Raw genomic sequence first — 230,686 nt, forward strand, 5'->3', positions numbered from 1 at the left:
TGGCAAACACCCCCGCAGACGCCATCGTGATCGCCCCCAGAATGACAAAGGCATGGTGGACGCTGCCCAGCATTTCGCGGCCCTCGGTCACGCGCGACGTGACGAATCCCGCGGTCACCAGCCCGGCGGTGGCCACGCCAAAGCTGGTCGCCAATTGCTGGAACGTGCTGGCAAACGGGCTCGCCCGGCTGGTGCGCCCCTCGGGCACGTCTGCGTAGGCGAGCGTGTTGATCGCGGTGAACTGCGCCGAGGTCAGAATTCCGTAGATCAGCGCCTGCGCCAGGATCAGCCACAGCGGCGTGCCCGGGCCGATCCGCGCAAACGCCATCAGCATCCCGCCCATCGCGATCGTGTTGCCGATCAGCATCGAGCGATAGCCCAGCAGTCGCAACTGGTACCGCACGAAAATCTTGCTGGACATCGCGCCCGCCGCCTGCGGCACGAACAGCAGCCCGGAATGCAGCGGCGAATAGCCAAGCCCGGTCTGGTACAGCAGCGGCAGCAGGAACGGCGCCCCACCCGCCCCCAGCCGCGTCACGAAACCGCCTGCCACCGATGACCGGAATGTGCGAATGCCCAGCAGGCCCATGTCGAGCAACGGATGATCGACATGGCGCGAATGATGCCAGTACAGCGCGAGCAGCCCCAGCGCGATCGACCCGGCAATCACCACTTCGCGCGCGCCTGCATGGTGTTCGCCAAACACTTCGAGCGTCCAGGACAGCAGCGCGATCCCGCCGCCGAACCACACCAGCCCCAGCCAGTCGAGCCGCGGCACATTGGTCCCGCGATAATCGGGCAGCCGCGTGCCGACCAGCGCCAGGCCCAGCAGCCCGATCGGGATATTGAGGAAGAAGATATCCTCCCATCGCGCCACACCGATGATGAACCCGCCCAGCGCCGGGCCTACGAGGGGCCCGATCAGCATCGGAATCGCGACAAAGCTCATCGCCTGGACCAGTTCGGCCTTGGGAAACGTGCGCACCAGCACCAGCCGCCCGACCGGCACCATCATCGCCCCGCCCATACCCTGGATGATCCGGCACAGCACCAGCATCGGCACCGAATGGCACAGCCCGCACAACGCCGACCCCACCGTAAACAGCACGATCGCCGCGCTGAACACGCGCCTCGTGCCGAACCGGTCGGCCACCCACCCGCTGGCCGGAATGAACACCGCCAGGCTGAGCGCATAGCTCGCCAGCACGGCCTTCATGTTCAATTCGGGCTCGCCCAGCGCGCGCGCCATCGTCGGCACGGCCGTGTTGAGCACGGTGGTATCGAGCGATTCCATCAGAAACGCGATCGCGACCAGCCACGGCAACAGCCGCTTCGAGATTGCCGCCGTCGGCACCATCGGTTCGGCAGTAACGAATTCGGGCAACAGATCCGGCCTTGTTCTACTCTTTCCCCCACCCCTGAAGACCCCCTGAAGGGAAGGGGCTAAAAGGTCAATCGATCAGCTTTTCCTGCAGGTACGTCATCGTCAGCGCGGTCGTATGCGCCGCCTGTTTCAGATCGGCGCCCGCGCCGTGCCCGCCTTCGGTGTTTTCATAATACAGCACATGATCGCCAAACTCTTCCAGCCGCGCGGCAAATTTGCGCGCATGCTGCGGCCCGACCCGATCATCCTTGGTCGTGGTAAAGATAAACGGCACCGGATAGGCCACCCCGGGCTTCAATTGCGCATAAGGCGAGGTTTTCTGCCAGAATGCCATCGCCGCAGGGTCCGCATTCACATCGCCGTATTCGCCCGCCCACGACGCGCCCGCCGCGATCTTGCCGATGCGGATCATGTCGAGCAGCGGCACCTGGATCACCACCGCGTTCCACAATTCGGGGTGCTGGGTAAATTGCACGCCCATCAGCAGCCCGCCGTTCGATCCGCCCTCGATGCCCAGCCGGCGCGGCGAAGTCACCTTGCGCGCGATCAGGTCGCGCGCGACGCTGGCGAAATCGTCATAGACGATCTGGCGTTTGACCCCGAGACCCGCCTCGTGCCACGCCGGGCCGAATTCGCCGCCGCCACGGATATTGGCCAGCACATAGGCGCCGCCATGTTCCAGCCACAGCTTGCCGAGCGACCCGCTGTAATTGGGCGTCAGGCTGATCTGGAACCCGCCATAGGCATACAACAGCGTCGGGGTCGCACCGTCATAGGCGATGTCCTTGCGATGGACGATGAAATACGGAATTTTGGTGCCGTCGGTCGATGTCGCCTCACGCTGTTCGACCACATCGCGCGATGCATCGAACTTGGGCGGCAGCGTCTTGACCGTGTCCAGGGCCCCGGTCGTCGTATCGGTCAGCGCCAGCGTGGTCGGGGTCAGGAACCCGCTCATCTGGATGAATGCGCGGTTCGATACCAGATCGGTCGCGCCCAGGTTGACCGCCAGGTTGTCGGGCACCGCGATCGATTTTGTCGTCCAGCCGCCGCGCCCTGCAGGCGTCAGCACCGACACCCGGCCGCGCACATTGTCGAGCGTCGACAGCAGCAGCGTGTCGCGCGTGGCGCTGACCTGTTCGAGCGATTCGCGCGGGCCGGGCGCCCACACCAGCACGGGCTTCAGGTTGGCCGGATCCGCCTTGACCGCGCCGATATCCAGCGCCGCCAGTGCGCCTGCCGGAAATGTCCTGCCGCCGGCGGTCCACGCTTCGTCCAGCTTCACGATCACCCGGCCGGCGACGAGCTCTGCAACCCCCGACTTGGCCGGGATCGCCAGGCGCTTGGCCCCCTGCGGCGTGACGACCACCGTTTCGAAGTGAAAGAAATCGATCCCGCGCTGGATCGTCGCGAGCGTATGCCCTTGCGCATCGCGCTGCACCGTCGGCACGATCTCGGTATCGGTTTTCAGACCGCGATAGACCTCGACCGCGGATTCGAGCGGCTGGCCCCGCGTGACCCGCTTGACGATGTACGGATACCCCGAAGCGGTCAGGTCGCCCGGCGTCCATTCGCGCGCGACCAGCAGATGATCGGCGTCTTCCCATGCGACGTTCTGCTTGCCGTGGGGCAGTGAAAATCCGCCAGCAACAAATGCGCCCGTATCCAGGTCGAACTCGCGCACCGTCGTCGCGTCCTCGCCGCCATCGGACAGCGCTACCAGACAGCGGCGCTCGTCAGGCTGCAGACAGTTTGCGCCGTGCCACACCCAGCTCTTGCCATCGGTCTTGCCCAGCGCATCGATATCGAGCACCGTTTTCCATTCGGGCGTGGCGGTGCGATAGCTTGCCAGCGTCGTCTTGCGCCAGATCCCGCGCAAATGCTCCGGATCCTGCCAGAAGTTGTAGACTGCCCCATGGACAAAGTCGGGCATCGGGATGCGGTCCTTGTCGCCGGCGATGGCAAGCGCATCCTGATAGTTCTGCGCATAGCGCTTGTCCGCCTCCAGCACGCCGGTCGAATAGGCGTTGCGCGCGTTGACCCACGCCATCGCGCGCGGCGAATCGACGCTTTCGAGCCACAGGTACGGGTCCGGCGCAGGATCGGCAGCGCGCGCAGCAGTCATTCCAAATCCCCAGAATACGGTAGCAGCAAGTAGGATACGAAAGGGCAGCATGCGCATCGGGCCAGTCCTGTCATTGGTAATCACGGCTCTGCTTAAAGCGTCCTGCGACAGGCGCAAGGAGGCCGGGGTGCGAAGTTCGCCAGCAGCACGACAAGCCCCGCCCCGGCGCGGCCGGCAAACCCGTTCAGCCCGCGCGGTGGCCCAAAGTCCACACATACGCCGCCACCGCATGTACATCGCCAGCATCCAGCTGCGCCCCGCCCAGCGCAGGCATCCCGCCACTGCTCTTTTTCGGTTTCGCCACCCCGGCGGTAATCGTCCTGGCCAGACCCGCGACCGAACCATCGCTCCACAAATACGCCGGCCCGACCAGCGATGCACCCGCCGAACTGCCCCGGCCGTCCGATCCGTGGCACCCGGCGCATGTCCCGCCCTTGGCTTCGCCGAAATAGATCCGCTGCCCCAGGGCCACTTCGTCGCGCGACGATCCGGGCGGAATGGTCGGTTCACCCCCGCCATCGCCGTTGCCCGGCGACAGCGCGCTTGTCACCACCGCACGCGGCGCCTCGGTCAGCGGCGCATCGCCCTGGCCATGATACGTCACGCGCCAGATCGTCCCGCGCACGTCATCGGCGATATACAGCGCGCCATCGGGCCCGACGGCCAGGCCGGCAGGGCGATGCGTCGCCCGGCCCGGCTCGCGATACTGCCCGGCAAAACCGTCGGCAAAGCGGATCCATTTGCCCGACGGCTTGCCATCGCGCAGCGGCTGGAACGCCACCAGATACCCGTCCTGCGGCGCGGGCGCGCGGTTCCATGACCCATGAAACGCTATGAACGCGCCTTGCCCATAGGCGGCGGGAAACCTGGCACCGGTATAAATCGCCACATCGTTGGGCGCCCAATGCGCTGGGTATGCCGCCACCGGCATGGTCTTGCCTGCGCAAATTCCCTGTATATGCCCGCCATCGCCACCATATTCGGGCGCCAGCACATGGCGGTTCTGACCCGCATCGAAATAGCAATGCGGCCAGCCGAAATCCGCGCCTTTGAAAGGCGAAAACAGGATCTCGTTGGGCAATTCCGCGCCCTGTTCGCCGGTATACAGCGCGGGCCAGTTCTGCGACAGCTGATCACGGCCATGCTGCGTTGCAAACAACCGCCCAGCCGCATCGAACGCCATCCCGCCGGTGTTGCGGATGCCCGTGGCCCAGCGATCGGCAGGCGAAAACACCTGGCCCAGCTTGTCCGCGCGATAGGCCCAGATCCCGCCGCGCGTCTGCTGCTCGATGCACGGTTCGGCGCCCTTTGCGCCCGGCTGGCGATTGGGATGTTCGCACGTGTTCGTCGCGCTGCCCGAATTGACCAGCATCTGCCCGGCGGCATCGATCACGAACGGATGCATCGGATGATCCCCGCCCATTACCAGCCCCGACAGCACCAGCTCGCCAGCCGCTGTCGGAGACATCCGCCCCGGCGCCAACGGATAGCGCACAATCGTCGCGCCGTCCTCGGCATAGACTGCACCGTGCCACAGCGCGATCCCGGTCCCGCCCTGGCCGCCGGCGCGCGCGGTCGATCCGAACCGTTCGATCACATCGGCCACGCCGTCCCCATCGCGGTCTTTCAACGCCAGCACGAAGCCGCCCGCCGGCGCCGGCGCATGCGGGAAATACTCTTCCGAATCCCAGGTGTTGGCATAAACCGTGCCGTCCTGCGCAACCGTCAGATGCCGCGTATGCCCCAGATGGTCGGCATAAACCGACGCGCAGAACCCTGGCGGCAGCGAGAGCCCGCCATTGTCCGGCGCGCAATCCGCCGCAACCGCCAGCGGCGCCGCGCCGACACGGGCATGCCCCGCCAGCAGCGCGAGCCCGAGCGCAAGCGAGGATACGGCTGCGGCGGAAAGGCGGACATAAGGCAGGCGCATCGGATCACTCCACGATCTTGGACTTGTTCGGCACGACGATCCGTCATCATTCGCGCGACCATATCGCCCGCGACCGACTACCGCAAATCACGCCCCGGTATTTCGCAAGAATTCAGGTCGAGCATTTCCGGACACCGGTCAAGTGCGGGTTCCCGCGCTGCCAAAACGGCAACAGTTGCGCTTGCTCCCGATTGCTGCGGAACGAATTTGCCCGCGGATCGTTTGGCATACGACCCAACAGGAGAACGGGCATGCGTAAACTGAGGATGATGCTGGCGCCAATGTCGCTTGCTCTGCTGATCACCGGCTGTAACCAGAAAACGTCGGATACCGCGGATTCGGTCAAAAGCGAAACGACCGACCTGGCGTCCGATGCCTCCGTGGGCGTTTCGGAAGCCGCCGCCGACGTCAAGGAAGCGCTGACGCCAACCCCGACCGGCGCGGAATTCGCCAACAAGGCCGCGAAAAGCGACGCCTTCGAAATCGCCGCCGCCAAGCTGGCGGAAGACAAGGCCGCCCTGCCGGCGATCAAGAAATTTGCCGCGATGATGATCACCGACCACACGGGGTCGACGGCCAAGATCAAGAAGGCCGCCGCGGCCGCCGAACCGGCCATCACGCCCGATCCGACGCTGACCGATGACCAGAACAGCAAACTCGCCGATCTGGGCAAAATGTCCGGCGCCGATTTCGACAAGGCATACGTCGATGGCCAAATCGATGCGCACAAGGACGCGCTCAACCTGATGACGGTCTATGCCGACCACGGCGACGTCCCCGGGCTCAAGACGGCGGCAGCCGAAATCAAGCCAAAGGTGCAGATGCATCTCGACGCGATCAAGGCGATCAAGGCCAAACTGCCCTGATCGAAGCGGACAGGGGTCGCCAGGACGTATATCCTTTTTGGCGACCCCTTCCTGTGTCTCGTGCCTTGATGCGAATGCCTCGAAAGCTCTAGGCCCTCACCAGCCCCGACATCGGGCGATCGGCCGTAGCATGGGCAAACAGTCCGCGGCCCACCCGCGCCGGTTCGAGCGCGAAGCTTTCAGCGACTGTGCCCGCAATCAGCGAATCCAGCGCAGTGGTCGGGCGCAAGTCGCGCGCCTGGTAAAGGTTGCCACTCGCAAGACCCGGCCAATCCGAAATAACCCGGCCGCCCTTGACCGCGCCGCCGATCAGCATGGCGACCGACCCCGTGCCATGGTCGGTTCCTCCGGTACCGTTGACGGCTGCCGTGCGCCCGAATTCGGTTGCCACCAGAACTGTCGTATTGGCCCAGACGGGGCCAAGGCCATCGCGCAAGGCGGCAAGCATCGCATCGAGGTTCTTCAGCTGGTTCGCCAGCCGACCTTTCTGCGCATTGTGCGTATCCCACCCGAGTGTTTCGAGCATCGCGATCCTGGGACCATTCGGCTTGGTGAGAAATCCCGCAGTCAGTCGCCCGAGGCTCGCCGGATCTTGCCCGGCACTTGCCTCGGCTGCGAGGCCGCGCGTTTCAAGCGCAGCGGCCCAGACCGGATGCAGCTGGGGATCGGCCCCGTACAGCGCGGTGACACGGCTCATCAGGTCGTCGGTGGCATGCGGCAGCGCCGATGGCGCGAAAGAGGCGACTTGCACGGGCCCGCGCAACGCCGTCGGCACCGTCGCTGCAATCGCGATCGCTTCATCGCTTGCGCGCGGCAGCATGCCAACCAGCCGATTGAGCCAACCGTCCCGCACTTCGTAAGGCTGGACGCCGCCGGTCTCGAGCACGTTCTGCCCATCGAAATGCGACCGGTCGCGGTAAGGTGACGCAACCGCATGGACAAACAGCGCCTGACCCTGGCCATACATCCTGGCCACTTCGGATAGCGCGGGATGCAGCGTAAACATCGGATCGAGCCTGGCGCCCGCAGTTTCTCCGATCAAGGCGGCGCGCAGGCCTGCAAACGCCGGGTCGCCGGTCGGCCGCAGGATATCGAGCCCGTCGGCGGCGCCGCGCTGAATAATGAATACAAAGCGCCGATCCGTCGCCGCAGTGGCCAGGGCAATCCCGGGTGCGACGAAAAAAGCGCCCGCGCCAAGCGCGGCTGTGGACAGGAACTGTCGACGAGCGATCATGGATCATCTCCTCAGGAAATCGGGAGAGACCAGCATCAGCGCCAGCGCGCTGGTGTGGCTTTCGGAATGCGCGATCTGGTCGGCGGTGGCCATGCTCAATGATGCCGGCATAAGCTTTGGCGCGAGCAGGCGCGCATCGACGACAGCGCCGAACGGGGCGGCCAGTCGCTGGGCGATCTCCACCCGTCGCAGCAGCGCATCCGGACCCGCCCAGCTTGCCGCAACATCGTCCCACCCTGCCGGCGAGCCCGGCTTCCACACCCGCTGGCCCAATTGGGTCTGCAAGCCGGCGATCGGCAGGTCGCCGGCGTCGGTACGGCCAAGCCCGCGCAGCGCGGAAATCGTCCATTCCCACGGCGTCTTGAATTTGGCCGGCACCGCTACCCAGGCTTCGGGCGATGCGATGATCGCGCGATAAACCGTCGGCAGGTCGCCGTTGCTGGCGATGAAGCTGTCCGCCAGCCGCGCGACCATCGCCGGCGGCGGGTCGTCGCCGGCAAAGTGACGCGCCAGCTTGGTGGCGACATGATGCGCGGTTGCCGGCGAAGCGGCGAAATCCAGCAGCACCGCACGCGCCTGTGCCTCGCCGTCCTGCGCATAATGCTTGCCCAGGATCGTCCGCGTGCCGGGTTCGTGCCGCGCTGGCCGGAACGCGAATTGATCCGCGCTGGCCATGCCGGCGCCGCGCGGACCGAGCCCGTCAACCGTCCAGCCAGTCAAGGCGCGCGCAAATTCGGTGACATCGGCCTGGGTATAGCCCGATCGCACCCCCAGCGTGTGCAACTCCATGATTTCACGCGCCAGATTTTCATTCAGGCCGCGGCGCCGCTCGGCATTGCGTGCCGCAGCCGCGCTGTCCGGGCCGATCGACTGCGCCTGGTTGAGGTAGACCAGCATCGCAGGATGCTGTTCGGCAGCCAGCAGCAGGTCTGAAAACCGGCCGAGCACATGCGGCCGGATTGCATCGCGTTCGAACGCGCCGGCAAACGCCGTGACCGGCGCGTTGTCGGTCGAAACGCAAAAATGGTTCGACCAGAAATGGACCATGCGTTCCACAAACGGGGCCTGGGTCGCAAGGGCACTATCGGTACGCGCCTGAACCGCTGCGCGGTAGAGCGCCTGGACGTCCTGCCGCATGCCCTTGAACGCCTCCTTGGCGCCGGTTGCCGCATCCGCCTTGGCCAATTGCCGCTTCGCCTGTCGCTCTTCACGATAGCGCCTGACAACTTCGCCTGCGTCATCGAGCGACGCGAACCCTGCTGGTCGCACGTCGAACCGCGCGAACTGGTCGAGCAGCCAGCGCCGGGGATCGGACGGAATGGCATCACCCGGTCGGGCGCCAAGACCGAACCGGTTCAACGCAATCGCGGCGGGCGACAGGGGCTGGATAGCCAAGGATCATACCTTTGATGAGATGTGTATCCGTTCAACGCGGGCCCGGTGTCTTTCCGTCGCGCGCTTTCTGCAAATCGGGACCTTGCCCGGCGCGCTTGTCGATCGCATTGGCAAGTTTCGCGCGATCGGGGCCCGGCAGCGTCGCGGCAAAGGCAACGGCGCGGCGTTCCACCGCAGCGCGGACCGCCATATCGTCAGCGCGTGCCTGGTCGAGCGCCACCATGACCGCGCCCTGGTCGACATTGGGTTGACGCAGCAAAAGCGCCGCCTGCTGTTTTGCCCTGTGCGATTCAGCGATCGATGGCCCCATCGCATTGCGCGCTTCACGCAAGGCATGGCGAAACGGGCGGCGTTCGGCCGCGGGCAATTCGGATCCGGCTATGCGCAGGGCGCCGGCGTTGATCATCCGGCCCCCGTTGCGCACCGCGAAAAACCCGGCGATCAACGCGCCGGCAAGGAACACGTTCAGCACGACCGAAACACATACTGCGATACGAAGTCTGTTCATCGCTCAACTGTCCTGCGTATCGACGACGCCGAACGGCGTGCCGGTGTCTGGTGCCCTGTCGACCGGTGGGGTCATCGCCACCACGGCAGCGCCCGCCAAAGCGCCCGCAAGTGCAGCACCCACGCCGATACCCGACCACCACAACCGGGCGCGCCAGACAAGGCTGCGGGTCCTGTCCGGCGCGCCATGGGCGACAGCCCGGCGCAAGGCCGCCGAAGGCGCTGGCACAGTCCAGGTATCGAGCAGCGTATCCAGCGTGGAGGCCCGGGCCAGCATGGCGATCGCTTCGGGCTGCGCGGCAAGGCGCAGCGCCGCAGCGCGGTCCGGTTCGGGCCAACGCGCGATGACACCGCCATAGGCATCGGCCAGTTCGCGGAAACGATCCAGAGTCATGGGATCATTCATACGTCAGTTTCCTGCATTTGCGCCAGTTTCGCCCGAAGCGCGCGTCGCCCCCGGGCCAGCAACGATTCCAGCGCTTCGACACTGATATCCAGGGCCGAAGCGGCATCCTGGCCCGACAGGTCCTGGTAATGGACCAGCAGGATCGCTTCGCGCTGCCGCTCGGGCAAGGCGGCGATCGCATCGGCCACCGCGCGCCCGCGCTCGGTTTCAATCAGGACAGCTTCCGCGTCCGCTGCCTGGTCGGCGACATCGGGCACAGCATCGCCGGTCATCTCTCTTCGCCGCCGCAGCCGGTCCCGACACAGATTGAGCACGACCGTGTGCAGCCAGGTGTCGAACCGGGCGCGTCCCGGTTGCCATGCCCCGGCATGACGCCAGATGCGGATGAACGCTTCCTGCGCGACCTCTTCTGCGTCTGCGGTATTTTGCAACACCCGCGTGGCCAGACCGAGCATACGCGGCAACTTGGCCGCAACGAGCAGTCTCGCCGCAGCCGGCTCGCCCCGGCCGACACGCCCGATCAACTGCACATCTGGATCAGGCTCGTTCAATCGTGTCGCACCTTACGCCCTATCCGGCAGGTCCTGCATCAATCCGGCTTGTCGCCATCCGCCTTGTTGTCCCGGCCGTGCGCCGCGGCGCGTTCATCGGCACTCAACATACCATCGCCGTTCGTGTCGAGGCGCCGGAACCTGCGGGTCAGCATGGCATCGATTTCGGATTTGTCGATCCTGCCGTCGCCGTTCATATCCAGCCTGGCAAACCGCCGCGACGGATCGCCCTTGTGGCCCTGGCTGCCGGCCATGAACTCGCTCCGGCTGATCGTGCCATCGTGGTCTGTGTCATAGGCCAGCAGCCGCTTTTCGTGGCGCTGCACAAACAGCGCAAGGGTCACGGCGGCGGGCTGCCTTGCGGAAGGATCCGCGCTGCCCTGATGGGCCGGTTGGCCGCATGCCGCGACGGGGGCCAGCGCCAGGACGCACGCAGCACGGCGCGCCCATAATTGTGTCAGTTCGGTCATCACAATACCTGTCCGGGTGAAAGATCGGCAAAGTGGGGCGCCAGCCACTCAAAGGACAGGCACGGCGCCCCGCTCGCATCAGCGGCGATAACGCCAGCCATGATGCCACCAGGTCCGGTGGGCCCAATAGCGGTTACCGTCCCAATAGCCATGGCCGGGATAAAATACCCCGACCCGCACGGCCGGACCGACGACGACAGGACCCGGACCGACGATGACGGGCCCCGGACCGTTGGGGCGGCAAAAGCCCGCCGGTCCGCGATGGGCGCCGGGGCCGCACCCGTCCCGGGCCTCGGCCGGTGCATTCACCATCAAGATCGCTCCGACTGCGATCGCGGCAAACAATGATTTTTTCATCGATGTTCTCCTGACATTTTCGGCAACAGGATGCTGTTTGCAACCTGCACCTGTCCCTTGAACGCAGGCACGCGGCATTTCCGTCGCCGCAATTCCATCTCGTATTGAATTGCGGGTATCAGCGCCACGTGTTCTGGCGGCGTTCCCGCACAAGCGGCAGCGCTTGGGCCGTCAGCGCGTGCGGCAGAAACGAATGCCGTTCGCTGGCGCTCTCGCGCCAGCGAACGGCAATTCGGCTTCAAAAAAAATCAGGCTTGGCTGGCGGCGGCCGCCGACGACTGCGCACCCGCAAATACCTCGACCAGTTTGGCGCAGAATTCGGGCAGGTCTTTCGGCGTGCGGCTGGTGATCAGCCCCCGGTCGACCACCACGGTCTCATCGACCCAGTGCCCACCGGCGTTTTCGATATCGGTCCGGATCGACTTGAACGAGGTCAGCTTGCGGCTGTTGACCGCGCCTGCTTCGATCAGGGTCCACGGCGCGTGGCAGATCGCCGCGACCGGTTTTTGCTGGGCGAAAAAGTCGCGGACGAAGGCGACGATGTCCTTGCTCGCGCGCAACTTGTCGGCGCCGACGCAGCCGCCCGGGATGATCAGCGCATCGAACTGCTCTGCCGCCACGTCGCCGATCGCCTTGTCGATCGTGTACGTCTCGCCGGGCTCCAGATCGTTGTTGTTCGTCTTGGCCTCGCCCGTTTCCAGGCTGATGACGGTCAGGCTGCCGCCCGCGTCGAGGACCGCCTGGCGCGGTTTGGCGAATTCGGGGTCTTCGGTTCCCTGAGGGGCAATGAGGATGGCAATGTTGCGGCCGGCAAGTGTCATGACATGTCCTTTTTATCTGATAATCAACAGGAATGCGCAAGGCCGGGGTTGGTTTCGAACGCGACCAATATAGTCACCGCCCCCCGCCGCATATCGGAGACTGACAATGGCCGACCGTATTCTGGTGCTCTACGGCTCCTATCGCAGCGATCGGCAGGGCATCCGCCTCGCGCATTATCTGGTCCGCGCGCTGCAGCAGCGCGGCGCCGCCGCCGAGCTGATCGATGCGCAGGCAGTGGGCCTGCCGATGCTCGATCGCATGTACAAGGAATATCCCGAAGGCGAGGCACCCGCCAATCTCGAGCAGCTCGCCGCGAAGATCCGCGCAGCGGACGGGTTCGTGTTCGTCACCGGCGAATACAATTGGGGCATGCAGCCGGGCCTCAAGAACCTGACCGATCATTTCCTCGAGGAATGGTACTGGCGGCCGGCGGCGATCGCCAGCTATTCGGCAGGGCGTTTGGCCGGCGCGCGCGCGGCGACCGCGTGGCACGGCACGCTGTCGGAAATGGGCATGGTGGTGATCTCGAGCGCGCTGGCGGTCGGCGGGATCGGCCATGCGCTCGATGCCGACGCCCATCCGACAGGAGACGGCGGCGCAGCGCTCGACCACGCCTTCCCTCGCTTCGCCGCCGATCTCGCCTGGTGGGTCGAAGCCGCGCGCAACCAGCGCACGAAGGCGCCCCCACCCTACTGAAAGTTGCGCTCGGCGCCCCGGGCTCAAGACGGCGGCAGCCGACATCAAGCCCAAGGTCCAGATGCACCTCGGCGCCATCAAGGCGATCAAGGCCAAACTGCCCTGACCTGGCGCGGCAGAAGTCGCCAGGAAGATTGATCTTCCCGGCGACCGTGCGGCTATTTCGAGCAAGCCCCCCGCGACGGATCGGTAATCACGATCGTCTCGCTTCGGGCGTGTGGCGGTGGTGACGCACAGCCCGCATCCAGATACGCCGGATCACCCCACAGCCACGCCGCCGGCGAATGGCTGTTGATAAACGCGTTCAGGGCCTGCAACGGCGGCAGGTCGACCTTCAGCACGCCGGCGATATAGGCGATGCGATAATTGCTCGTCGCCGCCAGCGTCCCTTGCGTGATCGCATAATTTCCCGATGGCGATTGCTGGTTGGCCGTCGTGGCGAGCGCACCCGACAACGTGGCGCCATCGATCAGCCCCGATGTCGCATCGCCCGGCGCGATGACATACGTCAGCTGCGGGTTGGGCGCGCCGAACGGCCGATCCAGGGAATTCGCCGTGACCGTCACACTGCGCGGATCGATCGTGAACGCGCTGGCGTTGCCCATGGCCTGCTGAAAGGTCACGGTATAATTTGCGCTGCTGCCCGACAGCCCGCTACCGACCACGCCATAGCTGCCGACGTTGGACGCTGGCGTTGCGCTGGTGGCAAAGCTGGCAGTACCGCTGATAACCGACGCGACGGTATCCCCATTGACCAGGCCCGCCCAGGTTTCGGTTCCCGAGAGCGCCGGGATCGCCGCGCCATAGGTGCCCGTCGCTGCATTCGCGGTGTACGTCACAATCAACGCCGCCGGATTGATCGTCAGTGCCGTGGCATTGCCGGCCGCCTGCTGGGCCGTGACGGTGTAGTTGCCATTCCCTGACAATCCGCTGCCGGTCACGCCATAGCTGCCCGCATTCGAGGCGCTCGTTGCGCTCGTGCCAAAACTGGCCGTGCCCAGGGTGGCCGAAGCCAGCGTATCGTTGTTAACCAGGCCCGCCGCACTTTCGGTGCCCGACAGCGCCGGGATCGCCGAGCCGTAAGTCCCGGTGGCGGTGTTGGCAGTGTAGGTCACGTTCAGCGGTGCGGGATTGATCGTCAGCGCCATGGCATTGCCGGCCGCCTGCTGGGCCGTGACGGTGTAGTTGCCATTCCCGGACAAACCGTTGCCGGTGACGCCATAGCTGCCGGCATTCGACGCGCTTGTCGCGCTCGTGGCAAAACTGGCCGTGCCCAGGGTGGCCGACGCCAGCGTGTCGTTGTTGACCAGGCCCACTGCGCTCTCGGTGCCCGACAGCGCCGGGATTGCCGAGCCATAGGTACCGGTCGCCGCGTTGGCGGTGTAGGTCACGGTCAGTGGTGCCGGATTGATCGTCAGCGCCGCGGCATTGCCTGCCGCCTGGACCGATGACAGCGTGTAGTTGCCACTAGCGGTCAGGCCCGACCCGGTGATAGCATAGCTGCCGACGCTCGTCAGGTTCGATGCCGTGGTGGCGAACCCGGCGCTGCCGTCCAGCGTATCACCATTGACCAGGCCCGTTTCGCTATATTTCCCGGACAAACCGGAGGGCGTCGTGCCATAAGTGCTCTGCGCCGGGTTGGCCGTATATGTGACTGTCAGCGCCGCCGGCGTGATCGTCAGCGTGCCGCTTCCCACCGTGATGACGCGGATCGTTTCTCCGCCATAGCCAACTACCGTCCCGCCGGTTGGCGTGATGGCGTAGCCATCGGCAGTGACGGGCGACGTGGCGGTTGCGGTCGTGCTGCCAAAGCTGATCGTCCCTACATCGCGCGTTCCTGCGGTCTGCGAGCCGAACACAGCTGGCGGCGTGGTGCCATATGTGCTCGATATATTGCCGATCGTGCCCACCGCGATCGGCGTCAGCGCGTAAAGCTGCGGATAGTACCCCACCGTCTGGCCGCCCTGGCCCGCCTGCGTCGGCGGCGACCACGTGCCGGCGAAATCCCAGCCGATGTAAGTTGTGGTACCGGCGCTGCCAAGATCCTGCATTTTTGCGGTGGTCAGGCCGGCAACCGTGTTCATACCGTACGAAGCGTTGACGCCGAATGCCGTAAGTGTCCCACTGACAGTGGTGTCCCAATATGAATTCTTGAAAGAGCCGATGTTGATGGCGAGGTAACCGGCCAGTCCGCCCACCAGAGTACTGCCCGATGCATGGATCGCGCCCGCGTAATAAGCGTTTATGACAGCAACGTCTGACTCAAATCCTGCTATTCCGCCGACTTGAGTCGAATTAGGTGCGTTTATCGTCGATGTGCTGTATATATTTTGATATATATAAGAATTCGCATCGCCGACCAGTCCGCCAATAGAACTTCCGGCAGCGCCGTTCGTGACGTTGACCGCTCCTGATGAATACGCATTTGTTAGCGATCCATATTCGTCACCGAGCAGGCCACCAACCGCTTGCGTGCCAGTGACACTTCCTGTCGCAAAAACATTCTTCAGTGCATTGTCTTCGGAAAAACCGATCAAACCGCCAACCAGATCGACTCCAACAACCGTTGATGACGAGGAACTGTTATATACATAGGATTGGGCTAATCCGATCAGGCCGCCGACGAAGTTTCCTCCGGTTACCGAACCGCTTGAATTCAACAGCATCAGCGGACTGTTAGGATTGCTCTGATAACTGGATCCGATAATTCCGCCTACATATTGTCCGGAACCCGACCCCGTCACATTTCCTGAAAAATCAATGTTGTAAATGGTTTCATTGGTGCCAGCAATATTTCCGACCACACCACCGACATACGATTGGCCCGTGACGTTGGCGGATGAAAGAATGATATTCTGCAAAGCTGCCGCGTCGTTTACCTGCCCGAACAGACCAACGTAATTGCTCGTCGGCAGATTGATGGACAAGCCGCTGATTGTATAACCGGCTCCATTGAAGGTCCCGACAAATCCGCTCCCGAGCACATTGCCCACCCCGTCCGTTCCGATCGGAACGAAACCCGCGTTACTCCACATCCCCGCATAGCTCGCCGGCGTTCCCGCTGTGACGGCGCCGGTCTCTGTCAAATCGATATCGGCACCTAGAACGTAGCTTTCGCCGAGCCCGGAATTGATCAGCTGCAGCTGGTGGCTATTGGTGATCGTCACCACGCCATTGACCGCCGCTGGCAGTTCCCAGGCGCCGAACGGGCGGGTCTGCCCATTGAAAAACACCCAGTTGGCCGACCCGAATGTTGCATAGGCGCTGGTGTTGTAGGCATAGTTGAGGGTGCCGAACTGTGCCGGGTCCGACGATATGGTCGTGACTAAAAACGTGCCTGTGCCGAACAATCCGGCCCCAAGGTTCCGGCCGCTCGAATACATGTCCCAGTACGAGGCCGTGACCGTCGAATTCAACAGGTTGCCGACAAGGCCGCCGGCCGCATTTTCCGTCCCCTGGGTACCGGAGTTGACAGCGCCCGTCGCATACGTCTCGGCAATGGTCGAGCCCTGCGTGGTGCCGACCAGGCCGCCAGCATCGATGTTGCTTCCCGCTGCCACCGAACCGGTGACGCTGCCCGTGGCATAGGCCTGTTCGATCGTGGCCGAAGTCGCTGCGCCGACAAGTCCGCCCAGCTTTTCGAAGCCAGTACCGCCCGGCGTTCCGGTAACCGAGCCGCTTGCATAAGCCTGCGTGACGTTGCTGCCGCTATCCAGCGACCCGACCAGGCCACCACCGGTGTACACTGCGGAAACCGCCCCGGTCGCATAGGATTGACCGATCCGCGTGGCCGATGTCGTGGTGCCGACCAGGCCGCCTGCAGTTTGGGCACTGACCGAAGCGGATGACGATGTGTTGCTGAGCACGGAACCGCCAACGCTGCCGATCAGGCCGCCGGCACTTACAACGCCGATGGCCGAACCGCTCGTATGGACATTCGTGATCGTTGCATCGACGACCGCGCCCGCCAGCACGCCGACCGACTGGGAGTTGTTCGACTGATCGGTTACCGAAGCACCGGATAGTGTCAGATTGGCGACAGCAGCAGTTTGAGCCGTCTGGCCCATCTGGCCGATCTGGCCGAAAAGACCGGCATCACGATACCCGGTCGAATTTTCCAGAGTAATTCCAGTGAAATTGTTGACCACGAGCCCGCTGATGGTGTGGCCTTGTCCGTCAAGGGTCCCGGTAAACGGAGAGGAGAAAATAGTGAAGCCGACTTGGATCGTCCCGATCGGCACAAAACCGATGCCGCCGTTCCATGTCGCGGTAACGCTCGCGTCGATGTCGTTGGTAAGGACATAAGATGCCGTCAGCAGGACCGGACCCACAATGCCCAAAGACCCTCGCGAACCGTCTTGTCCCGTTATGCCCTGCAGGCCGTAGACGTCGGCAACCTGGTACGGATTGCTCGTCGTGCCGCTACCGCCACTGACCCGCAGGAATGTTACCGGATAATACGGACTGGGCGCAATCTGAAAATCGCGTGCGTAAAATGCCGGAAGAACCGGCGTGTTCTGCACCCAGTTACCTGCCCGGAGCTGGAACAGACCGACATTCACTGCGGCCGTGTCCGATATCGTCCGGTACGTCGAGGATCCGGCGGCCGGATTGCCCTCATCCGTATTCAGCACCAGACGACCGTTCGGCCCATTGATAGCCGCAGTGATGATGATGTCGGAGCCCGATCCCAGGTAAAGCTCGTGTTGGCTGGACCAACTGATCGGCGCATTGATATATATCGCGTTGATATCGACCACAGACGCACCGGCGTAAGGATCGGTGATCGGGATGCCGGGGCCCGTCGCGTTGCCGCCAGTGGTCGTCAGCGCGACATCGGTGGTAGCCAGGTTGGCGCTGATCGTGTTGGCGGACGCGGTGTCGACGATCAGGCCATAGGGATCGACCAGCCAGGTTCCCGTTTTGCCGCCGATCGACGACGTGTTCACCTTGAGCCCGGTGAAATCGACCGCAGCCCCCGACGTTTCCACCAGCCCGCCATCACCCGCTGCGCCTGTCGCGCGCGCAGTCAGCGTGCCGGTAGCCGCCACCGTGCCGCCATCGCCGCCCCACAGCTGGATATGCCCGGCAGACCCCGTCGCCGAATCGGCATTGATCACGCCCGACATGTTGATCACATTGCGCACGGCGTTCTTTACCGTGGCCGCCGAAAGCTGCGCGAAGCCGCCGTTGACGGTGATCGTGCCGCTGTTGTCGATCAGCGCCGAGGTGCCGGTCAGCGTATTGGTCGGCAGTGCGACCTGCATGAACCCGTTGCCGTTGAGATCGAGCGTGACCTGTTCGCCCGACGCCAGCCCAACTTTGCCCAGCGGCACGGTGATCGTGCCGGCATTGGCGACGCTGCCGCCCAACAGCGCGACATAGGCGCCCTGCCCGGCGACGATCCGGCCCGCGTTGCTGACGCTGGCCGACGCGCCCTTGCCCGCAAAATTGGCGCGGCCCGCCATAAAATCGCTGTCGGCGATGTCCAGCGTCGAGGCGATGAATCCGCCGGCGGTATCAACCGAGCCGGTCGCGGTGATCGCAATGCCGTTGGGGTTGATCAGGTAGACCGCGCCGTTCGACACGATCTGCCCGGCGATCGTCGATGTCGTCGCGCCGGTCACCCGGTTCAAGGTGGCCGAGGTCGCGCCGGGCTGGTTGAACGTGATCGTGTTGCCCTGACCGACCGAGAAACCGGTCCAGTTGATGATCGCGCGATCGCTCGCCTGCGTCACCACGACGCTGGCCGGGCTGGTCGCGATCGTGGCGCTGCCGGCGGCGACGGTGCCACCGGTGGGCAAAGTTCCGGCATGCGCCACCGAGGCGAACGTGGACAGCGCGAGTATCAGGCCGCGCGCCAGCATTGATGATGCGAACAGCTGCCCGCGGGGCGCCGTGCCGATCTGATTCCTGTTCATATCCGTGCCCCGCTCAGAATCGCAAACTTGTCGAGAAATTTACCCGGTCGGCTTTGGCGATCGGCCTGAAATCGCTGATGCCATGGGCATATTCCACAGCGAACGTCAGCCCCGGCCGGAACAGGCTGGTGCGTGCACCTGCCCCGAAGGCTGCCGCGCGGATGGTGCCCGGCTCGAGCGCGGTCGGCCGCTCGATCGCGCCAACACCGCCCGCCGCAAAGACATAAGGCGCAAGGACAAAGGGATCTTTGCCGCCGGCCAGCGCAATCCGGCCGCCAAGTTCGGCCCTTGCCGTCACGCTTTCGTCGACCGCCGTCATGCCGCCGACGTAAGCGGATACAGCCGTCGCGCCTTCGAGCGTAGACTGTTCGGCGCGGAACACCGCCTTGCCAAAGGTGGATTGACCGGCAGCATAGATGCGCAAGTCGATCGCCTGTACCGGCGACATCACGCCGCTCATCTGCACGTTCAGTTTGGTAAAGCCGTCGCTGGCGCCCTGCCGCGAAAACGGCGTGCCGCTGCGTGCCGCATCGGCCAGCGTCAGCGCGCCGAGGCCGCCAAGCCCCTGGCTGACTGTCCCGCCGGCCGACCACGAGCCGAACGGACCGCCGGTGTGCGAATAATTCAGCCCCACCCGCGCCGCCATGTACCGGTCATGGCTGATCGAGACATCGAAACTCGGCACATTGTTGGTCTCGTCGATCTGCTCGACCGATGCGGTCAGGCCGAATGTCTCCTGCCGCGTCCGCACCAGCGTATAGCCCAGCCGCAGCGACAGCCGGCGCAGATCGCCCGTCGTCAGCGGCGCGGAGACATCGGGCGCGGGCCGCGTGCGCGAAAACGTCGCTTCCGGATTGATCGTCAGGCGCCCGTCACCAAGGCCGAACACCGCGCCCCCGCCCAGCACGCGCTCGCGCACGTCGCTGGCGAAAATTCGGTCGATCTGGTACCCCGACGATACGAAGCCGTATATCTGCTCGCCCAGGCCCAGCAGCGAATTGAACGACAACTGCGCATTGACGCTGTACGTCCCCAGCGAAGGATGCAGCTGGTTGTCGCCGCCCACGCTGCCCGACACCAGCTGGCTGGTCCCCTCCAGCACGATCCTCGTCGCCCCGGGCTGACCGCCCCGCACCAGCGTCGATTTGAGCGACAGCCCCGGCACGTCTGCGGCAATCAGCAGCGGCTGCTCGATCTGCCCGAGCTTCAGGTGCCGCCGCCCCTTCAGAAACGCGGTGCGCGCCAGCACGACCTTGCGCACCCTGGGCGACACGCCGGACACATCGATATCCTCGATAAACCCGTCGACCACCACGATGCGCAGATCACCGCCGTCGTGCAGATCCTGCGCCGGCACCGCCACGCGCGCCAGCACATAGCCGGCACGCGCATGGATCGCCTCGATTTCGGACGCGGCGGCATAGATCTGCGCCAGCGTAACCCGGCGCCCGCGCAACCCGGCCAGTACCGCCTCGGTCTGCGGCGCCACTTCGGCAAACCCGCCTTCGATCGTGGCGCCCGACAGCGTGACACTGAGCGTCTCTGCACCCGCGGGCGGCGTCAGCGCCCCCGCCTCGGGAATTTCGACCTGCATATGGCCGCCAGTGTCCGCCGGGCGCAACGTCGGCGGCGTCACTGTAACGGGCGCGGCAGCCTGGCCAAAAGCAGATGCGGCAGATGCGCACGACAAAAAAACCATTCCGCTCGCAAAAGCGAATCTCGCCCGCATCAACACCACCCCCGTGAAATCGCTTGATTAATCAAATTTCATCTGCGCGATGTCAAGGCGGGTCCGGCAATCATAACATTACCGTTATGTAATGCCGGGAGAGCGAGCAAAGTATTTTAGAAATATCGAATATAGCTCGCAACGTCCCGAAAACCCCACCCGCTACGCAATACTTGCCTACTTGTCGCCAGATATTCGCGGCTCAGGTGTGTTCGCGGTATAAAATGATACCAATTTGAAAACAAAAATCCCTGGAGGCCCGACCCGGAATCGAACCGGGGTAAACGGATTTGCAATCCGGTGCGTGGCCACTCCGCCATCGGGCCCCTTGGCAGCGACCCTGCGGTGCGCAAGGGGTGCAAGAGAGCAGCGCGGTTAGCCGACGCCGGGGCGCAGGGCAATCTGATTCTTGCAGGGTGTCGATCACGGATCGATGAATTGCGCCTCGCGCTTTTCCATCCCCGCGCGGATCGCCTCGATCTGGCCCGGCGAATACATCAGCGGGATCTGCGCCAGGCTTTCGGCCATCAGGACGTCGGCGTCGCTCATCATCCGCGTGCGGTTGTACAGGTCCTTGGCAGTGCGCACGGCATGGGGGCTCTTGCCTGCGATCTCGTGCGCCAGCGCCAGCGCGCGCAGCAACGGATCGGCATCGAGATGCGTGACGAAGCCCATTGCGGATGCCTGCTCGCCGGTAAATTCGCGGTGGGTATACGTCAGTTCGCGCAGGACATCGTCGCGGACATTGCCGCGCCACAGCAGGTATCCGCCCATATCGGGCACGATGCCCCATTTGACTTCCATCACCGCCAGCCGCGTGCCGGGATGCGCGATACGGATGTCGGCGCCGCTCGCAATCTGCAGGCCGCCGCCAAAGCACACGCCGTGTACCGCCGCGATCACCGGCATCGGCAGGTCGCGCCACAGCGTCGCCACATATTGCACGCGGTTGGCGATGCCATGCGTGCGGTCGGCCAGCGCACCGCCTTTCCACCTGTCGGCATTCGCCAGCGCCGACAGGTCGATCCCGGCACAAAACGCGCGCCCCGCGCCCGACACCACGACGGCGCGCACGCCGGCCGCGTTGCGCAGATGCTCGCCCGCTGCGATGATCGCGCCGAACATCGCATCATCCAGCGCGTTCATCTTGTCCGGCCGATCGAGCAGCACGTGCGCTACGTGATCCTCGACCGTGACAGATACACGATCAGCAAAATTTGGCATGGCCACGGTCCCGAACAATTCAGCGATCGATTAAATGCCCGGGATCGTAACCTGAATCAAGCCGCCGTCGCGTTCACGCCCATGCTTTGCAGATAGCGGCGGATATTGCGCGCCGCCTGGCGCAGGCGCTGTTCGTTTTCGACCATCGCGATGCGCACATAGCCCTCGCCGTCCTCGCCATAGCCGACCCCTGGCGCCACCGCGACTTCGGCCTGGGTCAGCAATTGCTTCGAAAATTCCAGGCTGCCCAGATGGCGCAGCGCCGGTGGCAGCGGGGCCCAGGCGAACATCGACGCGGGCGGGCTGGGAATATCCCATCCTGCGCGGCCAAAGCTTTCGACCAGCACATCGCGGCGCTTCTGATAAAGCTCGCGGTTTTTGGCGACGATATCCTGCGGGCCGTTCAGCGCCGCACACGTCGCCGCCTGGATCGGGGTGAACGCGCCGTAATCAAGGTACGATTTCACCCGCGTCAGCGCCGCGATCAGCTTCGTATTGCCGACCGCAAACCCGACGCGCCAGCCGGCCATCGAAAACGTCTTGCTCATGCTGGTGAATTCCACCGCGACATCCCGGGCGCCAGGCACTTCCAGGATCGATCGTGTGGGATTGCCATCGAAATACAGCTCGGAATAGGCCAGGTCCGACAGCACCCACACCTTGTTTTCGCGCGCCCATGCGACCAGCCGCTCGTAGAATGCCAGGTCGACCGTTTCCGCCGTGGGGTTCGACGGGTAATTGACGATCAGCACCGACGGGCGCGGCACCGAATAGCGCATCGCACGATCGAGCGATTCCCAATAGCGGTCATCGGGCGTGGTCGGCACCGAGCGGATCGTGGCGCCGGCGATGATGAACCCGAAAGTGTGAATGGGGTAGCTCGGGTTGGGCGCGAGCACGACATCGCCCGGCGCGGTGATGGCGGTGGCCAGGCTCGCCAGACCTTCCTTCGACCCCAGCGTCATCACGACCTCGGTCTCGGGATCGAGTTCGACGCCGAACCGCCGCGCGTAATATTTGGCCTGCGCCTTGCGCACGCCGGGAATGCCGCGCGAAGCGGAATAGCCGTGCGCGGTCGGCTTCATCGCCACTTCGCACAATTTGTCGATGACGTGCTGCGGGGGCGGCAGATCGGGATTGCCCATGCCCAGGTCGATGATGTCCCGCCCGCCGGCACGCGCGGCGGCCCGCATCGCGTTGACTTCGGCGATGACATAGGGCGGCAGGCGCTTCATGCGGTAGAATTCTTCGTCCACGGATCCTGGGTCTTTCTGCGGCCTGGGCGGAATTGCGAGGGCCACGTGCCCTTACGCCAAACCGGCAGTCATGAAAACCTGTCGCAGGACTTGCAGTGGTCACGCATCCGCGACACGTATAGAAGCGGCCGTAACGAAAAAGAGGATTCCATGGGCACCAGGGCAAAGGCGGCCGGCGACGGCGACGCAGGCGCGGCGGCGATCAACGACACTGTCGTGATCGAGGATCTGATGCGCCAGCAGGGTGCCGCGTTGCAGGCGCTGTTTGCCCCGCTGATGACGGGCGCCATGGCCGGCAACCAGGTCGCTCCGCCCGAACCGGGCGATCTGCAGCATTGGGCGATGTCGGCGGCCAAGTTGCAGAAGATGTGGCTGGATTTCGGCGCCGAGCAGGCCGGGCGGATCGAGCCGCTGATGGCGCGTTTTGCAGATCCGGAAAGCTGGCCGAGAAACTGGAACGCATGGGGCGAGATGTGGACGAGTGCGCTGGGGGGTGCGGGTGCCAATCCCGCCGCCGGCATCGAGCCCGCCGCCTGGCTGGCGCAAATGCCGATGGTGGTACCGGCACAGAAACAGATGTGGGACGATGGTCTGGCGCTGTGGACGACGATCCTGGGCCGTATGGGCAGCGCGAACGCGCCCGCCGCACCCCTGCCGCGCAAGGATCGCCGCTTTGCCGATCCGCAATGGTCGGATCAGCCGGTATTTGCGCTGATCCACCAGACGTATCTGCTGCTGGCCGAACGGCTGGGCGCGATGGCCGATGATGTCGCCGGCGTTCCGCCCGAACGCCGCGAACAGATGCGGTTCATGCTCAAAGTGCTAACCGAAGCGATGAGCCCTGCCAATTTCCCGCTGACCAATCCGCTGGTGATCCAGCGCACGATGGAAACCAAAGGCGAAAATCTGGTGCGCGGGGTCGAGCATCTGCTGTCCGATCTGCGCAAGGGGCAGCTGACGCACACACGGCTCGATGCCTTCGAACTGGGCACCAACATCGCCGCGACGCCGGGCAAAGTGGTGCACGAAACACCGTTGTTCCAATTGCTGCAATTCAGCCCCGTTACCGACACGGTGAACGCGGTGCCGCTGGTGATCTTTCCGCCGTGGATCAACCGCTATTACATTCTCGATCTCAACCCGGCGAACAGCTTTATCCGCTGGGCGGTGGCGCAAGGACTGACGGTGTTTGTCGTGTCGTGGAAATCGGCCGATGCGACGATGGCCGATCTGTCGTGGGACGATTACGTCCTGGCCCAGATCGCGGCGATCGACCTGGTGCGTGCGCGGCTGAAAGTGCCCGCGGTGCACACGATCGGCTATTGCGTGGCAGGTACGACCCTTGCGGCCACGCTGGCGGTGCTGGCGCGGCGCAACCAGGCGGACAAGGTTGCCTCGGCCACGTTCTTCACCGCGCAAGTCGATTTCGAACACGCCGGCGATCTCAAGAATTTCATCGACGACGGCCAGTTGCAGATGATCGAAAAGCTTGCGACCGACGGCTATCTCGACGGGCGCTATCTGGCGATGGCGTTCAACATGCTGCGGTCATCGGATCTGGTGTGGAACTACGTCGTCAACAATTACCTGATGGGCGAGGACTATCCCGAATTCGACCTGCTGTACTGGAACGGCGATACGACCAACCTGCCGTTCAAATGGCTGCGTGCCTATCTGATCGAACTCTATCGCGACAACCGCCTGATCGAACCCGATTCGCTGAGCGTCGACGGCACGCCGATCGACCTCACGCGGATTGCCACGCCGTGCTATATCCAGGCCGGGCGGCTCGATCATATCGCGCCGGCGCAAAGCGTCTGGAAACTGACGCAGCATCTGGCGGGACCCTACAGGTTCGTGCTGGCCGGGTCGGGGCATATTGCCGGCGTGGTCAATCCGCCGGCTTCAGGCAAATACCAGTACTGGCTCAATCCCGGCGCTGTGCAGACACTCGACGAATTCATCGCCGGCGCTGCAGAAACCAAAGGCAGCTGGTGGCCCGACTGGATCGAATGGATCCGCGCATTCGGCACAGACCAAGTGCCGGCCAAAGGCAAGCGCGCGCCCGGCGGCCGGGGCGACCAGGCGATTGCCGATGCACCGGGAAGCTACGTCCGCACGCGCTGAAACGTGCGGCGTAATGCCGCCAGAATGGTTATGGTGCAGCGCACAATAATCCTTGACTTGGTCTTTGTGCCGAGGCTAATGCTGCACTGCAGCAAAGGCCGCGTCCACCGGAGTCGTCTCCGGTGCATATCGCGATACCGCCGCTGAGGAGCATTGTCCCATGGTCGATCCTGTCGAACCGATTGCAGAAAAAACCGCTGACGCAGTTGAAGCCGCAGCAAAAACCACCGCTACGGAGGCAAAAGCCGCCGAACCAGCCGCTGCCCGCGCGGCAGCGACGGTGACGCCAGCCGCCCCGGCAAACCCAGCCGCCGCCCCGGCAAACAAAGCGCCGGGCCGCAAGATTGCCAAACCGGTCGCAGCCAGGACGCCGGCTCCGGTGGCGAAAGCCGCTGCAACCCCCGCCAAGCCGGCACCCAAGGCCACGTCACCCAAAATCAAGCCGGCACCAGCCAGATTACCCATCAAAACGCCCGCCAAAACTATCCCCGCACCCCTTGCGCGGACTGCGGCGGTTATCAAGAAGGCACCCAAAATGACCACGACCACCACCACCGAATACACCGAGAAGTTCCAGACCGCGCTCAAGGATGCCTCGGCCAAAGCCAAGGCCGCGTTCGAAAAGAGCCAGGCAAACCTGGGCGAAGTCGGCGCTTTCACCAAGGGCAACGTCGAAGCTCTGGTCGAATCGACCAAGATCCTCGCCAGCGGCCTGCAGGCGATGACCAAGGGCTATGCGACCGAAAGCAAGACTGCGTTCGAAACCCTGAGCGCCGAAATGAAGAGCTACGCCGCGGTGAAGAGCCCCAGCGAACTGCTCGAAAAGCATTCGTCGCTGATGCGCGCGCATTTCGATGCCGCCGTCGCTGCCAGCTCGAAGAACAGCGAAGCCATGCTCAAGCTGGCCAACGAAGTGTTCCAGCCGATCTCGAACCGCGTCAGCCTCGCGGTCGAAAAGATCCACAAAGCCGCCTGATCGCCTTCACGCGGATCAAGCCTTGCAGCGGGCCGGACGGGATAACCCCGCCCGGCCCGTTTTGCGTCATGGATCGCCATGGCGCGGCCATGCCCCCATTGCCGCGTCGGCTATGGCGATCAGCGCTGCGCGCTGCGCCCCGTCACGTGCAAGAACCGACATCCCCTGCACCACCGCCAGGACGAGTCCCGCCAGCGCCGCAGGGTTGGTGCTGAACGGCATTGTTCCAGCATCGATATCACGCCTGATCCGTGCCTCAAGGGTGGTCCGGATCCTGCCGCGGATATCGGCGATGGCAGCCTGGACATCGCGCGACGCGGCCGAACCGCTGGCGGTCGCGCTGGCGAGCAGACACCCCGGGGGAGTGGCATCACCGGTATAGGCAATCGCGGCGCCGGCCAGCATCGCGCGCGCTGCGTCATACGCGCTCGGCGCATCATCGATCGCCCGCGCCCGTTCTTCGGGATCACCAGCGTACAGCGCCGCCGCCTCCAGAAACAGCCGCCGCTTGTCGCCGAACGTGGCATAGAGGCTCGGCGCGGTCACCCCCATCGCCTGGGTCAGATCGACGATCGATGTCGTCTCGTAACCATGCCGCCAGAATGTCAGCATCGCCTGTTCCAGCGCGGCATCGCGGTTGAACGACAGCGGCCTGCCGGTCTTGCGGCGGAGAGATGGAGGCTGGTCGGATAATTCCATAGTGATCGCTCTGAAACTGGTTGACGTGACGTGCTTCTCGTCTAGCATGCGTTTCGTATCGAACGCTAGGAAACTCATCGCATGGCGCTTACCGATTTTCGCACACTCGGCCGTTCGGGTCTTGTCGTCAGCCCGCTCGCGCTCGGCACGATGACCTTCGGCCCCGGTGCATGGGGCGCCGATGAGGCCACGTCGCGCGCGATCTTCGACGCCTATCGCGCAGCGGGCGGAAATTTCATCGACACCGCCGATGTCTATGCTGGCGGCGAAAGCGAAAAGCTGGTCGGGCGCTTCATGGCCGACAGCGTCGCGCGCGACGATATCGTGCTCGCCACCAAATTCGCGTTCAACGGTTCAGCCAGCCCACGCGTCGCCGGGCAAACCGGACGCGGCAATCCCAATGCCGGGGGCGCTGGCGCAAAGAACATTCACCGCGCACTCGATGCCTCGCTCAGGCGCCTGGGCACCGACTATATCGATCTGTACTGGATGCACATCTGGGACGGCGTCACCCCGGTCGAGGAAATCGTCCAGACGCTCGGCGACCTCGTCCGCGCGGGCAAGATCCGGTATTACGGGTTTTCGGACATGCCCGCGTGGCTGGCCATGAAGGCCGCGACCATCGCCAATGAGCGCCGCGTGCCCGGCCCGATCGCGATGCAGCTCGAATATTCGCTGGTCGCGCGCGATGTCGAGGGCGAACATTTTCCTGCGGCGCGTGAGGGCGGCATGGGCGTGATGCCGTGGAGCCCGCTGGCCGGCGGTTTTCTCAGCGGTAAATACAAGCGTGAAAACACCGCCGATATCGGCCGGCTGAGCGGGGCCAACCCGTTCGGCAACAGCAAGTTCGTCGATCGCAACTGGGATATCCTGGCCGCGCTCACCGCGGTCGCGGCCGAACTCGATCGGCCGGTGGCGCAAGTGGCGCTGGCCTGGACGCTGGCCCGCCCCGGTGTCGCCTCCACCCTGATCGGCGCCAGCAAAGTGTCGCAGCTCGAAACCAATATCGCCGCGACCGATATCTGTTTGCCGGCAGAGGCCATGCAGCGGCTCGACACGGCCAGCGCGCCGGTGCCCGGGTTCAGCGCATCGCTGACGATGCCGGCCATCCGCAAGATGGTCTTTGGCGGACATCGGGTCACCGGCTGGGGCGAATGATGATGAACAAAGGCCGGAAGATGGCCCATCGTGATGCCTGATCGTGTTCGCGCCTCTTGAATGGATCGCGGTGCGATGCGATATTGCGACGACCATGCTGCGTGATTCCGAAATCCAGCCACCCGTAACCGGGGCGATGCCTGTCTTTAACGTGCGTTCGCCCGCGACCCCGCCCGTCCGCAGCGCCGGCGCGGACGAAGATGGCGCAGGCGGCGGCAACGGCGGCGATGGCCAGATCGGCATCGCGACAAAGACGCGCACGCGGCCCAAAAAGCCCAGCATGTTCAAGGTGCTGATGCTGAACGACGACTACACCCCGATGGAATTCGTGGTCCTGGTGCTGAAACGCTATTTCCATATGGATATCGATCAGGCGACCCAGGTCATGCTCCATGTCCACCAGCGCGGCGTCGGGGTCTGCGGCATTTTCGCGTACGAAATCGCCGAAACCAAAGTGAACCAGGTGATGGATTTCGCTGATCAGAATCAGCACCCGCTGCGCTGCACGCTCGAAAAGGCCTGATCGCGCGTCCAAAACCGCGACATCACGATGCCTTTTACCTTTCTTAAGACCATCAACCCGGCTAGGCATTCGGGCATGCAGGATCAGCGCTTTCGGATGGCCAATATCGCACAGCGCCGGCCAAACCCGTGACATTCATCACCGCCACCGACAAATATATCGCCCGGCTGATCATCGTTCCGATGCTGGCGGTGTTTTTCATCGCAGCCTCGTTGTTGATCCTCGACAAGATGCTGACGCTGTTCGATTTCGTCGCCATGGAGGGCGGCCCGGTCGCCGTCGTCTTCAAGATGCTGGCGAACATGATGCCGGAATATGCCAGCCTGGCGATACCGCTCGGCCTGATGCTCGGCATCCTGTTTGCTTTCCGCAAGCTGGCGACCAGTTCCGAACTCGACGTGATGCGCGCGGTGGGCCTCAGCTATACCCGCCTGCTGCGCGTGCCGTTCCTGTTCGCGATCGTGCTCGCGGTGTTCAACCTGCTGATCGTCAGCTATGTTCAGCCGCTGTCGCGCTATTATTACGAGGAACTGCAGTTCGAATTGCGTTCCGGCGCGCTTGGTGCCTCGATCAAGGTCGGCGAATTCAACACTTTGCAGAACCGCACCGCGCTGCGTGTCGAATCGAGCCGCGACGATGGCCGCCAGTTGCAGGGCATTTTCTCGCGCATCCAGACCACCACCGGCGAAACCCTGACGATTTCGGCGCGCGAAGGCCAGTTTTTCGCCAACAAGGACAATCCCGATACGGTAATCCTGCGCCTGACCGATGGCCAGATCGTGCAGCAGGCGCCCAATATCCGGTCCCCTCGCGTACTGACCTTTGCCAGCCACGATCTGCCGATCGACCTGCCGCGCATCGAACAGTTTCGCCGCCGGGGTGACAAGGATCGCGAATACTTCCTGCCCGAATTGCTGCGCATCGGCTGGAGCCATGCCTCGACCAAAGAAATGCGCTACCAGAGCATTGCCAATCTCAATTACCGCCTGGTCGAAGTGGCGATGATGTTCCTGCTGCCGATGCTCGCGGTCGCACTCGCGGTGCCGCCCAAGCGATCCTCGTCCGCGCTCGGCGTGTTCCTGTCGATCGTGATGGTCGTCGCCTATCACAAGGTCAACGAGTACGGGCAGGATATCGCCAGCCTGGGCCGCGCCGATCCCGTGCTGGCGCTGTGGGGGCCGTTCACGCTGTTCGGTGCCCTGATCGTCTGGCTGTACTGGACATTGGCCTATGTCCCCGGCGGGCAACCGATCGGCGGGCTGGAAACAATGTTCAGTCGCCTTGCCCGCACAGTCGTGCGCCTGTTCGTGAAAGAACCGGCGCGCGTCGTGGCAGACGCCCCAGCGCCGGACGAAGGCACACCCCATGCTGCTTGATTTCTTTCCGTCACGCACGGTCACGATGTACATGGCGCGCATGTTCGCGGTGCGGATCATCGCGGTGCTGTTCATGCTCGTGCTCGTGCTGCAAATGCTCAACCTGTTGAGCGAAAGCGGGCATATCATGGCGGTCAAGGGCAATGGCCAGATGGAGCTGCTGCGCTTCGTCAGCCTGCGCGCGCCCCAATTGATCAGCCGCTTCCTGCCCTATTCCGTGCTGCTCGCCACGATCATCACGCTCGTCACGCTGAACCAGAACAGCGAAGTCATTTCCATGAAAGCCGCCGGGCTGTCCGCGCACCAGATCCTGGCGCCGCTGTTCCTGGTCGCCGGCGTCACCAGCGTGCTGACCTTCGCATTCAACGAACGCGTGACTGTGCGCGCAACTTCCGCGCTCAAAGCCTGGCAGGATGTCGAATACGGCAAAGTGCCGCCCGACACCGACATAAAAACCAACGTGTGGATGCAGGACGGGCCCAACATCCTGTACGCGCGCACCGTGACCGGGCGCGGCGCCGCCACGCAGATGGGCGATGTCAGCTGGTATCGCCGCAACGCCAACGGCATTGTCACCGAAATCGTCCAGACACCGCGCGCCGTTTACGCCCATCCCGGCTGGCGCTTCGACACCGGGACCGTGTTCGATGTGCAAACCACGCAGCAGACCCGGCTAGGCCCCCACGCGATCTACGCCACCGGCGTCGACCCCGCACAAGTGATCGTCCGCCGCACCGACGCCGACGGCGAATCGCTGCCGCAGCTGTCCTCCTCGATCGCCGCAATCCAGGCCGCCGGCTACCGCACGAGCGAGCTCGACGCCAAATGGTGGCACAAGATCTCGGGCCCGCTCTCTGCGCTGCTGATGCCGCTGCTCGGCGCCGTCGCCGCCTTCGGCCTTGCGCGATCGGGCAAGCTGTTCGTGCGCGCGGTGATCGGCATGGCCTTGGGCTTTGCCTACTTCGTCATCGACAATGCCGCGCTGGCAATGGGCAATTTCGGCGGATACACGCCATTGCTCGCCGCCTGGTCGCCGTTCCTGCTGTTCCTGCTGATCGGTGAAACCGTCCTGATCCGCACCGAGGAATAATCCTGAAAAATCCTCCCCGGAACGGGGAGGGGGACCACGCGAAGCAGTGGTGGTGGGGCGGCGCCGCCGGACGCCACCTCTCGGCCTTGCACTGCTACGCCAGGGGGATTGGCGCATCATACCACGCGATGCACGATGAGGCGCTGCCCCTCCACCACCCCGCGGGCGGTCCCCCTCCCCGTTCCGGGGAGGATATGAGTGTTCAGGGCTTCGGGGCCTTGTCGTCCTTTTTGGGCACGTTGAATGTCCCGCTGACTCGCCCGCCGGTGCTGCTTTGGCCGATACCGGCCGTTCCCGGGCCCGACGACGCGCTGTGGCCATCAATATTCGAAATGCCGGTGTTCAGATCGGTGACCAGGCGCCCACCGTTCAGATTGTCGCCATTGGCGCGGTGCAGCGTCACATGCCCGACCATCGTGATCAGCTTGCGGTTGAGATCATAGACCGCGACATCGCCGGTCGCGCGTTCCGATGTGCGCGTCACCACGACATGGCCGGTGGCATCGACGCGTTGCAGCGTCACTTTGCTGACATCGGTATAGGCCATCAGCGTGCGATCGGACGTCATTTTCAGATCGGCCTGGACGATGTCGACATTGCCGGTCAGCAGCACGCGCTTCTGCTTGTCCTGCAATTCGATGTGATCGGCCGAAAAATCGACCGGCGCATCGCTGTTGTGCGAAATCGCTGCTGCCAGTGCAAACGGGCCCGCGCCGGCGACAGCCGCCAGCAGCACGATGCCGCCGATCAGCGGCCGGAGGGCGAAATCGGGGCGCATGCGAAAAGCTGGGGTCACGGCTGGGTCACCTGCATCGAAGATAGGGGAACGGCGGGCGATTTCCTGCCCGGCAGAGTGGTCTGGCCCGGCACCATCCGGAATTTGGCGTGGCCATCGAGTTTGATGTCGCGCGTATCGAGATTGGCGACGATGCGGTCCGCGCTGAACGTGCCACTGGGGATCCGGCCTTCGACCGCACCATGGCTGACCATCTGACGATCATTGAGATCGATGTCGGCACCCTGGGTGACCATGCGATAGCCATCCGCGCTCTGGATATTCACCGGCCCCGGTACGGTAATTTTCTGGTGCCCGAAATCGTACGTGCCGGTTTCGGCGACAATTACCGCCGGGCCGTCGTCGAGCAGCATCCGCGCGGTCACGTCCTTCATTTCGACGAGTTGCTGGCGCGCGGTGTGCTGCACCGCGCTGCCGGCGGTGACCGAAAAGGCGCGGCCCTTGTCATCCTGGCCGCGATACATCGCGCCCAGCGCGCGCAGCCGGTCGTTGACCATGGCCACTTTGGTGCGATCGAGCAGGAAGCTGATTTCGCCGCGCGGGGTCAGCGGCGCGGTGATCATGATGGCCACGAGCACGCCGATCATGCCGGGCAAGACCACCGACAGGATGCGCACGATACGATCGTGCGATCCACCAGGCGCAGCAAACAGCTGGCGCCGGTTGCGCTGCTGGTCCGCGCGCAGGGTCATGCGTAAAGCCTGCGCATGGTCTTATTCGTGACTGAAGATATCGGCATCGGGCCACCCGGCCAGATCGAGCGCTGCGCGCGTCGGCAGGAATTCGAAACAGGCCTGCGCCATGGCGGTGCGCCCTTCGCGTTCCAGCCGCTCGGCCAGCACCGCATGGCACACATGCAGATAGCGCACATCGGACGCGGCGTAGTCCTGCTGCGCGTCGGACAGGACAGGGCCGCCCCAGTCGCTCGACTGCTGCTGCTTCGACATGTCCTTGCCCGCCAGTTCGCGCACCAGGTCTTTCAGCCCGTGACGATCGGTATACGTGCGCACCAGTTTCGACCCGATCTTGGTGCAGAACACCGGGGTCGCGCTGACGCCGAGGTAATGCTGGATCGCGGCCAGGTCGAACCGCGCGTAATGGAACAGTTTCAGCCGCGCAGGATCGGCCAGCACCGCTTTCAGATTGGGCGCATCATACGTGCTGTTCTTGCCGAAGCGCACGAGGTGCTCATCGCCCTGCCCATCGGAAATCTGCACCACGCACAGACGGTCGCGGTGGGTGATCAAACCCATGGTTTCGGTATCGACGGCAACAATGCCGGGCGCCAGCACATCGGCGGGCAGATCTTCTTCGTGGAAATATACGGCCATGGGTTTGGCTTAGAGCATTGTGCAAAAAAGGGGAACGCGGTTTTTTGGGCGCGTTGGCAATTGTCGCAGGCGATGGCATTAAAGTGGCGATGACTGAAATCCCTGAAAGCTGGCGCTCCGCGCTTGAGCCTGGCCTTGCCACCCCGCCGATGCGGGCGCTGGGCACCTGGCTGCGCGGCGAGGAGGCAGCGGGCAAAGTGATCTATCCGCCGCGAGGGCTTCGTCTGGCTGCGCTCGAGCTTACTCCGCTCGACCAGGTGCGCGTCGTGATCCTGGGGCAGGATCCGTATCATGGCGCGGGTCAGGCGCATGGGCTTGCATTTTCGGTCCAGCGCGGGGTGCGTGTGCCACCCAGCCTGGTGAACATCTACAAGGAATTGCACAGCGATCTGGGGATCGCGCCGGCGAGCCACGGTAATCTGGAAAGCTGGGCACGGCAGGGCGTACTATTGCTGAACAATGCGCTGACTGTGGAGCAGGCGCTGCCCGGATCGCACCAGAAGCGGGGGTGGGACGCATTTACCGATGCGGCAGTCGCAGCGGTTGCGGCGCGCAGCGAACCAAGCGTATTCATCCTGTGGGGCAGCCACGCGCAGAAAAAGGCGGCGCGCATTCCCGGATTAATGGACGGGCGCCACCTGGTGCTGTCCGCGCCGCATCCCAGCCCGCTATCGGCTCATACCGGCTTTTTCGGCAGCCGCCCGTTCAGCCAGGCCAACGCCTTCCTCGCCGCGCACGGCCGCGGCGAGATCGATTGGCGGGTGGCCTGACCCAATTTACCTCGTCGGCACTTAGCTCCAGCCGATCACACCCTTGATTTCCAGGAAGTCGTGGATGCCGTAATCCGCGTATTCGCGGCCGTTGCCCGATTGCTTGTACCCGCCGAATGGCGCGTGGACGTCCCATTCGGGGTAATTGACCTGCACCGTACCGCTGCGCAACCGCCGCGCGATGGCGTGGATCTGGTCCATGTCGGTGCCCGCGATATAGCTGGCCAGGCCGTAGACGGTGTCGTTGGCGATCGCGATCGCCTGGTCGATCGTGTCATACGGCATGATTGCCAGCACCATGCCGAACACTTCCTCGCGCGCGATTGTCATGTCGTTGGTCACGCCGCCAAACACGGTCGGCCGCACGTAATAGCCCTTGTCGAGACCCTCCGGCCGGCCCGCGCCGCCGGTGACGAGATCGGTGCCTTCGTCGATCGCTTTCTGGATCAGGCCCTGGATCTTGCCCCACTGCACATCGCTGACCACTGGGCCATGCGTCGTTTCCGGATCATGCGGATCGCCCACGACCATCGTCGCGGCCGTGTCGCGCGCCACTTTCAGCGCTTCGGCATGGCGGTCTGCGGGCACCAGCATGCGGGTGGGCGCGTCGCACGACTGGCCCGAATTGCTGAAGCAGCCGCGGACGCCGGCCTCGACCGCGGCGGCAAAATCGGCATCGGGCAGGATGATATTGGCCGATTTTCCGCCCAGTTCCTGCGCCACGCGCTTGACCGTGTCGGCAGCCGCCTTGGCCACCAGGATGCCCGCCCGGGTCGATCCGGTAAACGAGACCATGTCGACATCGGCATGTTCGGCCAGCACCTGGCCGACGTCGGGGCCATTGCCGTTGACCATGTTGAACACACCCGCCGGCGTGCCCGCGGCATGCATGATTTCGGCAAAAATGAGTCCGCTGGCCGGCGCGATTTCCGACGGCTTCAGCACCACGGTGCACCCGGCGGCAAGCGCGGGCGCCACTTTGCACACGATCTGGTTCAGCGGCCAGTTCCACGGCGTGATCAGCGCGGCGACGCCGATCGGCTCGAGAATTACTTGGCTGGTGCCGCGCGTTTCCTCGAACTGGATGTCTTCCAGCGCCTTGATCGCGGCTTCCATATGCGCGCGCCCGGCCCAGGCCTGCGCCTCGCGCGCGAATTCGATCGGCGCGCCCATTTCGGCCGTAACCGCCTGCGCGATATCCTCGAACCGCTTGTTGTATTCGTCGAGCACTCGGTTCAGCAGCGCAAGGCGGTCTTCGCGCGTGGAAAACTGCCAGGTTTCAAACGCTTTTTTCGCCGCGGCGACAGCATGATCGACATCGGCCTTGCCGCCCATCGCGATCGTCATGAACGGTGCTTCGGTCGCAGGGTTGATCACATCGAGCGTCGTCGTGCTGACCGGTGCGACCCATTGGCCATCGATATAGAACTTTTGCGAATTGGCAGAAAACGACATGGGATCGGTCCTCGCGGCGGGGAGATAATGCTGAACCGGGATCGCACTTTTGCGCCAGACCGGCAAGAACCAAGCCGCCACGCGCAGAAAGGATAAGCAAATCTTGCCGGTTTGATTTACGGCAGGGCGCATGACGACAGCACACCCCAAAGAGGCCACCGGCGAAGCATTCTCGCTCGATGCCATGCGCGTGGCGCAAAGCGAATCCTGGCGCGCGCTGCGCGCCATGGTCGCACAGATCCACCCCGGCATGCGCGAAAGCGAAGCGCTGGCGATGGGGCACCAGGTGCTCGCCGACATGGGCATGGACTGCGAATGGCATCCGCTGATGATGCGGTTCGGCGAGAACACGTTGAAAGTGTTCAGCAGCAAGAACGACGACGATCACGTGCTGGGCGAAGACGACATCTATTTCATCGACATGGGCCCGGTGTTCCAGGGCCACGAGGGCGATGTCGGGGAAACCTTCGTCACCGGTACCGACCCCGAAATGGCCCGCTGTGCGGCGGATTCAAAGGCGCTGTTCGATCGCGTGGCCGCGATCTGGCGGGACGAGAAACTGGGTGGCATCGCGTTGTACGATGCCGCCGCGCGCGAAGCGGAACGCCTGGGCTGGGTGCTCAACCTCGACGTCAAAGGCCACCGTGTCAGCGACTATCCGCATCGCGCGCTGCCGCCGGGCGGGCAGCTCGGGTCGCTCGATCATGTGCCGACGACCGGGCTATGGGTGCTGGAGATCCAGATCCGCCATCCGACTAGGCCGTTCGGCGCGTTCTATGAAGACCTGCTCGATCTGGGCGCGTGAATGGTCAGCACAGGCGGGCGCACGTCCGGCGCACGAAAGCTGCGGATCAACGCGCCAAGATCGGCCTCGTCAACTGCGGCCGCCGCTTCCGCCAGCGAAAACCAGCGACGGGTGCGCTGATCGGCCTCGGGCCAATCGGCAAGCTCGTCGGTCACTGCCATAGGAAACAGCCGCACTTCGGCGCGGATCACCGCGCCGGATGCCAGCTCCTTGTCATAGAAATAAATTCCCAATGCGGTCGGACTGACCGCGCCGATCACGCCCGCTTCTTCCAGCGCCTCGCGCGCGGCGGCCATATGCGGCGCCTCGTGCTTGTTCACATTGCCCTTGGGAACCACCCAGCGGCCGGTTCCGCGCGACGTGACCAACAGCACCGCAGTCAGGGCCGACAGCCCCTCGCCTGCGGTGCGATACGGTAATGCAGCAATCTGGCGGACGGCGATGGCTCCTGGTGGAATTTATGCAAGGCGGTAGATGACTTGGTTGTGGCGCGTCAAGGATACGGCAGTGTGTATATTAACAACGCCTTGTCAGCTTCGCCAGCCTTCGGCCAACAGGCTCAGGATAAGCGGTCTCGGGAGGTTGTCGTTTTTAGCGCGGAACCTTGCGCGCACTCAGCGTGGCAGTTCGCTCACCCCCATCAGCGCCTCGTCGACCGCGCGGGCGCATTGGCGGCCTTCGCGGATGGCCCAGACGACCAGGCTCTGCCCACGTCGCATGTCGCCGCAGGAAAACACGCCGTCGGCGCTCGTGCGGTAGTCCTGAACGTTCGCCAAGACATTGCCGCGCGGGTCGAGTTCGACACCCGCCTGTTCGATCAGGCCCTGTTTGCGCGGGCCGACAAAGCCCATGGCGAGCAGGATCAGCTCGGCAGGAATCGTGAATTCGCTGTCCGGCACTTCCTGCATCTTGCCGTCCACCCATTCGACGCGCACGCATTCCAGGCCCGACACGTCGTTGGTGCCCGCCACGCGCTTGGTCAGCACGGCGAATTCGCGCGCAACGCCTTCTTCGTGGCTGCTCGATGTGCGCAGTTTCATCGGCCAGTTGGGCCAGGTCAGCGCCTTGTCTTCCTTTTCGGGCGGACGCGACATGATTTCGAGCTGGGTGACAGACGCCGCGCCCTGGCGGTTCGAGGTGCCGACGCAGTCCGACCCGGTGTCGCCGCCGCCGATCACCACGACATGCTTGCCCGTCGCGGTCAGCGATCCGCGCGGCGCGGCGCGGATTTCGTCGTCGCCGGCGTTGCGCTTGTTCTGCTGGGTCAGGAATTCCATCGCATAGCGCACGCCCGGCAATTCGAAGCCGGGAATCTGCAAGGGACGCGGATCTTCCGCCCCGCCCGCAAGCACGACCACATCGAAATTTTCGCGCAAGCTGGCCATCGACACCGTCACGCCGACTTCGACCGAGGTGCGGAATTCCACGCCTTCGCCCATCATCTGCACGAGGCGCCGGTTGATCAGGTGCTTTTCCATCTTGAAGTCGGGAATGCCGTACCGCAGCAATCCGCCCACCCTGTCGGATTTTTCAAACACCGTGACCGAATGCCCGACGCGCGCCAGTTGCTGTGCGCAGGCCATCCCCGCCGGGCCCGAGCCGACGACCGCGACCGAATGGCCGGTCTTCCTGGCGGGCACTTGCGGCGTGATCCAGCCTTCGCCCCAGGCCTTGTCGACGATCGCGCATTCGATCGATTTGATCGTGACCGGCTGGTCGACGATGTTCAGCGTGCACGCCGCCTCGCACGGGGCGGGGCAGATGCGGCCGGTGAATTCGGGGAAGTTGTTGGTCGAATGCAGATTGTCCGACGCGTCGCGCCAATCCGCATCATAGACCAGGTGATTCCAGTCGGGGATCTGGTTGTTTACCGGGCAGCCGTTGTGGCAAAACGGAATCCCGCAATTCATGCACCGCGCGGCCTGCCCACGCAGTGTCGCATCGTCGTGCGGAACGATGAATTCGCGGTAGTGCTTCAGACGCTCGGCCGGCGCAACATAGCTGCGATCCTGGCGATCGGTTTCGAGAAAACCGGTGGGCTTGCCCATTGTATCAGTCCTTATTCAGCGGCGTCGAGCGCGGCTGTGGCACGTTCGGCCTCCAGCATGCGCAGGGCGCGGGCGTAATCACGCGGCATCACTTTGACAAAGCGCGGCAGTTCTTCCGCCCAATTGTCGAGGATTGCGCGCGCCCGCGCGCTGCCGGTGTGCAACAGGTGGCGTTCGATCAGAATGCGCAGGCGATCGGCATCATGGCGCAGCATGTCGCCCATCCCGAAGTCATGGATATCGACCGCGCGCTGTTGCGGGCGGCCAATGCCATCCTCTTCATCGCGCACCGGCGATATCGGCAGCAGGTCGACCATCGCGCCATTGACCAGCCGCGCGAACATTCCGCTCACGTCATAGATATAGGCGACACCACCCGACATGCCGGCGGCAAAGTTGCGCCCGGTCTGCCCCAAGACGACGACGACGCCGCCGGTCATGTATTCGCAGCCATGATCGCCGGTGCCTTCGACCACCGCGATCGCGCCCGAATTGCGCACGGCAAAGCGTTCGCCGGCAACGCCGTTGAAATAGGCCTCGCCCGCGATCGCGCCATACAGCACGGTGTTGCCGACAATGATGTTTTCGGTCGCATCGCGTTCGACATACGCCGGGGGGCGCACGATCACGCGGCCGCCCGACAGGCCCTTGCCGACATAGTCGTTGGCATCCCCGGTGAGGTCGAGCGTGATGCCATGCGCCAGGAACGCACCGAACGACTGCCCGGCCACGCCCTTGAGTGCGATGTGGATCGTGTTGTCGGGCAGGCCGGCATGGCCATACTTGCGCGCAACGTCGCCCGACAGCATCGCGCCGACCGTGCGATTGACATTGATGACATTGCGTTCGATCCGCACCGCGCTGCCATGATCGAGCGCCGGGCGTGCCGCCGCGATCAGATCATTGTCGAGCGCCGCGCCGAGGCCGTGGTCCTGCGTCTGGCTATGCCCCAGCGTGGTGCCCGCCACCGGTTCGACCCGGTGCAGCAGCCGCGCCAGGTCGATGCCTTGGGCTTTCCAGTGGTGGATCGCCGCCTTGGTGTCGAGCCGATCGACCCGGCCGACCATGTCGGATACCGTGCGAAAGCCCATGATGGCCATGATTTCGCGCAGTTCCTCGGCGACGAAGAACATGTAGTTGATCACGTGTTCGGGCTTGCCGGTAAAGCGCGCACGCAGCACCGGGTCCTGTGTCGCGACGCCAACCGGGCATGTGTTGAGATGGCATTTGCGCATCATGATGCAACCGGCCGCAATCAATGGCGCGGTGGCAAAGCCGAATTCGTCGGCGCCGAGCAGCGCGGCGATCGCCACGTCACGCCCGGTGCGCAAGCCGCCATCGGCCTGCACCGCGATGCGGCTGCGCAGATTGTTGAGCAGCAGCGTCTGCTGCGTTTCGGCCAGGCCGATTTCCCAAGGGCTGCCGGCATGCGTCAGGCTGGTCAGCGGCGATGCGCCGGTGCCGCCTTCATAGCCCGAGATCGTGACATGGTCGGCGCGTGCTTTCGATACGCCCGCCGCGACCGTGCCCACGCCGACTTCGGACACCAGCTTGACCGAAATCCGCGCGTTGCCGTTCACGTTCTTCAGATCGTGGATCAGCTGCGCGATGTCTTCGATCGAATAGATGTCGTGGTGCGGCGGCGGGCTGATCAGGCCCACGCCCGGGGTCGAATGGCGGGTCTTGCCGATTACCTTGTCGACCTTGTCGCCGGGCAGTTGCCCGCCTTCGCCCGGCTTTGCGCCCTGCGCCATCTTGATCTGGATGTCGTCGGCATTGACCAGGTATTCGGTGGTCACGCCAAAGCGCCCGCTGGCGACCTGCTTGATCGCCGAGCGCATCGAATCGCCATTGGCCAGGGGCACGAACCGGTCGGGCTCTTCGCCACCTTCACCGGTGTTCGATTTGCCGCCGATGCGGTTCATCGCGATTGCCAGCGTGGTGTGCGCCTCACGGCTGATCGAGCCATAGCTCATCGCGCCGGTGGTGAAGCGCTTGACGATGTCCGCTGCGGTTTCGATCTCTTCGAGCGGCAGCGGGGTTTCGGCGGGCTTCAATTCCATCAGCCCGCGGATCGTCAGCATCCGTTCGGCCTGGTCGTTGATCGTTTGTGCGAATTCGCGGTATTTGTCGGGCAGATTGCCGCGCACCGCGTGTTGCAGGCTGGCGATATTGCCCGCAGTCCATGCGTGGTCCTCGCCGCGCAGGCGCAACTGGTACATCCCGCCGACATCGAGCATCGTGCGATAGATCGGGTTGTCGCCATAGGCTTGGCGGTGCCGGCTGACGGTTTCCTCGGCAATTTCGCGCAGGCCCACGCCTTCGATCGTCGTCGCGGTGCCGGTGAAATATTTTTCGACAAAGGCGCTCGACAGTCCGACTGCGTCGAAGATCTGCGCACCGCAATACGACTGGTAGGTCGAGATGCCCATCTTGGACATGACCTTCAAAATGCCTTTTCCGATCGCCTTGATGTAGTTCTTCTTCACCTCGAGCCGGGTCAGCGGCAGATTGCGCTCGGTGCGCATCGCCTCCAGCGTCTCGAACGCCAGGTACGGGTTGATCGCCTCGGCGCCATAGCCTGCCAGCATGCAGAAATGGTGCACTTCGCGCGCTTCGCCGGTTTCGACGACCAGCCCGGTCTGCATGCGCAATCCCTGGCGCACCAGATGATGATGCACCGCTGCCGTTGCCAGCAAGGCGGGCATCGGCACGCGCGCTTCGTTTTGTGCGCGGTCCGACAGGATCAGGATGTTCTGGTCGGCCAGCACCGCTTCGGTCGCGGCCCAGCACATTTCCTTGATCGCCTGCTCCAGCCCGCCAGCGCCGGCACTCGCGTCCCAGGTCATGTCGATCGTCGCGGTGCGGAACGCGCCGTCGAGCGTCGCCTCGATCGCGCGGATCTTGACGATCTCGTCGTTGGTCAGGATCGGCTGGTCGACCTCGAGCCGCTTGTGCGTGCCGGCGACGCGGCCCAGCAGATTGGGGCGCGGGCCGATCATCGACACCAGGCTCATCACCAGCTCCTCACGGATCGGGTCGATCGGCGGGTTGGTCACTTGCGCAAAGTTCTGCTTGAAATAGTCGTAGAGCAGCCGCGACTTGCTCGACAGCACCGCGATCGGCGTGTCGGTGCCCATCGAGCCCAGCGGATCCTCGCCCAGCACGCCCATCGGTTCCAGGAACCGCGTCAGGTCTTCCTGGGTATAGCCGAACGCCTGCTGCCGATCGAGCAGCGCGGGCGTTCCGGCATCGAGCGTTTCGGTCGTCGCATCGGGCAGATTGTCGAGCTCGGGCATTTCAAGCGCCTTGAGCTTGTACTGCGCCGCTTCGAGCCAGGCCTCGTAGGGCTCGGCGCCGGCGAGTTCGGCCTTGATTTCCTCGTCCTCGATGATGCGGCCTTTTTCGAGGTCGACCAGCAGCATGCGCCCCGGCTGCAACCGCCATTTGCGCACGATATCCTCTTCACGAAACGGCAGCACGCCCGATTCCGACGCCATGCAGATCAGGCCGTCGCGCGTGATCGAAAACCGCGCCGGGCGCAGGCCATTGCGATCGAGCGTCCCGCCGATCTGGCGGCCGTCGGTGAACGCCACTGCGGCCGGGCCGTCCCATGGCTCCATCAGCGCGGCGTGGTATTCGTAGAATGCGCGGCGCTTGGCATCCATCAGCGGATTGCCCGACCACGCCTCGGGGATCAGCATCATCACCGCATGCGCCAGGCTGTACCCGCCCGCGATCAACAGTTCGAGCGCGTTGTCGAGGCTCGCGGTATCCGACTGGCCATGCGGAATGATCGGCCACATCTTGTCGAGATCGGGGCCGAGCAGTTCGGATTCCATCGTGCGCCGGCGCGCGTTCATCCAGTTGACGTTGCCGCGCACCGTGTTGATCTCGCCATTGTGCGCGACGAACCGATAGGGATGCGCCAGTTTCCAGCTGGGAAAGGTGTTGGTCGAAAACCGCTGATGCACCAGGCCCAGCGCCGAAACGCACAGCGGATCGCGCAGATCGTCATAGAAACTGCCGACTTGCGTCGCCAGCAGCAACCCCTTGTAGACAATCGTGCGCGACGAAAAGCTGGGCATGTACAGTTCGCTGATGCCAGGCAACCCGTGCTTTTCGGCAAGCAGCGCAAGCGGGTTCTGCGTCTGCTTGCGGATCGCCAGCAGCTTGCGCTCGAACGCGTCCTGATCAGCGGTCGCAGCCCCGCGACCGACGATGCATTGGCGGATCACCGGCATTTCGGCGATCACAGCTGCGCCCAGCCCATCGATCGTGGTCGGCACATCGCGCCACCCGATCAGGTGCTGGCCTTCCTTGGCGATGAATTTCTCGAAGAATTCGGTGATGAAGGCGCGGCTCGGCTCGTCCTGCGGCATGAAGCACATTGCCACGCCGTAATCGCCCGGCGGCGGCAGCACCTTGCCCTCGCCGTCCGCCCAGGCGCGCAACAACGCATCGGGCAGCTGAATCAGGATTCCCGCGCCATCGCCCAGCAATGGGTCGGCCCCCACCGCCCCGCGGTGATCGAGATTATGCAGGATTTCAAGCGCCTGTTTGATAATCGCGTGGCTTTTTTCGCCCGAAATCTGGGCAATGAAGCCCACACCACAGGCATCGTGCTCGTTACGCGGATCATAAAGGCCTTGAACCGGGGGAAAACCCATCTTTCCTGTATTCCTGCAACCAGAGTTGGCGTTTCAAGCGCGTGAAGACGGATCGGGGAAACGCCATCACGCTCGAGTAATTTTTGCCGGCGCCCGGGATCAACACGAAACCGTGTTTTACCACAAAATCCGGCGCTCGCACGCTTTGTATCAACGCCGCGCGCACGAATCACGTCGCCCGCGAAACAACAAAAGTTGCGCGAAAACCCCCATGACCGCATGAATGTTATTTTGCAACCGGGACGATGTACCTTTGCGGTGCGGTTTGCACCAGTCTGGCTTGTCGGGGTGCTACGCAATGGGGACGCCCGATAAAGGGCCTCCGGCGGCCAAGGGCCGGGGGCCCTTGGGTCCCGTTAATGTCTTGAATTGTGTGTTATTTTGGCGTTGTGTTCCGCGCACCAAAATATCGGGTTCCAAGAGCATGGCCCATAGCCGCAAGCTTTGGTTGTTCTCGTCTTCCCGGCTTGACCCGGGATCCCGCTTTTCTTTCGCGGTATCTTCAAATTCGGACGTTTCCGCGCCGAAGAAGCGGGACCCCGGGTCAAGCCCGGGGCGACGGTATTGTTATGTTAGCGCCTATGGGCGTTGGCCCTTGGCCGCCGGAGGCCCCCCCGGCTACCTCAACGTTGTGCGCTCATCCGGCGTAACGTGGCCAGCGCATCGCGCAATGCGCGGTCGGCGTCGTTGGTTTGGCCGCGTGCGGGCGCGGCATTGTCGCTGGCGTGAAGCGGGAACTGCACAACCGGGTCGCTGGCGCCATCGGCCGGACGCGTTGGCAGATCGGGGCGCACGAGGGTCATGTTGGCCAGCGAGGAATACTGAGGCCCTGCAACCGCATCGGTCCTGAGCGCACCGAAAATGCTGTGCGGCGCCACGAATGTATCTTCCGCGGCATCCGAAGCCGGTTCGGTCGGCTGGGGCTCCGGGGTATTGCGCAGGAAACGCGGGGGCAGGTCGTCGGTGGCTTCGCCAGCAACCGGCGCTTCGTCCACGCGGCCCAGCCGCGACGGCTTGGCGCGGAGCAAGGGTTCTTCGTCGGGCGCCGGAGCGACAGGATTGCTGCGCAACGCCTGGCGCACCGTGATCGCCAGCGCGAGGCGTTCGATCAGTTGCACCAGGCCCAGAGTGGCAACGGGCGCTTCGACGATCGGATCCTGCGGCGCGGCTGTGGCCTGGCTGGCCAGCGGCGCGGATTTGGGCAAGGACGCGGCATCGAACACCGGCTCGGCATCCTGCGGCAAAAGCGGCAGCGCATGGGCCAGATCGGCTGGTTCGCCGGTTTCGGGGGGAAGCACCACCGCTTCACCCGGTGCATAGATGCCCGACTGCGCCAATGGAGGCGTCTCGCCGAAATGGCCTGCGAAAAACGGCGGCACCTCGGCCGGCTGTGCTTCGATCTGCGCACCTGGGTGCCCGGTCATGAACGCGCCCAGCGGCGTTTCTTCGGGAACGGGCGCGATGTCGGCGTCCATGGTCTGTGCGGTCCACGCCGGCGGCACGGTCTTGAGGTCTGCGGGCGCCACCGGGGCGAATACCGGATCTTGCGCATGATAGGGCAGCACGTCTTCGGTCACCACCAGCGGCCGGCGCGGCGGGGCATCGGGGTGCGCATCGCGGTTGCGGATGCGCGGTGCAGGTTCGGCCGTCGCTTCGCGCGGCGCGGCTGCCGGTTTGGCGGTGCGCACGCGGGCAAGACCCGCCCTGATCCGCAATATCGGCGACACGCCGGCGGCCCGTGCATGGAGCGCAAGGCCCAGCGCGATGCCGAACGCAGCGCCCAGCAGCGTGAGGCCCGCGGCAATCAGGATATGCGCGGTCGTACCCAGCGGCGGCGCGGCCGATGGCACGATCGCTGTCAGATGCAGATGGCCGGCCAGTGCAGCCAGCGCTTCGCCGCCGGCCGCCACGGCGCCCAGGCCGAACAGCGCGGCAAACCACACGCCGGTGATCACCGGAAACGCCGGGTGCGCCATCGCATGCTGCGCGCTTTGCCCCAGAGTCGGTTTGCGGGCGGCGGTCCTGGTCGGGCGGGCTGGTGTGGTCACGATGGCAATCTCAATCCCTGCTGGTTCTGCGCCGACTTGCGGCCTGGCTGCCTCAATATCAGGCGAATCAGGCGGCAATCCGGGCGGAATCACCCTTGGTATAACGGTTTCTGGCTATCACCGCTTGGTAAACAGGAAGATAACGCTGCGCGTTGCGACCCCAGTCATGCGCGCGCTCGACAAACGCGCGGGCGATGTCGCGCCGCTCGTCCCAGCCGCTGCGATCGGTCAGCAACTGGTTCATCGCCGCAGCCAGCGCCGCCGGATCGTCGGGCGCAAACAGCGTGCCGGTGACGGTGTGCTCGATCAGTTCGCGGTGCCCGCCGACGCTGCTCGCGGCGACCAGCTTGCCTTGCGCCATCGCCTCCAGCGGCTTGAGCGGGGTCACCAGATCGGTCAGGCGCATGCCTTTGCGCGGGTAACACACGACATCGACCAGCGCGTAATAGCGATCGACCTCGTGATGCGGCACGCGCCCGACAAAGCAGATCGCGCCCGCCGCCGATGAAGCGGCGGCCTGCGCCCGCAGCGTCGCCTCGGCCGGTCCGCCGCCGACCAGCAGCAGCCGCGCACCGGGATGCACCGCCACGATGGCCGGCATCGCCGCGATCAGATCGTCCAAACCTTCATAAGGATAGAAACTGCCCAGGAACCCGATCACCGGGCCAGAACCCAGCCCCAGGGTTTCGGCCAGTGCCGGATCGCGCGCGAGCGGGCTGCCGAACAGCGCCAGGTCGACGCCGTTGGGCATCACGGTGATCCGGTCGCGTGCTACGCCGCGCGCGGCCAGGTCATCCTTCAGCCCGGTGCAGATCGTCACCACCGCATCGGCGCCCGCGACCACGCGGTTTTCCAGCTGGCGCGTCAGCCAATAGCGCCACGAGCGGTCGGTGCCGGTGCCGTTGCCGACCGCCGCATCCTCCCAGAACGCGCGAATCTCGTAAACCAGCGGCACGCCCAGCCGCCGCGCCGCGCGCAACGCCGCCATGCCGCACAGCGCCGGGCTGTGCGCGTGAAGCACGTCGGGTCGCCACACTTGGGCGATTTCGACAATGCGATCGGTCAGCGCGCAGACTTCGCGCCATTCGCGCACGCCTGGCGCGCCGGCCGGCGTGCCCGGGGTACGCCAGAACTGCAGGCCATCGATGTCCTCGGGCTCGGCCTCGCCGGTGGGCGCGGTATGGCGCAAGCCGGTGACGGCGCGCACATCAAGCCCGAACGCCTGCTGCGCCTTGAGAATGGCGCGCGTGCGAAAGGTATAACCGCTCTGCAGCGGCAACGAATGGTCTAGAACGTGGAGAATCCGTGGCATGGAAACGTCATGACACAGCAAGCCTTAACGGGCTATCAACCGGATATGGTGCAGTGTTTGTTTGCAGAGCCACCCACCGCCCCGCACCCCCGGATGCCGTAACACCCGCCCATGATCGACATGCTCGCCCTGTTCATCCCGCACTTCGTGCTGGCGCTCGCCGTGTGGCGGCTGGTGTCGCGTGCCGATCTGGATGATGACCCTGCCCTCCCGCGCAAGCCTGCGCGGTATGACACGCACGACAAGCCGTGACCAATCTCGCGCTGACCGCGTTCGTCATGGCGTTTTTCGTCGCGGGCTTCATGCGGCCGTTCCTGTTCGTGCTGGCGTACGCCTATATCGATATCGTCGCGCCGCAGAAAATCGGCTGGGGCCCGCTCGGTTCGCTGTCGATCTCGCTTGTCGCGTTCGTGCTGTGCGTCATCATGTGGGCCGCGCGCGAAGACAAATCGGGCATCCGCCTGACGTCGCGCCAGGGGCTGATGCTGCTGCTGCTGGCGTATTGCGGCGTGACCACGATCACCGCCGATTTCCCGGTAGAGGCCGCGGCCAAATGGGACTGGGTGTGGAAGGCGCTGATCTTTGCGTCGTTTTTACCGTTCACCCTGCGCACGCGCCTGCGGATCGAGGCGCTGGTGCTGATCATGGTGGTGGGCGTGGCCGCGATCACCATCGACGGCGCGTTCAAGACGCTGATGGGGGGCGGTGGCTATGGCGAATTGAAGCTGCTCGTCAACGACAACACCGGGCTTTACGAAGGGTCGATCATCTCGACCGTGGCGGTGTGCACGATCCCGCTGGCCTTCTGGCTGGCAAGTTATGGCACGGTGTTCAAACCCGGCTGGATGGTGCGGCTGTTTGCGTTGGGCGTGGTGTTTTCGGCGATCCTGATGCCGGTCGGCACGCAGGCGCGCACTGGGCTGATCTGCGTTGCCGTGCTCGGCCTGTTGAAACTGCGCAGCACCAAGCGGCGGTTGCTGTACCTGATGCTGATCGGCGCGGGCAGCATGATCGCGCTGCCGCTGCTGCCCGCCAGCTTTACCGAGCGGATGGGCACGATCAGCAACCACCAGGCCGACCAGTCGGCCAGCACCCGCGTCGCGGTGTGGACCTGGACGATGGAATTTGCCAAGACGCACCCGTTCGGCGGCGGGTTCGACGCGTTTTTGCAGGACACGATCAGCTATGACAAACCGATCCTGTCGACCGACGGGCAGAACCGGGTCATCGGCACCGATCATGTGCTCGAACATGGCCGCGCCTACCATTCCAGCTATTTCGAGATGCTGGGCGAACAGGGCTATCCCGGGATCGGCTTATGGCTGCTGCTGCATATCCTGGGCGTGATCCAGATGGAGCGTATCCGCCGGCGATACCGGAAGGACCCGCCCGAAAACCTGGCGTGGATCAGCCCGCTGGCCGATGCATTGCAGCAGGCGCAGATCGTCTATCTGTTCGGCGGGGCGTTTGTCGGAATCGCGTTTCAGCCGTTCTGCTACATGCTGGTCGGGCTGCAATGCGGGCTGGCGGCCTATGTCGGGCGGCTGGACGAGGCCGCTGCCGAGCAACGCCGGATCGAGCGGTTGATCCGGCGGCCGGGACCCGCCCCGATTGTGCCCGAGCCGCTGATTCCCGTGCGCCATGCTCATGCTGCCGGGCCGTTGCTTGGCGATGACAGCGCTGCGGTGCCACCGGTGCCGACACGCTTAATCGGCTGATTAAATTTGCCGTTGCGCGGCGGTGCGCAAGGCGCCATGATGCCAGCCAAAGCACAGCAAGAGGGATGAGCATGCCCACTACCGTAGAACCTGGCGCCATGAAGGACCGGATCGGCCAGGTTGTCGGCACGTCCGCCTGGATCGAAGTGTCGCAACAGCGGATCAACGAATTTGCGCAGGCGACCGGCGATTTTCAGTTCATCCATCTCGACCCGGTGTCGGCGGCCAAGACGCCGTTCGGCGGCACGATCGCGCACGGGTTCCTGACGCTGTCGCTGATCCCGCTGATGACGCAGGAAAGCGATATCCCGCGCGCCGCCGGCATCAGGATGGGGGTGAATTACGGCGGCAACAAGACGCGGTTCCTGTCCCCGGTACGATCGGGCAAGCGCATTCGCGGCCATTTCAAACTGCTGGAAATCGAGGAGAAACGCCCCGGGCAGTGGCAGCAGACGATGGAAATCACCGTCGAGATCGAAGACGAGGCCAAGCCCGCACTGATCTGCGAATGGATCACCCAGTTTTTCGTTTAGTCGCACCATAAAGCCCCTCCCCTTCAGGGGAGGGGTTGGGGTGGGGCCTCACCCCACTCGCCGACGCTCATGCAAATGTGGGTTGTAGCCGAGAGCCCCCACCTCCGGCCCCTCCCCTGAAGGGGAGGGGTGCAGGCTTCAGGCTACCGCCGACAGCTGCCGGGATTGTGGCTGGCAATCCAGTCATCCACCAGCGGCGCGATCGCATTGCGCCAGCGGCTGCCGTTGAAGATGCCGTAGTGCCCGACGTCGGCGGCCAGGTGGTATTTCTTCATCGCCTCGGGCAGGTTCGGCGTTATGGTCAGCGCGGCGCGGGTCTGGCCGATGCCGGAAATATCGTCGCGTTCGCCTTCTATGCACAGGATCGCGGTGTCGGTGATCGCGCCCGGGTCCACGACATGGCCGCGATGGACCATTTCGCCTTTGGGCAGCGCGTGCTTCTGGAACACCAGGTCGACCGTCTGCAGGTAGAATTCGGCCGTCATGTCGCAGACCGAGCGGTATTCCTTGTAGAAGGCCATCGTGGCATCGGCGCTTTCGCCATCGCCCTGGACCAGGTGCTTGAACAGGCCGTAATGGCTCATCATGTGGCTGCCCAGGTTCATCGACATGAACGAGGCGAGCTGGACGAAGCCGGGATAGACCTTGCGCCCGGCGCCCGCATAGGGCGCGGGCACTTGCGCGATGACATTGTGCTTGAACCACGCGTAAGGCTTGTTGGACGCGTGGGTGTTGACCGCGGTCGGGCTTTCGCGCGTGTCGATCGGGCCACCCATCATGGTCAGCGACGCCGGGCGGCACGGGTGGCCGGCCTTGGCCATGACCGCCGTCGCGGCAAGCGCGGGCACCGATGGCTGGCACACGGCCATCACATGCGCGGCCGGCCCGATATATTCGAGGAATGCGATCAGGTAATCGATGAAATCATCGAGATCGAACCGCCCCTCCTCGACGGAGACCAGCTTTGCATCGGCCCAGTCAGTGACATAGACGACATTGTGTTCCAGCATGCGCTCGACCGTGCCGCGCAACAACGTGGCATAGTGGCCGCTCATCGGCGCCACGATCATCAGGCGCGGCGCATCGGCGGGCAGGCCCTTGCGCGCCAGGCGCTTCAGATCGCCGAACGGACGGTGCATGGCCGTCGTTTCGGTCACGGCGTGGCTCTTGCCGCCGACCGTGACCGAGGCGAGCCCGAACACCGGCTTGCCGCGCGGCGCGGCGGCATGCGCAAACACATCGAGCGCAGAGGCCATCGCCTGCGTGCCTGCGAACGGATAGGGCTGGCTGTGCAGCATGTCGGCGGCCATCCCGGCCATGGCGCTGCCCGCGTTGAGCAGCGAGCGCTGAAATTCGTAAGCCTTGTACATCATGGGCACAGCCATCCCCGGTTCTGGTCGTGGGCGACGCCGCGAAATGCGGGCGAGAACCGCTTATATGGGCCTGCACAGTCGATTGTGCAATGCAGCATGCCTGTACACACCATTGCATCGCGGTACACGTCAATTTGGCCCATACCGTTGCCCGAAAAAATCGGCTAGGCGATGCGCCATGGACGCCCAGACCGCACACCCCGCCGCCATCCCCCCCGCCATTCCCGCCGCCATCTCAGGTGCCGAACTCACCCCGGCAGAGCCTGCAAAGACCCGCTCGCTCGGGCCGCTGCGCATGGTCCTGAATCAGGCGGTCACGTATCCGGGCCAGGTCGCTGCCGCCGTTGCGGCGTTGCTGATCACCTCGACCGCGACGCTGGCGGTGCCGTTCGGGTTTCGCATGGTCATCGACAAGGGCTTTGCCCGCGGCGCGGATGTCCATGCCCTCGGCGAATGGTTCGCGATGCTGCTGGCGATCGTCGTGGTGCTGGGCATCGGCACCGCAATGCGCTTTTATTGCGTGTCGTGGCTGGGCGAGCGCGTGGTCGCCGATATCCGCATCAAGGTGCAGGCCAACCTGTTGCGCATGCCGCCCAGCTATTTCGAGGACAACAGCCCCAGGGAAATCTCGTCGCGCCTGACATCGGACACTGCGATCATCGAACAGGTCGTCGGCACCACGGTTTCGATCGCGCTGCGCAATCTGATCATGGTGGTGGGCGGCATCGTCTACCTGTTTGCCATGGCCCCGGCGCTGACCGCCGAATTGCTGGTCGGCATCCCGGTGGTGATCATTCCGATCACGGTGTTCGGCAGCCGGCTGCGCAAGGCGTCGCGCACCAGCCAGGACCGGGTCGCAATGGTAGGCGTGCGCGCCGCCGAAGTGCTGGGCGCGATGAAAGTGGTCCAGGCGTTCGGCCAGGAGCCGCGCGAACTGGCACGGTTTGGCGATGCGGTCGAGCGGACGTTCGAAACGGCGCGCCGCCGCATCATGCTCCGCTCGGCGATGACCGCAATCATCATCGTGCTGGTCCTGGGCGGGCTGACCGCGCTGATGTGGCAGGGCGCGCTGGGCGTGGCGGCCGGCCGGATCAGCGGCGGGACGATCGCCGCGTTCGTGCTGACCGGCGCGCTGGTCGCGGGATCGTTCCAGGCGCTGACCGAAGTCTATGGCGACCTGGTGCGCGGCGCGGGCGCGGCCGAACGCCTGAGCGAACTGTTGCGTGTGACCCCCGAAATCGCGGCGCCGGCGCGCCCGATCGCGATGCCCAGCCCGCCGCGCGGGCAGATCGCGTTCCAGAATGTCTCGTTCCGCTATCCCACCCGACCCGATGCGCCCGCGCTCAGCGATTTTTCGCTGGCGGTCGAGCCTGGCGAAACCGTTGCCATCGTCGGCCCGTCGGGTGCGGGCAAATCCACGCTGTTCCTGCTGGCAGAGCGATTCTACGACCCGCAGGCCGGCACCGTGCGGATCGATGGCGTGCCGTTGCGAGAGGCAGACCCCGCGCAAGTGCGGGCGCGGATGGCGCTCGTGCCGCAGGAAGGCGTGCTGTTTGCCGCCAGCGCGCGCGACAACTTGCGCTATGGCCGGCCGGAGGCCAGCGATGCCGAGATCTGGGAAGCGGCGCGCGCTGCGCATGCCGATATCTTTCTTAAAGAGCTGCCCGACGGGCTCGACACGTTTCTGGGTGAAGACGGCACGCGGCTGTCGGGCGGGCAGCGCCAGCGGATCGCGATCGCGCGCGCGCTGTTGCGCGATGCGCCGATCCTGCTGCTCGATGAAGCGACCAGCGCGCTCGATGCCGAAAGCGAACGCCTGGTGCAGGACGCGCTCGACACACTGATGCAATCGCGCACCACGCTGGTCATCGCGCACCGGCTGGCCACCGTGCGCCAGGCCGACCGGATCATCGTGATGGAACAGGGCCGGATCGTCGAACAGGGCACGCATACCGCACTGACCGCGCAGGGCGGACTGTATGCGCGGCTGGCACGGTTGCAGTTCGATGGTGCGGCGACGCTGTTCGACTGACGGTCTTTTGCAGGCGCACGCGCGCGGCATTTGCGGATCTGGCGTACAGTTGATAACAGGTGAAACCTGTTAACCCTGTCTTGATGGATCACCCCCACGGGATGCGCACATTTTCGACCCGTCCGCTGGCCACACTGCTGGCGTGCCTTTGCCTCACCCACGCGATGCCCGTGCTGGCCGATGCGGCCCAGGGCGCATCGGCCGACTATCCGACGCCGACCTTTGGCGGCTGGGGGGTCAATCCGGCCGATATCGACCACGCGGTACGCCCGGGCGACAATTTCTTCGACTATGTCAACGGCAAGTGGCTGCGCGCCGAAGTCATTCCGGGCCAGTATACGTATAGTGGCAATGTGCTGGCGTTGCGGCTCGGGTCGGCACGCGCAGTGCGCGCGATCCTTGCCGACCTGGCCGCATCGCCGCACCCGGCAGGCACGACCGAACAGCGCCTGGCCGACAGCTACCACGCCTTCATGGACGACGCGGCGATCAATGCCGCGGGTCTGGCGCCCGCGCAGCCGTTCATCGACCGCATTCGCGCCAGCCAGACGCGCGCGCAACTGTCCGCGCTGATGGGCGAGCCCGGCATGCCCTCGCCGATCGCGCTCTACGTCAATATCGATCCCACCCGTCCCAAGGCCAATGCGGTATTTGCCGCGATCACCGGGCTCGGCCTGCCCGATCGCGACTATTACCTCAGCGATACCGTGCGCAATGTCGATCTGCGCGCCAAATACCAAACGCTGCTGACGCTGCTGCTGGCCAGGGCGGGCTATGCCGATGCGGCCGCCGTTGCGACGCGCGTCTATGAATTCGAGCACCAGATCGCGATCGTATCGTGGGATCGTGCGCTGGCGCGCAATCCGCTGCTGACGAACACGGTCGTGCCGCTGGCCACGGTCGAAAGCTGGGGCAGCGCATTTCCCATCAAGCCGCTGATCGACGCCAGCAGCCTGGGCCAGGTGCCATCGCTGATCGTGCGCGAAGTTCCGCCGACTGCCGAGACGGCGGTGACCGCGGGGATTGCGCCGGCGGACCAGGCAAAGCTGGGCGGCGGGATGCCCGCGCTCGCGCAGGTGCTGGGCACTACCGATGTTGCCACGATCCAGGCGTGGATGATCGCGACATTCTTGCGCACGCATGCCTCGGTGCTGCCGGCCGATATCGACGATGCCAATTTCGCGTTCTACGGCAAAGTGCTGAGCGGGCAGGAAAGCCAGCGTCCACGCTGGCAGCGCGGTGTCGACGCGGTCGAGGGCCAGATGGGCGAAGCGGTCGGCAAGATCTATGTCGCGCAGTATTTCCCGCCCGCCAGCAAGATCGCGATGGAAAAGCTCGTCGCAAACTTGCGCGCGGCGCTGGCGGTCAATCTGCAGGACCTGGCCTGGATGACCCCTGCCACCCGTACGGCGGCGCGGGCGAAGCTTGACCAGTTCGGCGTGAAAGTCGGCTATCCCGATACGTTCAGGACGTACGACGGCATGATCATCCGCCCCGATGCGCCACTCGCCAATGCCGTCGCATCGGACCAATGGCATTGGCAAGACCAGTTGCGCGACCTGGCCAACGGCGTCGACAAGACACGCTGGCGGATGACACCGCAGACGGTGAACGCCTATTATCAGCCCACCGCCAACGAGATCGTGTTTCCTGCCGCCTATCTGCAACCGCCCTATTTCAATCCCCGGGCCGACGACGCGGTCAATTATGGCGCGGTCGGCGCGACGATCGGCCACGAGATCGGCCATGGCTTCGACGATCAGGGATCGCACTATGACGGCACCGGGCAATTGCGCAACTGGTGGACGGCGCAGGACCGCAAGACGTTCGAGGCGCTGACCGCGCGGCTGATCGCGCAATACGATCGGCAATGCCCGTATGACGAGGGCAAGACCTGCCACAACGGCCGGCTGACACTGGGCGAAAACATCGGCGATCTGGGCGGGCTGTCGATGGCGTACGAGGCGTATCATCTGTCGCTGCACGGCAAACCCGCCAAAGTGATCGACGGGCTGAGCGGCGACCAGCGGTTTTTCCTGTCATACGCGCAGAGCGAACGGTGGAAGCTGCGCGAGGCGTTCGGGCGGCAACTGCTGAAAAGCGATCCGCATTCGCTGGCGGAAACGCGCGTCAACGCCGTGCTCCCCAATTTCGACCCGTGGTACAAGGCGTTCGATATCAAGCCGGGTGACAAGCTGTACCTGCCGCCGGCGGAGCGTGTGCATATCTGGTAATGATCGTCGGCGCTCCGCTCTTGACACTGCGGGGCACTGCGGCAATTCCCTGCGCCCATGGATCTGAATCTTACCGCCGTCGTGCTCGGCATCGTCGAGGGACTGACCGAGTTCCTGCCTGTTTCCTCGACCGGCCATCTGGTGCTGGCGACCCGGCTGTTCGGGTATGATCTCAAAGACTGGGAGGTGTTCAACATCGTCATCCAGCTGCCCGCGATCATGGCGGTGGTGGTGGTGTTCTGGCCGACATTTGCCGATGTCGCGCGCGGCGCGCTGCGGCGTGAGACGCAATCGCTGCATTTTATCCGCAATGTGCTGATCGCCTTCATCCCCGCTGCTGTGCTGGGTGTGCTGCTCAAGAAAAAGATCGATTTCCTGCTCGAATCGCCGATCGTCGTCGCAATCGCGCTGATCGTGGGCGGGATCGCGATCATCGTGATCGAACGGATTGCACGCCAGCGCGCCTATGAGCCGGTCAGCGCGTTGCCGGCCGGGCGCTCGTTTGCGATCGGCATCGTACAGTGCATCGCGATGATCCCGGGCGTTTCGCGCTCGGGCGCGACGATCATGGGCGCGCTCGCGATGGGCGAAAACCGCAGGACTGCGGCGGAATTCAGCTTCTTCCTTGCGGTTCCGACAATGTTCGGCGCGACCGTGAAACAGCTGTTCGACAACCGCCACGCACTCGCCGCGCATTCAGGGTCGGTCGGCCTGACCCAGATCGCGATCGGATCGGTCGTGTCGTTCGTCGTGTCGCTGGTCGTGATCCGGTTGTTCATCGGCTATATCAGCCGCCACGGCTTCGTACCCTTTGCGATCTATCGCATCGTCATCGGCAGTCTCGCGCTGATCCTGCTGCTCAAAGCCTGATGTCGCACCTGCACCACAAAGCGTACGATACGCTGATCGAACCGTTGCAGGAACAGCTGACCGGTGCGGCGCGCTGGGCGGCAAAGACCGGGGCGCGCGTGGTGGTGCTGTTCGAAGGGCGCGATACCGCAGGCAAATCGGGCGCGATCCACGCGATTTCCGAAAAGCTCGACACGCATCAGGTGCGCACCGTCGCGCTGGGCAAGCCGACATCGCGCGAAGAGAGCCAGTGGTATTTCCAGCGCTATATCGCGCACCTGCCGGCGGCGGGCGAAATCGCGCTGTTCGATCGCAGCTGGTACAACCGTGCCGGCGTCGAGGCGGTGATGGGCTTTGCGACGAAGGACCAGGTCCACCGGTTCCTGGAACAGGCCCCGGTGTTCGAGCGCATGCTGATCGACGAGGGTATCCTATTGTTCAAATACTGGTTGTGCTGCGACCAGGAGGAGCAGGAAAAACGTTTTGCCGAACGCGCCGAAAATCCGTTCAAGCGGTGGAAGCTGTCGCCGGTCGATCTGGCCTCTCGCGACAAGTACGACGATTACACCAAGGCGCGCGAGACGATGCTGACGGCCACGCATACCCCCCAGGCACCGTGGACGCTGGTCGATTTCAACGACCAGAGGCGTGGCCGGCTGACGCTGATCCGCGATTTTCTGGACCGTCTGCCCGATACCGACGTCAAGGTGCCCGAGCTCAAGCTGCCGAAATTGCACCATCATGCGGACAAGGAGCGGTACGGCGTTCTGTCGCCGATCCCGCCGTTTGCGGATGACGACTAGACTGCTTGCTTGACATCATACCGATTCTGTCTCATCGGGCAGCCCCTGTAGAGCCCTGGGTGACCAACCCGCCGGGCCCACCAAACCGAAGTTTTCAGGAATAACGTCATGGCCAAGACCTCCACCGTCAAGATCCGCCTGGTCTCGACCGCCAACACCGGTTTCTTTTACGTCACCAAGAAGAACCCGCGCAATTCGACCGAGAAGTTCACCTTCCGCAAGTACGACCCGGTCGTGCGCCAGCATGTCGAATTCAAGGAAGCCAAGATCAAGTAAGTTCACACAGGGTTCAATGACCGGACGCTAACGCTGTGGTGATGACCCGATTTGCGAACTTTCTGACCGCCACCGCGCTATCCCTCGTCGCCATCGCGACGGGGGTTTTGTCGTTGGTGCCGGTTGCGGCGCATGCCGATCCGGCGGCCGACATCAACCAGGCCGTGGCGGCGCTGCGCGCGATCGATTCGCTGCGCGCCGATTTCATCCAGACCGACGCCAATGGCGGCCGCGTGACCGGCGTCCTGACGATGAAGCGCCCGGGCAAGATCCGCTTTCAGTACCAGGCTGGCGTGCCGTTGCTGATCGTGTCGGATGGCGCGTCGCTGACGATGATCGATTACGAGGTGCGCCAGGTGCAACGGTGGCCGATCAAGAACAGCCCGCTGGGCGCACTGCTCAATCCCGACAAGGATGTCGCGCGCTTTGCGCGGCTTAACCAGACCGGACGGCCGGACCTGATCAGCATGGCGGTACGCGATCCCGGCCATCCCGAATACGGCACCCTGACACTGCTGATGCTGCGCAAACCCTCTGCGCCCGGCGGGCTGGAACTCGATTCGTGGATCGCCACCGACGCGCAGTCGCGCCGGACGCTGGTCCGCCTGACCAATCCGCAATATGGCGTTGCCGTGCCCGAGACGATGTTCCGCTGGACCGATCCGCGCCCGCAAAAGCACAAGGCCGGGTAACATACCGCTGTGATGACACGGTTTATGACAGGTCCGTTCATCTCCGTGAAAGCCGGGCACCGCTAAACCCGGTTCAGCAGGATGGTTCATAGCGGGTCCCCCCCCTGTTGCCCGCTAATCGCCCCCCGAGCCATCTTGTCACAGCGTGACGAACGCAGCTGGAACCCTCGCCCCACATCCCCCCCGGGGCGGGGGTTTTCAGATTTTCCATTCGAAAAATATCGTTTGGCAATCGGGCACGAGGTGCCTTTGCTGGTCGCATTGCTTTAGGAAAAAACCGGTTCCCACTTTTTTCTGCGATGTGCCTTTGTTGCCGCATCGCCTCTCGAAAAAACCGGTTCCCACTTTTTTCTGCGATGTGCCTTTGTTGCCGCATCGCCTCTCGAAAAAACCGGTTCCCACTTTTTTCTGCGATGCTAGAGCCAGGCGATGATCTCTATCGCCACCTGGAACATCAATTCGGTCCGCCTGCGCATCAACCAGGTCGAGCGATTCCTGGCACAGGAAGCACCCGATGTGTTGTGCCTTCAGGAAATCAAATGCACCGCGGACCTGTTCCCGCGCGAAGTGTTCGAGCGGCTTGGCTATGGCCACATCGCCGTCCATGGCCAGAAAGGCTATCACGGCGTCGCCACGGTCAGCCGCCTGCCGCTAAGCGAAACCGCGCGCCACGACTGGCAGGACAACGGCGATGGCCGGCATATCGGTGTCGATATCCCCAGCGCAGGGATTTTCCTCGAAAACGTGTACATTCCCGCTGGCGGCGATATCGCCGATCGCACGGTCAATCCGAAATTCGGGCAGAAGCTCGATTTCCTCGAGCGCATGACCGTCTGGTCGAAAGGGCTCGCCAGAACCCCCAATCGCCACACGCTGCTGGTCGGCGATTTCAATGTCGCGCCGCTCGAAGCGGATGTCTACAACCACAAGGCCCTGCTCAAGGTCGTGTCGCATACGCCGATCGAGGTTGAAACGCTGGCCCGGCTGGCGGCCGCGCACGACTGGGTGGATCTTGGCCGCAAGCACATCCCCGCGCCCGGGCGCAACTATTCCTGGTGGTCGTATCGCTCGTACTGGCGCGACAAGGACCAGGGGCGCCGGCTCGATCATATGTGGGCGTCGCCCGCGCTTGCCGCGCGCTCGACCGACCACAAGCTGGTCGAGGAAACACGCAAGTGGGACCAGCCGTCGGATCACATTCCGCTGATCACGCGGTTTGACGCATGAACGACAGCTATCCGGGCAGCAGCCGCCGCGTCGCGCGCGCGATCGACGCGTTGCGCCATGGCTGGGCGATCAGGATCACGTCCGACGCCACCGGCGAAGCCCCGCTCGACCTGCTGCCGGCCGAAACCGGCTATGCCCAGCCCGGGCTCTACGCCCCGCGCATGCTGATCTCCGCCGCACGCGCCGCCACGCTCAAGCTTGGCAACAGCCTCGCCTACGACCCCGCCGCGCCGGTGATGATCCGCGCCAGCACTCCGTTCAATCTGGCCACCGCACGCGATCTGGCCGACCCGGCACGCGATCTCGATCGCCCGTTGCGCGGGCCGTTCCATGCCGACCCGCTGCCCGACGCCGCCTCGGCGCGCACCGCGATGGAACTGGCGCGCCTGGCCGGCATCCTGCCCGCGTTCCTGATCGCCAGCGGCAGCGATGTCGCGGTCAGCGTCACCCCGGACGATCTTGCCGCGTTCAAGGATCCGGCCTCGCTGTCGATCCAGGCCCGCGCCAGACTGCCCGTGGCGGCGACCGAAGATTGCGAAATCATCGCGTTTCGCGCGCGCGACGACTTGCGCGAACACGTCGCACTGGTGATCGGCACGCAGGACCACGACCGTGTGCCGCTCGTTCGCCTGCACAGCGAATGCCTGACCGGCGATATCCTCGGCAGCCTGAAATGCGATTGCGGCCCGCAACTCGATGCCGCGCTGCACGCGATGGCGCAAGAGGCCGCACAGGGCGGCTGGGGCGTGCTGCTTTACCTGCGCCAGGAAGGGCGCGGCATCGGCCTGATCAACAAGCTGCGCGCGTACCAGCTGCAGGATCAGGGCTTCGACACGGTCGATGCCAACGAACGCCTCGGCCTGCCCAGCGAAGCGCGCGATTTTCCGGTAGCGGCACGGATGCTCGATTTGCTGGGGGTGCCGGCGATCCGGTTGATGACCAACAATCCGGCGAAAGTCGATGCGTTGCGCGGCGTGGGTGTCGAGGTCATCGAACGCGTGCCGCATGCGCTGCCGTCGAACCCGCACAACCATCGGTACCTCGCGACGAAGCGCGATCGGTCGGGGCATTTGCTGGGCTGACGCCCGCCAGCGGCCATCGCCCGTACGCCCTACCCCACAACTATCGTCGCCCCGGGCTTGACCCGGGGTCCCGCTGCCCCTTGCGACGCCCCGCCTGGATTTGCCGTCAGCATAAAAGCATAGCTGGATCCCGGTTCAAGCCCGGGATGACGAGAGGGTGGCGCGTCAAGGCGGGGGGGTGAAGGTTTCAGCGCTTCTCGAACCGCCGGATCCCCGTCCCGATCGTGTTCGCGCCCAACCGGATCGCGTCGCCCGACCAGTCGACCAGGAACGCGGTGTCGTATTTCGCGCCCGGCGCCAGGCGTGCGACATTGCCGTCGATGGTCAGGCCGGCGGCGCTGTGAGCGTGGCCTTCGGGCGCGTTGGAGATCATCGTCGTGCGGTTTTCCTTGTCGGGGCCATCGACGAACCAGTTGCCACGGATCAGACCGGTCGATCCGGTGGACAGGTCGATCATGTAGTTGGTCGCGTGGCCGGCCGAATCGTCGAAGCTGCTGTCGGTGACTTCGATGCGTGCGGCGCGGCTTTTGACATAGTGCCCGCCGGTGCCGGCTTCGAAGCGGCTATTGCGCACGACGACTTCGGCATAGTTGCCGAAATAGACCGAGTGGGCGCAGGACAAGTCGCGGTCGCAGCGGCCGAGGCGCGAGAACGTCGAGCGTTCGATCAGCACGCTGCCGGCGGGATCGTCGGCAGACAGGATGCCTTCCTCGCTGTCGCGGAACCAGGCCTGGCGCACGACGAGGTTGCCGTGTTCGAGGCGGATGCCCGCGCCGTTGCCGTCGGACACGCGCTGGTTCTGAAAGATGATGCCTTCGACGCGGGCGGCGCGGCCGCGCACGACGAGCGCCGCCTTGCCCTCGCAGATCGCGTTGTCGAACGTCACCTGGCCCGGGACGGTCGCCAGGAATGCGACATCGCCTTTGGTCTGCGTGGCGCAATCACGATAGAGGCCGGGCGCGATCATGATCGTGCCGCTGCGATCGCCGATCGCGTCCACGGCGGCTTGCAGTGCGGCGAAACGCTGGCCGGTTTCGGCGATCATGTAGGGCGTGCGCTGGGCCTGCGCCCAAGCGGCGCTGCCGAGCATGGGAGCGCCAAGGGCAAGAACAAACTGCATTAAACGCTTCATCGACCGGACTTTCGCTGATCCACCCGTCCGGCCATGAACCCGTTGCGGGCCGCTGTCGATGCCGCGCGTCAGGCCTGTATCATTCCCGGCCACTGTGCCGAAACTCTGTTACGCAAAGTCCCGGATCGCCGCGATGAACCGGTCGCCATAGGCATCGCGCTTGCGCGCACCGACACCGCTGATTTCGGCAAGCGCAGACAGCGTTGCAGGCCGTGCCTGCGCCATTTCGCGCAAGGTCGAATCATGGAATACCACATAGGGCGGCACGCCGGCTTCCTTGGCGATGTCGCGGCGCAGCGCGCGCAGGGCATCGAACAGCGGATCGCTGGCGGGATCGGCGACCGGAGACGCCCCTTTGCGCCGCCGCGCGCTGCGGTCGGGCCGTTCGGCTTTGGCGTGGACGATCATGTCGACCTGCGCCTCGCCTTTCAGGATCGCGCGCGCGTCGCCGGCCAGCATCAGCCCGCCGTGTTCGGTCTGGATCAGCGCGCCGCGCGCCTGCAACGCGCGGCTGACCGGGCGGATCAGCAGTGCCTCGTCGGCATTGACGATGCCGAATACGGTCAGCTGGTCGTGGCCGCGCTGCATCACGCGCTCGTCGCTGGCGCCGGTCAGCACTTTTTCGACATGGCCAAGCCCGAACGCCTGGCCGGTGCGATAGACTGCCGACAGCACTTTGCGCGCCAGTTCGGTGACATTGGTGACTTCGGGGCGATCAAGGCAATTGTCGCAGTTGCCGCAAGCCTCGGGCGGGGATTCACCGAAATGGCTGAGCAGGATCGCGCGGCGGCACTGCGCGGTTTCGACCAGCCGGGCCAGCGTATCGAGCCGCACGCGCTCGCCCGCCTGACGCGATTCGTCCAGTTCGCTCACGCGCGATCGCGCGCGGGCAAAATCTTCCGCCCCCCACAGCATCAGCGCGACCGCGGGATCACCATCGCGGCCGGCGCGGCCGGTTTCCTGGTAATAGCTTTCGACCGATTTGGGCAGGCCGGCATGCGCGACAAAGCGCACGTCGGGTTTGTCGATGCCCATGCCGAATGCGACGGTGGCGACCATCACCATGTCTTCGGATGCGACGAACGCGGCCTGGTTCGCCTGCCGCACTTCGGGCGCCAGGCCGGCGTGATAGGGCAGTACGCGGCGACCGGTTTCGCCCAGTTGCGCGCTGAGTTTTTCCACGCCGGCGCGCGTCGGGGCATAGACGATGCCGGGGCCGGGATGTTCGGACAGCAGCCGGGTCAACTGCCGCAGCGGGGTGTCGCGCGGGGTGATGCCATAGCGGATATTGGGCCGATCGAACCCGGCGATGACCAGGCCATCATCGGGAATGCCGAGCTGGTCCATGATATCGGCGCGGGTGTGCGCATCGGCGGTCGCAGTAAGCGCTAGGCGGGGCACATCGCCAAAGCGGTCGAGCAAGGGGCGCAGCAGGCGGTAATCGGGGCGGAAATCGTGGCCCCATTCGGAGACGCAATGCGCCTCGTCGATGGCGAACAGCGCGATAGGCGCGCATTCGAGCATTTCGCGAAAGTGCGGCTGGCTGGCGCGTTCGGGCGCGATGTACAGCAGGTCGAGCTCGCCATTGCGGAAGCGTTCGATCGTCTGGCCGCGATCCATGTCGGCGCTGGTCAACGTCGCGGCGCGGATGCCGTTGGCGGTGGCGGCGCGCAACTGGTCGTGCATCAGCGCGATCAGCGGCGACACGACGACGCACGTGCCGGGCAGCATGACCGAGGGCAATTGATAGGTCAGCGATTTGCCAGCGCCCGTGGGCATGACCGCCAGCGTCGATTGGCCGGCGAGAACACGCGTCAGCACGTTTTCCTGCACGCCGCGAAAGGCGGGAAAGCCGAAGACCCGCGCCAGTTCGGCGCGCGCCTGTGCCAGGTCTGGTCGTACGACATCTTCGATCACGCGCATGGCTATGCCACAGCGCGGGGCTGCTCTCAAAAGGTTAATACTGCGAAAGTTGCGCGAGATGACGGCGGGTCATCGGCACCGTCAGCGTGGTGCTGGCGACCGCCATCAGCAGCAGCGCGGTAAAGGTTTCGGCCGTGATGATCTGCCGGTCGAGCAACACATTGACGAAAATGATCATGATCAGCGCCTTGGTCTGCAGCATCCAGCCGATCACCGCCGCTTCGCCCGGCGCCCAGCCGAGCAGGCGCCCGGCCAGCCGCACACCGAGCAGCTTGCCCGCGACCGAGGCGGCGAGGAAGAGCAATGCCGCGCCCAAGACGGCAAAAACAGCATTCCCGCCAAAACCCCATTGCGTGCGCAGCCCGGTCGAGAGGAAAAACACGGGCATCAGCGCGAGCAGCAGGACCTGGCGCATGGCATCGCGGCGTTCGATCGCAAACACCCGGCCATCGAGCACCGCGCCGGCCAGGAATGCGCCGACCATGAAATGCAGTCCGGCCCAATCGGCGGCAAAGCCCGTCGCTGCCAACCAGATGACTGCGATCGCCCAGCGGTCGTTTTCCGCCAGCCGCACCATCGCGCGGCGCATGCCCCAGGCCAGAAGCGCAAATCCCGCCAGAAACAGCGCCTGACGCCCCACGCGGTGCCAGTCGACCAGGATGAGCGCAAGCACGCCCCAGATCGCGACATCGTCGAAGCTGGCATAGCGCAGCATCCGGTCGCCCAGCGGGCGGCGGAACAGGCCCAGCTGTTCCATCAGCAGCACCAAGATCGGCAGTGCCGTGACGGCGCACGCCATGCCGATGCCGGCCATGACCTGCACCGGGCTGCCACTCGGCCCGACCCAGCCGGGCCAGCGCAGAACGAAGGCCGCTGCGGCCGCGCCAAACACCAGCGGCACCAGCAGCGCGGCCGTAGCGGTGATCACCGTTTCGCCGCGATTGGCCCAGACCTGCCCCAGATCGAGCTCCAGCCCGGCGGCGAACACGAACAGCATGACCGACCACCACGCGATGCCGTTTAGCGCGGCCATCACCTGCGGGTTGAACACGGCGCCATAGGCGTCGGGAAACACCGCCCCGAGCAAGCCGGGGCCCAGCAGGATCCCGCCGATGATCTGCACCACCACCAGCGGCGCGAACCGGTCGGTGCGCGCAAGACGCCACACCGCGTATGGCACCGCCATGATGACCGTCACCGCGATCAGAAAAAGTTCGCTGGTCCCCACACCTGTGCCCCGTTGTGCATCGATATTAGCGCAAACCATTGCGGCAAGGCAAATCGGTTCGCAAAGCCTCCCCGTTCCGCGGAGGGGAACCACCCGAAGCTGTGGCGGAGGGGCGGTGCCTCGTGGCGCGACCGGTGAGGGGTCGCGTCGTCGCCGCTGGCGCGGTTGCGCGCTTCCGAGAGGCGGCGTCCGGCCGCGCCGCCCCTCCACCACCCTGCGGGCGGTCCCCCTCCCCGTTCCGGGGAGGATTTTTTACGGCTGGTTGGCGCGCGCCTTGGCCGCCGCTTCATTCAGCTGCATCAGCGTCGCGTCGAAGGTTCCTTGCGCCTCGGCATACCGCAGCGGCTTCACCCGCTCGACAAGGATTTCGGTTGGAGTCGGCTGGGTCTGCAACAGCGCGGTGATTTCGTCGATGAAGTCCGCAAGCGGCAGATAACCCGGGCGGTTTTCCTGCCCCGGGGTCAGTTCGGTCTGCACGCCCGGCGGGGCCAGCTCGATCACTTCCACTCTGCCTTTCAGCTCGGCGCGCAGGCTGACGGTGTAGGAGTGGATTGCCGCCTTGGTCGCGTTGTATGTGGGCGCGACAGTCAGCGGGACGAACGCCAACCCCGAAGTCACGTTGATGATCGCAGCATCGGGTGCCTTGACCAGATGATCGATCAGCGCGTCGATCAGGCGGATCGGGCCAAGCAGATTGGTGGTGATCGTTGCCGCAGCATCGGTCAGATCGCGTCTGGCATCGAGCTTTTCGAATTTCATGATGCCGGCGTTGTTGACCAGCACGTTCACTGCCGGGAATTGTGCCAGCACGCGCCCGGCAAAATCGGCGACGCCCTCGGCCGTGTCGATATCGAGCGAGAGCGCGTGCATGTTGGCGCGGCCGGCAATCGCGTGATCGAGCGCATCCTGGCGGCGACCGGCCACGATCACGGTGTTGCCCGCATCGTGCAGCCTTTGCGCCAGTGCCGCGCCGATCCCGCTGCCGCCGCCGGTGATCAGGATCGTGTTGCCTTGGATTTTCATGAGGGCGCTCCGGTTTGGCTTGGGGGGACGATGCATATGGGTTTGCACAGGCCGCGTTACATCCCCGACGGCCTGCAAAAACGGTTTGCGCATTGCCAACGCGCCGCTGCGGTTCGTACGCAGTGCAACGGTTTGTCGCGATCGGCAAAAGGCGCCAGGACCGCGCCGCGAGACGGTAACCGGGCCGGCAGGATTTTGCCGGATAGGACGCACGATGCGGACAAACACGTGGCCACGGTTAAATTCCGGACGGCCATGTGGCTGGTATCCTTTTGCCGAACCCAACACAGGACAGCCACCATGGACATGCATCACACATTCGTTCGCCGTGAAGAATGGCGCGCCGCGCATGCCAGCGAAGTCGAATTCACCGATGTCGCCCGCGCCTTGCGCGCGCTCGCCGCCGAACTGGGCGCAGAGCCCGAGCCGCTGGTGGATGCGATGGCCGAGCGCGGCTTGCCCGCGACGTTGAGCCAATTGGCGCTGACCACCGGGTACAACGTCGACGCGCAATTCATGCGGTGCCATGCGGTCAGCCGGATGCGGTGAAAGTGGTTGAAGAGCCTCCGGCCCTTCTCTTTTGACGTGTGGATTTCAATCGAGGTTGGGCCGCAACCAGCGTTCCGCAGTCGGCAGATCGATGCCGCGCCGTTTCGCGTAATCCTCTACCTGATCGCGGCCGATCGTTGCCACGCCGAAATACTGGCTTTCGGGGTGGGCGAAGTAGAACCCGCTGACGGCGGCTGTCGGCAACATCGCCTGGCTTTCGGTCAGCGTGATGCCAGTGGCCTGCGTGGCGCCCAGCAGATCGAACAGGATCGGTTTCAGGCTGTGGTCGGGGCATGCGGGATAGCCCGGCGCGGGGCGGATGCCGCGGTACTGTTCGCGGATCAGCGCCTCGTTGGTCAATTGCTCGCCCGGCGCATAGCCCCATAGCGTGGAGCGCACATGCAGGTGCAGCCGCTCGGCAAAGGCCTCGGCAAAACGATCGGCCAGCGCCTTGAGCAGGATATCCGAATAGTCGTCGTGCCCGGCGCGGAAGCGTTCCAAATGCGGATCGATACCGTGGATGCCGACGGCAAACCCGCCGAGCCAGTCACCGGCCGGGTCGATGAAATCGGCCAGGCAGAAATTCGCCCGGCCCCGGCTCTTGGCAAATTGCTGGCGCAGGAACGGCAGGCGCACGCGTTCAGAGGTTTCTTGGCGAGTATCGAGCCTGATCAGCACGTCGTCGCCCTGGCGCACGCACGGCCAGAATTGCGCGACACCGCGCGCGGTCAGCCATTTTTCGTCGATGATCTGCGCCAGCATCGCCTGGGCATCGGCCCACAACGCGCTGGCGCTTTCGCCCACCACCGGATCGTTGAGGATTGCAGGGTAATTGCCCGCGAGTTCCCACGCGCGGAAAAACGGCGTCCAGTCGATGTATCCGGCCAGGTCCGACAGGTCCCAGGCGTCGAATACGTGGCGGCCCGGCTCGACCGGTGGGGGCGCCTTATCGGCAAAATCGGGCACAAACGCGTTGTCGCGCGCCGCCTCCAGGCTCAGCAGCTTCGATGCGCCCTTGTTGGCGCGCGCCTTTCGCACCGTCTCGTATTCACTGGCGGTGTTTTCGATGAACGCGGTGGCCTGCGTGTCGGACAGCAGCTGGCTGGCGACGCCGACCGCGCGGCTGGCGTCGAGCACGTGGATCACCGGGCCCTTGTACGCCGGATCGATGCGCAGCGCGGTGTGGACCTTGCTGGTGGTCGCGCCGCCGATCAGCAGCGGAATGGTCATTTCCGCGCGCTGCATTTCCTCGGCCATCGTGACCATTTCGTCGAGCGACGGCGTGATCAGCCCCGACAGTCCGATAATGTCCACGTCCTGTTCGCGCGCGGTCTCGATGATCCGCATCCACGGCACCATGACGCCCAGGTCGATCACCTCGTAGCCGTTGCACTGCAGCACCACGCCGACGATGTTCTTGCCGATATCGTGCACGTCGCCCTTGACCGTGGCCATGATGATCCGGCCCTTGGCGCGTGCGCCGGGCTCTTTCTGCGCCTCGATGAACGGGATCAGGTGCGCGACGGCTTTCTTCATCACGCGCGCGGACTTGACCACTTGCGGCAGGAACATCTTCCCCGATCCGAACAGATCGCCGACCGTGTTCATCCCGGCCATCAGCGGGCCCTCGATCACTTCGATCGGGCGCGCAAAATTCTGCCGCGCTTCCTCGGTATCATCGACCACAAAGGCATCGATGCCCTTGACCAGCGCGTGTTCCAGCCGGCGTTCGACGGGCCAGCCGCGCCATTCCTCGGCCTCTTTTTCGGCAACGACATCGCGCCCCTTGAAGCTTTCGGCCAGCGCGATCAGGCGCTCGGTCGCATCGGAACGGCGCATCATCAGCACGTCTTCGCACGCATCGCGCAACGTCGGGTCGATCGCGTCGTAGATATCGAGCTGCCCGGCGTTGACGATCGCCATGTCCATCCCTGCGGGGATCGCATGGTACAGGAACACCGAATGCATCGCGCGGCGCACGGTTTCGTTCCCGCGAAAGCTGAACGACAGGTTCGACAACCCGCCCGAGATATGGACATGCGGGCACGTTTCGCGGATCTCGCGCGCGGCCTCGATGAAATCGAGCGCGTAGCGGTCGTGTTCCTCGATGCCCGTCGCCACGGCAAACACGTTGGGATCGAACACGATGTCCTCGGCCGGAAAGCCGATGCCGACCATCAGCGCATAGGCGCGCTGGCAGATCGAGACCTTGCGTTCGCGGCTGTCGGCCTGGCCTTTCTCGTCGAACGCCATGACGACCGCGGCGGCGCCGTAGTCCATGCATTTGCGCGCGTGGTACAAAAACGCCTCTTCGCCTTCCTTCAGCGAGATCGAATTGACGATCGGCTTGCCCGGCACGCATTTCAGCCCGGCCTCGATCACATCCCATTTCGAGCTGTCGATCATCACCGGCACGCGCGCGATGTCGGGCTCGGCGGCGATCAGTTTCAGGAACGTGGTCATCGCCTCGACTGCGTCGAGCAGGCCTTCGTCCATGTTTACGTCGATGATCTGCGCGCCGTTCTCGACCTGCTGGCGCGCGACTTCGACCGCGCGGGTGTAATCGCCCGACAGGATCAGTTTCTTGAATGCGGCCGAGCCGGTCACGTTCGTGCGTTCGCCGACATTGACGAAGCGGGAGCCGCTGAAGGAAGGAATGGTCATGAGAATCAGGACGCCATGATAAAGGGTTCGAGGCCCGCGAGCCGCGTTGCGACCGTCACATCGGGCAATGCGCGGGGCGCAAGGCCGGCCACGGTGCGCGCCATGGCCGCGATATGCGCCGGCGTCGATCCGCAACAGCCGCCCAGCACGTTGACCTGGCCCGCGTGCGCCCATTCGCCAACAAGGCCTGCGGTCGTTGGCGGTTCCTCGTCGTATTCGCCCAGTTCGTTGGGCAGGCCGGCGTTGGGGTAGATCATGATCAGCGTGTCGGCGATATCCGACAGCACGCGCACATGCGGGCGCAATTGCGTCGCCCCGAACGAACAGTTCAGCCCCACGGTCAGCGGCCGGGCATGGCGCACCGCGTACCAGAACGCCTCGACCGTGTGGCCCGACAGATTGCGCCCCGACAAATCGGTCAGCGTCATCGACAGCATCAGCGGCACTTCGCGGCCGAGCGTCTGTTCGACCTGGCGCACCGCCATGATCGCGGCCTTGGCATTCAGCGTGTCGAACACCGTTTCGACCAGGATGAAATCGGCACCCCCTTCGACCAGCGCGATCGCCTGTTCAGCGTAGACTTCGACCAGCGTGTCCCAGCTGACTTCGCGATAGCCGGGATCGTTGACATCGGGGCTGAGCGACAGGGTCTTGTTGGTCGGCCCGATCGCGCCGGCGACAAAGCGCGGGCGGCTGTCTTTCGCGGTGAATTCATCGGCGACGCGGCGCGCGAGTTGCGCGCTGGCGACGTTGATTTCGCGCACCAGATGTTCGGCGCCGTAATCGGCCTGGCTGATGCGGTTGGCCGAAAACGTGTTGGTTTCGGCAATGTCGGCGCCGGCCGCAAAATAGGCGCGGTGGATCGCCTCGAGAATTTCGGGCTTGGTCAGCGCGAGAATGTCGTTGTTGCCCTTCTGATCGTGCGCCAGTCCCAGGTCGCCTGCGTAGTCGGCCTCGGCCAGGCGGTAGTTCTGGATCTCGGTACCAAAGGCGCCGTCGGTGATCAGGATGCGCTGCCTCGCCTGCGCCAGGAAGGCGGCGCGCGCGGCGCTGGGAATCAGGGTCATTCGGCAACCTCTTTCACGCAATGGGCGCCGGGGCGCAGGCCGAGCAGCTGGCAGATCGCAAACACCTGCTCGGCGCGGTTCAACGTATAGAAATGGAAGTCGCGCACGCCGCCCGCATAGAGCGCGCGGCACAGATCGGTGGCCACGACCGCCGCAACCAGCGCGCGCGGGCCGGCGCGCTCGTCGAGCCCGGAAAACATCGCGGTCAGCCAGGCGGGGATTTCGGTGTTGCCGCCCATGCGGCGGATGCCCGCCAGATTGGTGACGGGCATGATCCCGGGCAGCAGCGGCACGGTGATACCCGCCGCCAAGGCGCGATCGACAAAGCGGAACCAGGTGTCGGCGTTGAAAAAGAACTGCGTGATCGCACGCGTCGCGCCGGCGTCGATCTTGCGCTTCAGATTGTCGAGATCGGCCGCGATGCTCGGTGATTCGGGGTGCATTTCGGGGTAGGCCGCCACCGAAAGGTCGAATGCATGGCGTTTGGACAGGCCGGCGACCAGGTCGGCGGCACTGGCATAGCCGCCGGGATGAGGCGTGAACACGCCGCCGGCGCTTGGCGGCGGATCACCGCGCAATGCGACGATATGGCGCACGCCCGCCTCCCAGTAGCGATCCGCGATCTCGTCGATCTCGCCCCGGCTGGCGCCGACGCAGGTCAGATGCGCGGCGGGCACCAGCGCGGTTTCGCGCACCAGCCGGGCGACGGTGGCATGCGTGCGCTCGCGCGTCGAGCCGCCGGCGCCGTACGTGACGGAGACGAACGACGGATCGAGCGGCGCCAGCGCATCGATCGCATCCCACAGCTGCGTTTCCATCGCATCGGTCTTCGGCGGGAAGAACTCGAAGCTGACATTGATGTCGCCGGGCATCCGGGCAAACAGGGGGGTGCGGCTCATGGCGCCTTCGGTTCGGTCTGCGAGGAAGGACGGCGCTCGGCGGTCCACAATTTGACGATCAGCTCCTTGCCCGCCAGCGCACGCTCGGCCAGCGGATCGAACCCGGCCTGGGCAAACAGCGCGGCGATCTGCGCATCGGCGAAACCCAGGCGGGCATGGGCATGCTGGCTGCGCAGATCTTCGCGTTCGTGCGCGGCGAAATCGACGATCGCGATGCGTCCGCCAGGCGCGGTAACACGCGCCGCCTCGGCCAGCACCGCCTCGGGCGCAACCGCGTAATGCAGCACCTGGTGGAACAGGACGGTGTCGAAGCTGGCCGCGGCAAACGGCAACTGCGCAAAATCACCCTGCACCAGATCCAGCTTGCCCGCAGGCAGATTCTGCAGCCGGGTGCGCGCCAGCCGCAGCATGTCGGGGCTGCGATCGAGCGCAGTGACATGCGTGGCGGCTTGCGCAAACACTTCGGCCATGCGCCCGGTGCCGGTGCCGACATCGAGCAGGCGGCCGATCGCGGCCGGCTCCAGCATGTCGGCCCCCAACATTTCGGACAGCGCCGCCTCGACCGGTCCATCGGCGATATGCAGGCTGCGCAGCCGGTCCCATTGCCCGGCGAAGCGCGCGAAATAGTCGAGCGAATGCGCCTGACGCGCGGTGCGGATGGCGCCCAGATGCGCACGATCCTGCGTGCATTCGGCGGCGAACGCAGCATCGGTGTCTTCGGCTTGCGCCAGCAATTGCATGACGGCGCTCGTCAACGGTGCGCCCGTACGCCCCCCTGCGCGCAGGAACACCCAGGCGCCTTCGCGGCGGCGTTCGGCCAGTTGAGCATCGCACAGGATCTTGACATGGCGCGACACACGCGGCTGGCTTTGGCCTAGCACTTGCGCCAGCTCGCCGACGGCCAGTTCCATGCTCGCCAGCAGCCGCATGATGCGCAGCCGCGTCGGATCGGCCAGCGCGCGCATGGATTCCAGCAGGGAGGTTTCGGTGGTCATGCAGCTCATATAAAGATATCTTTATATGAGGCAAGTGGTATAACGGTTTTGTTATATGAAACGCAGATTGTGCGCCCGATTGGACACGGCGCGCGCGCGTGGCTAGAACGCCATGATGCCTTTCCCCCGAGGCAAAAAGTATACACGAGGATCCGGATGACGAAAATCGCCCCTGTCGCCCTTTTGGCCGCGCTGCTTCTGGCCGGCTGCGGCCATCACGATCGTGAAAGCGACGACGCGACGCCCAACAACGTGGAAATGCCCGCTGCCGACCTGCCCGCCGGCCCGCCCTCGCTTGCTGCCCCGCCGCCCGCACGCGACCCCGATGCCGATGCCACGGCCGCCGCGCTGACCGCGCAGGACGCCGCGACCAACGATGCCGCAAACGCCGCTTCGGTCGCCGAAGCCGCGCGGGCTGCCGCCGCCGAAGCCGAGCAGCAGCAGAACAGCAACGGCGAAACCAGCCACCAGCCGGCGCCGCAATAAATGCAGCGGCACGGCGTTATGCTGATGGCGCTGTTTCTTGCAGGCCCGGGCCTGCTTAGCGGCTGTTCCAGCGGCAGCGACCCGGGCCCCGGCGGCGTGACCAAGGACGAAGCGCGCCAGCTCGACGCCGCGGCGGCCATGCTGGACAAGCGCCCCGCGCCGCCGCTGGTCGATGCGACCGTGCCTGCGGAGATAAATCCTCCCCGGCACGGGGAGGGGGACCACACGAAGTAGTGGTGGTGGGGCGTGGCGGCTGGACGAAACGTCGCGCCGGCGTGAATTTGCGCAGTTTTGTTCCCTGCTCGGCGGGCGTCAGCGCGTGTGCTTCGACAGGCTCAGCATGAGCGGATGTTGGTTGAAAACTGATGGTTAAAAGACTTGGGTGAATGCCGTAGCTCGTTCCGGACAGGATTTTCTAGTCGAAGCTCACTTTGCCGCGACCGGCTTTGACCGTGCTGCGGATTTTCTTGCCGGCCAGGCGCTGTACTTTGCCCACGCGGTTCAGGCGCGACTTGGCGCGTTTTTCCGGCAGTGTCGCCGCTTCGCGCAACAGATCCGCCAGCCGGTCGCGCGCATCGGCGCGGTTGGCTTCCTGGGTGCGGAAGCGCCGCGCGGTCAGCACGATTTCGCCGGCAGATGTCATCCGGCTGCCCGCGAGCTGCTTCAGCCGGTCGAACACTTCGGGCGACAGCCGCAGCGCATAGACATTGACGCGCAATTGCACGGCAGTCGCGACTTTGTTGACATTCTGCCCGCCCGGGCCGGTGGCGGTGATGAACGCTTCGCTGACCAGCGCCAGTGCGCGTTCGATCAACGCCTCGATCGCGGTCACCCGGCGTCATTGTCGGAAACGACATCAACCGGCGGTTGCCACGGCGCGGCTTTCTCGGGCTGCGCAAAGCCTTCCTTCAGGAAGTCGGCCGGCATCGGCGCTTCGGCCACGATCGGCGCCTTGCCCTCGCGCGGCACTTCCAGCCGCGCGGCGTGCAGCATCGTGCGCTTGCCCTGGACGGCCTTGCCATAGACCGGATCGCCAAGCAGCGCATGGCCAAGCCCGGCGGCGGCGTGAATGCGGATCTGGTGGGTACGGCCCGTTTCCGGCGTAAATTCCACCAGCGTCAGATTGCCCTTGCGATCGAGCACGCGCCAATGGGTCACGGCGGCCTTGCCCGCGCGCGCGGGGATCATCTTCCACCCTTCGCTGGCGCTGCTGATCTTCGACAGGTTCAGCGCGATCGTGCCGCGATCCTGCTCGACCGGGCCGGCGACGATGCCCCAATATGTCTTGCCCACCTGGCGCGCTTCGAACGCGGCGGAATAGCGTTTGAGCGCCCGGGGATGGCGCGCCATCAGCAGGCAGCCCGACGTGTCGCGATCGAGCCGGTGCACCGGCGATGGCGAGCGCGCAAAGCCGAAGCGCAATTCCTCCGCCTGGTCTTCGAGGCAGGGCCCGCCCGCGCGCGGCCGGTCGAGCGGCAAGCCGCCGGGCTTGTCGATCACCAGCGCTTCGGCGTCTTCGAACAGGATGGCGAAATCGATCATGCAAATGCTCCGGCGATCCGTGCAATCGCAGTGTCCAGTTTAGTCTCATCGGCGGCAAAACTGATGCGAAATCCGTCGCGGCCGCCGAACGCCGAAGCGGCGACCACCGCCACGCCGTGATCGAGCAAATGCATCACCAGCGCTTCGTCATCGCCAAACCGGCCCATAAGCGGTGTGGCATCGATCATGCAATAGAACGCGCCATCGGGCACAGGGGTCGACAAGCCGGGAATGGCGTTGATCGCGGCAACCACGCGATCGCGGCGCGCACGAAACCGGTCGCGCCAGTCGAGTAGGAACGCCTGCGGGCCGTTGAACGCTGCCACCGCTGCGGCTTGCGCGATCGAGCACGGATTGCCCGAATTGTGCGACTGCAATTTGCTCATCGCGGCAATCAGCCACGTCGGCCCGGTCGCGACGCCGATGCGAAACCCGGTCATTGCATGGCTTTTCGACACGCCCGATACCGTCAGCACGCGGCCAGTCTCATCAGCGCCCGCCAGATCGGGCGCGACCACCGCCATCGTTGCGTGATCGCCCGGCGTATAGCGCAGCGGCGCATAGATATCGTCGCTGAGCACGAGCACATGCGGGTGCCGGCGCAACACATTGGCCAGGGCCGCGAGATCGGCAGCGGAATAGACCGCGCCGGTCGGATTGCCGGGGCTGTTGAGCATCAGCCAGCGCGTGCGCGTGCCGATCGCGGCCTCGAGCTGTTCGGGCGTGATGCGAAAGCCGCCGGCGGCATCGGTGTGCATGGGCACCACCGTCGCCCCGGCAAAGCGCGCGATTTCAGGATAGCTGACCCACCACGGCGCCGGGATCAGCACCTCGTCGCCGGGATCTAGCGTAACCATAAGCGCGTGAAAGATCGCCTGCTTGCCGCCTGCCGATGCGATCACTTGCGCAGGCGGCGTCGCGATCCCCAGGTCGCGATGGAAATGCAGCGCGGCCGCTTCGCGCAGCGCGGCCGTGCCCGCAACCGCGGTGTAGCGTGTCTCGTTGGCATCGAGCGCAGCCTTGGCCGCTGCCTTGACATGATCGGGCGTCGGGAAATCGGGTTCGCCCACCGACAACGAGATGATGTCGCGACCCGCGGCGCGCAGCGCAATCGCGTGATCGGTCATCGCATTGGTACGCGATGGCGCAATCCGGCGGATCGCCGCGCTCAATTTTGTGGCGTTGGTCATGGCAGGCGTGGTCATTCCAGCAGGCGCGCGGGCATCAGTCCGCGCAAGGCATTGCCCAGCAGGAACCCCTGCCCGAGGTCATCCAGCGCGATATCGCCTTCGACCACTTTGTCCGCCTCGATCAGGCTGCGGCGCAGCACGCCAGGCAACAGGCCATGTTCGGCGCGCGGCGTGATCAGCCGCCCATCGCTGCGCCGGACGAAAACGGTGGTAAAGCTGCCCTCGGTCACCAGCCCGTCATCGCGGACAAACAGCGCCTCATCCGCGCCGGCGCCGGCCGCGACGCGGCGCGCGGCGTCATAAAACCCGCGATCGGTGGTCTTGTGCCGCAACCGCCAGTCATCGCTGGCAACCGGCAGCGGCAGCGCCGCGCAGACCATCGGCTGCGCGCTGACCGCCGGCGGCGGGCCGGTTTCCAGCGCGATCGCGCCGCTGCGTGCCAGCACCATACGTACTTTTGCCGGCGCATCGAGATCGAAGCACAACGCCTGGATCGCATTGCGCGCGGCATGGCGATCGAACGCAAAGCCGAGCGCGGTTGCACTGGTGCGCAGCCGTTCCAGGTGAAATTCGATCAGCGCAATCCCCTTGGCGGGGTCGAACGCCATCGTTTCGATCAGATCGGCCTGGCCAGCGGACAAACGCAGGAAACTCCCCTTGATCAGGCACTCGCGCCATTCGTCGATCATCACCGAATCCGCAACGACCGCCGACCCCACCCCCATGATGGCCCGCCCGCCATCGGCGCCCGGCGTGTCGGGCGCCAGCCGCAACGTGCGGATTGCCACATTGAACACCGCTCGGCCAGCCGCAATGCCTTTGTCATCCGCCGCCGGAAAATCGATATAGCCGATCGCACCGCAATACGCCCCGCGGGCATCGCGCTCCGCCATGTCGATCAATTCCATCGCGCGGATTTTCGGCGCACCGGTGACCGATCCGCAGGGAAAAATCGCAGGAATCAGGTCGATCGCACCATTCCCCGGCGCCAGTTGCGCGTGCACTGTCGTGACCATCTGGTGCACCGTGGGATATGTCTCGATTGCAAACGGCGCCGTTACCCGCACGCTGCCGGGCACCGCCAGCTGCGCCAGATCGTTGCGCATCAGATCCACGATCATCAGGTTTTCGGCGCGATCCTTGACGTTATGGCGCAGGCGTTCGCGGCTTGCGGCATCGTCTTCGGGCGTGGCCCCGCGCGGCGCAGTGCCTTTCATCGGGCGGACTTTGGCGCTGGCGCCGGTAACTTCGACAAACAGCTCGGGCGAGGCCGACAGCATCCAGTGCGACCCGTCCCACAGCACCGCGCCATAGCCGGCGCGCGCATCGCGGCGCAATTTGCGGAACAGCGCCCGCGGATCGCCGCGCCAGGTGCCGCCCAGCGGAAAGGTCAGATTGACCTGATAGGCATCGCCGGCCGTGATAGCCTCGTGGATGCTGCCAAACGCGCGCGCATAGCCGCCGGCGGAGAGCAGCGGTTCCATCGGACCCAGCCGGCCCTCGCCCGTGCTTTCTCGCGCCAGCCACCCGTCGACTTCGGCGCTAGTCATCTCCAGCACCCGATCAAACCGGGCAAACCACACCAGCGGCCCCGCCGCGCCCGTGCGCGCTGCCGCGCGCGGGGCCAGGCGGGGTTCGAGCGCAAGCCCTGCCTCATAGGCAATCATGCCTGCCCAATGGCCCGGCGTTGCACCGATCCGCGCGAGCGCATCGCGCACCTGTTCGGGCCGGCGCGCAACCACGATCTCCACCGGATTGCGGTACAACCGCGAGGGCGCGGCGCCTTCGCTGCGCGCATCATCAAGCAAGAGAAACGGGGACCGGGTCATGACACCCGGCCCTTAGCGCCTCCCCCGCCCGGATGCAAAACAGCCGCCAAAAAAAGCCCTCCCCCGAAGGGGCAGGGGCTTTGGACGCACTTACTGCGCTGCGAGCCAGGCCTTCGTTTCGCTGGTCACGCGCGCCTTGACTGCCAGGCGGTTTTTCAACCGCGCCAGCGCGCGTTCGACCGGTTTTTTCGCGTCGTCGGGCACTGTTGCCTCATACGCGGTCAGCTTGCCCACCATCGCCTCGGTATTGGCGCGTGCGGCGATGCGTTCGATGAAGGTCGTGCGCGCCGAGGCATCGAGCATGGCGATCACGGCGTCGCGATGGGCGACGAAGAAATCGAACGCCAGCTCGCTGTGGACCAGCGCAACCGAGCTGATCACCGATGGCGACGTGGTCTTGCCCGGCTTGTCGGTCAGCGCGAGATCGAGCGCGCGCTTTGCCAGGGCGATGTCGCGCGCATTGCCGAGCTGGTCGAAGTAATCCGACCGTTCGACCGTAGACGTGCTGGCCAGCGCCATTTTCAGCAGCTTGTCCCATTCGGCAGGCGTGGCGTTGCGCGACACGATGCCGAGCCATGCCTGTTTCAACGGGCCGTCCAGCGCATGCGGATTGCTGTCGAGCGCGGCAAAGCGGCGATGTGCCTCGGCCACCACGGCCGCATCACCGACATGGCCCAGCGTCGACACCAGGCTGGAGCGGAGCACCGCATCGGGCAGGCTGTCGCCCGGGCGCGGGTCATAGCCCAGTGCATCCATGCGCGGCTGCCACAGAGCGACGGCGCGTGCGCTCACCGCTGCCTGCCCGGCGGCATCGCCATCGAACAGATCGTACAGCGTGTTGTACCGGCCTGCCGCCAGATCGGCCACACGCGCATTGGCGGTATTGGGCACCGCCGCCAGCATGGTCAGCGCGCCGCCCATCGGCTGATACCCGGCATACGCCAGCTCGAACTGATCGGCGACGAGGCCCATCTGGTCGATCGGCGCCAGTTGCGGCAGAGCCTGCGTCAGTGCGGCTTGCGCCTTGGGCGTATACAGCGATCGGTAATAGCCGAGTTGTCCGGCGTTGATCACCACCGGGCCACAGCCGGCGAGCGTCAGCGTTGCCTTGCCATCGGCCAGGATCGAGCGCACCGGCGCGGCGCCGCCGACCGAGACCAGCAACGGCACATGCCAGCGTTTGGTCGATGGTTCGCCGACGCGATCGCGGGAGAATTCGTCCTGCGTCAGCGTGACCATGGTCTTGCCATTGGCGCATGTCTGATCGCCCACGCGCACCAGCGGGATGCCCGGCTGCGTCGTGAAATCGGTGGCGATCGTGGTCAGGCCGGTGGCGCCGGCGGCCTCGACCGCCGACCACAGGTCCGCAGTGTGGCTATTGCCGAACTTGTGCGCGGCCATGTAGGCGCGGATGCCGTTGCGCCAGGTGTCTTCGCCGGCATAGGCCTCGAGCATGGCCAGCGTGGCCTCGCCCTTCTGGTACGTGATCGCGTCGAACGCCTGGTTCGCTTCATCGACCGTGCGGATATGCTGCACCACCGGATGCGTGGTCTTGAACGCATCGAGGCTCATCGCCGCCTCGCGCCCCGAAACGCGTGTCAGCAGTTCGAACCAGTCGGGGTGGAAATGGTCGATCGCCTTGTTTTCCATCCAGCTGGCGAAGCCTTCGTTCAACCACAGGTCGTCCCACCAGGCCATCGTCACCAGATCGCCGAACCACTGGTGCGCAACCTCGTGCGCCTGGGCCACGGCGATGAATTCGCGCGAGCGTGGCGAGGTCGTCTTGGGATCATCGAGCAGATCGCGCTGGAACGTGAACACCGCGCCCCAGTTTTCCATCGCCGAAAAGAATTCGGACTGGCCGGGGCCGGCAATGTTGTCGATCTTTGGCAACGGGTAATTCACCCCGAAATAGCCGTTGTAATAGGGGATCAGCCCGGCGAGTTCGTTCAGCGCAAACTGCGCCTGTTCGCCGCTGCCGCGCGGGGACACGATGCCCGCCTCGACCGTGCCGGACGCGTTGGTCGCGGTCGTCATCTTGGTGGCGCGCTCAAAATCGCCGGTGCCGAAAAACAGCAGGTACGACGACATTTTCGGCGTGGTGCGGAACGTGACTTTCTTGAAGCCGGCGCCGGCGGGTTCTTCATGCGCGGCCGGCATGTTGCTGACGGCCAGGCGGTCGGCAGGGACCACGACCGACAGGTCGAACGTCGCCTTGTACGAGGGTTCGTCGAACAGCGGCGCAAACTGGCGCGCAGCGCTCGGCTCGAACTGGGTAAACAGCGCGCGGGTCGGCTTGCCGTCGGTGCCGGTGTAATCGAGCGCGAACAGGCCGTCGGCCTGCGTGCCGATCTTGCCGGTGTAGCTGCCCTCGATACGATACGTGCCGGGCGCGATGCTGGCCGGCGCGGCCAGTTTGACGCTCTGGTCCTTGTCGTCATAGCTCGGCGTGAGCGTGATGGCGTGGCCGTCTGCGCCGACCAGCGTGGTCTTGCCCAGCTTGAGCGATACCGCGTTGAGCACGATCGCATCGGTCGCCTGCGGCACGGTCACGTCGATCGCAAACGTGCCCGAAAACGTCATCGCGCGGGGATCGGGGCGGATGGCGATCGTGTAATGGCTGGGGATCGCGGTGTGGGCCAGCGTGCCGTCGGTCGGGAATGCGACCGTTGCAGGCGCTTGCGCGTGCGCGGCGATGCCGAACGACAGGGCGGACCCGGCGAGCGCCAGACCGGCGAAGGCGCGTGTGAAGGACTTGGCGTGGGGAAAGGAGGACATCTGGAACCTTGTCGCGAGCAGCCGCCGGACCCGGCAGCGAGATGCAGGCGACCTAGCAAGAGGTTGGTTGCAATGGCAATCAGATTTGCTGCGCAGCATCGACCGACCGCCGATAGCCGCCGACCGGCGACTTCAAATATCGGGGGTGGCCGGCGTGTTGGCGAAGGCGTCGGCAGGCAGTTCGATGCGGATCAGCTTCCACGTGACAAAACCCCGGCGCTCGAACAGCAGCGATGGCCCGGCGCGATCGGCGGTGGTGTCGTGCAGGCGCACGCGGAAACGATCGAGGCCGAGATAGTCGTCCTGCGCGGTGAAATGCGGAGCTGGCACGGCGGCATCCGGCGTTTGCGCGGTCGGTTTGCCGTTTTTGAGGATCCGGGCGATGCCCTCCGGCGTGACGTAGGCGTCGATGACTTTACCGACCAGCGCCGGCGCAATCAGCGCGCCGAGCGCGGCAAAGGGATTGCCCTTGATGTCGGGATCGGTGTTCAGCTTCGCGGCCAAGACAGCCGAAATCTGCGATTTCAGGCCTTCGCGGATCTGGGGCATGTCCGCCAACATGTCGATCGTGTCGGCATCCCCGTTTTTGGCGGCTTGTTCGAGAGTGTACGCGGCCCAATAGGGCGAGCCGAGATAAAGCCCGGCGATGGCCAGAAGCGCGCAGGCCGCTATCGCAACGATGGTCTTGCGCATGGCGGCTCCTTCTGTTGACAGCGGGTCTAGGCTCCCTGATCGATTGCGCGGATCGTTCTTAACACACCATCCAGTGCGTTCTCGTCTACAGTAATCACGCCGTCGATCTTTTCGGCAATCTGCCTGGGCTCAGCGCCAGAGTTGTCGTAAATCCAAGCCTGATCGGCTTGATCGAGAAACCATTCCAGCTGCTGTAACGAGCGGTGGTAGCGATGTCTGACATCGTCATCATCCACATTGTGTCCGCCTTTAGCCACGCGTAGCTTTATTCGCTCGATCGATCTTTCGGGGCTATCGAGCACGACGTAGATTAGCCAGACCGAAAAATTGAGCCTTTTGGCTTTGTCGACAAGTCGCCGGTATTTGCCGGTCGACAGTACTGTTTCGACACCGATCGTTTTGTGGACCTGTATGGAGGCATCGAGCCAGGCCTCGATGCGAATTACCGCCTCTAGATTAGCGGGGCGCAGTTCCAGGTCTTCAACGTCACGGATATGCGCGGCCAACAGGTCGGGATTGACGATCCAAACCGAGCGACCGCCCCATTCTAAATCCGCATTAAGATAGACACTGCTTTTGCCGGATCCGTTCGGGCCTGCGACAATCAGGAAAATAGGTCTGTCAGACCTTGATTGGGGCACGGTCGGTCACGCCAGAGACTTTCTTGTTATCACGGCGGGCTTTGGCGACATTGCGCGTGAACACATAAGTCAGATCGCTGCTGAAAGTCTTGCTGCCGCCATCGAGCGTTCGAACTGTCACGATTTGGCCGGTTTCAGCGCTGCGGACACGTTTCTCGGTAACCGATCTGGCCTTCGTGTCTTTGACGACTTTTGCTCCGGGTAGCTTGGTGATGATGACCTTGCTCATGAGTGCTCCACTGCTTTAAACAATATAGCTATCCCGCCGCGAAGCGAAAGCCGTGATTCCTGATTGCCTATAAATTTGCGTTGCCTCGAACATGGAAACGCCAACGCCGTCTGACGCGCCCCGCGCACCGATCTGCCTCCTTGACGTTTCATGCGGCAAATGATGGAGACGCGCCGTGAACAATCGTGCGCCAAACCCCGAATCGACCGCTGCCAAAGCGGCTCGCCGCCGCTGGATCACGCTGGGTGAAGTCCTGACCGTGATCGCGGTCAGCATTTCCGGGCTGACATTCTGGAACAGTTACAACCAGCGCACTGCCGACCTGGCGCAGAAGATGGCCGATGCCAAAAAGGCCGCGGTGCATTCGGGCCTGCTGGTGTTGTCGGCGACGAATACGGGCAAGCGTGAGCTGTTGCTGAAACCGGCTTCGGCCGAGCAGACGGTGCAGGATCAGCATATCGTGTTTCCGACCGCGCTGGCGCTGTCGGCGGCGGATACGACGGGCGAGCCGCGGATCGATGCCGGGTGGTTCGAGCATGCGGTGTTGAAGGCGCGGGCGGCGGCGCATGTGCCGGATCGTGGCCATGGCGATGCGCATTTGCCGGTGGCGATTACCACGCGGTTTCTGGTCGATGGCGACGAGCGCACCGATGTGGCGATTTACGACATCGGGTACAGTGTGGCGGGGGGTTGGTTTGGCAGCCACAGCATTATGTTGCGCGGTGTTTCGCTGATTGCGCGGGTCAAGGCTAACGCCGCGCAAGCCCGGCTGGATGCGCGGTGGGCTGGGATTTTGCCGCACAAGGCGCAGTGATATTCAAAGTGGCGCAGGGGTGTGCACCGATGCAACATGTTCGTCGCCCCGGGATGACGTGACCTGCCAGGTAACGGGTTCCAAGGGCGATGGCCCTTGGCCGCCGGAGGCTCTTTCAGGCCAACGGCACGCGCAAAGTGGCGCGCAAGCCGATGATGCGCGTTAGATCGCCGGAATCGTGGCGGTTGGCCAAAGTCAACGATCCGCCGTGCTGGTCGGCGATCGCGCGGGCCAGCGTCAGGCCCAGGCCGGAGCCGCCGGTGGCGCTGTTGCGTGAGGCTTCGAGGCGGGTGAACGGTTCCATCATCCGCGCGATGTCGCCTTCGGGAATGCCGGGGCCGTCGTCATCGATCACCAGCACGGCCTCGCGGCCATCGCGGTTCAGCGTAACCCGCGCGCGGTGGCCATAGCGCAGCGCGTTCGATACCAGGTTGCGCAGCGCGCGGCGCAGCCAGGTGGCGCGCACCGGCGCGACCATGCGCTGGGCATCGCCGAGCACGACATCTTCGCCCATGTCTTCGTATTCGCCGATGATATCGGCGACGAGCGCGGACATTTCGGTGGCCTCGATCGGGTCGGTCGGCCGGCCGACGCGGGCAAGCGACAGGATATCGTCGAGCGAGCGGTTGATGTCCTCGATCGTGGCGGCCATGCGCCCGCGCTCGATATCGTCATCCACGGCTTCGATGCGGACGCGCAGTGCCGCGAGCGGCGTTTTCAGGTCGTGTCCGATCGCGCCCAGCATCACGTCCTTTTCATCGAGCAGCGCGCCGATCCGCGACTCCATCGCGTTGTGCGCGACGATCAGGCGCTGGATGTCATTGGGCCCCTGCGGCGCGATCTGGTCGGATATCCCCGCTTTCAGCCCCGGGGCCAGCCCGGGCGAGGCGACGTAGTTTTCCAGTCGGCTGGTCAGCGCGCGCAGCGGGCGGGTAATCCGCCGCAGGATCAGGCCGACCGCGAGGACGAGCAGGATATACGTCAGCACGGTTTGGCGCAGCAGGCTGAACACCAGTTGCTGTTCATTGGCGGGCATGAACGAGCGCACGGTGAGCCAGGTGCGATCGGCCTGCAGTTGCGCGGCGACGACCAGCCGGGGCATGGTTTCGTCGCCGGAAACCCGAAAGCGTTTCTGCAAGGCCGGCATCGCGTCATGCAGGGCAGGATCGCTGGCCACTTCGCGTTCCACCACCAGCAATTTTCCCGGCTGTTCGCCTTGCGCGATCAGGATCTCGCGCAACTGGTTTTCGACTTCGGTCAGATGGCTGTCGCCGGCCTGTTCGGGCGAAGCCTTTTCGATGCGGACATGCAGCGCACGCGGCAGACGCAGGCGATCGTCAGGAGGGCCGGAACCGGGGCCGCCAAAGCGATCGGGTCGTCCGCCCAAAGGGCCCCCGAGCGGGCCGCCAAGCGGATCCCGGCTGGGTTGCCAGGGATCGAAGTGCGGATGGTGCGGGTCGGACCCCGGCAGCGGACCGCCGGCGGGGGCGGGATCGCCGGGGTTGGGCATCAGCACACGGCTGCCGAGCATGCGCATGGCCGCACCGGTGACGATCGAGGCGACATGGCGCTGGTGCACTTCGTGCCAGATCAGAAACGCCGAAAGCCCCTGCGCGATCAGCAACGCGACCGCGATCGCCACCAAGATCTGGCCCTGGAGGCTGCGAAACCATGAAACCAGGCGGGACGAAGCGCTCAATCAATCGCCGTGGTTTTGCGCACTTCGGCCGCGAGCATGTAGCCGCCGCCCCACACGGTCTGGATCAGTTGCGGGTTGCGGCTGTCGGGCTCGATCTTGCGGCGCAGCCGGCTGATCTGGTTGTCGACCGCACGGTCGAACAGATGCGCTTCTCGCCCCTGGACCATATCGAGCAGACGGTCGCGATCGAGCACCTGGCGCGGATGATCGAGGAATGCCAGCAACAGCCGGAATTCGGCCGAGGAGATCGACACGACCGCGCCCTCGGGATCGATCAGCCGGCGTTTGAGCGGGTCGAGGCGCCAGTTTTCGAATTCGTAAACGACCGCTTCACCGACCTCGACCGGCGCGCGGCCCGACCGGCGCAGCACGCTGCGGATGCGCGCGACCAGTTCACGCGGATCGAACGGTTTGACGATATAGTCGTCGCCACCGATTTCGAGCCCGACGATGCGATCGGTCGATTCCCCGCGCGCCGTGATGAAGATCACCGGCATGCGCCTGGTTTCGGCCAGATGGCGGCAAAGTGACAGACCGTCTTCGCCCGGCATCATGATATCGAGCAGCACCAGATCGTAGTTTGCAGACGCGATGCGCAAGCGTGCATCGGCAGCACTGCCCGCCTGCGTGACGACAAAACCCTGTTTTGTCAGGTACGACGCAAGGGGTTCGCGCAGCGCCGCTTCATCGTCGACTAACAGGATCTCGGTGCTGGCAGGTTCGGTCATCGTGTCATAACTAGCTGATTGGCCGGCTTGTTCCAGTGTCGTGATCATCGCGCGCTCCGATCCTTGGCCGCAGCCGCAAACCCTCGTGGGACATAGTGTGCTGTCCTGGCAAAACCGGATCACACGGCATGGGGGGAAAGTCGCGGAGCGGCGCCGGGGCCAATGGCGGGGGGGATGCCGGCCCGGGCGTGGAACAGGGGGCTGTATGTCAGCCGCCCCGCGACTTTCTGATCCTGGGTATAGCCACGAGTTGTCGCCAAACTATGCCCGATTGCGCGGTTTATTGTCGTAATGTGTCGCATGCACCCGGCGCCCGATCAGGGCGCGCCAATGATGAAGGCGTTCAGCTTGTTGCCATCGGGATCGCGGAAATAGGCGGCATAAAACATGTCGCCTTCGCCGCGCACGCCCGGCGCGCCCTCGCAGGTCCCACCGTTGGCCAGTGCCAGCGCGTGGATCTGGTCGACTTGCGCGCGGGTGGTCGTCTCGAACGCGACCATCGTGCCGTTGCCCACGCTTTGCGGCTTGCCGTCGAAAGGAAATGTCACGCCGATGCCCGGAGGACCACCCTCGACACCGTAAATGATCATCGTGTCGGTGGTATACATCCGCCCGGTGCCCAGCACTTGCGCGATCGGATCATAGAACCGGCCCGACCGGGCCAGGTCGGTGGTTCCTACAGTGACATATCCCAGCATCGCGATCCGTCCTTTTGCCAACGACCGAACGACTCGGCCAATCCGGAACATACCATGAACAAATATCGGTTCAAAGCGGCGCCGTTGCCGCCTCCAGCCATGCGAGCGCCGCGCCATCGAGCAACGGCGCCAGCAGCGCACGCACCCGCGCGTGATACCCGTCGACCCAGCCGCGTTCGGCCGGTTCGAGCAGCGCGAGGTCGATCAGCCGCCGGTCGAGCGGCACGTGGGTCAGCGTCTCGAACCCCATGAACGCCCCTTCGGCGCCGGGGATCGTGCGGCTTTCGACCAGCACCAGGTTTTCAATGCGGATGCCGTATTCGCCTGCCAGGTAATAGCCCGGCTCGTTCGACACGATCATGCCCGGCAGCAATTCGTGGCCGGTGCCCGCCTGCCCGCCCTGCGCCTTGGCAATACGCTGCGGCCCTTCGTGAACGGCCAGGAAACTGCCCACGCCATGCCCGGTGCCATGCGCGTAATCGAGCCCCGCGGCCCACAGGAACTGGCGCGCCAGCACATCGAGCTGCGCGCCATTGGTGCCGGCGGGAAACACCGCGCGGGCCAGCGCGATATGCCCCTTGAGCACGCGGGTGAACCGGTCGCACACCAGCGCCGGCGGCGCGCCGGGCCCGATCCACACCGTGCGCGTGATATCGGTGGTGCCGTCGCGGTACTGCCCGCCCGAATCGACGAGATACACGCTGTTCGGCGCCAGCGTGCGATTGGTCGCCTCTTCGGCGCGGTAATGCACGATCGCACCATTGGGCCCCGCGCCCGAGATCGTATCGAACGACAAGTCGATCAGCGCATTGGTCGCGCGGCGTTCGCCTTCGAGCCGGTTCGACGCCGACAGTTCGGTCAGCGTGCCGGCCGGCGCGGTTTCCTCCAGCCAATGCAGGAAGCGCACTTCGGCGGCGCCATCGCGCGCCTGCGCCGCGCGTTGCCCGGCGATCTCGACGGGATTCTTGACCGCCTTGGGCACGATCGTCGGATCGAGCAGCGGCACGATCGTCGCGCCGTCCAGCGCCTGAAAAATTGCGGCAACACTGCGATCGGGATCGACCGCGACCCGCTTGCCGGCAAGCGATGCAAGCGCCGGCACGAATTGGTCGCGGCCCAGCACCCGCACGCCCGCGCCCAGATGCGCGATCAGGTCGGGCGTGACCTTTTCGGGCGCGATGAACAGGTCCGCCGTGCCATCGGCATGGACCAGCGCAAACGCCAGCGCGACCGGCGTGCGATCGACATCGGCGCCGCGAATGTTGAACAGCCACGCCACCGAATCAAGCGCGGCGATCACCACGGCATCGCAACCCTGCGTACCCAGCCATGCCGCGACCGCAGCAGTTTTGTCCGCGCCAGCGACGCCCGCAAATTCCAGCGGATGCGGCACTGCCGGCGCGGCCGATGGCGCAGGCCGGTCGTCCCACACGGCATCGACCGGATTGGCAGCCACTGCGACCAGCGTGCCGCCGTGCGGCGCCAGCGCCCTGGTCACCGCATCGACCCAGCCGCGCGTGTGCAGCCACGGATCATACCCGATGCGCGCACCGGCAGGCACATTGGCGCCCAACCAGCCCGCAATACTGACAGCCGGCACCTGTTCGAAACCATAGAACCGCGCATCGACCTGGTCGCGCACTTGCAGCGTGTAGCGCCCGTCGACAAACATCGTCGCGCTGTCGCGCAGGACCACTGCCGTGCCCGCAGACCCGGCAAACCCGGTCAGCCATTCCAGCCGCCGCGCATAAGCACCGACATATTCGCTCATGTGTTCATCGCACAGCGGCACGACAAAACCATCGAGACCGGCCGCGACGAGCGTGCGGCGGAATGCGGCCAGTCGGGCTTCATGGGTGTTCATCAGCATCGCGTCAATCCATCTGCGAGGATACGCGCAGGGGTTGCCCGCGCCATGGCGGCATCATAGATGCACTGCATGTCCAAAACCACCCCGCCTGTCGCCCAACGCCGCCCGACCACATTTTCGCACCACGGCATCACAGTCACCGACGATTACGCCTGGCTGCGCGATCCCGCCTATCCCGAAGTGACCGATACTGCGGTACTGGCGCATCTGGCGGCGGAGAACGACTGGTTCGAAGCAAGCATGGCGCCGCAACAGCCGCTGACCGACCAGCTGTTCACCGAAATGCGCGGCCGGATCAAGGAAGCCGACCGGTCGGTGCCGCAGAAGGACGGGCAGTTCCTGTACTGGGTCGAATACGCGGCGGGCGCCGAATACAAGACCTGGTGGCGGCGGCCGATCGGTGGCGGTCCCGATGAGCTGATCCTCGATGAAACTATACTGGCAGAGGGCAAGGAATACTTCCGGCTCGGCGCGCTGTCGGTGTCGAACGACGGGCGTCTGCTGGCCTGGGCCGTCGATGATGACGGGTCGGAACGGTTCACGGCGCGCGTGAAAGTGATCACAAGCGGCGAAGTCCTGCCCGACGCAATTCCCGAGACGCTGTCGGGCCTGGTGTGGACCAGCGACGACAGCGGGATCGTCTATGCGCGGGTCAACGACCAGTGGCGCACCGATACCGTGCTGCTGCACCGGCTGGGCACGCCCGCCGGCGAAGACCAGGTTTTGTTTTACGAGGCGGACGAGGGCTTTCGCGTCGGTGTCGGGCTGTCGGCGAGCGAAAGCTGGCTGGTGATCTCGACCGGCGATCATGAAACCGGCGAGGCGTGGCTGGTGCCCGCCGCCGACCCGACCGCGCCGCAGATTCTGGTGCGCGCACGCGAAGCGGGGGTCGAATACGATGTCGACGTGTATGACCTGAACGACGGTAGCGCACCGGTGTTGTATATCCAGACCAACGACACGCACGAGAATTTTCGGCTGGCCACCGCATCGCTGTCGGCGCCCGGCGAATGGACGACGCTGGTCGAAGGGACGCAGGATTTCTACCTGACCGGGTTCGACCTGTTCCGCGATTTCTATGTCACCGAAGGGCGCGTGCGCGGGCTCGACCGGATCGAAGTGCGCTATTACGACGATCCGGCGCGGATCGAACCGATCGAATTTCCTGAAGCCAGCTTTGAAGCGGGTCTGTCGGACAATCCCGAATGGGCCAGCACGACGCTGCGGCTGACGTATGAATCGATGATCAGCCCGGCAACGGTGTTCGATTACGATGTCGCCGCGCGCACGCTGGCGCCGCTCAAAGTCCAGGAAATCCCCTCGGGCTATGACGCAGAGCTGTACTGGACCGAGCGGCTGGAAATTCCGGCGCGTGATGGCACGATGGTGCCGGTGTCGGTGATGGCGCGCAAGGATCGTGCCCCCGATTCTTCAAACCCCGCTCCCTCGCCGCTCTATCTTTATGGCTATGGCGCCTATGGCACGGCGATCGGTCCGGGGTTTTCGACCGGGCGGCTCAGCCTGGTCGATCGCGGCATGGTGTTTGCCATCGCGCATATCCGCGGCGGTGATGACCTGGGCCGGCACTGGTACAAGGACGGCAAGCTCGACAAGCGCACCAACACCTTCAACGATTTCGTAGATGTCGCCAAGGGGCTGATCGATCGCGGGCTGACCGCGCCCGGGCGTATTGCGATCAGCGGCGGGTCGGCGGGCGGTGAACTGATGGGTGCCGTCGCCAATTCAGACCCCGGGCTGTGGGGCGCGGTTGTCGCGCATGTGCCGTTTGTCGATGTGCTGAACACGATGCTCGACGAAACACTGCCGCTGACGCCGGGCGAATGGCCCGAATGGGGCAACCCGGTCGAGGACAAGGCTGCGTTCGAGCTGATCCGATCGTATTCGCCGTATGACCAGGTGCGCGCACAGACCTATCCGCCGATGCTGGTCACCGCCGGGTTGAATGATCCGCGCGTGACGTATTGGGAACCGGCGAAATGGGTGGCCAGGCTGCGCGAGCTGAAAACCGATGGCAATATGCTGTTGCTCAAGACCAACATGGGCGCGGGGCATGGCGGAAAATCGGGGCGGTTCGAAAGCCTGAAGGAAACCGCCGAGGAATTCGCATTCATCCTGTGGCAGCTGCAGCTGAGCAATGTCTGAACCCCTGCCACCTAAGGATCAAAAATGTCTGACCGCTTCGCCATGGCCTTTGTCGCCGATGCCGGCGACATCGATGAATTGGGCCATGTCAACAATGCGGTGTGGGTGCGCTGGATGGAACGCATCGCGGTAGCCCATTGGGAACGCGATGCCGCGCCCGAACACCGCGACAGGTATATCTGGGTCGTGACGCGGCACGAGATCGACTATCGCGGCAATATCCGGGCAGGCGACACCGCCATGGCCGAAACGGTGATCCCCGAAGCGCCGACCGGCGCGCGGTTCGACCGGTGCACGACGTTTCGCGATGCCGGTGGACGCACTCTGGTGGATGCGCGCACCACATGGGCGCTGATCGATCGCACAAGCGGGCGGCTGGCGCGCGTCACGGCAGAGATCGCCGCGCCGTTCCAGTGACCGGCGAACCGTCCGTTGGGATGGAGGAGGGTCGGCCCGCCGATCATGCATGCAGAACGGCGGGGGCGGGCAGGGTTTAAGCATCAATCGAAAGCCCCTCCCCTTCAGGGGAGGGGTTGGGGTGGGGCCCATCCCCACTCGCCAGCGAATCCAATCCGGGCTGAGGTTGCACTTCTCCAAAATTCTTGGCGAGTGGGGAGAGGCCCCACCCCCGGCCCCTCCCCTGAAGGAGAGGGGGGAAAGTCAGCTCGGTTTGTGCTCCGCTTCGTACGCCTTGCGGCCTTCGTCGATCAGATAGGCGTGGATCGCATCGACTTCCGACGGTTTGACCATGTCGTCGAACCGCCCCATCCCGGCCTGCGCCAGCAGGCCTTCGAGCACGATCCGGCGGAACAGCACAGGGTCGGCGGTGCCGTCATCCATGCGCCGCAGATCGGGCACGAGGCCGACGCCGAACTGGTGGCAGCGGCTGCAGTTGCTGGCAAACAGTTGCGACCCGCGCTGGATCGTCGCAGACGTGGCGGCCTGCGGGGTCGGCGCGGGGAACGGCGGCGTATGGCGCGCCGGCGGAGTGGGCACGGTGCCACCACCCAGCTTGAACACGATGATCCGCCCTTCGTTCAGGTAATGCGCGGGCGCGGTGCTGTCGGGATAGGTCATGCCGATCGTCGTGCCGCCATAGCCGGCCATGATCGCGACATATTGCACGCCGCCGATCATGTACGTCATCGGCGCGGCCATCATTGCCGAGCCGGTCTGGATCGATTTGAGGATCTGCCCGGTCCTGGCGTCGGACACGCGCAGTTCGCCATCGGCCAGCCCCTCGAACACCAGCCCGCTTGCGGTCGACATCACGCCGCCGTCGATCGCGAAATAATCCCTGGTGGTCACCTGGTCCCACACCTTGCGCTGATGCACCGGGTCCCACGCGCGCAGGATGCTCTGCTGCGGGGATTTGCTCTTATCTGAGAGTTCCTTGAAGTCGGGGATATTGCCCCACAGCCCTTCGTAGTCCGCCTTGTTGTAGTCCTTGTCGGGGATGACCATGCCGGTCTTGAAAAACCCGTCGACATAGCCGATTTTCGACCCCGGATTGTGCTGCAGGTCGACGATCAGATTGGCCGCCTCGCGCACCGGAATATAGACCAGCCCGGTCTGCGGGCTGTACGACATCGGTTGCCAGCTGTGTCCGCCTGCCCACGACGGATAGACCAGCTTGGGGCTTTTCTCGTAATCGACCGCATCGGGGTTGGGGATCGGCTTGAAATTGGCGTCGAGGCCCTTCGTCCAGTTTACATGGACGTAGTTGTTTGCCGAGATCGGCTTGCCCGTGGCGCGGTCGAGCACATAGAAAAAACCATTCTTGGGCGCCTGCATGATGACTTTGCGCACATGGCCATCGATCGTCAGGTCGGCCAGGATCATCTTCTGGACCGCGGTAAAATCCCAGTTGTCGCCCGGCGTGGTCTGGTAATGCCACACCATCTGCCCGGTATCGGGATTCACCGCGACCATCGAGGAAATGTACAGGTTGTCGCCGCCCTTCGGGCTGCGATCGAACCGCTGATACGGCGATGAATTGCCAACGCCGAGATACAGCAGGTTGAGCTCGGGATCGTACGACATCCCGTCCCACACCGTGCCGCCGCCGCGAATATGGTCGCTGCGATCGGGATCCCAGGTTTTTTCGGCCGCGATCAGTTCGGGCGGCTGGTTGGGGTCGCCCTTCTTGGGCACGGTGTAGAACCGCCATTTCATCTTGCCGGTCTTCAGGTCGAACGCGGTGACATAGCCGCGCGAGCCATAGGCGCCCATGTCGGCGCCGCCATTGCCGATGACCACCGCATCGCGCGTCAACTGCGGCGCGCCGGTGATCGTATAGGGGATCGCGTGATCGACAATCGAATCGACGCTCCAGTTGGTCTTGCCCGTGTGCGCATCGAGCGCGACCATCCGCCCGTCGAGCGTGCCGACAAACACCTGGCCGCCGCGCACCGCCACCCCGCGATTGACGATGTCGCAACAGGCATTGCGTCCGGCCTTGCCATCGTTGCCGGCATCGAACCGCCACAGCAATCGGCCCGTCACCGCGTCGGCAGCGAACACATCGCCCCACGTGCTGGACGTATACATCACCCCGTCGACCACGATCGGCGTGGATTCGAGCCCGCGCGTCGATCCCGTCGGCAGCGCCCAGGCAAAGCCCAGCCGCGACACCGTATCGGCGTTGATCTGGGTCAGCGGCGAGAAATACGTGCCCTGCGCATCGCGCCCCCCGGTAAACCACTGCCCGGGTTCGGCCGCGGCATTGCGCACGCGATCAAGGCTGACATCTCCGAACGCAGGCCCGAACGCGGGATCGCCGGCCAGCGCCCCCGACTGCGCGATCGTCAGCGATGCGATCAGGAACGATGCGGCAAGAACGCCATTGGCCAGTGTCTTCATAACTCACCCCCCGGGATTATGACCGGAGGCTATCGTGCCAACGCGCACGCTGTCGAGCGTTTAGTCGACTTGCGTAAGCGGCGGGCGAATTGATGCCGGGAAATCACCGCCTGGTGGTATCCGGGCAAGGCCGCGACGTCCTGGCCGATTTTCGATCCGCCGGGCCTGCGTCCCGCCTGAGACGATTCAGGCGCGCTAAAAAACCAGGATAATAGACAATGGCCAAATCGCAAAAGAAGAGCACCCGCGAAATCCGCAAACCCAAGGCTTCCAAAGGCAAACCCAGCGTCGGCCTGGCGCCGCAGGAATCCTCGCAAGTGCTTTCGGTCACGCGCAAGGAACGCGACAAGATGTAATCCGCGCGGGGCTGGATTGACCCATTGGTCTCCGCTTGCTGCGGGCGAGCTGGCTGTGCCGGGCGATGCAGTCAACAAGATGGTGCACGAAAAGGGCGTGGAACCGGGCAAATCGCCTTGGCCCTTCTATAAACGCAGCCCGGTGATTGCGCCGATCCGGGATCGAGCGAAGTCGCGCGCATCGAGGCAAACTTCGCGGGCATGCAAGGCCCGCTCGGCCAGGATGAATGTAACCCGCTGAATGCGGCTTCGCCCTCGCCAGCCTCAATGAGGCATCGGGGCGTGAAACAATCCGGCGGGCGAAACATATAATCAAGCGACGCAAGGCCGTCCTCATCATGCGGCTTTTGCCGCTGCATGACGCCGCGAACTTTGCGTTTCGCGCCTGACCGTGCCCGCCTCGCCGCGCCGGCTTCGGCGCAAATGCGTTTCGATGCCTTATCTAAGCAATCAGGATATTGACCCATGACAGACAGCAATTCCGATGGAGTGACCCGCAGGACCGCGCTTGCCACCGGCGCGGTAGGACTGGCATCTGCCAGCGTGGCAGCGTCGACCCAATCCGCGTCCGCAGCGGCCACCCGGGTAACGAAAGACAACCCGCTCGACAAATTTCCCAAACCGCCGTTCGAACGCCAATCGCAACCCTGGCCCGGGCTTGCGTCGAAGATGCACCCCAAACCCGATCATGGCGAAACCAGCTATATCGGATCTGGCCGTCTGGCCGGACGCAAGGCGCTGATCACCGGCGGCGATTCGGGCATGGGCCGCGCAGCTGCGATTGCCTTTGCGCGCGAGGGCGCCGATGTCGCGATCAGCTATTACCCCACCGAAGAACCCGATGCGCAAGAGGTACTGGCGCTGATCCGCGCCGCTGGCCGCAAGGGCGCGACGCTGCCCGGCGATCTGCGCGACGAACATTATTGCACGAAACTGGTCGACGATGCGATGAAGGCGCTCGGCGGGCTCGACATCCTGGTGATGAACGCCGGCCGGCAGCAGGCGTTCGATTCGATCCTCGATTTCACGACCGAAGAATTCGACGCGACGATGAAGACCAACATCTATGCGCCGTTCTGGATCATCAAGGCTGCCTTGCCCCATTTGCAGCCAGGCTCCGCGATCATCGCCACCACGTCGGAACAGGCCTATGACCCCACGCCCGATCTGTATGCCTATGCCCAGACCAAGGCGGCGACGATGAACTACGTCAAATCGCTCGCCAAACAACTGGCCGAACGTGGCATCCGCGTAAACGGTGTGGCGCCGGGTCCGATCTGGACCCCACTGCAGGTGTCGGGCGGCGCCTCGATGGAAAAGCTGGAAAATTTCGGCGGCAAGGCACCGCTCAAGCGCCCGGGGCAGCCGGTCGAACTGGCGGGCATCTATGTCCAGCTCGCAGCGGCTGACGGCAGCTATACGACCGGGAATATCTTTGGCGCGGGCGGTGGCCAGGGTCAGCCGTGAATGGCGGTCTGCGCGTTACACGAATTGAACTTGCGCCGGGGTCAGCGTTGAAGCGGTGACCCCGGTCAGTTTGACCGAATCCGAGCCGTCCAGCGTGATCACGGTATCGGCGCCAACTTGGGCGATGTCGCCCGAATTCAGCAGGTGCGCCCAGTCGGTAAAGGTTGATGCGCTGAGTTGCAATGTGTCGGTCGATGACCAGCCCGTCACCACATCGTGGCCACCTATGCCTGCCGCAAACACCAACGTTTCGTTGGTGCCGTCTAGAGTCGCGGTGCTGCCGTCTCTGAAATTTACCGTATCGTTGCTGCCGGTAATGGCGACCTGCGCACTTACGAGCGTCAGCAAACCGCTCGTTGCCCAGGCTGTATCTGCCGTGCCATTGGTCTGCGTCAGTGTCACGGCGTTACCCGTGCCGCCGGCAAAGCTGATCGCGTCGCCACCTCCAGTCACCACCGCCTGCGCGCTGGTGAAATAGATCGTCTCTCCGCCCGGCGCCCAGATCGTGTCTGCGCTACCGCCCGTGTCGTACAATCCGACGACATTGCCGGTGCCACCGGCAAAGCTGATCGTATCGCCGCCCCCGGTCACCGCAGCTTGCGCGCTGGTCAGGTAGATCGTTTCGCCGCCCGGCGCCCACACGCTGTCCCACGCCCTGTCGGTGTCGTACAGGCCGACGATATTGCCGGTGCCGCCCGCAAAGCTGATCGTATCGTCACCGCCCGCAACCGCGGCCTGCGCGCCCGTCAGGTAAATCGTGCCGCCCTCTGGCGCCCAGACCGAATCCCAGATCCCCCCAGTGGCATACAGCCCGACGACATTGCCGGTAGCGCCTACAAAGCTGATCGCATTGCCGCCCCCGGTCACCGCCGCCTGCGCGCCAGTCAGGTAAACGGTGCCGCCAACCGCGCCCGACACCGAATCCCAGATGCCGTTGGTACCATACAACCCCACGGTATCACTCGTACCGCCGGTATAGCCGATCGTGTTGCCGCCACCGAAAATTGTGGCCTGCGCGCCGGTCAGATCGATCGCTGCGCCCGAGACGGTAACGTCGTCCCAACTGCCTGCAGTGGCCGACAGGTTCAGGATCTCCCCGCTGCCCGATGCGTCCACGAAATTGTCACCGCCGGTAACCGCCAGCGTATCGGAACTGCCGAGATAAACCGACATCGCCTCACCCAAAACGGCGAGATTGGAATTGGCGGACGCCGTCACAATCAGGTCGGTTGCGGTCGCGGCCAGGACTTTGTCCGCCACCGCAGCGCTCTGGCCATTGCCACCGATCCAGATATTGTCGCCGGATCCGGTCGCCGTGACGGTTTCGGCCATGCCCGAAATACCGAGGTTATCGGCATTTCCCATGGATATGGTGACGCCGTTGCCCACGATATCCACCCGCGATCCATCGACCTCAGTCACAGAAAGCGCAGTGGCGGCCCCGGCATCGACCAGATCGGTCGCAGAAGCGAACTGGCCGTTGCCGCCGACCCAGATGGCATCGCCCGCTTCGCTTCCCATCAGAAGGATTTGCGTATTTCCGTCCGCATCCGCATAAACCACCGGTACCGCGCCCGCAGGAACGCCGGTCATCTTCAAAGCCGCGAGAACTGCATCGCCGTTGGCGGTATCGATGACGGTAGCGGTGCCCGCGTTGGCATTCCATTCCAGCCGATACGATGATTTATACGTCAAATCCGCAAGATCGATCACATCACCGGAATTGAACCCGGTGATCGTTGGCACGAAAATGTTCGATGCGTTCAGGCTGTTGTCACCGATGACCAGCGTGTCTGCGCCGCCGGAAAGCGCGATGGTGAAGGCCGCATCCAAACGGACGCCTGCGATACCAAGCTGCGCCCCTGCGCCGAGCTGGATGGTGCCCGTTCCGGTCAGGCCGTCACCCGCGGTCGAGGGATTGTGGAAATAATCGACAAAACCGGCGATATAATAGTCCAGCGGGCTCAGATCCTGCGAAGCGCCGGTACCGAAAATCGTCAGTTGGGCGCCGGCAAGGACGGATATCGTTCCGTTCACTGCAATTTCGGGCGCATCCCAAAACCCGGATGTCACCGAAGCTGTTGCCCCGGAATCGATAGTGATGCTGCCAGCCGCAGCGGTCTTGCTCGTCCCGATCTCGAGCGAACTCGTTGCATCAACGCCGATATAGAGCGAAGCACTGGCGCCGTTCGCATTAAGGCTCAGCGCGCTTATCCGCCCCGCATCGCCTACAAGAATGTTTTCGCCCGCCGCGCTCGCCGTGACATTCAGGGCCCCGTCGAGGGTGATATTCCCGTCAACCGCCCAAAGGTATTCTGAGCCACGAAATTCTGACGTGGTGCCAAGCGTATCAAAGGCACCGCCGACAACGAGACTGCCACCGTCATGAACGCGGATATCCGTCCCGCCATAAACCAGTCCGTTGACGTCATCGTAGACATTCGAAGTCCAGGCACCGCCGACATCCAGACTGCCGCCGGCGATGTCGAACGTTCCGATCGCATCGGATACGCCGCCGCTGACCGATAGCGACGCGCGATTTCCCAGCGACAAGACACTGCTGTATCCGTTGAGCACGAGTGCGCCGGTGGTGACACTGCCGGTCAGGTCCACTGCGCCAAGCACCGTGAGGGCCCTGGCCGCGCCCACGCCCGAAATGACATCGATTGTGCCGCCTGCCTCGGCCGGGATCGTGACAGCGTCGGTTGCTCCGGGTGCCAGAGCCGCCAAATTTGTCCCGCTCGCCGAATCCTGCCAGTTTGCCGCCCCATCCCAGCTTCCCGCGACATTCTGGCCCCAAGCATAAGTGTCCGCAGACGCCGTACCCGCCGGCGCCGTTGCGGTATCGCCCCCCGCAGACAGCGCGATCTGGGTCGTATATGCGATCTGGCCCGTTGCGCCGTCCGGCGGCAGTACTGTCGTCACAAACTGGGATCCGGCCGCAAGCCCGGCGATGTTCAGCTTTCCGACCACGGTGGTGCCGTTCATCAAGGTCAGTACACCGGCCGCGTAAGTTGTGCCGGTCAGCGTGCCGTTAAACACGATGGTATCGGTGGGGTTGAAGCCGGTGATCACCGGATCGAATGTCAGGTTTGAATCGAACGACCCGGAATTCAGTATCAGCGTCGCGCCGTTGCCGGTGAAATTGACCGAATTGCCGCTTGAAACCTGTTCCAGAGTTAGCTCGGCAGCCGCCGCGATCTGGATTTTTCCTATACCGGTTATCGCGCCCAGGATGACGCTGCCATTGCCATATTGGGGCGCGCCGTATGCGACGATCAGGCCATTGTTCACAATGGCGGTGGCGTAGTCGTCGTCGTGGTCAAGTCTCAGAGAGCCGGTGTTGGTCAATGTTCCGGTCGCGCCACCCGAGCCATCGGACGCAAACGTAGTTATGCTTACGCTGTCAATAATGCCGGTATTGTTTATAGTACTCGATATCAATTCAGAGGACGAAAAGCCAATGATAGAACCCATTATCAACCCGTTATTGTCGATAAATGGCGCAGTTACAGTATCGTCAAGTCCTGACACCTCAAGGCCCAGCACGGCCCCGGCATCGACGGTGATACCTCCGACGGGCGCACCGCCGCTGGTGCCCACTTCGATGGTCGATTGATTATCGACAGAAATCTGTCCTGCCGAAAAAAACAGGCTGACCCCGGCCTGGACAAAGCCGCCCCCGGCCACATTCAGCGATGCGGAATTGTCGGATTCGTAGGTCGTGTCGCCGATCATAAGCTGGTTATCGACATTGAGGCGGCTTCCTGCGCCCGCGACCGACACCTGGAACACCTGATTCGAACTGGTGCCGTAGTTGCGCAAGTCTGCGGTGCCGGTCACCGTCAGACTGTCCCCGGCCCCTAACGCCAGTCCACCGATGGCATTTTGCCCTTCCGTGATGCTGCCGGTCGTGAACGTGCCGTCGAAATCCACGGTGCCGCCAAACGTCAACGACGCCGATTGTCCGGTGCCGGTAATTACATCGGCCGTCCCCAGGACGACCGCATCGATCGTCACAGCATTGCTGGCGCCTGGGGCGGTTGCCGCAGGGGTCGCAATGGTTGCCGTGTCGGACCAATTGTCCGGATTGGCCCAGTCACCCTGGACATTTGTATTCCATAGAAATGGATCGGACATAATTTCACCCCGGCGCCGACGTATCCTGTAGCGTCGGTATGCCTTTTATCGGCCAGTCGGGCAAGCGATCGAACAGGCGCCGCCAGCGAGGTTCGGCCCGTGACTCGCGGCGGGTAATCAGGGGATCAGGCGGTCTGCGCGCAATTGCCCGAAAAGAGTCATGAACGCATCGTCGGTCGGCTGGTACCCGGTAAATCCCAGCCGCCGGCGTTTCGACATATCGGTCACCACCTCGATCGGCCGGCCCAGATCGGCATCGGTGTGCCAGGGCGACGCCAGCCGATCGAGGTCGTGTTCCGCCAGGCCTTCGCGTTCGGCGATCTTGCGCCACACCACCGCGTCGCCCGCCATCTGCGTTTCCAACGGGCGCACCGTGCCATCGACCGGGGTCGCCTCCAGACCGAACCATTGCGCGATCCGGCTCCACATCCAGCTCCAGCGGAAGATATCGCCGTTGACGACGTTGAACGCCTCATCGGCGGCGGCAGGTGTGGTCGCCGCCCACAGCATATGCCGCGCAAGCAGGCGCGCATCGGTCATGTCGGTCAGCCCGTTCCACTGCGCCCCCGAGCCGGGGAACACGAACGGCCGCCCGGTTTCGCGGCACAGCGTCGCATAGACCGCCAGCGTCGTGCCCATGTTCATCGCATTGCCGACCGCCTTGCCGATGATCGTATGCGGGCGATGGACGCTCCAGGTGAAACCGTCGCGGCCGGCTGCCGCAAACAGCGCGTCTTCCTGTGCGTAATAGAAATTCTCGACATCGAGCCGGGGCTGGTCTTCGCGGAACGGGGTCTGGGGCAACACGCCTTTGCCATAGGCTTCAAACGGCCCGAGGTAATGTTTCAGCCCGGTCACCAGCGCGACATGACGCGGGCCGGAGCGCGGCGGCAAACCGTTCAGCAGATTGCGCACCATCGCCGCATTCACGCGGATGTTCTCGGCCTCGCTGCTCTGGCGCAGCCACGTCGTGATGAACACGGCATCGGCATCGACGCCCGCGAGCGCTGCGGCAGTGGCCTGCGCATCCTGCAAATCGGCAGCCACAGGCTGCACCCCGTGCAGTTCGATCGGGCGCCGGGCGAGCCCATGGACTGTCCAGCCCGCATCCAGCAGCACCGCTGCCGCCGCGCTGCCCACGATCCCGCTTGCCCCTGCGATCAAAGCCGTTCTTGTCATGATCGTGGTCCGATTATAGCTGCAGTGCCGACGAGCATGCCGGGTTCAAGCTTTGCAAACAGTCGATCAGCGCGGGATGTTCCGCGTGACCCTTGCCTACCTAGAGCGTGATGTCGCCTTCGCGATGCCAGGCATTGGCAGCGTCGGCGTCCTGAATATCATAGGAGAACCACGTACCCAGGCTGTGATCGAACACCTGGACCACGCCTGCGACGACTTGCGCGGAATAAAAACCCGATGAATGGCGATCGTAGCCTTTGACGGTGGCGCCATCGTGTTCCACCGAAAAAAATGCCTTGTCGCCGGAATCGTAGATTTCGGGCAGCGCCCCGCCAAACTTTGCGTCGCGCTCGCTATCGACGCCCCGGACCTGATCGCCCCGCTTTTGCGCTGCAACCCGCAGATCCCGCTTCTGCGCGTGATCGTAAATCCCGGCGACGGTCTTGCCCGTGATACAGACAAAGGCGACCGCAGCGATCAGCGCGCGAGTGTGTGGTTGCATACCCGCCCCTTTCCATGCCGGCTTGCGAAAAGGCAAGCTTGCAGATTGGGGCGTCGCCGATGCCTTTGCCCAGGTCGGACGAGTATTTTCCAGCAGCTAGGTACTTGCGGCCGCTAAATTTTTACGTTGGCTGTAAGCGTCCAGCAGCCGTTCGGGACGGCTCATGACAGCGGTGACCGGGATCATGATCGCGTTGACCCCCAGCACATAGGCCGACGCGCCGATCACACCGAATTGCCGGGTCATCAGGTAGCACGCGACGATCCCGATCAGACAGAGCATTGAATATGTGTATGTCGTCGAGCGATGCCGATTGACCGCCGAGATCGGCGTGAACAGCGTCTGCCAGATCATTTCGGCGACCACACCTGCGACAATCATCCCGAAAAACGGCTCCAGGATCGGAACCTTGCCGTGGGTGAACAGGTGCATCAACCGGTCGTCGAGCAATATGATACCCGCCACGTAACCGGCGATGGCAACCCCGCAAAGCAGCAGTTCCGTACGGAACAGCGCGGCAAAGCCCACGCGGTCGCCCTGGCCGGCGCGCGCGGCGAATTCGGTGATGAATGAATTGGTCAGCATGTTGGTGCCTGCCGTGCCCAGGCGCGCCAGCGTGCGACTGGTCGCGAAGGTGACCACCATTACCGGATCGAGGATATGCCCGATCACCAGCACCGGCCCCTGGATCATCACTGCCTGCGCCAGGGGCATGAACATATAGGCCAGAGCAGGATGAAAGAGGCGCCGGATTTCGGCCATCCGCGCGTGCCTCCAGCCCAGATCAACCCAGGGCGACAGCCGGCGCATCCACAGATAGGTAATCCCCAGGAACACGATCCGGTTGACCAGCGACGCACTTGCCGCAGCCAGCAGATCACCGCCGCGCAACGCGACAACCGCGATCAGCAGGCCCTCGCACAGTCGGCTCGTCGCGGCGAGCATGGCTTCTGTCGCGGGGCGGTTTTCGGCGCGAATTCCGCCGCAAAGTAGCGGGAAGTATTGATAAAGCGCGACATTAAGCACCAATACCGCAAACACCAGCCTTGCCTGCGCATTGGGATAGCCGTGCAGCGACAGCAGATGCGACAGGTCGAGCAGGAACGGGGGCCCCGCCATGGCAATGAACACCACCGGAATCGCGCATGACAGCATGACGAACACGCTCTGGAACGTGCGGACCGCCGCCGGTTTGTCACCAGCGGCGACCGCCATCACCATCTCGTTCTTGGCGATGAAGGTGAAGCCGAAATCGCTGAATGTGAGGTAGAATGGCACCGCGGTCAGTAGCAGCCACGTGCCGTAAAGTTCGGTCCCCCACGCATGAATCAGCACGGGGACCAAGGCCAGCTGGATAAGGATACCCGAGGCCTGCGCGTAAATCTGCGCAAAAAACGAGCGCATAAACCGATTGCGTACCGACATTCACATATTGCCCCGATGAATGACCGGTGGATCCAGACTGACGACCGCGCCTCTATCGTGATGTGCTGGTCGAGGATAGATGATTCGAACTTCGGATTTCCGCGGCTTTCCTTGCGCCGGATGAAAACGAGCGCTTGCACAAAATCACAACGGATTGCCGTCCTTGTCGCGATAGATCTCGCGGCGTCCGACATGGTTGGGCGGTCCGACGAAGCCGTCGGCTTCCATCCGCTCGATCCATTTCGACGACGTGTTGTACCCCACACCCATCTGGCGCTGGATCCAGCTGGCAGAGGCCTTCTGGCTTTCGAACACAAGCTGGCAAACCTGGCGGTATTTGCGGTCGTCGGGGTTGTCCGACGCCGTCGCTTCGAGGTCGTCGAACCCGAAACTGCCTTCTGCCGGTTCCTCGGTGACCGAGTTGACGTATTCGGGGCTGCCCTGTTTGCGCCAGTGATCGGCGATGCGTTCGACTTCCTCGTCGGAGACGAACGGGCCGTGGACGCGTTTTACCGGGTCGGTGTTGGGTTTGTACAGCATGTCGCCTTTGCCGAGCAGCTGTTCGGCGCCTTGTTCGCCCAGGATCGTGCGGCTGTCGATGCGGCTGGTCACGGCAAAGCTGATGCGGGTGGGCAGGTTGGCCTTGATCACGCCGGTGATCACGTCGACCGACGGGCGCTGCGTCGCCATGATCAGGTGGATGCCGGCCGCGCGGCTTTTTTGCGACAGGCGCTGGATCAGCACTTCGATCTCCTTGCCGCACTGCACCATCAGGTCGGCGAGTTCGTCGACGATCACCACGATCTGCGGCAAAGTCTGGTAATCGAGCTGCTGTTCCTCGTAGATTTCCTCGCCCGTATCGGGATCGAACCCGACCTGGATGCGGCGCCCCAGCGGTTTGCCTTTCGACGCGGCAGCGCGGACCTTTTCGTTGAAGCCCGACAGGTTGCGCACGCTGATCGAGCTCATCTGGCGATAGCGGCGCTCCATTTCCTCGACCGCCCATTTCAGCGCGCGCACCGCCTTGGCCGGCTCGGTCACCACCGGCGACAGCAGGTGCGGGATATCGTCGTAGCTCTTGAGTTCGAGCACTTTGGGATCGACCAGGATCATCCGGCATTCCGCAGGCGTCAGCCGGTACAGCAGCGACAGCAGGATGCAGTTGAGCCCGACCGATTTGCCCGAACCGGTGGTGCCCGCGACGAGCAGATGCGGCATCGAGGCGAGATCGGCCACGACCGGTTCGCCGGTGATATCCTTGCCCAGGATGATCGGCAGCAGGCCTTTCGAATTCACGAATTTGTCGCAGGCGACCAGTTCGCGGAACGAGACCATGTCACGCACCACGTTGGGCAATTCGATGCCCATCACCGTGCGGCCCGGGATCGCCGAGACGCGCGCCGATACCGCGCTCATGTTGCGGGCGATATCGTCGGCCAGGCCGATCACGCGGCTCGCCTTGATGCCCGGCGCGGGTTCCAGCTCGTACATCGTGACCACCGGGCCGGTGCGCACGGCCATGATCTCGCCCTTGACGTTGAAATCGTCGAGCACGTTTTCGAGCAGGCGCGCGTTGCGTTCCAGCGCCAGCTTGTCGATTTTGGGCGCGGTGCTGACGGGCGGTTCCTCGAGCAGATCGATCGGCGGCAGTTCGAATTTGTCGAACAGATCGCCCTGCCGCGCCTTTTGCATCGGCGCGGGCGCAGGCGAACGGCTGGGGTCGGTAATTTCGGTCATGCGGCGCGACGGCGTGGCCGGCGTGGCCGCGCCGGGCGTGTCGTCGATCTCAGGCGCCAGGGTTGCCACGGCGGCTTTGTTGCGCGGTTCGCGCGCCGGGGTTGCGATATCGTCGGCATCGTCGTTGCCATCGGCATCAAACGCCCGGCGCCGGGGCAGATAAGCCAGTGGATTGAACCGCCAGCCTTCGAGCAGGAACACCCGGCCGGCCAGGACCACACCGGCCACGCCGATCAGCAGCGCCAGCCCGAGGCTGAGCCAGCCCGCCACGCTGCCCGCAAAATGCGCAAGCCAGTGTACGCCCCCTGCGCCGATCAGCCCGGCCATACCCCCGGTCCCGGCAGGAAGAGCCCCGCCCGGCCGCGTCAGCATGAGCGCCAGCGCGGCATCGATCAGGATCGTGGCCAGCGACAGCATCAGCGCCAGCCGCCACCAGGCGACCGGAACCGGCATGTCGGCATCGTCTTCGGTTTCTTCGATCAGATCGCCCGTGCCATCCCACAACCGCCGCGCCAGAATCAGCAGCAACGGCAGGATCAGCGCGCCGGGCACGCCGAACACCATCAGCACCCGTTCCGCCAGCCACGCCCCGCCCAGGCCCATCCAGTTTTCGACCGGACTGCCCGAAGCGGTCGATCCCGAGGGATCGGTCTGCGTATAGCTGACCAGTGCCAGCGCCAGGAACACCATCGCCGCAAACAGCAGCGTGCCACCGATCAGTTCGGCACTGCGCCGCATCGACCGGCGCAAGATAGCGCGCCAGTCGGTATGCGCGCGCGATGCCGCGATTTTGCGTGCCGGAGTGGCTGCGCGCGATGCCATAGTGGTGATGCCCTTTGTCCCTGTGGGCGCATCATGCGCCATCCGGGTGGGAATCGTCAAGAATCCAGGCTCTTCATATCCTCCCCGGGACGGGGAGGGGGACCGCGCGCAGCGTGGTGGAGGGGCCGCGCCCCACGGGAAAGCTGGGTGTCCGGGCGCTATGCCGTGGACGAATTTTCGCGATGTCGGCGTAATCCTGCACCGCCCCTCCACCACCCTTCGGGCGGTCCCCCGCCCCGTTCCGGGGAGGATTTTTGGTGCGCGGTGGTGCGGGTTCGGTATAGCCCTGCGCATGACTGCAGCCCTTCATCTCAATGACGCCAATTTGTCACCACTCGCGGCCGTGCGCAGCCGCATCGCGCGCGCTGCAGCGCTGGCGGGGCGCAAACCCGATGACATTGCGCTGATCGCCATTTCGAAAACGCAGACCGCCGAGGCGATTGCGCCGCTGATTGCGCAAGGGCAGCGTGTGTTCGGTGAAAACCGGGTGCAGGAGGCGCAAGGCAAATGGCCCGCGCTGATCGAGGCCCATCCCGATATCCGGCTGCATCTGGTGGGCCAGTTGCAATCGAACAAGGCCGAGGACGCGGTGCGCCAGTTCGATGTGATCCATTCACTCGATCGTGCATCGCTCGTCACCGCGCTGGGGCAGGCAATGGACAAGACCGCACGGCGGGTGCCGTTGTTCGTGCAGGTGAATATCGGGGCCGAGGATCAGAAGGGCGGTTGCGCCATTGCCGATGTACCCGGTTTGCTGGCGCAGGCCCGCGCGGCCGATCTGCCGGTCGCCGGGCTGATGTGCGTGCCGCCTGTGGGGATCGAGGCGGCGCCGTTCTTTGCCCTGCTGGGCAAGATCGCGCTCGATAACGGGCTGCACGATCTGTCGATGGGCATGAGCGACGATTTCGAAACCGCGGTCATGCTGGGCGCGACGCATGTGCGCGTCGGCAGTGCGCTGTTTGGCGCGCGGCGCTGACTGCCCCCTTGCGTAACAGGCAGGATCAGCTTTCCACGCCCTCGCCATAACGGGCCAGCTCGTCGCCGACCAATGTCACGACGTGCAGCAGGTTGGTCGATCCGGGCGTGCCGAACGGCACGCCGGCCAGCGCGATCAGTTTCGATCCGGCGACGCCGAAACCATGACGCAGCGCCATGCGCTTGCCCTTGGCGATCATTTCTTCAAAACTGCCGATGTCGCGCGTGTTCACCGCATGCGCGCCCCACAGCAGGCCCAGCCGGCGCGCGGTGCGCAATTCCGGCGTCAGCACCAGCATCGGCACGCCCGGGCGTTCGCGCGCGACGCGGCGCGCGGTCGAGCCCGATCCGGTGAACACGATGATCCCGGCAATCGCCACGGTCGTGACGATCGAGGCGCAGGCCATCGCCAGCGCGTCGGCGGTGGTGGGATCGGGCGGCGTCTGGATGAAATTGATGCGCGCCTGATAGTCGGCATCGGCTTCGACCTGGACAGCGATGCGGTTCATGATCGTGACCGCTTCTTCGGGCCAGGCGCCCGATGCGGTTTCGGCCGACAGCATCACCGCGTCGGCGCCGTCGTAAACCGCGTTGGCAACGTCCGACACTTCGGCGCGGGTCGGCGTCGGCGCCTCGATCATGGATTCGAGCATTTGCGTCGCCACGATCACCGGCTTGCCCTGCTGGCGCGACATCGTGACGATGCGTTTCTGCAACGGCGGCACTTCTTCGGGATTGAGCTCGACGCCCAGGTCGCCGCGCGCGACCATGATGCCGTCGGACAGTTCGATGATCTCATCGAGCCGGCCGATCGCCGCAGGCTTTTCGATCTTGGCCATCAGCGCGGCGCGCCCGTTGATCAGCTTGCGCGCTTCGGCCAGGTCTTCGGGCCGCTGCACGAACGACAGCGCGATCCAGTCGGCCTGCTGCTCCAGCGCGAAGGCCAGATCGCGGCGGTCCTTGTCGGTCAGCGCGGGTACCGGCACCACGGCATCGGGCACATTGACGCCCTTGCGGTTGGAAATCACCCCGCCGACTTCGGCCGAACACAGGATTTCATCGGGATCGGCACGGATCACGCGCAGGCGCAATTTGCCGTCGTCGATCAGCAGCCGCTGACCCTTTTTCAGGATGCCGAACAGTTCGGGGTGCGGCAGGCACACGCGATTTTCATCGCCTGGCTCGGGATTGCGGTCGAACGTGAAATGGCCCGAATGGCGGATGACCGCGCGATCGTTCTTGAACACGCCGACGCGCAATTTGGGGCCCTGCAAATCGGCCAGGATCGTGATCGGATGGCCGATCCTGGCCTCCAGCGCGCGGATCGAGGCGATCGTTTCGGCATGCGTCGCGTGATCGCCGTGGCTCATGTTGACGCGGAAGGCATCGACGCCGGCGCGGTACAGTTTTTCGAGCATTTCGGGCGAGCGGCTGGTCGGGCCGACCGTTGCCAGGATCTTGACCTTGCGACCGCGCGGTCCCTCATTCACCGGAACGTTCACTGCATCCGGGCCAGTCACCTGTTGTGCCACAGTCATCGTACCTTTAACGCGAGGATCCCTGTGCAGCCTTGGCGACTGGTCACGTGGCTGCATCGGGGCTATGGCCCAAGGCGGCGTAAAACCCAAGTCCCTATCCCCTCAGGATCATTCTCATGGATACGAATGCGCATACCCCCGATCCGATCGACACTTTGCCCGATGCGGTGGCGGCGGCGGCGTTCCGGCGGCTGGTGCGGCATTTGCGCCAGCGGCATGATGCGCAGAACATCGATCTGATGGGCCTGGCCGGGTTTTGCCGCAATTGCCTGGGCGACTGGATCATCGATGCCGGCGCACCGATGGACAAGGCCGCCGCGCGCGAGGTGATCCACGGTCTGCCTGCCGCGCAATGGAAGGCGCAGTTCCAGACCGAGGCGACACCTGAACAACTGGCGCGGATGGCACACAGCATGACGCTGAACCAGCCGCACGACTGATCAGTCGGCGTCGGGCGCATCCGGCGGTGCTGGCGCGCCGGTATATTGCGCGTCGGGATCGGGCACGCGTGCCGGTGCGCCTTTGGCTGGCGGGTCGAAGGTATGGGTCAGCATCGGTCCGACCAGTTCGCCATCGTCCCACATGACCTCGAAATACGTGCGCGGGTTCAGCCCCAGGTGCTGCAGCGGGACGTAATAGTACCGCTCGAAGGCATAGACGATGCGCGCCCGGCCTAATGCGGCGCGGACCTGCGCGGGTGCCACGAGATGCCCGTGATAGCCGCCATCGGCCCAGTTGTCGGTGCGTTTCGGGTCTGCCATGACCACCAGTGGAAACGGGCACGGCAATCGGCCGTATTCGACAACGCACGCCTGTTCGATCACCACACCCATCGATTCGTGGCTGGCCAGCAACGCCGCGCCGCGCTCATCGGCGACCGTGCGCACGGTATAGCGGAAATCCTGCGGCTGGCCGATGTAATCGATCACCAGCAAATCGATCAGCCCGGCCAGCGCCACAGCGCCCAGCACCGACAAGGCGGTCACGCGGCGCATCACGCGGTGCGCGGGGTCTTCATCCGGCGTCGCCCCGGGCAAAGCAGCGGCCGCGATCATCGCGACGAACGTGAAGCACCAGTGCAGCGTGTAATCCGACACGATCGGGTGAACGCTGTCGGTGGCCTTGAACAGCGCGACCGTGGCGATCACGATCACCACCGCCATGCGCACTTCGCGATGCGCGCGGCCGCGCCACGCGCCGATCAGGACCAGCACGGCGACTGCGATGGCGCTGATCATCCCGCCCGTCAGCAATTGCAGATTGCACGAGCTGATGTAGTCGGCCCAATTCAGCGGCGCGAGCCAGGTCAGATTGGCCGCCGCCGCGCTCTTGAGCTGCACCAGCGCCATCGCCAGCACCCAGCCCGACAGCACCACCGTGACCAGATCCGCGCCGATCAGCATGGCGATCGGCCGCCAGCGCCAGTCGCGCCGCCACAGCGCATCTGCAACCACTGCCACGGTCGCGATCACCGGCCACAGCACCATCGTCGTGTGGCAATAGATCGCCACGACCGAGCCCAGCACATAGCCGGCCCAGCCGCGCCATCGCCGGGCACCGGTGGTTTCCAGCGCATGCAGCAGCGCAATGAACGACACCAGCACCGCCAGCTTGGCAAGGCCATAGCCGCGCAGATACGCCGACTGATAGATGTCGGACCATTGCACCGCAAACAGCAGCAGCCCCAGCAACGCGGCGGGCCAGCCCAGCCGCATGCGCAGGAACCGCGTAAAGACCACCAGGTGCGCCGCCGCGATCGCCAACGGCAAAACGCGCATCTCCCAATGCCCCATCGGCACCAGGACCCGCCACACTTTCAACAGCGAATAGAACAGCGGCGGATTGGTCTCGCGCGCCATCCACCAGCCCCACAGGCGGCTCCACGGCTGGCCCGAGAAATACATCGAGGCCATTTCGTCATAGACCATCGATTGCGCCGCATGGCGCAGCCGCAGCCATGCCGCGAGCAGCGCGATCGCGCCGAGCAGCACGCCAATGGCCGTCTGCGCGGAAAAGGGCCGGGTCCTGAAATTCAATGTCTCGCCGTCATGATGATAGTGCTGTCCTCGAAGCCCGGACGTCCTCCTCCCCCAATCGTCACCCCGGACTTGATCCGTGGTTGTGCCGCCTTTTCAACGTCGACGGAAAGGAAGCACAGTCCCGGATCAAGTCCGGGACGACCAGTGGGGTGGGGTTTGGCGCTTGTGTGCCTCGTGTGTTCGGTGCCGGGCATACCGATCAGGCCACGGGTGGACAAGTGCGACGCGAAAAGGCTGCGCGCTTGAAAGCCACGGCCGCGCGCGCCATGTGGGGCCCAGGACGATTGACCGGAACCCGCCATGACCCAGACAGACACGACCACTGCCCCCGAAACCCGCTCGTTCGAAGCCGACGTTGCGCGCCTGCTGCACCTGATGGTGCACGCGGTCTATTCCGATCGCGACGTGTTTTTGCGCGAGCTGATCGCCAATGCGGCCGATGCCTGCGAAAAGCTGCGCTATGAAAGCCAGGCCGATGCTGCGCTGTCGAACGGCGAAACGCCGCGTATCACGATCGCGCTCGATCCCGAGGCAAAGACGCTGACCGTCAGCGACAACGGCATCGGCATGACCGAGGCCGACATGATCGAGGCGCTCGGCACGATCGCGCGATCGGGCACGCGCGCGTTCATGGAAAACCTGACCGCAGCCAAGGACAGCGAGAAAGCCAACCTGATCGGGCAGTTCGGCATCGGGTTCTACGCCGCGTTCATGGTCGCCGACACCGTCGATGTCTATTCGCGCCGCGCCGGGACCGATCTGGCGCACCGCTGGACGTCGGACGGCCTGGGCACCTACACGATCGAGCCCGCCGCGCTGGACGATGCGCCGGCACCGGGCACCCGCATCGTGCTGCATCTGAAAGACGATGCGGTGCAATACACCGAGCGCCACACGGTCGAACGGATCGTGCGCGCGCAATCGGGCCATGTGCCGGTGCCGATCACGCTGATCGACAAGCCCGACGGCGAAACCAGCGAAGTGACCGACGGCAGCGCGCTGTGGGCGCGGCCAAAATCCGAGATCACGCCCGAGGATTATACCGATTTCTATCGCAGCCTGGCCGGGCAGTTCGACGCGCCCGCGCTGACGCTGCATTATCGCGCCGAGGGCAAGCACGAATACAATGTCCTGGCGTTCGTGCCCGAAAGCCGCCCGTTCGATCTGTTCGACCCCGATCGCAAGGGCCGGATGAAGCTCTATGTGCGCCGCGTGTTCATCACCGACGAGGCGGAATTGCTGCCGCGCTACTTGCGGTTTGTGCGCGGGCTGGTCGATTCGGCGGACCTGCCGCTCAACATGTCGCGCGAAATGATCCAAGACAGCCCGCTGCTCGCCGCGATCCAGAAGGGCGTGACCAATCGCATCCTGAGCGAGCTGGACAAGCTGGCCGCCAATGACGCGGACAAATACGCCGCGTTCTGGGACGCGTTCGGCGCGGTGCTGAAGGAAGGGATCTACGAGGATTTCGGCCGGCGCGAGACGCTGCTCGGCCTTGCGCGGTTTCGCGGTACCGGCCCCGAGGGCTGGCGCTCGCTCAAGGATTATGTCGCCAGCATGCGCGACAACCAGACCGCGATCTATTTCGCCACCGGCACCGACGCCGCGCGCCTTGCCGCGTCGCCCCAGATCGAAGGGTTCCGCGCGCGCGGGATCGAGGTGCTGCTGCTGACCGATCCGGTCGACAGCTTCTGGGCCGCCTCGGGCGTCGATTACGAAGGCAAGCCGTTCAAATCGGTGACGCAGGGCCAGGCCGACCTCAGCCTGATCGAACCGCTCGACGGCGAAACAAGGTCCGAACCCGCAGCGCCCGAAGCCGAGGCGTTCATCGGCTTTGTGAAAACGCAGCTGGGCGACGCAGTGTCGGATGTGCGCGCGTCGGAACGCCTGACCACCAGCGCCGCGTGCCTCGTCGCCAGCGAACACGGCATCGACCGCCAGCTGGAACGCCTGCTTTCGGCCAATGGCCAGACACCGCAGGGCGCCAAGCCGGTGCTGGAGCTGAACCCGCGCCATGACCTGGTTGCGCGCCTGTCCGCGCTGCCCGACGATGCCGCGCTCAAGGCCGACGGAGCGCTGCTGCTGTTCGACGAAGCACGCATTGCCGATGGCGAACTGCCGGACGACACCCGGGCGTTTGCCGACCGCCTGAGCCGCGTGCTGACGCAAGCGCTGGCGTAACGCCCCCCCGGGAGGATTTTATTGGGTCGCGGCCAATTGCATGGCGTGTGCCATGGCGGGACTTTCTTCCCCCGCCATGGCCACGAAAGTCACCTCATGCACCTGCGCCAGCGCGATCAGCGCGTACCACTGGTCGGCATTGTGGATTGGGCGTTTGCCGGTTTCGGCCCAGCCGCGCGGGGTCCACAGGCCGGACCAGCGCGCGAAACCGTCGGCGAGGAACCGGTTCGCGCTGTGCACCGATATCGCGCACGGCTCGATCAAGATGCGCAGGGCTTCGGTAAAAGCCTGCAATTCCAGACTGTTGAGCGTTGCGCGCGGTTCGGCGCCAGAGAGCACTTTTTCATGCCGACCCACGCGCAGCACCGTCGCCCAGCCCCCCGGGCCCGGGTTACCATGGCATTGGCTGCCAACGAAAATTTCTACATGCGTCATCGCCAGGACTGGACACGCGATCGGGCAACTGCGTCAATGCGAAAAATTCACGCCAGCTTTGCGCCGGGCACGTCGGGCGGCAGCGGGATGAATTCGTCTTCGCCCGCCACGCCGTCGAACCGCCCGGCGCGCCAGTCGGCTTTGGCCTGCTCGATCCGGTCGGGCCGCGACGACACGAAATTCCAGAAAAGATAGCGCTGTTCGGGCATGGGTTCACCGCCGACCAGCATCAGGCGGCTGGGTTCGTCGGCGTTCAGCACGACTTCGGCGCCGGGTTTCAGCACGACCAGTTGCCCCTGCACGAATGCACCGTCCTGCCCCTCTGCACGGATCGCGCCCGACACCACATAGACCGCGCGCTCGACATGCTCTGCCGCAAACGCATAGCGCGCGCCCTGGGCCAGAGTCAGTTCGCCCAGGATCATGTCCGACGCGGTTTCGACCGGAGCGGTCATGCCGTCCGCGATGCCGGCCAGCAGCGCAAGCCGCGCGCCGCGATCTTCGGCCACGGGCAGGACATGCGCAGGATAGTGCCGGAACGCGGGGTCGGTTTCTTCCAGCGCAGCCGGCAGCGCGACCCACATCTGGATCGCGTGGAGCCGAGCGCCGACCCCGCGCAGAGCGGTGGGCGTGCGTTCGGAATGGACGATGCCGCGCCCCGCGGTCATCCAGTTGACCGCACCAGGCTCGATCGCCTGGACAAACCCCAGCGAATCCCGGTGCATGATCGAACCCTCGATCAGGTGGGTGATCGTCGCCAGCCCGATATGCGGATGGGGCCGGACATCGAGCGCCTGGTTCGCCGTCAGCGCGATCGGCCCGAGCTGGTCGAAGAACACGAACGGGCCGACTGTGCGCCGGTGTTGGCTGGGCAAGGCGCGGCGCACGGTGAAGCCGTCGCCAAGGTCGCGGGTGGGAGGGACGATGATCGTTTCGATTGCGGGGGACATGGCGGGCTCCTGTGCTGAACCCACCATACGCACCGCGTCAGACAATAAAATGGCAAGGATGGCACACCATCGATGCCATTTTCTGTTTCCAGAACCGTACCCCTTGAACGCAGCGCATTCGGCGCGCTGCGCCCGCTGGAACCAGGCGCTTGGCCAGCGTCAGGCTCGGGACGTTGGCGTGGGCCTGCAATGCATCATGGCCGCGAGTTGCCCCCGGGATCGCTGGTGCCGGGCTTTTTGGGTTCGGTTGCGGGCCGGGGCGGTTCGCCGTCTTTGCCCGGGGGGCAGGCCATCTCATCTTCGACTTCGCGATTGTTGGGGCGCTTGGTCATGTCGGTTTTCTCATCTGCTTTTTGGACCCTGCATATTCGTTTTATGAGCGCGCGGCGCGATTGTTCCGTGCAATGTCGCACGCGGATGGAATTCGGCCGCAATGCTTGTGGACCGGTGCATCAGGTCATCGAACATCAGGTGCCGAATTGGGGGACATCACCTGAAATCTCTTCAAATCGTCCGCACGGCCTTTCAAAGGTTACTGAAACTGCTGGCTTGCGATATAGATACCATTTGCCAGGGAACCTTGCTGTTTACGGATAGTTGCATCCATGACTGATCGATCGAAAAGAAGTCTCTCCCGCGGGACTGGCGCGTCGAAATCGCGGCTATGCAACGATCGAACTCGCCGATCGCCAGGAATTGACATTCGCCGGGGGGAACGCTGAAATGGCAGATCAGGTCGTACCACCTATTCCAGTCTGCGGCATCGGCGCGTCGGCAGGCGGCGTTTATGCGCTTCGGACATTTTTTCAACTGGTGCCCGACAATCTGGGCTTGGCCTATGTGGTGATCGTTCACCTCGCCCCCGATCATCCCAGCGTGTTGAGCGAAATCCTGGCGACGGCCACGAACATGCCGGTGCTGCAGGTCTGCGATACCCCGACGCTGAAGCCCAATTGCATCTATGTCATCGCGCCCGGCAGCGAACTGGTCATCGAGGGCGATGAAGTCAAATCGCGCCCGTTTACCGAGGAACGCTGGCATCGTTCGCCGATCGACATGTTGTTCCGATCGATTGCCAACGGGCGCGGCGATGGCATGGCTGTTATCCTGACCGGATCGGGGGCCGACGGCGCCGAGGGCGCAAAGGCGATGAAAGAGGCCGGCGGCGTCATCTTTGTGCAGGATCCGGCAGAGGCTGAATTTCCGCCGATGCCGCAAAATGCGATTGCCACGGGCTGCGCCGATTTCGTCGCACCGATCGCGGGCCTGATCGAACGCATCATCGACATCGCGCACAGCAAAGAGGCGGTGCGTTCGCTCGATGTCGACGACACGGCCAACGATCTGCGCAAGATCATCGGGTTCCTGCACGCGCGCACCGGCCATGATTTCGCCAGCTATAAACGCAGCACGGTGCGCCGCCGGGTGCTGCGCCGGATGCAGGTGTGCCGCCTGACCAGCCTGCCCGCCTATGCCGAATATTTGCGCAGCAATCCCGAAGAGGCGGTCGACCTGTTTCGCGACATGCTGATTTCGGTCACGCAATTCTTCCGCGACGCCGATGCCTTTGTCGCTCTGCAAAAAAAGGCGATCGCGACGGTCTTCGACGATCTGCACGACGATGGCATCCGCGTCTGGGTCGCAGGATGCGCTACCGGCGAAGAAGCCTACAGCATGGCCATGCTGATCATGGAAGAGGCCGAGCAGCGCAAGCTCAAGGTGCCGGTGCAGATTTTTGCCACCGACCTCGACGAGGGCGCGCTCGCCACCGCGCGCGAAGGCCGCTATTTGCGGTCGATCGAAGATCATATGTCGGCCGCGCGGCTGCAACGGTTCTTCATCGCGGACGGGGCGTGTTACCGCGTGCGCGAAGATATTCGCGAAATGGTGCTGTTCGCCTCGCACAGCGTGTTGAAGGATCCGCCGTTCCTCCGGCTCGATATCGTCAGTTGTCGCAACCTGCTGATCTACTTGGAGCGATCCCTGCAGGAAAAGCTCCTCTCGATTTTCCACTATGCGCTGCGACCCAATCGTTTTCTGTTTCTGGGCTCGGCCGAAACGGCCGATGTGGCGCAGGACCTGTTCACGCTGGTCGACCGTGAGGCGCGGTTGTACAGTGCGCGGAACAAGCCCGTGCTGTCGGTGCCGGTGCTGGCCCAGCGCTTTGATTCGCCTGCCGTGCACATTGGCGAGGCCAGCCGGGGCTCCACGGCAGCGCATGTTTCGTCGGCTGCACTTCATGAACAGGCGCTCGAACGCATGGCGCCGCCCAGCGTGCTGGTCGATGATCGGCGCCAGATCGCTCATCTTTCGCCCAGCGCCGGGCGCTATGTCCGCCATTCGGGTGGAGTATTCAGCGCGCGGCTCGATTATGTCGTGCGCCCCGAATTGCGCCTCGATCTGGGGCATGCGCTCACCAGGGCACTGGAAAAGGGTACGCCCAGCCTGACGCTGGCGGTGGCAGTCGATTTCGACGGACAGCGACATCGCATCGCGATGAATGTCGTACCCATTCTCGATGGGGAGCGTTCGGCCCCGCAGGCACTGGTCCTGTTTCTGGACGATGGTCCCGACACATCCGACGATAGCGGCGTAGAGGAAACGGCGCGGCCAGATGAATTCCGGCGCCTGTACGCCGAAATGAAGGTGGTGCAGGAGGCCTTGGCCACCAGCCGCGCGGATCACGAACTGGCGGCGCAGGAACTGCGCGCCGCCAACGAAGAACTCCAGTCGATGAACGAGGAATACCGTTCGACGTCCGAGGAACTGGAAACCTCGAAGGAGGAGCTCCAGTCGATGAACGAGGAGCTGCAGACGGTCAATTCCGAACTGAAAAGCAAGCTGGAGAACATTTCGACCGCGCACAACGATTTGCGCAACCTGACCGCCGCGACCGAGATCGGCACGCTGTTCCTCGACGCCGACCTGCATATCCGCATGTTCACCCCGCCCGTGGCCGACCTGTTCAATATCACCGAGGGCGACATCGGGCGCTCGCTGACCGATTTCACCCACCGCCTCGCGTATGACGGGGTCGAGCGCGATGTGCGCAAGGTGCTGCGCGAACTGACCCCGGTAGAAGGCGAAGTGCTCAGCCACACCGGCCAGTGTTTCATGATGCGGGTGCGCCCCTATCGCACGTTCGAAGAACGCATCGAGGGTGTGGTCATCAGTTTTGTCGACATCAGCACCTGGCGCGAGACCGAAACGCAATTGAACGAGAGTGAACGGCGGTATCGCACGCTGTTCGAATCGCTGGATCAGGGCTTTTGCGTGGTCGAACTGATCCACGACAACGCGGGCCAGCCGGTCGATTGCCGCTTCATCGAGGTCAATCCCACCTTTCAGCGCCAGACCGGTCTCGCCGATCCGATCGGCAAGACGATGCGCTCACTGGCGACCGGGCACGAAGGCCAGTGGCAGGACGCCTTTGCGCGAATTGCCCGGACGTGGAGCCCCGAACGCTTTGAAGCGCCATGGAACGCCAGTGTCTTTGACGTCTATGCGTTTTCATTCGGGCAGGAAGACAAACGCCAGGTCGGCATCCTGTTCGACGATATCACCGCGCGCAAACAGGCCGAACATGAACGCGAACTGCTGACCCACGAGCTGAGCCATCGGGTCAAGAACACGCTGGCGGTGGTGCAGGGGCTGGCCAACCAGACCAGCCGGCAGACAACGTCGGTGGAGGAGTTTCGCAAGGGTTTCATCGGGCGGCTGGCAGCGCTGGGCAAGGCGCACAGTCTGTTGCTGGACACGCAATGGCAGTCTGCCGATCTCCACAAACTGGTGGAAATGACTCTTGAAGCCTATGACGCGGGCGATCGCGACATGGTGACTGTCGAGGGCCCATCGCTTGACCTGCCCCCCAAACACAGCTTGGGCCTTGCGCTGATCCTTCATGAATTGAGCTGCAACGCCGCCAAATATGGCGCGCTGTCGGTGCCGAATGGCCGACTGGCCGTGTCATGGACCTTGGGCAATGTCGGCGGCAAACAGGGCGTTCATCTGCATTGGCAGGAAATCGACGGGCCGCCGGTCAAGCCTCCCGGGAAGAAGGGGTTTGGCTCGAGGCTGATCGAGCGAGCCTGTACGTACGAGCTTGAGGGCGCGGCAGAACTGGACTTCGCGCCCGAGGGTTTCTCTGCCAACATCACCTTTCCGATCGCCTAAGGGACCTTTGCGATGGACAACGACCAATCCGCACCGACCGCCGGACGCGTCGTCATCGTGGAAGATGAATTGATTGTGGCGATGGATATGGAGGACTTCTTGTCAGACCATTCCTGGGATGTGGTGGCCACCGTGCCGACTGCCGCCAAGGCGCTGGCTGCACTCGATGCCCACAAACCGGATATCGTCATTCTCGACCTCAACCTCAATGGTGAAACCACTTTGCCCGTGGTGCGCGAGCTGAAACAACGCAACATCGCGTTTCTCGTCGTCAGCGGGTACGGCGATCTGCGATCATCCGATCCGCTGTTGTCGGGCGTGACAATCCTGTCCAAACCCTGGAACGGCGATCTTCTGCTCAAGGAATTGCGCAGGCACCTGCCATCGGCTGACAGCCAGGCCTGACCGCGTTACAGCAGAGCCAGGAACAGCAAAGCAGAATGGCTCGATCGAGTTCCGATCCGGCCGCGCTCTTATGGCGCGAGCCGGATCGATCTCGTAAGTCATGTCTGCGCGCTGAAAAACATATTTTCCTGGTTATCAGATCCCATATAACGCGAAAATTCCTCCTCGTAGCGCTGCGCAAGCATCGTCCGCTCATCGTCATGCAGACTTTGCTGTAGTTCGAGGAACCACGTTCCCTCTTCGGAATAGACGTGATGCAGCACAGCGCCGCGGATATGCTCGAACTTGTCGTGATAATCGGCGCTCATCGGGTCCAGGCGCTCGAGCAGCCCGATTTCCATCTTCGCCGCCGATTGCTCCTGATAGGCCAGTTCGGCATGACCTGCCTGGTGGTGCGCAGCCAGCGCGGGGTAGAGTACCACCTCTTCGGCGATGGAATGACCGGTCAGAATGACGCCAAGCGCCTTTTGCGCAGCGACACGCGCCGACGCATCTGTCGCTTGCGCCACGGTCTCGAACGCAGCTTCGATCTGGCGGTGGTGCTTGAGCACTGCGGACAGCCAGTCGCCCGGCGTGGCCGCTGCTTGCGCCTTGCGGCGGGCTTCTGCCCGATCTTCGTCGCTTTCCGGGGGAGTAATTGCGGCAATTGCCTTATCCAAGATGGACATAAGTCGCTTCCCGTGTTCACGCGCCGCAGGATTGCGGCTCCACGGTAAATTCGTCGATGCCGGATGTGTTCCGGCAAGATTCGATCAGCTTCAACCGGTTTGAGCCGACCGGATCCGGTTCACGCCAAAGGACAATTTTGCACACGGTCGGCGCCCGGATAGCGAGAGTGATGGCCTCGTGACCACGACAGGGTCAACGCGCCAGCTTTGCGCGCCGCTTCGATTCGCGCTTCGACAAGTCCCGGACTCAGACGTTTTGAACAATTGTCACGGCAAAACGGCCAGGTGGTGGCTGATCACGATGACAGCGATGCCGGCCAGCACGGTCAGATGCGGCAGATACCCAGCGCCTGATTTCACCCCGGCCTCGGGCTGCAGATGCATGTCGTCCGACATTTCCGCCGGGAACTGCCCCTTGTCGACGACATAATGCCGCCACACAAACACCGGCACGATCAGCGCGACACAGACAAACCCGGTGTACAGCGTGCCCTTGCCCAGCATGTCCGCGCCCACGCCCATCAGCGCCAGATTGACGAACGACAGCACCGTGCCTGCCGCCAGCAGCGGGGTCGGCGCGCGGTACGGGCGTTCCCAGCCGGGCCGGTCCATGCGGTGGATCCACGCCGCGTTGAGATTGAGAAAGTTGAACAGGATATAGCAGACATTCGACACGCCGAGCACGAACACATAGTCCGACATCGACAGCAGGATCAGGTTGAAGCCGAGGTCGGTCCACATCGCCGCGGTCGGCGCGCCGGCATGGTTAACCCGGCTGAGGTATTTCGGCAGCCAGCCATCGGCCGAAGCCTGGTACAGCGTGCGCGAAGACCCGGCCATCGACATGATGATCGCCAGCAGCAGCGCCAGGATCATCATCACCACGATCACGTTTCCGACCACCGGACCCGCCTTGATCATCCCGGCCATCGCCTTGGCCACGCCCATGTTGTCGGCGATATCGGGCGCCAGCATGCCTTTCAGCCCGAGCACGCCCTGAAAACTGATCGGCACGAGCGTAAACACGACCATGCACAGCAGGCCGGAATAGAGGATCGCCTTGAACGTGTCGGTGCGCGGATCGCGGAATTCGCGGGTGTAGCACACCGCGGTCTCGAACCCGTATGTCGACCAGGCTGCGACGAACAGCCCGCCCATGAAAATCGAAATCCCGCCCGCGTTCCAGTGGCCGTTCAGCGGCACGACAGGCCACAGGTTCTGGCGTGGCAGATCGCCGGTAACCAGCGGGACCAGCCCGATCAGCAACAGCGGCAGCAGCGCGATCACGCCCAGCACGACTTGCGTGCGCGCGGTCGAGCTGATCCCGCGATGCTGGATCGCAAACGCGATCAGCAGGAACGCCGCGCCGATGATCGCGGTGGCGTTGATCCGCAGCGTGAGCCCGGCCTTCAGGAACGACAGGTCGGCCAGCGTGACATGCCAGGTGTTGATCGCGGCATCGGCGCCGAACAGGATCGACAGCGAAAACCCGGCGGCCAGACCCGATCCGATCGTCAGCACCGGCGACCAGGCCAGCCAGTTGCACCACACCGAGACCGGCGCAAACAGTTTGGAATAGCGCGCCCAGGCAACCGCGCCATAGACCGACGCGCCGCCCGATTTGTTGGGAAACAGGCCTGCGATTTCAGCATAGCTGAACGCCTGGACAAAGCCGAACAGGATCGAGATCATCCACACCGGCCACGACGCCATGCCGACCGAGGCGGCGATCGTGCCGATCGAAAACAGCACCAGCGCGGGCACACCGCTGGCGATCCAGAACGCGCCGGTCCAGCTTATGCCGCGTTGCAGCCCCGAAACCTCTGCCGGCGCAGACCGAGCGTCTTCGGGTGGCGCTACGGTTGCCATGACTGTTCCTTTTCGGTGTTACGAACGGACCCGGGTCTTGTCCGGGTCGTAATGGGGGAACCGCACGACGTGCGCGCCGATACGTTTCTGCTGCCCGTCGAGTTTACCGATGGTCAGCGCGGTGCCCAGCGCCTTTTGGCTGACATCGACTTTGGCCAGCGCGATCGTGCGGTTCAGGATCGGCGAGCGGGTAGCGCTGGTGATTGCGCCCACCTGCACCCGTCCGGCAAAGACCGGATCGCCATGCCCGATGTGTTCGGCGCCATCGACATCCAGCCCCACCAGCGTGCGCTGCGGATGCTCGCGGCGGCGCGCCAGCGCTTCGGAGCCGATGAACGGCGCGACTTTCGATTTGGGCGCGGCAAAGCCGATGCCGGCCTCGAACGGATCGGTCTGGTCGCAGAATTCGTAGCCGGCAAACACCAGCCCCGCCTCGATCCGCACCATGTCGAGCGCATCGAGCCCTGCCGGCAACAGTCCGCGCGGCGCACCAGCCGCCATCAGCGCGTCCCACAGTTCGGGCGCGCGGGTGGGGTGGCACCACACTTCATAACCAAGTTCGCCGCTGTAGCCGGTGCGCGAAACAACCACCGGAATGTCGCCCAGCTTGCCTGTGGTAAAGCGGAACCAGCCCAGTTCGGCCACCGATGGCTTGTGCCCGGGCGTGGCCACCAAGGGCGCGAGAATTTCGCGCGACAGCGGCCCCTGCAACGCCACATTGGACAGTTGATCGGTCGAGCTGCGCACCCAGACCTGCATGCCGTGTTCGGCCGCCAGCTGGCGCAACCACACGCCGCACCAGTCCTCGCCGCAGACCCAGCGAAAATTCGTCCGGTCGAGCCGGAACACCGTACCGTCGTCGATCATCCCGCCGGTGGCGTGGCACATCGCGGTATAGACGATCTGGCCGATGGCCAGCTTGGTCATGTCGCGCGTGACCGCCAGGTCCATCAGCGCTTCGGCATCGGGGCCGGTAATCTCGGACTTGCGCAACGGTGACAGGTCGAACAGCACCGCGCGCTGGCGGCAGGCCCAGTATTCCGCGATCGCGCCGTGGTTGTTGTAGGCAGCCGGCAGCCAGAACCCGCGATAGTCGACCATCTGCCGGGTCAATGCACTGGTGCGCGGGTGAAATCCGGTTTGGCGAGTCAAGGTTGCTGGCGCGTCTGGGGTCATGCGGTGGGCATTGCCGGGGGTCAGCTCGGCACTCCTGTCATAAAGGCGGACGTGAATGTCGGTCGGGTTCCAGCCATTGGCCGGGTCGACATCGTCGGGACACGATGACGAAGCGCAGACCAGATCGGTCAGCGCGCGCAGCAGCACGTAATCGCCCGGGCGCGACCAGGGTTCGTCGGACGTGATGGTTTCGTCCGCGCCGACGACGGTATTGTAGAAGAAATTGACTGCTGGCCACCCGGCGCGGGGCGCAACGCCATGCGGACCCAGCGCGTTGTTGAAATTTTCGGTGCAGTTGGCATGGCCGGGATAGCCCATGTCGTCGTAATATTTGGCATTGCACGCCAGCAGGAACGTATCGTGGCGACCGACTGTGTCGCGCACGACTTCGACCAGCGGTTGTAGCGCAGCGTTGTAGAACCGCGAATGCAGCCCGGGGCTGGAAAACGAGCGGCCCATCAGCGTGCGCGTGGTCGTCGGATCGAGCCCGAGTTCGCTCCCTTGTTGGAGCGCGGTGGCATCGAATGCCAGGAAATCCGAACATTGCCGGCCGTCGACATCGATGATCTGGATATAGTCGCCTTTGCGCACCGTGTAGGCGCGGGCATTGGCGGCGGGCACGCGCAGATCGAGCGTGGGCTCGGCCAGCGGCGGCGGCAGGTCGTTGGCCGGGTCGGTGCGGGCGATATGGACGTGGATGTCGGTCGCGAAGTCCTGCGCATCGGGCTGCATCGGCGCGCCGGGCGCCCTGACGATGATGGCCTGCGCGGTCGTTGCCGTGAAGGCATGCTCCGCGCCGGCCTGGGCGCCGGCAAGCACCGCGACATCATCGATCAGCGCGGGCTGCAACCCTTCGACGTCGACAATGGTCACGCGGTCGCCGGGCGCCAGATCGATCCGCGCCTCGCCGCCCCCGCGCACGACGATCAAGGTGTCACTCATCTTCTAAAGCCCCTCCCCTTCAGGGGAGGGGTTGGGGTGGGGCCGCGCCCCACTCGCCAACGCCCATGCGGCCGCGGGATGTAGCCGAGAGGCCCCACCCCCGGCCCCTCCCCTGAAGGGGAGGGGGGAAGGCAAGGACAGCTGCTCCACCGTCACACCGTCGCATCGCTGGTGGCCAGAAAGGCCTCCAGCGAATCATCGAGCGCATCCATCCACCGGGTGTGGTGGCGCGGGCTCTGCGTGCCGGTCAGCACCGATTTGTACGAGTGGTTGCGATAGCCCATGATGTCGGCCTGCTTGTCGTGTTCCCACTGCTTGAACAAGGCGCCGACCGCCGCCGTATCGAGACGCGGATAATCGGTCGCGGCGATCAGCTGCGCGACATAATCCGCCTGGAAATCGATCTGTTCCTCAGCTGTCCCGGCGGCTTCCTCGCGCGCCTGCCACGCTTTCCAATCAGTCGTGCGCGTCGCCGCATCGGGAATCGCGATCCGCCCCAGGATCAGGTCGCGAACATACCACGCCTGCGCGTCGAACATGTTGAACGTAAAGAACTGGTCCTGCATCCCGACGTAGAACAGCGCCGGATTGTCCTGCCACACCACGCCCTGCCACAGGTTGCCGGGATAGAGCCGGTTGTGCGTCACCAGCCGCAGATCGTCGGGCAGGAACGGGAAATGGTGCAGATAGCCGGTACACATCACGATCGCGTCGACGGTTTTCGTGCTGCCATCGATGAAATGCGCCAGATTGCCTTCGACTTTGGTCAGCAGCGGCCGCTGTTCGAACTGTTCGGGCCAGGCGAACGGCAAAGGCCGCGTGCGATAGCTGAACGTCACCGATTTCGCGCCGTATTTCACGCATTGCGTGCCGATATCCTCGGCCGAATACGAACTGCCGATCATCAGCACGTCCTTGCCGGCGAATTCGTCGGCGGAGCGGAAATCGTGGGCGTGCAGCACGCGGCCCGGGAACGTTTCGATGCCGGCGAAATGCGGCACATTGGGCGTGGAAAAATGCCCCGACGACACGATCACATGGTCAAAGGTTTCTTCATACAAACGGTCGGCGATCTGGTCCTTGACCCGCACGGTGAACAGCTTTGTCGCTTCGTCCCACCGCACATCGCGCACCGGGCTGTTGAACCGCACCTTGTCGCGCACGCCCGCCTTGGCAACGCGGCCCATGATATAATCGTGGAGCACCGCGCGCGGCGGATACGACGGTATCGGCCGGCCGAAATGCTCCTCGAACGAGTAGTCGGCGAATTCCAGGCATTCCTTCGGCCCGTTCGACCACAGATAGCGGTACATCGAACCATGGACCGGTTCGCCATACTGATCGAGCCCGGTGCGCCAGGAGTATTTCCACAGGCCGCCCCAATCGTCCTGCTTTTCAAAGCAGACGACCTCGGGAACATCGACACCCTTGGCTTTCGCGCTTTGAAATGCGCGCAGCACGGCAAGGCCGCTGGCCCCGGCACCGATCACTGCAATCCGCTTGGCCATGATGTCTCCCAACTCCCGAATTTGGTGCCGAAGCGATAAACCCCGGCCCCCAAAGCGTCAACTACGGGGAAAACAAATTTCCCTCAAAGAACTCTCAGCCGGACCCGCCGGCGCGCGGATAGACGATGATCGACAGATAGCGGATCACGCCTTCCCCCCGTGTTTCGGGCCCATGCTGCGCCTGGCTGTCGAACAACAGCGTGTCACCGGGTTTCAGGTCATAGCTGCGATCGCCGTGGCGATATGCGAGATGGCCCTCGAGCATGTAGATGAGCTCGGTCCCGCTGTGCGAGAAACTGGTATAGGGCAGCGCGTCGGGCGCGAGCGTGATCAGATAGGGCTCGATCGCCAGGTCGCCGCTCAGCAGATGGCCGAGCAACTGATAGATATGCCCGGCCTTGGTGCCGCGCCGCTCGATCTTCACGCCTTCGCCGGCGGCAACATACGAACAGTCCTGGCGATCCTCGGCCAGTGCAAACAGGGCCGAAATCGGCACATTGAGCGCCTGCGCCAGCGAATGGACCGAGGTCAGCGACGGCGATATCTGGCCATTTTCGATTTTGGACAACATGCCGGTCGACAGCCCGGCGGCGGCGCTGAGATCGGCCACCGACAGATCCTGCTGCCGCCGCAATTGCCGCACGCGCAGGCCAAGTGCCTTTTCCAGCGCGCGCGGATCATTGCGCGGCGCGCCCGATCCGGTGGGGAACGGTTCTGTTTCCGCCAAGTCAGTCCCGCGCGCGTTTCGTGGCATTCTCAACTTCTTCCTTAAGCCCCTCCCCTTCAGGGGAGGGGTTGGGGTGGGGCCTCTCGGCTACAACCCCATGGTGCGATGATCCAAAAGCCTTGGCGCGTGGGGATAGGCCCCACCCCCAGCCCCTCCCCTGAAGGGGAGGGGGGCAGGTCAGCGTATGTGCGCCACATCGGGCGCAATACCCGCCGAGGTCTCTGCACCATCGTCGAACTGCGCCAGATGCGCGACCAGGATGTCGTGGTATCGCGTCTGCCCCTTGTACGCGATGACCTCGGGATCAAGATCGCGGATCACGCGGTGCAACCGCCGGCCCCATTTGGGCACGCGCGTCAGGTCATCGAGGCTGGCAAGATACGCGCGGATCCCGAACAGCAGCGCGTTGGAGCGCGGCAGGCGAAAGAAGCTCTGCAATTCCACACGCAGGAACAGCTTTGCTCCGATGTTTTCCGGCGTCAGCGTCGTGCGATCGGGGCCCCAGATCGGAAAGTTTTCAGGCGACGTATCCAGCCGCGGGTTTATCGTCAGGGTCCAGTTCAGCCGCCGCGCCGGATGGCCATAGCGCACGCGCATCAGGTATTGCAGCGCGCGATCGAACACCCCGGCTTGGTGCGCCAATGGCACCGGTCCGTGCCATTCATGGAACGTCATCCCGACATCGAACGCCAGGCTCCAGTCGGCGGGCGTCGTCGCGATGCCGCCATCGATATACAGCGTGCCGTCGCGCTGATCCTGCAATGTGAAATCGCCCTGCGCCTGGCGCGCGATATATTCGAACGGCGGGTGTGGCAGCGTTCCTGCATCGCCAAAGCGGAACGCCTGATGCAGGCCCAGCGGCCGGTTGGTCCAGGTCCAGTCAAGGCCGTCGCGCTCCAGCACGAAGTCCTCGGGATAATCGGCCGCCAGGCTTTCCATGATCAGCTCGAGCGTGTCCCATTGCGCCGCATCCATATGCGGCAGGACCAGGCACCGCCCGGGCTCGTGCGCGAGCATCGTTGCGCGTTCGGCGCATTCGGACACGTAATGTTCGTCGACATCGAACGCGACCGAAAACGGGCTGCCTGCTCCGGTGCGGCGGTGTGGCTCGATATTGACGCCATACATGTATCCGTCCTCGCCGAACGGGAACGGAAAGCGCAGGACTGCATCGTCGCTGTTGCCGTAGCGATAGTCGTCCCGGAACGTTTCGTCAGCTTTGAAGCGCGTGGCCATGGCAGGGAATCCCTAGATATCGAGCACGAGTGTAGCAGTCTTGCTGCGCGAGACACAGGGCATCACGAATGACGCGCGTTCGGCGGGGCTGAGGTAATGATCGCGGTGTTCGGGCGTGCCGTCCAGCACCGGTACCATGCACACCCCGCAGGCCCCGCCCCGGCACAGCGATTGCGCAGCGATGCCTGCCGCCTCGATCGCGGCGAGCATCGTCTGGTTTGCCGCGACCGCAATTTCGATCCCCGATTTCGCCAGCCGCAGCGTGAACGGCTCGCCCCCGCTCGCGCCGAAATCCTCGCGGTGCACATGGCTGGCAGGCCAGCCGAGCCCGGCGGCAGCAGCCTCGACCGCGTTCATCATGCCGGCCGGGCCGCACGTATAGAGATGTGTGCCCAGCGGTTGCGGGGCAAGCAGCGCGGCAAAGTCGAACACGCCATCTGCCGCATGGACATGAACCCGTTCGCCGGGATGCGCATCGAGCAGAGCCTCGAACACACCGGTTTCGGCAGGGCCGGCAAGCTGGTGCAGCTCGAACGGAATGCGGGCGCCGCGCAGATGCGCGATAAACGCCAGCATCGGGGTCACGCCGATGCCGCCGCCGATCAACAGATGCTTGCGTGCCTGGCTGTGCAGCGCAAACAGGTTGTGCGGTACGGTCGCCGGGATCACATCGCCGGGCGCCAGCACATCGTGAATGTGCCGCGATCCGCCGCGCGACTGCGGGGTGCGGCGCACGATCAGTTCGTATCCGGCGTCGGGCTCGGCCGAAACCAGCGTATAGGAATTGTGCCCGGCGGGCAGTGTCAGCGTAATATGCGCGCCCGGCGCTGCCGGCGGCAGCCGCGCGCCATCGGCGGACACCAGATGCAACCGCCGCAATCCGGGCGCGACCAAAGTGGCATCGGCCACACGCAGCAGCAGGGTCTGACCATCCATCATGCGCTGCGCTCCCAGCCGCTCAGGTCTTCGGCCACCGGCAGCTCGCCCGGCGCTTCGGCATCGACCTGCACCCCCATCCAGGCGTTGTGCGCGCGCGAAAAATGGTCGCGCACGCCCAGCGTCGCGCCGCATCCCGCGCAAGTGACCAGCGTTGCGGTGACGTCGGGATTGATGTGGCGGCAATGCACGCAACTGACGCGGCGAACCGACGCGCCGGTGGCATAAAGCTGCATTTCGTCGCGCCCCATGCCGGCCTCCCGCGCCAGATTGGCCACGTCCCACACGAACGGTTCGCAGCCCGTGACATAAAGGCGCAGGCCCATCGTTTCGGTGGCGAGCCGGTGGCGCAGCATGGCGAGCAAGTGCGCGGCCGAGCGGAAATGTTTGTGGCCTGCACCGGGGAGCGGTTCGGGCAGGGCGTGGGCGTGGGCGACGATGCTCCAGCGCTCGGGAAAATCGGCAAGACCGATGCCGGCGGTAAAGACAGTCGCGGCGATGGCAGTCTGGTCCGCCACGAGCAAATGCGCCCGCGCGCTGCTGTCGGGCGCAATCGGGGCGTAGCGGGGGCGGTTGCTGGCGGGCATCGCACTCATTTTTTCCGGCATCTCCGATGGTTTTTGCGCCGGAGACACCCCGGCAGCGATCGTGCGCAAACTTTCCCAAGAGGAAATAAATTTGTCAATGAGGCAATTCTCATCTCGACAGCGCGAAACCCCGTTGATACCTCGTCTAGCCGTAAAAGGAACCGGTTCCCGCGCAGGAAATCGGCCCGAACCATCGCTCATCCGAGAGGTTGCCCATGCCCGATTCCTGGCGTTTTTCCGCTCTTGCCAGCCGCCACCGCGCACTCGGCTCCGCGCTGGAGGACTGGAACGGCATGGGCACGGCCTGGACCTATGCGCACGATGTGCAGGACGATCATACGATGATCCGCACGCGCGCCGGGCTGATGGATGTGTCGGGGCTGAAGAAAGTGCACCTGGTGGGCCCGCACGCCAATGGCGTGCTCGACCTGATCACCACGCGCTCGGTTGGCAAGATCACGCCGGGCCGCTCGGCTTATGCGACGATGCTCGATGACGACGGGCATTTCATCGACGATTGCATCCTGTATCGCATGGGGCCCGACAGCTGGATGGTGGTGCATGGTTCGGGCGCGGGGCATGAGGCGCTGGTTTCGGCGAGCCAGGGCCGTAATGTCGCGATGCTGTTCGACGATGACCTGCACGATTTGTCGTTGCAGGGGCCACTGGCGGTCGATTTCCTGGCCGAGCACGTGCCGGGGATTCGCGATCTCAAATATTTCAACCACATGGGCGCGCGGCTGTTCGGCGCGCCGGTGCTGATCTCGCGCACCGGCTATACCGGCGAACGCGGATACGAGATTTTCTGCCGCGCGGCCGATGCGCCGATGCTCTGGGACACCATCCTCGACCAGGGCAAGGCGATGGGCATCGGCCCGGCCGCGTTCACCGCGCTCGATCTGTTGCGCGTCGAAAGCTATCTGCTGTTCTATCCCTATGACATGTCGGAATTTTTCCCGTTTGCCGATGGCTCGACCGGCGACAGTTTGTGGGAACTGGGGCTCGATTTCACCGTCAGCAAGGACAAGACCGGCTTTCGCGGCGCCGAGGCGCATGCGCGCCTGAAGGGCAAGGAGCGGTTCAGGATCTACGGCATCGAGCTGAGCTCGGACAAAGCGCCCGAGACCGGTGACAAAGTGCTGCTCGATGGCCGCGAAGTGGGTGTGGTGACGATCGGCATGGTGTCGAAACTGACCGGGCGTTCGCTGGGCATCGCGCGGCTGGACACCGAATGCGCTGTCGCGGGCACAGCGCTGACGCTGGTCGGCGCACAAGGCACCGTCGCCGCAACCGCACAACCGCTGCCGTTCGACGACCCCAAGAAAACGAAGCGCACTGCGGTCGGCTGAGGCGCAATACTTGACCGAGGAGGGCCCACCTCTCCCCACACGTCGCCCCGGACGAGGAATGTGGGGTGATGGAGCGCACCCCTGTGATCGCACAAGGCACTTGCATCCGCGCGCGCCATTGGGGATGTTGCCGGGGCATTTGGGGGGAACCGATGGCCGATCTGACGAACAGCGATGACGACGACCTGAAAGCGCTCGGCTATTCGGCGCAGTTCGAGCGGTCGATGTCGCTGTGGGAAAATTTCGCGCTCGGGTTCACCTACCTGTCGCCCGTCGTCGGGGTCTATTCGGTGTTCGGCATCGGTATGGCCGCCGCCGGCCCGCCGATGTTCTGGTGGTACCTGATCGCCGCGGTGGGCCAGTTGATCGTGTGCCTGACATTTTGCGAAGTCGTGTCGCAATTCCCGATCTCGGGCGGGCTGTACCCGTGGTGCCGGCGCCTGGTCGGCAAGAAATGGGCGTGGATGGCCGGGTGGATCTATGGCTGGGCGCTGTTCACCTCGATCGCGGCGGTCTCGGCAGGTGCGGCGCCGTTCGTTGGCCCGTTGCTGGGGTTCAAGGTGACACCCGTTTCTTCCGGACTGATCGCGATCGCGCTCGTCGTGTTTTCCACCCTGACCAATCTGGCGGGCACGCGCATGCTCGCGCGCGTTGCCATGTTCGGGTTCGTCTGCGAAATCCTGGGCGCGATCGTCGTCGGCGCGTTCCTGCTGCTGTTTCACCGGCATCAACCGATCGGCGTATTGTTTCAGACATACGGGCTGGTCAGGCAAGGCGCTTACGCCCCCGCATTCATGGGCGCAGCGATCGTCGGGCTGTTCACCTGCTACGGCTTCGAGGCCTGCGGCGATGTCGCGGAAGAAACGCCCAACCCGGGCGTTGCCATCCCCAAGGCGATGAAATCGACCATCTACGTGGGCATGTCGGCCTCGGTGTTCGTGTGCCTGGCGCTGATCCTGTCGCTGCCCGATGTGATGGCGGTGATCACCGGGCGCAGCGCCAACCCGATCGAGGACGCGCTCAATGCCGCATTCGGCCCGATCGGCGCCAAGGCGGTCGTGCTGGTGGTGCTGGTGTCGTTCCTGTCGTGCGCGCTCAGCATGCAGGCGGCGGCAAGCCGGCTGCTGTATGCCTATGCGCGCGACGAAATGGTCATCGCCAGCGGGTTCCTGAGCAAAGTATCAAAGACGCACCATGTGCCGATGAATGCGCTGGTCGTGTCGGGGCTGATCGCCGCGGCGATCCTGGTGCTGGGCATGTTCTTTGCCGATGCGGTGGGCACGATCGTCAGCTTTGCCGTCGTCGGGATCTACGCCGGGTTTCAGATGGTGGTGATCGGATCGACATTTGCCCGCGCGCGCGGATGGCAGCCGCATGGGCGCTACCGGCTGGGCCAATGGGGCTGGCCGGTCAATGTCGCGGGGATCGTATGGGGGATCAGCGCGATCGCGATCATGCTGCGCCCGGCCGATGGTGCGCTGCCCTGGTATGCGGCCTATGGCATGGCACTGACCTTTGGCGCGGTGATCGTCACGGGCCTGGTGTACATGGCGCTGGGCCGGCCATTCGATCGCAGCGATGCGCCCGCCGGCGATGCCTGGCTGCGCCGCGCGCCTGTTCAGTCATAAGAGGGAGAGTTGACCATGACCAAAACCACCTGGATCGCCATCGCTGCACTGGGACTTGCCGTTCCCGCCCATGCCGCGCCGGCGGCGACCATGGATTTCGTCGAGCGCGCCGATACCGACACGGTCAGCGTGAAGGGCGGCAGCGCGGCGGACAATGTCGGCGACGTGATGACCTTCACCAATCCGATCTACGACGCGGCCAACACGACGAAAGTCGGCACCGACCAGGGCTATTGCGTGCGGATGATCGTGGGCAAGATGTGGGAATGCCACTGGACGACCACGCTCGCCACCGGGCAGATCATGGTCGACGGTCCGGTCGGCGATGCCGGTGATACCGTGCTGGTGGTTACTGGCGGCACCGGCGCCTATCGCGGAGTGCGCGGCGAAATGAGCATCCACGCGCGTGATGCCAAGGCGAGCGCCTACGATTTCCACTTCCGCCTATAGGGTTCACCCCGCTTGTACGGCCTGTCTTTCAAGCTAAAACTGCAGGTCGTGCTCGGGCGGGGGTTGTCATGATCATAAACTACACGATTGCCGGCAACGGTGCGCCCGCCGGCTTTGCCACGGCTGTCGCCGCCGCGGTGCAATATTTCGAAACCACGCTGACCAACACGGTCACCGTCAACCTGACGTTTACCTGGGGGCCATTGTCCAACGGGATCGTCGGCGAAACCGACTTCGGCAGCAATTTCGGCAACGTCAGCTATGCCAGCTGGCGTGCCGCGCTGCTCGCCAATGCCTCGGCCAGCGGCGCCGATGCCGATAACCTGACCGCAGCGCAGGCGCTGCCGGCGACCGACCCGCTCGGCAATGGCAAGGTGGTGGTGTCGTACCCCTATGCCTCGGCGATCGGCCTGGCGATACCGGGCGAAACCAGCGATCCGGCCGCGACCGATGCGACGATCACCCTGTCATCGGCGCTGTCCTATACATTCGATCCCGCACACCGGACCGTTGCCGGCGATTACGATGCGATTGCTGCGCTGGAACATGAAATCAGCGAAGCGCTTGGGCGCATAGCCGGCAGCGACGGGTATGATCCCGGCAGCAGCAAGGCCGCCTCCACGATTTCGAAGCCCAACCCGCTCGATTTTTTCCGCTATGCCAATGGCACCGGCGCGCTCGACACGAGCACCAGCTATGCAAATGCCTCGTTTTCGCTGACCGGCGCGACCAACCTGATCCAAATGGGCGAAGAGGGTGGCGATCTCAGCGACTGGGGCACGTCGGTGACCGGCGACTTGGTTGGCTATGCGTATAGCAGTATCCCGGAAACGTTCACCGCGGTCGATCTTCAGGCAATGGCCGCGATCGGATGGCACATCGCGCCAGCTACCGCGCTCGATATCACGGCCGGCGATGATTCGTTTTCACCCTCTGGTGCTGCGGTCACTGTCATTGACGGCCTGCCCGGCCTGTCCATCACCGGCAATGGCAATACATTGGCCTTTGGCACCGGTGACACTGCCTTGGTCACCGGCAACAACAACCAGATCACGATTTCGGGTAGCAGCAGCACGATAACCGTCGCCGGTTCGGGCAACACCGTGGCAATGAATGCCATCGCCGATCAGGTCACGCTGACGGGCAGTGGCAACGCGGGCGGCAGCGGCGATGTCGTTAACGTGGCGGCGGGCAGCGGCGACGTGTATCTGGGCGACGACAGTACCATCACGGTGACCGGGCCGTTTGCAAACATCGTAGTGGGTGGCAACGATCACGCGACGATCGAGACGATGAGCGGCGGGCTGACAATCGGCGGCAGTGGCACGACGGCCACGCTGACGGGCAACCTGTCCGTGGTGTTCCAGGCCGCAGGCAGCACCGTTGAAACCGCCGACGGTTCGCAAGTCACTGTCCAGGGCGACGGCGACACGATCAACGCGGGCAATAACGAGACTGTCAATCTTACCAATGTAGCAGGCGGCACTGGCGATCTGCTGACTGTGACCGGCACCGGCACAGCTGTAAAAGTCGCCAATTTCCGGTTCCTGAATCAGGCCGAGACAATCGATTTTCAGGCAGGGGGCCAAGTAACCGTCTACGGCGATTCAATGGTGGTCGTGAACGGCAATGGCGTGTCGGCGCAAGTGGGCGTTAACGACGATGTCACTTTAAACGGCAGCGGCGCGACGGTTGCGGTAGCCGGTACCGGATCGACAATTGCGCTCACCCAGGGCGGCACTGTGATCGTGGCCGCAGGCTCGCAAGTTGCGGTGACCGGGCCGGGCGTCACGGCCAGTCTGGCCGCATCGGGTACGCTGGCACTGGCGGGCGGCAATGGCGTGGTGAATGCAGGTGGCGGCGATGCGGTCACGCTGTCGAACACCGCAGGCGCCTGGGACAGCGTGTCCGGATCGGGCGCCGCCTTGACGCTGTCGGGCGCACAATCCGCGGTCATCGGCGGCGCCAATACGATAGGTTTTGACGCAGGCACCACCGGCAATGTCGCCGGGCTCTATGCGACCGCAGGCAGCTGGGACCAGATAACGGGATCGGGCGGCACGATCTACCTGACCGGGGCGCAGGCCGCGATCCTGGGCGCAGGCAATGCGGTAAGCTTCGCCGGCGGCACCGGCAATGCCGCCGGATTGTACGACACCACCGGCACATGGGACAGCGTGTGGGCGCCAGGTGGCGACACGGTCTATCTGACCAATGCCCAGGCGGCGATCGCCGGCGGCGGCGACGCAATCAGCTTTGCCGGCGGCACCGGCAACATCGCCGGATTGTATGCCACCGGCGGCGCGTGGGACAGCGTGTGGGCGCCGGACGGTGACACCATCTACCTGACCAGCGCACAAGCCGCGATCACCGGCGGCGGCAATGCGATCAGCTTTGCCGGTGGTAGCGGCAATATCGCCGGACTGTACGACACCGGCACCACCGCCGACACCGTCTGGGCGCCGGGGGGCGACACGATCTATTTGACCAGCGCGCAGGCCACGATCACCGGCGGCGGCAATGTCATCGGTTTTGCCGGCGGCACGGGCAATGTCGCGACCATAACCGACACCGCCGGCGCATGGGATTCGGCCTGGGCGTCAAACGGCACGCTCAACCTCCATAGCGCACAAGTCGCGATCACCGGCAGCGGCGACACGATCGGCTTTGCCGGCGGCAACACCGCCAGCCTGAACGGCGCAAACCAGACACTGGCGTTTCAACAGGGCATCGGCGGCCAGGACGTGATCAACGGTTTTGCCGCGACCGACACGATCCAGCTGAGCGCGACCGATTTCAGCAGCTGGGCCTATCTGCTCAATTCAGGCGCGATGGCGCAAGTCGGTGCGGATACCGTGATCACGCTCGATGCGGCGGATACGATCCGGCTGACCGGCGTGACGGCGTCGAGCCTGGGTTCTGCGCAGTTCCGCTTCGCCTAGCAATCCAGCGTCGTCGCGCGTTCCCACTCGGTCAGGTGGCGGGTGTAGTCGTTCCATTCGGAATGCTTGAGCTTGGTGTAGGCGGGGACCAGTGCGGGCATCGCTTCGCCCAGCACGGCGTTGGTTTCCAGCGCGCGGATGGCATCGAGCAGGTTCAGCGGCAGTTTGGGGACATTGCCGATCTGCTCGCCATGCGTGTACATGTTGATATCGAGGCGCGGACCCGCATCACGGGTGTTCGTAATGCCGTCGAGGCCGGCCGCGAGCGCCACGGCGGGCAGCAGGTAGGGATTTACCGCGCCGTCGGCCAGGCGCAGTTCCAGGCGGTTGGGTTCGGGCACACGGATCATGTGCGTCCGGTTGTTGCCGGTCCACGTCACCGAGTTGGGCGACCAGGTCGCGCCCGAATTGGTGCGCGGGGCATTGATGCGTTTGTAGCTGTTGACCGTGGGGTTGGTGATCGCGGCCATCGCCGGCGCACTGTGCAGCAACCCGCCGATGAAATGCCGCGCCACGTCGGTGATGTCGCCGTCGCCGGCAAAGGCATTGTCCTCACCACGCCACATCGACAAGTGGATGTGGCAGCCGTTGCCGGTGAGGTTGATGAACGGCTTGGGCATGAATGTCGCGCGCAGCCCATGCTTTTCGGCGACCGACTTGGCCATGAACTTGAAGAAAGCCATGCGGTCGGCGGTGACCAGCGCGTCGTCGTAATGCCAGTTCATTTCGAACTGGCCGTTCGCGTCCTCGTGGTCGTTCTGGTACGGTTTCCACCCCAGATCGAGCATCGCGTCGCAGATTTCGGTGATCACGTCGTAATTGCGCATCAGCGCCTGCTCGTCGTAGCAGGGTTTGACATGCGTATCGGCGGTATCGGCAATGGCCTTGCCATCGGGCGTGATCAGGAAAAATTCGCATTCGACCCCGGTTTTCAGCTGATAGCCGAGCTCGGCCGCGCGCGCGATCTGCGCCTTCAGCGCATTGCGCGGGCTGGCCTCGACCGGCTGCCCTGCCATCCACAAGTCCGACGCCAGCCAGCCCACTTGCGGCTTCCACGGCAGCTGGATCAGGCTGTCGGGATCGGGCCGGGCAAACAGGTCGGGATCGGCGGGCGACATGTCGAGCCAGGTGGCAAAGCCGGCAAAGCCCGCGCCGTTCTTCTGCATTTCGCCGATCGCTGCGGCCGGCACCAGCTTCGCGCGCTGTTCGCCGAACAGGTCGGTGTACGAGATCAGGAAGTACTTGATGCCCTTGGCCTGGGCGATTGCGGCAAGGTCTTTGCTCATCGGGGCATCCTTTCGTGAAAGCTTGAGCCCCTCCCCTTCAGGGGAGGGGTTGGGGTGGGGCCTCTCCCCACTCGCCGGCGCTGATCTTGTCCATGCTGCCGTGGGTTATAGCCGAGAGGCCCCACCCCCGGCCCCTCCCCTGAAGAGGAGGGGAGAAGGTCAAAAACGCGCGCCCGGAATCCAGTCGGTTCCGGCCAGCGGCACGCGCGCCATCGCAGCCGCCTCAATCGTCAGCGCGACCAGGTCTTCGGGCTCCAGATTGTGCAGATGGCTTTTGCCGCAGGCGCGCGCGATCGTCTGCGCCTCCAGCGTCAGCACCGCCAGGTAATTGGCCAGCCGCCGCCCCGCCGCCACCGGATCAAGCCGCGCGGCCAGGACCGGATCCTGCGTGGTGATCCCCGCCGGATCGCGGCCTTCGTGCCAGTCGTCGTACGCGCCGGCGGTCGTGCCGAGCGCGTTGTATTCGGCCTCCAGATGCGGATCGTTGTCGCCCAGCGCAACCAGCGCCGCCGTGCCGATCGCCACCGCATCGGCACCCAGCGCCAACGCCTTGGCGACATCGGCGCCATTGCGGATACCGCCCGACACGATCAGCTGCACCTTGCGATGCATGCCCAGATCCTGCAGCGCCTGCACCGCCGGACGAATCGCGGCCAGGATCGGAATGCCGACATGCTCGATAAACACGTCCTGCGTCGCCGCCGTGCCGCCCTGCATGCCGTCGAGCACGACCACATCCGCGCCCGATTTCACCGCCAGCGCAACGTCGTAATACGGCCGGGTCGCACCGACTTTCACATAGATCGGCTTTTCCCAATCGGTGATTTCGCGCAGTTCCTCGATCTTGATTTCGAGGTCATCGGGTCCGGTCCAGTCGGGGTGGCGGCACGCGGACCGCTGGTCGATGCCTTTGGGCAGCGTGCGCATCGCGGCCACGCGGTCGGAAATTTTCTGCCCCAGCAGCATGCCCCCGCCGCCGGGCTTGGCGCCCTGGCCGATCACCACTTCGATCGCATCGGCCTTGCGGATGTCATCGGGGTTCATGCCATAGCGGCTCGGCAAATACTGATAGACCAGGGTCTGCGACTGGCCGCGCTCTTCGGATGTCATCCCGCCATCGCCGGTGGTGGTGCTGGTACCCGCGATCGTCGCACCGCGCCCCAGCGCCTCTTTCGCCTGCGCCGACAGCGCGCCAAAGCTCATGCCCGCGATCGTGATCGGGGTTTTCAGATGGATCGGTTTCTTGGCAAAACGCGTGCCGAGCCAGACGTCGGTGGCGCACTTTTCGCGATAGCCCTCAAGCGGATAGCGCGAGACCGAGGCGCCCAGAAACAGCAGGTCGTCGAAATGCGGCAGCGCGCGTTTTGTCCCGCCGCCGCGGATATCGTAAATGCCGGTCGCGGCCGCGCGGCGGATTTCCGCCAGCGTGTGCGGATCGAATGTCGCGGAAAAGCGCGGCAAGGTTTTTGGCGTTTCCATGGGTTTCTCAATAGGCCGAAGCGTTGTCGACGTGGAAATTGTACAGCCCGCGCGCCGAACCATAGCGGCGGAATTCGCTCGGGCTGACGCCTTCGACGCCCGCCTCGTTCAACAGCGCCGTCAGAATTTCGACGTGTTCGGGCCGCAGGTCTTTCTCGATGCAATCCGCGCCCAGGCTTTTGACCGTGCCGCGCACGAAGATCCGCGTCTCGTACAGGCTGTCGCCCAACGCTTCGCCGGCATCGCCCAGCACCACCAGATTGCCCGCCTGCGCCATGAACGCCGACATTGGCCCGATCGAGCCCTTGACGACGATATCGACGCCCTTCATCGAAATGCCGCAGCGCGCCGAGGCATTGCCGTCGATCACCAGCAGGCCGCCATGCGCGGTCGCGCCCGCCGCCTGGCTGGCATCGCCCTTCACATGCACCCGGCCCGACATCATGTTTTCGGCAACGCCGACCCCCGCGTTGCCGTTGACGATGACGGTCGCCTGCTGGTTCATGCCCGCGCAATAGTAGCCGGCATGGCCATCGATCTCGATCGTCACCGGCGCATTGACGCCCGCGGCCAGCGCATGTGCACCATCGGGATTGGCGACGTGCCACTGCGTTTCATTGGTGTTGGCAGGCAAGGCATGCAGCGCGGCATTCAGGTCGCGCCTGGTGGTGACAGCCAGATCGATGTTCGGCATCAATTGCGCTCCCAAACGTAGGCGTGCGCCGGTTCGGGCTCGAAAATGCGCGCGTGTTCGATCCCGGGCAGACCCACGAGCGCCCGGTATTCGGAGCCGAACGCGACGTACTGGTCGGTTTCGGCCATGACCGCCGGCTTGCACGAAATCGGATCGCGCATCACCGCAAAGCCGTTTTCGGTGCCGATCACGAATGTATAAAACCCGTCGAGATCTTCCAGCCCTGCCTCGAGCGCCGCAGTCAGGCTGTCGCCCTCGCGCAGGCGCCAGCTGATATAGCCCGCCGCGACTTCGCTGTCGTTGTCGGTCGCAAACGACAGCCCTTCATGTTCGAGCTTGCGGCGCAGCGAACGATGGTTCGACAGCGAGCCGTTGTGGACCAGGCACTGGTCGCGCCCGGTTGAAAACGGATGCGCGCCGTCGGTCGTCACGGCCGATTCGGTTGCCATGCGGGTGTGGCCGATGCCATGCGTTCCCGCCATCGCGGGCAGTGCAAACCGGTCGGCGACCTGGCGTGGCAGGCCGATGTCCTTGTACAATTCGATGCGTTTGCCGGTGCCTGTCACCACCAGGTCGGGGCGATTGAGCGCGATCCAGCCACGCACCTGGTCCTCGGCCTGGGCCGCAAACGACAGCACCATGTGCGTGTCGCGCAAAACGGCGGTGGCGACATCGGCCAGCGCGGCGGCGACATCATCGAGCCGGGCACCGCGCACGGTGATCTTCAGATGGTTCGCACTGCCGCCGCCATAGACCGCAAAGCCCGCGCTATCGGGGCCGCGGCTGGTCATGACGACCAGCATATCGGCCAGCAACCGGCCCAGTTCAGGCTCAAGCGCCGGGTCCTTCAGGAACAGGCCGACAATTCCGCACATGGTTTGAAACACTCCGCTTCGCTGGCCTTCGGGATAGTCCGGCGAGCGGGAGTGTGTCAATCACGAAGAAACGGAATTTCCCAAGAGGAAAGACCCCATCAGCTTCGTCTTCACGCTCTAATCCCGGAACACCACCGTCTTGTTGCCATGCACCAGGCTGCGGCCATCGAGGTGCAGTTGCACCGCGCGTGCCAGCACGCGGCGTTCGATGTCGCGGCCTTTGCGCACGAGGTCGTCGGCGCTGTCGGCGTGGGTGATGCGTTCCACGTCCTGTTCGATGATCGGGCCTTCGTCGAGATCGCCGGTGACGTAGTGCGCGGTTGCGCCGATCAGTTTCACGCCGCGTTCGTACGCCTGGTGGTAGGGCTTGGCGCCCTTGAACCCGGGCAGGAACGAATGGTGGATATTGATGCAGCGGCCCGACAACCACGCGGCCATTTCGTCGGACAGGATCTGCATATAGCGCGCCAGCACGACCAGATCGGCGCCGGTTTGCGTGGCAATGTCGCGGATCTGTGCCTCTTGCGCGGCCTTGGTGTCTTTGGTGACCGGCAGATGGTGAAACGGAATGGACCCGAAATTGATATCACCGAGCGAGGATTGCGGGTGGTTCGACACGACGCCGACGACGTCCATCGCGATTTCGCCCATTTTGAGCCGATACAGCAGATCGACCAGGCAATGATCGAACTTGCTGACGAGGATCAGCACTTTCTGCAGATCTTCGCGCCGGCGCAGCGTCCAGGTCATCGCGAATTTATCCGCAATGGCGGCCAGGTCGGTGCGGATCGCGGTTTCATCGGCGGTACCGCCAACCGCGAAGACCAGGCGCATGAAGAAGCGGTTGGCGGCGATATCGTCGTATTGCGATGCCTCGGTAATGTTGCCGGCGTGGTTGAAAACCGATGTCGCGACCGCGGCGACGATGCCCGGCACATTGCCGCACGACAGGGTAAGCAGAAACTCGGTCATGCAAATGTCCTTTGTAGAAATGGTCAAAGCGCCGCGATCGAGGCGTCGATCCAGTGGCGCAACGCACCGGTGAAGCTGCGAAAGGTCGCCAGGAAATAGTCGCCGGGCGCGCCGAACTGGACGATCACGCCAAGATGCGCAATCGTAGAGACGACCACCGCGCCCGGTTCCAGCGTCGCCAGATCGACGGGCAGGCCCTTTTGCAACAGCCGCTGCGCATCGATGCCGGTCAGGTTGAACAGGACGTAGGCGCTCGACTGATCCACGACCGCTGCGGTCCCCGCCAGTTTGTGTGCGAGGTCATCGGCCCAATCGGTCGAAGCGATGCCGGTATAGGCGAGCCATTGCCCCGGCGCATTGCCCCAGAGCGCCAGCGTTTCGCCGACGCTGGTTACCGGCCCCTCACCCACGGTCATCCCCAGCGCCGTGCCGATCGCATCGGGCGCGACACCGCGACGCGGCAGGACGTTGGCGAGGCCAAAGCCCGTCAGCTGCTGAACCGAAATATCAACCACGCAGTCTCTCCCCCGCCGGATCGACAAACACCGGATCGCACACCACAGCCAGCACGTCGGCGCCGCGCACCGGATCGTGCACGACGACATGTTCGCCGTGGCGATCCGCGCCGCGCATCAGAAAACCCAGCGCAATCGGGTGACCCAGTGTGGGCGAATAACACGCCGAGCTGACAAACCCTTCGTCGTTCGCGGCAACAGGATCCACGCCCTGGCGCAACAGATGCCCGCCCGCGCGCACCGGCGATGTGCCGTCGACGGGTTTCAGCCCGACCAGCCGCGGCCGCGCCGGATCGACCAGCGCAGGCCGCCCGGCCATGATCCGCCCGATGAAATCCTTTTTGGCCGACGCCATGCGGCCCATCCCCAGGTCGGTCGCGGTGGTCCAGCCGTTGAGCTCGTTGCCCGCCGGATGGCCTTTTTCAATGCGCATCACGCCCAGCGCCTCGGTGCCATAGGCCGTCAGGCCAAAGTTCGCGCCGACGGCAAACAGGTGCTCGATCAACGCCGCGCCCTGGCTTGCCGGAACGCTGAGTTCATAGGCCAGCTCACCCGAAAACGACAGGCGATAGAGCCGTGCCGCATACCCGCGCCAGCGCAATTCGGTCGCGCCCATATACGGCAGCGCGGTATTCGACACATCGACGCCGGGCAACGCCGCCGCCAGCAGATCGCGCGCGCGCGGCCCCGCCACCGCGTACGTCGCCCATTGCTCGGTCACCGACACCGCCTGAACATCGAGATCGGGCCACAGCACCTGCCGGGCGAAATCGATATGCTGCATCACCGGGGCGGCGTTGGCGGTGGTCGTGGTCATGAACCAGCGATCGTCGGCAAACCGCGTGACAGTGCCGTCGTCCATGACGAAACCGTCTTCGCGCAGCATCACGCCATAGCGTGCCTTGCCGACCTTCAATCCTGAAAACCCGTTGATATACAGGCGGTCGAGCAGAACACCGACGTCGGGTCCGATCAGCTCGATCTTGCCCAGGGTGGACACGTCGCACACCCCGACACCCCCGCGCGTCGCATTGACTTCGCGATCGACCGGCGGGCGCCAGCCGACCTCGCCCGCGCGGGGAAACCACTGCGCGCGCTTCCACAATCCCGCATCGACGAACACCGCACCTTGCGCAGCCGCCCAGCCATGGCCGGCAGTGTGGCGCGTGGGGCGGAAATGGCGGCCGCGATGATGGCCGCCGAATGCGCCGATCGCCACCGGCACCACCGGCGGGCGGGCGCGGATCGTGCCGGTTTCGGCGAGCGCCTTGCCCGTTGCGGCGGCGAGCAGCCCGTGGCCGTTGACTTGCGCGACGCGGCCCTGGTCGGTCGCCATGCCAAGCGTGGTGTAGCGTTTGAAATGTTCGACGCTGGTATAGCCCTCGCGCACCGCAAGCGTGACATCGCTGGCGGTCACATCGTGCTGGAAATCGACGAAGGCCTTTGCCTTGCACGGCCCGGTTGCCCAGACCGCGCTGACGCCATGCGCGGTGTCTTGCGCGATCGGCAAGGCCCCGGTCGCGGCGGGTTTGCCCAGGGCCGCGATGATGGCGCCGGCCGCTGCGCGGGCCGATGCCAGCACACCCGCCAACCCGTAGACGCCGTTCGCAGCGCCCGCAGCACTCAGCCCGGCAGGCGCCGTACCCAGGGCATAAGCCGCAATATCGTCGCGCCACACCGGCTTGTCGCCCAGATGCGCGGCGAGCGCGATCTGCGGGTTCCACCCGCCCGCGACCGCCAGCAGATCGGCGGCAAAGGTGTACTCGGCACCGCCACTATCGCGCGCATTCACGCGCGACAGCGGGCTGCCTTTGGCCTCCGTCAGCGTGCCGCCTGTGATCACGCGTACACCGGCGGCGTGGATCGGCGCGGATACGGCATCGTCAACATGCGCGCGCGTGTCGATCACCGCGAGCAGCGTCACGCCCGCCGCGATCAGGTCCGCCGCCGTCTGCCAGCCGCTGTCGCCACTGGTCAGCACGACCGCACGCCGGCCCGGCGCGACGCCGAACCGGTTGCAATACGTCGAAACCGCGCTCGCCAGCATCACGCCGGGCCGGTCATTGCCGTCGAACACGATCGGCCGCTCGGTCGCGCCCGTCGCCAGGATCGTGCGCGAGGCAACGATTTTCCACATCCGCTGGCGCGGCTGGCCTGCTGCCGGGATCGCGACATGATCCGCAACCCGTTCGATCGCGCCGTGTTCGCCATCGTCAAAACGGCCAAACACCGTGGTCCGCATCAGCACGCGCACACTCGGCATGGCAGCCAGTTCGGCCAGCATGCCCGCCGCCCATGCGCCGCCGCTCTGGCCGCCCCCCTGCCCGCCCCCCTGGCCGCCGATGCTGACCCGTTCGGACAGCAACTGCCCGCCCGGCACCGCGTTTTCATCGGCGATCACGATGCGCAGGCCCGCATTCGCCGCGTCACGCGCCGCGATCAGCCCGGCGGGACCTGCACCGACCACCAGCAGATCGCAGAACGCGTGATCGTGCTCATAGGTATCGGGGTCTTCCGCGCCCGACACCGCGCCCAGCCCGGCCGCGCGGCGGATCAGCGGCTCGTACAGTTTTTCCCATGCTTTGGCAGGCCACATGAACGTCTTGTAGTAGAACCCTGCAACAAACAGCGGCGCGGCCAGCTGGTTCACCGCCATCATGTCGAACGCCAGGCTGGGCCAGCGGTTCTGGCTGGTCGCGACCAGCCCCTGATACAGTTCTATCGTCGTCGCGGTCGTGTTCGGCTCGGCGCGTGCGCCGGCGCGCAAGGTCACCAGCGCGTTGGGTTCCGCACTGCCCGCGGTCAGAACCCCGCGCGGGCGATGGTATTTGAAACTGCGCCCGAACAGCCGCACGCCATGCGCCAGCAGCGCCGAAGCGAGCGTATCGCCGGGGTGCCCGGTGTACGCCTTGCCGTCGAAGGTAAACGTCAGGGTCTGCGAGCGGTCGATCAGACCGCCGCTGGCGAGGCGAAACGAAGGCCCGCTCATACAGTGTGCTCCGGATGGGCAAATCGCGCCGCGCCGACGGCATGCGTGCGGGTGTTGCGCTCGACCCGCAGCCATTTGCGGCATCCTTGCGTATGATACCACAGCTCTTCGAACGCGCCCGCAGGGTTGTCGCGCAGATGAATGTAATCAGACATTTCGTCGGCGTTCTCCCCGCCCCCGGTAGCAATGGGAGGACGCACCGGCGTCGCATCGCCGCGATAGGTAAATTCGCGCGAATCGCGCGGCCCGCAAAAGGGGCATGGAATACGCATCGGCCCTGTTCCTCAGTGCAGATTGGGTTGGGCGCCGGCGCCCTTTTCGTCGATCACATGGCCGGTGCGGAACCGGTCGAGCCGATAGGCGGTCGCGGTCTCGTGCGACTGGTCGGTCGCGAGCAGATGCGCCAGGCACCAGCCCGACGCCGGCGTCGCCTTGAACCCGCCGTAACACCAGCCGGCGTTGAGATAGAGGCCCTCTATGCCCGTGCGGTCGATGATCGGCGAGCCATCCATGCTCATGTCCATGATCCCGCCCCAGCTGCGCAGCATCCGCACCCGGCCGATCATCGGCATCAGCGCCATGCCGCCTTCGCACACATCCTCGACCACCGGCAGATTGCCGCGCTGCGCATAGGAATTGTACCCGTCGATATCGCCGCCGAACACGAGGCCGCCCTTGTCCGACTGGCTGACATAGAAATGCCCCATGCCGTAGGTGATCACGCCGGGGATCAACGGTTTCAGGCCTTCGGATACAAACGCCTGCAGCACATGGCTTTCGATCGGCAGGCGCAGACCGGCCATCGCTGCGACATGGCTGGTCATGCCCGCCACCGCCAGCCCGACTTTGCCCGCGCGGATTGCGCCGCGACTGGTTTCGACACCGGTAACCGCGCCGGCCGCATCACGCAAAAACCCGGTCACTTCGCAGTTCTGGATGATATCGACACCCAACGCCGAGGCCGCGCGCGCATAACCCCAGTTGACCGCATCGTGGCGCGCAGTGCCGCCGCGTTCCTGCAGCAACCCGCCATCGATCGGAAACCGGGCATTGTCGAAATCGAGAAACGGCGCCATTTTGCGAACGCCAGCGGCATCGAGCAGCGTACAATCGACCCCGTGCATGCGCATCGCATTGCCCCGCCGGGCATAAGCATCGCGCTGCGGGTCCGAATGGTACAGGTTGAGCACGCCGCGCTGGCTGACCATCGCGTTGTAGTTCAGCTCCTGCTCCAGACCCTCCCACAGCTTCATCGACCATTCGTAGAACGGTTCGTTGCCCGGCAGGCCGTAGTTGGAGCGGATGATCGTGGTGTTGCGCCCGGCATTGCCGCCGCCGATCCAGCCGCGCTCCACCAGCGCCACATTGGTAATGCCGTGCACTTTGGCCAGGTAATACGCCGCCGCCAACCCATGTCCGCCGCCGCCGACGATCACGATGTCGTAGCCGTCCCTGGGCGCGGCATCGCGCCAAGCCGGGGCCCAGCCCCGGTGGCGGTGCAGCGCCTGACGCGCCAGTTGCAGGATCGAATAGCGCATCACGGGTCTTTCGTGTCTGGCCGGCACGTTTGTGTCGGGAGTCGGTGCCGGCGCCGACTTCGCAGCTCGCTCTTTCGCGAGCTTCGCGCAAACATATGCGGGTTGCACAGTGCCCGCTTGTCCATTTATGATATCTGCATGTCCGAAAAAGACATGACCAACGATGCGTCGCCGCCCGTGCGGCTGGGCCTGCTGCTGATCCCCGGCTTTGCGCTGATGGGCTATGCCGCGCTGGTCGAGGCGTTTCGCGCCGCGAACACGCTGTCGGGCAGGGTGCTGTACGAATGGGTGCACGTCTCGCCCGATGGCCAGCCGGTCGAGGCTACGAACGGCGCGCGCATTCTGGCGGATGCGCGGGTCGGCGACAGGATCGCCTGCCAGATGCTGTTCGTCTTTGCCGGCGGCGATCCGCGCCATTTTCACGATCCTGCGACGTATGGCTGGCTGCGGCAACTGGCGCGCGGGCGTTGCGCGATCGCGGGGGTTTCGGGCGGGCCCTACATCATGGCGCGTGCGGGGCTGCTGACCGGGCGCCGCGCAACGATCCACTGGGAGCACCGGCCGCTGTTCGTCGAGGAATTTCCCGATGTCGCGCTCGAGCACGGGCTGTATGTGATCGACGGCCCGGTGATCACGTGCGCGGGCGGGACGGCGGGGCTCGACCTGGCCCTGGCGCTGATCGCGCGCGACCAGGGCGATGATCTGGCCGCGCGCGTCGGTGAATGGTTCATCCGCACCACGCCGCGCGATGCCGCCGGGCCGCAGCGGCTGAGCCCGGCCGAGCGCCACGGTACCACCAACCACATCGTGCTGCATGCGCTGGCCCGGATCGAGGCGGCGCTCGATCAGCCGATTTCACGCGAGGCGATCGCACAAGACTGCGGCCGGTCGCTGCGCCAGATGGAACGGCTGTTTCACGAGCACCTGGGCCAAAGCATGGCCGAAACCGCGCTGGCGTTGCGGCTCGACAGCGCCGCGCACCGGCTGCGCACGACCGACGCGCCGATTACGCAGATCGCGCTCGACTGCGGTTTTGTCAGCGCCGCGCATTTTTCGCGCCGTGTGCGTCAGCGTTTCGGCGTGCCGCCGTCTGCGTTGCGCAAGGGGTGAAGGGCCGGCCCGATCAGTAAGAATACAGCGCAGAATTGAACGGGACCGGCGAGGTGATTTTCAATTCCTTGCCCTCGGTCTGTTCGCAGATCCGGAACAGCAGCGCGCTGCGCCCCCCACCCACCGTGATGTCCTCCTGCGCATAGACCTTGACCGCAAATGTCCAGTCCTCCTTGCCGATCAGCGTCAGCGTGATCACCGGCTCCGGATCATCGCGCAGCGCGGCGCATCCGGCGATCAGGTCGTGCAGCGCGTCGCGCGCCTGCGCCGCGGTCGGTACGCCGGACACGACGAGCGGAACGTCGATCCTGTGCCCCATGTGCGAATCCGCGCGATTGGTGACATTGGCCGAAATGAACGACGAATTCGGCACGATCACCGTGCCGCCGGCCGCCGTGGCAAGTTCGGTTGCGCGCACGCGGATCTTGCGGATCGTCCCTTCCGCGCCAGAGACCACCACCCAGTCGCCGACTTTGACCGGGCGCTCGATCAGCAGGATCACACCCGACACGAAATTCTGGATGATCGATTGCAGGCCGAAACCGATGCCGACCGACAGCGCGCTGGCGATCAGCGTGATCTTTTCCAGCTGCAGCCCCATCATCTGCGTCGCCAGGATGATCGCCACCAGGATGCCGAGATACGACAGCCCGGTTACCAGCGACGTGCGCACCCCGATATCGAGCGAGGTCGTGGGCAGGAAACTGTTTTCCAGCCACCCGCGCACCATCCGGGTCAGCACGATGCCGATGGCAAGCACGGTCAGCGCGGCGCCGACTGTACGCGGCGAAAGGTTGAGCGCCCGTAGCGAACCAAGCAGCATTTCGGGCTGAACCTGATCGAGGACGGCGGCATGGGTGCCGTGCAGCGGCGCCGCCACCAGTCCTGCGGCAAACAGCCAGACCAGCACGGTGACCAGCGCGCTGCCCAGCAGTGCGATCTGCCTCATCCGCCTGCGGCGCACGCCTACGACCGCCGTGGCAAACCGGCCGATCGCCCAGTCTTCGTCGAACAATTGCGCCATCAGGCGATCGACAAACGCTGTGATCATCCAGGTGAGGGTCAGCACCAGCGGCGCCCACAGCAATTCCTGCAGGACGACAATGCCGAACCAGGTCTGGCCGACCACGAAGGCGCCAACGCCCACGACCAGCATTGCCCAGACCAGCGCGGTCAGGCCGAATATGGCGGGCAGCGTCGGTCCTTTGCGGCCCCCATCCGCCGCGCCCTCCGGCTCGGTCTCGAGCGCGCGGGCGCGCGCCTGCCCGGCCAGAACCAGAAACCGCCCGATCAGCAGCGCGTCCGCCACCAGGATCAGGATCTGCGCCAGGGCCCAGCCCGTTTCCGTCGCATGCAACGCCCGCGCCATCTGATCGATGACATTGGTAAAACCGAGCGCGACGGTCGCGGCAAAGGGATAGAACGCGATTGTCGCGCCCAGCCCGCCGGGCAGCAGCAGCGGCCGCCACGCCTTGTCTTCGGGCGATCGCAGCGCTCGGCCGATGCCCATGCCCAGCCCGTTCACGCCGATGGCAATGGACAAAGTCCGCGCGAGGACGTCGGTTTCGGGCAGCAGGGTCCATGCCGACCGCACCGCCACGAGTGCGATATGCCCGGCCAGGGCCACCAGCACTGTCGTCACCAGCACTGTCGCCAGCGCCTTTGTCCGCAACGCCAGCTGCCGGTCCATCGGTGCCGCGCGCAGGAATGCCGAAATGCGGGCAAGCAGCCACAGCCGCGCCGGCCAGGCAAGCGCCAGTGCGAATATTGCAGCAACGATCAGCTCTGCCAGCGAATAACGGTCCCGTAGCGGCATTACTGCCTGCCGGTTTATCGCGGCGATTGCCGACGCAAGATCATGACCCAGTGCATCGATCAGCGACAATCCGTTATCGGGCACCACCTGCGCACGCGCCGGCGTGGCCATGGCAAGGATAACGCCGGCAGGGGCCAGACCCCGGGCCACGCGCCAGGATCTACGGATCGCGGTATCGTTCATTCATCCCCCTTTTGCGGGTCTGGCCGGGTCTGAGCGGAATCTGGCCGGTAGTGTGACAGCCCTTGCGGGCAGATGAACCATCTTTTTGGCTGGCCATGCTACGGGCTTTGCACCCCAGACGCCAGATTCTGCATTGTCCAGACGACGGCCACCAGGCCGTTTTGTGGGCGGGCATCAGAATATGAGCGAGAAAGAGGTCGATCGGCCGGGCGAACCCGGTGGGGCCGGCACGGATAGCGTAACGTTGGCGGGGCCTCCCGGGGCCAAGGCCGCCAGCGATTGGGCGCTGTCGCCGGCGCAGTGGAATTCGGTGCCATCCTGGAAAAAGGTGGTGCTGGAAACCTGGCGCAAATCGGGCGACGATCACATCGGGCTGATCGCCGCGGGTGTGGCGTTCTACGGATTCCTGGCGTTCGTGCCGCTGCTGGCCGCGATCGTGCTGCTATACGGCTTGCTCGCCGATGCATCGACGGTGGTCCACGATGTCCAGCGGATGACATCGATCATGCCGCCCGCCGCGGCGAACCTGGTGGGCGACCAGTTGATGGAACTGGTCAAGACATCCGATGGCAAGAAAGGCCTGGGCGTTCTGACCGCGCTGGTGATCGCGATGTTCGGCACGGTCAATTGCGCGGGATCGATCGTCACTGCGCTGAATGTCGCATGCGAAGTCAAGGAGACGCGCGGGTTTATCGCGCTGTATGGCCTGGCACTGGGCATCGCGACGACAGCGGTGCTGACCGCGATCGGCGCGCTGATCCTGGTTGCCGCGCTGGTGCAGGTGGAGGAATTTCTGCCCGGCGTGTCGGCAGCGCCGCTGTTTCTGGGCAAGCTGATCGCGTATATCGCGCTGACGCTGGTCGGCGCGGCGGTTGCGACGACGCTGTACCGCTTTGGCCCCTCGTTGGGGGAGGAAAATCTTGGCAAGGCCGATCCGCGCACCTGGGTGTGGTTCACCCCCGGATCGGTGCTGGCCTCGGTTTCCTGGCTGGCGCTGACATCGGGATTCGGCACATATGCCGCCAAGATCGGGCATTACAACGCGACATATGGCTCGCTCAGCGCCGTTATCATCATGCTGACCTGGATGTACCTGTCGAGCTATGTCCTGCTGTTCGGCGCCGAACTGAACGCAGAGCTTGCGCGCAAGACGTGAAGACGCCCGCAAACATGCCACGCGCCCCAATCGCCACGCGCCCCCATCCCACTCACCCAACCCCAATCGTCATCCCGGGCTCGACCCGGGATGACGACTGATGGGTAATGCGCACTCAAACGCTGCAGATGATCACAGCGTATCGACCAGCACGACTTCACTGTCCTCGATTGCGGTGATCGCAATCGTGTCCTCGTCCGCTATCGCCAGCCCGTCGCGCGCATCGGCCTCCACGCCATTGACGCGGATGCGTCCGGTCGCTGGCACGAGATAACCCTTGCGCTCCGCCCCGAGCACGTAGTCGACTGTTTCGCCCGCGCGGATGGTGCCGGCCACCAGCCGGGCCGTCGTGCGGATCGGCAATGCATCGGCATCCTCGGCATAACCGCTGGCCAGCACCACCAATTGCCCCGAGCGATCGCCCTTGGGAAATTCGCGCGCGCCCCAGCCCGGCGCCTCGCCCTGGCGGGTCGGCTGGATCCAGATTTGAAACAGCGTCGTCGCCTCGTCCTCGACATTGTATTCGGCATGGGTGATGCCGGTGCCCGCGCTCATCACCTGGACATCGCCCGCCGCCGTGCGGCCCTGGTTGCCCAGGCTGTCGCGGTGCGTGATGGCACCGGTGCGGACATAGGTGATGATCTCCATGTCGCGGTGCGGGTGCGCAGGAAAGCCGCTCTTGGGCCCGATCGTGTCGTCGTTCCACACGCGCAGGTTGCCCCAGTTCATCCGGGCGCGATCATGATAATCGGCAAACGAGAAATGATGGCGCGCATCGAGCCAACCGTGGTTGGCGTGGCCGATTCCGCCGAAAGGACGCAGTTCGATCATCGCTTGTCTCCAGTGGCCGCGCCATGAGAAGCACGGCTGTTGAAGGCTATGTAAGCCTTGCCAACGCAAACAAAATGGCAATGATGGAAAGTCATCGATGAAAGAAACGCGGTAATGTCGTTGCCCGATCTGGAAGCCTGGGCGATTTTCGCCAAAGTCGCTGACACCGGCTCCTTTGCCAAAGCCGCCGCCGCACTCGGGCTGTCGAACCCGACGGTATCCAAAGCGATCACGCGGCTGGAATTGCGGCTGGGCGTGCCGCTGCTGCACCGTACCTCGCGCCGGCTGGCACTGACCGAAAGCGGGCGCGGCGTGCTGGAACGCGCGCGGCGGATCCTGGCCGATGGCGAAGCGGCCGAGATCCAGGCCGGCGCCGAGGGCGATGCACCGCGTGGGCTGGTGCGTCTGGCCGTCCCGATGAGTTTCGGCCTGCGCCATGTCGCGCCGCTGCTGCCCGAATTCCTGATCGCCTATCCGCAGATCCAGGTCGAACTCGATCTGGCCGATACGCTGATCGATGTCGTGGGCGGCGGGCAGGATGTCGTGCTGCGCATTGCCGGGCTGGAAGACAGCAGCCTGCGCGCGCGGCGGTTGTGTACGGTGCGGCTGTTGCTGGTCGCAGCGCCCGCGTTCCTGGCTGCACATGGCACGATCGCGCATCCGCGCGACCTGTCGGGAATGGCGGGCCTGTTGTACACCAACGTCGATACCCCCGGGTCGTGGCGGCTGACCCATGCCGAACAGGGGCATTACGTGATGGCGGTCCAGGGCCGGATGGGCGCGAACAACGCCGATGCCTTGACGCCCGCGCTGCTGGCCGGGCTGGGCGTGGCCGTGATGCCCGACTTCATGATCTGGGACCTGATCGCGTCGGGCGCCCTGGTCGAGGTGCTGCCGGAGTGGCACATTCCCGATATCGCGCTGCATCTGGTGACGCCGCCGGGCACCTTGCGCCCGGCGCGGGTGCGGTTGCTGATCGATTTTCTGGCGAGGCGGCTGACGCGCGCGGCCTGGGCGCGGCAGGGGTAAAGCACATGCGCAAACTCAAGCTTCTTGTATCCCGCACCCGCTCATCCTGAGCCTGTCGAAGGACGCGCAATACAGTTGCCCAAAACGCGCGGCTGCACGCGCCGAGCTCGAACGTTGCGCGCGTCCTTCGACAGGCTCAGGACGAGCGAGAATTGCTGTACTTTAGGTTAATTTCTACTCAGCAGCACACCGGCGCACGGCGCAAGTTGACGACATGCGCGCTGGCGAGCAGAGCCACGCCGCCGATCGTCAGCACCGCTTCGCGCATGCCGTGATCCGACGCGATCGCGACTGCCATCATTGCCAGCCCGCAACAGCCCAGCGCCAGCGGCAACCGGTGACCATGGCGCAGCGCGTTGGCGCCGATCGTCACCGCGCCGATCGTCACGGCCAGCACCAGCCCGACGCGGTGTATCGCCGGATCGAGCAGCAACCCGCCGCCAAGCCCCAGCACGCCGATCAGCACCAGCCCCGCCATGCAATGCACCATGCACAGCCCCGACAGCACGATGCCGAAACGATCGAGCAGGCGGCGATTGTGGGGGGCGGGTGTCTGGAACGAGTCGGGCATGGGGGTCCTATATGTGATAATGTATCATCACACAAGGGTATCCGGTTGGGCCTCTTGCCCGGTTTGGCCTCTTGATTAGTGCGCAAAGCCGGCTCAGATCGGCGCGATGACGTTCCGGACCACCCAAGACCGCCGCTGGCTTGCCCGCTGGCTGATGATTGTCGCCTGCTTGATCATCGGTATCGTCGTTGTCGGCGGGATTACCCGCCTGACCGAATCGGGCGTGTCGATCACCCAGTGGAACGTCATTTCGGGCACGCTGCCGCCATTGAGTGATGCCGCGTGGCAGGCCGAATTCGCCAAGTACCAGGCGACCCCGCAATATATCCTGGTCAATGGCCCCGCCGGAATGACGCTGGGCACGTACAAGGCGATCTTCTTCTGGGAATGGGTCCATCGCCTGCTCGCGCGCGGCATTGTCATGGTGTTTGCGCTGCCGCTGGTGTGGTTCTGGGCGCGCGGCAAAATCCCTGCGGGCTACAAGCCGCGCCTGATCGCGCTGCTGGCGCTGCTCGGGCTGCAGGGCGCGGTGGGGTGGTGGATGGTCAAATCGGGCATTTCGGTCGATGTCAAAGTCAGCCATTTCCGGCTCGCCACGCATCTGCTGCTCGCGCTGGTGTCGCTGGCCGGGATGGTGTGGACCGCGCTCGATCTGATCAGTGCCGGGCCGCCCGCGCGGTTGCGCCCGATCGCTGCGCTCGCGCTTGGCGCGCTGGTGCTGCAACTGATGCTGGGCGCCTGGCTTGCCGGCTTGCGCGCGGGCGTGGTTGCCGGCGCGGGCTGGTTCAATTGGCAGGCGTGGCCGCTGATGCAGGGGCAATTGTGGCCCGATGGCATTGTCTGGGCCAAAGGCGTGGTGTTTGCCGCATGCCATGACCCGTACCTTATCCATTTCATGCATCGCTGGTGGGCATGGGTCGTCGTGGCGCTGATGATCGTGCTGGCACGCCGGGCAAAGTCTGCCGGCAACCGGCCCGCCGCGATTGCGCTGCACAGCGCGATCGGCACGCAAATCCTGCTGGGCATCGCCACCGTGTGGAGCGGCGTGTGGATACCGATCGCAGTGGCGCACCAGTTGACCGGCGCGTTGCTGGTCGTGGCGACGACGTGGTCCGCCCATGCCATCGGCCGACGCGCGGTTTGAACGGAGAGAGGCCGCTCGAGCCAGGAGGTACTATTTTACCTCCCCGGAAACCCGCCCCAAACCTTGACTTGAGCGCGGCGATGCAACAAAGGCCCCCATCGCGTTTCGTGACGCGCCGCTTTTGGCAGCGCGCCCACGAACCTATCCAAGTCTAGGAACCATTGCCCATGAAGGCGCTTACCAAAGTCACCCGGTCGGTCAAACCCGCCGAGGTGGTAAAGAAATGGCATGTGATCGATGCCGACGGCCTGGTGGTCGGCCGGCTCGCAGTCATCATTGCCAACCATCTGCGCGGCAAGCACAAGCCGACGTTTACGCCCCATGTCGATTGCGGCGATCACGTGATCGTGATCAACGCCGACAAGGTCAAGTTCACCGGCAACAAGCTGAAGAACAAGGTCTATTACAAGCACACCGGGTATATCGGCGGGCTGAAGGAATTGACCGCGGCCAAAGTGATGAGCGGCAAGTTCCCCGAACGCGTCGTGGAAAAAGCGGTCGAACGCATGATCCCGCGCGGGCCGCTGGGCCGTGCGCAGATGCGCGCGCTGCATCTCTATAACGGCACCGAACATCCCCATGCCGGCAACCAGCCCGAAGTGCTGGATGTCGCGTCGATGAACCGCAAGAACAAGGTGGGTGCATAATGGCTGACACCGATACCGTATCCAGCCTGTCCGATCTGAAGGATCTGGCCGCTGCAACGCCTGTCGAATCGCAGGATGGCGAAGACACGTTTGCGCCCGTAACCCCGTCGGCTCCGCCGGCACCGCTGCGTGCCAAGGAAATCGATGCACAGGGCCGTTCGTACGCGACGGGCCGCCGCAAGGACGCGGTCGCCCGCGTGTGGATCAAGCCCGGATCGGGCAAGATCCTGGTCAACGGCCGCGACCAGGACGTGTATTTCGCACGCCCGACGCTGCGCCTGGTGATCAACCAGCCGTTCCAGGTGGCCGGTCGCGATGGCGCCTATGACGTGATCTGCACTGTAAAGGGCGGCGGGCTTTCGGGCCAGGCCGGCGCAGTCAAGCACGGCATCGCCCAGGCGTTGACGAAATTCGAACCCGCGCTGCGCACCGCAGTCAAGGCCGCCGGTTTCCTGACGCGCGATCCGCGCGTCGTGGAACGCAAGAAGTACGGCCGAGCGAAAGCCCGCAAGAGCTTCCAGTTCTCGAAGCGCTGATTTTCTTCAGCTTTTCGAACCGCTGCACTATCGAAACGCCGGGACTTGTGTCCCGGCGTTTTTGATTGTGGGTGGCAATAATGCGCGAAGTCATCTGCCGGTGCGTACTGCGAACAATATAAATAAACGCGGAACATGGCCCCAGCCGCAACGTTCGCCTTACCATCAAACATCATTGACGGAGCAAGACGATGATCCAGGACATGACACGGCGCAATCTCGGCAAACTGGCGGCAGGCGCAGCCGTGGCGGGCTCGATCGCGCTGACCGCATCGGCACAGGCTGCGCCGATGGGCGACGACTGGTTCGAAATGATCAAGATGCAGCATCGTGAAATCGACCGACGCCTGATGGCAGTCAAGTCGGCCGATACGCATCCGGGGCGCGTCGCCGCATTCAAGGCATTTGCCACGTATCTGTCGGCGCATTCGCTCGCCGAAGAGGTTTCGGTCTATCCGGCGATCGCGATCATGGGCGCCGAGCCCGATGCGAAACAATTGTATCACGAACAGGATGACGCCGAGATCCTGGTCGGGCGGATCGACAACGCGTTGGCGATGCACCAGGACGAACGGGTGGGGCCGATGCTCGACACGCTGGCAGCCGCGCTGCACGCGCATGTGGCAGAGGAAGAGGGAACCAAATTTCCCGCGCTGAAATCTGCGACCAATCCGATGATGAATGCCAAACTGACCCAAGACTTCCACGCGACATTCGCGCGCGCGGTTGGCTGAAGTCCCATGGCCCCCGGGGCGGCTGCCTTGCGAAAACAGCCGCCCCGGGGGCGTTTGCCCCACGCTCAACATCCTTGAGCCTTACGAACCGTTGCACGACCGAAAACGCCGGGGCCCAGGTCCCGGCGTTTTTCCATTTGCGAAAGCCGGCTCCGCGCACATCCCTGTCCCCAGCGAAATTCTGTCGGATCCGAAAGAGGTTTGTCGCATTGATGATACAATTGGACGGATGGACGACGTTTGCGTGATGCATGCACCAGGCGGTCATTGGGGGCATTTATGACGAACGTCAGGGCGCAGAACGACCCGAGCGCCGACGACATCGCGCCTGCGAAACGCGCGCTCGAGGCGCTGAATTTCTTCATGGCCGATATGCAGGCCGGCATCGGGCCGTTCCTGGGGGTATTCCTGCAACAGCGGGGCTGGACGGCGGGGCCGATCGGCACGGTCATGACCGCAGGCGGGGTGGCGGGCATGATCATGACTGTGCCGGCCGGCGCGTTCATCGATCATACCGAAAAGAAGCGGCTGGTCGTCATCGTCACCGGGATCTGCACGGTCGTCGCGTCGTTTCTGATCCTGTTGTCGCAATCGGGCCTGGTCGTCACGGTCAGCCAGGTCGCCACCGCGATCGCCGGCGCGGCCATCGGCCCTGCGGTCAGCGGGATGACGCTGGGCATTGTCCGCCAGAAAGGATTCAACGCGCAGAACGGCCGCAACCAGGCATGGAACCATGCCGGCAACATGATCGGTGCGGGGCTGTCGGGCTGGCTTGGCTGGAAATTCGGCATGCCGGCAATCTTTTATCTCGCCGCTGCGTTCGGCGTGCTGGCGATCGTGGCGGTGCTGATGATCCCCGAAAAATCGATCGACCACCGCGCGGCACGTGGCCTGGAAGACCAGCCGGACAAAGCGGAAGGCGGCGACAGTGGCGGACAGGCCGAGGGCTTCAAGACATTGTTGCAGAACCGGCCGATGCTGATCCTGGCGGCGGCACTGGCCTGTTTCCATCTCGGCAATGGCGCGATGCTGCCGCTCTACGGCCTGGCCGTGGTTGGCGCGGGCAAGGGCAACCCCGCGCTGTTCGTCGCGCAGACGGTGGTCGTCGCGCAAGCGGTGATGATCGTGGCCGCGCTGGTCGCCATGCGCATGGCGGCGGGCAAAGGCTATTGGCTGGTCATGCTGATCTCGTTTGCGGTCCTGCCGCTGCGTGGATTTCTGGCCGGGACGTTCATCGAACATTGGGGCGTGTGGCCGGTGCAGGCGCTGGATGGCATCGGCGCCGGGCTGCAAAGCGTTGCGGTCCCAGGGCTGGTCGCGTGCCTGCTGAACGGCACCGGCCGCGTCAATGTCGGCCAGGGCGCGGTCATGACCGTCCAGGGTCTTGGCGCATCGCTCAGTCCCGCAATCGGCGGTTGGCTGGCCCAAAAGCTGGGTTATCCGGTTGCGTTCTACAGTCTGGGCAGCTTTGCCGTGATCAGCCTGGCACTGTGGATCGGCTTTGCCGGAACCCTGCGACCCGCATGCGCGGGTTCGGGCGGAAACGGCGCAAAACCTTGAACACGGCAACCCTTGCAACCTGGGCGATCTGCACTGCTGCGACCGCCGCGGTGATCGCGCGCCCGCTGCGCTGGCCCGAGGCGATCTGGGCAGTAACGGGCGCGGCGCTGCTGGTGGTGGCAGGGCTGATGCCGTTTGGCGCAGCATGGCATGCCATCGGCAAAGGCATGGATGTCTATCTGTTCCTGATCGGCATGATGCTGCTGAGCGAGACAGCGCGCGAACAGGGCCTGTTCGACCGCGTCGCCGCCATTGCGGTCAACCACGCCGGCGGATCGCGCGCCAGGCTGTTCCTGCTCGTCTATGCGACCGGCGTCGTCACCACGACGTTCCTGTCGAACGATGCGACCGCCGTCGTGCTGACGCCGGCGGTCTTTGCCGCCGCAAAAAAGGCCCGGGCCGAACCGCTGCCGCTGCTGTTCGCCTGCGCGCTGATCGCCAATGCGGCCAGTTTCGTGCTGCCGATCTCCAATCCCGCCAATCTCGTGCTGTACGGCGGCAGGATGCCCCCGCTCGGCCAGTGGTTCGGCTCGTTCGCGCTCCCTTCGCTGGCTGCGATCGTGGTGACGTTTGCAATGCTCCGATTTGTCGAGCGCAAGAACCTGGCGGGCGATTGCGCGCGCGATGTCGACACCGCCCCGATGACCACCGGCGGCAAGGCCGCGCTGGCCGGGATCGGGGTCACCGCGCTCTTGCTGCTCGCGATGTCGGCATTCGATCGGCCGCTGGGCCTGCCGACCTGCCTCGCCGGCCTAGCAACGACACTCGGCGTATGCCTGCTGCGCAAGACCTCTCCGCTCGATACGGCCAGAAGCGTGTCGTGGAGCGTGCTGCCGCTGGTCGCCGGCTTGTTCGTGCTGGTCGAGGCGCTTGACCGCACCGGTGTGATCGCCGCGGTCGCCGATGCGTTGCGCGCGATGGCGGCCGACCCGGCCAAAGGGGCCGCGACCGCCGGGACGATCCTGGCGTTCGGATCGAACCTGATGAACAATCTGCCCGCCGGCCTTGTCGCCAGCACCGCCGTGGCCCAGGCGCACCCGCCCCGGCTGATCGTCGACGGATTGTTGATCGGGGTCGATCTGGGCCCCAATCTGTCGGTGACGGGCTCGCTTGCAACGATCCTGTGGTTGCAGGCGATCCGCCGCGAAGGCGAGGATGTCGGGTTCTGGCGGTTCCTGAAAGTCGGCGCGGTGACGATGGTCCCGGCGCTGGCGGCCGCGCTTGGCGCGCGCGTGCTCATTGGCTAAGATAGGGGCTAGCAACACAGAGGCCACGGCTCGATTTCAGGAGTTCGAAGACGCAGGCGCCTGATCGGGAGGTTTGACCCCGCCCGTCCGCGCCGCTATCGCCCCGGGTCATGATTGCCCTGCTGTCGCCCGCAAAAACGCTCGATTTCGAACGCGCCCTCCCGCTGCTGGCGGTGTCGGCGCCGCATTTCGCCGGCGAAGCGCAAGCGCTTGCCCGGTCGGCCGCCAACCTGTCGCAGAAACGCCTGTCGGAACTGATGGGCATCTCGCCGCGCCTGGCCAAGCTCAACGCCGACCGCTTTCGCGACTTTGCCGATTTGCCCGAGCGCCCCGCGCTGTTTGCCTTTGCCGGCGATGTCTACACCGGGTTCGACGTGCATACGCTGGACGAGCCGGGTGTTGCCTTTGCACAAGACCATGTGCGGATGCTGTCGGGGCTGTATGGCCTGCTGCGGCCGCTTGACGCAATCCGGCCCTATCGGCTCGAAATGGGCACGCGCTGGGCGCCGCGCCGCAAAAGCCTGGTCGAGTGGTGGGGCGACCGGATCGCCGGCCTGCTGCGCGAACAGATCGCCGACGAAGGCTCGGGCGTGGTGCTCAATCTGGCCAGCCAGGAGTATTTTGCGGCCGTCAAAGGCCGGCTGGGCACGGTCCGGGTGATCGATGTGGATTTTCGCGAGCCCGGCCCCGACGGCCCGCGCTTCGTCAGTTTCAACGCCAAGAAGGCGCGCGGGATGATGGCGCGCTGGCTGTGCGAGCATCACATTGCCGATGTGGATGCGATGCGCGGGTTCGACACCGACGGCTATCGCTTCGACGCGGCGGAGAGCGAAGCCGATCGCTGGCGGTTTGTCCGCGCATGACCGCCAGGGACCCGGCAAGCGCGATCGTCATCGGCGCGTCGGGCGGCATCGGCGGCGCGTTTGAACAGGCCTTGCGCGACGAGGGCAACTTCGCTGTGGTGCATGGCTTTGCGCGTTCGCGCCCCGGCGCACATCACCTCGACCTGACCGATGAGGCCAGCATCGCCGCCGCCGCTGCGCTGGTGGCGCAAGGGCCGCCGCCGGGCCTGGTGATCGTTGCGACCGGACTCCTCCATGGCAACGATCGCGGGCCGGAAAAGGCGCTGCGCGATTGCGATCCGGCATGGCTGGCGCAGGCCTATGCGATCAACGCGATCGGACCGCTGATGGTCGCAAAACATGTCCTGCCGCTTTTGCCCAGGACCGGCCGCACTGTGTTTGCGGCGCTGTCGGCACGCGTCGGATCGATCGGCGACAACCGGCTGGGCGGCTGGCACGGCTATCGCGCATCGAAAGCAGCGCTCAACATGATGATCCGCAACCTCGCGATCGAGGAACACCGCCGCAACCCCCGCGCGATCGTGGTCGCGCTGCACCCCGGCACTGTGGATACCGCGCTGTCGCGCCCGTTTCAGGGCAATGTGCCGCCCGGCCGGCTGTTCGATCCCGAACGCGCCGCGCTGCAATTGCTCGATGTGATCGAGGGGCTCAAACCGTCCGACAGCGGCAAGCTGTTCGATTTCGAAGGCACCGAAATTCCGTTCTGATGCCGTCCGACCCGATCCTGCTCGATATCAGCCGACTGGTGTGGCGGCGCTGGGCCGGTCGGCTGCCAACCGGGATCGACCGCGTCTGCCTGGCCTATTGCGATCATTTCGGGTCTCGCGCGCTGGCTGTGCTGCAATGGCGCGGCCATCTGCGGGTGCTGTCGGCGCGGCAGTCGGCGCGGCTGTTTGCGCTCGTCGCGCGCGATGGGCCGGGGTTTCGCAGCCGCTTTGTCGCCATGCTGCCGGGGATCTGGGCCGCCCGCGCGGGGCGGACAACCCCGGGGCAAATCTACCTCAATGTCGGGCACACCGGGCTCGACGATCCCGCACTGCCGCGCTGGATTGCGGCGCGCGGGGCTCGCGCGGTGTTTCTGATCCATGATCTGATCCCGATCACGCATCCCCGGTTCTGCCGCGCGGGCGAAGCGGCGCGCCATACGCTGCGCATGCGCCATGCGCTGATCGCCGCGCATGGCATCATCGGTAATTCCGCCGCGACGTTGCGCGACCTGGATGCCTTTGCGCAAAGCGAAGGCTTGCCAAGCCCTGCGCAATTGCCGGCGTGGATCTGTGGCCCGACCGCGCCTGCCGGGATCAAGCCGGCGCAACCCGGCCGCGACTGGTTCATCACCGTCGGTACGATCGAGGGCCGCAAGAACCATCTGCTGCTGCTGCAAACCTGGCAGGCGCTGGCGCAGATCATGGGCGCGGCAACCCCGCTGCTGGTGATCGTCGGCCAGCGCGGGTGGGAGGCGCAGGCCACCCACGCAATGCTCGACCACGATCCGCAGATCCGCGCGCATGTCATCGAGCATGGCCGCGCCGACGACGCCATGCTCGCTACGCTGATCACCGGCGCGCGGGCGCTGCTGATGCCCAGTTTTGCCGAAGGCTTCGGCCTGCCGGTGATCGAGGCGCTGGACCTGGGCACCCCGGTGATCGCCAGCGACCTGCCCGTCTTTCGCGAGATCACAGGGACCATCCCGACGTATCTTGATCCCGCCGACGCGCCCGGCTGGCTGGCGACGATCCAGGCGTTCTGTGGCCCGTGCCCCGAACGCGAGCGCCAGCTTTGCGCAATCGCCGGCTATCGTGCGCCCGTGTGGCCCGACCATTTTGCGGCGGTCGAGGCGTGGCTGGCGGATTTGCCGTAGTGCGCACGTTCGTGATCGGATTTCGCCGCTGGCGCGCATGGAACCTGACGCCCGTTCTGCGCGCCGAGGCGGGGGATATCGCGTTCGTGCGCCATGCCCGCACGGCGCATCCGCGCGCCGGTGACCGCGTGATCGTGTGGGGCGCGGCCAACCCGCCGGGGCTCGATGCCTTGATTGCGCGGAGCGGCGCGACGCTGGTGCGGATCGAGGACGGGTTCATCCGCTCGGTCGGGCTGGGCAGCGACCTGATCGCGCCGCATTCGCTGGCATTCGACGATCGCGGCATCTATTTCGACGCAAGCCGGCCTTCCGCGCTCGAACACCTGCTGATGACGGCGCCCGAAGATGCCGTGCTCGATGCGCGCGCCGCCCGCTTGCGCGGGTTCATCGTCGCGCGGGCACTGACCAAGTACAATGTCGAAAGCGATGCGTCGCCCACCTGGCACAACGCCGGGCGGCCCGTCGTGCTCGTGCCCGGCCAGGTCGAAACCGACGCCTCGATCGCGCTGGGGGGCGGCACGATCCGTACCAATCTGGCGCTGTTGCAGGCGGCGCGTGCCGCGCGGCCCGATGCGTTCCTGGTCTACAAGCCCCATCCCGATGTCATGGCGCGCAACCGCCGCGGCGCGCTGGCGCATGCGGCCGCGCTGCGCCTGGCCGATCATGTCGAAACCACCGCATCGATCATCGCGTGCCTGGCGCACACCGGCGAAGTGCACACGATGACCTCGCTCAGCGGGTTCGACGCGCTGCTGCGCGGCGTGCGTGTCGTGACGTATGGCGCGCCGTTCTACGCCGGGTGGGGCCTGACCGACGATCGCGCGGAGCATCCCGCGTTCGCGCGGCGCACCCGGCGGATCACGCTGGACCAGCTGGTCGGCGCCGCGCTGCTGCTCTATCCGCGCTATTGGGACCCGGTGGCGGGCCGGTTCACCACGGCCGAGGCGGCGCTGGCCACCTTGGCGGCGGCGCGCGATGCGCTGGCGCAAAGCCCGGTGCCGGACCGCCTGATCAGCGGTTTCTGGCGGCGGCAGCAGCGCAAGGCCCGCGTGCTGGCGCGCGCATGGCTCGGCCGTTCCGGCCGCGATCAAAGGCTCCAGTAGCGCAGGCCGGCCGGCAGATCCGCCGGAACGAGCGAGGATTTGACGTCGATGATGGCGCCGCCCGGTGCGACCATCGCCGCGATCGCATCCTGGCCCATGTCGGCATAAGCCTTGTGCCCGACCGCGTAGATCACCGCATCGAGATCGTCGAACGCCTCGATCGGGCTGAGCGTGATGCCGAATTCGTGGGCAGCCGACGCCGCTGTCGCCAGCGGATCATGGACCAGCGGCACGATGCCGAATTCGCGCAGTTCGTTCACGATATCGGCCACTTTGGAATTGCGGATATCGGGCACGTTTTCCTTGAAGGTCAGGCCCAGGATTCCGACGCGTGACGCACCAAGCGAACGGCCGCAGGTGCGCAGCAACTTCACCGTGCGCTGCGCGACATAGCTGCCCATGCCGTCGTTGATCCGCCGACCGGCCAGGATCACTTGCGGATGATAGCCCAGCTGTTCGGCCTTTGCGGTCAGGTAGTACGGATCGACCCCGATGCAGTGCCCGCCGACGAGGCCGGGATAGAATTTCAGGAAATTCCATTTCGTGCCCGCCGCCGCCAGCACTTCGCGCGTGGAAATCCCCACCAGATCGCAAATCCGCGAAATCTCGTTCATCAGCGCGATGTTGATGTCGCGCTGGGTGTTTTCGATGACCTTGGCCGCTTCTGCGACCTTGATCGACGACGCGCGGTGGATGCCCGCGGTCACCACCGATCCGTACAGGTCGGCCAGGATATCCAGCGTCTCCTCGTCCTGGCCCGAAACGACCTTTACGATCTTTTCGAACGGATGGTCCTTGTCGCCCGGGTTGATGCGCTCGGGGCTGTAGCCCAGCTTGAAATCGACCCCGCTGACCAGGCCCGACACGCGCTCGATCACCGGCGCGCACACTTCTTCGGTCGCGCCGGGATAGACGGTCGATTCGAACACCACGATCGTGCCGCGCGCGATAACCTTGCCAAGCATCGCGCAGGCCGCCTCCAGCGCGCCGAAATCGGGGCGGTGGCCATCATCGACCGGTGTCGGCACGGTAACGATGATGATCGGGCAGGCGCCCAGCGCAGCCGGATCGTCGGTGATTGCCAACTGCGAGGCTGCCAGGTCTTCGGCACTGATTTCGCCGGTAAAATCGTGACCCGCGCGCAAGGTTTCGACACGGTGCGCGCCAATGTCATACCCCGTCACGCGGTATTTGCGGGCAAAGGCCACCGCCAGCGGCAGGCCGACATAGCCCAGCCCGACAACACCGATCGGGCCGATATTCGCAAGAGAGTCCATGATGCTCCAAACAGTGGTCGTGTGCGACAACAGGCCAATCGCGTGTCCCGCCGTGGGGCCGCCATAGCAGCGCATCCCCTTCACCATGGTAAACATCAAAACGTCAGTACAGCCTTGCACAGGCCTTGCGAGGACGTAAGGTGCGAGCAATGGTCCGGAGAGTATCTGCATGAAATGTCTTGGTCGCGCCTTGCTGGCAGGCACCGCAATGATCCTGATCGGGGCTCCCCTGCGGGCCGAAACGATGCCGGAACCGACCAGCGTACCCGGCCCGCCGACTCAGTTCCAGACGCAGTTCGACCCGGTTGGTCCCGCGGTCCAGGCGCTGCCGGGGACGCACGGCCGCACGATCCATTTTGCCGATACCGGAGAGACCGGGTGGCGCCCGGTGCTGTTTCTGGGCGGTACGGGCACAAGCGCGCGCGGGTTCCTGATGACGGGGTACCTCGAAACCTTGCGGCGTCAGTTGCACTTGCGGTTCATCTCGGTCGAGCGCAACGGATTTGGCGACAGCCCGTATGATCCGGCGTGGACATACGCCGATTACGTCGGCGACGTGCGCAGCGTGCTCGATCATCTGGGCGTCGCGCGTTTTGCGATGGTGTCGATTTCGGGCGGCGGGCCTTATGCCGGGCATATTGCCGCAGCCATGCCCGATTGGCTGATCTCGGTGCATTTTGCCGCTGCGCTGGCCAATGTGCGCAGCCCGTCACTCGATGTCTGCCAGGTGCCCCTGCCCGATGTGGCCAAAGGCCTGGCCGCCACGGTGCAAAACCCCGAGGCCTGGTGGCATTATCCCCCGACCAGCCCCACCGCGCATATCCCGGGATTTGCCGACCGGGCCTATGACGAAGGCGCGCGGGCATTTTTCATCCGGGGCCAGATGGGCGACCCCCTGCCCGAAGCGGCAGAGATGCGCCGCTATTGCCAATCGGCGCTGCCCGCGCTGACCGCGCTGAAGGCGCCGATGTTCACGTATTATGGCGGCGCCGATTCGCTGGTGGTGCCGGCCAATGGCGCGTTCTGGCGCAAGTCCACCGGCGGCCCGGCGACCGAGCGCGCCTATCCCGGCGAGGGCCATGACGTGCAATATCGCCACTGGGATCAGGTGCTTATCGATCTCGCCGGATTTGGTTCAAGCGAACTGGTATGCCGTGACGGGCAGTCCGTGCTAGTGCCGGCAAGCATCGCCAAACGCGCATTGGCCGGTGGTGCCCTCACTGGTCTGTGCCTCTGGCAAAAAGGCGCTTGAATATTTGGATAATTCTAGATTGCTTCATACAGTATAAAATGACTACGACATGAATAGTGATGCAGCAGTGGTGGTATTAATTGCGAAATACCACTTTCAGATGTTACATTGCGGTAATGTAGGCAGATGAGTTGACTTCGTAACATAAAAAAATTAGGCGGCCAAACCGGAGGGGCGTGATTTTTCGATCGGGACATGCGTGAAGTTATTGCACATTATATCTTCCGTCGATCCCATTCAGGGCGGACCGATCGAGGGTGTATTTCAGCAATCGGCGATGGCGGGCAAGGCCGGTATCGAGATCCACATCGCGTCGCTTGATGCCCCCGACGCCCCCTGGGTTCGCCAGTGCCCGGCAAAGGTCTTCGCGCTGGGCAAGTCGGGACGCCCGGCGTGGCGCAAGAAAACGCCGTGGGGCCATTACGGCTATGAGCCGGCGTTCGTGCCATGGCTGCGCGATAACGTGCACAATTATGACGCCGTGATCGTCAACGGCTTGTGGAATTATGCCACGATGGGCGCAAAGCGGGCGCTCGCCCGCAACGATGTGCCTTATGCGGTGTTTACCCATGGCATGCTCGACCCGTGGTTCCGCCAGACCTACCCGGTCAAGACCATGCTGAAGCAGGCGTTCTGGCTGTTTTGCGAAGGGCCGTTGATGAACCGGGCCGACGCAGTGTTCTTTACCACCAAGGACGAAATGATCGTTTCGCGCGATGCGTTCCGGCCCTACCACGTAAAGGGCAAGGTCGTCGGCTTTGGCACCGCCGATGTCGAAGGCGACGAAGCGCGCCAGGTGGCCGCGTTTCGTGCCGCGATACCCGCATTGGGCGACAAGCGCTATCTGCTGTACCTCAGCCGCATCCACCAGAAAAAGGGCGTCGACATGCTGATCGAGGCGTTCGGCTCGATCGCCCAGGCGCATCCCGATCTCGATCTCGTCGTCGCTGGCCCCGACCAGGTCGGCTGGTGCGAAGACTTGCAGAATCTCGCGACGGAATTGGGTATCGCCGGCAGGATCCATTGGCCCGGCATGTTGACCGGTGACCAGAAATGGGGCGCGTTCAGGGACTGCGAAGCGTTTGTGCTGCCTTCGCACCAGGAAAATTTCGGCGTGGTCGTGGCCGAGGCGCTGGCCTGCGGCAAAGCCGTGCTGATCAGCGACAAAGTGCAGATCTGGCGCGAAGTCGCCGACTATCATGCCGGCATCGTCAAGCCCGACACGATCGCGGGCACACGCGCACTGCTGCAGGAATTTGCTGGGCTGAACCCGCCAGCGGTCGCCAGCCTGGAGGCCAATGCGCGCACGTTGTTCGAAGAATGCTTCGACATCCGCAAGGCGTTTTTCAAGATCATCGACGCGGTGACGGAGATCATTCCCGAAAAGTCCGGCCCCGCCTGATCGGCTTTCGGGGACGAAAAACCGGTTTGCACATGCGCGCGGAGTGCTAAGGGCAGCGATGAATGACGCGGGCTTTTCCGGCGCGGAACCCCGCGTACCGGTTTGCAAAGGACACTTCGCATGTTTGCAGATACCGCCACCCCTGTTGCTGCAAGCGCAGTGTCGTTGCGGACCGATTGGACGCGTGACGAGATCGCGGCGCTGTTCGATCTGCCGTTTACCGAGCTCGTGTTCCGCGCGGCCGAAATCCACCGCGCGCACCACCGCGCCGACCAAGTGCAACTGTGCACGCTGCTGTCGATCAAGACCGGCGGTTGCCCCGAGGATTGCGGCTATTGCTCGCAATCGGTGAAGGCCGACAGCGGGGTCGAAGCGACCAAGCTGATGGACGTGCAGGCCGTGCTGCAGTCCGCCGCGCAGGCGCGCGATGCCGGGTCAAAGCGGTTCTGCATGGGCGCGGCGTGGCGCAACCCCAAAGACCGCGATATGCCGGCCATCATCGCGATGGTGCGCGGTGTGCGCGAGATGGGGTTGGAAACGTGCATGACGCTGGGCATGCTGACGCCTGTGCAGACCGACCAGCTGGTGCAGGCCGGTCTCGACTATTACAACCACAACATCGACACCTCGCCCGAGCGTTATGACCAGGTGATCACCACGCGCAGCTTTGCCGACCGGATCGATACGATCGATCGCGTGCGCGCGGCGGGGATCAATGTTTGTTCGGGCGGGATCGTCGGGATGGGTGAAACCCGTGCCGACCGCGTCGGGTTCGTCCACGCGCTGGCAACGATGGAGCGCCATCCCGAATCGGTGCCGGTCAACGCGCTGGTGCCGATCAAGGGCACCGTATTGGGCGACATGCTGGCCGATACGCCGCTGGCCAAGATCGACGATATCGAATTCGTGCGGACTGTTGCCGTCGCGCGGATCACGATGCCGCTGTCGATGGTGCGGCTGTCGGCCGGGCGCGAGGCGATGAGCGACGCGACGCAGGCGCTGTGCTTCATGGCGGGGGCGAATTCGATTTTCACCGGCGACAAATTGCTGACCGCGGCGAATGCCGGCGATGATGCCGATGCCGCGATGTTCGCGCGGCTGGGGCTGAGGCCGATGACCGCGCAGGAACCGATGCGCGCGGGGAAATGACGCGCTTCTTCCCCCCTCCCCTTCAGGGGAGGGGCCGGGGGTGGGGGCTCTCGGCTACATTCCACGCTGCATGGGCGTTGGCGAGTGGGGCGCGGCCCCACCCCAACCCCTCCCCTGAAGGGGAGGGGCTTTAGGTCGTGCCTGTTTCGACGGAAGCGCGGCTGTGGGACGCGCATTACCGGGATCTGGCCGCGCTCGCCGCGCGCGATCGGCGCCGCGCGCTGAGCCCACGCACGGGCATCGATTTTGCCTCGAATGATTATCTCGCTTTGTCGGGCTGCGCGCGATTGCGCGACTCCATCGCCGATGCCATTGCCCGCGGCGTGCCCGCCGGGTCAGGCGGATCACGGCTGTTGCGCGGCAACGATCCCGAACATGAAGCGCTCGAGGCCGAGGCCGCCGCCTGGGCGGGGAGCGAAAGCGCGCTGTTCCTGGGGTCGGGCTATGCCGCCAATGTCGCGCTGCTGGCCACATTGCCGCAAACCGGCGACCTGATCATCCACGACGAACTGATCCATGCCTCGATGCACGAGGGCCTGCGCCTGTCGCGCGCGACCGCGATCGCGGTTCCGCACAACGATGCCGATGCCTTTGCCGATGCGGCACGGCAATGGCATGGGCGCGGACGCATCTGGCTGGCGTTCGAATCGCTGTATTCGATGGATGGCGACCGGGCCCCGCTGGCTGATCTCGTCACGATTGCCGAACGCCATGACGCGGTCATGCTGATCGACGAGGCGCATGCCACCGGCGTATTCGGCACAGGCGGACGCGGACTTGCCGCCGATTTCGATGGTCGGCCCGATGCGATCGTGTTGCGCACATGCGGCAAGGCGCTGGGCGCCGAGGGCGCGCTGGTATGCGGCCCTGCGGTCGTGCGCGATTTCCTGATCAACCGTGGTCGTCCATTCGTGTTTTCAACCGCGCCATCGCCGCTGATGGCCGCCGCCGTGCGCGAGGCGATCCGCATTTGCGCCGATGAGCCCGAACGGCGCGCGCAGCTCGCCGCGTTGTCGGCGCATGCGGCGCGGGTGCTCGCCCCATTGGGCGCCACGGTCACCGGCACCCAGATCATGCCGCTGATCCTGGGCGACGATGCGCGCGCGATGCGCGTGGCGGGCGCGGTGCAGGCCGCCGGGTTCGATGTGCGCGCGATACGCCCGCCAACGGTGGCGCCGGGTACCGCGCGGTTGCGAATATCGCTGACGCTGAATTGCGGGCCATCGGACATCGCTGCGCTCGGGGCTGCTCTGGAGATCGCATTGTGACCGCTTTCGTCGTTACCGGCACCGACACGGATATCGGCAAGACGGTGTTTGCCGCCGCGCTGACCGGCGCGCTCAAGGCGCATTACTGGAAACCGGTGCAATCGGGGCTGGCAGATGGCCTTGATGCCGACACCGTCGCGCGCCTGTCCGGCGCGCCCATCCTCCCTGAAGCCTATCGCCTGACCGAGCCGTTGTCACCGCATCGCGCCGCCGAACTGGATGGCGTGACGATCGATCGCGCGCGGCTGGCCTTGCCGCCGCAGCGGCCGCTGGTGGTGGAAGGCGCGGGCGGCGTGCTTGTGCCGGTGACGCGCGGACTCAGCTATGCCGATGTGTTTGCCTGGTGGGGCCTGCCGGTGGTCGTTGTCGCGCGCACGGGACTTGGCACGATCAACCACACCTTGCTGACGATCGAGGCACTGCGCGCGCGCCACGTGCCGGTCCATGGCGTTTCCTTTGTCGGCCACGCCAACGAAGACAACGAGGCGACGATAGCCGCGATCGGCCAGGTGCGCCGGCTGGGCCGGCTGCCCATGCTGCCGGTGCTCGATCGCGAAAGCCTCGCTGCCGCGTTTGCCGCCAGCTTCGACATCGCAGACTTTGCATGAGCGCGATCTGGCATCCGTTTACCCAGCACGGCCTGAACGAACCGATCCCGCTGGTCGATCGCGCCGACGGCGCCGCGCTGTACACCCGCGACGGCCGCCGGGTGATCGACGCGGTATCGAGCTGGTGGGTGACGACGCATGGCCACAACCACCCGCGCATCGTCGCCGCCATCTGCGACCAGGCGCAGCGGCTCGACCAGGTGATCTTTGCCGGGTGGACTCATGCGCCGGCCGAAGCGGTGGCGCAGGGCCTGCGTGCGCTGATGCCGGCCGAGCTGACCCGGGTGTTCTTTTCGGACAGCGGATCGACCGCGGTCGAAGTCGCGCTGAAAATGGCGCTGGGCTATCACGCGCACACCGAAACCGGGCGCACCGGGATCCTGGTGATGGAGCACAGCTATCACGGCGATACGATCGGCACGATGTCGGTCGGCGCACGCGGCGTGTTCAACGCAGCGTATGATCCGCTGCTGTTCGACGTCGGCACGATCCCGTTTCCCACAGGCGATGGCGTGGCGACACTGGAGGCCCTTGAACGCGCCTGCAAAGCCGTGCGCCCTGCCGCGTTTATCGCCGAGCCGCTGGTGCTTGGCGCGGGCGGCATGCTGTTTTATCCGCCCGCCGTCCTGCGCCGGATGGCGGAGATCTGCCGCGCGCACGATGTGCTGTTCATCGCCGACGAAGTGATGACCGGCTGGGGCCGCACCGGCACATTGCTCGCATGCGAACAGGCCGGCGTCGTGCCCGACATTCTATGCCTCGCCAAAGGCCTGACCGGCGGATCGATGCCGCTGGCCGTGACAATGGCGACCGAGCCGATCTATGCCGCGCACTGTTCCACCGACCGCGCCAAGACGTTTTTCCATTCGTCGAGCTTTACCGCCAACCCGATCGCCTGCGCCGCAGCGGCCGCCAATCTCGAAATCTGGCGCGACGAGCCAGTGCTGTCCCGCATCGCCACGCTGGCCGTGCGGCAGGCGGCAATGGTCGAGCGGCTGGCGCGACTGCCGGGCGTGGCCAATGCGCGCACCTGCGGGACGATCGCGGCGATCGACGTGGTGGTGCGCGACGGCGGCTATCTGTCCACACTGGGTCCGCGCCTGCTCGCGCTGTTTCGCGAAAACGACGTGCTGCTGCGCCCGCTAGGCAATACCATCTACGTGATGCCGCCCTATTGCCTCGATGAGGCCGACCATGCGCGGATCGAGGCGGTTATTGGGCTGGCGCTGTCGGCGGTGCTGTAGCCGGAAGCGGCTCGCGCCGGACAGTCAGGACCTTGACCGGATCGGCCAGCATCTGCCCACGCATCACGCCTTCGCCCAAGGTCGGCGACATCGGTGCGTCCCAGATCTTGCGCGCCACATCCATGCCCGACACCACTGTGCCGAAAACCGCAAACCCGGCCTGCAGGTCGGGCGTGGCCCCCTTGGGATCGGCATCGAGCCCGGTCATGTCGGACAGCATGATGAAGAAATCGGTCGTCGCCGTGCCCGGGGCGCCGCGCGCCATCGCAATCGTGCCCGCCTTGTGCGACAGCCCGGTCTGCGTGGTCGGTTCATGCGCGATCGGCGGATACAGCAGCCGCGTATCGCGCAATCCGCCCTGGATCAGGCCCTGTGGTTGCGGATCGCCCGCCATGTGCATCGCGCGATAGAACACGATTCCGTCGAAGTGCTTCGTATCGACGTAATGCAGGAAATTGGCGGTCGTGATCGGCGCATGCTTGCCATCGAGATCGATCTCGATCGTGCCCAGCGTCGTCACCATCGCCACGCGCACCGTATCGGCCAGCGGGATCGGCACATAGGCCGCCGCCGGCTTGTGCACCGGGTGGGCCGGCGCGGCCGGGGCGGGGAAGGCGGCAAACAGGCACAACATGCCCGACAGCGCAGCGGCGAATCGACGACTGATCATGCGTCCCACGATGCCGCACTCACCGGCCTGTTGCCAACCTGTTTGCATCGCGGCCATGCGGGCAACTACCCACCCCGGCCACACGCTTCTGCCACCGCTGCAGCGTTAATGTCAGGAAACCGGGCGTACGTATTCCAAACGAAGCCGGGTTTTTGCGCCGGGGAGCCGTAATGGGCCGTTTTCAGATTTCCGTTAAACTGTTTACCGCATTGGCGCTGTTGATGGCGATCATCGCGCTGTCCGGGCTGTTTGCCGTGCAGGAAATGGGCGAAGTCGATGCGCTGTCGGGCGAACTGCGCGGGCGCTGGCTGCCCGCGGCCGAAGCGCTCGGCGATGTTCACGCCTATCTGTCGCAATACCGCATCAGGCAGCGCGACCTGATCGATGCCCCGTCCGACCGCACGCAAAAACTGCTGCACAACGCACAACTGGTCGTCGACGGCCTGCTCGATGACTATGGCAAGCACGTCGATGCGCGCCAGCAGGAGCAACTCGACACGCTGCGCCAGAGCTGGAACGCCTATACCAGCCAGAACACCCGCCTTGCCGAACTCGCGCAACACCACGATGCGGCCGCGCTCGCGCTGTTCCAGGGTGAAGCGCAAAGCGCCTTTTACGCGATCGAAGACGATGTGCTGGCGATGATCGACCAGGACAGCAAAGCCGCCGCGCACATCTCGGACCGCAGCGCGCAGATATATGCCTCGGCCCGCGCCATCCTGATCGCCGCGATCATCGGCGGGCTATGCGCCGCGCTGACGCTGCTGCTGTTGCTGATGGTCAACATTGCCCGGCCGCTCGCGCTGATGAGCCTGGCGGTCGGCCGCCTGGTATCGGGCGACCTGCACGTCAGGATACCCGGCACCGGGCGCAGCGACGAAATCGGTGCGCTCGCTCGCGCGCTCGACCAGTTCAAGGCGCTTGTCGCCGCCGATGCCGAACGCGCCGCCGAACAGAAAGCGCACGCAATCCAGGCGCAGGCCACGATCGACGCGATCGGCGGCGGCCTCGCCGCGCTGGCCTCGGGCGATCTGGGCCACCGCGTGCCCGAAACCGGGGGCGGTGCACTGGCCAAATTGCATGTCGATTACAACACTGCGGTCGGCGAACTGTCCGCCGTCCTTGCCAAAATCGTCGCCGGATGCACCACGATCCAAACCGGCACGATGGAAATTTCCGCCGCCGCCAACGACCTGGCTACGCGCAGCGAACACCAGGCCAGCTCGCTTGCCGAGACCGCGCGCACGCTGGGCGAATTCACCGGCACCGTGCGTATCACCGCCGACAATGCGCGCCAGACCAGCGGGCGGCTCGGCGTAGCGCGCACCAGCGCTGTCACCGTCGAAGACACCGCGCGCAAGGCAATCAGCGCGATGCGATCGATCGAGGGATCATCGCGCGAAATGGCCGAAATCGTCGCAGTGATCGACGGCATCGCATTCCAGACCAACCTGCTGGCGCTCAACGCCGGGGTCGAAGCCGCCCGCGCCGGCGATTCGGGGCGGGGCTTTGCTGTCGTCGCCAACGAAGTGCGCGCGCTCGCCCAGCGCAGCACCGAAGCCGCCAAGGACATCAAGGCGCTGATTTCCACCAGCACCGAACAAATCGGCAATGGGGTCAACCTGGTGGCATCGAGCGGCGACGCGCTGCGCCAGATCGTCGGCGAAGTCAGCGCCGTGTCCGACCTCGTCAGCCAGATTGCCGAGGCGGCCGAAAAGCAGGCGACCGGCATCGCCGAAATCTCCGACATGGTCAGCTCGATGGACCGCTTTACCCAGGCCAATGCCGCCATGGTCGAACAGACATCGGCCGGCACCCGCAACCTGTCCGAAGAAACCATCCGCCTGATGGCGCAATTGCGCCGGTTCCGCGTCGACCGCCAGGCGCCCCTGCCCGGCGCATGGCATGGCGCAGACCCCTTTGCCGATGGCCCGTTCCCGATTGCGCCTTATGCCGCGTCGTCGCGTACCCCCGCCTACGAACGCCGCGCCGCGCTCCACCGTCAGTCAACGGCCCCCGCCCCGCTGCCGACAGCGACGACTGGTCCGAATTCTGACCCCGCAGGCCACCCGCGTAACTACCTAGCGGGGGCAAGGCAGCGAACTAACCCAACGCCCCTATGCTCATCGGCAACACCACGCTCCGCTCCGATCGCCGAAAGGACGACGCCATGCCCGCAATATCGATCGCCATGCCATTCGCGCTTGCGCTGTCCATCACCCTGGCCCCGCTGCCCGCCGTCGCCGCGCAAGCCTCCGCGTGGATCCAGTCGGTCGCTCGCGCCATTGCTGCCAAACAGACCTATCCCCGCGTCGCCCAGATGCGCGGCGAAGAAGGCACCGCCAAAGTCAAACTGTTCGTCAGCGCCAGCGGCACCATCGAACACACCGAACTGGTCGGCCACTCCGGCTCGGCCACACTCGACAAGGAAGCGCTCGCGCTACCCACACGCGAAATGCAGCTGCCCGCCCCGCCCGGCGGCGCCACCACCGTGACCATCCCGATCACCTGGAAACTGCTCTGACGTCATTCGAGTTTTCAGCCGGCCACCCAACCCTCCCCCGCCGGTGGCCGGCTGGAAAACCCCCGCTTGCGGGCGGCTGTTGGGGGAGCGGAGCGATCCGCTCCCCTTTTTTCGGGCGTGCGGCTTAGGGCCTCCGGCGGGTGCTCAGGGCCTCCGGCGGGTGCTTAGGGCCTCCGGCGGGCAAGGGCTTGGCCCTTGCATCCCTTAACTGTCCTGCTTTGTGTGCTGCATCGGCGTGGCGTTTTTGCGCTTGGGGTTTTGTGTCTCCCGGCGGTCGCCTTGTCTTGTCGTGCGCTTGCGCCGGAAGGCAATTGCAACCCGCGATCAGACGCATGGGTTCAACTGCGCGCAAAGCAGGGCAGTAACGGGATGCAAGGGCCAAGCCCTTGCCCGCCGGAGGCCCTTAGCCCTTAGAGCGTGACGGAGCCAACTTGGGCCCTTGTGACCGACGAAAACGCTGTCATCACGCTCCCTACAAATCCTCGATCCGCTCCGGCGTCAATCGACCGCGCAGCACGTCGGCAAAGCCCATCCAGTTCCCGCGTACACGGCCAAAGCGATCGACCCAGGGTTCGGGCCAGAGCGTGCGGACGTGGTTGGAGGCCAGGTTTCGGGCCATCAGGCCCCAGGCTTTGGCGGTGGGCATTGTGCCTTTGCGCCACAGGTAGATCGGGTTCTGGATCTGGGAATAGCCGAGGCGCACGCCCGAAGTGCGGCCCGATTTGATGCCGAGGTGTACACCGACAAAGGCATCGGTCTTGACCAGGCGCCCGCGCGAGCCGGTGCGGACCGAGAAGTCGACGTCTTCCTGCCACGCATAGAGTTTGAGCCTTTCGTCGAAGCGCAGATCGGTGATGGCGGACAGGCGATACGCCATGTTGCAGCCATAGAGGTCCGGGGTTCCGGTCGCCATCACAGGGACGGCCGCATGTTTGCGTTCATAGGCGCGGTCGTGATTTGCTACGATCTCGCGGGCGCGGGCATAGGGGATGCCGGGGGTCTTGATACCGTCGGCGAGGACTGCGCCGGTGGCGCCGACGATTGCCGGGTTTTCGCCAAACAGGCGCGCCATACCCGCGATGGCATGGCGCGACGGCACGAAATCATCGTCGAAAAACACCACGACATCGCAGTCGGTGTCGAGCGCGGCCAGATGATCCAGCCCTGAATTGCGCTGGGTCGCAGCGCCGCGCGCCGATATCACCACTTCGGCACCGACAAGCGCAGAGGCGGGAGGCAGATCGCGCGGACCGGTAACGGAAATGACGATATGCGAGGGCAACTGGGTCTGCCGGCGCAAGTCGGCGATCACATCGCCGACGCATCCCGGCCGGCCGGTCGATGCGATGATCACCGCGACGCGGAGAGGACGGGAGGATCGGGCGCAGGCAGTCGGGGCTTCGCGGGTTTGGGATTCCGGGGCTTGGCTCATCGGAAAATCTCCTTGGGACAACAGAGATGACAGGGTGGGTGTCGGGCGGGCGCCCGCGGTCGCGGGATTCATCTCGCGGAAAATATCGGCCGGCAGCAGCAGACGCGCGATCAGTTGCAGCGCGGCATAGGCCGTCACCAACGCCAGCGAATTGCGTACCATCAGCAAGCCTGCGACCAGGGCGCCGGACGCGCCCGGCTGCGGCACGACCTGGGGCAGCATGTGGGCAAGGGCGACGCAGCCCAGCCCGGATATTGCCGCCAGCGCGTAAGGGCGCAAGGCGAGGCGCAGCGACAGACCGCCCTCGGCCACCAGAAAAAACAGCGTGGGCATCAGCATCAGCAGCGCGGCGATCATGTCGGCCAGCGCGACCGCGGTAATTCCGAACGGCAGCCCCAGCAGAAAGCAGCCAAGGCCGGTGCCCGTGGTCAGCAGCGCCAGCTGGCGCGTCAACCGCGCCTTGCCGAGCAGCGGAAACAGCGGCTCGGCCAGCGCCTGGGGCAACCGCGCGATCATGCCGACCGACAGCAGCGTGACCAGGACCGCTGCCCCCGACCATTTTGCGCCCAGCAATAGCCGGACAATCGTCGCCGATTGCAGTGCGACGGTCAGGAACAGCACCGCACCGATAGTGACCGCGATATCAAGAAATTGATGCGCGGTGGCATGCAACCTTGACGCGGATGCGGCGCGCCGGCGCACGGTGGAACCCGCGCGCCCGGCCGTGTCACCCTGCGCGGCATCATGGTCGATCGCCGAGCGCAGCCACGACCAGCCCACCGCGCGGGCCGGTTCGCGGATCAGTTCCTGCGCGGTGCCGCCGAGCCGCATTGCCGCGCGATAGATCCCGACGAGCGCAGGCGACACCGCCGCGCCGATCACCAGCGTGGTCAGGTTTCCCTGGACATAAACCAGCATCCGCGCCGCCAGGATATGCCAGGAGAATCGCGCCATCCGGCGCAGTTCCGCCAGCGCCGGCACAGCCAGCCCGAGCCGGCGCAGACACAGCGTGTATCCGCCCAGTTCCACCGCCAGCAGCGCCAGTTTCGCCCAGGCCAGCGAAGCCAGGCCCGCGCCCCGATGCAGCAGAAACACACCGGTGACGAACCCCGCCGCCTCGCACAGCGTCTGCACGACGGCCATCGAAGTCAGCCGCTGCGCGCGCGTCAACAGGCCCATCTGGACGCACACCAGCGGGCGCAGCGCCGCCCATGGCAGTAGCAGGCCCGCAACTGTCAGCAACGGCAGCGCCAGCCCGAGCTGCCGCGCCAGCGCGATCGCGCCCAGGCCGCAGGCAGCGATCAGCGCGCCCGTCGCCAGCGCGGCGGTCCCGGCTTCATCGATCTGGCGCGGTGCGGCGGCACAGATCACCCATTCGCGCCAGCCCGCCTCGGCCAGCACGGCCAGCCCGACGATGATGGCGAAAGCCAGGCTGAACAGGCCGAAATCGGCCGTGGTCAGCACGCGAGCGGCATAGAGGAACAAGCCGAACTGCATCGCCTGCGCCGCGATTCGCGCCAGCGCCAGCCCGGCCGCGCCGACCGCGCGCGTACTGGCACCGTCGGCCGCCTTGCGCACCGGTTTACGGGACGCGAGTCCGTGATTGCGAGGCACAGGCGGCGGGCTCGTCACGCGGGGCGCTTTGATCGTATCGGTTGTCACCATGCCAAGTGACTCCGGCGGGGGGCATCGGGCAATCGCCGAAACAGCGATATTGAACCCTTCGGCAGCCCGGATTGCCCGGGGCCAGGCGCCGCAAACCCGCAAAGCGCCGATTTTGCCCGCGAAAGCCCGCTAACCGGCGGCTTTGCCAGCCAACCAGGGCGCAGGCCGCCACCTGCGAAGCGGATCAAACCCCCGGCAGTCCTCTCGGAAATGGTCGAACCCGCAGTTGCCTGCGCTTCGCCATCCGCCAAAGATCAGGATTACAGCGCCGGGAAAAGCCATTTTGGAACCGCATCCGCCGCCAGGGACAACGACATCAGTGCCTGCGCGCAACGTCATCATCAATGGCAAGTTTCTGCTGGGCGGTTCCACCGGGGTACACCGCGTGGCCGGCGAGCTGACTTTGCAATTGCTGAAGATGACGCGCGAAAACAGGGTGTTGGCATCGCAGATCGCGTTCGAACTGCTGATTCCGCCCGGCGCGCGCGCCGGCGCAGAAGCGCTGGGCGCGCCCTTTCGCGTGGTCGGACCGTTCGATGGCCGGGTGTGGGAACAAGTGACATTGCCCATGATCGCGCGCGACCGGATGATTCTCAGCCTGTGCAATGTCGGTGTGATGGCCGCGACCAATTCGGTGACGATGATTCACGATGCACAAGTGCACATCACGCCCGACAGCTATGCGCGCTCGTTTCGCGCGTGGTACCGGCTGCAACAGGGCGTGATCGGCCGCCGCCACCGCCGCATCCTGACTGTGTCGGAGTACTCGCGCCAGCAACTGATCCACTTTGGCGTGGCGCCCGCCGGCGCGATCCGCGTGATCCACAACGGCATCGATCATATCGGCAAGGCCCTGCCGGAGCCGGCGATTGTCGGCAGGCTGGGCCTGCAGCCGGGGCGATTCGTCGTCGCGCTGGCCAACACGCAAGTGCACAAGAATATCGCGATGCTGTTGCGCACCTTAGCCGATCCCGCGCTGGCCGACATCACGTTGGTGCTGTTTGGCGCGCATGGCGCCGACGATTTTCGCGCTGCAGGGCACGTGGTGCCGGGCAATGTGTGCTTTGCCGGGCGGATCAGCGATGGCGAGCTTGCCGCGTTGTACGGCGCGGCGCGCTGCATGGTCTTCCCGTCGAGCACCGAAGGGTTCGGCCTGCCCCCACTCGAAGCCATGCGATCGGGGTGCCCCGCGATCGTCGCCAATGCGGGCGCGCTGCCCGAGGTATGCGGTGCAGCGGCGCTTTATGCCGACCCTGCCCGGCCAGATCACTGGGTCCGGGCGATCGTGCGGCTGGGAGAGGATCGCGCCTTGCGCCAGACCCTGATCGCCGCCGGCCACGAACAGGCCGCGCGATTTACCTGGCGTGCGGCGGCGGACCGGGTGGTGCAGGAGCTGCTGGCGATCTAGTTCGGCGACGCGCGCGGCCGCCCTGTTTTTGAGATCATTTCCGGATTTGAGCCGGAATGGCGAAACGAGAGCAAACCGCCCTGATTGCCCATTGCAACACGGGTGACTTCTGGCCGCGAACGCGCTATCGCGCCACTATGTATGCCCTGCCCACCGTGCCGATCCATCACGCCAGCGCGCATGGCTGAGCCCGGCTGGACCGAGGACGAGCGTCTCGAAGCGTTGCGGCGTTATGCGATTCTCGACACCCCGCCAGAGCCGGAATTCGATGATGCCGTCGCACTGGTCAAGACGATCTGCGATGTGCCGGTCGCGCTGGTCAGCCTTGTCGATGCCGGGCGCCAGTGGTTCAAGGCCAAAGTCGGTACGGACGCGCACGAGACCGACATCGATACGTCGGTCTGCGCCTTGGCGATTCGCCAGACCGGTATATTCCAGATCGAGGATCTGTCTGCCGATCCGCGCACCGCGCACATGTCGCTGGTGGTCGATGACCCGAAGATCCGTTTTTATGCCGGATCGCCGCTCGTCACATCCGACGGCCTGCCGCTGGGCAGCCTGTGCGCAATCGACGTCGTTCCCCGGCCCGGCGGGCTGACCGCAGACCAGGCCAAGGCATTGGCCGCGCTTGGCCGGCAGGTCATCGCGCAGATCGAATTGCGCAGCGCGATCACCGAACGCGACCGTGCGATCACACAGCAGGAGCGGCGCCAGCGGCTGGCCACGCGCGATTCGGAAATCCTGCAGACGATGCTGCGCGCGCAACAGCGCGTGCTTCACGCGGGCGGCGATTTCGATACCGTGCTGCAGGCGCTGGTCGAGGCTGCGCTCGACGCCGTCCGCCCCGCGCAGGGTGTTGTTGTCGAAATGCGCGATGGCAGTGACATGGTGTACCGCGCGGGCGCGGGCAGCGCGGCCGAACATACCGGTTTGCGCTTTGCCATCAACGCGTCGTTTTCCGGCCGTGCGCTGACCGAAGCAGTGACGATGGTCAGCGGTGATACCGCTCTTGATCATCGCGCAGACAACACGCTCGTGCTCAAAATGGGCATACGGTCGTTCATCATCGTTCCGCTGACCCGGCAAGGGCAGAATTTCGGCGTGCTGAAAATGCATTCGTCCGTTCCCAATGTGTTCAAATCGCGCCATATTCTGGTCGGGCAGATGCTCGGCGGATTGATCGCGGCGAGTTTTACCGAAAGCGCCGAAACCGCCGCTGTCGCGGCTGCAGAACATTCCGCGCAAAGCTATCGCCATATCGTTGATTCGGCGATCGACAGCGCGATCATCAGCACCGACGAACATGGCGCGATCACCAGCTGGAGCCGCGGCGCGCAGACGATCATGGGCTGGACCGAGGCCGAAATGACGGGGCGCCCGCTGGCCACGATCTTCACGCCCGAAGACAATGCGGCCGGTCGGCCGGCAAAAGAGCTGCGTCTGGCCCGGGCGGAAGGGCGCGCGTCTGACGAACGATGGCACATCCGCAAGGATGGCACGCGGTTCTATGCCCATGGCGCGGTGACCCCGCTGCTGGCGCCGGCGCATGGCTTCGTAAAAAGCCTGCGCGATATCACCGCCGAACACGCAACGCGTTCGGCGCTCGATGCCAGCCGGCTGCAACTCGATACCGCGCTGCAAACCGGGCTGATCGGCTTTTTCAAGTGGGATGTGTCGGCAGGCACGGTCGTCGGCGATGCACGGTTTGCGGAATTTTTCGCGATCGATCGCGATAGTGCGGCTGCTGGCGTTCCGGTGGCGCATGCGTTGCGGGCCATTTCGATCGCCGATATCGAAGGGGTCGAGCGCGATATCGCCAGATTGATCGACGTTTGCGCCGATTATTCACAAAGCTATCGTGTGATCGATGCCGAACGGGGCACACGCTGGCTGCTCGTACGCGGGCGCTGTGTCGAGCGCGATGGCGACAAGGCCCTGGTCTATGTCGGCACCGCAGTCGATGTTACCATCCAGCGCGAAGCGGAGGACCGGCTCGCGATCAGCCGCGAACGGCTCGAACTGGCAACGCGCGCGGCCGAGCTGGGCAGCTTCGACTATCAGCCGCAAACCGGGCGGCTCGACTGGGACGATCGTTGCCGCGCGCTGTTCGGGCTGCCGGCCGGCGTGCCCGTGACCTATGAAAGCGCGTTTCTGGCAGGGGTTCACCCCGACGATCGCGAGCGGACCGAAGTGGCGGTGGCAGAGGCGCTCAACCCCGCAGGCACCGGCGTGTTGGATATCGAATACCGCACGATCGGAATCGAGGACCGGGTCGAGCGCGCGATCCTGGCCAAAGGGCTTGGCTTTTTCAGCGACGGTGTCGCGGTACGGTTGATCGGCACGGTGCAGGATGTGACCGCCGACCGTGCGGCGCGGCGCCAGTTGCTGGAAACCGAGGAACGCTTTCGCCTGGCCGTGCGCGCGACCAACGATGCGATCCGCGACTGGGATCTGAGTGAGGACCGGGTTTACTGGAACGATGCGCTGGAGGAACGCTATGGCCACCAGCTGGCGTCGATTGCGCCGACCGGCGCCTGGTGGTTTGACCATATTCACCCCGATGATCGCGCGCGGATCGAACACAGTGTGCTGCGCGCGATCGGCGGGCAGCACAGCGGATGGATCGAGGAATACCGCTTCCGGCGCGGCGACGGCAGCTATGCGGACGTCCGCGATCGCGGGTACATGATCCGCGATGACGCCGGGCGCGCGGTGCGGATGATCGGCGCGTTGCTCGACCAGTCTGATCGCAAGGCGATCGAGCGCGAGCTGCAGGCGCTCAACCGGTCGCTCGCGGTCAGCGTGACCGCGCGCACCGAGGAACTGGGCCGGTTGTGGGATACTTCGCCCGATCTGCTGGCCGCGCTGACATTCGATGGCACGATCGGGCGCGTCAATCCGGCCTGGACCGCGATCCTGGGCTACGCCGCGCAAGAGCTGATCGGCCATTCGATCAACGAATTCGTCGTCGCCGAGGATATCGCCCTGATCGACCAGGCACTGAAGGAAGCCGGCGCGGGGCCGATGACACCGGTCGAAAACCGGTACCGGCACAAGGACGGCACAATTCGCTGGATTTCGTGGGTCGCAGCACAGACCGAAAATGAAATCTATGCCACCGGGCGCCACATCACCGCTGCCAAGGAGGCGGAAGAGGCGCTGCGCAAGGCCGAGGACCAGTTGCGCCAGTCGCAAAAAGTCGAGGCGATCGGACAATTGACCGGCGGGGTCGCGCACGATTTCAACAATCTGCTGACCGTAATCCGCGGATCGACCGATCTGTTGCGACGTGGCGGCCTGTCCGATGAAAAACGCCTGCGCTATCTCGACGCGATATCCGATACAGCCGAGCGCGCGACGAAGCTGACCAGCCAGCTGCTCGCTTTTGCGCGACGATCTTCGCTGCAGCCGGTGGTGTTCGACGTCGGCGCCAATGTGCGCACCCTGCTGCCGATGCTGGGCACATTGACCGGATCGATGATCGAGGTCGTCGTCGAGATTGCCGACGCGCCGGGACTGATCGACGCCGACCCCAGCCAATTCGATACAGCGATCGTCAACATGGCGGTGAACGCGCGCGATGCGATGGATCGCCAGGGCAAGTTGACGGTCCGCGTCGAAACGGTCGACCACGTGCCGGCGATCCGCAACCATCCGCCGGTCCGGCGCGATCACGTTGCCGTGGCGATCACCGATACCGGCAGCGGAATCCCGGCGGACAAGATCGACCAGATTTTCGAACCGTTTTTCACCACCAAGGACGTGGGCCATGGCACGGGCCTGGGCCTGAGCCAGGTGTTCGGGTTCGCCAAGCAATCGGGCGGCGAAATCCAGGTCGAGAGCGTGACCGGCCAGGGCACGACCTTCACGCTGTATCTGCCAAGCGCACAGGCGGCCGCGCCGGACCATGTTGCGTCGAATCAGGTGGCCGCACGCCATCATCGGCACGCGCGCGTCCTAGTGGTTGAAGACAACGCTGATGTCGGGTCATTTGCAACCAACGCACTGGCGGAACTCGGACATTTCACGGTGTTTGTCCAGGGTGGCGAAGACGCGCTGGAGCGGCTGGCAACCGATCCTGAACCGTTTGACGCAGTGTTTTCCGACGTGGTCATGCCGGGCATGACGGGCATCGATCTGGGGCAACAGATTCGCAATCAGTATCCCGACCTGCCCGTGTTGTTGACCAGCGGGTACAGCAGCGTGCTGGTGGCGGAAGGCACGCACGGCTTCGATCTGTTGCAGAAACCGTATTCGCTGGAGGAATTGTCCCGCGCGGTCCAGAGGGTCATGGCCCAGGTGACGTGAACCAGCCTGGCCGATGGAGAACCGCTCGATGCCGCCCAAGGATCTGCACGCCGTCCTGCCGCGCCTGGCGCTGATCGGCGCGGTTCTCGCGGTGATCGCGGGGCTGTTCGCCTGGGCCGGCGGCTGGCTGACACCGGCGCGGGTCAGCGGGGGCAGCATTGCCGATGCGATCGAGGCGAACACCGGCAAGGTCTTTGCCGGCACGCGCCGCGCCCATGCCAAGGGCCTGTGCGTATCGGGCGCGTTTGTCGCCAATGGCGCGGGCGTGGCGCTGTCGCGCGCGCCGCTGTTTGTGGCGGGCACATACGCGGTCACCGGGCGGTTTTCGCTCGCCGGGCCCAATCCCGGCGCGTCCGATGGCCGCAATGTGTTCCATGCGCTGGGCCTGCGCTTTGCGCTGCCCGGCGGCGTGGAATGGCGCATGGCGCTCGATCATGTGCCGACGTTCATCGTGGCGACGCCCGCCGATTTTCAGGCACTGATGGTCGCCAGCACGCCCGTTGCCGCGACCGGCAAGCCCGATCCTGTGCGGATGGCGGCTTTCCTGGCGGCGCATCCGGAAACCGCGCGGTTCATGGCGATGATGAAGGCGGCGCCGCTCCCGTCGAGTTTTGCCAACGGTACCTATTACAGCATCGACGCATTCCGGTTTACCAGCGCGGCGGGCGTGACACAGGCGGTGCGCTGGCAGTTCGAGCCGGAAGATGCCTTTGGCGAACTGGACAAGAGCAAGCTCGACCAGATGCCCAACGATGCGCTGTTCGACGAATATATCGTGCGATCGCGCAAGGGGCCGGTGCGCTGGCACCTGATGATCGTGCCGGCCAATCCGGGCGACCGCACCGACAATGGCACGATCGCGTGGGGGCCCAGCCACCGCAAGATCGATGTCGGCACACTGACACTGGACAATGCGGCGACCGAAACGACAGGCAATTGCCGCGACCTGGTGTTCGATCCGCTGATCCTGCCGCCCGGCGTTGCCGCATCGGACGATCCGTTGCTGGCCGGGCGATCTGCCGCCTATTCGGCCAGCTTTCGCCGCCGCGCCAGAGAAGGCGCGCCTGCTGATCCGCTCTCGATCCATCAAGGAGCCGCGAAATGAACGCCCGTTTCGCATTCCCTGCGCGCGTGCTGCACTGGTTGATGGCGGTGTTGATCATCGCCATGCTGTTCATCGGTGTCGGCATGATTTCGACCGCTGGCCCGGCGTATCCGCTGCTGCTGGCATGGCATCGGCCGCTGGGCATCGCCATCGTTGTGCTGGCCGTGATCCGCGTTGTCGTGCGCCTTACTCACCGTCCGCCGGCGCTGCCCGCAGATCTGCCTGCGGCGCAGGTGCTGGCCGCCAAGGGATCGCATTACCTGCTCTATGCTTCGATGATCGCGATGCCGCTGATCGGGTGGGCGATGCTGTCGGCCGCGGGCAGCCCGGTGCAGATGGCGCCCGGCTTCGTCCTGCCGCCGATCCTGCCGCACAATGCGCTGGTGTTCGGCTGGCTGCGCCGGGCGCACGGCGTGATCGGGTATCTGTTCTTTGCGCTGATCCTGGCGCATCTGGGCGCAGCGCTGTTTCATGGGCTGGTGCGCCGCGATGGCGTCCTGGACAGCATGGCCTCGCTGAAACGGCGGTAACGGCTGGCGGGGTTGCACGATGGCCGGCCATTCCGGTTCCTGCTTGCAATGCACGTGGATTTGATGGCGATGGCCGACTTTCGATGACCGGCATCAGGAGCGATACGTGGCAAACAGGACGCTGAGCTTTTCAAGGACACCCCGGCGATGGGTTTTGACCGCCGCATTCCATAGATGACAGCTCCGTTCAATGGAACAAAGCGCGCCCGCGCCGGTTGATAGGCGGACAGGGTGGGTGATCATGCAACGTACATTTCTTGTGGTGCCGTTCGTCATTGGTGTGGCGGCATGCAACGTCGTTACGACATCCGCGCCGACCGACGCACCGAGCCATGCCGCGCCGGCCACACCGCCGGTTTCCGCTGCGTTGACCGCTGAAATCACGCGGATCAACCAGGCGGTGCCCAATTTGGCCGCGCCAAAGCCTGCGGCTGCGCCCAAGCCTGCCGCCGCGCCCAAAAACGCGCCGCCCGATCCCTTTGTCATTCGTGCCGAAGTGCTGCTGGCGCGCGCACGGTTTTCGCCCGGTGTGGTCGATGGGCAACTCGGCAGCAATTTCAAGCACGCAGTGTCCGCTTACCAGACAGCGCGCGGCCTGCCGGTCACCGGTGAAGTCGATCCCGCCACATGGAGCGCCCTGCTGGCCGATCCGCTGGCGAAAAACGCGCCGGCGCGTGCGTATATGATGACCGCGGCCGATGTGGCAGGTCCGTTCGGGCCCGATGTCGGTGAGGATTTCGTCAAGCTGGCCGCGCTGCCCAATGGCCCGCAGTTCAATTCCCCGCTGGAAGCGCTGTCCGAGCGGTTCCACATGAGCCAGGCGCTGATGACAGCGCTGAATCCCGGCATCAATTTTTCCGTGGCCAACCAGACGATTGCGGTGGTCGATGATGCGCCCCCCGGGTTTGCCAAGGGTGATGTCGCGCGCGTCGAAGTGGCGAAGTCCGATGCGTCGGTTCGTGCATTCGATCATGCGGACAAGCTGATCGCATTTTATCCCGCCACGGTCGGCTCGACCGAACGCCCCTCACCCAGCGGCACGCACAAGGTGGTCGGAGTCGCGCGCAATCCCGATTACACGTATGATCCGTCGAAGCTGAAATGGGGCCCGCGATCGGCCGGCAAGCTGGTCGTGAAACCCGGCCCCAACAACCCGGTCGGCATGGTGTGGATTGATCTGAACGCGCCGAGCTATGGCATCCATGGCACGCCCGATCCCGACAACATCGGCAAGACTGCGAGCCATGGCTGCGTGCGCCTGACCAATTGGGATGCGGTTGCCCTGGCCGCCGGGGTGCAACCGGGGGTGACCGTGCAGTTCGTCGGGCAGCGCGGCAAGCCCAAGGGCTGAGATACGCCGCCTTACCCGATCCGGCGGATCGGGCCGCTGGCGTCCTGCCAATCCTCGTCGGTGCCCAGCCCATGCGCCACTGCAGCGCGGATGCCGGCATCGAACACCTCGGGCGCAAACCTGCGCGCGTTGGCGAGGGCTGCAGCAGGTGAGAAATCGCCAAGCCACGTCTCGCAGCGTTCGACGGCATCGACCAGTGCCTCGACCGATTGCTCGCGGAAAAACAGCCCGGTCTCCCCTTCGACAATCGTCTCGCGCGCCCCGCCCCCGCCATAGGCGATGACCGGACGGCCAGAGGCATTGGCCTCGACCGGGATCATCCCGAAATCCTCTTCGGCGGGGAACACCAGCGCGCGGCATTGCGCATAAGCCGCGGTCAATTGCGCGAAATCGAGCCGGGGAACGATCGTGATATTGGGCGTCGCACGGCGCGCGACATCGGCGGCCATTTCGCCGGTGCCAACCATCAGCAGCGGCAGGCCGAGCCGGGCAAAGGCATCGGCGACCAGGTCGGCACGCTTGTACGGCGTCATCTGTCCGACCCACAAGTACTGCGCGCCCACCTGGTCGGAGACATGGAACCGGTTCACATCGATCGGCGGGTGGACGACATGCGCCTCACGGCCCCACGATTTGCGGATGCGCCGCGCGATGAACGCGCTGTTGGCGAGCACGCGATCGGGCCGTTGCGCCGAGATCGCATCCCACTGGCGCATGCGGTGAAACACGGGGGGCATCACGCGTTTGGTCAGCCAGCCGGCGCGATCGCGATAGTCGTGGAAATGGTCCCACAGATAGCGCATCGGCGAATGGCAGTAACACAAGTGGAACGCATCGGGCGGGGTGATCACGCCTTTGGCGGGGCCGGCCTCGCTGCTGATCACCAAGTCGTATCCGCGCAAGTCCAGCGCCTCCAGCGCCATCGGCATCAGCGGCAGGTAATGCTGGTAGAACCGCCCTGCGCCGGGCAGCCTGGCAATGAACGACGTGTGGATGCGATGCGCGCGGATCGTGTCGGACATCGCTTCGGGCCGCACGACATGGGTAAAGATGTCGGCGCCCGGATAGAGGTGCAACAGCCGTTCGAGCACGCGCTCGCCGCCGCGCATCCCCACCAGCCAATAATGGATGATTGCCACTTTCGGCGCGGATTTGCGCATGTCGTGCCTTTGCCGGCGGGGATCGCCAGGAACGACCATGACGGGCCACGCTGCGACACCCTATCGCAAGCACGTCCGCTTCCGACCGGGCGGCCGGCGCGTCGGCGCATATATGGCGGACTTGCGGCGCGCGCGGTTGCACCGAAACGGCTGTAATTTTCGCACATGCGGCAATCCGCTCTGGCATTCGCGGAGTGGGGTGGTCATATCCCACGCTGATTTTGACCGAAAGGCGCGTGATGACTTTGACCGTAAAAGACCTGATGGCCGAGTGCGGCGTGGCCTTTGGCACGAGCGGTGCGCGCGGGCTGGTGTCGGCGATGACCGACCGGGTGTGCTATGGTTATACCGCCGGGTTCCTGGGCTTCATGGCCGAACAGGGCGAATTTGCGCGCGGAGGAAAGGTGGCGCTAGCGGGCGATCTGCGCCCCAGTTCCCCGCGCATCCTGGCTGCCTGCGCGCGAGCGGTGCGCGATATGGGAGGGGAGCCGGTATTTTGCGGCTATGTGCCGACGCCGGCGATGGCGCTTTATGCGTTTTCGCGCGGGATGCCGTCGCTGATGGTCACGGGCAGTCATATCCCGGCCGATCGCAACGGCATCAAGTTCTATCGCAGCGCAGGCGAAGTGCTGAAGGAAGACGAAGCCGGCATGAGCCGCCAGGTTGTCGACCTGGCCGGCGGCAAGTTCGATGATCAGGGCATGCTGGTGGTGCCCGAGCCGTTGCCCGATGTCAGCGACGCGGAAAATCCCTATGTGCAGCGCTATATCGACCATTTCGGTGCCGGCGCGCTGTCGGGCAAACGCGTCGGGGTCTATCAGCATTCGGCGGTCGGCCGCGATGTTCTGGCGCGACTCCTGATCGCGCTGGGCGCCGAAGTGACCCTGCTGGGCCGGTCCGAAGTGTTCGTGCCGGTCGATACCGAAGCGATCCGGCCCGAAGACGTGGCGCTGGCACGCGGATGGGCGGCGGAGCATGGGTTCGATGCGATCGTATCGACCGATGGCGACAGCGACCGGCCGTTGATTGCGGATGAAGCCGGCAACTGGCTGCGCGGCGATGTGCTCGGCATCCTGTGCGCCAGCGCAGTCGGCGCGACCAGCGTGGCGACACCGGTCAGCAGCAACACCGCGGTCGAACTGTCGGGCCGGTTCGGCAAAGTGCTCCGCACGCGGATCGGATCGCCTTATGTGATCGCCGCAATGGGAGACGAATTGGCCGCAGGGTCTGCCTGCGTCGTCGGGTATGAGGCCAATGGCGGGTTCCTGCTGGGCAGCGACATTACCGGGCATGGCGGCACGACCGTCGCGTTGCCGACGCGCGATGCGGTGTTGCCGATGCTGGAAGTGCTGGCGTCAAAGGCGCCGAGCGTTTCGGCGCAATTGGCGGATTTGCCGCAGCGGTTTACGTATTCGGACCGGATCGTGCCGTTTCCGCCAGAGGCGAGCAAGCGGCTGTTCGGCCAATTGGCCGAAGGCGGAACGGCGTTTCAGACCGGGTTGTTTGGCGCGTTTGCGGGCGACGCCCAGTCGATCGATCAGACCGATGGCGTGCGCACGCATTTTGCCGGCGGCGGCGTGATCCATCTGCGCGGATCGGGCAATGCGCCGGAATTGCGCTGCTATACCGAAGGATCGAGCGAGGCGGAGGCGGTTGGGCTGAACGCCGACGCGGTGAAGGCCGTGAAAGCGTTGATGGGGCTATAATCCTCCCCGTTTCGGGGAGGGGGACCGCGCAGCAGCGGTGGAGGGGCGGTGCCTCATGGTGATACCGCGCGATTGGTCACTGTAGAGCGGCGCGTCGATGAGAGGCCCCCCTTGGGGCACCGCCCCTCCACCACGGCTTCGCGTGGTCCCCCTCCCCGCTCCGGGGAGGATTTTATTGCGCGATTACCAGTTTCACGCCCGCGTCCCGCACCATCGCCGCGTCGGTGTCGGTTATGCCTGCGTCGGTGATCAGCGTGTCCACTTCATCGAGGCCGCACACGATCGCGCCTGATGACGAGACGAATTTCGACGAATCGACCAGCAGGATCACCTCGTCGGCGCGCGCCAGCAGCCGGCGTTCGGCAGCGACCAGGATCACGTCCTGCTGCATCACCCCGCGCGCGCCTACGGCTGCGGCGCCCATGAACAGGCGCGGGGCGTGAAAGCGCGGCATCGAATCTTCGCCGGCCGGCGCCAGGATGATGTTCTGTTCGCGAAACACCGTGCCCGACGGCACCAGGATCCGCGTGCCCGGCTGCGGCAGCAGCGCGTCGACGATATGCAGCGAATTGGTCAGCACCTGCAGGTCGAGCCCGGCGAGATAGGGGCACATCTGGAAGGTCGTCGTGCCACCATCGATCATCACCGCTGCGCCCGGTTCGCACAGCGCAGCGGCGGCGCGACCGATCGCCTGTTTGGCCAGGAGGTTGCGCGTAATCGCCAGATCGAACGGCGTGCCCGCCAGGTTTTGGCCGCCTGGGCGCGGCTCGGCCTCGTCACCGACCAGCCGCGCCCCGCCGTGGACGCGCACGATCCGGCCGTCGCTTTCCAGCTTGGCGAGGTCACGCCGGATCGTCGCGGGCGAGGCGGCCAGCCGCGCCTCCAGATCGCGATAGGTCACGAAGCCGGTGGGCGCGAGTGTTGCCAGGATCAGTCGTTCGCGTTCGGTTGCGTGCATGATCAAGCTATGAGGTCACAAACGCGCAAAAGCAATCATACCTGGCTGCGCCAGCAACAATCTATGTTTGCGCCAGCATGTTGCCCCCGCCGATCACGACGGTCGCCGCCATCAGCAGTCCGATACCCGCCCACACCTGGCGCCGCGTGCGCCGGCTGGCGCGCGACCATTCGCCCAGCGCAAAACCCCATAGCGTCGAAAACAGGATGATGCTGGCCATGTGCAGCGTCCAGCTGGAAAAGCCGAAGCGGCCCATCTGGCTTTCGCCCATCGTGTAGAAAAAGAACTGGCCGTACCACAGCGTGCCGCCCAGCGCGGACAGCAGCCAGTTGCGCAGCAGCGGCGCGCGGGGCACGGCGGGATCGTTGGTGCCGCCGAAAAATTGCGGCAGGCTGCGGTTGCGCGCGATGAGCGCGGCGCACCACAGCGCATTGGTGGTCAATCCGCCGGCCAGCACCACGCACAGCACCGGCAGCCCCTGCGACAGCGGATCGGTCCCGGCGCGCAGCGCGAGATCGCGGATTGGTTGCCCGGCATCGAGCCCCCAGGCGAAACAGCCCGACATCACACCCGAAAACACCGCGATCAGCAGGCCGCGCGTGACATTGAATTCGCCGTTCTCACTCTCGCCATCGCCAATCTCGCGCGCCTTTGCCTGCCCGGCGCGCGCAACCACGATGATGCCGATCAGCGTGATCGCGATCCCGGCCAGAGTCAGCTGTCCGCTGGTTTTCGACGCAATGTCGCCGATCGTGCCGTGAAAGATCGGCGGCCCCAGCGTGCCGATGACCGTCGTCAGCGCCAACGCGACCGCCATGCCCAGCGACAGCCCGAGATAGCGCATCGTCAGGCCGAACGTCAGGCCGCCAAAGCCCCACATCGCGCCCCAGAACCAGCACCACACCAGTGTCGCGTGCGGCGTCGCGGCCAGCACGCCCAGCAAGTCGGGCGTGCGCAACCCGGCCATCAGCCATGGCGCGATCAGCCAGCTGAACAGCCCGCCCGCAAGCCAGAACACTTCCCACGACCACAACCGGATGCGTTTGTATGGCACATAGAAACTGGCCGACGATCCCCCGCCGATCCAGTGAAACAGCACGCCCAGTGCCGGATTGGGTGTCATGTCGTGTCCTCTTTGCCCAACTTTATCATTCTGGCCCGTCAGCTTGCTGGAATGGCGAGTGCCGAACGGTCTATTTCATCGATCCGCGTCACCCCGCCGAGCGCCATCGCGACACGCAGTTCGGCCGCAATCAGCGCGAGCATCCTGGTCACACCCGCCTCGCCGCCGGCGCCCAGCGCGTAAGCCCAGGCACGGCCGAGCATCACCCCGCGCGCGCCCAGCGCCAGCATCCGCGCGACATCGAGCCCCGAGCGCACGCCGCCATCGGCCAGGACGGTCAACCGGTCGCCCACCAGATCTGCGATCGGCGGCAAGGCACGCGCTGCCGACAACACGCCATCCAGCTGCCGGCCGCCGTGGTTCGACACGACGATGCCGTCGGCGCCGTGATCGGCGGCCTGGCGCGCGTCGTCGGGATCGAGGATACCCTTGACGATCAGCGGTCCGTCCCATTCCGAGCGGATCCACCCCAGATCCGCCCAGGTGATCGACGGATCGAAATTGCGCCCCATCCAGGCCAGGAAATCGCTGAGCCCGGTCTTGCCTTTCAGGACAGGTGCGACATTGCCCAGATGGTGCGGCCGGCCCTGCAGCCCGACGTCCCACGCCCAGTCGGGGCGCATCAGCGCCTGGCCCAGGCGGCGCATGTCGCCGGCAAAACCCGGCGCGCCCGACAAGCCGGAGCGGACATCGCGGTAGCGGCTGCCCGGCAGCGGCAGATCGACCGTGAACACCAGCGCGCTGCATCCTGCGCTGCGCGCCTGCGCCAGCAGATCGCGCATGAACGCCCGGTCGCGGATCATGTAGAGCTGAAACCAGAACGGCCGCTCAGACGCGGCGGCGACTTCGGCGATCGGGCAGACCGAAACGGTCGACAGCGTGAACGGCACGCCGGCGGCATTGGCCGCGCGCACCGCCTGCACTTCGCCGCGCCGTGCGGCAAGGCCTGCCAGGCCGACCGGCGCCAGTATGACCGGCAGCGCCTGCTTCGCGCCGAACAGTTCGGTCGAGGTGTCGATCTGCGAAATGTCGCGCAGCACCCGCTGGCGCAGCGCGATCGCTTCAAGGTCGGCGATATTGCGGCGCAGCGTGACTTCGGCATAGCTGCCGCCGTCGATGTATTCGAACAGGAAATGCGGCAGGCGCCGGCGCGCCGCTTCGCGAAAATCGGGGATCGAGGCGATGATCATGCGGCGCTCTCCTGGGCTGCCGTCACCGCGGCAGTCCACGCTATCCTGTAGCGTTCCAGATCGTCGTCAAGCGGCAACACCCGGACCAGCCCGCCAGGCGGCGCGAGCGCGGGATCGACCAGCCGCAGGGCGCCGAACGACACGTCGGTATCGGCATGCGCGACATGCACCGCCAGATCGGGGCGCAGGCTGGCGATCGCGCGCACGAACACCTGCGCATGGGCAAAGCGGCCCTCGACCAGCAATGTCTGGCCCGCGCCCACCAGACCCAGGGCGACATCGGCAACCAGTGCGGCATACAGGCAGGCCGCCGCTCGGCGTTCGTACCAGTCTTCGGGCGGATTGACCCAGCGGCCCGCGTGATCGGGAAACGGGCCGCAGCCCGGTGCCAGCGTCGGCAGATGCATCGCGCCCGATGCCAGCACACGCGGCACGGCAGCGATCAGGTGGGGCTGATCGGGGCGGATATCGACGCGCCGTGTGTCGATCTCGATCAGGCTTTCGATCTCGCGCCCGCCCATGAACCGCGCCGAGGGTACCGGCTGGCCGAAGCAATCGACATTGACGAGGCAGTCGCGCGCTTCGGGCAAGTGCGCCGGGCCGGGGCCTGTGCGCATGGCGATGAACCAGGTGCCCGTGGACAAGACGGTCGCGCCGGTTGCGCCGATTTCGGCAAAGCCGCGCGCGGCGTGGAGCGCGGCGTTGGAATCGTGCAGGCCCGCCAGCACGCGGATGTCTGGCGACAGACCGGTGCGCGCGGCAAGATCGGGGCGCAGCGTACCGATGGGCTGCGCCGCTGGAACCACCGGGGCAAAGCGGCCGGCCCAGCCCTGCGCAACGGCCAGATCGGAAAATCCGGCCTGTACCGGATTCCACAGGTCGGTGTGGCAGCCCAGGCTCGTCACTTCGCTGACCGCAACGCCCGACAGCCACCACGCCCAGTATTGCGCCCACGGGACCAGCGTTGCGCGCGCCATCGCATCGGGATGGACGCGGTCCATCCAGAACAGATGTGCACCAAGGTTGAGCCCTTGCGGCAACGCGGGCGACCCGGTCTGCGCAAAGGGCGAACGCAGCGCGCGGTATTGCGCCAGCAGATCTTCGGGCAGCGCGGCTTCATAATCGAAAGGCGCGAATGCCAGTGTGTCATCGACAATCGCCGCTGCGGCTGCGCCGTGGCCGACCGGCACGATCGCGGCGATCGGGCGGTCGTGCCACCGGGCCAGCGTCTGTTCGAGCCAGCCGGCGATGCCGGTTGCATCGAGCCGCGCAATGCCGCCGGATGCCACACGCGTATTGGCCCGCGAATGACGATCGAGGCAATGGCCATCGGCCGACCACAGCGACACTTTCGCCAGCGTCTTGCCCACATCGACAACGACGATTTCGTCTGCGCGCACCATTAGCCCCTCCCCTTCAGGGGAGGGGTTGGGGTGGGGCCTATCTCCACTTGCCAAGGCTTGCGTGGATTGTAGCCGAGGGGCCCCACCCCCAGCCCCTCCCCTGAAGGGGAGGGGGGCAAGACAGATTGCGAGGTCAGTTTTGCTCTCCACCGCACATGCTGCATGTGCGAAATTGATTGTTTATGACTGAATAGTATCGACTCCGATTGCCATTGCAAAGCGGTTTTGTTAAACGGCCACAAATCCTATCCTTGCCGGAGAGACTTATGACCACGCTCGAACACCCCGCGCTTGAAGGCACGACAGCGATTCCGTTTGCCGTGCCGGTCAGCCGGTGGGACGCGGCGCAGGCCGCCACGCTCAGCCCCGAAGCGCTGTTGCTGTACCGGTCGAACCTGCTCGGCTCGGACCTGACCGTCACCAATTTCGGCGGGGGCAATACCTCGGCCAAATTGACCGGGATCGACCCGCTGACCGGCGAAACCGTCGATGTGCTGTGGGTCAAGGGATCGGGCGGAGACATCGGATCGATGAAGCTCGACGGGTTTTCGACGCTGTATCAGGCGAAACTGCTCGCGCTCGAGACGCATTATGCCGGGCCCGACGATGACGACAAGATGGTCGGCTATCTGCCGCATTGCACGTTTGCGCTCAACGGCCGTGCCGCCAGCATCGATACGCCGCTGCATGCGCTGCTGCCGTTCCGCCACGTCGATCATGTCCATCCCGATGCGATCATCGCGCTGGCGGCCTCGTCGGGCGGCGAAGCCGCGACGCAGGCCATCTGGGGCGGCCGGATCGGCTGGCTGGGGTGGAAGCGGCCCGGCTATACGCTGGGCGTGATGCTGCGCGATTATGTGGCGGCGCATCCGGGGATCGAGGGCGTGATGCTGGCCGGCCACGGGATCATCTGCTGGGCCGACACCGCGCACGCCTGTTACGAGCACACGGTCGATCTGATTGCCGACGCGGCGCGGTTTCTCAACGCGAAGCTGGGCGAAAAGCCGGCATTCGGCGGACAAGTGGTTGCGCCCGATCCGGATCGCGCCGCGATCGTTGCCGATCTGATGCCACGCCTGCGCGGGCTGATGACCGGCGCGCGCCGGAAACTGGGCCACTGGTCCGACGATGCCGAAGCGCTGGAATTTACAGGCTCCGCGCAGTTCCAACGGCTGGCGGATCTGGGCACGTCATGTCCGGATCATTTTCTGCGTACCAAGATCGCTCCGCTGACGCTCGATCCCGCGCGACTGACCGACGATGCCTATCTTGCGGAGAAAATCACCGCCTACCGCGCGATGTATGCGGCCTATTACGAGCGCTGCAAACGCCCGAACAGCCCGGTGATGCGCGATGCCAATCCGGTCGTCGTGCTGGTGCCCGGGCTCGGCCGGATAACCTTTGCCACCGACAAGACCACTGCCCGGCTCGCTGGTGAATTCTATGGCAATGCGATCAACGTGATGCGCGGCGCAGAGGCGATCGGCGATTACATCGCGCTCGACGAACAGGAAGCGTTCGACATCGAATACTGGCTGCTGGAAGAAGCCAAGTTGCAGCGCATGCCCGCGCCCAAACCGCAAGTCGGGCGGATCGTGCTGGTGACAGGCGGCGCCGGCGGAATCGGCGCGGCAACGGCGGCGCGGTTTCTGAAAGAGGGCGCGTGCGTCGTGCTGGCCGATCGCGATGGGGCTGTGCTGGAACAGGTGCGCGCCGGGTTCGCCGGGCAATATGGCAAGGATGTGGTGCGCGCCGCGGTGTGCGATGTGACCAGCGAGGACCAGGTCGCCGACGCGTTTGCAATCGCGGCGCGCGAATTCGGCGGGCTCGACGTGCTGGTCGCCAATGCCGGCATCGCGTCGTCCGCGCCGATCGAGGAGACGACGGTGGCGCTGTGGCGCAAGAATTACGATGTGCTGGCCGAAGGTTACTTTCTGACCGCACGCGGCGCCTGGCCGCTGTTGAAACGCATGCAGGATCAGGGCGGCACCAGCGTGGTGTTCATCGGGTCGAAAAACGGCGTTGCTGCGGCAGCCGGCGCTTCGGCTTATGCCAGTGCAAAGGCCGCGGCCAACCATCTGGCGCGCTGCCTGGCACTGGAAGGCGCACCGCATGGCATCCGCGTCAATGTGGTCAACCCCGACGCGGTCATCCGGGGCAGCCGCATCTGGGACGGCGACTGGCGCAAGGAACGCGCAGGCACACACGGCATTGATCCCGGCGCCGAACTGGAAGCGCATTACCGCAACAGGTCGATGCTCAAGCGCGATGTCCTGCCCGAAGACATTGCCGAGGCGACGTATTTCCTGGGATCGGATGCGTCGGCAAAATCGACCGGCAACATGATCAATGTCGACGCCGGGAATGTCCAGGCGTTCACACGCTGAGTTTTGGGAGAGGATAAATAAGATGAAAAATCATCACCGTATTGCCACCGTAGTGGCGATTGTATCTGCGGCGTGTGCACCGCACGCGCTTCTTGCGCAACCTGCGGACATGCCCGTGCCCGTGGCGGCACCCGCCCCTGCTGAACCTGGCGCCCTGCCGTTGTATGGCGACAAGACTCCGGGCCGCGCGGCAGGCGAAAACTGGTCGTTGTATTTCGGGCGCGATTACAATGTTCGCAATGTCACCCGGCCCACGCTGACGCCGGTCCTGCCCGATCCGGCCAAGGCCACCGGCGCAGCGGTCATCGTGGCTCCGGGCGGCGCATTCATGGGCCTGTCGATGAGCCATGAAGGCTGGCAGGTCGCGCATGCACTGGCCGATCGGGGCATTGCCGCGTTCGTGCTGAAATACCGCCTGTTGCCGACGCCGCCCGACGAAAAGGCGTCTGGCGCATTTATCTGGCAGAAAATGTCGGCCGGGCTGCGCGACCCCGACCAGATGCCGACGCTGACCGACCCGGCAGCGACCGAGGATGGCCTGGCGGCGCTGCGCATGGTGCGCGCCAATGCGGCCAAATGGGGTGTCGATCCCGCGCGCGTCGGCATGATCGGATTTTCTGCAGGTGCGATGACGTCGCTGGCCACGGTCATTGCCGCAAAGCCGGGCGAAGTGCCGGCGTTTTTCGGCTATATCTACGGCCCGCAGGCGCGCATCGCGGTACGCGATGATGCGCCGCCGATGTTCGATGCGATTGCGCTGGACGATCCGCTGTTTCCCAGCCGTGGTTTTCAGATTGCGCAAGGCTGGCTGGCGGCAAAACGCCCGGTCGAAATCCATGGCTATCAAAAGGGCAGCCACGGTTTTGGCCTGGGCGTGCCCGGCACCACCACGACGATGATGCTCGATGAATTTGTCGCCTGGCTATCGATGCAGGGCTTTCTGACCAAAAAGGTTGCGCCATGACACGCCCGATTTCTGCCAATTTGCCGATTTCTGCTGACCTGATCGCCGAGCATAACCACGCCGGAATGGCCGCGCTGACCGACGAATACGGCGCTTTGGGGCGCAAACTGGCGCGCGCGGGGCTCGATATCGACATGGTCAAGGCGCGCGTCGCCGCGTTTGGCGTTGCCGTGCCGAGTTGGGGCGCGGGGCGCGGGGGCACGCGCTTTGCCAAGTTCCCGATCCCGGGCGAGCCGACCAACATTCATGAAAAACTGGAAGATTGCGCCGTCATCAACCAGCTGGGGCGCAGCACGCCGCGCGTGTCGCCGCATTTCCCGTGGGACAAGGTCAGCGATTACGCGGCATTGCGCGAAGAGGCTGCCGCGTTGAACCTGGGCTTTGACGCAGTGAATTCCAACACGTTTCAGGATCAGGTTGGCCAGGCCCACACGTATGCCAATGGCTCGCTGTCGGCGCAGGATGCCGCGACGCGCCAGCAGGCCGTCGATCACAATATCGAATGCATCGAGATCGGGCGGCAGCTGGGTTCGACCGACCTGACCGTATGGGTCGGCGATGGCACCAATTTCCCGGGGCAGCAGGATTTTGCGCGCAGTCTCGACCGCTATCTGGATGGCGCGGCGCAGATCTATGCTGCGCTGCCCGATGACTGGCGGATGCTGCTGGAACACAAGATGTTCGAGCCGGCGTTTTATTCGACCGTCATTTCGGACTGGGGATCGTCGATCCTGGCGGCGCAGGAACTGGGGCCAAAGGCGAAATGCCTGGTCGATCTGGGCCATCATGCGCCCAATGTGAATATCGAACAGATCGTCGCGCGGCTGCACCGCTTCGGCAAATTGGGCGGGTTTCATTTCAACGACAGCAAATACGGTGATGACGATCTCGATTCGGGCAGCATCAACCCGCACCAGCTGTTCCTGGTGTTCAACGAACTGGCCGAGGCCGAGGATTACCCCCGGGATGGTTTCCGCCCCAGCTACATGATCGACCAGTCGCACAATGTGACCGACCCGATCGAATCGATGCTGTCGAGCGCCGAAGCGATCGCGCAGTGCTATGCCAAGGCGAGCATCGTCGATCGCACCGCGCTCCACGGTGCGCAGGCGGACAACGACACGATGATGGCGTTTCAGGCGCTGCGCCGCGCCTATACGATCGATGTCGCGCCGATCCTGGCGATGGCGCGAGTCGAGGCGGGCGGCGCGATCGACCCGATCATCGTCTATCGCGACAGCCGGTACCGCGCGCGCAAGGCGCAAGAGCGCAAGGCGGTGGGTCTGGGCGCGGGAATCGTCTGATGCGCAATGCCCTGTGCACGGCGCTTGCTGCGTGCATGATTGCCGGGGCGTGCCCCGCACACGCCGACGATCTGGCGGACCAGTTCCGCGATCCGCCGCAATCGGCACGGCCGCGCGTGTGGTGGCACTGGATGAACGGCAATATCACGAAGGACGGCATCGCCAAGGACCTGGCATGGATGCAGGACGTCGGCATCGGCGGGGTGCATGTGTTCGACGTCAACCTGATGACGCCGCAGATTGTCGACAAGCGGCTGGTCTACATGACGCCGGACTGGAAGGACGCGTTTCATTTTGCCGTGACCGAGGCCGACCGGCGCGGCATGGAGCTGGCGGTCGCCTCGTCGCCTGGCTGGAGCGAAACCGGCGGACCGTGGGTGACGCCGCGCGATGGCCTGAAGAAACTGGTGTGGAGCGAGACGCGGCTGTTGCCGGGGCAGCGTGCGACCGCGCCGCTGCCATTGCCGCCGGGTGTGACCGGACCGTACCAGTCGCTGACGATGCAGCCCGGGATCGACGATGCCGCATCCGGGCAAAAACCGCCGACGCCGCCGCAGCTGTATGGCGATATCGCCGTGCTGGCGGTGCCGGTGCGCGAGGCGGCGCTGCCCGCGCCGACGGCAAGATCGGGCGCCGGAGTCGCGCTGGACGCCGCGATCCTGGCCGGTGCCGATCTCGAACGCCCGGTGCTGGTGGCGCATCCGGCCGCTGGCGATCCGGCCAGCGTGGTCCTGTCGTGGCCACAGCCGCAGACCGTGCGCGCGGCCCACGTATTCATCGCCCATGCCAGCGTGATGTTCGCCGGCACGCTGGTCAGCCCGGTGCTTGAGGCCAGCGATGATGGCCGGACCTGGCGCAAGGTCGCCGATGTGCCCGCCGAGGGCGTGCCGACCACGATCGGTTTTGCGCCGGTCACCGCGCGGCAGTTCCGGCTGGTGCTGCATCCCAATGCGCCCGTCATGTCCAACATGGGCGCGCCTGCGCCAGGCATCATCATGCCGGGCCTGTTCGGCGGGCCGCCGGACGGGGTACAGCCCCCGTGGGATGTGCGGCAATTCCGGCTCGACGCCAGTCCGGCGGTCGATCGCTTCGAAACCAAGGCCGGTTTTGCGCTGAGCATGGACTATTTCAAGTTGGCCAATCCCGAGGATGGCGCGACCGGCGCCAGGCCCGCCGATGTGATCGACCTGACCGTGCACCTGGGCGCCGACGGCCGGCTGGACTGGACCGCGCCGACTCTGCTCGCCGGTTGGAGCTGGCGCGTGATCCGGCTCGGGCATTCGCTGCTCGGCACGACCAACCATCCCGCACCGGCCGAAGCGACCGGGCTGGAAGTCGACAAGTTCGATGCCCCGGCGGTGGACCGGTATATAACGCATTACCTGGGCATGATCCGCGATGCGGCCGGGCCCGGGCTCGTCGGCAAACGCGGCGTGACCGCGTTGCTCAACGATTCGATCGAGGTCGGCGCGGCGAACTGGACGCCTGCCATGCTGGCCGCGTTTCAGTCGGCGCGCGGGTATGATGCGCGGCCGTGGCTGCCGGCGCTGACCGGCGTGCTGATCGGATCGCGCAGCGAAACCGACGCATTCCTGTTCGACTGGCGGCGGACGCTCGCCGACCTGATGGCGTCGGCGCATTACGGCACGATTGCCAGGGCGGCGCATGCCAACGGGCTGAAGCTGTATGGCGAGGCGCTGGAGGACAAACGTCCATCGCTCGGCGACGATATGGCGATGCGGTCCCATACCGATATTCCGATGGCGGCGCTATGGACCTATCCGCAAGGGTCGCCGCCCAATCCCAGCTATATCGCCGATATGCGCGGCGCGGCCAGCGTTGCGCATATCTATGGGCAGAATCTGGTCGCGGCGGAATCGATGACGTCCGCGCTCAATTACTGGGCCGACAGCCCGCGCACGCTGAAGCACGTGATCGACACCGAATTCCTGAATGGCGTGAACCGCCCGGTGGTCCACGACAGCGTCCACCAGCCGACCGATGACAAGCAGCCGGGGCTGTCGCTGCTGATTTTCGGCCAGTTCTTCAACCGCCACGAAGCATGGGCACCGCTGGCGCGCGCCTGGGTCGATTACATGGCGCGCAATGCGCTGATGCTGCAGCAGGGCCATTTCGTCGCGGATCTTGGCTATTTCTTTGGCGAGGAGGCGCCGCTGACCGGGCTGTACGGCCTGGCGCCGGTGGCCGATGCGCCGGTCACGCATGGCTATGACTTCGTCAACGCCGATGCGCTGCTGCATGTGCTCGGCAATGACGGCGATGCGGTGGTATCGCCGGGCGGGGCGCGGTATCGCGCGCTGTATCTGGGGGGCAGCAGCCGGCATATGTCGCTGATCGCGCTGACGCGGATTGCGGCGCTGGTCGAGGGCGGCGCGCGGGTGATCGGGCATCCGCCGATCGGCGATCCCGGCATGGCCGGCGCGGATAGCGCGAAATATGCCGCGCTGGTCGCGCGGCTGTGGCCGCAGGGCGATGCCGTGGGCGCCGATGCCAAAGTCGGCGCCGGCCGTGTCGTTGTCGCTGCCGATGCCGAAAGCGGACTGGCGGCGGTGGGGGTGGCGTCCGATTTCGTCGGCACGGCCGATACCGGTTTCGTCCATCGCCACTGGGCGCAGGGCGATGACTGGTTCGTGGTCAACCGCGGGCAAGGCGCGATCACCACCGAAGCGCATTTCCGCGTGACCGGCAAAGTGCCCGAGCTGTGGCATGCCGAAACCGGGCGCAGCGAACCGGTCAGCTATCGCATCGTCGGCGGCGAAACGATCGTGCCGCTGGCGCTTGACGGCGAAGGCGCGGTGCATGTCGTGTTCCGCAAGGCGGGTGCTGTATCGGCCATGGTCGAGGTGCCCGTACCGCACACGGCCGCCGGGCTGGATGGGGCATGGACGGTCGCGTTTCAGCCCGGACGCGGGGCACCGGCCACGACGGTACTGGCGCCCCTCACCCCGCTGAACGCCAATGCCGATAGCGGGATCAGCCATTTCGCCGGCGTGGCAACGTATCACCACGATCTGATCACGCCTGCGGCATGGCAACCGGGTCAGCCGCTGTGGCTCAATCTGGGCGATGTGCGCGAAATGGCCGAAGTCCGCGTGAATGGCCAGGTCGCAGGCACGTTGTGGCACCCGCCATACCGGATCGACATCAGCGAGCTGGTCCATCGCGGGGCCAACACGCTCGACCTGCGCGTCGCGACGCTGTGGGTCAACCGGCTGATCGGCGATGCGAAACCGGGCGCGGTCAAAGTGGCGTGGACCGCGCTGCCGACCTATCGTGCCGATGCGCCGTTGCGCCCTGCCGGCCTGATCGGCCCGGTGACGCTGGAGGTGGCGGGGAAATAGGGTTATGGCTTTTTCTCTAGCCCCTCCCCTTCAGGGGAGGGGTTGGGGTGGGGCCGTGCCCCACTCGTCAACGCCCGGTGAGCTCATGCTACCTGGGGTCGTAGACGAGAGGCCCCACCCCCAGCCCCTCCCCTGAAGGGGAGGGGGGCCGAACAGGACAAGTGCATGATCGACCCACGCGCCTTGCGCATGTTTCACGAAGTGTGCCGTGCCGGGTCGATCAGCGGCGCCGCGCGCATGCTCAATATTTCGCAGCCTTCGGTCTCGGCGGCGATGGCCATGCTCGAGGCGCGACTGGGTGGGCCGCTGTTCGAACGCACGCGCACGGGCATCGTGCTGACGCCGGCGGGCGAGGCTTTGCGGGCGCGCGCCAATATGCTCGACCACCTGTTGCGCGATGCGGAGGCCGATGTTGCCGCTGCGCGCCATGGGCGCGCCGGGCCTTTGCGCGTCGGCGGCACGCCGGGTGCCCTGGTCAGTCTGCTGCCCGGCGCCATTGCCAGGCTCGATCGCGAATACGCGCATCTGGGGCTCAGCGTGGTCGAACGCCCGGACCGCGACCTGGCCGGCATGTTGCGCGCGGGCGATATCGAACTGGCGTTCGTGACCACGGCGATCGGGGCGCCGGCGGATGACCTGACCGAACGAACGTTGTCGCGCGATCCGTTTGCGCTGATTGTCGGGGCCAGCCATCCCCTGCCCGATCAGCCGATTTCGCTGCGCCAGGCGCAGGATCTGCGCTGGGTCCTGCCCGAGGCACAGGGCGGGTTCCGGCGACAGCTCGATGCCCTTTTCCTGGTCGCCGGGGTCAGTATTCCGCGCGATGTCGTGCGGTGCGATTCGCTGCTGACGACCAAGGCGATCGTGCGCGACGGGTTGCGCGCGACAATCCTGCCGATCCGCGTGGCGGCAAGCGAACTGACTGCGGGCATGTTGCGCGCGATCCCGATTGCCGAGGCCGCAACCGACCGTTCGGTCGGCGTGCGCTGGCTGAAAGCACGCGAATTGTCACCGATGGCGAACCGGTTGCTCGACTGCATCGCGCAACAGCCATAGGCTGATCCTATGGCGTATCGAAAAAATCGTATTTTACGCGATGCCGGCATGGCGTCATACGGCACCGACAACAAAAGGGAGAGACCGGCGTGAAGACGCTGTTCACCGACGTCCGGATTTTCGACGGCACGCCCCGTGCGGCGCGCGCCGGCAGCGTATTGACCGATGGCGCGACGATCGCGCGTGTCGCCTATGCGCCCGATACCATCACCCCCGATGCCGCAACACGCGTGATCGATGGCGCCGGCCGCACACTGATGCCCGGCATGGTCGAGGCGCATACGCATGTGACCTGGGCCTCGTCGGTCGAAAAAATCTATCACGCGTTCATGCTTCCGCCCGAAGAGATGGAAGTGGCGGCCACGCGCAATGTCCGCGTGCTGCTCGATCATGGCTTTACCAGCCTGTGGTCGGCGGGCGCGTTGGGCGACGGCATCGAAACCCGGCTGGCGGCAAAGATCGCGAAGGGCGAAATTCCCGGCGGGCGGCTGGTACCCTCGACTTTGGAACGCAGCCCGGAGGGCGCCGAAGGCGTCGAGACCGGCGATGTGTTCAACGGGCGCGGGCCCGAGGCCATGCGCGCATTCATGGCCTATTGCGCCGCCGAAGGGGTCAAGGCGGTCAAACTGGTGATTTCGGGCGAAAGCGCGCTGAAGCCCGACAGCCACAACGCGATCCATTACACCGCCGACGAAATGGATGCCGCGCGCGAAGGCGCACGCGCGCATGGCCTGGCGATTTCGTGCCACGCCTATACCGACGAAGCGGTCGCGCTGGCGCTGCGTGCCGGCGCCCGGATCATCTATCACGCCAGCTATATCAGCGATGCGACAATCGCGCTGCTGGCGCAGCACAAGGACACGGTGTTCTACGGCCCGGGCTGCGGCGTTTCCGTCGCCGCGCTCGAGGCATCGCCGCCGCCGCATATCGACATGAGCCACATGAAATCGTCGGCGACCGAGCGCATGGCGCTGGAAAGCGTGCTCGTGCCCAAGATGAAGGCCGCCGGCATCCGCGTGCTGATCGGTGGCGACTATGGCTTTCCGTTCAATCCCAATGGCCGCAATGCGCGCGACCTGGCGCACTTTGTCGACTATTTCGGCTATACGCCGGTCGAGGCACTGGCCGCTGCGACCAGCCTTGGCGGGCAACTGCTGGGCCAGGATGTGGGCGAGATTCGTGAGGGCTGGATGGCCGATCTGCTGCTGGTCGATGGCGATCCGACCGCGGACGTGGCGATCCTGCAGGACAAGGATCGCCTGAGCGCGATCATGCAGGGCGGGGCCTTCCACAAGCAGACGCTTCCTGAAACGGCTTCGGTGGGCGCCTGAATTTCGATGACATCTTCACCAACCCATGACGTCGTGATTATCGGCTGCGGCCCGGTCGGCGCGCTGGCCGCGTGCCTGCTCGGGCGCGCCGGGCTGCAGGTGCTCGTGCTGGAACGCGACACCACGCATTATCCGCTGCCGCGCGCGGTGCATCTCGATCACGAGATGGTGCGGCTGTTCCAATCGGCGGGCGTCGCCGAAGCGATCCTGCCCGACATGATCGACACCGACGGACATCTGCACATCGGCGCCGATGGACAAGTCATCCGCTATATGGGCACGGTCGGTCACGCACGGCCGTTCGGGTGGTCGAACGACTGGTTTTTCTACCAGCCGGAGATCGAGACGCATCTGCGCGCCGGGTTTGCGGCGATGCCCAATGTGATGCTCAAGCTTGGCGCGGAATTTACCGGCCTGACGCAAACTCCCCCCCTCCCCTTCAGGGGAGGGGCCGGGGGTGGGGGCTCTCCTCATGGCACGGCGAGTGGGGAGAGGCCCCACCCCAACCCCTCCCCTGAAGGGGAGGGGCTAAAAGTCACGTACCACCAGGATGGTCGCGAGCATCAGGCTACCGCGCGATGGGCGATTGCCTGCGACGGATCGCGCAGCCCCGTGCGCAAGGCGCTGGGCGTCGTGCTCGATGACCTGGGTTTTGAGGAACCATGGCTGGTCGTCGATGCCGAAGTCGATGGTCCGGTGACGTTTCCAGACCTGACCGGCGTGCCCGCACAGGCCGATCTGCAGCGCCTGTCGGTGATGGTGTGCGACCCTGCGCGGCCTGCGACCGTGGTGCCCGGGCGGGGCAACCATCGCCGGTGGGAAATGATGCTGCTGCCCGGCGAAGACGATGCCGCAATGATGGCGCCCGACACTGTCGTGCGCCTGCTCGAACCGTGGATCGGCAGCGTGCCGCACACGATCGTGCGTTCGGCGACCTATCGCTTTCACGGGCTCGTGGCGGAACAGTGGCAGGTCGGCAATGTGTTCCTGGCCGGCGATGCCGCGCACCAGACGCCGCCGTTCTTTGGCCAGGGCATGTGCCACGGGCTGCGCGATGTCGCCAATCTGGCATGGAAAATGGCAGCGATCGTCAACGATCATGCCGATCCGGCGATCCTTGCCACGTATCAGCCCGAACGCGACCCGCACGTACGCGCGGTCATCGGCGCAGCAGTCGCGGCGGGGCGCTATATCTGCGAGCTCGATCCTGACAAAGCCGTCGTGCGCGATGCCGAAATGGTCGCACGCGCCGCAGCGCAAGCCGCACAGCCGGGCACGCACCAGACGGCCGCAGACCTGATCCGGCCGATTTCGGCCGGTCTGGTGCTACCCGGGACTGCGGGCGCGGGCGAACGGTTTATTCAACCGGTGCTGGACGATGGTCGCAAGCTGGACGATGCGACCGGACAGGGCTGGCGCCTGTTCGTCGATGGTCCGGCGCCGCGCGCACGAGGGATTACCGCCATCGATATCGCGACGCTCGACGATGGCGGCGCCTTGCGCGCCTGGTTGGCTGCGCACGATACGCCTGCGGCGCTGGTACGTCCCGATCACTATGTCTTCGGCACCGGGTCTGCGCCCGCGTTGATCGCGGCTTATGCCAATGCCCTCGGCCTTGTTCTGGAGACTGCCGCATGATTACACTTGGCCACGCCCAGGCGATCATCGCCGGCACGATTGCGCATGCGCAGAATGCTGCGCTGAAACCGCTGGGCATCGTCGTGCTTGATGCCGGCGGGCAATTGCTGGCGTTTGCGCGGCAGGATGGTGCCAGTTTCGGCCGGTTCGCGATTGCCCGGGCCAAGGCGCACGGCGCGCTGGCGATGGGCGACGATACGGCGGTGCTGGCCGAACGCGCCAAAGGCAATCCGGTGTTTTTCGGCAGCCTGGTCGGCGTGTTCGACGGCGGGCTCGCGCTGTCACCCGGCGGCGTGCTGGTGCGCAATGGGGATGGCGCCATCATCGGCGCGGTCGGCGCATCGGGCGACACCGGGCCCAACGATGCTGACGCGGTGAGTGCGGGAATTGCCGCCGCAGGGTTCCCCACAGGAGCATCCGCATGATGAATTTGCGCAGCATCGAACTGGCGTTGCCCGGCGCCGCCGAGGCGCACCGCTGGATGATCGACGTGTGGGGCGCAGCCGATGGCGGCCACATCGGCGACACCTGGTATCTGCGCGGCAGCGGGACGTTTCCCTATCTTGTCGCCATCTCCGAAAACGCCGAGCAGTTCGTGCGTTCGACCACATTCGTCTGTTCGCCCGAACGGTTGCAGGGCGTTGCCCGTGCTGCCGAGGCGCGCGGATTGAACGCCGCGCCGTGTGTCTCGTCCGATCCGGGCGGCGGCACCGGGATCGTCGTCGAACTGGCCGAGGGCGAACTGCTGCGCTTTCTGACAGGCGCGACCGAAGTCGCCCCGATCGACACGCACGCCAAGGCCAGCCGCAAAGTCATGCCGGTCAAGCTGACGCATGTCGTGTTCAATTCTGCCGATGCCGAGGCGAGCGGCGACCTGGCCGAAGCGGTACTCGATTTCCGCGTGTCGGACCGGACCAAGGGCATGGTGTTCGTGCGCTGCAACACATCGCACCATTCGACCGCGTTTGCCCGCGCCGGCTTTTCCAGCCTCAATCATGTCGCGTTCGAAATGGATGACCTCGACGCGGTGATGCGCGGCATCGGCAATATGCGCGATCATGGCTTCACCCCCGCCTGGGGCCCCGGCCGCCACGGCCCGGGCGACAATGTCTACGCCTATTACATCGCGCCGTTCGGCCCGGTGATCGAATATTCGACTGCGGTCGAAAAGGTGGCCGAGGATTACGCTGCCGGCGCGCCCGACGACTGGACCTGGCCCGAAAAGCGCATCGATCAATGGGGTGTTTCCGACAAGGATCTCGCTGGCTTGCGCGTCGCGGAGGAAGCGTTCCGTTTTCGCCGGGAATGGACGCCGGCACCTCTCAATCTGCCCGTTGGAGCCTGATTTCATGCGTTTTGTATCTTTCCTTCGCGCCGATGGCACTGCCTCGTGGGGCCGCATCGACGGCGAAACCGTCTACGATCTCGGCGCTTTCGCGACCGATCTCAAGGCCGCAATTGCCGCAGGGCTTGGCACGATCGCAACGACCGGCCCGGAACTGGCGCTCGCCTCGATCACGCTGCTGCCGGTCATTCCCAATCCGGGCAAGATCCTGTGCGTCGGGCTGAACTATGCCACGCACGTTGCCGAAACCGGGCGCGACCAGAAAGAGCATCCGGCGATCTTTCACCGCTGGGCCGATTCGCTGATCGGCGAAGGCGCGGCAATCGTGCATCCGCCCGAAACCGCGCGCTTCGATTACGAGGGCGAACTGGCCGTGGTGATCGGCAAGGGCGGCCGCCGGATCAAGCCGGCCGATGCCTGGGACCATGTCGCAGGGTACGCGCCGTTCAACGACGGATCGGTGCGCGACTGGCAGCGCCACAACATCCAGTTTACCCCGGGCAAGACCTGGCCAGCGACCGGCGGCTTCGGCCCCGCGCTCGTGACGCCCGACGAAGTGACTGACCTTGGCAGCCAGCGCGTGCAGACCCGCGTCAACGGCGAGCTGGTGCAGGATCAGCCGGTCAGCGACATGATCTGGGATATCCCCACGATCATTGCCTATTGCTCGACCTTTACCGAACTTGGCGTGGGCGATGTCATCGCCACCGGCACGCCGGGCGGGGTCGGCGACAAGCGCTCGCCCCCATTGTACCTCTTGCCCGGCGATACGGTCACGGTATCGATCGGCACAATCGGCACGCTGACCAATCCGGTCATCGCCGAAGCATGATCACGTGTCCCCGGCCATCCGGCCGGGAGATGAAACAACAAGGATGCGCTGCCGGGATAAACACCCCGCCAGACAGCATCCGCACAGGGAGACATGAAATGAGCATGCAACGTAACCGCCGTTTTCTGACCGGCAGCGCAGGTCTGGCGCTCGCCATCCTGGCGAACCCTGCCTTTGCCGCCGACGCCGCGCCCCAGGCCGGCGCCACGACGCCGGAGCCGGGCGAAATCATCGTGACCGCGCAGCGCCGTGCCGAAAAAGTGACCGAAGTGCCGATCTCGATCACCGTTGCCGACAGCGCGCAGCTCGAACGCCAGCAGATCGATACGGTCGGCGACCTGGCGCGCATCGCGCCGAGCCTGGAAATCAACACCGCGGCAGGGCAGAGCACCGGCGGCGGCGGCTCGATCCGCGGCATCGGTACGCAGACGTTTTCCGCAGGGGCAGTGCCCTCGGTCGGTATCGTCGTCGACCAGGTCAGCCAGGGCAATGCCAACATTTCCGACTTGTTCGACGTCGCCCGCGTCGAGGTGCTGAAAGGCCCGCAAGGCACGCTGTTTGGCCTGACCACATCGGCCGGTGTTATCAACATCACCACCAACAAGCCCGAGTTCGGCGTGTTCAGCCTGCGCATGCGCACAGAAATGTCGGGCGGCGGTGTCGCCGGATCGCTGTTTGGCGACCAGGTCGTGCAGGGCGTGATGAACATACCGCTGGCGCCAACGGCAGCCTTGCGCATTTCCGGCTTTTCGAACACGCGTCAGGGCCCGGATTACGACCTGACCACGCGCCAGTACGATGCCAACGACACGTTCGGGTTCCGCGGCCATCTGCTGTGGGAGCCCAATGATGCGCTGACGGTCAACCTGATCGGCGATTACAGCCGCACGCGCACGACCAACGGCGGGGACTTCTTCACCTTCGTCAAGGCCGACGGCGCCAACCTCAACCCGGTCGTGCCGTTCCCGCTGCCCGACAATGTCGCGGCAAACCTGGCCAGTTGCGGCATCACCCCGGGCTTTGGCAACCGCAATTTCTGCAGCGCGGCCAACAGCTTTGTCGATCGTAACGAGACCGGCGGCGTATCGTTGCAGCTCGATTACAAGACCGAGCCGTTTACCATAACCTCGATCACGGCGTATCGCACCAGCCTCGAATCGGGCTATGGCGCCGCCTCCAATGTGTTCCGCGCCGACCCGCTCGAACTGCAGGTGTTCAACGGACCGGTCAATCACCCGATCTATCTGCTCACGCAGGAATTGCGCGTGTCGTCGCCGGCCAACCAGCTGATCGAATACACCGCCGGCCTGTTCTTTTCGAGCCAGATCCAGCATGCGGCTGCCGAAACCACCGACGTCTTCATTCACCCGGCGCCGGGGGTGCTTATTCCCGTCAATCTGGGCGGCACCGGCGAATACCGCGTGACCGATACGTCGGGCGCGATTTTCGGCCAGGCGACCATCCATGCCACGCCAAAGCTGCGGCTGATCGTTGGTGGTCGCTATACCAAGGACAATCTGCGGCTGGGCACGACGGCCGACGCAATCCCGGCGTCCACGAACAGCTATACCGCGCTCGACGTCAACAAGTTCTCGTGGAAGCTCGGCGCGCAATACGACGTTGCCGCCCGCACGATGGTCTATGGCACCGTGACGCGTGGCTTCAAGGGCGGGCAGATTTCCAACCCGTCGGGCGAAGTGCCGCATGTGATCCAGCCCGAAGTGCCGACCGCATACGAATTGGGGCTGAAAAGCACCTTGTTCCGCAGTTGGGTGCTCGACACCAACCTGTTCTATGAAAAGGTCCAGAATTTCCAGGCGCAGAACTGCACGTCCAACGCGGTCGGCTCGCTGTCTTGTGCCCAGACCAATATCGATGGCGTGAAAACGCGCGGCGCGGAAATCAACCTGTTCGGCAAAGTCACGCAGAACCTGTCACTCAACACCGGGTTCATCTGGGCCAAGGCGACATACCCTGCGGGCTTCCGGGGCACGGACGGATCCGATCTGGGCAACACCCAGCTCGCCAATTCGCCCGAATACAAGTTCACGATGTCGGGCGAATATTCGGTGCCGGTCAGCCAGACGGTCAACGGCTTCCTGGCTGCCGATACGATCTGGAAATCGCGCGTCAGCTATGAACAGACCAGCGTCGCCCAAAGCACGTTCGGCCCGCACTGGACCGTGGGTGGTCGCGTCGGGGTCCGCACGGCGGATAGCCGCTTCACCGTGGCGGTGTTTGCGCGCAACCTGTTCAATGTGCACGAACCGATCCTGTTTCAAAGCGGCTTTCCCTATAACGGCGCGTCCAATATCGGCGCGTTTTACGGCCCGAACGGCTTTCGCCAGGTGGGCCTGTCGCTCGACGGCAAGTTCTGATCGCGGTTTTCGCGCCGGGGCAACCCGGCGCGGATATCGCGCCGATGCCACTGCAGGAGATGCAAGCGATGCAATCGCGTGAACTGGCCCGGGCAATCGGCGCCATGGGGATGGAGCTCGGCCCCGATACGCTGGCCCGGTGCCGCGCGCTGTTCGATGCGGAGCAGACCGCGCTGGCGCAGGCCGTGCCCGTGCTTGCCCGCGACCTGGCATATGGCCCCGATGCGCGCCACCGGCTAGACCTGTACGGCACCCCGGACGGCGCGCCAAAACCCGTGATCGTGTTCGTCCATGGCGGCGGCTTTGTGCAAGGCGATAAAGGCGGTTCGGGGGGCGATACGCACTGGGCCAATGCCGCGGTCGGGCGGATGGCGGCGCAGCGCGGGTGGATTGGCGCGGTGATCAACTACCGGCTGGCGCCCGATCATGGCTGGCCTGCGGGCAGCCAGGATGTTGCCGCGGCCATCGCATTCCTGAGCGACAATGTCGCGCAATACGGCGGGAATCCGGCGAAAATCGTGGTGATCGGCACTTCGGCCGGCGCGGTTCATATCGCGGGCTATCTGCGGCTCGCACCCGATCACGCAGCACAGATCCGCGGCGCGGTCCTGTTGTCGGGCCTCTATGGCTACACGCCGATCGATGCGCGCGACGAACGCTATTATGGCGCTGGCGCGACTTATGCCGACAAGGCCCCGCTCGAAGCGGTGGCGGGCACGGCGCTGCCGCTGCTGGTCGCAAGCGCACAATACGATCCCGACCGGTTCCAGGCCGAATTCATTGGGCTGTGCAACGATCGCCGCGCCCGCCACGGCACGATGCCGCGCGCGGTGATCATGACCGGGCACAACCATTACACGATGGCGATGCACCTGGGCACCAGCGACACCCGCCTGGCCGACGAAATCGCCGCCTTCATCGAGGATTTGACATGACCGATCCCACCACCGTGACCCGCCGCAGCATCCTTGGCGGCACAGCCGCACTGGCCGGCAGCGCCGTCCTTGCGGGTGCACCGGCCGTCGCCAAAATGGCGCCGAAGCCCTTCAACCCCAATTTTCCCAAGGGATTTCTGTGGGGTGCGGCCACGGCCGGGCATCAGGTCGAAGGCAACAACACCAATGCCGACAGCTGGGTGCTGGAAAACATCAAGCCGTCGATCTATTCCGAACCGTCGGGCGATGCCTGCAACAGCTTTGAGCTGTGGCGCGCGGATCTCGATCTGGTCAAGGCGATCGGGCTCAACACCTATCGCTTCAGCCTGGAATGGCCCCGGATCGAGCCGGCGCAAGGCCAGTTTTCGCGCGCGATGCTCGACTATTACAAGACGATCATCGACGGCTGCCACCAACGCGGGCTGACCCCGGTGGTGACGTTCAACCACTATACCACGCCGATCTGGTTTGCCGCGATGGGCGGCTGGACCAACCCGCAGGCCCCTGCGCTGTTTGCCCGGTTCTGCGAAAAAGCGGCGCAGGCGCTGGCCGGCGGGATCGGCTATGCCCTGACGCTCAACGAACCCAATATCATGAATGTCCTGAAAGTCGTGTTGCCGCCGCAAGCGATCGCTGGCCAGCATGCCATGCTCGAAGCAGCCGCGCGCGCGCATGGCACGGCCAAATTTGCCGCGGGCAATTCCATCGATATCGATGATATCCCCACCGCCACCCGCAATCTGGTTGCCGGGCACAAGGCCGGACGCGCCGCAATCAAGGCCGTGCGCCCCGATCTGCCGGTCGGGGTCAGCCTGTCGATGTTCGACGATCAGGCAGCGGGGCCGCATTCGATCCGCGACCACATGCGCGAAGTGCTTTACAGCCCGTGGCTCGACGCCGTCAAAGGCGACGATTTCCTGGGCGTGCAGAACTACGAACGCATGGTGTGGGACGACAAGGGCCGCGTGCCCGTGCCCGCAGATGCCGTGCGCGGCGTACGCGGCGCGGAAATCTATCCGGCGTCGCTTGGCGGCAGCGTGCGTTATGCGCATCAGGCAACCGGCTGCCCGATCATGGTCACCGAAAACGGCGCATCGGTCGATGACGACACGATCCGCGCGCGGATGATCCCGGCGGCGCTGCATGGGCTGAAAGCCGCGATGGACGACGGCGTGCCGGTGCTCGGCTATATCCACTGGTCGTTGCTCGACAATTTCGAATGGATTTTCGGCTATAAAGTCCACATGGGTCTGGCCAGCGTAGATCCGGTAACGTTCGCACGCACCGCCAAGCCCAGCGCAGCGGTGCTGGGCGCAATCGCACGGGGTAACGCTCTACCGGGCTGATCCAGCACGGGTTCAGCAAGGCGCGCGCAACGTGTCCGCCCAGAGGAGACGACCAGCATGATCGTATCGCGTCGCAACCTTGTCCGATCCGGCGCCGCACTGGCGCTCACCGCGACATTGCCCGGCAGCAGCTTTGGCCAGCGCCCTGCGGCTGCCGGCGATATCGGCGATCTGGGCTTCGTCGATCCCGAATTGCGGCCGTTCGCGCGACAGATGCAGCAGATGATGGCCGGCGACCAGCCCCCGATCGCAGCCAATATCCCGGCCATGCGCCGACAAATGGCCACGTTCAGCGCGCCGCCGCTCGCCAGCCCGGCCTGGTCGTTGAAACAGATCGCGGGCCGGAACGGCGCGCCCGCGGTGCCGGTCTATGTGATCAATGCCAATCCCTCGCGCGATCCAGCACACAGGGCGCCGGCCATCCTGCACACCCACGGCGGCGGCTTCATCGTCGGCGATGCCAAGGGGATGATCTCTGCTTTGCAGGATCTTGCGGCAACGCTGGGCTGCGTGATCGTGTCGGTCGACTATCGCCTGGCGCCTGAAACGCGCTGGCAGGGCTCGGTCGAGGACAATTATGCCGGTTTGAAATGGCTGCACGATCATGCCGATGATCTGGGCGTCGACCGCCGCCGCATCGCGGTGATGGGCGAAAGCGCGGGTGGCGGTCATGCCGCGCTGCTTGCCATCGCCGCGCGCGATCGCCGCGAAGTGCCGCTGTGCGCGCAGATCCTGGTCTATCCGATGCTCGATGACCGGACATGCGCGCGCGAGCCCGCCAATCCGCACATCGGCGCGCTGTTGTGGACACCGCCCAAGAATGTGCTCGGCTGGGACAGCTTCCTGGGCGTGGCGCCCGGCTCGTCGGGGGTGCCGGTCGCGGCAGTGCCTGCGCGCACCGCCGATCTGCGCGGATTGCCGCCGACATTTATCGGGGTCGGCGCGATCGACCTGTTCGTCGATGAAGACGTGACGTATGCGCACCGCCTTATCGATGCCGGCGTGCCGACCGAATTGCTGGTCGTGCCCGGCGCGTTCCACGGTTTCGACGGGATCGCTGCGCAGACCAGCGTGGCCAAGGCGTTCAACGCGGCCAAGATCGCGGCGCTGACGCGGGCGTTTGCAGGGTGAGCCTGCATGATCTTCAAGGATAAGCAGGAAGGGTGCCTCCGGCGGGCAAAGGCTGGCACAGTCAACAGTTCAAGACAAAAGGGCGATGGTCTTACCAGCCGCCCCCGAGCGCCAGGAACACATTGACCTGATCCATCGCGATCGCTTCGCGCGCGTTGGCTTGGGCTGCGCGTGCGACCAGCGTGCTTTGCGCCGCGCCGATCGAGGCGGCGAGTGGGCTGCGGCCCGCCGCGCGCAAACGCTGTATATCGGCTGTTTCCTGCGCGGCCGAGGCCAGCGCCTGGTCGAGCGAGACCGCGCGGTTGTGATCTTCGGCATAGGCCGCCAGCGCGGTTTCGGTCTCACGCAGGGCTGCCAGCACCGTGCCGTCGAAGCGTGCCAGCGCGGCATCGGCATCGGCATTTGCGGCGCGCACCCGCGCGCGCTCGCCGCCGCCGGGGATCGTCCATTGCAGCAGCCCGCCGATCGACCACATGTTCGCGGGCGCCGTGCCCAGGTCTTTCAGGAACCCGAACGAACCACCAGACAGGCCGATGCCGATATGCGGATACAGCGCCGCCGTCGCCACGCCGATCCGTGCGGTCGCGCCGGCCAGTTGCCGTTCCGCGACATGCACATCGGGCCGCCGGGCGATCAGCGCGGCGCCGTCGCCCACCGGCAGCGGGCGCGCGATCGTGGGGATCGTGGTGCATGCGATCGTGGGCGCATCCGCCGGCGGCTTGCCCAGCAGATAGGCCAGCCGGTACTGCGCGGCGCGGCCCCGCGCGCGTTGCGCCGGCACCATCGCGGTTATTTGCGCCAGCCGTCCTTCGGCGCGGGTGACATCGCTGTCGCCTGCGCGACCGGCGGCTTTCAGCCGGCGCGCGATATCGAGCGCGCGGTGGTCGACCGCGATCGCCTCGGTGCCGATCGCCACCGCTTCGTTCGCCGCGCAGTGCGCCAGGTAGGCGCGCGCGACTTCGGCGGCCAGAGTCACCTTGACCGCGCGCACGGTCGCTTCGCTGGCGGCCTCGTCGGCGCGCGCTGCCTCGACCTGGCGGCGGATCTGGCCGAACAGGTCGATCTGGTACCGTACCCCGGCGTTGACTTCGCCCAGCGTCGCGACGGGGATCGGATCGAACAGCAGGAACGATTCGCCCGACAGGCGCGCGCGTTCGGCCTGCGCCGACACACTGAATTCGGGCTCCTTCGCGCCGTTCGCCACATCGACCACCGCGCGCGCATGCGCCAGATTGGCGCCTGCGATGCGCAGATCGGTGTTCGCCGCCAGCGCCTGTTCTTCCAGCGCATCGAGTGCCGGATCGTCGTACAGGTGCCACCAGCGCGGCGGCAGCGGATCGCCCTGCGTTCCGGCGCCGGCCTCGTGGAACGCGCCCCGGGCTGCCGGCGCATTGACCGCTGCGTTCGCCGGTATGTGGTAATTTGGTCCGACCGCCGCGCAGCCGCACAGGGCAAGCAGGGGGGCAAGCGCAAGGCGTGCGCGCATCACCGGCGGCGCTCCCCGTCCCTGTCGAGCGTCACCGTTGCGGTGCGGCCGGGGATCAGCGCGATGTCGGCGGGCGCATTGTCGATCGCGATGCGCACCGGTACGCGCTGCGCCAGCCGCACCCAGCTGAAATTGGGATTGATCGCAGGCAACAGCGAGGCACTGGCGGTGCGATCATGGTCCTCGATCGCGGCTGCGATCGACAGGACATGGCCGTGCAACACGCGCTCATCGCCCATCAGATGGATGATCGCGCGCTGGCCGGGATGGATTGCGGGCAGCTTGGTTTCCTCGAAATAGCCCTCGATGCGCAGCGACGCGGTATCGACCAGCGCCATCACCGCCTTGCCCGGCGTGACGTAATCGCCGGGGCGCAGCGTCATGTCCGACAGCCGCCCGTCGACCGGTGACAGCACACGCGTGCGCTCCAGATTGAGCGCCGCCAGTGCCTGCGTGCTGCGCGCTGCGGCAACGCCGGCCTGCGCCAGCGCCACCGCGCTTTGCGCATCGGCCAGCGCGGCCTGCGCGCCGGCAACCTTGGTTTCGCTCTGTTCGGTCACTTCGGTCGCGACCAGATCGCCAAGGCCGCGATTGCGCTGTGCCTCGCGCTGCGCCTCGGCCAGTTCGGCGGTGGCCTTGGCCACGCCCGAGCCGGTGCGTGTCTGCGAGGCTTGCGCCTGGGTCAGGCCGGCCTGCGCCTGCGCCAGGGCGATCTGAAAGCGCGGGCGGTCGATTTCGAACAAGACCTGTCCCCGGTGCACCACCGCGTCATTGCCGACAAACACCCCGGTCACCAGCCCTGCAACATCGGGTGCGATCTGCACAGCATCGGCACGCACGCGGCCATCGCGTGTCCATGGGTCGGCCTCTGCATGCGTCCACAGCCGCCATCCTGCCATGATCGCCAAGATGACCATGAGCGCGGTAATCGCGACCCGAATGACCTGCGTGGCGATCGGGGACGACAGCGACAGGCGGCGATAGGCAGTCATGGCAACAATCCCTGGGGTAACGGCAGCGGATGAAACGTGATCAGCGCCCACACCGCCACGAACATCGCGGTATCGAACAGCACCGGGTGCCAGACCCAGCGATAAAAGCGCAGCGCGATCAGCCCGCTATGCAGCAGATAGGTAATCCCCACTGCCAGCATCGCGGTCAGCGGCGCGGCGGCGATAAACACGCCGTGGATGGCATATTCCTGGATCATGCGGGCACACCCCCTATGCCGGCCGGATCGAACGCGGCGGCATCGGGAAACAGATTGCGGCGAAAGGCCACCAGCGCGGCGCGGCCTGTCGCCGGGTCGCTGCCGATCAGTTCCCCCCCATAGCCCGCACGCGGCGCCGCTGCGCCCAGTGTCGAGCGCAACGCGCGGTCGATATGCACCAGCAGCGCGGGCGGCGGCGCATCGCCCGGCGCGCTGCGTGCGAAATAGCGCGCTGTCGCCTGCAACAGCCGGGTGCACGCAACGCGCAGGCGCCGGTCTCCGGATGCGCGCAATTGCTGGATCTGCGCGATATTGACCGCAATGCGCACATCGCTGAGGCCCATCACCGCACGGTCATCCCCTGCCCCCAGCCGCTGCGTGATCAGCGACAGGTGATCGCTGGCGCGGCTGAGCACGCGCGCCGGATCGGGCGGGCTGTTTGCGCCCGCCAGCCGCGCCAGGTCATGATGCTGGCGCCGCACCAGCCGCGCGATCGCCGCGTCGGCGGCCGTGGTGCCCAGCGCCGCCGACACCCCGGCCGCGGCCAGCACCGCTAGCAACTGCCCCATGTTGCCATTGATGAACCGCTCCAGATCGGCGTTGTATTCCTGCTGCAGCGCCAGCGCGCTGAAAAACCCCATGGCAAACGCCGTCGCCAACAGGCCGTGGCGCGGGTGCAGCAGGAACATGCCCATCCCCAGCATCGGCGGCAGCAGCACCGCGCACAACTCGACATAGCCATCCACGCGTGGCAGCACGCCGAACAGATAGATGCCCGCAAACGGAATCGCCGAAGTAATCGCCACGCCGAACGCCAGGATCATCGGCACCGGATTGTCCAACGCTGCGAACAGGCAGCAGAACACCCCGGTCATCACCGCCGCGCCCGCGCCATCGGGCCACCCGCTATAAATCCAGAACGCGGTGACCAGCAGGATCGCGAGCATGGCCGAAAGCCCCGCCAGCAGCGCCTGTCCCGGATCGTTGGTCAGCCGCAGGTGCACGCGTTCGCCCGCTAGCGCGGCCGGCAGCGCACGCCGGGGATCATCGAGCCGGCCAAGCAATTGCCGCGATTCGCGCAGGATCATCGAAGCTTGGCCCAGCCGCACCAGAAAGCTTTCGCGCAGCAGATCGGGCCAGTGCGACGCAGGCTGCGCGCCCGCCAGATAATCGGGCTGGTCCGCTGCATCCGTCCCGTCGGCCAGCCATTGGCGCGCATCCGCGAGCGCAGGCGCCAGCGCAGGATCATCGCCCAATCCGCGCCGCCGGTCGGCCAGCCCCGACAGGATCGGCAGCAGCAGCAGCATGCGGTACAGCAGCGCCTGCACCGTGCGATTGGCCTCGCGCCAATGCGACGTATCATACGGCACGTGCGTTGCCAGCAGCACGCAATCGACGGCATCGACCGCCAGCCGGCGGCGGTCCTGCTCGAACGTTGCGCGCTGGTCGGGACCGGGCCGCGGATCGACGATATCCGCCAGCCAGCTTTCGGCATTGGCCAGCCATGTATCGAGCCGGGGCCCCAGCCGGCTGCCCAGCGATTGCGGCAGGATCAGGCTGTGGACCACGGTGGCGCAGGCAATGCCGAGCAGGATTTCGGTCACGCGCGCGGCCGCGGTGTCGAATATCGCTTCGGGCCGGTTGACCGCGGGAAACCCGATGATCGTCGCGGTATAGCCTGCCAGCATCAGCGCGTAGGCGCGCGGGCTGCGGTCGAGCAGCGACACCGCAAGGCATCCGCCGACCCACGCCGCCAGGGCCAGGCTGAGCATCAGCGGCGAATTCACCAGCAGGGGCACCATGAACACGGCGGCGGCCGCGCCGATGATCGTACCCAGCGCGCGATAGACCGCTTTCGACCGGGTGGCCGCCGCAACCGGGTTCGACACGATATAAACCGTGCTCATCGCCCAGAACGGCATTGCCTGCCCGTCGAGCAGCGCGATACCCAGCGCCGCCAGCGCGGCCACTGCTGTCTTTGCCGAATACAGCAAAGCCGGCCACCAGCTCGGAACCCAGTTATTCATGCGCGCCCTTTCGGCATTCGGCAGGCCGTATGCCACAACTGCGCAGGCGCGTAACCCGCGCACAGCATGTAAGGTTGCCCGGATCCAGACACTGCAACAGGAATTCTGACCGGTTCCCGGATTTAATTCAATTGTCGCGCCGGACAGCCAAGCGCAAACGCAAGATATGACGGGCCGGGTATCGGCAGCCTGGCGAACGAGGATTGCACAATGCGCATCGGATTTATCGGCCTTGGCAATGTCGGGGGCAAACTGGCGGGCAGCCTGCTGCGCAATGGCCACGACCTGGTCGTGCGCGATCTCGATCCCGCGCTGGTGGCCGACTTCGTCGCGCGCGGGGCCGCCGCCGCCGACAGCCCCGCTGCGCTTGCGCAAATGGTCGATGTGGTGATCACCTGCCTGCCCTCGCCCGCCGCCAGCGCGGCGGTGGCCGAAGGGCCCGGTGGTTTCCTGCCCGTGTTGCGGCCGGGCCAGGTGTGGATGGAGATGAGCACGACCGACTATGCCGAAGTGCTGCGGCTGGGCGCGCTGGTCACGGCAAAAGGCGGCCTGTTCATGGAATGCCCGGTATCGGGCGGGTGTCATCGCGCCGAAACCGGGAATATCTCGATCTTCGCCGGCGGTCCGCGCGAAGGGTTCGAGCGCGTGTTGCCGGTGCTGACGACATTGGGCCGCCGCGTGCTCCATACCGGCGATCTGGGCAGCGCATCGCGGCTGAAAGTGATGACCAATTACCTGTGTACCGTCCATCTCGTCGCGCTCGCCGAAGCGCTGACCACGTGCCGCGCGGCGGGGCTCGACATGAACACCACGTACGAGGCGATCCGCATTTCGTCGGGCAACAGCTTTGTCCATGAAACCGAAAGCCAGGTGATCCTGAACGGCAGTCGCGACATCAATTTCACGATGGACCTGGTTGCCAAGGACATCGGCCTGTTCGACGATCTGGCGCAGCAGTCAGGCGTTGCGCTCGAACTGTCGCCGCTGATCGTGCGGTTGTTTGATGAAGCGCGCGCGGCGTATGGCGACCGCGAGTTTTCGCCGAACATCATCCGGCGGTATGAAGAACCGCTGGGCATCAAGGTGCTCGGAACGGGTTTTCCGGCGGATATGGTCGATGATGAGCCCGAAGAGCCAGGGTATGAGGTGGTGCCGAGGCGCTAGAAACGCCCCATGCTTCTTGAAGGGGAGCGCCCTTTTCAGGCTGCGTTGGCGCGCAGCCAGTCGATGAACAGCCGCACCGGCACTTTGTCCGCGGCGTCCTTGCGGCAGATCAGGCCCCAGGCGCCGGGGCATATCACGGTGTGATCGACCGGGCGCACCAGCCGGCCCGAGGCCAGGTCCGCCGCTGCAAACGGGCCGTTGACCAGTGCGACACCGCGCCCCGCCAGCGCCATTTCCAGCGCAACCGCCAGAGTATCGACCATCAGGTACGGTGTGCCAGGCGCAACATCGGCACCCGCATCGGCAAACCAGCGGGCCCAGTTGTGTTCTTCGGTGTAATTGGCGACCAGCGGCTGTCGCGCCAATGCGGCGGCATCGAGGTGCCCGCCGGCGCGGTCCAGAAATTCCGGGCTGCACACCGGGTCGAGCGTGTAATCGAACAGCGGCACCCAGTGATAGCGATCGGGATCGGGCGCGCTGGCGCAATAGATCAGCCCGAGATCGGCATGCCCCTCGTCGAAAGTCCAGTCGACCGCGCATGTCGTCAACGACAGCGCAACGCCGGGATGATCCTGCAGGAACAGCGGCACGCGCGGCGCCAGCCAGCGGATCGACGCGGTGACATACGTCTGCACGCGCAGGGGTGAACCTTGCGCATGGCGGCGCACCGCTTCGGCGCCCTGCAACAGCGATTCAAACGCAGCGCGCACATACGGGTACAGCAGGCGGCCCTGTTCGGTCGACACGACATGACGCCCGTCGTGCGCGAACAGCCGCACGCCCAGCGCGGTTTCCAGCGCCTGTATCTGGTGGTTGATCGCCGGCGGGGTCAGGCAGAGTTCTTCGGCCGCATCGCGCAGCGACTGGTGCCGTGTCGCCGCCTCGAACCCGCGCAGGGCCTTGAGCGGCGGCAAATCGCGCAAGTTGAACCGCGAACTCATCGATCCTCCCAATCAGGTAAGGACGGTGGCTATCGCAGATTGCGATCTTCGGCCAGCATCGCGGCGCCTTTTTCGGCGACCATCACCGTGGGCGCATTGGTGTTGCCGCTGGTGACCGAAGGAAAGATCGAGGCGTCGATCACGCGCAAACCCGCGATGCCATGCACGCGCAGCCGCGCATCGACCACCGACGTGCGCGGATCGGGGCCCATGCGGCACGTCGATGTCGGGTGATAGACGGTATCGGCGCGCGCGCGAAAATCGTCGAACAACGCGTCGTCTGGCACGCCCGGCCCGGGCACCAGTTCCTCGACGATGATATCGGCAAGCGGGCGCGCCTGCGCGATCGTGCGCAGCAATTGCACCCCGAGGCGCGCCTCGGCCACGTCGATTTCGGTCGACAGGTAATTGGGATGGATGGCCGGCGCCGCAAAAGGGTCGGGCACAGTGATCGCCAGATGCCCGCGGCTGGTCGGACGGCAGGCGTTGAACGAGAGCAGGAACGCGGCGAACGGATCGGGATTGAGCAGGCGCCGTTCTGCGATCGGCGTGCGGGTATAGCTGACCGGGCTGAAATAGAGCTGAAATGTCGGATGCGGGTCCGCCGGATGCGCGCGGACGAAGCCGCCCGCCTGGTTGACGCTCATCGACAGCGGCCCGCGCCGGTCGGCGATATAGCGCAGCGCGGCGCGCAGCTTGCCGGTAAACGGATGCAGGACGTTGTTCAACGTTGGCACTGCGGCACGATAGAAATAGCTGACCGCCAGGTGATCCTGCAGGTTCTGTCCGACGGCGGGCAGATCGGCCACCACCGGAATACCGAGCCGCATCAGCAGCGCCGCATCGCCAACGCCGGAATGCTGCAGGATCGTCGGCGAACCGATCGCGCCGGCGCACAGCACGACTTCGCGTCGCGCGCGGATCACACGGTCGCGGCCGCCCTTGCGAAACGCGACGCCGACCACGCGATTGCCCTCGAACAGCAGCCGGGTTACCCGCGCCTTGCGGATCAGCGTCAGGTTCCGGCGATGGCGCACCGGCCAGTAATACGCATTGGCCGTCGAGGCGCGCCAGCCGCCGCGCGTGTTGATCTGGTAGATGCCGAAGCCTTGGCCATCGGGGCCGTTGAAATCGGACGTGACGCGGTGACCCAGCGTGCGCCCGGTTTCGAGGAAGGTATGGCACAGCGGGTGCACCGATTTCGTGATGTCAGTCACATGCTGCGGGCCGCCGCGCCCGTGATAGCCATCGCTATCAGCAGCACTGGCCAGATCGTGGTCTTCGCTGCGGGTGAACCACGGCAGCACATCGTCCCAGCCCCATCCGGGATTGCCCGCATCGCGCCAGGCGTTGTAATCGTGCGGAAACCCGCGCACGTGGACCATGGCATTGATCGAGCCCGATCCGCCCACGACTTTGCCGCGCGGCCAATAGCTGCTGCGCCCGCCCAGCGCGGCGACGGGTTCGGTGTCGAACATCCAGTTGATGCGCGGATTGAAGAACGTGCGGCCATAACCGATCGGCAGCTGGATCCACAGCGACAGGTCCGACCCGCCCGCTTCGAGCAGCGCGACCTTGGCCCAGGGGTCTTCGGACAGGCGGCTGGCCACGACGCAGCCTGCCGTGCCGGCGCCGACGACGATGTAATCGACGTCTTCCGGGTGGCTCATAAACCTCTCCCCGCTCGCCGACGCTGCCGCTGCCGCTGGCGTGGGTTGTAGCCGAGAGGCCCCACCCCCGGCCCCTCCCCTGAAGGGGAGGGGGGAAAGATGAACGTGGAGGTCACAACGGGTGCTGGGTCATCTCGAGATGCAGCGGCGTATCGGTATAGGGGTTGGCCAAGGCGACTTCGTCGTCGAGCTCGATCCCCAGCCCCGGCGCGGTCGGCGGGATCACGTGGCCGTCCTCGAACTGCATCGGCGTTTTCAGGATTGCGCTGTGAAATCCGCCCCAGTCCTCGATACTTTCCAGGATCAGGAAGTTGGGCGATGCTGTGGCCAGCTGGACATTGGCCGCGCCGACGATCGGCCCGCAATAGAGATGCGGCGCGATCTGGATATGGCGCGCTTCGGCCATGCCTGCGATTTTCTTGGCCTCGAGCAAGCCGCCGACCCGGCCCAGGTTCATCTGCAGGATCGCCGCCGCGCCGCAATCCATCAGGCGCTGGAAATCGTATTTGGTCGCCAGTCGCTCGCCCGTCGCGATCGGGATCGACGTGCCGCGTGCGACTTTGGCCATTTCTTCGGGCGCATCGGGCGGCACGGGTTCCTCCAACCACAGCGGGTCGAACTGTTCGAGCCGCTTGGCCAGCCGGATCGCGCCCGCTGCCGTCATCTGCCCGTGCGTGCCAAACAACAGGTCCGCGCGTGTGCCGACCGCCTCGCGCAAGATGCGTCCGAACCGTTCGCAGCGGTCGAGCTCTTCGAGCGAAAGCTGCCGGCCGCCGAACGCGGTATACGGCCCGGCGGGATCGAATTTCAGCGCGGTAAAGCCCATGTCGAGGTAGGTCGCGGCGCGCTCCGCTGCCAATTCCGGATCGGCATAGACATCGGTCGCATCGCCGGGGCGCGGATAGATATAGGTATAGGCACGCAAGGCTTCATGCACGCGTCCGCCGAGCAATTTGTACACCGGCTGGCCCGCCGCCTTGCCGATGATATCCCAGCATGCCATTTCCAGCGCACTGAGAACGGCCATCATCGTCAGGTCCGGCTTCTGGGTAAAGCCTGCCGAATAGACCCGGCGCCACAGCGTTTCGATATCGTGCGGATCATGCCCTTGTGCATAGCGCGCAAACACATCCTCGCACATCTGCGCGACCAGATGCGGCGCAAACGGCACGCAATACGCCTCGCCAAGGCCGGTGATGCCACAGGCCGTGGTCAGCCGGACAATGACGAAGTAGCGCCCGCCGAAATGCGGCGGCGGATTGGCCACCACAAAGGTGCGAATATCGGTCAGCCGCATGACGCCATTCTCCCGTTGCGCACAGGCGCTTGTGTGCCACGCCGCACGGATGCGGCAAGTGAAGCTTTTTACCCGACCGCACAATTTCCTTGTTTTTCCGTGCGCGAGCCTGCGATTTGCCCAAATCCCGCGCCGGCGCTATAGGCGGCGCGCACGTGGCCACACTCCCCTCACCTTTGCGCATCCTGGTCGATGCCGATGCCTGTCCGGTAAAAGACGAGATCTTCAAGGTCGCGCTGCGCCGCTCCGTGCCCGCAACGATCGTCAGCAACGCACGCATGCGGCTGATCGATCACCCGCTGATCACGCGCATGATCGTGAGCGACCGGTTCGACGCGGCCGACGACTGGATCGCCGAGAATTGCGATGCGAAATCGGTGGTGATCACCGCCGATATCCTGCTGGCCGATCGCTGCCTCAAAGCCGGGGCGACGGTGATCGCGCACAATGGCAAACCGTTTACCCAAGGCTCGATCGGCGCCGCCATCGCGACACGCGCGATCATGGCCGATCTGCGCGCGGGCGGTGATGTGATCGGGGGGCCTGCGCCGTTTGCGAAGGCGGATCGGTCGCGGTTCCTGTCCGCGCTCGATGAGGCGCTGGTGAAGCTGGCGCGCGCATGACGTATGATGCGATCGTGCTCGGCGCGGGCGCTGCCGGGTTGTGGTGCGCAGCCAGTGCCGGGCAGCGCGGGCGGCGCGTGCTGTTGATCGACCATGCGCCGGAAGTGGGCCGCAAGATCCTGATTTCGGGCGGCGGGCGGTGCAACTTCACCAATCTGGCGACCGCGCCCGACCGTTATCTGTCGCAAAACGCGCATTTTGCGAAATCCGCGCTGAGCCGGTACACGCCGCAGGATTTCCTGGCGCTGGTCGAGCGCCACGGCATCGCCTGGCACGAAAAAACGCTCGGGCAATTGTTCTGCGACGGGTCGGCGAAACAGATCGTCGCGATGCTGGTGGATGAATGCGCGCGCGGCAGTGTCGATATCGCGTGTGATGCCGCGATCGGCGATGTCGATCATGCCGACGGGCAGTTCCGCGTGGCCTATGGCGAACGCACGGCGAGCGCGCCCGCGCTGGTCATCGCCACCGGCGGGCCGTCGATCCCGAAAATGGGCGCAACCGGCTTTGCCTATGACCTGGCGCGAAAATTCGGGCTGAAAGTCGTGCAGCCGCGCCCGGCGCTCGTGCCGCTGACGCTGGCGGGCGACGATCTGCTGTTCCGCGAATTGTCGGGCGTGTCGGCCGACGTGATCGCGCGCTGCGGCAAGGCGGCGTTTCGCGAGGCGGCGCTGTTTACGCATCGCGGGCTGTCGGGCCCGGCGATCCTGCAAGTGTCCTCGTATTGGCACAACGGCGCGCCGATCGGCGTGCAGTTCCTGCCCGATCGCGCGCCCGGCTGGCTGATCGCCGCCAAAGCCGCCAGCCCGCGCCTGACCATGCGGCGCGTGCTGCGCGACGGCTTGCCCGAACGGCTCGCCGATGTGCTGTGCGATCGGCTGGCAATCGAGGGCGAACTGGGCGCGACGACCGATCGCAAGCTGACCGAGGCGCAAACCCGCCTGGCGCACTGGCCGTTCACCCCCAATGGCAGCGAAGGCTATGCCAAGGCCGAAGTGACTGCCGGCGGCATTTCGACCGCCGACCTGTCGTCGAAGACGATGGCGGCGCGGCGCGTGCCGGGGCTGTATGCCATCGGCGAGGCGGTCGATGTGACCGGCTGGCTGGGCGGGTACAATTTTCAGTGGGCCTGGGCCAGTGCCTGGGCGGCTGCCCAAGCCCTGTAACTGCTGCGGCGCAGGACATATAAGGAATCCCGATGATACCGCGCGAATTGCTTGCCACGGCGCAAATACCCGGCGGCGAAGACCTGCAACTGTTTCGCCACGGCCGCGATTTCATGATCGTGCTCGACCGCAACGAATTGATGAGCACGCGGATGCGCGGGTCCGAAGAGGCGCTCGCCACGCTGTCGTGCGAACGGATTGCCGGCGTGGCCAAGCCGCACGTGCTGATCGGCGGATACGGCATGGGCTTTACCTTGCGCGCGGCGCTGGCGACTTTGGGCAAGGATGCGACGGTGACCGTGGCCGAACTTGTGCCGGAGATTATCGAGTGGGCGCGAGGAGCCATGGCCGAGGTCGCTGCCGGATGCCTCGATGACCGTCGCGTGCGGCTGGTGATGGGCGATGTCGCACAGGTGATCGAAGCCGCACCCGCGACGTTCGATGCGATCCTGCTCGATGTCGACAATGGGCCGGACGGGCTGGTGCGCGAAGACAACAACCGGATCTATTCGCGCCAGGGTTTGCTGGCGGCGCGTGCTGCCTTGCGGCCGGACGGAGTGCTGGCAATCTGGTCGGCGGCGAAGGACAATGGCTTTGTGCGCCGCATGCGCGAGGCGAAATTTGATGTCGAGGAAGTGACCGTGACCGCGCGGGCCAATGGCAAGGGCGCGAAGCACGTGATCTGGTTTGCGCGGTATGCGCCGGGTATCAAGCAAAAAGTCGCCTGATCGGCAGCAATTGATGCAGGCGCGTGTCACGCGGCCACGACCCGCCCGATGCACGGCGCCCGCGCAAGGTCGGGCGCTCTATCGAGCAGCGTGAACAGCGCGACCGCGAGGGTTACGGCCGACCCCCGCGTTGGCCACGCGTTTCGTGCGATCGACCATGTCTGCTCCCTGCAGATTTGCTCATCATCTGCAGGGCCGGCAAATTCGACCTAGGTTGTTTCGTCGCGCAGCACTTTGATCGCTTCCAGCACGACTTCGGGATCGGACGGCACGGACATGGCGGTCGCTTCATGATCGATGCGATCGGCCAGGACAGGATTGTCCCGGCGTGCCTCTTCCAGCAAAGCAATGATCTTGGCTGATTTTTGCTCGATCGAAATCGCCATTTCGAGCACAAGCTGGGCGCGGGCGTCGGCCAATTCATCCTCGCGGCGCTGGGTGATCAGGACCAGTGCGACGAGCAGCAATCCGACCGTCGATACGAGTGTTTCAAAGACGGGAAAAGGCGGCGGATCGGAAATCGGGGCATGCATCAGCACCAGGACGAGATTGAACCCGATCCAACCCACCATCACGATACCGATCACCAGTACCGACCCCGGCCAGCCGACAATCGCGGTGATCTGGTCGATCCGGTGCTGTAGCGCGCTGCCCTCTTCCTTGTGCCGCAACCGCATGATGGCGCTGGTGCGCGCAAGCTCGATGGCGTCGTCAAGCGGCGGCGGCGCAGCCGGATCGGGCTCGATCATCGGCCCCGGAATCCCGCTGCGCGCACCGGTGCAGTCAAGTCAGGCCGTGCCGCGACGCAGCAGGCCGACAACGAACATGACCACGGCCACGACCAGCACGATGTGGATCAGCGCGCCGGCCACGTGGAACACCGAAAAGCCGAGGATCCACAGGACCAGCAGGATGATTGCGATCGTAAACAGCACAGGAAATTCCTTTCGTTCGTCATTTGCATGTTGCCAAAGGCCCAGTGGACCAAGCGTGGGTTCGACCACGCGCTCGCCCAGCGGAATGATCCGACGGGAGTTCTGGTGCCGGGCGGTCATTGACCGGACGCGTCGTGCAGAGCAGCGTCTGTCGTGCGGACTTTGTTCGTGATCTGCATTGCGCCCCCCGTTTGGTCTTGCCGTGGATAAAATCCGCGAAGCGTCAGAGTGTTCCACCAACGCGACAAGCCGCGCAGCCAAAAGCCAACGCGCGCGATGATTTCGCGCGGCGCAGGCGCAGCTTTCGTGTAAAATCATCGTGGTAAGAGGAGTAGGCCGTGACGACGATGCGCACCGAAATCGACAGTCTGGGTGAAGTGGCGGTCTCGGCATCAGTCTATTGGGGCGCGCAGACGCAGCGCAGCCTGGAAAACTTTGCGTTCGGCACGCATGAGCGGATGCCCATCGCGGTGATCCATGCGCTGGCCGCGATCAAGCTGGCGGCGGCACAGATAAACCGCGCGCACGGCCTGCCCGCGCCGATTGCCGATGCGATCGAGGCGGCCGCCGCGCGCGTCATCGCGGGCGCGTTCGACGACCAGTTCCCGCTGGCGATCTGGCAGACCGGATCGGGCACGCAGACCAACATGAATGTCAATGAAGTCATCGCGGGCGTGGCCAACGAAGCGATGACCGGGCAGCGCGGCGGCAAGGCGCCGGTGCATCCCAACGACCACGTCAACCGCGCGCAATCGTCGAACGACAGTTTTCCGACCGCGCTGCATATTGCGGCCGCACGCGGCTTGATCGACCGGCTCGAACCGGCGCTGGCGGCCATGCATGACGTGCTTGCCGAAAAACAGGCGGCGTGGGCGCATATCGTCAAGATCGGCCGGACGCATCTGCAGGATGCCACGCCGCTGACGCTGGGCCAGGAATTTTCAGGCTATGCAGCGCAGATCGCGCATGCCCGCACACGGATCGCGCACGCGCTGGACGAAGTGCTGGAGCTGGCACAGGGCGGCACGGCAGTGGGCACCGGGATCAATGCGCCGGCCGGATTTGCCGTGGATTTTGCGCGCACGATCGCCGCGCAGACGGGCATGGCGTTTCGCCCCGCGCCCAATGCCTTTGCCGCGCTGGCCGGGAATGATGCGTTGGTCGCGCTGTCGGCGGCAATGGCCACGCTGGCGACGGTGCTGACCAAGATCGCCAACGACATCCGCCTGCTGGCGTCGGGTCCGCGCGCCGGGATCGGCGAATTGCACCTGCCCGAAAACGAGCCGGGCAGCTCGATCATGCCGGGCAAGGTCAACCCGACGCAGTGCGAGATGCTGACCATGGTCGCCGCGCAAGTCATCGGCAATCACACTGCGGTGACCGTGGGCGGGATGCAGGGCCATCTGGAGCTCAACGTGTTTAAGCCGCTGATCGGGGCGAACGTGCTGCGCTCGATCGACCTGCTGGCGACGGGTATCGACGGGTTTACCCGGCACGCGCTGACGGGGCTGGAGCCGAACTTTGCGCGCATCGGCGAGCTGGTCGAACGATCGCTGATGCTGGTGACCGCGCTCGTGCCCGAAATCGGGTATGAGAAGGCGGCCAGGATCGCGGAGCATGCGCAAGCGCACGGTATGAGCTTACGCGAGGCGGCGGTGGCGACCGGGCTGGTCGACGCGGCGACATTCGATCGCGTGGTGCGGCCCGCGCAGATGGTCGGCCCTTCATAACGCGCCGGTCGCGCGCTATAGGCGCGCGCATGTCTGTCATCACTGTCGCTGCCTTGTACCAATTCTGCCGGTTCGACGATTGTGCATCGTTGCGCGATCCGCTCGACGCGGTGTGCCGGCGCGCGCGGGTGCGCGGGACGCTGTTGCTGGCGCGCGAGGGGATCAACGGGACGATTGCGGGGTCGCCCGGCGGGATCGATGCAGTGCTGGCGCATATTCGCGCTTTGCCCGGTTGTGACGGGCTCGAAGTCAAGTTTTCGCCCAGCGACGCCATGCCGTTTCACCGCATGAAGGTGCGGATCAAGCGCGAGATCGTCACGATGAACCAGCCCGATATCGATCCGCTGGGCAGCGTCGGCACGTATGTCCCGCCGCAGGACTGGAACGCGCTGATCGCCGATCCCGATACGATCGTGATCGATACGCGCAACGATTACGAAGTCGCGGTCGGCACCTTTACCGGCGCTATCGATCCGCACACGCGCACGTTCAGTGAATTTCCCGAATGGTTTCGGCAGCACCGCGAGCGCCTGCTCGGCGACAGGCCGGTCAAAGTCGCAATGTTCTGCACCGGCGGCATCCGGTGCGAAAAATCGACGGCGTTCCTGCGTCAGGAAGGCATTGACGACGTATATCATCTGCAAGGCGGCATTCTCAAATACCTCGAGACTGTGCCGCCCGAGGATAGCCTGTGGCAGGGCGAATGCTTCGTGTTCGACCAGCGCGTCAGCGTCGGCCACGGGCTGGTACCCGGCACGCATACGCTATGCCACGGCTGCCAGCGGCCGGTAAATGCCGAAGCACGCGCATCGACGTTGTACGAAGCCGGGGTCAGCTGCCCCGCGTGTCATGCGCAACGCAGCGAGGCGCAGCGGGCATCGTATCGCGAGCGGCATCGCCAGGAACAGCTGGCCGCTGCGCGTGGGCAGACTCATGTCGGTGATCCACGCGCAGCCGACCCGTAAAACCGCTTTTGCGAGAGTGTATCATTCGCATTGCGTCGGTTTGGCTATTGCAAATGCCTCGCATTAGTATAGAAAGGTCGTGTTTGGAGGTACTCATGATTGTGTGCATCTGTAATGCGATTCGTGAAACGGAAATTCGCCAGTGCGCGCGCGCCGGGCTTTGCGATGTCGACCAGATTTATCAGACGCTGGGCTGCCAGACCAAGTGCCGCCAGTGCGTGCCGTTCGCGCGCGAGATCGTTGCCGACGAGGCTTGCGCGGCTGCGTAAATACCCGATGAGTTGCCGCATCTCCTGAACGGGTGCTATGGCATTGGCGTTTGAAGGAGAACAGCATGCAGGGTGATAAACGGGTCGTCGAGTTCCTCAATCTGGCGCTCAGGAACGAACTCACCGCGATCAATCAGTATTTTCTCCACTACCGGATGCTGGCGCACTGGGGTGTGAAAAAGCTGGCGGATTACGAATATCACGAATCCATCGACGAGATGAAGCACGCCGACAAACTGGCCAGCCGCATCCTGTTCCTCGATGGCCTGCCCAACTTTCAGGACATGGGTCGCCTGCGCATCGGCGAAACTGTCGAGGAAGTGCTCAAGGCCGATCTTGCGCTGGAAATGGATGCGTTGCCGCTGTTGCGAGAGGCGATCGCCCATTGCGAAACCGTGCGCGATTTCGTTTCGCGCGATCTGTTTGCGCATATCCTCGACAGCGAGGAAGAGCATGTCGACCATCTTGAAACGCAGTTCGAGATGATTTCGCGGATGGGCATCCAGAACTACGTCCAGATGCAATCGAGCGCCGACGGGGATAGCTGAGACTTGGGAAAAGGGCCGCCGGAGGCCCAGTGCCATTGCCCATAGGCGCTAACTTTTTTTGTCTTCCCGGGCTTGACCCGGGACCCCGGGTCAAGCCCGGGGCGACGGTATTGTTATGCGGCTATGGGCAATGGCCCTTGGCTGCCGGAGGCATCTGTCATGCAAGCATGCAATACAGCCGAGAGGCCCCTCCCCTGAAGGGGAGGGGAAAGGTAGGTATCAGAACTTGAAGCGCAACGTCCCGCCGTATGTGCGTGGTGCACCCAGAAATGCGTCGAGCACGCCGGTCGCATTGGTCGGCACGTTCTGGAAGCCCGAGTTGAAGGCGACCTGCTGATACTTGGTGTTCAGCAGGTTTTCCGCCCACGCTTCGATTGCCCAGCGCTGGTCGCTCGAGCCGAACGCGATACGGCCGTTCATCAGCACATAGCTGTTCTGGTATTTGCCGGGATCGAGATCCGAGCCGGTGTTGTACCCCGACGAATATTTCGCGCCGAGGTTGAAGCGCGCCTGATAACGGTCGCCGATCGGCTGCGTATAGGTGCCCGACAGCGAGGCCGACCAGAACGGCGCCAGTGACAGCCGCGAATTGGTCGTCCCCAGGAACCCGGTTTGCGCCTGGAGGTTGGCCAACTGCGCACCGTTCAGGTTGTAGCGGGTATCGGCATATGTGACGCCGCCCTGGATGGTGAACTGGTTGTTCGCGATCCACACGAAATCGGCATCGACGCCCTTGCTGATCACCGACGGCACCGACGTGACGACGAACACCAGGCCGTTGAAGGTGTTGAGCTGGAAGCCCTTGTACTTCTGGTAGAACAGCGTCGCGTTCAGCAGCAGCTTGCGGTTGAACAGCGTCGCCTTTTCGCCGACTTCGAACGAATTGTTGGTTTCGTCGCCGAACTGGGTGTTGTTGATCGGCGTGATCGCCGCCGCGCTGCCCGGCGCACAGCCCGCCGTACCGATCGTGCATTGGACGCGATCGAGATTGAACCCGCCCGCCTTGTAGCCACGCGCGTAGGACCCGTACAGCAACAGCTCGCGGCTGGCGCGATAGACCAGCTTGGCCGTGCCCGACAGCACGCTTTCGGATTCAGACTGGTTGTTGCGGTAATTGTTGTAGCCCGGGCTCAGGAACGGCAGACACATCGTGCCGTTGACTGCGGCAAGCTGCTGGGCGGCCGCCGGGTTGACGCTGTTGAGGATGCCGAACGCCGCATTGGCCGCGCCGCATCCTGCTCCGCCGCCGATATTGTTGCTGATCTGCGCCAGCTTCTTGTCGTCGAACGTATAGCGCAGGCCGCCGTTGAAGCTGAGCTTGTCGGTGAAGTGGAACGTGTCGTCGGTGAACACCGCATACGTCGAATCGCGTTGATGGAATTGATCCACCGAACCTGAACCCGACGCATAATTGACGCCGCCGACAAACGGGAATGTCAGGCCGGTCTTCAGGAAGTTCGGATCGGGCTCGCCGGTTACCAGCGACGAAAACAGCAGCCCGAGATAGGGCGCAAACTGGCTGCCGACGAGGATGCTGGTGTTCTGCTGCAGAATTTCCTTCGAGAAAAAACCACCGAGCAGGTAATCGAGCTTGCCGCTCGCGCCGGCGTAGCGCAGTTCCTGGCTGAACGTGCGGAACTGCGACGAGTTGCTGTTGTCGAACGGCAGGTAGTCGATATCCGCGGTCGAGAAATCGGCATCGAAACCGGCGGTGTTCTTCCAATCGCGATAGGCGGTAACAGACGTCAGCGCGCCGGGGCCGACTTTCCAGTCGATCTGCATCGAAATGCCGCTGTCATCGACTTTCTGCCCGTCGGGACGGTTGGCATAGGCGGTGCGCGCATAAGGATTGGCCGCGTTGCCGTCGTTGCCGCCGAGCGCGGCGACGAGGCTGTTGGCAAAATTGCCTTCGCTGGCGCGCGTGATCACCGCGATGCAGCACTGTTCGTTGCGATGCGTGTGATCGGCGATCAGGCGCACTTTGAAATCGGTGGTCGGCGTGATCAGCAATTGCCCGCGCACCGTATAGAAATCGCGATCGGTGTCGCGCTTGGCAGCGTTCGGTCCGGGTCCGTCGTTGACAGTGAAATAGCCATCGCGTTGGCGGTCGGCAAAATACAGGCTGGCAGCCACGGTATCGCCGACGATCGGCCCGGTGATCTCGGCCGCGCCGCCGACCGCGCCGTAATTGCCGACGGTCAGGTCGGCATCGAGGCCGAACTTGAACGAGGGTGCCGCAGTCAGAATGTTGATCACGCCGGCGGTTGCCGATTTGCCAAACAGCGTGCCCTGCGGCCCCTTGAGGACTTCGATCCGCTCGACATCGCCCAGGTCGCCAAAGCCGACGCCGTTGCGCGAGCGATAGACACCGTCGATCACGATGCCGACCGAGGATTCCAGTCCCGGGTTATCGCCCACGGTGCCGATGCCGCGAATGCGCGCGGTGGTCGATCCTTCGTTGGTGGTCGATGTCACCAGCAGGCCCGGCGTCAACACCGCCAGGTCCTTGATGTCCTTGATCCCGGTATCCTGCAACAGCTGCCGCCCCACCGCCGTCACCACGATCGGCACGTTCTGCAGGCTGTTGCTGCGTTTTTGCGCGGTCACGATGATTTCGTCGACAGTGTGATCGCCGGCCGGCGTGGCGGCGGGTGCGCCCGCCGGTGCCTGGGGCGCGGCCTGGGCCATGGCGGAGGTCGCCACGAGGCTGAGGACAACGGCGATAGCGGAAATGGACGTGCGAACTTCGCGCATACAAGCAGAACCTTCCCATGAGTTACCGCTTTTTCGGGGCAGCGCCCGCGGTATTGGGAGTTTTGTCGCTTGACGGAGACGTAATGTCAACCGCGCAGTTAAACTGATACGAACCTGTGGCACGATCAACACAGCCGGGTTGCAAGCCGGCCTTTCTGGTGGCGGTCCCATCGCCCAAATCACTTGCTCTTGATAACAAGTCGCAGCACGTTCGATTGCGCTGGACATTGTTGCGAACAACTCGCATTAGCGACTCATGGCGGGCACACGGTGTCTCGCCACCGCAAGCGGGTTAAGGGACAAGTTTATGAGTGGTGTCAGGCTTCTGGTCACAAGTGCGCTATTAGGCGGGGCGTTTTCACCCACCCTGGCGCAGGCCGAGACCGGCCCCGATACCCCGACGGACAGCGCGACATCGCCAAATATCACGGTCACCGGCGTGCGTTCGGTAACGCGCGACAAGCTGGCCGAAACGATCGCCACCGCGCCGCAGAGCATCGATGTGATCAGCCACGACCTGATGGAGCAGCAGGCCACCAGCCGGCTGGCCGATGCCTTGCGCAATGTGCCCGGCATCACGCTCAACGCCGGCGAAGGCGCGGCGCGCGGCGACACTGTCAACTTGCGCGGATTTTCCGCTTTCAACGATTTCTTTCTCGACGGCATCCGCGATGCCGCGATCTACAACCGCGACAGTTTCAATCTCGACACGATCGAAGTGCTCGAAGGCCCGTCTGCGGTCGTGTTCGGACGCGGATCTACCGGCGGCGCGATCAACCAGGTGTCGAAAGCGCCGATGCTGGCGCCGCTGTGGTCGGGCAGCGTCGTTGGCGGTACCAATAGCGAAATTCGCGGCACCGCCGATGTCAACCAGCCGATCGGCCATGATTCCGCCGTCCGTATCAATGTGATGGGCGAACGCAGCAAAGTGACCGACCGCGATCTGGTCAGCAACCATCGCTGGGGTGTGGCGCCATCGCTCGGGCTGGGGCTGTCCGGCGCCGACACGCTGATCGTGTCATACCTCCACCAAGAGGAAACCGACGTGCCCGACGTCGGCATCCCGTTCATCAATGGCAAACCGGCGCAAGTGCCGCGCAATCTCGACTATGGCCTCGCATCTGACCGGTTTCGCAGCGTCGTCAATATCGGCACAGGCTATTACCGGCATAAATTCAGCAGCGACCTGATTTTTTCCGACACGCTGCGCTATGGCGATTATACCAATTTCAACCGGTTCAACGCACCCAACTTCGGCTACAACGACAGCCCCGGCGCGCCCACTGCGACGACACCGCTGTCGACCGTACGCGTCGGCCGCGATTCGCCCTCGAGCAGCGACCACCGCACCAATCTGACCAACCAGACCGACCTGACCGCACGTTTTGCCACCGGCCCGCTGCGCCACACGCTGGTGTTCGGCACCGAATTCAGCCGCGAGCAGGACACATCGACCCGCTACGTCAATCCGTTCGGCGATCCGGGTGAAACGCCCGCAACGCCGTTGCTCAATCCCGACCCCTATGAAGTGTCACCGGTCGAGGCTGCGCGGACGCGCGGCGTAACGACGGCTTACGGATCCGCCGCGTATCTGATCGACACGATCAGGATCGGCGACATGATCGATGTGATCGGCGGCATACGCTATGACCGGTTTGCCGCGCATTACCGGCCCAGCGCGCTGATCGCCGGGGTTTCGGCTGGATCGTTGAAGCCGCTCGACCATGTCGATCACCAGTGGAGCCCGCGCGCATCGCTGGTGTTCAAGCCGAGCGCGCATGCGCGCATCTATGCGTCGTACGGCACGTCGTTCGACCCTTCGGCCGAGGCCCTGTCGCTCAGCACCAGGAACGTCAATCTGGCGCCGGTGACGGCCAAGAGCTATGAATTCGGCGCCAAGTTCGACTGGCTGGATGGCAAACTGCTGACCACGGCGGCGATTTTCCGCACCCAGATCAACAATGCGCAGATCACCGATCCCGATCATCCGACGCAGATCCAGCTGGCCGGGAACCAGCGCGTCGATGGTGCGGAAGTGGGCCTGACCGGGCGTATCACCGCAAAGTGGGAGATCACCGCGGGCTATACGTTCCTCAACGGCAAGACCCTGTATTCGACGACCCCGGGCGCTACCGGCAGCCAGCTCGCCAACACCGCGCGCAATTCGGCCAATCTGTGGACCGAATACGAGTTCGACCACGGCATCGAACTGGGCGTGGGCGGCAATTACCTCGACAAGCGGTATGGCGATTATGCCGAACAGGCCACGCTGCCCGCCTATGTCATCGTCAACGCAATGGCAGCCTGGACCGTGAACGAGCACCTGTTGCTGCGCGCCAATGTCAACAACGTCTTCAACAAGCTGGCCTGGGTCAACAGCTACTATACCAGCGCGGAGGAAAACCATGTGATCCCGGCGCCGGGCCGCACCGCGCTGTTTACCGCTGTCGTCAAATTCAGGTGAATTGAAACCGGCGCGATGCTGATCCATATCCCCGCACTGCTCGACGCCGAACAGGTGGCTGCCCTGCGCAGCCACCTCGACGGCGCCGCCTGGTCCGATGGCGCCGTGACGGCCGGGTTCCAGTCAAGCCGGGTCAAGGACAACCTCCAGATCGGGTCCGACAGCGCAATCGGGCGCGAACTGGGGCTGGTGGTGATCCGCGCGCTTGAAACCAGCCCGGCGTTCCTCAGCGCGGCACTGCCCCGGCATGTGTTTCCGCCGCTGTTCAACCGCTACGATGCCGGCATGGGTTTCGGCACGCATATCGA

182 protein-coding genes, 1 tRNA gene and 1 pseudogene (2 of these 184 running past the window's edge) are annotated in these 230,686 nt (G+C 64.9%); 89 read left to right on the forward strand and 95 right to left on the reverse strand.

Going from position 1 to position 230,686, the window contains the following annotated elements; translation table 11 throughout:
• The 3 genes from ACOOE2_RS17640 to ACOOE2_RS17650 all read right to left on the reverse strand — a co-directional run.
• A protein-coding gene (locus ACOOE2_RS17640; protein WP_420384285.1) for a DHA2 family efflux MFS transporter permease subunit crosses the window boundary here: on the reverse strand, positions 1-1,384 show its 5' portion. It extends 65 nt beyond the left edge of the window; the window shows 1,384 of its 1,449 coding nt (coding positions 1-1,384); it begins with the start codon at positions 1,382-1,384; the stop codon falls past the left edge of the window.
• Between the two features lie 67 nt (positions 1,385-1,451).
• Positions 1,452-3,509, reverse strand: coding sequence for a prolyl oligopeptidase family serine peptidase (locus tag ACOOE2_RS17645; RefSeq protein WP_420384286.1), 2,058 nt, complete (start codon positions 3,507-3,509; stop codon positions 1,452-1,454).
• Between the two features lie 184 nt (positions 3,510-3,693).
• Positions 3,694-5,439, reverse strand: a complete 1,746-nt coding sequence (locus tag ACOOE2_RS17650) for a c-type cytochrome (RefSeq protein ID WP_420384287.1) — start codon at positions 5,437-5,439, stop codon at positions 3,694-3,696.
• Between the two features lie 251 nt (positions 5,440-5,690).
• Here ACOOE2_RS17650 and ACOOE2_RS17655 point away from each other — a divergent pair, with 251 nt between their 5' ends.
• Positions 5,691-6,305, forward strand: coding sequence for a DUF4142 domain-containing protein (locus ACOOE2_RS17655; protein WP_420384288.1), 615 nt, complete (start codon positions 5,691-5,693; stop codon positions 6,303-6,305).
• 88 nt (positions 6,306-6,393) lie between these two features.
• Here the strand turns inward: ACOOE2_RS17655 and ACOOE2_RS17660 are convergent, their stop codons facing one another.
• From ACOOE2_RS17660 to ACOOE2_RS17695, 8 genes are all read right to left on the reverse strand, one after another.
• Positions 6,394-7,539 carry a DUF1501 domain-containing protein gene (locus ACOOE2_RS17660; RefSeq protein WP_420384289.1) on the reverse strand — a complete coding sequence of 382 codons (1,146 nt, stop codon included), beginning with the start codon at positions 7,537-7,539 and terminating at the stop codon, positions 6,394-6,396.
• Between the two features lie 3 nt (positions 7,540-7,542).
• On the reverse strand, positions 7,543-8,934 hold the full coding sequence (locus ACOOE2_RS17665) for a DUF1800 domain-containing protein (protein ID WP_420384290.1): 1,392 nt from the start codon (positions 8,932-8,934) through the stop codon (positions 7,543-7,545).
• Positions 8,935-8,965: 31 nt separating this feature from the next.
• Positions 8,966-9,442, reverse strand: a complete 477-nt coding sequence (locus ACOOE2_RS17670) for a periplasmic heavy metal sensor (RefSeq protein WP_420384291.1) — start codon at positions 9,440-9,442, stop codon at positions 8,966-8,968.
• 3 nt (positions 9,443-9,445) lie between these two features.
• Positions 9,446-9,835 (reverse strand): hypothetical protein, encoded by a 390-nt coding sequence (locus tag ACOOE2_RS17675; RefSeq protein ID WP_420384292.1) that lies wholly within the window; start codon positions 9,833-9,835, stop codon positions 9,446-9,448.
• Between the two features lie 8 nt (positions 9,836-9,843).
• The gene (locus ACOOE2_RS17680; protein WP_420384293.1) at positions 9,844-10,398 is read right to left on the reverse strand and encodes an RNA polymerase sigma factor; all 555 of its coding nucleotides are present in this window, start codon (positions 10,396-10,398) and stop codon (positions 9,844-9,846) included.
• 38 nt (positions 10,399-10,436) lie between these two features.
• Positions 10,437-10,868, reverse strand: coding sequence for an EF-hand domain-containing protein (locus tag ACOOE2_RS17685; protein WP_420384294.1), 432 nt, complete (start codon positions 10,866-10,868; stop codon positions 10,437-10,439).
• Positions 10,869-10,946: 78 nt separating this feature from the next.
• A complete protein-coding gene (locus tag ACOOE2_RS17690) occupies positions 10,947-11,225 on the reverse strand; it encodes a GCG_CRPN prefix-to-repeats domain-containing protein (RefSeq protein WP_420384295.1) in 279 nt (92 codons plus the stop codon).
• A 248-nt stretch (positions 11,226-11,473) separates the two neighbouring features.
• Complete coding sequence (locus tag ACOOE2_RS17695) at positions 11,474-12,046, reverse strand: type 1 glutamine amidotransferase domain-containing protein (RefSeq protein WP_420384296.1); 573 nt, start codon at positions 12,044-12,046, stop codon at positions 11,474-11,476.
• A gap of 106 nt (positions 12,047-12,152) precedes the next feature.
• On the opposite strand from ACOOE2_RS17695, the gene ACOOE2_RS17700 reads away from it, so the two are divergent.
• A complete protein-coding gene (locus ACOOE2_RS17700) occupies positions 12,153-12,743 on the forward strand; it encodes an NADPH-dependent FMN reductase (protein ID WP_420384297.1) in 591 nt (196 codons plus the stop codon).
• A 158-nt stretch (positions 12,744-12,901) separates the two neighbouring features.
• Here the strand turns inward: ACOOE2_RS17700 and ACOOE2_RS17705 are convergent, their stop codons facing one another.
• From ACOOE2_RS17705 to ACOOE2_RS17725, 5 genes are all read right to left on the reverse strand, one after another.
• The gene (locus ACOOE2_RS17705) at positions 12,902-18,664 is read right to left on the reverse strand and encodes an MBG domain-containing protein (protein WP_420384298.1); all 5,763 of its coding nucleotides are present in this window, start codon (positions 18,662-18,664) and stop codon (positions 12,902-12,904) included.
• Between the two features lie 13 nt (positions 18,665-18,677).
• On the reverse strand, positions 18,678-20,354 hold the full coding sequence (locus ACOOE2_RS17710) for a ShlB/FhaC/HecB family hemolysin secretion/activation protein (RefSeq protein WP_420384299.1): 1,677 nt from the start codon (positions 20,352-20,354) through the stop codon (positions 18,678-18,680).
• 291 nt (positions 20,355-20,645) lie between these two features.
• Positions 20,646-20,719: transfer RNA gene (locus tag ACOOE2_RS17715), tRNA-Cys, on the reverse strand.
• Positions 20,720-20,816: 97 nt separating this feature from the next.
• Positions 20,817-21,617 (reverse strand): crotonase/enoyl-CoA hydratase family protein, encoded by an 801-nt coding sequence (locus ACOOE2_RS17720; protein ID WP_420384300.1) that lies wholly within the window; start codon positions 21,615-21,617, stop codon positions 20,817-20,819.
• A gap of 56 nt (positions 21,618-21,673) precedes the next feature.
• Complete coding sequence (locus ACOOE2_RS17725) at positions 21,674-22,873, reverse strand: LL-diaminopimelate aminotransferase (protein WP_420384301.1); 1,200 nt, start codon at positions 22,871-22,873, stop codon at positions 21,674-21,676.
• A 150-nt stretch (positions 22,874-23,023) separates the two neighbouring features.
• On the opposite strand from ACOOE2_RS17725, the gene ACOOE2_RS17730 reads away from it, so the two are divergent.
• Together ACOOE2_RS17730 and ACOOE2_RS17735 are read left to right on the forward strand one after the other, a co-directional pair.
• Positions 23,024-25,000 (forward strand): PHA/PHB synthase family protein, encoded by a 1,977-nt coding sequence (locus tag ACOOE2_RS17730; RefSeq protein WP_420384302.1) that lies wholly within the window; start codon positions 23,024-23,026, stop codon positions 24,998-25,000.
• Between the two features lie 535 nt (positions 25,001-25,535).
• Positions 25,536-25,976 carry a phasin family protein gene (locus ACOOE2_RS17735; protein ID WP_420384303.1) on the forward strand — a complete coding sequence of 147 codons (441 nt, stop codon included), beginning with the start codon at positions 25,536-25,538 and terminating at the stop codon, positions 25,974-25,976.
• 66 nt (positions 25,977-26,042) lie between these two features.
• On the opposite strand, the gene ACOOE2_RS17740 is transcribed toward ACOOE2_RS17735, so the two are convergent.
• Entirely contained in the window at positions 26,043-26,675 is a 633-nt protein-coding gene (locus tag ACOOE2_RS17740) for a TetR/AcrR family transcriptional regulator (RefSeq protein WP_420384304.1), read from the reverse strand.
• An 81-nt stretch (positions 26,676-26,756) separates the two neighbouring features.
• Here ACOOE2_RS17740 and ACOOE2_RS17745 point away from each other — a divergent pair, with 81 nt between their 5' ends.
• The 4 genes from ACOOE2_RS17745 (at position 26,757) to lptG (ending at position 30,822) form a co-directional block, all read left to right on the forward strand.
• Positions 26,757-27,833: an aldo/keto reductase gene (locus ACOOE2_RS17745; protein WP_420384305.1), complete on the forward strand. Its 1,077-nt coding sequence runs from the start codon at positions 26,757-26,759 to the stop codon at positions 27,831-27,833.
• A 136-nt stretch (positions 27,834-27,969) separates the two neighbouring features.
• On the forward strand, positions 27,970-28,356 hold the full coding sequence (gene clpS, locus ACOOE2_RS17750; RefSeq protein WP_420384640.1) for an ATP-dependent Clp protease adapter ClpS: 387 nt from the start codon (positions 27,970-27,972) through the stop codon (positions 28,354-28,356).
• A 128-nt stretch (positions 28,357-28,484) separates the two neighbouring features.
• Complete coding sequence (lptF, locus tag ACOOE2_RS17755) at positions 28,485-29,732, forward strand: LPS export ABC transporter permease LptF (RefSeq protein ID WP_420384306.1); 1,248 nt, start codon at positions 28,485-28,487, stop codon at positions 29,730-29,732.
• The gene (lptG, locus tag ACOOE2_RS17760) at positions 29,722-30,822 is read left to right on the forward strand and encodes an LPS export ABC transporter permease LptG (RefSeq protein WP_420384307.1); all 1,101 of its coding nucleotides are present in this window, start codon (positions 29,722-29,724) and stop codon (positions 30,820-30,822) included. The genes lptF and lptG overlap by 11 nt, the downstream gene beginning before the upstream one ends.
• 202 nt (positions 30,823-31,024) lie before the next feature.
• Here lptG and ACOOE2_RS17765 read toward each other — a convergent pair whose 3' ends face one another.
• Genes ACOOE2_RS17765 through ACOOE2_RS17775 form a run of 3 tightly spaced genes read right to left on the reverse strand, consistent with a single transcriptional unit; the run spans position 31,025 to position 32,949 of the window.
• Positions 31,025-31,618, reverse strand: a complete 594-nt coding sequence (locus ACOOE2_RS17765; RefSeq protein ID WP_420384308.1) for an LptA/OstA family protein — start codon at positions 31,616-31,618, stop codon at positions 31,025-31,027.
• Positions 31,615-32,310, reverse strand: coding sequence for an LPS export ABC transporter periplasmic protein LptC (gene lptC, locus ACOOE2_RS17770; RefSeq protein ID WP_420384309.1), 696 nt, complete (start codon positions 32,308-32,310; stop codon positions 31,615-31,617). Before lptC ends, ACOOE2_RS17765 begins: the two co-directional genes overlap by 4 nt.
• 21 nt (positions 32,311-32,331) lie before the next feature.
• Entirely contained in the window at positions 32,332-32,949 is a 618-nt protein-coding gene (locus tag ACOOE2_RS17775; RefSeq protein ID WP_420384310.1) for a ribonuclease D, read from the reverse strand.
• A gap of 89 nt (positions 32,950-33,038) precedes the next feature.
• Here ACOOE2_RS17775 and ung point away from each other — a divergent pair, with 89 nt between their 5' ends.
• Complete coding sequence (ung, locus tag ACOOE2_RS17780; RefSeq protein ID WP_420384311.1) at positions 33,039-33,719, forward strand: uracil-DNA glycosylase; 681 nt, start codon at positions 33,039-33,041, stop codon at positions 33,717-33,719.
• A gap of 21 nt (positions 33,720-33,740) precedes the next feature.
• On the opposite strand, the gene ACOOE2_RS17785 is transcribed toward ung, so the two are convergent.
• Positions 33,741-35,174 (reverse strand): aldehyde dehydrogenase family protein, encoded by a 1,434-nt coding sequence (locus tag ACOOE2_RS17785; protein ID WP_420384312.1) that lies wholly within the window; start codon positions 35,172-35,174, stop codon positions 33,741-33,743.
• Positions 35,175-35,304: 130 nt separating this feature from the next.
• Between ACOOE2_RS17785 and ACOOE2_RS17790 the strand changes: the two genes are divergently transcribed.
• Entirely contained in the window at positions 35,305-35,979 is a 675-nt protein-coding gene (locus ACOOE2_RS17790) for a M24 family metallopeptidase (protein ID WP_420384313.1), read from the forward strand.
• Here ACOOE2_RS17790 and ACOOE2_RS17795 read toward each other — a convergent pair.
• The 5 genes from ACOOE2_RS17795 to ACOOE2_RS17815 form a co-directional block, all read right to left on the reverse strand.
• Complete coding sequence (locus tag ACOOE2_RS17795; RefSeq protein WP_420384314.1) at positions 35,949-36,353, reverse strand: NUDIX hydrolase; 405 nt, start codon at positions 36,351-36,353, stop codon at positions 35,949-35,951. The genes ACOOE2_RS17790 and ACOOE2_RS17795 overlap by 31 nt on opposite strands.
• Before the next feature lie 240 nt (positions 36,354-36,593).
• Entirely contained in the window at positions 36,594-38,027 is a 1,434-nt protein-coding gene (locus tag ACOOE2_RS17800; protein ID WP_420384315.1) for a glutamate synthase subunit beta, read from the reverse strand.
• A gap of 11 nt (positions 38,028-38,038) precedes the next feature.
• A complete protein-coding gene (gene gltB / locus ACOOE2_RS17805) occupies positions 38,039-42,697 on the reverse strand; it encodes a glutamate synthase large subunit (RefSeq protein WP_420384316.1) in 4,659 nt (1,552 codons plus the stop codon).
• A gap of 623 nt (positions 42,698-43,320) precedes the next feature.
• Complete coding sequence (locus ACOOE2_RS17810; protein WP_420384317.1) at positions 43,321-44,745, reverse strand: hypothetical protein; 1,425 nt, start codon at positions 44,743-44,745, stop codon at positions 43,321-43,323.
• Positions 44,746-44,812: 67 nt separating this feature from the next.
• Positions 44,813-46,057 carry a TIGR04063 family PEP-CTERM/XrtA system glycosyltransferase gene (locus ACOOE2_RS17815; RefSeq protein WP_420384318.1) on the reverse strand — a complete coding sequence of 415 codons (1,245 nt, stop codon included), beginning with the start codon at positions 46,055-46,057 and terminating at the stop codon, positions 44,813-44,815.
• Between the two features lie 111 nt (positions 46,058-46,168).
• Here ACOOE2_RS17815 and ACOOE2_RS17820 point away from each other — a divergent pair, with 111 nt between their 5' ends.
• The 3 genes from ACOOE2_RS17820 to ACOOE2_RS17830 all read left to right on the forward strand — a co-directional run bounded on the left by ACOOE2_RS17820 (position 46,169) and on the right by ACOOE2_RS17830 (position 48,308).
• Entirely contained in the window at positions 46,169-46,309 is a 141-nt protein-coding gene (locus ACOOE2_RS17820; protein WP_420384319.1) for a hypothetical protein, read from the forward strand.
• Positions 46,306-47,775: a putative O-glycosylation ligase, exosortase A system-associated gene (locus ACOOE2_RS17825; RefSeq protein ID WP_420384320.1), complete on the forward strand. Its 1,470-nt coding sequence runs from the start codon at positions 46,306-46,308 to the stop codon at positions 47,773-47,775. Before ACOOE2_RS17820 ends, ACOOE2_RS17825 begins: the two co-directional genes overlap by 4 nt.
• Before the next feature lie 71 nt (positions 47,776-47,846).
• Complete coding sequence (locus ACOOE2_RS17830) at positions 47,847-48,308, forward strand: MaoC family dehydratase (protein WP_420384321.1); 462 nt, start codon at positions 47,847-47,849, stop codon at positions 48,306-48,308.
• A 143-nt stretch (positions 48,309-48,451) separates the two neighbouring features.
• Here ACOOE2_RS17830 and ACOOE2_RS17835 read toward each other — a convergent pair whose 3' ends face one another.
• Positions 48,452-49,681 carry a polyhydroxyalkanoate depolymerase gene (locus ACOOE2_RS17835; RefSeq protein ID WP_420384641.1) on the reverse strand — a complete coding sequence of 410 codons (1,230 nt, stop codon included), beginning with the start codon at positions 49,679-49,681 and terminating at the stop codon, positions 48,452-48,454.
• Positions 49,682-49,859: 178 nt separating this feature from the next.
• On the opposite strand from ACOOE2_RS17835, the gene ACOOE2_RS17840 reads away from it, so the two are divergent.
• From ACOOE2_RS17840 to ribA, 8 genes are all read left to right on the forward strand, one after another.
• Positions 49,860-51,713 (forward strand): ABC transporter transmembrane domain-containing protein, encoded by a 1,854-nt coding sequence (locus ACOOE2_RS17840; RefSeq protein WP_420384322.1) that lies wholly within the window; start codon positions 49,860-49,862, stop codon positions 51,711-51,713.
• A gap of 101 nt (positions 51,714-51,814) precedes the next feature.
• Positions 51,815-53,947, forward strand: coding sequence for a M13 family metallopeptidase (locus ACOOE2_RS17845; protein ID WP_420384323.1), 2,133 nt, complete (start codon positions 51,815-51,817; stop codon positions 53,945-53,947).
• Between the two features lie 57 nt (positions 53,948-54,004).
• On the forward strand, positions 54,005-54,817 hold the full coding sequence (locus ACOOE2_RS17850) for an undecaprenyl-diphosphate phosphatase (protein WP_420384324.1): 813 nt from the start codon (positions 54,005-54,007) through the stop codon (positions 54,815-54,817).
• On the forward strand, positions 54,817-55,599 hold the full coding sequence (gene ppk2, locus ACOOE2_RS17855) for a polyphosphate kinase 2 (protein WP_420384325.1): 783 nt from the start codon (positions 54,817-54,819) through the stop codon (positions 55,597-55,599). Before ACOOE2_RS17850 ends, ppk2 begins: the two co-directional genes overlap by 1 nt.
• A gap of 108 nt (positions 55,600-55,707) precedes the next feature.
• The gene (rpmG, locus tag ACOOE2_RS17860; RefSeq protein WP_420384326.1) at positions 55,708-55,875 is read left to right on the forward strand and encodes a 50S ribosomal protein L33; all 168 of its coding nucleotides are present in this window, start codon (positions 55,708-55,710) and stop codon (positions 55,873-55,875) included.
• Positions 55,876-55,916: 41 nt separating this feature from the next.
• Positions 55,917-56,567, forward strand: a complete 651-nt coding sequence (locus ACOOE2_RS17865; protein ID WP_420384327.1) for a LolA family protein — start codon at positions 55,917-55,919, stop codon at positions 56,565-56,567.
• 429 nt (positions 56,568-56,996) lie between these two features.
• Positions 56,997-57,794 carry an exodeoxyribonuclease III gene (locus tag ACOOE2_RS17870; protein ID WP_420384328.1) on the forward strand — a complete coding sequence of 266 codons (798 nt, stop codon included), beginning with the start codon at positions 56,997-56,999 and terminating at the stop codon, positions 57,792-57,794.
• Positions 57,791-58,876, forward strand: a complete 1,086-nt coding sequence (gene ribA, locus ACOOE2_RS17875; protein ID WP_420384329.1) for a GTP cyclohydrolase II — start codon at positions 57,791-57,793, stop codon at positions 58,874-58,876. Before ACOOE2_RS17870 ends, ribA begins: the two co-directional genes overlap by 4 nt.
• Positions 58,877-59,063: 187 nt before the next feature.
• Here the strand turns inward: ribA and ACOOE2_RS17880 are convergent, their stop codons facing one another.
• The 4 genes from ACOOE2_RS17880 to ACOOE2_RS17895 form a co-directional block, all read right to left on the reverse strand.
• Positions 59,064-59,966, reverse strand: coding sequence for a right-handed parallel beta-helix repeat-containing protein (locus tag ACOOE2_RS17880; RefSeq protein WP_420384330.1), 903 nt, complete (start codon positions 59,964-59,966; stop codon positions 59,064-59,066).
• Positions 59,967-60,116: 150 nt separating this feature from the next.
• Positions 60,117-61,931 (reverse strand): DNA helicase RecQ, encoded by a 1,815-nt coding sequence (gene recQ / locus ACOOE2_RS17885; protein WP_420384331.1) that lies wholly within the window; start codon positions 61,929-61,931, stop codon positions 60,117-60,119.
• Positions 61,932-61,965: 34 nt separating this feature from the next.
• Positions 61,966-63,159, reverse strand: coding sequence for a cation:proton antiporter (locus tag ACOOE2_RS17890; RefSeq protein ID WP_420384332.1), 1,194 nt, complete (start codon positions 63,157-63,159; stop codon positions 61,966-61,968).
• 252 nt (positions 63,160-63,411) lie between these two features.
• On the reverse strand, positions 63,412-64,182 hold the full coding sequence (locus ACOOE2_RS17895; RefSeq protein ID WP_420384333.1) for an SDR family oxidoreductase: 771 nt from the start codon (positions 64,180-64,182) through the stop codon (positions 63,412-63,414).
• A gap of 300 nt (positions 64,183-64,482) precedes the next feature.
• Between ACOOE2_RS17895 and ACOOE2_RS17900 the strand changes: the two genes are divergently transcribed.
• Positions 64,483-64,731 carry a hypothetical protein gene (locus ACOOE2_RS17900; RefSeq protein WP_420384334.1) on the forward strand — a complete coding sequence of 83 codons (249 nt, stop codon included), beginning with the start codon at positions 64,483-64,485 and terminating at the stop codon, positions 64,729-64,731.
• Positions 64,732-64,776: 45 nt separating this feature from the next.
• Here ACOOE2_RS17900 and metH read toward each other — a convergent pair whose 3' ends face one another.
• The 4 genes from metH to ACOOE2_RS17920 are packed head-to-tail and all read right to left on the reverse strand — an operon-like array spanning position 64,777 to position 70,356.
• Complete coding sequence (gene metH, locus ACOOE2_RS17905) at positions 64,777-67,395, reverse strand: methionine synthase (protein WP_420384335.1); 2,619 nt, start codon at positions 67,393-67,395, stop codon at positions 64,777-64,779.
• A 5-nt stretch (positions 67,396-67,400) separates the two neighbouring features.
• Entirely contained in the window at positions 67,401-68,462 is a 1,062-nt protein-coding gene (locus tag ACOOE2_RS17910) for a homocysteine S-methyltransferase family protein (protein ID WP_420384336.1), read from the reverse strand.
• Positions 68,459-69,361: a methylenetetrahydrofolate reductase [NAD(P)H] gene (gene metF / locus ACOOE2_RS17915; RefSeq protein ID WP_420384337.1), complete on the reverse strand. Its 903-nt coding sequence runs from the start codon at positions 69,359-69,361 to the stop codon at positions 68,459-68,461. The genes ACOOE2_RS17910 and metF overlap by 4 nt, the downstream gene beginning before the upstream one ends.
• Complete coding sequence (locus ACOOE2_RS17920) at positions 69,358-70,356, reverse strand: ArsR/SmtB family transcription factor (RefSeq protein ID WP_420384338.1); 999 nt, start codon at positions 70,354-70,356, stop codon at positions 69,358-69,360. The genes metF and ACOOE2_RS17920 overlap by 4 nt, the downstream gene beginning before the upstream one ends.
• A gap of 156 nt (positions 70,357-70,512) precedes the next feature.
• Here ACOOE2_RS17920 and ACOOE2_RS17925 point away from each other — a divergent pair, with 156 nt between their 5' ends.
• Both ACOOE2_RS17925 and ACOOE2_RS17930 read left to right on the forward strand, forming a co-directional pair.
• Positions 70,513-70,842 carry a hypothetical protein gene (locus ACOOE2_RS17925; RefSeq protein ID WP_420384339.1) on the forward strand — a complete coding sequence of 110 codons (330 nt, stop codon included), beginning with the start codon at positions 70,513-70,515 and terminating at the stop codon, positions 70,840-70,842.
• A gap of 18 nt (positions 70,843-70,860) precedes the next feature.
• Complete coding sequence (locus ACOOE2_RS17930) at positions 70,861-71,076, forward strand: hypothetical protein (protein ID WP_420384340.1); 216 nt, start codon at positions 70,861-70,863, stop codon at positions 71,074-71,076.
• 181 nt (positions 71,077-71,257) lie between these two features.
• Here ACOOE2_RS17930 and arfB read toward each other — a convergent pair whose 3' ends face one another.
• The 8 genes from arfB to ACOOE2_RS17970 all read right to left on the reverse strand — a co-directional run bounded on the left by arfB (position 71,258) and on the right by ACOOE2_RS17970 (position 79,744).
• Positions 71,258-71,674 carry an alternative ribosome rescue aminoacyl-tRNA hydrolase ArfB gene (gene arfB / locus ACOOE2_RS17935; RefSeq protein WP_420384341.1) on the reverse strand — a complete coding sequence of 139 codons (417 nt, stop codon included), beginning with the start codon at positions 71,672-71,674 and terminating at the stop codon, positions 71,258-71,260.
• Positions 71,671-72,384: an RluA family pseudouridine synthase gene (locus ACOOE2_RS17940; RefSeq protein ID WP_420384342.1), complete on the reverse strand. Its 714-nt coding sequence runs from the start codon at positions 72,382-72,384 to the stop codon at positions 71,671-71,673. The genes arfB and ACOOE2_RS17940 overlap by 4 nt, the downstream gene beginning before the upstream one ends.
• The gene (locus ACOOE2_RS17945; protein WP_420384343.1) at positions 72,381-73,574 is read right to left on the reverse strand and encodes a pyridoxal phosphate-dependent aminotransferase; all 1,194 of its coding nucleotides are present in this window, start codon (positions 73,572-73,574) and stop codon (positions 72,381-72,383) included. Before ACOOE2_RS17945 ends, ACOOE2_RS17940 begins: the two co-directional genes overlap by 4 nt.
• Before the next feature lie 11 nt (positions 73,575-73,585).
• A complete protein-coding gene (gene pabB, locus ACOOE2_RS17950; RefSeq protein ID WP_420384344.1) occupies positions 73,586-75,403 on the reverse strand; it encodes an aminodeoxychorismate synthase component I in 1,818 nt (605 codons plus the stop codon).
• A gap of 90 nt (positions 75,404-75,493) precedes the next feature.
• The gene (locus tag ACOOE2_RS17955; protein ID WP_420384345.1) at positions 75,494-78,181 is read right to left on the reverse strand and encodes a M1 family metallopeptidase; all 2,688 of its coding nucleotides are present in this window, start codon (positions 78,179-78,181) and stop codon (positions 75,494-75,496) included.
• A gap of 132 nt (positions 78,182-78,313) precedes the next feature.
• Positions 78,314-78,874, reverse strand: a complete 561-nt coding sequence (locus ACOOE2_RS17960) for a DUF2939 domain-containing protein (protein WP_420384346.1) — start codon at positions 78,872-78,874, stop codon at positions 78,314-78,316.
• A 26-nt stretch (positions 78,875-78,900) separates the two neighbouring features.
• A complete protein-coding gene (locus tag ACOOE2_RS17965) occupies positions 78,901-79,515 on the reverse strand; it encodes a zeta toxin family protein (protein WP_420384347.1) in 615 nt (204 codons plus the stop codon).
• Positions 79,496-79,744 (reverse strand): hypothetical protein, encoded by a 249-nt coding sequence (locus tag ACOOE2_RS17970; RefSeq protein WP_420384348.1) that lies wholly within the window; start codon positions 79,742-79,744, stop codon positions 79,496-79,498. The genes ACOOE2_RS17965 and ACOOE2_RS17970 overlap by 20 nt, the downstream gene beginning before the upstream one ends.
• Before the next feature lie 175 nt (positions 79,745-79,919).
• Between ACOOE2_RS17970 and ACOOE2_RS17975 the strand changes: the two genes are divergently transcribed.
• Complete coding sequence (locus tag ACOOE2_RS17975) at positions 79,920-80,558, forward strand: hypothetical protein (protein ID WP_420384349.1); 639 nt, start codon at positions 79,920-79,922, stop codon at positions 80,556-80,558.
• 115 nt (positions 80,559-80,673) lie between these two features.
• On the opposite strand, the gene ACOOE2_RS17980 is transcribed toward ACOOE2_RS17975, so the two are convergent.
• From ACOOE2_RS17980 to ACOOE2_RS17995, 4 genes are all read right to left on the reverse strand, one after another.
• Positions 80,674-82,257, reverse strand: a complete 1,584-nt coding sequence (locus ACOOE2_RS17980) for a sensor histidine kinase (protein ID WP_420384350.1) — start codon at positions 82,255-82,257, stop codon at positions 80,674-80,676.
• Complete coding sequence (locus tag ACOOE2_RS17985; RefSeq protein WP_420384642.1) at positions 82,254-82,985, reverse strand: response regulator; 732 nt, start codon at positions 82,983-82,985, stop codon at positions 82,254-82,256. Before ACOOE2_RS17985 ends, ACOOE2_RS17980 begins: the two co-directional genes overlap by 4 nt.
• 317 nt (positions 82,986-83,302) lie before the next feature.
• Positions 83,303-83,683 (reverse strand): VOC family protein, encoded by a 381-nt coding sequence (locus ACOOE2_RS17990; protein WP_420384351.1) that lies wholly within the window; start codon positions 83,681-83,683, stop codon positions 83,303-83,305.
• Between the two features lie 70 nt (positions 83,684-83,753).
• Positions 83,754-85,547, reverse strand: coding sequence for an aminopeptidase P family protein (locus ACOOE2_RS17995; RefSeq protein WP_420384643.1), 1,794 nt, complete (start codon positions 85,545-85,547; stop codon positions 83,754-83,756).
• A 66-nt stretch (positions 85,548-85,613) separates the two neighbouring features.
• Here ACOOE2_RS17995 and ACOOE2_RS18000 point away from each other — a divergent pair, with 66 nt between their 5' ends.
• Positions 85,614-87,716: a S9 family peptidase gene (locus tag ACOOE2_RS18000; protein WP_420384352.1), complete on the forward strand. Its 2,103-nt coding sequence runs from the start codon at positions 85,614-85,616 to the stop codon at positions 87,714-87,716.
• Between the two features lie 24 nt (positions 87,717-87,740).
• Complete coding sequence (locus tag ACOOE2_RS18005) at positions 87,741-88,133, forward strand: acyl-CoA thioesterase (protein WP_420384353.1); 393 nt, start codon at positions 87,741-87,743, stop codon at positions 88,131-88,133.
• A gap of 243 nt (positions 88,134-88,376) precedes the next feature.
• On the opposite strand, the gene ACOOE2_RS18010 is transcribed toward ACOOE2_RS18005, so the two are convergent.
• On the reverse strand, positions 88,377-90,578 hold the full coding sequence (locus tag ACOOE2_RS18010) for a PQQ-dependent dehydrogenase, methanol/ethanol family (RefSeq protein ID WP_420384354.1): 2,202 nt from the start codon (positions 90,576-90,578) through the stop codon (positions 88,377-88,379).
• 218 nt (positions 90,579-90,796) lie between these two features.
• Here ACOOE2_RS18010 and ACOOE2_RS18015 point away from each other — a divergent pair, with 218 nt between their 5' ends.
• Together ACOOE2_RS18015 and ACOOE2_RS18020 are read left to right on the forward strand one after the other, a co-directional pair.
• Positions 90,797-90,934: a hypothetical protein gene (locus ACOOE2_RS18015; RefSeq protein WP_420384355.1), complete on the forward strand. Its 138-nt coding sequence runs from the start codon at positions 90,797-90,799 to the stop codon at positions 90,932-90,934.
• A 465-nt stretch (positions 90,935-91,399) separates the two neighbouring features.
• Complete coding sequence (locus ACOOE2_RS18020) at positions 91,400-92,401, forward strand: SDR family oxidoreductase (protein WP_420384356.1); 1,002 nt, start codon at positions 91,400-91,402, stop codon at positions 92,399-92,401.
• A 15-nt stretch (positions 92,402-92,416) separates the two neighbouring features.
• On the opposite strand, the gene ACOOE2_RS18025 is transcribed toward ACOOE2_RS18020, so the two are convergent.
• From ACOOE2_RS18025 to ACOOE2_RS18045, 5 genes are all read right to left on the reverse strand, one after another.
• Positions 92,417-96,541: a beta strand repeat-containing protein gene (locus ACOOE2_RS18025; RefSeq protein WP_420384357.1), complete on the reverse strand. Its 4,125-nt coding sequence runs from the start codon at positions 96,539-96,541 to the stop codon at positions 92,417-92,419.
• 117 nt (positions 96,542-96,658) lie between these two features.
• Positions 96,659-97,720: an SDR family oxidoreductase gene (locus ACOOE2_RS18030; RefSeq protein ID WP_420384358.1), complete on the reverse strand. Its 1,062-nt coding sequence runs from the start codon at positions 97,718-97,720 to the stop codon at positions 96,659-96,661.
• A 100-nt stretch (positions 97,721-97,820) separates the two neighbouring features.
• Positions 97,821-98,222: a hypothetical protein gene (locus tag ACOOE2_RS18035; protein WP_420384359.1), complete on the reverse strand. Its 402-nt coding sequence runs from the start codon at positions 98,220-98,222 to the stop codon at positions 97,821-97,823.
• A 96-nt stretch (positions 98,223-98,318) separates the two neighbouring features.
• Positions 98,319-99,626, reverse strand: a complete 1,308-nt coding sequence (locus ACOOE2_RS18040; protein WP_420384360.1) for a lipopolysaccharide biosynthesis protein — start codon at positions 99,624-99,626, stop codon at positions 98,319-98,321.
• A 165-nt stretch (positions 99,627-99,791) separates the two neighbouring features.
• Entirely contained in the window at positions 99,792-102,206 is a 2,415-nt protein-coding gene (locus ACOOE2_RS18045; protein ID WP_420384361.1) for a DNA translocase FtsK 4TM domain-containing protein, read from the reverse strand.
• Between the two features lie 292 nt (positions 102,207-102,498).
• Between ACOOE2_RS18045 and ACOOE2_RS18050 the strand changes: the two genes are divergently transcribed.
• Positions 102,499-103,182 (forward strand): YggS family pyridoxal phosphate-dependent enzyme, encoded by a 684-nt coding sequence (locus ACOOE2_RS18050; RefSeq protein ID WP_420384362.1) that lies wholly within the window; start codon positions 102,499-102,501, stop codon positions 103,180-103,182.
• Between the two features lie 25 nt (positions 103,183-103,207).
• Here the strand turns inward: ACOOE2_RS18050 and pyk are convergent, their stop codons facing one another.
• A complete protein-coding gene (gene pyk / locus ACOOE2_RS18055) occupies positions 103,208-104,719 on the reverse strand; it encodes a pyruvate kinase (RefSeq protein ID WP_420384363.1) in 1,512 nt (503 codons plus the stop codon).
• 116 nt (positions 104,720-104,835) lie between these two features.
• On the opposite strand from pyk, the gene ACOOE2_RS18060 reads away from it, so the two are divergent.
• Positions 104,836-105,159, forward strand: coding sequence for a DUF1244 domain-containing protein (locus ACOOE2_RS18060; protein ID WP_420384364.1), 324 nt, complete (start codon positions 104,836-104,838; stop codon positions 105,157-105,159).
• Here ACOOE2_RS18060 and ACOOE2_RS18065 read toward each other — a convergent pair whose 3' ends face one another.
• A complete protein-coding gene (locus ACOOE2_RS18065) occupies positions 105,160-106,755 on the reverse strand; it encodes a hypothetical protein (RefSeq protein ID WP_420384365.1) in 1,596 nt (531 codons plus the stop codon).
• Between the two features lie 303 nt (positions 106,756-107,058).
• On the opposite strand from ACOOE2_RS18065, the gene htpG reads away from it, so the two are divergent.
• Positions 107,059-108,939, forward strand: a complete 1,881-nt coding sequence (htpG, locus tag ACOOE2_RS18070; RefSeq protein WP_420384366.1) for a molecular chaperone HtpG — start codon at positions 107,059-107,061, stop codon at positions 108,937-108,939.
• Positions 108,940-108,957: 18 nt separating this feature from the next.
• Here htpG and ACOOE2_RS18075 read toward each other — a convergent pair whose 3' ends face one another.
• Complete coding sequence (locus ACOOE2_RS18075; protein WP_420384367.1) at positions 108,958-109,374, reverse strand: RNase H family protein; 417 nt, start codon at positions 109,372-109,374, stop codon at positions 108,958-108,960.
• Between the two features lie 47 nt (positions 109,375-109,421).
• Positions 109,422-110,324, reverse strand: a complete 903-nt coding sequence (locus tag ACOOE2_RS18080; RefSeq protein ID WP_420384368.1) for a pirin family protein — start codon at positions 110,322-110,324, stop codon at positions 109,422-109,424.
• A 723-nt stretch (positions 110,325-111,047) separates the two neighbouring features.
• Here ACOOE2_RS18080 and ACOOE2_RS18085 point away from each other — a divergent pair.
• Both ACOOE2_RS18085 and ACOOE2_RS18090 read left to right on the forward strand, forming a co-directional pair.
• Positions 111,048-114,497 carry a chemotaxis protein CheB gene (locus ACOOE2_RS18085; protein ID WP_420384369.1) on the forward strand — a complete coding sequence of 1,150 codons (3,450 nt, stop codon included), beginning with the start codon at positions 111,048-111,050 and terminating at the stop codon, positions 114,495-114,497.
• Between the two features lie 12 nt (positions 114,498-114,509).
• On the forward strand, positions 114,510-114,902 hold the full coding sequence (locus ACOOE2_RS18090; RefSeq protein ID WP_420384370.1) for a response regulator: 393 nt from the start codon (positions 114,510-114,512) through the stop codon (positions 114,900-114,902).
• A gap of 98 nt (positions 114,903-115,000) precedes the next feature.
• Here ACOOE2_RS18090 and ACOOE2_RS18095 read toward each other — a convergent pair whose 3' ends face one another.
• The 8 genes from ACOOE2_RS18095 to ACOOE2_RS18130 form a co-directional block, all read right to left on the reverse strand.
• Positions 115,001-115,570 carry a hemerythrin domain-containing protein gene (locus ACOOE2_RS18095; RefSeq protein WP_420384371.1) on the reverse strand — a complete coding sequence of 190 codons (570 nt, stop codon included), beginning with the start codon at positions 115,568-115,570 and terminating at the stop codon, positions 115,001-115,003.
• Between the two features lie 267 nt (positions 115,571-115,837).
• The gene (locus ACOOE2_RS18100) at positions 115,838-117,439 is read right to left on the reverse strand and encodes an APC family permease (RefSeq protein WP_420384372.1); all 1,602 of its coding nucleotides are present in this window, start codon (positions 117,437-117,439) and stop codon (positions 115,838-115,840) included.
• Between the two features lie 18 nt (positions 117,440-117,457).
• Positions 117,458-119,557, reverse strand: coding sequence for a DUF1989 domain-containing protein (locus tag ACOOE2_RS18105; protein ID WP_420384373.1), 2,100 nt, complete (start codon positions 119,555-119,557; stop codon positions 117,458-117,460).
• A gap of 152 nt (positions 119,558-119,709) precedes the next feature.
• Positions 119,710-121,065 carry an NAD(P)-binding domain-containing protein gene (locus ACOOE2_RS18110; RefSeq protein ID WP_420384374.1) on the reverse strand — a complete coding sequence of 452 codons (1,356 nt, stop codon included), beginning with the start codon at positions 121,063-121,065 and terminating at the stop codon, positions 119,710-119,712.
• A gap of 94 nt (positions 121,066-121,159) precedes the next feature.
• On the reverse strand, positions 121,160-121,792 hold the full coding sequence (locus tag ACOOE2_RS18115; protein WP_420384375.1) for a helix-turn-helix domain-containing protein: 633 nt from the start codon (positions 121,790-121,792) through the stop codon (positions 121,160-121,162).
• 177 nt (positions 121,793-121,969) lie between these two features.
• Positions 121,970-123,028, reverse strand: coding sequence for a heme-dependent oxidative N-demethylase family protein (locus ACOOE2_RS18120; protein ID WP_420384376.1), 1,059 nt, complete (start codon positions 123,026-123,028; stop codon positions 121,970-121,972).
• A gap of 12 nt (positions 123,029-123,040) precedes the next feature.
• A complete protein-coding gene (locus tag ACOOE2_RS18125; protein WP_420384377.1) occupies positions 123,041-123,967 on the reverse strand; it encodes a PDR/VanB family oxidoreductase in 927 nt (308 codons plus the stop codon).
• Entirely contained in the window at positions 123,964-124,560 is a 597-nt protein-coding gene (locus tag ACOOE2_RS18130; RefSeq protein ID WP_420384378.1) for a dimethylamine monooxygenase subunit DmmA family protein, read from the reverse strand. The genes ACOOE2_RS18125 and ACOOE2_RS18130 overlap by 4 nt, the downstream gene beginning before the upstream one ends.
• Before the next feature lie 206 nt (positions 124,561-124,766).
• On the opposite strand from ACOOE2_RS18130, the gene ACOOE2_RS18135 reads away from it, so the two are divergent.
• The 4 genes from ACOOE2_RS18135 to ACOOE2_RS18150 all read left to right on the forward strand — a co-directional run bounded on the left by ACOOE2_RS18135 (position 124,767) and on the right by ACOOE2_RS18150 (position 130,920).
• On the forward strand, positions 124,767-125,900 hold the full coding sequence (locus tag ACOOE2_RS18135) for an aminomethyltransferase family protein (RefSeq protein ID WP_420384379.1): 1,134 nt from the start codon (positions 124,767-124,769) through the stop codon (positions 125,898-125,900).
• Between the two features lie 152 nt (positions 125,901-126,052).
• Positions 126,053-127,528: an APC family permease gene (locus ACOOE2_RS18140; RefSeq protein ID WP_420384380.1), complete on the forward strand. Its 1,476-nt coding sequence runs from the start codon at positions 126,053-126,055 to the stop codon at positions 127,526-127,528.
• 15 nt (positions 127,529-127,543) lie between these two features.
• Positions 127,544-127,978, forward strand: coding sequence for an allene oxide cyclase family protein (locus ACOOE2_RS18145; protein WP_420384381.1), 435 nt, complete (start codon positions 127,544-127,546; stop codon positions 127,976-127,978).
• A 68-nt stretch (positions 127,979-128,046) separates the two neighbouring features.
• Positions 128,047-130,920, forward strand: a complete 2,874-nt coding sequence (locus ACOOE2_RS18150) for an NF038122 family metalloprotease (RefSeq protein WP_420384382.1) — start codon at positions 128,047-128,049, stop codon at positions 130,918-130,920.
• Here the strand turns inward: ACOOE2_RS18150 and glnT are convergent.
• From glnT to ACOOE2_RS18195, 9 genes are all read right to left on the reverse strand, one after another.
• The gene (gene glnT, locus ACOOE2_RS18155) at positions 130,917-132,206 is read right to left on the reverse strand and encodes a type III glutamate--ammonia ligase (RefSeq protein ID WP_420384383.1); all 1,290 of its coding nucleotides are present in this window, start codon (positions 132,204-132,206) and stop codon (positions 130,917-130,919) included. The genes ACOOE2_RS18150 and glnT overlap by 4 nt on opposite strands.
• A gap of 159 nt (positions 132,207-132,365) precedes the next feature.
• Complete coding sequence (locus ACOOE2_RS18160) at positions 132,366-133,685, reverse strand: FMN-binding glutamate synthase family protein (RefSeq protein WP_420384384.1); 1,320 nt, start codon at positions 133,683-133,685, stop codon at positions 132,366-132,368.
• 7 nt (positions 133,686-133,692) lie between these two features.
• Entirely contained in the window at positions 133,693-134,379 is a 687-nt protein-coding gene (locus ACOOE2_RS18165; RefSeq protein ID WP_420384385.1) for a protein glxC, read from the reverse strand.
• Entirely contained in the window at positions 134,379-135,254 is an 876-nt protein-coding gene (locus ACOOE2_RS18170) for a class II glutamine amidotransferase (protein ID WP_420384386.1), read from the reverse strand. The genes ACOOE2_RS18165 and ACOOE2_RS18170 overlap by 1 nt, the downstream gene beginning before the upstream one ends.
• Before the next feature lie 117 nt (positions 135,255-135,371).
• Positions 135,372-136,226, reverse strand: coding sequence for a formyltetrahydrofolate deformylase (purU, locus tag ACOOE2_RS18175; protein ID WP_420384387.1), 855 nt, complete (start codon positions 136,224-136,226; stop codon positions 135,372-135,374).
• 23 nt (positions 136,227-136,249) lie between these two features.
• Entirely contained in the window at positions 136,250-136,741 is a 492-nt protein-coding gene (locus tag ACOOE2_RS18180) for a sarcosine oxidase subunit gamma (protein WP_420384388.1), read from the reverse strand.
• Positions 136,734-139,730 (reverse strand): sarcosine oxidase subunit alpha family protein, encoded by a 2,997-nt coding sequence (locus ACOOE2_RS18185; protein ID WP_420384389.1) that lies wholly within the window; start codon positions 139,728-139,730, stop codon positions 136,734-136,736. Before ACOOE2_RS18185 ends, ACOOE2_RS18180 begins: the two co-directional genes overlap by 8 nt.
• On the reverse strand, positions 139,727-140,002 hold the full coding sequence (locus tag ACOOE2_RS18190; protein ID WP_420384390.1) for a sarcosine oxidase subunit delta: 276 nt from the start codon (positions 140,000-140,002) through the stop codon (positions 139,727-139,729). Before ACOOE2_RS18190 ends, ACOOE2_RS18185 begins: the two co-directional genes overlap by 4 nt.
• Before the next feature lie 12 nt (positions 140,003-140,014).
• Complete coding sequence (locus ACOOE2_RS18195) at positions 140,015-141,268, reverse strand: sarcosine oxidase subunit beta family protein (RefSeq protein WP_420384391.1); 1,254 nt, start codon at positions 141,266-141,268, stop codon at positions 140,015-140,017.
• Between the two features lie 138 nt (positions 141,269-141,406).
• On the opposite strand from ACOOE2_RS18195, the gene ACOOE2_RS18200 reads away from it, so the two are divergent.
• A complete protein-coding gene (locus ACOOE2_RS18200) occupies positions 141,407-142,378 on the forward strand; it encodes a GlxA family transcriptional regulator (protein WP_420384392.1) in 972 nt (323 codons plus the stop codon).
• 13 nt (positions 142,379-142,391) lie between these two features.
• Here the strand turns inward: ACOOE2_RS18200 and ACOOE2_RS18205 are convergent, their stop codons facing one another.
• The gene (locus ACOOE2_RS18205) at positions 142,392-144,377 is read right to left on the reverse strand and encodes a mechanosensitive ion channel family protein (protein WP_420384393.1); all 1,986 of its coding nucleotides are present in this window, start codon (positions 144,375-144,377) and stop codon (positions 142,392-142,394) included.
• Positions 144,378-144,558: 181 nt separating this feature from the next.
• On the opposite strand from ACOOE2_RS18205, the gene ACOOE2_RS18210 reads away from it, so the two are divergent.
• Positions 144,559-145,533 (forward strand): YihY/virulence factor BrkB family protein, encoded by a 975-nt coding sequence (locus tag ACOOE2_RS18210; RefSeq protein WP_420384394.1) that lies wholly within the window; start codon positions 144,559-144,561, stop codon positions 145,531-145,533.
• A 132-nt stretch (positions 145,534-145,665) separates the two neighbouring features.
• On the opposite strand, the gene ACOOE2_RS18215 is transcribed toward ACOOE2_RS18210, so the two are convergent.
• A complete protein-coding gene (locus tag ACOOE2_RS18215) occupies positions 145,666-146,364 on the reverse strand; it encodes a pirin family protein (RefSeq protein WP_420384395.1) in 699 nt (232 codons plus the stop codon).
• A gap of 114 nt (positions 146,365-146,478) precedes the next feature.
• On the opposite strand from ACOOE2_RS18215, the gene ACOOE2_RS18220 reads away from it, so the two are divergent.
• Positions 146,479-147,393 (forward strand): LysR substrate-binding domain-containing protein, encoded by a 915-nt coding sequence (locus tag ACOOE2_RS18220; protein WP_420384396.1) that lies wholly within the window; start codon positions 146,479-146,481, stop codon positions 147,391-147,393.
• Between the two features lie 178 nt (positions 147,394-147,571).
• Here ACOOE2_RS18220 and ACOOE2_RS18225 read toward each other — a convergent pair whose 3' ends face one another.
• Complete coding sequence (locus ACOOE2_RS18225; protein WP_420384397.1) at positions 147,572-147,964, reverse strand: MerC domain-containing protein; 393 nt, start codon at positions 147,962-147,964, stop codon at positions 147,572-147,574.
• A 106-nt stretch (positions 147,965-148,070) separates the two neighbouring features.
• Here ACOOE2_RS18225 and ACOOE2_RS18230 point away from each other — a divergent pair, with 106 nt between their 5' ends.
• The 10 genes from ACOOE2_RS18230 (at position 148,071) to ACOOE2_RS18275 (ending at position 157,659) form a co-directional block, all read left to right on the forward strand.
• Positions 148,071-149,108 (forward strand): COX15/CtaA family protein, encoded by a 1,038-nt coding sequence (locus tag ACOOE2_RS18230; protein WP_420384398.1) that lies wholly within the window; start codon positions 148,071-148,073, stop codon positions 149,106-149,108.
• Positions 149,109-149,275: 167 nt separating this feature from the next.
• Entirely contained in the window at positions 149,276-149,755 is a 480-nt protein-coding gene (gene rplM, locus ACOOE2_RS18235) for a 50S ribosomal protein L13 (protein ID WP_420384399.1), read from the forward strand.
• Positions 149,755-150,291 (forward strand): 30S ribosomal protein S9, encoded by a 537-nt coding sequence (gene rpsI, locus ACOOE2_RS18240; RefSeq protein ID WP_420384400.1) that lies wholly within the window; start codon positions 149,755-149,757, stop codon positions 150,289-150,291. Before rplM ends, rpsI begins: the two co-directional genes overlap by 1 nt.
• A gap of 191 nt (positions 150,292-150,482) precedes the next feature.
• Positions 150,483-151,025 (forward strand): hemerythrin domain-containing protein, encoded by a 543-nt coding sequence (locus ACOOE2_RS18245; protein WP_420384401.1) that lies wholly within the window; start codon positions 150,483-150,485, stop codon positions 151,023-151,025.
• A gap of 279 nt (positions 151,026-151,304) precedes the next feature.
• Positions 151,305-152,585, forward strand: a complete 1,281-nt coding sequence (locus ACOOE2_RS18250; RefSeq protein WP_420384402.1) for an MFS transporter — start codon at positions 151,305-151,307, stop codon at positions 152,583-152,585.
• A complete protein-coding gene (locus ACOOE2_RS18255) occupies positions 152,582-153,832 on the forward strand; it encodes an arsenic transporter (protein ID WP_420384403.1) in 1,251 nt (416 codons plus the stop codon). Before ACOOE2_RS18250 ends, ACOOE2_RS18255 begins: the two co-directional genes overlap by 4 nt.
• 110 nt (positions 153,833-153,942) lie before the next feature.
• Positions 153,943-154,695, forward strand: a complete 753-nt coding sequence (gene yaaA / locus ACOOE2_RS18260) for a peroxide stress protein YaaA (RefSeq protein ID WP_420384404.1) — start codon at positions 153,943-153,945, stop codon at positions 154,693-154,695.
• Entirely contained in the window at positions 154,692-155,402 is a 711-nt protein-coding gene (locus tag ACOOE2_RS18265; protein ID WP_420384405.1) for an SDR family NAD(P)-dependent oxidoreductase, read from the forward strand. The genes yaaA and ACOOE2_RS18265 overlap by 4 nt, the downstream gene beginning before the upstream one ends.
• Positions 155,402-156,556, forward strand: coding sequence for a glycosyltransferase family 4 protein (locus ACOOE2_RS18270; protein ID WP_420384406.1), 1,155 nt, complete (start codon positions 155,402-155,404; stop codon positions 156,554-156,556). Before ACOOE2_RS18265 ends, ACOOE2_RS18270 begins: the two co-directional genes overlap by 1 nt.
• Positions 156,535-157,659, forward strand: a complete 1,125-nt coding sequence (locus tag ACOOE2_RS18275) for a capsular biosynthesis protein (RefSeq protein WP_420384407.1) — start codon at positions 156,535-156,537, stop codon at positions 157,657-157,659. Before ACOOE2_RS18270 ends, ACOOE2_RS18275 begins: the two co-directional genes overlap by 22 nt.
• Here ACOOE2_RS18275 and ACOOE2_RS18280 read toward each other — a convergent pair.
• Positions 157,644-158,936 carry a nucleotide sugar dehydrogenase gene (locus ACOOE2_RS18280; RefSeq protein WP_420384408.1) on the reverse strand — a complete coding sequence of 431 codons (1,293 nt, stop codon included), beginning with the start codon at positions 158,934-158,936 and terminating at the stop codon, positions 157,644-157,646. The genes ACOOE2_RS18275 and ACOOE2_RS18280 overlap by 16 nt on opposite strands.
• Positions 158,937-159,105: 169 nt before the next feature.
• Between ACOOE2_RS18280 and ACOOE2_RS18285 the strand changes: the two genes are divergently transcribed.
• The 6 genes from ACOOE2_RS18285 (at position 159,106) to ACOOE2_RS18310 (ending at position 165,859) form a co-directional block, all read left to right on the forward strand.
• Positions 159,106-160,188 carry an alpha/beta fold hydrolase gene (locus tag ACOOE2_RS18285; RefSeq protein ID WP_420384409.1) on the forward strand — a complete coding sequence of 361 codons (1,083 nt, stop codon included), beginning with the start codon at positions 159,106-159,108 and terminating at the stop codon, positions 160,186-160,188.
• A gap of 277 nt (positions 160,189-160,465) precedes the next feature.
• Entirely contained in the window at positions 160,466-161,590 is a 1,125-nt protein-coding gene (locus tag ACOOE2_RS18290; protein ID WP_420384410.1) for a glycosyltransferase, read from the forward strand.
• Between the two features lie 120 nt (positions 161,591-161,710).
• Positions 161,711-162,739, forward strand: coding sequence for a biotin synthase BioB (bioB, locus tag ACOOE2_RS18295; protein WP_420384411.1), 1,029 nt, complete (start codon positions 161,711-161,713; stop codon positions 162,737-162,739).
• A gap of 137 nt (positions 162,740-162,876) precedes the next feature.
• The gene (locus tag ACOOE2_RS18300) at positions 162,877-164,007 is read left to right on the forward strand and encodes an 8-amino-7-oxononanoate synthase (RefSeq protein WP_420384412.1); all 1,131 of its coding nucleotides are present in this window, start codon (positions 162,877-162,879) and stop codon (positions 164,005-164,007) included.
• Entirely contained in the window at positions 164,004-164,615 is a 612-nt protein-coding gene (gene bioD / locus ACOOE2_RS18305; protein WP_420384413.1) for a dethiobiotin synthase, read from the forward strand. Before ACOOE2_RS18300 ends, bioD begins: the two co-directional genes overlap by 4 nt.
• Complete coding sequence (locus tag ACOOE2_RS18310) at positions 164,612-165,859, forward strand: adenosylmethionine--8-amino-7-oxononanoate transaminase (RefSeq protein WP_420384414.1); 1,248 nt, start codon at positions 164,612-164,614, stop codon at positions 165,857-165,859. The genes bioD and ACOOE2_RS18310 overlap by 4 nt, the downstream gene beginning before the upstream one ends.
• Here ACOOE2_RS18310 and ACOOE2_RS18315 read toward each other — a convergent pair.
• Positions 165,828-166,529 carry a peptidylprolyl isomerase gene (locus ACOOE2_RS18315; RefSeq protein WP_420384415.1) on the reverse strand — a complete coding sequence of 234 codons (702 nt, stop codon included), beginning with the start codon at positions 166,527-166,529 and terminating at the stop codon, positions 165,828-165,830. The two genes, ACOOE2_RS18310 and ACOOE2_RS18315, sit on opposite strands and share 32 nt — an antisense overlap.
• Positions 166,530-166,750: 221 nt before the next feature.
• On the opposite strand from ACOOE2_RS18315, the pseudogene ACOOE2_RS18320 reads away from it, so the two are divergent.
• Both ACOOE2_RS18320 and ACOOE2_RS18325 read left to right on the forward strand, forming a co-directional pair.
• A pseudogene (locus ACOOE2_RS18320) lies at positions 166,751-168,241 on the forward strand (methyl-accepting chemotaxis protein); the annotation flags it as partial.
• A 479-nt stretch (positions 168,242-168,720) separates the two neighbouring features.
• A complete protein-coding gene (locus ACOOE2_RS18325; protein ID WP_420384416.1) occupies positions 168,721-169,053 on the forward strand; it encodes an energy transducer TonB in 333 nt (110 codons plus the stop codon).
• Positions 169,054-169,525: 472 nt separating this feature from the next.
• Here ACOOE2_RS18325 and ACOOE2_RS18330 read toward each other — a convergent pair whose 3' ends face one another.
• Positions 169,526-172,150, reverse strand: coding sequence for an oligosaccharide flippase family protein (locus ACOOE2_RS18330; RefSeq protein ID WP_420384417.1), 2,625 nt, complete (start codon positions 172,148-172,150; stop codon positions 169,526-169,528).
• Between the two features lie 319 nt (positions 172,151-172,469).
• On the opposite strand from ACOOE2_RS18330, the gene ACOOE2_RS18335 reads away from it, so the two are divergent.
• The 5 genes from ACOOE2_RS18335 to ACOOE2_RS18355 all read left to right on the forward strand — a co-directional run bounded on the left by ACOOE2_RS18335 (position 172,470) and on the right by ACOOE2_RS18355 (position 180,852).
• Positions 172,470-173,558: a glycosyltransferase family 4 protein gene (locus tag ACOOE2_RS18335; protein WP_420384418.1), complete on the forward strand. Its 1,089-nt coding sequence runs from the start codon at positions 172,470-172,472 to the stop codon at positions 173,556-173,558.
• Between the two features lie 180 nt (positions 173,559-173,738).
• Positions 173,739-177,866 carry a PAS domain S-box protein gene (locus ACOOE2_RS18340; RefSeq protein WP_420384419.1) on the forward strand — a complete coding sequence of 1,376 codons (4,128 nt, stop codon included), beginning with the start codon at positions 173,739-173,741 and terminating at the stop codon, positions 177,864-177,866.
• A 13-nt stretch (positions 177,867-177,879) separates the two neighbouring features.
• Positions 177,880-178,971: a catalase family peroxidase gene (locus ACOOE2_RS18345; RefSeq protein ID WP_420384420.1), complete on the forward strand. Its 1,092-nt coding sequence runs from the start codon at positions 177,880-177,882 to the stop codon at positions 178,969-178,971.
• On the forward strand, positions 178,968-179,501 hold the full coding sequence (locus ACOOE2_RS18350; RefSeq protein ID WP_420384421.1) for a cytochrome b: 534 nt from the start codon (positions 178,968-178,970) through the stop codon (positions 179,499-179,501). Before ACOOE2_RS18345 ends, ACOOE2_RS18350 begins: the two co-directional genes overlap by 4 nt.
• A gap of 241 nt (positions 179,502-179,742) precedes the next feature.
• A complete protein-coding gene (locus ACOOE2_RS18355; RefSeq protein ID WP_420384422.1) occupies positions 179,743-180,852 on the forward strand; it encodes a L,D-transpeptidase family protein in 1,110 nt (369 codons plus the stop codon).
• Between the two features lie 11 nt (positions 180,853-180,863).
• On the opposite strand, the gene ACOOE2_RS18360 is transcribed toward ACOOE2_RS18355, so the two are convergent.
• A complete protein-coding gene (locus ACOOE2_RS18360; protein ID WP_420384423.1) occupies positions 180,864-182,012 on the reverse strand; it encodes a glycosyltransferase in 1,149 nt (382 codons plus the stop codon).
• Positions 182,013-182,251: 239 nt separating this feature from the next.
• Here ACOOE2_RS18360 and ACOOE2_RS18365 point away from each other — a divergent pair, with 239 nt between their 5' ends.
• Positions 182,252-183,718 (forward strand): phosphomannomutase, encoded by a 1,467-nt coding sequence (locus ACOOE2_RS18365; RefSeq protein ID WP_420384424.1) that lies wholly within the window; start codon positions 182,252-182,254, stop codon positions 183,716-183,718.
• Positions 183,719-183,890: 172 nt separating this feature from the next.
• On the opposite strand, the gene ACOOE2_RS18370 is transcribed toward ACOOE2_RS18365, so the two are convergent.
• The 4 genes from ACOOE2_RS18370 to ACOOE2_RS18385 all read right to left on the reverse strand — a co-directional run bounded on the left by ACOOE2_RS18370 (position 183,891) and on the right by ACOOE2_RS18385 (position 188,392).
• Positions 183,891-184,676 (reverse strand): DeoR/GlpR family DNA-binding transcription regulator, encoded by a 786-nt coding sequence (locus tag ACOOE2_RS18370; protein ID WP_420384425.1) that lies wholly within the window; start codon positions 184,674-184,676, stop codon positions 183,891-183,893.
• A gap of 61 nt (positions 184,677-184,737) precedes the next feature.
• Positions 184,738-185,799, reverse strand: a complete 1,062-nt coding sequence (gene rhaT, locus ACOOE2_RS18375) for an L-rhamnose/proton symporter RhaT (protein ID WP_420384426.1) — start codon at positions 185,797-185,799, stop codon at positions 184,738-184,740.
• 38 nt (positions 185,800-185,837) lie between these two features.
• Positions 185,838-186,989, reverse strand: coding sequence for an FMN-dependent L-lactate dehydrogenase LldD (gene lldD / locus ACOOE2_RS18380; RefSeq protein ID WP_420384427.1), 1,152 nt, complete (start codon positions 186,987-186,989; stop codon positions 185,838-185,840).
• Positions 186,986-188,392 carry an FGGY-family carbohydrate kinase gene (locus ACOOE2_RS18385; RefSeq protein WP_420384428.1) on the reverse strand — a complete coding sequence of 469 codons (1,407 nt, stop codon included), beginning with the start codon at positions 188,390-188,392 and terminating at the stop codon, positions 186,986-186,988. The genes lldD and ACOOE2_RS18385 overlap by 4 nt, the downstream gene beginning before the upstream one ends.
• 266 nt (positions 188,393-188,658) lie before the next feature.
• Between ACOOE2_RS18385 and ACOOE2_RS18390 the strand changes: the two genes are divergently transcribed.
• The 14 genes from ACOOE2_RS18390 (at position 188,659) to ACOOE2_RS18455 (ending at position 208,401) form a co-directional block, all read left to right on the forward strand.
• Positions 188,659-190,779: a bifunctional rhamnulose-1-phosphate aldolase/short-chain dehydrogenase gene (locus ACOOE2_RS18390; RefSeq protein ID WP_420384429.1), complete on the forward strand. Its 2,121-nt coding sequence runs from the start codon at positions 188,659-188,661 to the stop codon at positions 190,777-190,779.
• Between the two features lie 22 nt (positions 190,780-190,801).
• The gene (locus ACOOE2_RS18395) at positions 190,802-191,743 is read left to right on the forward strand and encodes an alpha/beta hydrolase (RefSeq protein ID WP_420384430.1); all 942 of its coding nucleotides are present in this window, start codon (positions 190,802-190,804) and stop codon (positions 191,741-191,743) included.
• Positions 191,740-193,047: an L-rhamnose catabolism isomerase gene (gene rhaI / locus ACOOE2_RS18400; protein WP_420384431.1), complete on the forward strand. Its 1,308-nt coding sequence runs from the start codon at positions 191,740-191,742 to the stop codon at positions 193,045-193,047. The genes ACOOE2_RS18395 and rhaI overlap by 4 nt, the downstream gene beginning before the upstream one ends.
• Positions 193,047-196,409: a glycosyl hydrolase gene (locus tag ACOOE2_RS18405; RefSeq protein WP_420384432.1), complete on the forward strand. Its 3,363-nt coding sequence runs from the start codon at positions 193,047-193,049 to the stop codon at positions 196,407-196,409. The genes rhaI and ACOOE2_RS18405 overlap by 1 nt, the downstream gene beginning before the upstream one ends.
• A 165-nt stretch (positions 196,410-196,574) precedes the next feature.
• The gene (locus tag ACOOE2_RS18410; RefSeq protein WP_420384433.1) at positions 196,575-197,465 is read left to right on the forward strand and encodes a LysR family transcriptional regulator; all 891 of its coding nucleotides are present in this window, start codon (positions 196,575-196,577) and stop codon (positions 197,463-197,465) included.
• Between the two features lie 89 nt (positions 197,466-197,554).
• Positions 197,555-198,796, forward strand: a complete 1,242-nt coding sequence (locus ACOOE2_RS18415; protein ID WP_420384434.1) for an amidohydrolase family protein — start codon at positions 197,555-197,557, stop codon at positions 198,794-198,796.
• Between the two features lie 6 nt (positions 198,797-198,802).
• Complete coding sequence (locus ACOOE2_RS18420; protein WP_420384435.1) at positions 198,803-200,434, forward strand: bifunctional 3-(3-hydroxy-phenyl)propionate/3-hydroxycinnamic acid hydroxylase; 1,632 nt, start codon at positions 198,803-198,805, stop codon at positions 200,432-200,434.
• On the forward strand, positions 200,431-200,859 hold the full coding sequence (locus tag ACOOE2_RS18425; RefSeq protein ID WP_420384436.1) for a GlcG/HbpS family heme-binding protein: 429 nt from the start codon (positions 200,431-200,433) through the stop codon (positions 200,857-200,859). The genes ACOOE2_RS18420 and ACOOE2_RS18425 overlap by 4 nt, the downstream gene beginning before the upstream one ends.
• On the forward strand, positions 200,859-201,779 hold the full coding sequence (locus tag ACOOE2_RS18430; protein WP_420384644.1) for a VOC family protein: 921 nt from the start codon (positions 200,859-200,861) through the stop codon (positions 201,777-201,779). Before ACOOE2_RS18425 ends, ACOOE2_RS18430 begins: the two co-directional genes overlap by 1 nt.
• 4 nt (positions 201,780-201,783) lie before the next feature.
• A complete protein-coding gene (locus ACOOE2_RS18435) occupies positions 201,784-202,611 on the forward strand; it encodes a fumarylacetoacetate hydrolase family protein (protein ID WP_420384437.1) in 828 nt (275 codons plus the stop codon).
• 98 nt (positions 202,612-202,709) lie between these two features.
• The gene (locus ACOOE2_RS18440) at positions 202,710-204,989 is read left to right on the forward strand and encodes a TonB-dependent receptor (protein WP_420384438.1); all 2,280 of its coding nucleotides are present in this window, start codon (positions 202,710-202,712) and stop codon (positions 204,987-204,989) included.
• Between the two features lie 68 nt (positions 204,990-205,057).
• Positions 205,058-205,924, forward strand: a complete 867-nt coding sequence (locus ACOOE2_RS18445) for an alpha/beta hydrolase (protein WP_420384439.1) — start codon at positions 205,058-205,060, stop codon at positions 205,922-205,924.
• Complete coding sequence (locus ACOOE2_RS18450) at positions 205,921-207,270, forward strand: family 1 glycosylhydrolase (RefSeq protein ID WP_420384440.1); 1,350 nt, start codon at positions 205,921-205,923, stop codon at positions 207,268-207,270. The genes ACOOE2_RS18445 and ACOOE2_RS18450 overlap by 4 nt, the downstream gene beginning before the upstream one ends.
• Positions 207,271-207,327: 57 nt before the next feature.
• On the forward strand, positions 207,328-208,401 hold the full coding sequence (locus ACOOE2_RS18455; protein WP_420384441.1) for an alpha/beta hydrolase: 1,074 nt from the start codon (positions 207,328-207,330) through the stop codon (positions 208,399-208,401).
• 91 nt (positions 208,402-208,492) lie between these two features.
• Here the strand turns inward: ACOOE2_RS18455 and ACOOE2_RS18460 are convergent, their stop codons facing one another.
• The 4 genes from ACOOE2_RS18460 to ACOOE2_RS18475 are packed head-to-tail and all read right to left on the reverse strand — an operon-like array spanning position 208,493 to position 213,124.
• Positions 208,493-209,887: an efflux transporter outer membrane subunit gene (locus tag ACOOE2_RS18460; RefSeq protein WP_420384442.1), complete on the reverse strand. Its 1,395-nt coding sequence runs from the start codon at positions 209,885-209,887 to the stop codon at positions 208,493-208,495.
• The gene (locus ACOOE2_RS18465) at positions 209,887-210,879 is read right to left on the reverse strand and encodes an HlyD family efflux transporter periplasmic adaptor subunit (RefSeq protein ID WP_420384443.1); all 993 of its coding nucleotides are present in this window, start codon (positions 210,877-210,879) and stop codon (positions 209,887-209,889) included. Before ACOOE2_RS18465 ends, ACOOE2_RS18460 begins: the two co-directional genes overlap by 1 nt.
• A complete protein-coding gene (locus tag ACOOE2_RS18470) occupies positions 210,876-211,097 on the reverse strand; it encodes a DUF1656 domain-containing protein (protein WP_420384444.1) in 222 nt (73 codons plus the stop codon). Before ACOOE2_RS18470 ends, ACOOE2_RS18465 begins: the two co-directional genes overlap by 4 nt.
• Complete coding sequence (locus ACOOE2_RS18475; protein ID WP_420384445.1) at positions 211,094-213,124, reverse strand: FUSC family protein; 2,031 nt, start codon at positions 213,122-213,124, stop codon at positions 211,094-211,096. Before ACOOE2_RS18475 ends, ACOOE2_RS18470 begins: the two co-directional genes overlap by 4 nt.
• Before the next feature lie 210 nt (positions 213,125-213,334).
• Here ACOOE2_RS18475 and ACOOE2_RS18480 point away from each other — a divergent pair, with 210 nt between their 5' ends.
• A complete protein-coding gene (locus ACOOE2_RS18480) occupies positions 213,335-214,288 on the forward strand; it encodes an NAD(P)-dependent oxidoreductase (protein WP_420384446.1) in 954 nt (317 codons plus the stop codon).
• Positions 214,289-214,323: 35 nt separating this feature from the next.
• Here the strand turns inward: ACOOE2_RS18480 and ACOOE2_RS18485 are convergent, their stop codons facing one another.
• From ACOOE2_RS18485 to ACOOE2_RS18495, 3 genes are all read right to left on the reverse strand, one after another.
• On the reverse strand, positions 214,324-215,229 hold the full coding sequence (locus ACOOE2_RS18485; protein ID WP_420384447.1) for a LysR substrate-binding domain-containing protein: 906 nt from the start codon (positions 215,227-215,229) through the stop codon (positions 214,324-214,326).
• A gap of 29 nt (positions 215,230-215,258) precedes the next feature.
• Positions 215,259-216,899, reverse strand: coding sequence for a GMC family oxidoreductase (locus tag ACOOE2_RS18490; protein WP_420384448.1), 1,641 nt, complete (start codon positions 216,897-216,899; stop codon positions 215,259-215,261).
• Between the two features lie 112 nt (positions 216,900-217,011).
• Positions 217,012-218,196: a mandelate racemase/muconate lactonizing enzyme family protein gene (locus ACOOE2_RS18495; RefSeq protein WP_420384449.1), complete on the reverse strand. Its 1,185-nt coding sequence runs from the start codon at positions 218,194-218,196 to the stop codon at positions 217,012-217,014.
• A 176-nt stretch (positions 218,197-218,372) separates the two neighbouring features.
• On the opposite strand from ACOOE2_RS18495, the gene ACOOE2_RS18500 reads away from it, so the two are divergent.
• From ACOOE2_RS18500 to ACOOE2_RS18510, 3 genes are read left to right on the forward strand one after another with little or no spacing between them, the layout of a single operon-like run.
• Positions 218,373-218,819, forward strand: coding sequence for a YaiI/YqxD family protein (locus ACOOE2_RS18500; protein ID WP_420384645.1), 447 nt, complete (start codon positions 218,373-218,375; stop codon positions 218,817-218,819).
• Positions 218,816-219,985, forward strand: coding sequence for an NAD(P)/FAD-dependent oxidoreductase (locus ACOOE2_RS18505; protein WP_420384450.1), 1,170 nt, complete (start codon positions 218,816-218,818; stop codon positions 219,983-219,985). Before ACOOE2_RS18500 ends, ACOOE2_RS18505 begins: the two co-directional genes overlap by 4 nt.
• A gap of 32 nt (positions 219,986-220,017) precedes the next feature.
• Positions 220,018-220,713: a spermidine synthase gene (locus ACOOE2_RS18510; RefSeq protein ID WP_420384451.1), complete on the forward strand. Its 696-nt coding sequence runs from the start codon at positions 220,018-220,020 to the stop codon at positions 220,711-220,713.
• 209 nt (positions 220,714-220,922) lie between these two features.
• On the opposite strand, the gene ACOOE2_RS18515 is transcribed toward ACOOE2_RS18510, so the two are convergent.
• Together ACOOE2_RS18515 and ACOOE2_RS18520 are read right to left on the reverse strand one after the other, a co-directional pair.
• Positions 220,923-221,462: a DUF1003 domain-containing protein gene (locus tag ACOOE2_RS18515; RefSeq protein ID WP_420384452.1), complete on the reverse strand. Its 540-nt coding sequence runs from the start codon at positions 221,460-221,462 to the stop codon at positions 220,923-220,925.
• 39 nt (positions 221,463-221,501) lie between these two features.
• Positions 221,502-221,648 carry a lmo0937 family membrane protein gene (locus ACOOE2_RS18520; protein ID WP_420384453.1) on the reverse strand — a complete coding sequence of 49 codons (147 nt, stop codon included), beginning with the start codon at positions 221,646-221,648 and terminating at the stop codon, positions 221,502-221,504.
• A 338-nt stretch (positions 221,649-221,986) separates the two neighbouring features.
• On the opposite strand from ACOOE2_RS18520, the gene fumC reads away from it, so the two are divergent.
• From fumC to bfr, 4 genes are all read left to right on the forward strand, one after another.
• Positions 221,987-223,378, forward strand: coding sequence for a class II fumarate hydratase (gene fumC / locus ACOOE2_RS18525; RefSeq protein WP_420384454.1), 1,392 nt, complete (start codon positions 221,987-221,989; stop codon positions 223,376-223,378).
• Between the two features lie 29 nt (positions 223,379-223,407).
• Positions 223,408-224,343: a rhodanese-related sulfurtransferase gene (locus ACOOE2_RS18530; protein WP_420384455.1), complete on the forward strand. Its 936-nt coding sequence runs from the start codon at positions 223,408-223,410 to the stop codon at positions 224,341-224,343.
• Positions 224,344-224,426: 83 nt separating this feature from the next.
• Positions 224,427-224,612 carry a (2Fe-2S)-binding protein gene (locus ACOOE2_RS18535; protein ID WP_420384456.1) on the forward strand — a complete coding sequence of 62 codons (186 nt, stop codon included), beginning with the start codon at positions 224,427-224,429 and terminating at the stop codon, positions 224,610-224,612.
• A 65-nt stretch (positions 224,613-224,677) separates the two neighbouring features.
• The gene (gene bfr / locus ACOOE2_RS18540; protein WP_420384457.1) at positions 224,678-225,160 is read left to right on the forward strand and encodes a bacterioferritin; all 483 of its coding nucleotides are present in this window, start codon (positions 224,678-224,680) and stop codon (positions 225,158-225,160) included.
• Between the two features lie 219 nt (positions 225,161-225,379).
• Here the strand turns inward: bfr and ACOOE2_RS18545 are convergent, their stop codons facing one another.
• On the reverse strand, positions 225,380-227,914 hold the full coding sequence (locus tag ACOOE2_RS18545; protein ID WP_420384458.1) for a TonB-dependent receptor: 2,535 nt from the start codon (positions 227,912-227,914) through the stop codon (positions 225,380-225,382).
• Positions 227,915-228,221: 307 nt separating this feature from the next.
• Between ACOOE2_RS18545 and ACOOE2_RS18550 the strand changes: the two genes are divergently transcribed.
• Together ACOOE2_RS18550 and ACOOE2_RS18555 are read left to right on the forward strand one after the other, a co-directional pair.
• A complete protein-coding gene (locus tag ACOOE2_RS18550) occupies positions 228,222-230,378 on the forward strand; it encodes a TonB-dependent receptor (RefSeq protein WP_420384459.1) in 2,157 nt (718 codons plus the stop codon).
• A gap of 15 nt (positions 230,379-230,393) precedes the next feature.
• A protein-coding gene (locus ACOOE2_RS18555) for a Fe2+-dependent dioxygenase (protein WP_420384460.1) crosses the window boundary here: on the forward strand, positions 230,394-230,686 show its 5' end (the start). 391 nt of this gene lie beyond the right edge of the window; only the first 293 of its 684 coding nucleotides appear in the window; it begins with the start codon at positions 230,394-230,396; its stop codon lies beyond the right edge, outside the window.

The sequence above is a fragment of the Novosphingobium sp. genome (assembly GCF_965214355.1).
Lineage (GTDB): Bacteria > Pseudomonadota > Alphaproteobacteria > Sphingomonadales > Sphingomonadaceae > Novosphingobium.

Excerpts from the sequence above, each read along its gene's own strand:
- ACOOE2_RS17960 (WP_420384346.1), bottom strand. The coding sequence starts at position 78,874 with ATGCGCAAGACCATCGTTGCGATAGCGGCCTGCGCGCTTCTGGCCATC.
- ACOOE2_RS17790 (WP_420384313.1), top strand. The coding sequence starts at position 35,305 with ATGACGACAGCACACCCCAAAGAGGCCACCGGCGAAGCATTCTCGCTC.
- ACOOE2_RS18505 (WP_420384450.1), top strand. The coding sequence starts at position 218,816 with ATGACGTATGATGCGATCGTGCTCGGCGCGGGCGCTGCCGGGTTGTGG.
- ACOOE2_RS17910 (WP_420384336.1), bottom strand. The coding sequence starts at position 68,462 with ATGACCCTGATTCCCAGCGCCGCGCGCGCCGCCTTCCTGGCGCAGGCG.
- purU (WP_420384387.1), bottom strand. The coding sequence starts at position 136,226 with ATGACCGAGTTTCTGCTTACCCTGTCGTGCGGCAATGTGCCGGGCATC.
- ACOOE2_RS17940 (WP_420384342.1), bottom strand. The coding sequence starts at position 72,384 with ATGATCGATTTCGCCATCCTGTTCGAAGACGCCGAAGCGCTGGTGATC.
- ACOOE2_RS18490 (WP_420384448.1), bottom strand. The coding sequence starts at position 216,899 with ATGAGCCACCCGGAAGACGTCGATTACATCGTCGTCGGCGCCGGCACG.
- ACOOE2_RS18150 (WP_420384382.1), top strand. The coding sequence starts at position 128,047 with ATGATCATAAACTACACGATTGCCGGCAACGGTGCGCCCGCCGGCTTT.
- ACOOE2_RS17955 (WP_420384345.1), bottom strand. The coding sequence starts at position 78,181 with ATGTCCTCCTTTCCCCACGCCAAGTCCTTCACACGCGCCTTCGCCGGT.
- ACOOE2_RS18465 (WP_420384443.1), bottom strand. The coding sequence starts at position 210,879 with ATGACTGCCTATCGCCGCCTGTCGCTGTCGTCCCCGATCGCCACGCAG.
- ACOOE2_RS17800 (WP_420384315.1), bottom strand. The coding sequence starts at position 38,027 with ATGGGCAAGCCCACCGGTTTTCTCGAAACCGATCGCCAGGATCGCAGC.
- ACOOE2_RS18325 (WP_420384416.1), top strand. The coding sequence starts at position 168,721 with ATGCCATTCGCGCTTGCGCTGTCCATCACCCTGGCCCCGCTGCCCGCC.
- ACOOE2_RS17700 (WP_420384297.1), top strand. The coding sequence starts at position 12,153 with ATGGCCGACCGTATTCTGGTGCTCTACGGCTCCTATCGCAGCGATCGG.
- ACOOE2_RS18035 (WP_420384359.1), bottom strand. The coding sequence starts at position 98,222 with ATGCAACCACACACTCGCGCGCTGATCGCTGCGGTCGCCTTTGTCTGT.
- ACOOE2_RS18495 (WP_420384449.1), bottom strand. The coding sequence starts at position 218,196 with ATGCGGCTGACCGATATTCGCACCTTTGTGGTGGCCAATCCGCCGCCG.
- ACOOE2_RS17785 (WP_420384312.1), bottom strand. The coding sequence starts at position 35,174 with ATGTCGTTTTCTGCCAATTCGCAAAAGTTCTATATCGATGGCCAATGG.
- ACOOE2_RS17720 (WP_420384300.1), bottom strand. The coding sequence starts at position 21,617 with ATGCCAAATTTTGCTGATCGTGTATCTGTCACGGTCGAGGATCACGTA.
- gltB (WP_420384316.1), bottom strand. The coding sequence starts at position 42,697 with ATGGGTTTTCCCCCGGTTCAAGGCCTTTATGATCCGCGTAACGAGCAC.
- ACOOE2_RS18215 (WP_420384395.1), bottom strand. The coding sequence starts at position 146,364 with ATGATCGAACTGCGTCCTTTCGGCGGAATCGGCCACGCCAACCACGGT.
- ACOOE2_RS17835 (WP_420384641.1), bottom strand. The coding sequence starts at position 49,681 with ATGATGTACAAGGCTTACGAATTTCAGCGCTCGCTGCTCAACGCGGGC.
- bfr (WP_420384457.1), top strand. The coding sequence starts at position 224,678 with ATGCAGGGTGATAAACGGGTCGTCGAGTTCCTCAATCTGGCGCTCAGG.
- ACOOE2_RS17930 (WP_420384340.1), top strand. The coding sequence starts at position 70,861 with ATGCTGATGGCGCTGTTTCTTGCAGGCCCGGGCCTGCTTAGCGGCTGT.
- ribA (WP_420384329.1), top strand. The coding sequence starts at position 57,791 with ATGAACGACAGCTATCCGGGCAGCAGCCGCCGCGTCGCGCGCGCGATC.
- ACOOE2_RS17820 (WP_420384319.1), top strand. The coding sequence starts at position 46,169 with ATGATCGACATGCTCGCCCTGTTCATCCCGCACTTCGTGCTGGCGCTC.
- ACOOE2_RS18165 (WP_420384385.1), bottom strand. The coding sequence starts at position 134,379 with ATGCCGAACATCGATCTGGCTGTCACCACCAGGCGCGACCTGAATGCC.
- ACOOE2_RS17925 (WP_420384339.1), top strand. The coding sequence starts at position 70,513 with ATGACGAAAATCGCCCCTGTCGCCCTTTTGGCCGCGCTGCTTCTGGCC.
- rpmG (WP_420384326.1), top strand. The coding sequence starts at position 55,708 with ATGGCCAAGACCTCCACCGTCAAGATCCGCCTGGTCTCGACCGCCAAC.
- glnT (WP_420384383.1), bottom strand. The coding sequence starts at position 132,206 with ATGAGCAAAGACCTTGCCGCAATCGCCCAGGCCAAGGGCATCAAGTAC.
- ACOOE2_RS18135 (WP_420384379.1), top strand. The coding sequence starts at position 124,767 with ATGCCCGATTCCTGGCGTTTTTCCGCTCTTGCCAGCCGCCACCGCGCA.
- ACOOE2_RS18040 (WP_420384360.1), bottom strand. The coding sequence starts at position 99,626 with ATGCGCTCGTTTTTTGCGCAGATTTACGCGCAGGCCTCGGGTATCCTT.
- ACOOE2_RS18220 (WP_420384396.1), top strand. The coding sequence starts at position 146,479 with ATGTCGTTGCCCGATCTGGAAGCCTGGGCGATTTTCGCCAAAGTCGCT.
- ACOOE2_RS18460 (WP_420384442.1), bottom strand. The coding sequence starts at position 209,887 with ATGCGCGCACGCCTTGCGCTTGCCCCCCTGCTTGCCCTGTGCGGCTGC.
- ACOOE2_RS18360 (WP_420384423.1), bottom strand. The coding sequence starts at position 182,012 with ATGCGCAAATCCGCGCCGAAAGTGGCAATCATCCATTATTGGCTGGTG.
- ACOOE2_RS18450 (WP_420384440.1), top strand. The coding sequence starts at position 205,921 with ATGACCGATCCCACCACCGTGACCCGCCGCAGCATCCTTGGCGGCACA.
- ACOOE2_RS18095 (WP_420384371.1), bottom strand. The coding sequence starts at position 115,570 with ATGTCCATCTTGGATAAGGCAATTGCCGCAATTACTCCCCCGGAAAGC.
- ACOOE2_RS18515 (WP_420384452.1), bottom strand. The coding sequence starts at position 221,462 with ATGATCGAGCCCGATCCGGCTGCGCCGCCGCCGCTTGACGACGCCATC.
- ACOOE2_RS18420 (WP_420384435.1), top strand. The coding sequence starts at position 198,803 with ATGACATCTTCACCAACCCATGACGTCGTGATTATCGGCTGCGGCCCG.
- rplM (WP_420384399.1), top strand. The coding sequence starts at position 149,276 with ATGAAGGCGCTTACCAAAGTCACCCGGTCGGTCAAACCCGCCGAGGTG.
- ACOOE2_RS18225 (WP_420384397.1), bottom strand. The coding sequence starts at position 147,964 with ATGCCCGACTCGTTCCAGACACCCGCCCCCCACAATCGCCGCCTGCTC.
- rhaI (WP_420384431.1), top strand. The coding sequence starts at position 191,740 with ATGACACGCCCGATTTCTGCCAATTTGCCGATTTCTGCTGACCTGATC.
- ACOOE2_RS17880 (WP_420384330.1), bottom strand. The coding sequence starts at position 59,966 with ATGCTCGGCAGCGCCGCTTGGGCGCAGGCCCAGCGCACGCCCTACATG.
- ACOOE2_RS18445 (WP_420384439.1), top strand. The coding sequence starts at position 205,058 with ATGCAATCGCGTGAACTGGCCCGGGCAATCGGCGCCATGGGGATGGAG.
- ACOOE2_RS17995 (WP_420384643.1), bottom strand. The coding sequence starts at position 85,547 with ATGAACACCCATGAAGCCCGACTGGCCGCATTCCGCCGCACGCTCGTC.
- ACOOE2_RS18440 (WP_420384438.1), top strand. The coding sequence starts at position 202,710 with ATGAGCATGCAACGTAACCGCCGTTTTCTGACCGGCAGCGCAGGTCTG.
- ACOOE2_RS17650 (WP_420384287.1), bottom strand. The coding sequence starts at position 5,439 with ATGCGCCTGCCTTATGTCCGCCTTTCCGCCGCAGCCGTATCCTCGCTT.
- ACOOE2_RS17985 (WP_420384642.1), bottom strand. The coding sequence starts at position 82,985 with ATGACCGAACCTGCCAGCACCGAGATCCTGTTAGTCGACGATGAAGCG.
- metF (WP_420384337.1), bottom strand. The coding sequence starts at position 69,361 with ATGAGCCGCACCCCCCTGTTTGCCCGGATGCCCGGCGACATCAATGTC.
- ACOOE2_RS18405 (WP_420384432.1), top strand. The coding sequence starts at position 193,047 with ATGCGCAATGCCCTGTGCACGGCGCTTGCTGCGTGCATGATTGCCGGG.
- ACOOE2_RS18480 (WP_420384446.1), top strand. The coding sequence starts at position 213,335 with ATGCGCATCGGATTTATCGGCCTTGGCAATGTCGGGGGCAAACTGGCG.
- ACOOE2_RS17945 (WP_420384343.1), bottom strand. The coding sequence starts at position 73,574 with ATGACCAACGCCACAAAATTGAGCGCGGCGATCCGCCGGATTGCGCCA.
- ACOOE2_RS17660 (WP_420384289.1), bottom strand. The coding sequence starts at position 7,539 with ATGATCGCTCGTCGACAGTTCCTGTCCACAGCCGCGCTTGGCGCGGGC.
- ACOOE2_RS17900 (WP_420384334.1), top strand. The coding sequence starts at position 64,483 with ATGGACATGCATCACACATTCGTTCGCCGTGAAGAATGGCGCGCCGCG.
- ACOOE2_RS18545 (WP_420384458.1), bottom strand. The coding sequence starts at position 227,914 with ATGCGCGAAGTTCGCACGTCCATTTCCGCTATCGCCGTTGTCCTCAGC.
- ACOOE2_RS18485 (WP_420384447.1), bottom strand. The coding sequence starts at position 215,229 with ATGAGTTCGCGGTTCAACTTGCGCGATTTGCCGCCGCTCAAGGCCCTG.
- ACOOE2_RS18020 (WP_420384356.1), top strand. The coding sequence starts at position 91,400 with ATGACAGACAGCAATTCCGATGGAGTGACCCGCAGGACCGCGCTTGCC.
- ACOOE2_RS18530 (WP_420384455.1), top strand. The coding sequence starts at position 223,408 with ATGTCTGTCATCACTGTCGCTGCCTTGTACCAATTCTGCCGGTTCGAC.
- ACOOE2_RS17845 (WP_420384323.1), top strand. The coding sequence starts at position 51,815 with ATGCGCACATTTTCGACCCGTCCGCTGGCCACACTGCTGGCGTGCCTT.
- ACOOE2_RS17840 (WP_420384322.1), top strand. The coding sequence starts at position 49,860 with ATGGACGCCCAGACCGCACACCCCGCCGCCATCCCCCCCGCCATTCCC.
- ACOOE2_RS17645 (WP_420384286.1), bottom strand. The coding sequence starts at position 3,509 with ATGACTGCTGCGCGCGCTGCCGATCCTGCGCCGGACCCGTACCTGTGG.
- ACOOE2_RS18470 (WP_420384444.1), bottom strand. The coding sequence starts at position 211,097 with ATGATCCAGGAATATGCCATCCACGGCGTGTTTATCGCCGCCGCGCCG.
- ACOOE2_RS18290 (WP_420384410.1), top strand. The coding sequence starts at position 160,466 with ATGGCGGGCAAGGCCGGTATCGAGATCCACATCGCGTCGCTTGATGCC.
- ACOOE2_RS18385 (WP_420384428.1), bottom strand. The coding sequence starts at position 188,392 with ATGGTGCGCGCAGACGAAATCGTCGTTGTCGATGTGGGCAAGACGCTG.
- ACOOE2_RS18120 (WP_420384376.1), bottom strand. The coding sequence starts at position 123,028 with ATGGCCACGCGCTTCAAAGCTGACGAAACGTTCCGGGACGACTATCGC.
- pabB (WP_420384344.1), bottom strand. The coding sequence starts at position 75,403 with ATGACCCGGTCCCCGTTTCTCTTGCTTGATGATGCGCGCAGCGAAGGC.
- ACOOE2_RS17655 (WP_420384288.1), top strand. The coding sequence starts at position 5,691 with ATGCGTAAACTGAGGATGATGCTGGCGCCAATGTCGCTTGCTCTGCTG.
- ACOOE2_RS18085 (WP_420384369.1), top strand. The coding sequence starts at position 111,048 with ATGGCAGATCAGGTCGTACCACCTATTCCAGTCTGCGGCATCGGCGCG.
- ACOOE2_RS18455 (WP_420384441.1), top strand. The coding sequence starts at position 207,328 with ATGATCGTATCGCGTCGCAACCTTGTCCGATCCGGCGCCGCACTGGCG.
- ACOOE2_RS18140 (WP_420384380.1), top strand. The coding sequence starts at position 126,053 with ATGGCCGATCTGACGAACAGCGATGACGACGACCTGAAAGCGCTCGGC.
- ACOOE2_RS18510 (WP_420384451.1), top strand. The coding sequence starts at position 220,018 with ATGATACCGCGCGAATTGCTTGCCACGGCGCAAATACCCGGCGGCGAA.
- ACOOE2_RS17870 (WP_420384328.1), top strand. The coding sequence starts at position 56,997 with ATGATCTCTATCGCCACCTGGAACATCAATTCGGTCCGCCTGCGCATC.
- ACOOE2_RS18270 (WP_420384406.1), top strand. The coding sequence starts at position 155,402 with ATGCCGTCCGACCCGATCCTGCTCGATATCAGCCGACTGGTGTGGCGG.
- ACOOE2_RS17920 (WP_420384338.1), bottom strand. The coding sequence starts at position 70,356 with ATGACCACCGAAACCTCCCTGCTGGAATCCATGCGCGCGCTGGCCGAT.
- ACOOE2_RS18370 (WP_420384425.1), bottom strand. The coding sequence starts at position 184,676 with ATGCACGCAACCGAACGCGAACGACTGATCCTGGCAACACTCGCGCCC.
- ACOOE2_RS18230 (WP_420384398.1), top strand. The coding sequence starts at position 148,071 with ATGACGTTCCGGACCACCCAAGACCGCCGCTGGCTTGCCCGCTGGCTG.
- ACOOE2_RS18050 (WP_420384362.1), top strand. The coding sequence starts at position 102,499 with ATGACTGCAGCCCTTCATCTCAATGACGCCAATTTGTCACCACTCGCG.
- ACOOE2_RS18350 (WP_420384421.1), top strand. The coding sequence starts at position 178,968 with ATGAACGCCCGTTTCGCATTCCCTGCGCGCGTGCTGCACTGGTTGATG.
- ACOOE2_RS18145 (WP_420384381.1), top strand. The coding sequence starts at position 127,544 with ATGACCAAAACCACCTGGATCGCCATCGCTGCACTGGGACTTGCCGTT.
- ACOOE2_RS17690 (WP_420384295.1), bottom strand. The coding sequence starts at position 11,225 with ATGAAAAAATCATTGTTTGCCGCGATCGCAGTCGGAGCGATCTTGATG.
- ppk2 (WP_420384325.1), top strand. The coding sequence starts at position 54,817 with ATGTCGCACCTGCACCACAAAGCGTACGATACGCTGATCGAACCGTTG.
- ACOOE2_RS17970 (WP_420384348.1), bottom strand. The coding sequence starts at position 79,744 with ATGAGCAAGGTCATCATCACCAAGCTACCCGGAGCAAAAGTCGTCAAA.
- ACOOE2_RS18125 (WP_420384377.1), bottom strand. The coding sequence starts at position 123,967 with ATGATGGATGGTCAGACCCTGCTGCTGCGTGTGGCCGATGCCACTTTG.
- ACOOE2_RS18355 (WP_420384422.1), top strand. The coding sequence starts at position 179,743 with ATGCAACGTACATTTCTTGTGGTGCCGTTCGTCATTGGTGTGGCGGCA.
- yaaA (WP_420384404.1), top strand. The coding sequence starts at position 153,943 with ATGATTGCCCTGCTGTCGCCCGCAAAAACGCTCGATTTCGAACGCGCC.
- ACOOE2_RS18395 (WP_420384430.1), top strand. The coding sequence starts at position 190,802 with ATGAAAAATCATCACCGTATTGCCACCGTAGTGGCGATTGTATCTGCG.
- ACOOE2_RS17895 (WP_420384333.1), bottom strand. The coding sequence starts at position 64,182 with ATGAAAATCCAAGGCAACACGATCCTGATCACCGGCGGCGGCAGCGGG.
- ACOOE2_RS18245 (WP_420384401.1), top strand. The coding sequence starts at position 150,483 with ATGATCCAGGACATGACACGGCGCAATCTCGGCAAACTGGCGGCAGGC.
- ACOOE2_RS18285 (WP_420384409.1), top strand. The coding sequence starts at position 159,106 with ATGAAATGTCTTGGTCGCGCCTTGCTGGCAGGCACCGCAATGATCCTG.
- ACOOE2_RS18310 (WP_420384414.1), top strand. The coding sequence starts at position 164,612 with ATGAGCGCGATCTGGCATCCGTTTACCCAGCACGGCCTGAACGAACCG.
- lptC (WP_420384309.1), bottom strand. The coding sequence starts at position 32,310 with ATGACCCTGCGCGCGGACCAGCAGCGCAACCGGCGCCAGCTGTTTGCT.
- ACOOE2_RS18130 (WP_420384378.1), bottom strand. The coding sequence starts at position 124,560 with ATGAGTGCGATGCCCGCCAGCAACCGCCCCCGCTACGCCCCGATTGCG.
- ACOOE2_RS18195 (WP_420384391.1), bottom strand. The coding sequence starts at position 141,268 with ATGCGCTATTCGATCCTGCAACTGGCGCGTCAGGCGCTGCACCGCCAC.
- ACOOE2_RS18105 (WP_420384373.1), bottom strand. The coding sequence starts at position 119,557 with ATGAGTGACACCTTGATCGTCGTGCGCGGGGGCGGCGAGGCGCGGATC.
- metH (WP_420384335.1), bottom strand. The coding sequence starts at position 67,395 with ATGACCATTCCTTCCTTCAGCGGCTCCCGCTTCGTCAATGTCGGCGAA.
- ACOOE2_RS17695 (WP_420384296.1), bottom strand. The coding sequence starts at position 12,046 with ATGACACTTGCCGGCCGCAACATTGCCATCCTCATTGCCCCTCAGGGA.
- ACOOE2_RS18045 (WP_420384361.1), bottom strand. The coding sequence starts at position 102,206 with ATGGCATCGCGCGCAGCCACTCCGGCACGCAAAATCGCGGCATCGCGC.
- ACOOE2_RS17990 (WP_420384351.1), bottom strand. The coding sequence starts at position 83,683 with ATGCTGGGATATGTCACTGTAGGAACCACCGACCTGGCCCGGTCGGGC.
- ACOOE2_RS18200 (WP_420384392.1), top strand. The coding sequence starts at position 141,407 with ATGTCCGAAAAAGACATGACCAACGATGCGTCGCCGCCCGTGCGGCTG.
- ACOOE2_RS18075 (WP_420384367.1), bottom strand. The coding sequence starts at position 109,374 with ATGACGCATGTAGAAATTTTCGTTGGCAGCCAATGCCATGGTAACCCG.
- ACOOE2_RS17745 (WP_420384305.1), top strand. The coding sequence starts at position 26,757 with ATGGCGCTTACCGATTTTCGCACACTCGGCCGTTCGGGTCTTGTCGTC.
- ACOOE2_RS18060 (WP_420384364.1), top strand. The coding sequence starts at position 104,836 with ATGGATACGAATGCGCATACCCCCGATCCGATCGACACTTTGCCCGAT.
- ACOOE2_RS18030 (WP_420384358.1), bottom strand. The coding sequence starts at position 97,720 with ATGACAAGAACGGCTTTGATCGCAGGGGCAAGCGGGATCGTGGGCAGC.
- ACOOE2_RS18015 (WP_420384355.1), top strand. The coding sequence starts at position 90,797 with ATGGCCAAATCGCAAAAGAAGAGCACCCGCGAAATCCGCAAACCCAAG.
- rpsI (WP_420384400.1), top strand. The coding sequence starts at position 149,755 with ATGGCTGACACCGATACCGTATCCAGCCTGTCCGATCTGAAGGATCTG.
- ACOOE2_RS18160 (WP_420384384.1), bottom strand. The coding sequence starts at position 133,685 with ATGGAAACGCCAAAAACCTTGCCGCGCTTTTCCGCGACATTCGATCCG.
- ACOOE2_RS18315 (WP_420384415.1), bottom strand. The coding sequence starts at position 166,529 with ATGATCAGTCGTCGATTCGCCGCTGCGCTGTCGGGCATGTTGTGCCTG.
- ACOOE2_RS17740 (WP_420384304.1), bottom strand. The coding sequence starts at position 26,675 with ATGGAATTATCCGACCAGCCTCCATCTCTCCGCCGCAAGACCGGCAGG.
- lldD (WP_420384427.1), bottom strand. The coding sequence starts at position 186,989 with ATGATCATCGCCTCGATCCCCGATTTTCGCGAAGCGGCGCGCCGGCGC.
- ACOOE2_RS18345 (WP_420384420.1), top strand. The coding sequence starts at position 177,880 with ATGGAGAACCGCTCGATGCCGCCCAAGGATCTGCACGCCGTCCTGCCG.
- ACOOE2_RS18000 (WP_420384352.1), top strand. The coding sequence starts at position 85,614 with ATGCACTGCATGTCCAAAACCACCCCGCCTGTCGCCCAACGCCGCCCG.
- ACOOE2_RS18080 (WP_420384368.1), bottom strand. The coding sequence starts at position 110,324 with ATGTCCCCCGCAATCGAAACGATCATCGTCCCTCCCACCCGCGACCTT.
- ACOOE2_RS18265 (WP_420384405.1), top strand. The coding sequence starts at position 154,692 with ATGACCGCCAGGGACCCGGCAAGCGCGATCGTCATCGGCGCGTCGGGC.
- rhaT (WP_420384426.1), bottom strand. The coding sequence starts at position 185,799 with ATGACACCCAATCCGGCACTGGGCGTGCTGTTTCACTGGATCGGCGGG.
- ACOOE2_RS17850 (WP_420384324.1), top strand. The coding sequence starts at position 54,005 with ATGGATCTGAATCTTACCGCCGTCGTGCTCGGCATCGTCGAGGGACTG.
- ACOOE2_RS17670 (WP_420384291.1), bottom strand. The coding sequence starts at position 9,442 with ATGAACAGACTTCGTATCGCAGTATGTGTTTCGGTCGTGCTGAACGTG.
- bioB (WP_420384411.1), top strand. The coding sequence starts at position 161,711 with ATGTTTGCAGATACCGCCACCCCTGTTGCTGCAAGCGCAGTGTCGTTG.
- ACOOE2_RS18185 (WP_420384389.1), bottom strand. The coding sequence starts at position 139,730 with ATGAGCGGGCCTTCGTTTCGCCTCGCCAGCGGCGGTCTGATCGACCGC.
- ACOOE2_RS18365 (WP_420384424.1), top strand. The coding sequence starts at position 182,252 with ATGACTTTGACCGTAAAAGACCTGATGGCCGAGTGCGGCGTGGCCTTT.
- ACOOE2_RS18190 (WP_420384390.1), bottom strand. The coding sequence starts at position 140,002 with ATGCGTATTCCATGCCCCTTTTGCGGGCCGCGCGATTCGCGCGAATTT.
- ACOOE2_RS18090 (WP_420384370.1), top strand. The coding sequence starts at position 114,510 with ATGGACAACGACCAATCCGCACCGACCGCCGGACGCGTCGTCATCGTG.
- ACOOE2_RS18280 (WP_420384408.1), bottom strand. The coding sequence starts at position 158,936 with ATGGACTCTCTTGCGAATATCGGCCCGATCGGTGTTGTCGGGCTGGGC.
- ACOOE2_RS17815 (WP_420384318.1), bottom strand. The coding sequence starts at position 46,057 with ATGCCACGGATTCTCCACGTTCTAGACCATTCGTTGCCGCTGCAGAGC.
- ACOOE2_RS18025 (WP_420384357.1), bottom strand. The coding sequence starts at position 96,541 with ATGTCCGATCCATTTCTATGGAATACAAATGTCCAGGGTGACTGGGCC.
- ACOOE2_RS17685 (WP_420384294.1), bottom strand. The coding sequence starts at position 10,868 with ATGACCGAACTGACACAATTATGGGCGCGCCGTGCTGCGTGCGTCCTG.
- ACOOE2_RS18005 (WP_420384353.1), top strand. The coding sequence starts at position 87,741 with ATGTCTGACCGCTTCGCCATGGCCTTTGTCGCCGATGCCGGCGACATC.
- pyk (WP_420384363.1), bottom strand. The coding sequence starts at position 104,719 with ATGACTGTGGCACAACAGGTGACTGGCCCGGATGCAGTGAACGTTCCG.
- ACOOE2_RS18410 (WP_420384433.1), top strand. The coding sequence starts at position 196,575 with ATGATCGACCCACGCGCCTTGCGCATGTTTCACGAAGTGTGCCGTGCC.
- clpS (WP_420384640.1), top strand. The coding sequence starts at position 27,970 with ATGCCTGTCTTTAACGTGCGTTCGCCCGCGACCCCGCCCGTCCGCAGC.
- ACOOE2_RS17735 (WP_420384303.1), top strand. The coding sequence starts at position 25,536 with ATGACCACGACCACCACCACCGAATACACCGAGAAGTTCCAGACCGCG.
- ACOOE2_RS18100 (WP_420384372.1), bottom strand. The coding sequence starts at position 117,439 with ATGGCAACCGTAGCGCCACCCGAAGACGCTCGGTCTGCGCCGGCAGAG.
- ACOOE2_RS18390 (WP_420384429.1), top strand. The coding sequence starts at position 188,659 with ATGACCACGCTCGAACACCCCGCGCTTGAAGGCACGACAGCGATTCCG.
- lptG (WP_420384307.1), top strand. The coding sequence starts at position 29,722 with ATGCTGCTTGATTTCTTTCCGTCACGCACGGTCACGATGTACATGGCG.
- ACOOE2_RS18250 (WP_420384402.1), top strand. The coding sequence starts at position 151,305 with ATGACGAACGTCAGGGCGCAGAACGACCCGAGCGCCGACGACATCGCG.
- ACOOE2_RS17830 (WP_420384321.1), top strand. The coding sequence starts at position 47,847 with ATGCCCACTACCGTAGAACCTGGCGCCATGAAGGACCGGATCGGCCAG.
- ACOOE2_RS18170 (WP_420384386.1), bottom strand. The coding sequence starts at position 135,254 with ATGTGCGGAATTGTCGGCCTGTTCCTGAAGGACCCGGCGCTTGAGCCT.
- ACOOE2_RS18210 (WP_420384394.1), top strand. The coding sequence starts at position 144,559 with ATGAGCGAGAAAGAGGTCGATCGGCCGGGCGAACCCGGTGGGGCCGGC.
- recQ (WP_420384331.1), bottom strand. The coding sequence starts at position 61,931 with ATGCGCGTGATCGAAGATGTCGTACGACCAGACCTGGCACAGGCGCGC.
- ACOOE2_RS18550 (WP_420384459.1), top strand. The coding sequence starts at position 228,222 with ATGAGTGGTGTCAGGCTTCTGGTCACAAGTGCGCTATTAGGCGGGGCG.
- htpG (WP_420384366.1), top strand. The coding sequence starts at position 107,059 with ATGACCCAGACAGACACGACCACTGCCCCCGAAACCCGCTCGTTCGAA.
- ACOOE2_RS18330 (WP_420384417.1), bottom strand. The coding sequence starts at position 172,150 with ATGGTGACAACCGATACGATCAAAGCGCCCCGCGTGACGAGCCCGCCG.
- ACOOE2_RS17730 (WP_420384302.1), top strand. The coding sequence starts at position 23,024 with ATGGGCACCAGGGCAAAGGCGGCCGGCGACGGCGACGCAGGCGCGGCG.
- ACOOE2_RS18205 (WP_420384393.1), bottom strand. The coding sequence starts at position 144,377 with ATGAACGATACCGCGATCCGTAGATCCTGGCGCGTGGCCCGGGGTCTG.
- ung (WP_420384311.1), top strand. The coding sequence starts at position 33,039 with ATGACTGAAATCCCTGAAAGCTGGCGCTCCGCGCTTGAGCCTGGCCTT.
- ACOOE2_RS17675 (WP_420384292.1), bottom strand. The coding sequence starts at position 9,835 with ATGACTCTGGATCGTTTCCGCGAACTGGCCGATGCCTATGGCGGTGTC.
- ACOOE2_RS18435 (WP_420384437.1), top strand. The coding sequence starts at position 201,784 with ATGCGTTTTGTATCTTTCCTTCGCGCCGATGGCACTGCCTCGTGGGGC.
- ACOOE2_RS18430 (WP_420384644.1), top strand. The coding sequence starts at position 200,859 with ATGAATTTGCGCAGCATCGAACTGGCGTTGCCCGGCGCCGCCGAGGCG.
- ACOOE2_RS18110 (WP_420384374.1), bottom strand. The coding sequence starts at position 121,065 with ATGGCCAAGCGGATTGCAGTGATCGGTGCCGGGGCCAGCGGCCTTGCC.
- ACOOE2_RS17775 (WP_420384310.1), bottom strand. The coding sequence starts at position 32,949 with ATGGCCGTATATTTCCACGAAGAAGATCTGCCCGCCGATGTGCTGGCG.
- ACOOE2_RS18340 (WP_420384419.1), top strand. The coding sequence starts at position 173,739 with ATGGCTGAGCCCGGCTGGACCGAGGACGAGCGTCTCGAAGCGTTGCGG.
- ACOOE2_RS17705 (WP_420384298.1), bottom strand. The coding sequence starts at position 18,664 with ATGAACAGGAATCAGATCGGCACGGCGCCCCGCGGGCAGCTGTTCGCA.
- ACOOE2_RS18010 (WP_420384354.1), bottom strand. The coding sequence starts at position 90,578 with ATGAAGACACTGGCCAATGGCGTTCTTGCCGCATCGTTCCTGATCGCA.
- ACOOE2_RS18475 (WP_420384445.1), bottom strand. The coding sequence starts at position 213,124 with ATGAATAACTGGGTTCCGAGCTGGTGGCCGGCTTTGCTGTATTCGGCA.
- ACOOE2_RS17865 (WP_420384327.1), top strand. The coding sequence starts at position 55,917 with ATGACCCGATTTGCGAACTTTCTGACCGCCACCGCGCTATCCCTCGTC.
- ACOOE2_RS18425 (WP_420384436.1), top strand. The coding sequence starts at position 200,431 with ATGATTACACTTGGCCACGCCCAGGCGATCATCGCCGGCACGATTGCG.